Below are 230686 nucleotides of genomic sequence, written 5' to 3' on the forward strand. Positions count from 1 at the left end.
ACTGCGCTTTGGCGGATTGCAGTTTGGCCTCTGCGGTTTTCGCGCCGGTCAGGTACTGGTCCACTTGTTGCGCGCTCAATGCGCCGGATACCGAGACCTTGCGCGCCCGCTCGGCGTTAAGCCGGGCTTCGGCCAGATTGGCTTCGGCTTCGGCCACTACACCTCGGGCTTGCGCGACATCGGCCAATACGCTTTCGTCGGAAAAGGTGGCCAACACCTGGCCTTTCTTAACGGCTTCGCCGATTTGCACGTTAACCGCGCTCAGACGCAGATCGCCGATTTCGGCGCCGATCACGGCTTCCTGCCAAGCCGCAATCGAACCGTTAGCCGTGAGACTGAGCGGAATATCATGCGTCTGCGGACGGATCGCGGACACGCTGAGCGCCGGATTGGCAGCCGGTGCTTCGCTAGATGGCGCGGGCTGGCTGACGCGGCCGATCGCTACGCCAATGCCGATTAATAACAGTAAGGCGGCGAATAGCACGCCTATTTTTCCCTTGGTCATGAGTTTCCTCCGTTGAGCATGTCGTTTTGATTCGGATATAAATGCGTGTTGCCGATGGCTCTGAGTTTGGCTGGGCCTGCCGCCGCCGTGTCCGGATTCGGCGACTCGCCAGCATCGGTCCAGCCTCCGCCCGCCGCGCGATACAGCGCGATCCAAGCCCCGACCTGTTCCTGCTCCAGCTCTTCGAGCGCCAGTTCAGAGGCCAGCACGTTGCGGCGGGCAGTTTCCACATCCAGCAAATTACCCAGTCCGCTTTGGTAGAGCGTTTGCAGCGCCTGAAAGTTTGCCCGGTAACCGCTGACCGCCTCGCGGCCTTGCGGCAAGCGTTGGCGGGTGCTGTCCAGACGCACCAGGGCGTCTTCGACTTCCTTGACCGCCGTGCGCACCTTGGCGCGGAAGCGGCTTTCCGCCGCTTGGTATTGCACCTTGGCGACTTCCACGTCGGCTGCGCGCTTGCCGGCGTCGAACAGCGGCAAGCTCAGCGTCGGCCCTATCGCCCAAGTCTGCGCCAGCATCAGCGCCGCGCCGTTGATGTTTTGCAGGGTCGGGGTGATGTTGCCCGACAGGCTCAATTTCGGAAATTGTTTGGCCCGTTGCACGCCGATATTGGCGCTGGCCTCGGCGAGATCGCGTTCGGCGGCCGCCACGTCGGGCCGTTGCAATAACACCTTGGCCGGTAAGGAAGCGATTTCGAACGCCGGTGGAGTGGGCAGTTTCGCCGCCTGATCGGCCGAGCCGTTCAGTAACGACCGCAAGTCAGCTTCCGCGAGGCCGGTCATAGCCACCAGGCTTTTGATCGAACGTTCGCACTGGGCTTGTTGTTGCAGCAGGGTTCTGTTGCCTTCGGCGGCGCTGGCGGTAGCCAAGGCTACATCGCCCGGTGAGCGGAACCCGCTCTGGCCGGCAACCGCCGCCACCCGCGCCGATTCGCGGCGCGAATCGCTGTCGGTACGCAATAGTTGCACTTGCGCTTCGCAATAGCGGTAAGCCAGGTAGGCATCGGCCACTTCCACCGCCACCGCGACTCTGGCGTCGTGCCAGGAGGCGTTGCGCGATTCCAGTTGGCTTTGGGCCGCTTCCTGCTGCCGGGCCAAACCGCCGAACAAGTCTATTTCCCAGCTGGATTGCAGTCCGGCCGAGAATTGGTTCCAGATGAACGGCTTGCCGCCAAACGAAGAAGAGGAGCGTTTGGAAACAAGCTCGGAGTCCAATTTCGGCAGGATGGCCGCATCGGCGCCCACGAGATTTGCCCTAGCTTCTTCGATGCGCGCTCTGGCGTCGGCGACCGAGGCGCTCACCTGTTCGGCGGCGCTTAACAGGCGAGTCAGGGCCGGGTCTTGAAAGCGCTCCCACCAGCGCATCAGCTCGGCGGGGTCGCCTTGATGCGCCTGTTGGCGCTTGGCCGCATCGGCCTGCGGCGCTTGCCAGCTCGCAGGCGCCGACAACGGTTCTGTTTGATAATCAGGGCCGACGGTCGTCAATAAACCGCCGGCGCCGCAGGCTGAAAGCAGCAGGGGGATTAGACTTAAGCCAAGTGGCCGCGAGATATTATTGTTCATGGTCGCCATCCCGAGCACGCCGCGCGGCTTCACTGTTTATCATGGCCAGTGCGTAGCCAGCCAGGCGTTCGGCCAGCACGTCGATGTTTTGTGGAGAATTTAAAATTTGCGGGGAAATCATCGAGATGACGTCTTGTCCCACATAGAAATGCACCGCCATGCCTATCATCGAGAAAACCAGCCGATGTAAGTCGTCGTCGATGCCGCTCAATCCCAAATGTTCCTTGAGCAGCAACACCAAAGATTCATGCTGCGGTTTGATTTCCGCATCGATTTCCTGCTGCCAGGCGCCGGTCGGCTCGATCATCTCCCGGAAGTGCAGCTTCATCACAAGCCCAAAGTCCTCGCCTTCTTTCAGCGGCTCCAGGAATTCGCCGAAAAACCGGGTCAACACTTCGGGCAACGGTAAGTCGGCATAGGCCGCGACATCGGAACCGCAACGTGCGTCGCCCATCGGTTCGAAGAATGCGGCGCGATATAGACCGGCCTTATCGCCGAAGTAGTAGCGGATGGCAGAAATATTGGCGCCAGCCGCCTCGCAGATTTCCCGCGTGGAAGCGGCCTTGTAGCCTTTTTCGGCAAACAGCCGCAATGCCGCCATGACCAGCCGGCTGCGGGCGTCGTGAGTTTCGGTTTCGGAGTTTTCAGGTGCGACCATGCTGCCTCTGCGGAAGTGCTTGTTAGAAAAAATCAATCGATTGATTTAAACAATATCAATCAATCGATTGATTGTCAATTTTTGGATTGTGTTTAAAGGACAACTTTTCCTCGATTCCTACCGAAGAATGACTTCCATTGCAGCTGATTTGCACAGAAAAATCAGGTCATATGCCACAGGTAATTGCGTTAAATGACATAGTTTTAAACGTAAGTCTCCCCCTACACCTCCCCTCAACAACCTTACAGCCGAGCACTATTGGAATTGGACGGCTTTATGCGTTTATTGGCACACAGCTTGCGGCAGTTTCCGTCTTTCGTTCACAAAAATCCGGAGCTAGTCGCTTGTCCGTCATCGCCATTAAGCACGATCAGATAGCCGAATTATTTCTGACTCATAAAGAAGCCATCGTCGATTTTTTGCTGCGCAAGGTAAAGTGCCCCGATGCGGCACAAGATCTGAGTCAGGAAACTTATTTGCGTTTGCTGGGCAAGGACAGTCTGACACACACCGACAATCTACCCGGTTATCTGTTTCGTACCGCCGAACGCCTGTCGATAGACTTTATTCGCCACCATCAGCGCAGCGGTGCAAAAACCCAAGAATTGAACGACGAGCTGACTTGCCCGCTGATGCAACCGGAAGACTTTGCCATTCTTAGCCAACAATGCGAACGCCTGTTGCAGGCTATCGCCAGCCTGCCGCGGCAATGCCGGCATATTTTACTGCTGCGCAAGATCGACGAACTCACTTATGCCCAAATCGCCGGAAAACTGGGTATTTCCGAGAAAACGGTGCAACGCCAGTTGGTCAAGGCCATGTTGCACTGCCATCACATGCTAATCGGCACGCAGCACTAAACCGGCCAATCGATGACGGCGCCCAAGCTTTCGCAATCGCCAAAAATTCTTCAGCAAGCTGCGACGTGGTTCGTGGAGTTACAGTCTGAATCCTGTGATGAGCAGCGGCGTCAAGCATTCGCGCAATGGCTTCTGCAAAATCCAGCGCATCAGACCGCTTACGACGACATCGCCAGCCTTTGGGGCAATCTGGACGAGCTAAAAACCGCTGAGGTCGCCGGCTTGAATACCGCGCGCTCCGCAAGGCCCCGCGTCTGGCGAAACGGCAAAATGTTAACCGTTAGCCTGCTGCTTGCCACCGTGTTGACCGGCGCATGGCTGGACTTCAAGGCGCCTAGTAGAGTTTACCAAACAGGCATAGGCGAACGGCAAACCGTGCAACTGGCCGACGGTTCCCAACTGCAATTGAATACCGATACACAACTGCGCGTACGTCTGTCCTGGTGGCGCCGCGAGATCGAGTTGCAGCAAGGCGAAGCCATGTTCAACGTCGCTCATCAGGCCTGGCACCCGTTTACCGTTCATACCGGCAATCTACAAATTAAAGACATCGGCACCGTGTTTAACGTGCGGCATGATAATCACGGCACCGCCGTATCGGTCTTGGAAGGCGAAGTTGCCCTACATGCCGGCCGCAGCTGGTTTGGCGAAAATTTACCCGCCGGCTTCAGCCGCAAAATAGATGCGGGCGGCCACTGGCAAAAACCCGAAAAAACCAATACCAAGCAAGTGGCGGCATGGCTCAACGGCCAACTGTTGTTCGACCACACGCCGCTGACCGAAGTCGTCGCGGAATTGGAGCGTTATCACGCCGTGCGTTTTGCGTTTGCCGATCCTGCCTTGGCCAAGCAAACCCTGAGCGGCAGTTTCAATAGCGCCGATCTCAAGCCGTTTCTGCAGGCCCTGGAAAAAATCCTGCCTATCCGCGTGCAGCGCCAAAAACAAACCGTCGTGCTTTACAGCCGCTAACAAACAGGTGTTCGTGTTTGGGTTAAAAAAATATTCCCCAAACCTGTCCAGTTTGACCAGTCTGCTTCGTTAATGGGGTATGGCGAGTCAAAAAATATTGCCACCCACGACTAACAGGAGACGATCATGGATTGCAAACTTAACACCACACCCGCGAAAAAACCGCGCCGACAGGCGCCCCTGCTGGCGTTGGCCCTAGCCGCTTCAATCGACGCAAGCGCGGCAGGCAGCACCAGCGCAAGCATAGACCTTCCCGCGCAACCGCTGGCAGCGACGCTGGAAAACTTGGCAAAGTCCACCAATACCAAATTGATCTATGCCGACTCGATGGTGCAAGGCTTGCAAGCCCAGCCGTTGAAGGGCCAATACACCGTACAACAGGCGCTAGAAAAAGTGTTAAGTCAGAATGGCTTACAGTACGAGCAAGTAGGCGAAGGCGTCATTGCGGTTAAAAAAGTCCCCGCGCCAAAACCACCAGCCGTTAAGGACGATTCGACTTTCGAACTGGGTGCGGTCACAGTGAGTGATCAAACCGAGAGCATGAAATTAACCAGCAAGGACATTGCCACTTCGGTGGACATCATGTACGCCGATAAAATTGCCGACCAAAACGTATTAACGGCCTACGATTTGTTCCACCGCATGCCCGGCGTTCAAGTGACCCAATTCGGCCAAGGCATCACCACCGGCAAAATGTCGTTTCGCGGTTTCAATGGCGAAGGCCGGGTCAACGCGGTGAAATTGCTGATCGACGGCGTGCCTAGCAACACCAACAGCGGCGACACCTATTTTATCGACTCGCTGTTTCCGCTCGACATCGAGTCCATCGAAGTGGTGCGGGGTACCAACGACGCCCGCTACGGCCTGCACTCCTTCGCCGGCAACATCAGCATGAACACCACCACCGGCGGCAACTACGCTAAGGCCCGGGCCAGTTTTGGCAGTTTCAATACCCACGACATCCAATCCGGTCTGGGCTATGAAAAAGACGGTTTCTCGCAGAACTATCAAATTTCCTACCGCGCCAGCGACGGCTACCGCGACCATAGCGACACCGACAAAAACAGCTTTTCCGGCAAGTGGTTTTACACCCCGGACAACCAAAAATACAAAATAGGTTTGATCGCCCGCTGGAGCGAAGCCGGCGCCCAAGAACCCGGCTATATGACATACCAGGAACAGTTACTCAATCAAACCCAAACCTTCACCCGAAATGCCACTGACGGCGGCAAACGCACGGTTGGTCAGGTCAGCACCCACTTGGACGTCAACCTCAGCCCGACCTTATTCTGGTCGTCCAAGGTCTACGGCACTTTATTCGACGACCAGCGTTATGTCACCTATGGCCCTGGCGCAGCACAGCAAGAACGCGACCGCGACGAAATTCAGTACGGCGCGATGACCTCGCTGACCTACCATCCGGTGGTCAGTTGGCTGGACGACTTTTCGCTGGAAACCGGCTTCGACTTCCAGCAACAGGAAAACAAATATCTGCGTTATCTAACCGATAGCAGGGTTCGCCGAAGCAGCGGTTTGCGTAACGACGAGAAGTGGGACTTCCTGAACTACGGCGGCTACATCCAGGCGATCATCAAGCCTTTCAAATGGTTGAAACTGACACCGGGTTACCGCGCCGACATCGTCGACGGCAGCTTCTTCAGCTATCGCCCCGGCTCAGCGTTCGGCTCCTACCCCCTTAACGACTACGGCACGATTTCGCAACCCAAAATAGGCGCGGTGATTACGCCGATCGAAGGCTACAGCCTTTATGGCAACTGGGGCCGCACCTTCCAGGTCGGCCTGGGCCAAGCCACCTTCATCGGCCGCAACCAAGCGAATATCGGCCCCTCGTTGAACGATGGCTGGGAAGTGGGTGTCAAGCTGAAACCGGTCAATTGGGCCGAGGGCCGGGTCGCCTATTGGTCGCAAAAAGCCAGCAACGAAATTAGCCGCGACCTGGCCAGCGTGGAGTCGAGCCAAATAGGCCCCACACTGCGTCAAGGCGTGGACATTGAAGTCAAAGTTTATCCAACCGATAAAGTCGGGGTTTGGGCGGCGTACTCGTTGCAGGAAGCTAAAGTCACCAATCCGCCGGCGGTTTCGGCTGGCACTATGGAATACGTCTCGGGTAATCAGGTCGTCAATACCCCGAATTATTTGTTCTCGGCCGGCATCGACTACCAAATCCTGCCGCAATTGCGTTCTTCACTGTGGACCAGCGGCCAAGGCGACTACTTTGTCGATCAAGCCAATCAGCGCGGCCAATACGGCGAATACGCCCTGCTCAACCTGGATTTAGGCTACCAGGTGACCAAGGAAGTGGAATTGCAATTTCAAGCTAAAAACCTGACCGACGTTCGCCGGGAATACGTTTGGTACTCCGAATCATTCGGCGCCACCGCCCAACCTTTCTTCTCGCCGGGCGACGGCGTTGCCTTCTACGGCGCCGTCAACGTCAAGTTCGACTACTAAGCTCGTATCACCATGAAATCGACGGCCAACAAGAAGCAGGCTAGACGCCAATTCTGGCTGGCCGTACATTTATACCTCGGGCTGTCGTTGGGCTTGATCATCGCCCTGGTCGGCCTGACCGGCAGCCTTTTGGTGTTTTATATCGATCTGGACGAGTGGCTGAATCCACAGTTGATCATTTCCGAATCCAGCGCCCAGCGGCAAAGCTACGAGGATATTTTTCAAGCCCTACGTCGCGCGGAGCCTACGCGGCAACGCGGCTGGCGGCTGGAAATTCCCGACGATCCGCGGCGCGCCATCACCGCCCGCTACTATAAGCCGCAAGAAACCGAGCACCACGGCTTTGCGCCGCTGATGCTGTCGGTCGATCCGTATACTGGCAAGGTCCTCGCCAATCGTTTCTGGGGCGACTTTGCAATGACTTGGATTTACGACTTGCATTACAAGCTGTTGCTGGACGAACCAGGTAAGATTTTGATGGCCATCGTCGGCGGTTTGCTGCTGATTTCCTTGATCAGCGGGGTTTACCTGTGGTGGCCGCCGCTGCACAAATTAAAGAGCGCCTTGAGCCTAAAGCGCCACGCCAGCCGCGAACGCCTAAATTACGATTTACATAAACTGGCGGGCGTCTACAGCTTGATCGTGATGCTGGTATTGGCGGTAACCGGGGTAGCCTTGGAGATTCCGCAATACGTCAATCCGATAATGGGCTATTTCTCGCCTTTGCAAGCATCGCCCGCGCCAAAGTCGGCCATCAGCGAAAACAAGCCGGCGCGCATCAGCCTGGATCAAGCCGTCGCGGTTGGCCAAGCCCGATTTCCGCAGGCGCGCCTGTGTTGGATAGAGACACCGCACGATGCTAATGGCAGCTACCGCATCAATCTGCGCCAGGCCGGCGAGCCCAGTCAGCGCTTTCCCAAAACCAATGTCTGGGTTGATCAATATTCCGGCCAGGTGTTGGCGGTCAGCAATCCCGACGAACTGGGCGGCTCGGACACCGTCATCAACTGGCTGCATCCTTTGCATACCGGAGAAGCATTCGGCTTGACCGGCCAATTGCTGGTCTTGGTTTCCGGCTTGCTCTGCCCGCTGCTGTTCCTCACCGGCGTCATACGCTGGCTGCAAAAACGCCGCAGCCTGCAACAGCATCCTCGGCGCCAGCGATCGCCAAAAAACCCACCTCTACCACCCGCCTTACAGAATCGATAAGCTCTTTATTGCCTAGTTGACAGTCAACGACTCAAGCTGTCTGTCAACGGCTAAGTATTTGCAGCAAATCCGCTCGACTCATCTAAAATCTGCATAAATACTTGATCTGTTTCAGTGCTGTTTGCCACAAACAATCGCCGCCTAATTCTTAATTTTATTTGGCCCATAACCCATGTCTCACAGTAATTCCGCCTCAGCCATCATCTATGCGTTCGCCGCTAATCTGGGCATCGCTTTGATTAAAACCGGCGCAGCAATCTGGACCGGTTCCGGATCGCTGCTGGCGGAAGCCATTCACTCCTTTGCCGATTGCGGTAATCAAGTCTTGCTGTTTATCGGCATGAAACGCTCGGCGCGGGCGGCAACCCAAAACCACCCGATGGGCTATGGCCGGGAAGCGTATATCTGGTCGATGATGGTAGCGATTACGCTATTCTCGGTTGGCGGCTTGTTCTCGATCCACGAAGGTTGGTTGCGTTTTCACGAATCGCACACCGTGGAAAACGCTGGTATGGCTTTGGCGATACTGGCTATCGCCGTGGTTTTGGAAGGCTTTTCATTGCGCGCGGCCTTGGGGGCCATGGCAAGCGAACGCGGCGAACGAGGCGTGTGGCAATGGTTTAAAGAAACGCAATCCAGTGAATTGATGGTGGTCATCGGCGAGGACTTGGCCGCGCTGATTGGTCTGGTGATAGCCGCGGCGATGCTGGGCTTGACTATGCTTACCGGTAATTCAATGTACGACGCAGTGGGCTCGATGTTGATTGGCGCCTTATTGGTCGTCGTGGCGGTGTTAGTTGGCCGGGAAGTGCATTCTTTGCTGCTCGGTGAGGCCGATGCGGGGATTCGCGATGCCGTTCGCGGCTATCTGGAAAAGCAAGGCTGCGTCAATCGCGTGCTGAATATTTGGGCTATTAGCCACGGCAGCCAAGTGATGCTGGCCATTAAAGCCGAATTGCCGGCGGATTTAAGCGTGGGGGAAGCTGTTGAATTAATTAACGGAATGGAAAAACAGATCAAAACCGACCATCCCCGCATTAATTGGGTCTTTTTCGAAATCGATAATTCTGATTAAATAATATAGTCAAATGTTTAGGCCACATATCTGGAGCAAAGTAATAACTTGAGCACCCTACCCAAAACCCGTTTAGCGTTACTTTCTCTAGCTTGCCTAATGCTGCAAAGCGCTCCTGCGTCCGCCAGATATGCGGCGATTGTGATCGACGCCGACACCGGCCGCGTGGTTCACGAAACCGAATCCACTCAACGCTGGTATCCCGCGTCATTGACCAAAGTCATGACTATCTATTTAACCCTGTCGGCATTGGAAAATGGCCGTCTGCGACTGACCGACACCGTGTTTGCATCAAAACACGCCGCCTCGCAACCGCCTTCCAAGCTGGGTTTGCGCACCGGCCAAAGTTTGACGGTGGAACAAGCCATCATGGCGGTCACCACCCGTTCCGCCAACGACGCAGCGGTCGTGCTGGCGGAAAAACTGGGCGGAACGGAAAGCAATTTTGCGGCGATGATGACCCAGCAAGCGCGTACGCTGGGCATGTACAACAGCTCGTTCGAAAACGCCAGCGGCTTGCCCAACGACGGGCAAATCAGCAGCGCCCGCGACCTGGCCTTGTTATCTGCTGCGTTGATTCGCGATTTCCCGCAACATTATCATTATTTTTCGGCAACGGAATTTAACTACAAAGGCCGGGTAATGCCCAATACCAACCGCATCCTGAAAAGCTATCCGGATGCCGACGGCCTGAAAACCGGTTTTACCTGCGGCTCCGGCTACAACCTGATCGCCTCGGCCAAACGCAACGGCCACCGCTTGATCGGCGTGTTATTGGGCGCACACAGTAGTGGGGAACGCTTCGAACAAATGGGTAATTTATTGGACATGGGCTTTGCCAATAGCGAAAAAGGCCTATTTGGCGAGCACATTTCGCAATTGAAGGATTACAGCGCCCTGCCGCCACCGTTTCAATTGTCGTCCAACCGTTGTGCCGGCAGTGCGGAACAAATGGGTGCCGACTCCGGCAGTAGCCGTTATGAACCGATTCATATCAACGCGCCGTATAACAGTCGCCGCGAAAAGCTCACGCAATTAGCGCAAGCCAAACCGCAAAGCCGCGGCAATGTTTGGACCGTCAGCATGGGAAGTTTCCCCAGAAAAATCGATGCCGATGTCAATCTGCAGCGAGCGCGTAATGCGCTCGGCCCGTTAGCTAAAACCGGACGGGCCGGCATTGTCAAAACCAAAGTCAAAAACGCCACATCTTGGCGGGCGCAATGGACCGGCTTACAGCAAGACGACAGTCAGGATTTTTGTCGGCGCTTGCGCGCCAAACATATGGATTGCAGCGCCTCGCCGCAACCTCGAACCAGCTTGACAACAGCATCCAACCCAACGAAGCAGCTTCGCCGCGTCAGCCATCGCAAGTCGTAATTGATAAGTCAGTAATGGGGCGGACGCTCATCGACCGCCCCCGCTTGTCGCTCATCCAGCGCCAGGCTTTTGATCTTGTCGTGCAGCAACTTACAGGTTTCTTCCAGTTTGCCGATTTGCTTTTGCTGGTCTGCCACCACTTGGTTCAACGCCTGAATCAAATCTTCCTGATACGCTTGTTTGATCTCCAATTCGATGAATCTTTCTTCGCTCATGGCTCCCGCCGCTGACTGTGTAAATTTGCCATTCTAATCGAAAATCCCGACAGTTTTGCCGCATGCACTCGCACAGCTTCTATAAACTCGCTATCATTGATAAGTCATCAACATAGCGAGGATGCAACTATGGCAACTATTACAGATCCGGTCATTGGCCGTTGGTATAAAGACCTGGAAAGTAATCTCACCTTCAAGGTCGTAGCGATTGAAGGTAACGACGAATCGGTGGAAGTTCAGTTCGCCAACGGCGATTTGGGCGAGTACGACAACGAGTCCTGGTACGGCTCCACTATCGATTACATCGAAGACCCGGAAGATTGGAGCGCGCCGTTCGACGAGTTGGAAGCCGACGATCTGGGCTACACAGACCCCGATAGACACGCCCGCCCGGATGCGGAAGATTTGGACATTAGCGATTTGTTGGATTGAGATAATTTATGAGAATGACCCCGCAACAATTTCTGGACTGGGAATCCAAGAGTATCACCCTGCTGGCCATGTCCGGCGCCGGCAAAACCACCCTCTCGGCCAAGTTACCCAGGGATAAATGGTTTCATTATTCCGGCGACTACCGCATCGGTACCAAATACCTGGAAGAGCCGATTCTGGACAACATCAAGCAGCAAGCCATGGGCGTACCGTTTTTGCGCGATTTGCTGAAATCCGACTCGATCTACATCTGCAGCAATATCACCGTGGAAAACCTGGCACCGGTGTCCAGCTTTCTCGGCAAAATCGGCGATCCGGCTAAAGGCGGCTTGTCGCAAGCCGAATTCAAACGTCGCCAGGCGCTGCATCATCAAGCCGAAATCGCGGCAATGAACGACGTGCCGGACTTTATCCATAAGGCCGAAGACATCTACGGCTACAAACATTTCATCAACGACGCCGGCGGTAGCGTTTGCGAACTGGATTGTCCGGAAGTCCTGGAAAATCTGGCTAAACACACGCTGATCGTCTACATCAAAATTCCGCCGGCTTTGGAACAGACCATCATCGACCGCGCCAAAAAAGATCCCAAACCCCTGTATTACCGCCCTGAATTCGTCGATGAAAAATTGGACCAATTCATGAGTGAGCGCGGTTACAGTTCGACCGACCAAATTCCACCGGACGAATTCGTCAGCTGGGTATTTCCGGAGCTGTTCAAAGCCAGGGTACCGCGCTACGAAGCGATTGCCGCCCAGTACGGCTACACCATCAGTGCCGACGAAACCGCTAAAGTCAATAACGAAGACGACTTTATCCGTCTGATTGCCGAGGCGATTGCCCGGCAACAATCTTGAGACCGTTCTTGTAATGCCGCTAGTTGCCCATACTGCTTTACCCACTTTTCAGCGTCTGCACGAAGAAGGCGAAGAAATTCTCAGCCCGGATCGCGCCAGCCACCAATCGATTAGAGAATTGCACATCGGCTTGTTGAATATCATGCCGGACGCGGCGCTGGAAGCCACGGAACGCCAGTTTTTCCGCTTGGTCGGCGCTTGCAATCAGATTGCACAGTTTCATGTGCATCCGTTTACGATTGCGGGCCTGGAAAGAAGCCCGCAAGCCCTGGCGCATATCCAGCAATATTACGAATCCTTCGAGCAAATCAGACAAGACGGCCTGGATGCCTTGATTATCAGCGGTGCCAATGTCACCCACGACCATTTGCAGGAGGAAGATTTTTGGCGGCCGTTAACCGAAGTGTTCGAATGGGCCACGCAAAACGTCACCTCGGTGCTTTGCTCCTGCCTGGCCACCCATGCCTTCATTCAGCATAGTTACGGTGTGGAGCGCACCCGTCTGCCGGCCAAGCGTTGGGGTGTTTTCTCGCACAAAGTGGTCGATAGGCAGCATCCCCTGGTAGCGGAAATCAACACCCGCTTCGATGTGCCGCATTCTCGCTTCAACGAAGTGTTTCAGCGCGACATGGAAACACACGGACTGAAAGTCCTGGTAGCCAGCGAATCCGCCGGCGTACATCTGGCCGTCAGTCCGGACGGTTTTCGCATCGTCTTCTTCCAGGGTCATCCGGAGTACGACGATATTAGCCTGCTCAAAGAATACAAGCGCGAAGTACTGCGTTATTACAACGGCGAGCGCGACGACTACCCACCCTACCCCGAGCATTATTTCGATAACGAAGTGCAACAGCTACTGGCCGAGTACACAGAACACGTGAAAGAAGCCAAGCTTGGTAACTGCCCACTGCAAGCCATGCCAGAGCAACAAATCATCGAGCACTTGGACATCACCTGGCGGGATTCCGCTAAAGCCGTGTTTAATAACTGGCTGGGGAAGGTTTATCAGATCACCAACGAAGACCGCCGATTGCCGTTCATGGACGGTATTAATCCTGATAATCCGCTGGATTTGTAATGCACGAAGGCTTTCTAAACCAAGCCATCGCACTAGCCTGCGATAACATCGACCAAGGTGGCGGGCCGTTCGGCGCGATTGTCGTTAGAGACGGCGAAATTATTGCCGCCAGCGGGAATCGGGTGACGCCGGATCTGGACCCGACCGCTCACGCCGAAATCGTCGCCATTCGGCTGGCTTGTCAAAAACTAGGCGATTTTCAATTAAGCGGTTGCACGCTCTACACGAGTTGCGAGCCTTGCCCGATGTGCTTGGGCGCCATCTATTGGGCAAGACTGCAAGCCGTTTACTTTGCTTGCGACCGTTTCGACGCCGCTAAAGCCGGGTTCGACGACGGTTTTATTTACACCGAAATCGACAAACCCGCCCTGCAACGCCGGATCGTCATGCAGCAACTCTCGCTCGACTCGGCCAATCGCCCCTTCCAAATGTGGCGGATCAAAACAGATAAAATTCGCTACTGAGCCGCCGCCGGCTGTTCCGCCGGTTTAGCGGTTGCCTCACCTTTAATTTTAAGCAACCAGCCATCCTGACCCAAACAGCCGCTCTCCAATTTGCTTTCTGCGGATTTAGCGGTGACATGCACACGGGCAAATCCCGGCGTCAATGGCGGCAATTTCGCGGTCACAAAGTAAAAGTTCTTTTTATCCACTACATTGACTTTCATTTTTTCGCCACGCGCTTCGGCGGTCACGGTCAATGGATCGGCATTGTGGGAGATATGAAAAGAGATTTCCGTACCCGCATCGACCTCGGCTTTTTGTTCAGGCACAAAATCCCGGAATTTGGGCCTTTTACACTCTTTCAAGCGCTCTTCTTCTTCCGGCGATAAAGCCAGGGCCGCCGTTGAAAACACCATAGCACCCAGCAAGCACGCACCTCTCCAGCGATTTGACAATTTCATGACTAGCTACCCTCTTGTTGTTATTGTAATGTTGGAAACGCCGGTCAATGCGGCGCATCCTTTAAAATACCAGCACTTTGAACTTTAATCAGTTTTCTTGCTTTGTTCAATCTTTGCGCCTTTTACCCACCCGACTTGCGGTTTTAAACTTCTACCCCATCGCCGTCGAGAACATGTAAAATCGCCGCCTTTCCCTTTCTCATTCACAGACATGACGAACTTCAGAGGCACCACCATTCTTTCCGTCAGACGCGGCGATAAAGTCGTGATCGGCGGCGATGGCCAAGTCACCCTGGGCAACACCGTGATGAAGGGCAATGCCCGTAAAGTCAGACGCCTGTACCACGACAAAGTGATTGCCGGTTTCGCCGGCGCGACGGCCGATGCGTTTACCTTATTCGAACATTTCGAAGGCAAGCTGGAAAAACATCGCGGCAATCTGACCCGTGCCGCCGTGGAAATGGCCAAAGACTGGCGCACCGACCGCGCCCTGCGCAAACTGGAAGCGTTATTGATCATTGCCGACAGTAAAACCTCGCTGGTCATTTCCGGCACCGGCGACGTCATCGAACCGGAATACGACTTTATCGCCATCGGCTCCGGCGGCGCGTTTGCGCAAAGTGCTGCGCGCGCCTTACTGGAAAACACCGAACTCAGCGCCCGCGAAATCGTCGAGAAATCGCTAGGCATTGCCGCCGATATTTGCATTTACACCAACCACAATCTGCGCATCGAAGAATTAGACGCCGAACCCCAACCGGCACAAGAGTAAAACCATGAGTCAAATGACCCCGAGAGAAATCGTCAGCGAACTGGACAAACACATCGTCGGCCAAGCCGCCGCCAAACGCTCCGTCGCAATAGCCCTGCGTAACCGCTGGCGCCGCAGCCAGGTTACCGCCGAGCTGCGCGATGAAATCACCCCGAAAAACATTCTAATGATAGGCCCCACCGGCGTCGGTAAAACCGAAATCGCCCGCCGTCTGGCTCGCTTGGCTAACGCGCCTTTCATCAAAATCGAAGCCACCAAATTTACCGAAGTGGGTTATGTCGGCCGCGACGTGGAATCGATTATTCGCGACTTGATCGATAGCGCCGTGAAAACCACCCGCATCTCGGCGATGGAACGTGTGCAAAACCGCGCCGCCGATGCCGCCGAAGAAAAAGTGCTGGATATATTACTGCCACGCGCCGAAGGCGGCATGCTCTCGGAAACCGAGGAATCCACCCGGCAGAAAATGCGCAAAAAACTGCGCGAAGGCGATTTGAACGATAAGGAAATTCAAATCGACGTCGCCGCACCGGCAGTGGGTGTGGAAATCATGGCGCCACCGGGCATGGAAGAAATGACCAGCCAGTTGCAAGGCATGTTTCAAAACCTAGGCAATGGCCGCACCAAAACCCGCAAATTAAAAATTAAAGATGCCTTGAAACAGTTGCAGGAAGAAGAAGCCGGCAAACTGGTCAACGAAGAAGAAATCAAGCAAGCCGCGCTGGAAGCGGTTGAGCAACATGGCATCGTGTTTCTCGACGAAATCGACAAGATCTGCAAACGCGCGGAAATGGGCGGCGGCGAAGTGTCCCGCGAAGGCGTGCAGCGTGATTTATTGCCGCTGGTGGAAGGCAGCACCGTCACCACCAAATACGGCATGATCAAGACCGATCATATTCTGTTTATCGCCTCCGGCGCGTTTCATTTGACCAAGCCGTCGGACCTGATTCCGGAATTGCAAGGCCGCTTTCCAATCAGGGTCGAGCTGAACGCCTTGAGCGCCGACGATTTCGTGCGGATTTTGACCGAGCCGGACGCCTCGCTGACCGAGCAATATCAGGCACTCTTGAAAACCGAAGGCGTAGACGTACAATTTACCGCCGACGGTATTCAGCGCATTGCCGAACTGGGCTGGCAAGTCAACGAAAAAACCGAAAACATTGGCGCGCGCAGATTACATACGATTCTGGAAAAATTGCTGGAAGACATTTCCTTCAACGCGCCGGACCTGGCCGAAAAATCCATTACCATCGATGCCGCTTACGTGGACTCACACCTGATGGAACTGGCCGACGACGAAGACCTCAGCCGCTACATTTTGTAATTATGCGCGTCAAAATCACCCCCACTCAGCGTTTCCCGACCGAAATCAAGCTGCATAAGGTTTCGGCCATCCTGGAAATTCATTTCGACGACGAGAGTATTTACGAGCTGCCCAGCGAATACCTGCGGGTGTTTACCCAATCGGCAGAAGCGGTCGGCCACGGCCCCGGCCAGGAAACTCTGCAAATCGGCAAGGAAGACGTGACGATTACCGACATCCAGCCGGTGGGCAATTACGCCATCAAACTGGTGTTCAGCGACGGCCACGACACCGGCATTTACAGCTGGGATTTACTGTATAAATTGGGTTCGGAATTTCCGCTGCTTTGGTCGCAGTATCTTGAAACCCTGAAAGCCGCCGGCCTCAGCCGCCGCTCGCCCATCCATAATTAAACGACATCATGACAAACGACAATACCACCCATTTTGGTTTCAAACAGGTTCCTAAACAGGAAAAAGTGGCGCTGGTGCGCGGCGTGTTCGACTCGGTCGCCAGCCAGTACGACGTCATGAACGATCTCATGTCGATGGGTATCCACCGCATCTGGAAACGAGTGGCCGTGCAACTGGCGAATGTTCGCGAAGGCGACAGCGTGCTGGACCTGGCAGGTGGTACTGGCGATTTGACCAAACTCTACGAAAAGCGCGTCGGCAAATCCGGCCAGGTGATACTGGCGGACATCAACGCCGCCATGCTGCGCACCGGCCGCGACCGGCTGATCGACCATGGTTTGAGCGGCAATATCCGCTACGCCCAAGTCAACGCCGAATGCCTACCGTTTGCCGACAACACTTTTGATTGCGTGACCATCGGTTTTGGCTTGCGCAACGTCACCGACAAAGACGCCGCCTTGCGCTCCATGTACCGCGTATTAAAACCCGGTGGCCGCGTCATCGTCCTGGAATTTTCCCACCCTATCGACCCGATTACCGAGAAAGTCTATGACTTTTACTCCTTCAAACTACTGCCAAAAATCGGCGCCGTGGTGGCGAAGGACGAAGACAGCTACCGTTATCTGGCCGAATCGATCCGCATGCATCCCAAGCAGGACGAACTCAAGCAAATGATGGAAAACGCCGGCCTGGAGCGTTGCGAGTATTTCAACATGACGCAAGGTATCGTTGCCGTACACCGGGGCTATAAATTTTAAGCTCCCGTTCGCCGGTCGTGAAATCGGAGAATTGCCAATGGCACTAAAACCAGCTCAGCATTACATCAGTGAAGCCGAATACTTGGCCGGCGAAATGATCAGCGACATCAAGCATGAATTGATCGACGGCGAAGTTTACGCAATGGCTGGCGCCAGCCGTAACCATCAAAGATTAGCCGGGAATGTTTTCACGACTTTCGCCCAACATCTACGAGGCACGCCGTGCGAGACGTTCATGGCTGACATAAAAGTCAAAGCCGAAAACAACTTTTTCTATCCCGATGTGATGGTAGTCTGCGCCGACGAAAACGGCGACGAGTACTACACCGAAAAGCCAACCATTATCGTCGAAGTGCTATCCAAAGCCACCCGACGCATGGACAAATCCACCAAACTGGCGGCCTATAAGGCCTTGCCGAGCTTGCAAGAATATGTACTGATCGAACAGGATTTTGTCGACGTCGAAATCTTACGCCGCTCGACCCACTGGCTATCGGAACATTACTTCCTTGGCGACAGCCTCACCCTGGAATCAATAGACTTAACCGTGACAGTCAGCGATTTATACCAACGAGTCAATAACGAAGACATGCAAGAGTTTCTGCAACAACAGCAAGCACAGGCGAGTGATGTCGAGCAGCGTTAAGTCCTTATTAATCTCCGCGCTCGAAACCGCACTGAATCGTTATTTAGCGCTGGACGATCACATCGAACAGTATCTAACGCCCATGGCCGGCAAAGTCATCGCCCTGCATGTGACGTCTTTCGACAGCAGCCTGTATCTTTGCCCTACCACGCAAGGCATGCAAATTCTAGAAAGTTATCCGGGAACCGTCGATGCCACGTTGAGTGGCTCTCTATCAGCCTTGGGTTTGATGGGTTTGAGTGCCACACCGATGCGCTCACTGTTTAAAGGCGAAGTTCGCATCGACGGCGACGCCCAAGTCGCCCGCCGTCTGCAACGCCTCTTCGAAAAACTGGACATCAATCTGGAAAGCAAAATCGCCCGTTATACCGGCGACGCCTTTGCTCAACGCTTGGGCCAGTTGTTCCGCGGCAGCCGCGACTGGACGCAGCACACCCTGACCACCTTTCGCTTAAACCTGGAAGAATTCCTGCAAGAAGAAACTCGTGAGCTGCCGGCCAAATCGGAAGCCGAGTTATTTTTCCGCGACATCGACACTTGCCGCAGCGACTGCGACCGCCTTGATGCCCGCCTCGCCCGCCTGGAAGCCGCAATCCAAACTACATCCGCGCCTCGATAACAAGGACCTGCCCCGTGATTCGCCCGAAAATTCTGATGCGCCTCATCCATATCAACTGGGTGATGATGTTCCATGGCTTGGATGAAATTGTTTTAAAAACCCATTTATTTCGCCCCATCCGTTATATCGCGTTTTTATCGCCAAATTATTGGACCAGCAACTCCCGCGAACCTCGCGGCGCGCGCATCCGCAAAACGCTGGAAGACCTGGGGCCGATCTACGTTAAATTCGGCCAAACCCTGTCCACCCGCAAGGATTTACTGCCGGAAGACATCGCCGAAGAGCTGGTGAAGCTGCAAGATAAGGTACCGCCGTTTTCCGCCGACACGGCCCGCAACATCATCGAACAACAACTGGGGCAATCTATAGAAGAAGCCTTCGCTGAGTTCGATCCGCAACCGCTAGCCTCGGCGTCGGTTGCGCAGGTACACACCGCCACGCTGCACACCGGCGAAAAAGTCATCGTTAAAGTCTTGCGGCCGGACATCGAAGACAAAATTCATTCCGACGTCGGCTTGCTTTACGAACTGGCGCGTTTGTCTGAACGCTTCTGGAGTGATGCGCGCCGGTTGCGGGCGATGGAAATCGTCGCCGAATTCGAAAAGACCATACTCGACGAACTGGATCTGGTACGAGAGGCCTCCAACGCCAGTGCGATCCGCGCCAATTTCAAGAACTCCGAGATGCTCTACATCCCGGAAATTCATTGGCCGCTGACCCGCCGCAAAGTCTTGGTGATGGAACGCATCTACGGCATTCCGGTCGGCGACATCGACGCCCTGCGCAAAGGCAATGCCGACTTCAAAAAACTGGCCGAGCGCGGCGTGGAAATCTTTTTCACGCAAGTCTTTCGGGATAATTTCTTCCACGCCGACATGCATCCGGGCAATATTTTCGTGCAATTGCCGGACAAATATCTGGCGGTGGACTTTGGCATCGTCGGCAGCCTGTCCAGCTCCGACCAGCGTTATCTGGCCGAAAACTTCCTGGCCTTCTTCAACCACGACTACCGGAAAGTGGCGCAAATGCACATCGAATCCGGCTGGGTGCCGGCGACGACGCGGATCGAAGAGTTCGAAGCGGCAATCCGCAGCGTCTGCGAACCGATTTTTGAAAAACCGCTGAAAGACATTTCCTTCGGCTTGTTACTGCTAAGACTGTTCCAAACCGCCCGCCGCTTCGACATGGTCGTGCAACCACAATTGGTCTTGCTGCAAAAAACCCTATTGAACATCGAAGGCCTGGGCCGCCAGCTTTACCCGGACCTGGACTTGTGGCAAACCGCCAAACCCTTTCTGGAAAACTGGTTCAAAGAGCGCGTCGGTCCGGGTAAAAAGATCAAAGAGCTATTTGCCAAATTCCCGGAAATCACCGAGCAAATCCCGGAAGTCCCCGGCCTGGTATTCCAAGCCCTGCAAAGCGCCGCGCACATGCAGCAGCAACTTCAGCAGCAGCAAAAGGACATGCTGGAGCTACGCAAGCAACTGAAGCGTAACAATACCCGCACGTTGCGGGCTATTCTCAGTGCGGCGGTGTTGATTGCGGCGGCGATAGTGTTGCAGTCTCCATTTTTGCGGGGTTGAGTGGCGGGATCCAACCGGCACCTTACATGGCCTGGGGTGATAGACAGAAGGCAATACACCACATCGAACAAAGACTTATCGGAGAAATATATGATTTTTAGTAGATATACAGTTAACTATCTAATTACTTGTTAGCCGGCATAGGCAAGCTCAGTGGACCGCCAGCGCTACAAGGAAATACTCTCGGAGTTTGATGCCGCGGGTGACCATGCTGCCAGCGTATCTGCTGCGCTCGTCGGGCTTGCGCCGGCTGAGCCGCACCGGATGTACGCCGAGCAGATATTCGTCAAGCTGTTGGCGCACTGCGTGACGCTTCGACGTATCTCTCCCGCGCCAGAGTCTTCATCGCAACCTGAGCTCTGGGACCTGTCATCGAACTCAGTGCTTGCCCGCGCAGCGATCGAAGCATTCGATGCTCTCGCATATTTGGCGCTCACTCCACAGGAGCCAGCCCTACGGGAGTTCCGGCTCTTGCTTTGGGAACTGCACGACGCCAACAGGCGCGCAAAGATGCTTGGACACATTGGATCCGTGGACCCTCGGCTTGCCGACATTCAGGCATCATCGAAGGAGCTCTATGAACGAGCCGTAAAACACAAACACTTTGGAAGTCTTTCCAAGTCACTGCAGAAGCGAGTTCACGAGCAAGACCCTCCGTCATTCATGAACTCTCAGCGCGAACGTTGCCAAGCGAATGGGATCGATCACGACTACTTTAATGCCGTGACGATGCAGCTTTCGCAGTACGCGCACACGTCGCCGTTCTCTGTACACCAGCTCTTCGAATTCCGCGCCGGCAGTCCAGATGCGCTTCGCATGATGTCGCTCCCCGTCCAGTTCGTCCTGCCGTTTATGCTTCGAGCAACTGCGGGAATGCGCTCTCTCTTTCCTGGCATTACTCCGGAACCTTCGGAGGGAGTCAGCGTATCTCTGGCGCTCTGGACAGAAATCTCTTCACGAGGCGTCAAGAATGCCGGCTAACCCGGTGCTCAAGCGGAGAGCCAACGGCATGCCTTCGCTGGCCCTCATTTCATTCTGGGCCAACGCCGTCCTGTAGCCAAGGGTGGGCACGGTTTTTGTGCCCACGCGGTTAATTGGCTTTCGTATTTTGTGTCGCTAACGCGACGACTGATTTTAATGTCGGTTTCACGAAAAACGTCCTTGTTTTTCGCCCTTCGGGTGCTAACGCATGCAAATCGGCTATCCTGCCGATTTGTCGGCCCGACAGCCGAGTAACTTTTCTTTGTTTGGCCAAAGAAAAGTCACCAAAAGAAAGGCCACCCGGATGCCGCTTAGCTCACTCGGCACATCCCTGTGCCTCGCCCTTCGGGTGCGATGCATGCAAATCGGCTATCCTGCCGATTTGTCCTGCGCTCCTCGCTTTTGAACGGGGTTGCCGAAAGGGGCTTCCTGCCCCTTCGGCAACGCGATGCATCCATGCATCGCCCCTAACGGGCTGATCCGTTCAAAAGCTCCGGTGCTCGGCGCAGCATACGGGAGAAAACCATCCCGGTTTTCGGTGGGCTTTCGAGAGACCGTAGGGCGCATTAGCTTTAGCGTAATGCGCCGAATGAATCGACACACAGCGCAATGCCCGTTGGTTATTGCGCCCTACGAGCTGTTCGAACACATGTTGGCAATCCCTTAATCACTCTGGGCGTGTGCTATCTCGCAAATGGTCCAAACGATGTTTCGCATACCCCTCGTTCCTCCAAATACGCTTCGCTATTCGCAGCTACGCCACTGATTTTTCACCGCGAGGAGAAACCCGGCTAGCCATTTTCGATGGCTTGGAAGACAGTCATAAGGAAATACATTATATAAAACATAGGCTTATTGCAGCCAGATCGGATTCGTGCTAGATGTGCAGTTAACTATCTAATTCTTTGTTGGGCATCAAAATGGAAAATGTTTCAATGCACTCACAAGTCACAGCAATCGGATTTGTCGAAGCCGTTCGGCTTCATGCGGAAGATGACTTTTGGGGAGGAGAGGAAGCGTGTATTGCGCTGACATCGGAATTTACTTTTGAGGCATTGCAAGGGATTTCTGATTTTTCCCATGTCGAAGTACTGTTTCTTTTCCATGAAGTCGAGCCATCAAAAATTGTCAAGGGCGCGCGCCACCCTCGGAACAATAGCGCGTGGCCAGCCGTAGGCATCTTCGCGCAACGTGGTAAGAATCGGCCAAACCGCATCGGCAGCACGATCTGCCGTGTGATTCGTGTGGAAGGGGCCAAGCTTTTCGTCGCTGAATTGGATGCCATCAATGGCACGCCAGTGCTCGACATCAAACCCGTCATGGCTGAGTTCCTGCCACGCCAGGAAGTTCATCAGCCCGTCTGGTCACATGAACTCATGCGTGACTATTGGCTGCACAAGTAGCCCGTAGGGCGCATTAGCTTTAGCGTAATGCGCCGAATGAATCGACACACGGCGCAATGCCCGTTGGTTATTGCGCCCTACGAGCTACGAGCAAAATCCAAAAGAACCGTCAAAGCCCTTGAAGCTCGCGACGGTTTTTCCCCGTATGCCGCGCCGAGCACCGGGGCTTTTGGTGGGAATAGCCCGAAGGGGTGCGGCAGGGATGCCGCACGTTGGCGAAGGGGCAGGAAGCCCCTTTCGCCAACCCCCGCCAAAAGCTCTGGAGCGCAGGAAACAAGCGGCATCCGGGTGGCTTTTCTTTTGGTGACTTTTCTTTGGCCAAACAAAGAAAAGTTACTCGGCTGTCGGGCCGAGACCCGACATTAAAACAACCGTCGCGCTAGCGACACCTAAAGTGCGATTGGCGTCTAGTGTTATCGCCTGCCCGCTCGCCTCGATACAGACTTTTAAGTGCAATTTCCCCCAGTATGAATTAGCATCGTGCGACCATTTCCTTGAAGCGCCAGAACCTTGTATCAGCAATACTTCAATTTCAGCGAACTGCCTTTCTCGATCTCGCCTGATCCGCATTTCATGTTCATGAGCGAGCGGCATCAGGAAGGCTTGGCGCATTTGCTGTATGGCATTAATCAAGGGGGTGGGTTTGTCGCTTTGACTGGCGAGGTAGGCACCGGCAAGACCACGTTATGCCACTGCTTGCTGCAGCAATTGCCGGATAATGTGGATATTGCCTTAATTTTGAACCCTAAATTAACGGCACAGGAATTACTGGCGACGATCTGCGACGAATTGGACATCAGCCATGCAGGTTTCGCGGCCAAACAGCTGATCGACTCCATCAATCAATACCTGCTGGCCGCTTATTCAAAAGGCCGGCGCACGGTATTGTTGATCGACGAAGCGCAGAACCTTAGCCTGGACGTATTGGAGCAAATTCGCTTGCTGACCAATCTGGAAACCAGTAAAGCCAAGCTGTTACAGATCATCTTGGTCGGGCAGCCGGAACTGAATGCGCTGCTGGCCCGCCAAGACTTGCGCCAGCTCAATCAACGCATCACCGCCCGCTATCATTTACTCCCTTTGTCATTGGACGAAACCCGGGCGTATATCCGGCATCGCTTGCGGGTTTGTCAGGGCAACCATCGCCTGTTCAATCCAGCGGCCATCCGCAAGATTTACCAGTATTCGCAAGGCGTGCCGCGCCTGATCAATATTCTGTGCGACCGAGCCTTGTTGGGCGCTTACGCCACCAATGCGCGGGAAATCAACCCCGCGATCATTCGCCGGGCGGCGCAGGAAGTGTTGGGGTCGGCAAACACCAAACGCCGCTGGTATGGCGCAACCGCCGCGATTTTAGCGGTCGGCACTTGGGCGGGATTGCAGTTTTGGCATCCGCCGATGCCCGTTGTTGAACCGGCCAAACCGGCTGTTACCCAACCAGCCATACTGCCGGCAGCGCCCATCCCCGCCGCCAAGCCGGTCAGCTTTATCGATCAGCTCGATCAGACCGGCCTCAGCTTTGCCGAAGCCGTGACCGAGTCGCTAAAGACTTGGCATCTATCCGCCCCCGCCGGCCGCGCAGCGGATTGCACCGCGGTGGCAGCCCTGGGTTTGAATTGCTTATTCGGTAAGGGCAACTGGCAAGAACTGCTGACCTTAAACCGGCCGGCGATTCTGGCTTTTTCCGACCCTACCGGCGCCAAACGCTATGTATTGTTGACCGGCGTTGACCATGATTCGGCGATTATCCGTTTGAAGGACACCGTCAGCATCCCGCTAGCGGAGCTTTTAACCCTCTGGGACGGCAATTATTTGTTGCTGTGGCAGCCGCCGCATCCAGGAGTCACGGAAATCGCCCCCCCGCAGCAATCCGCAGCCGTGCTCTGGCTGCGCGAACGGTTAAGTAAAATCACCGGCAAACCTGCCGGCGACACGGCCTCCAAAGTGTTCGATGAAACGCTAAAAGCCGAGTTGATTGCTTTCCAACACCGACAACATCTGACGCCCGACGGCATAGCCGGCGCCCGCACCCTGATACACCTGGATAACCAAAGCGCTGCCTCTGCTGCGCCTCATTTGGCAATCACCACTCGCTAGGCTTGTTGATATGTCTTACATCTTGAATGCATTGCGCAAATCCGAACGAGAACGCCAAGCCATGCAGCCCGACTCGGTGACTAGCCGCATCGCTATCGAGCAAACGCCGGAACGACACGGCCTGACCAAGATCATCGTGGCGCTGGTCCTGTTGAACTTGGCGATTCTGATTTATTTTTTGGGTATTGCACCGCAGAAACCTGCAGACAAAGCGCAGCCCCTGGTCAATATCGAAGAAGCGGCGCCGTTGATCGCGAAAGCAAATCCACAATTGCCGGCCGATAGTCCACCGAAACCGGCAAAGCTTGCCCCCACGCCCAAAACTGAGCCGCCTCGCAATCCGACGTCGGCAGCCGAGAAACTCGCCGCTAACACAAAACAAGCGGTTGAGCCGGTCGAGAGGGTTAAACCGACCGTTGCGCCAGCGCAGCCGGTTAAGCCCTTACCGACGGTAACCACCGCAGCAACGCCGGCTAGCAAGCCGACAGCCGAGATAGAACGACAATCTAAACTTGTTCCGCAACGCATCGAGGAACCCAGTGAACAAGCCGTAGCAAAAAAACCGGAGCCAGTCGCGCTAGCAAGACTACAAAACGATTTACCCACGTTACAAGACTTGCCCCCAGACGTGCGCCAGTCGCTGCCGGCACTACCGATTAATGTATTTAGCTATTCACCCACACCGGCGGAGCGTTTCGTGATGATAGACATGGTCAAATACGTACCCGGCCAGACGATCAAAGACCAGTTGGAACTTAAGGAAATAGTGGAGGACGGGATCATCGTCCGTTATCAGGGCCGAGTGTTCAAGATCAAACGCTAATAACCGTTGGCGGCACACCTAACGGCTTCCGCCCGGCCCATTGAACTGGGTTGCAGCCAAATTCAAAAACTATATTTGGCTGAAAACTGCACCCGCTGTAACACACCATCCCGACCATCGATCAACTCGCGCGTCGCATAAGTATATTCCACGCCGAACATGGCCTGACTGACCGGGCTCCACAGCAAATTGGCATGCACGGACTGCACCTGGCGGCTCAGCACCGTATTTGCGTAACTGGGGTAATCCGCCTGCGCAAAACCATAGGTAACATTAGATCGCCATTGCTTATCCCACCAATGCTGATAAGACAACATGCCGCCGTAGGCATTGACCAGCTCGATAGCGCCATGTTGATCCAGCGCCGCGTCGGCGAAAGTGTTATTGGTGGACACGTAGCGCCCGTCGCCTTTGCCGTAATGCGCCATAAAGCGCATATTATCCAAACCGAAGGTACTTATCCGTCCGGCCAAGTTAACCCCGCCGCCCCACTCGGCTTGCCGATAACCCGTCGTGCCATGGGTATAGCGCAACTGCCTGCCGACCGCCGCCAAAGACACATTACCCCAATCCGGATTCAGGTTGAGCCTAGCCATCAAATCCGGATAACGATCAGCGTTGGGCGTCGTGTAATACCCTGCATCCAAATTGGGATTAGTGCTTTTACTGGAAGAAGGCTCCAGCGCACTATCGACCCACAAACGGCTACGCGGCGCCTCCAACGCCACTTGCCACTCCATCGGCGTATCCAGCCAATTAAACGGCTCGCTCCAGCGCACTAAAGGATCGCGCAGGCTCGCGACAGCGCCAGCCGAGCCGCCAACATCCAACGTATCCGGCAATGCGGATACATTGAGAAAAGTGGTCCAGGTTTGTCCAGCCAGAAAATGACCGATGGAGCCGTAGGCGTGGCGCAAGCGCGGCGTGTATGTGTACGTTGCCGGATCACCGTAAAAGTCAAACTCGATATAGGTGTTGATGTCGCCCCAGTCAGTCGTCGGGGTAAACGATTTGAACCACAAGCGGCTTTCTTTGCCGTGAAAGGTAATTTGCCCACGTTCACCGGCCGCACCCACCGGAATTTGCGCCATCGCCAGTTGCTGGTCACCCAGCCTGTCCCGACCGGCGCTGACGCTGTTAAACAAGGTGTCCATTTTCACGAACCCGCCCAAACCCACCGAAGTGTCGGTGCCGGGAATTTTAAACGTGCCTTTCACATCGCCAACCGTCACCGCCGGCTTCTCTTTGGCCTTTTCGCGCACTAAAGCGGAACCGGTGCTCCCCGTCGCTACCGCTGTCGGTGACGCCGCCGCAGCTTGCACCGTGCCGACCGGTGCCTTGCCGGCGGCAACTTGCTCGGCGCGGACATGCTGTAACTCCTGCTCCAGCTGTTCGATTCTGGAATTGGAACGCTCAACCTGGCTCTGTAATTGAGTGACTTGCTGACTCAAGGCTTTCAGCAAAGCCTTGATGTCTTCGTCAGCCGCATGCGCGGGATTGACTATCCAACAGCACAGCCACATGAAACATAGTTGTAGGAATTTGCTCATCCTCTAGCTCCCCAGTTTTCTGAATAAGGCATGACAAGAGGTACAGGTGGTGTTGATTTCATGCAAGCTATCCGGAATGGCGTCTATATGATTTTGCTCGGCCAGCTGCTGCAATTGGCGCATCTCTTCGCGCAGCTTGCCGGCCAGGGCCAGAAACGTGGTTTGTTCGGCTGCGTTTAACTGCAAACCGGGCATACGGGCAATCATGATCTCGACAGTAGCCGCCAAATCCCGCGCTGCTTCGCCGATTTGCCGTGAATATTTACGGCGCTCCACGTCTAATTGCTGTTCGGTCATAAACCGCTCCTGCATCAGGCTGTTCATCCGGTCCATCAATTCATGCAAGCGCTGGTCCCGCACCGCATGCAAGGCCGGCTGGCCGGTTTGGCTGCGCCCACCCTGCAAATACGCATACTGATTATTTTGGCTACAAGCGCTCAACATCAATAGTAGTGCGGCTAGATACAGGGTTTTCATGCGTTGCGCTCCGGTTCGATCAATCTGCAAGATGCGGCGCTCAGCCGCATCCTGGCCTGGTTTAAGTTTACCCGATTCCTGTGTGGATATTTTTTCAGCTGCCATCTAGGGTAGCGTCTGCAGTTTAGGTATCATGCTGCTTCCGTTCTTCCGACAGGATCCCGCCTATGTCACTTTTCGATTCGCTGTCCCAGCACACGGTACTGTTGCCGGATGAACTGCGGACTTTGGCCTCCGACTTTTGCACCAAGCTCGACGAAAAGCTTAGCCAAGAGCAACGCCAGGTTTTCGACAACGCCGTATTTTGCGCTTCGGTACTAAAAGTTTGTGTTTGCAGCCAATTTATCAGCGAAAGCTGGCTGCGCCATCCCGATTTGATTCCGGATCTTGTGACATCCACCGATCTATTCGCCCCGCTGCGCCGCGCCGATTATGCCGCCGCATTGCAAAAGAGCGGCAACGCCGACGGCGAACCCGCCTTGGCCAGACAATTACGCCTGTTCCGCCGCCGGGAGATGGTCAGAATCGCCTGGCGCGATCTGGCCGGCTGGTCCGATCTGGACGAAACGCTGTCGGATTTAACCGCCTTGGCCGAGGTCTGCATTCAAACCGCGCTGGATTTTTTATATCGGCAGGCTTGCGCGCGCTGGGGCACACCCACGCTGGCCGACGGCACGCCGTTTAACATCGTGGTGCTGGGGATGGGCAAACTCGGGGCCTGGGAATTGAATTATTCCTCCGACATCGACCTGATTTTTGCTTACGCCGAAGACGGCGTCCTCACCGAGAAAAAGGAAATCAGCTACGGCGAATTCTTCACCCGTATCTGCCGCTCACTGGTGAAAATGCTCGACGAAATTACCGTGGACGGTTTTGTGTTCCGCACCGACGTGCGTTTGCGCCCGTTTGGCGACAGCGGCCCGTTGATCATGAATTTCGACGGCATGGAGCATTACTACCTGACCCAAGCCCGTGAATGGGAACGCTATGCCATGATCAAGGCCCGGCAAGTGGCCGGCGACTTCAATACCGGCAAACACCTGGCCGCATTAATCAAACCGTTTGTCTATCGCCGCTATCTGGATTACGGCGCGTTCGAGGAATTACGCTCGTTAAAATTCCAAATCGCCCAGGAGCTAAAACGCCGCGACCGTGCCGATAACGTCAAACTCGGCCCCGGCGGCATCCGCGAGGTAGAGTTCATCGGCCAAGCCTTTCAGTTGATTCGCGGCGGCCAGGACGTCGCCTTGCAGCAACGTGAAATCCAAACCATCCTCAGCGTTCTGGAAGAGCTGGGGTTGATGATGGTCGAGGATGTAGCCACCTTAAAATTTGCCTACCGGTTTTTACGGCGCGTGGAAAACCACATCCAGCAATACCAGGACAGACAAACCCACGACCTACCCGCTAACCCGCTGGTACAACAAATTCTGGCCTATTCACTGGACTTTGAGGATTGGAGCGCGTTCAAAGCCGAACTGGACCAGGTCCGCGAGTCGGTGCAGGATATTTTCGAGCAAGTGTTTTCGCTCAGCGAACAGGACAATAAACAGCAAAGCGCGCGCTTGATCTGGGCCAGCCCCGCGGACAACGAACTGGCGCTGGAAGCACTGGCCGACTATGGCTTTGCCGATCCGCTGAACATCCAAAAAGCGCTCGTCAATTTTAAAGAATCGCATGCGATTAAACGCATGACCAGCAAAGGCGCCGGTGTCCTGGACCGGTTGATGCCGCAATTGATAGAACAAGTGGCAAACAGCGAAAAAAGCGATGCGAGCTTGCTGCGGATTCTGGATTTATTCGAAGCCGTAGCCGGCCGCAACGTCTATCTAGCCTTGCTGGCCGAAAATCCGGACGCGCTGAATCAGCTGATCAAGCTGGCCGCAGCCAGTCCGTGGATTTGCGAATATCTGTCGCTGTATCCGATTCTGTTCGACGAACTGCTGGATACCCGTTCGCTGTACGACCCGCTGCAAAAGCAGGCCTTGCGCGAGGACTTGCAGCGCGAACTGGCGCGCGTCGATACCCAGGACAGCGAACAACTGATGATTGCGCTGCGCCAGTTCAAGCATCTGAATGTGTTGCGGGTGGCCGCCGCCGACATCATGGGCGTGATACCGGTGATGATCGTCAGCGACTATTTAACCTGGACCGCCGAAGCCATTCTGGAGCAGGTATTGCAATGCGCCTGGCAAATGCTGGTCAGCAAGCATGGCCACCCGCCCGGCACCGGCCCCGATCCGCAAAACTTTGCGATCATTGCCTTCGGTAAATTCGGCGGTATCGAACTGGGCTATGGCTCGGATCTGGATTTGGTATTTTTATATGCCTGCGCCGACGGCGACGCGCAAACCAACGGCGAAAAACCGATCAATTCCGGCCAGTTTTATTTACGCCTGGGCCAAAAAATCCGCCACATTCTGGATACCAAAATGCTGTCCGGCATCCTCTACGAAGCGGACTTACGCTTGCGGCCCAACGGTGACTCCGGCTTGCTGGTCACGCATATTGACCATTACGAAGCGTATTTAAAAAACGAGGCCTGGACCTGGGAACACCAAGCCTTGGTGCGCGGCCGTTTCGTGGCCGGCGACGAAAGTTTGAAACACAGCTACGAAGCCATCCGCGGCCGGATTTTAGCCTTACCGCGGGATCGCGAAGAACTGAAAACCCAGGTGCGGGAGATGCGTGAAAAAATGCGCGACAACCTGGCCCCCAAAGACCCGGCAATATTCGATCTAAAGCAAAGCCAGGGCGGCATCGCCGACATTGAGTTTATCGTCCAGTTCGGCGTCCTCGCAGAAACCGCGCAGCAGCCGAGTCTAGCGACTTACACGGACAACGTCCGCCTGTTGGAAGGTTTACAGCAGCACGGTTTTATCTCGCCAACCGATGCCGCCTTGCTAAAACAAGCCTATTGCGCCTACCGCGATTACGGCCATCATCAGGTACTGCAAGGCCTCAGCGCCACCGCGCACGGCGACGAATTTCAAGAACTGCGCAAGGAAGTGGAGCGGATTTGGCAGCAGTTTATGCTCTGATACTGAGCTAAAAAATATAGACGGCGAATTCCTCGCCCTAAACTCTAAGACTTGGAGAAATTTATGAAAGCTTGGTTACTGCTGTGTTTGGCAGCGTTCTCGACCGCCCTGGCCGCCAACGGCAAGCCCGGCAAGTTTGATGGGTATGTGCTGGCCTTATCCTGGTCACCCACCTATTGCGAGGAACAGCCCAAAGACCGCGAACAATGCGGCAAAAAACTGGGTTTGGTACTGCATGGCCTTTGGCCGCAATACAACGTTGGTTATCCAAGCTTTTGCACCAAGGAAGCCTACGCACCTAGTCAAGCTCAAGCGTTTCCAGAGCTTTATCCGTCCGAATTTCTGTTCGAACACGAATGGGAAAAGCACGGCACCTGCTCCGGATTAACCCAAGCCGGTTATTTTCAATTATCGCAAGCACTGAAAAGCAAAGTCGCCATCCCGGAGGCCTACCAGCGGCCGCAAAAACCTTTCCGAACCACAGCCGAAGTTTTGAAAAACGCCTTTGCCGACGTCAACCCCTGGCTGAAAGAGCAAGCCATCGCCCCATTCTGCAGCGGCGGCGGACGGTTTTTCAAGGAAATGTTCGTGTGTTTGGATAAGAGCGGCGCGACAGCTAGTTGCAGCGCCGACGTGGTGAAAAGTGCGGCGAAATCTTGCGGGCAAAAGGATTTTTTGGTGCGGAATATTAAATAGCTGCGGGGGCTTTACAGCGATTTCTTGACGCTTGCCAGCCTCGCAACCGAGGGTTAACAGACCTAAACTTGTCATCCACTCTATCTAAACGGAGACGGCCATGCGTAGCGAAATTAATATCAGCCCCAAGGGCTTGCAAGTCAGAGCGATCGCCGGCACCTACGTGGTGCTGCTGGCATTTACCTGCCCGAAAGCCTATTGCAGCGGCTTGCTCGGCTTCGGCATCCAACGCACAGACCATGAAAACGGCGAAATCACTTGGCTGCGCGGCTTAAAGCGCTTCGAGCTACCCGGCGACGACGGCTCCAGCGTTAGCAGCCGTCATCACCCGATCCAGAAATTTCATTGGGGTGACTACACTACCAAGCCTGGGCGCAGTTATACCTACACCGTCCATGCGCTGACCGGCAAACCAGGCGCGTTAAAGACTTTCGATTCGGTAGCCGTGCAAGTCAATTGCGAACAACCCGCCGCCATCGGCAGCCAAGGTCATGCGGTGCATTTCAACCGCAGTGCGGCTGCCAGCCAAGCTTTTGCATCGCGCTTTCCACATTTGCCGGCCGGCGAGATTGTCGATGAAAACGCCCGTCGCTGGCTGTCGCGTGGCCTGGAGGAGGCCCTGATCGCCTATATCGACGCGGCCCAAGCCAAACAAGGCTTACATTTATTTTTATACGAATTTGCCAAAGACGCATTTTTCGAGGCACTTAAACGCGCGAAGCAACGCAAGGTCAGGCTGGAGATTTTGTACGACGGCTTGCTGGACGCCAAAGGCGACGGCCCTTCACTCGACGCCGCGCCGCAGATCAAAAAATACGGCCTGAAAAGCGTCTGCAAAGCCCGCACCGGTGCCGGCTTGAATATCTCGCATAACAAATTTATGGTGTTGAGCAACGGCAAAGGCAAACCGCTATCGGTGTGGACCGGCTCGACCAATTTCACCGATAGCGCGATTTACGGACAATCCAACGTCGGCCACGTGATCAGCGATGCCGCAGCCGCCAAACAATATTTCGAGTGGCATCAAACCGTCTGGAAAAACCCCAGCCTGCCCGGCGCCGACTCGCGGAAAGTGGCGATGGGTTTAACCCAAACGCCGGCCACGACCGCAGCGGGTTCGCATCTGGTACTAAGCCCACGCAAATCTACCGAAGCCATCGGCGAATGCGCGGAATGGGTAACGGCAAGCAAACGCCTGATTTGTTTTACCGCGCCGTTTGCCATGCACGACGACCTGGAAGCGGCCCTGGCCGCAGCGCCTGCTCACGTCTTGGGCTTGTTGAACACCCGCAGTGTAGTCGGTCAAGCCTTGCACGACGCGCCCAACACCCAATTGGCGGCCAGTGCCGCTATAGATGAAAAATCTATTTTGGAGCAATGGCAAGGCCGGCTGCTGGCCGAATCCAAACATCATTCCGGTGCACATGTGCATACCAAAATCCTGCTGGTAGATCCGCTTTCCGACAAGCCCTTGGTCGTCACCGGCTCGGCCAACTTCAGCACCAACTCCTGCCGCTTTAACGACGAAAACCAGTTATTCATCATCGGCGATACCGCGGTCGCCGACGTGTATTTGGGCGAGTTCATGCGCATGTTCGATCATTACTACTTCCGCGACTATGTCAGCTGGACGGCCAAACAAAAGAAAACCGATCCCAAAGCCGGCTTTCTGGACGCTACCGACCAATGGGCTTTGCGCTTTTTCGACGGCGGCGAGCGCGAAGCGGCGAGGTTGGCGTTTTTTTAGTTGAATTGGGTTAGTCCTTAGCCAACCAATTGGTTGGAAGTGTTGGTCTCGGTTCGGCCAAAAGTTGTCTATCGGGGTAAATTTTTGAATGGCCGGTTAATGCTAGAAGTTGCTCGTTTAACGTTCGAGCTAACCAGGCCAGACGGCGTCTGCCCTAGCGGGTCCAGTCGATGAGAGAGGGGTTAGGCTTCACTCGCTTAGCGCTGGCTTGACTTTGCTAAGCTGAGCAATGGCGTCGTTGATGTATGGATCTACTAACCATTGCAGCGATAGCGAACTCACCTTCCCGGCTCGTACAGCAATTTCCTCTCGAAGCAAACTGGCAACTTCAGTGAGCCAACCTAGCTCTGGTAGCAGGTTAGAATTGAACTGTTCAAAGCTGTAGCGCTCCTTGAAAGCGTAAGCTACCGTTCTCCTGTTCTCAGGCGTTGTGCTCAACAACTTTCTTATGAAGTCTGCTGGTGCAATTAGGTGGAGAATAGCCGTGTTGTAGTAGAGGTTTTCAGCATCGTTGTTGAGAACGAGGCGACGATAGAAGAGGTTTGTGTCGGTGTCAATCAGAGAGAGCAGTGCCGTGGCTTGCGCAGGAAAACTTGCCTCCAAAGCGATGCCCTGACGCTCCTCGATATATTCAAAGAAGTCTTGGAACGCTTGTTCCTCCTTACTGGTAAACCCAAGGCCAGCGTAAGATTCCCGCTCAAAGTGCCATCGTGTATTGGGTTTCATCATCGGTACGTCACCGCTCGCCAAGAGATCGTTGACGTACTCCTTTGCCGATGCTACGACGTCTTCAACGGATCGGCTGTATATGCCGTGCTTGGCGTAGCGGATTAATAGACCAGTGACATGGACGACTTCTCCCAGGTTCCGGTAGAGACGGGACGACCATTCTTCGTCAACTGTGGCCAGAACGCTTGCAAAGTCACTATCACTTAGGTTCGTGCCATACCACAACTTGACCCAGTTTGGCTGGTCGTTGTCCTGAAAGTACTTACTTTTCTGAAGCGATTCATTGAGTTCCACCCGGGGCACTGAGCCGGTAGAGAAGATTGCCACCCAGACTGACTGTTGAACAAGCGATGTATATAAATTCAATCCAGAGTATTTTGCTCCGATTTCGCGGAAGCGTTGGACGGGATCGGGCTTGTCTTTGTTTTGCCTCAGATGACTCCATGGGTCTTGCAACTTTTCGAGTTCAGAAGGTTTGACCGCCCCGCTGTGAACCTCAAACGAATAGGCTAGGAACAATGCGAGCAGGTCCTTTAGAAGTTCATCGGATTCCAGAACTGACGTTTCGAGAGATTGAAGAAGCCTATCAAAGTCCCATAGTGCATTGCGCACCAATCGTAGGTTTTTATATTTGGAGCACTCATAGACTTGCGTGATCAGCGGAAAGTTAGATCGAACAACCTGCTGCGCTCGCATGCTTGGTAGGTCTGCGGCGAAGTGCTCGAGCGCTGAACCGACTTCAGGGATGACTTCGAATGTTCTTCCAATTAGTTTTTCTTTGATCCGAGCGTAGCCTGCACCTGCGCCTGAAGCGGCATTGAGGATCTCCATCTCGTTTGCAATGAGTACTGCCTTTATTCCGCCGTGCTCAATGAACTGATTTACATAACCTAGAAGGTCTGAGACTGGGATTGAGCAACGCTCCAAATCGTCGAGCACCAGTATCTTGGTTGAGTCTAGAGAGATGCGTTCAAGCACTTTCTCTGTGGGTAGCCCACCTGATATACTCCCGTCTGACTTTCCATCTCCATCAATATCGAAGTTGAGGGATGTCTTAAGAACTCCGCGGGCAAGTCGATGCAGTACTCTGGCTGGCTTTGATCCAAGTACGGGGTGCAGCAGTCTGAAAAACTCTGACTCAATATCGTCAAAAGACTGTACACCATACAGACTTAAGTATAGTACCCGATCCGATTGAGTTAAGTGATTTGCGACAAAGTCCTTTATGAACCACGTCTTACCGCTTCCCCATAAGCCAACGAGCAAGACAGCATATTGAGGCGCCTTCGGGAGTGTGCAGTAGTAGTTGAGGAACTCGCGAATGTGTTGGTTCTCTGTCATTTGGTTTTGGTATTCATCGCAAAGCTTAAGCCTTAGGGCTATAGGGTGGATAAGCGAAGCGCCATCCACCATAGGAACGCAAATAGGTGGATGGCGCTTCGCTTATCCACCCTACAATTTTTATTATTTGAATGGCTGGTTTAAATTTTAAACCGACATTCAAGATAAATACACGAACTTCCACTTTGGATCGACTACGTCTACTTCCCTGCTTGATTGACGCTAACCAAAATCCGATACCTCATCTTTACCAAGCTTTACCTTCCCAGTATTGCCAAGCCCGATACCAAAGCATAAACTCCCTGCAGACTTGGCGGGCGGCTTGAGCTAGCGTTCCGGCATCCCGCCAAGCCATATCCTGCTATCCGCTGTCGAAGCCATCGCCACTACTGCCGGTCGGGAAACTATCCGTCATCCTCAAGTAGACATACATTATTGCCATGCAGCAATCGCTCGTTTCCTCCCCAAACCGCCGGCGTCTGCGCTGGCTTGCTCTGTTTTTATTGGCTATCGCGGTCGCAGTTGGCGGCTGGTATTTTGCCAAGCAACCCAAACACGCAAACCAGGACAAAGCCGACAGAGTGGAAGTAACTTTGGGCGATCTGGAAGAAAACGTCACCGCCCAAGGCAAGCTGGAGCCCAAGGAATACGTGGATGTCGGCGCCCAAGTCACCGGCCAGCTGCAAAAGATTTACGTCAAGATCGGCGATAACGTCGAAGCCGGCCAATTGCTGGCGCAGATCGACCCGCGCATTTACGCCGCTCGCGTTGCTGCCGACGAGGCCAATATCAAAAACTTGCAGGCGCAACTGGCCGGCCAGCAAGCGCAAGTGGTGTTTGCCCAGCAACAATACGACCGCAACCGCGAACTGCTGAAAAGCCAGGGCGTCAGCGTCCAGGACTTCCAGAACAGCGAATTCACGCTAAAAAACGCCAAAGCCACTGCCGAGTCGCTGCAAGCCCAAATCGAACAGGTGCAATCGACCTTGAACGGCGACAAAACCAATCTGGGTTTCACCAAAATCTTCGCCTCGATGGACGGCACCATGGTCGATCAAAAGGCTCGCGAAGGCCAGACCTTGAACGCCAACCAAACCACCCCAACCATCCTGCAACTAGCCAAACTGGACACAATGACGGTGCGCGCTCAAGTGGCCGAGGCCGACGTGATGCGCCTGCGCTCCGACATGCCGGTATATTTCACCACGCTGGGCTCCGGTGAACGCCGCTGGCAAGGCACTGTGCGGCAGATTTTGCCGACGCCGGAAGTGATTAATAACGTGGTGCTTTACAACGTGCTGGTCGACGTGGATAACCGAGACCGGCAACTGATGACCGGCATGAGCACCCAGATGTTTTTCGTGTTGGGCAAGGCCGAGCAAGTGCCGCTGATTCCTGTGAATGCATTGGGCCCACGTCAGCGTAAGGAAGATCAAGGCAACGGCCATGCTTACCAAGTGAAAGTGCTGACCGAGCAAGGCCCGCAAGACAAAGTCGTGCAAATTGGTTTAAGAACCCGGCGCTTTGCCCAAGTGCTGGATGGCCTGGCCGTCGGCGACAAACTACAAATCAACGCCGGCATGGACGATAAGGCCAAAAACCGCAAAAACAATCAAGGCTACCCCGGCGCCGGAGTACCCAGACTATGAGCGCCCTGCCCCTGCTGCAACTTGAACAAATTCAACGCTTTTACCCCAACGGCGATGCCATCGTCCGCGCGCTGGACGACGTGTCGCTGAGCATCTGGCCCGGCGAATTTGTGGCGATCATCGGCCAGTCCGGCTCGGGCAAATCGACATTAATGAACCTGATCGGCTGTCTGGATAAAGCCGATGTCGGCAACTACCAAGTGCTGGGACAAAATGTCGCGGATTTAGACCCTGACCAGCTGGCAGAGCTGCGGCGGGAAAGCTTTGGCTTTGTCTTCCAACGCTACAACCTGTTGAATACCGCAACCGCCGCCGAAAATGTGGAGATTCCAGCCTTGTACGCTGGCCTGCCCAAACCCGAGCGCCAGCAACGCGCCTTGCAATTGCTAGGCAAACTCGGTTTGGCCGAGCGTAGCGGTCACAAACCGATGCAACTGTCCGGTGGCCAACAGCAACGGGTTGCTATCGCCCGCGCCTTGATGAACGATCCGCCGGTCATCCTGGCCGACGAACCTACCGGCGCGCTGGACAGCCAAAGCGGTACGGAAGTGATGGCCTTATTGAAAGCCTTGCATCAGGAAGGCCGCACCATATTATTGATCACTCACGACGACAAAGTCGCCGCCCACGCCCAGCGCGTCATTCATATCGCCGACGGCAAAATCGTCAGCGACGGCACCGCCAATCAAAGCGGACAGCGATTGGCCCCGCCCCAGCACCGCGGCATCGGCGCGGCTGGTTTACTGGCCGAACTGGGCGAAGCCGCCAAAACCGCGTTGCGATCTTTGCGCGCCAACTTGTTTCGTACCGCCCTGACCTTGCTGGGCATTGTGATCGGCGTCGCCGCAGTGGTGACGATGCTGGCGGTCGGCCAGGGCAGCCAGGAAAAAGTGCTGGATCAGATGCGGGCGATGGGCACCAACACCTTGTCGATTCGCCCCGGCCTGACCGGTTTTCGCGGCGGCGGCGACGTGGCGACACTCACTTTGGCCGACGCCGAGGCGATAGCCGAACTGGACAATGTCGAATGGGCGTCGCCCGAGCGCAGCAGTCGCTTGACGGTGCGTTACGGCGCCGTCGATTACGCCACCAGCGTGCAAGGCGTCGCGCCGAGCATGCCGATGGTGCGCGACTGGCCGGTCGGCAGCGGCGACTTCTTCGACGAACGCGACCAGCGCCGCTATGCGCCGGTGATGGTGCTGGGCGAAACGGTGCGCAAACTGCTTTTTGTGGAAGGCGAAGCCCCTATCGGCCGCTTTGTGATGATAGGCAATATTCCGTTTGAAGTGATCGGCGTGATGTCGCCCAAAGGCGCCGACGCGATGGGCAGCGACCGCGACGATGGAGTGTTTGTGCCGATCAGTACCGGTTTGATCAGGCTGTTTGGTCAAAAATATCTGGGCGGCATCACCGTCAAGGTTCGCGACTTGAACAAAATTGACGACACCCAACAAGCCATCAGCGACTTGTTGATCGCCCGCCACCAAACCGAAGATTTTCGGATACGTAATATGGCCTCCATCATCGAATCGGCCACCGAAACCCAGAACACCTTTACGTTGATGCTGGGCATCGTCGCGGCGATTTCCCTGCTGGTGGGCGGCATCGGCGTGATGAACATCATGCTGGTCAGCGTCACCGAGCGCACCCGGGAGATTGGTATCCGCATCGCCACCGGCGCCCGCCGCCGCGACATTTTGCTGCAATTCAATACCGAAGCCGCCGTGGTCTGCACTCTGGGCGGTCTGATGGGCGTGTTGCTGGGCTTTGCCTCCGGTTATGTGCTGAAGTATTTTGACATGGCGGTATTGTTCTCGCCGCTGCCGGCGATCCTGGCTTTTTCCTGCGCCTTTGGCACCGGCTTGTTGTTTGGTTATTTACCGGCCCGCAAGGCCGCGCATCTGGACCCGGTCGTGGCCTTGGCGGCGGAATGAATAAAGTGGTTAACCTTGACTTCAGGGACTTTCTAACAGCTCAAAAAGACTCCTTCTCCCTCAGGGAGAAGGCTGGGATGAGGGAATCCAATCAACAGCTTACATCACCATGGCTTCCCGGTTTCGTGGGAATGAAGACCCATGGCGATTCGAGAATACGTTTGATCAAGCCTGTGCGTTTGCTATTGGCCGGCACGGTGCTATTGGCGACCGGCTGCAATCTATTGACCGACTACCAGCGCCCCGTCGTGGAAACTCCTACGCAATGGCGGGAGGCCGCACAGTCCAACACCGCCAACATCAATCCGCAATGGTGGCAGGCGTTTGCCAGCGAGCAGTTGAACCGGTTGATGGCCGACGCGCTGGCCTATAACAACGACTTGAACGCCGCCCGCCAGCGGATCGAACAAGCCCGCGCCCAGGCCCGCATCGCCGGTGCCGGGCTATGGCCGGCAGCGACCCTGAACGGCGATTTTACCGATACCCGCAACAACGCCAGCGACACCCAAAAAACCAGCGGCCAGTTGGACATTGCTTACGAAGTGGATTTGTGGGGCGCCAACCGGGCCCGGCGCGATGCCGGCAGCGCACGGCTGCTCAGCCAGGTATTTGCCCGCGATGCCTTGCAATTGGTGGTGATGGCCGATGTCGGCCAGGCCTACTTCAATTTGCTGGCTATCCAGGAGCGGAGGCAAATCGCCAGCGACTTTTTGGACACGGTTACTGCAATTCTGACCATCATCGAAGCCCGGCAACGGGCCGGCGCCGCTTACGAACTGGAAGTGGCGCAGCAGCGCACCGCTCAGGCCAACGCCCGCGCCAACCTCGATTTACTGATGCAACAGCAAACCCTGGCGGAAAACACACTGGCCATCTTGTTGGGCCATCCGCCGCAACATCTGGTCCTGGCGCCGGCCCAATTCGCCGCACTGAGCGTGCCGGCAATCGCCGCCGAGCAGCCAGCGACGCTGTTGCAGCGTCGGCCCGACATCGGTCGATTGGAGATGGAATTGATCGCCGCCAATGCCGACATAGCCGTGGCCCGCGCGGCGTTTTATCCCAGATTGCAGCTCAGCCTGAGCAGCGCGCTATCCAATCCGCAACCGGCCGGCGTCGCGGCCAGCCTGGCGGCCGGCCTGACCCAGCCCTTGTTTCAGGGCGGCCGCCTGGAGGGCGCCCTGGGCAACGCCCTGGCAACGAATGCCGAATTGGTGGAAAACTACCGGAAAACCGTGTTGACCGCCTTCAAGGAAGTCGAAGACGCGGCCACCACCTACGCCAACTCCAGCCGCCGCCTGCAAGCCCTGCAACACGCCGCCGCCCAAGCCAAACTGGCCTACGACATCTCGCAAAACCGCTACCGGCTCGGCGCAGTCGATTACCAGGCCCTGCTGAACGCGCAAAGCAGCTACCTGACCACCGAAAACAGCCGGGTACAGGCCAGACTGGACGTGCTGGTCGCCCAGGTGCAGATGTATAAGGCGCTCGGTGGTGGTTGGGCATTGAGCGAGCAGAATACCGATTTGTCAGCTGTGGGGCCTGGGCCATGACGACGGAATTCGGCATCATGGCCGTTGATTATTGTGTCCAGGGTTTACAACTTAAAAAGCTTGACGGAATGACTTTGCCGTTAGGCTCCTGCATAATATGGTTGCCGAAAAGACCGCCCCCTGAGTTTGACGCATTTGTTCGGGAGCTTAGGATGGGCTGAATTTTATGTGTTTTTATCAAAGTTCAGTGGCTTCGTTTGACTTTAGTATATGGCTCACCCCTTACCTTAACGTAGAGCGACCAGCCGATTTCTTTGCGAACAACGGACTACTACCTATGCCAGAATTAACAGACGCGGAACTCAGAGAAATGGAACTCAGGCTTCAAGAACAGCAATTGGAGCTTGAACAAAAGAAGTTATACGTCGAATTTGCCAAATATGGTTTTGCGGGGACTCTGACTGCTTCCATTACCGGCTTGCTGTCAGTAGTTGGGCTCGCAGCGCTGAATGCATTCGCAGACGCTAAAATCGAAACTTGGGGCATAGTTGCCGTTGCAGTAGTCGTCTTGCTCGGAGCAGTAGCATTCGGCTACTTTTCGTTGTGGGAGTTACCTAAGCTAGCCGGACAGTTCAGCAAGACGAAAAGTGCAATTTCCCTGGAACCGGGTAAAAAGGGCGGCGTATAGCTCGATCAGATCGGGGTGACGGGATTGCGCCCGCCCCCTCTCCCACACCACCGGACATGCGGTTTTCCGCATCCGGCGGTTGAACCAGGCGACTTTTTATACCGTCTCAAAATCTGATGGCATCCACAAACCCCAGCGTCTGAGCTCGTAGGGCGCAATACGGCTGCGCCTATTGACGCCCTACAATTGGACTTGTAACACGAAAACCGTAAGGCACCCTATCCAACGGGCATTGCACCGCATTTTAAAACTACTCTAAGTCATTTAAATCTCCGCCAACTCCCGCCCAATCTAACGGATAGACGCCCTTTTCAACCCATCGGTGAAAAGTCGAGTATGGCCAGTCTTTTACTTGTTTTACCCAACCATGTTTCACCGGGTTGTAATGTATATAATCCAAGTGAACTTGAAAATCAGCTTCATCGCGTATCAGGTGCTCCCAATAACGCCGTTGCCATATTCCGCGTTCTCCCCGCTTTATTCTTACGGTCGATCTCCGTTCGGTTTTGGGTATTACCTTGGAAAATCCAATTTTTATAAGCCTTATTCGCGTAGCGTAGTCGATGTCGTTTTCCGGCAATTCGATCAAACAATGCATGTGCTCCGGCAATACCACCCAACCGTGAATATTGAACGGGTGATGAGTTTTTACCGTTTTGATCGCATCTTTTAACGGTTGAATATGTTGTATCAACAGATCGTTACCATTCCTTTGTAACAAATTGATGGTAAAAAAATAGGTACCGCCGGGGTGCCAAATTCTTCGGTAATCCATTTTTTTATTTTCAATAGCAAGTTGATTAAATGCGGCGCAATGCCCGTTGGTTATTGCGCCCTACGTTGGACGCCCCAACACTTGCCGCCAGGCCGCATGCGCCTGAATAGTTGCCAACGCCGCTTGCAGCAAACCGGCACCCGGCTCGGTGCGATGCCAGGTGGAGGCGCCGGAGGGGTGCGGCAGTGGGATGACGTCGGTGTCGTGGCCGTGAAAATTCAAGTGGTGCAAACCGCCGATGACATCGCTGAGTTTATCGACCGGTAGCATTTGTTGAATTGCCAGCTTGCCGACCGGGATGATTAACTTGGGCTGCAACAGCTCGACTTCCGCTTGCAGCCAGGACGCGCATTGCTGGATTTCCTGCGGATTGGGTACGCGGTCGCCGCCTTTGGGATTTTTACCGGGAAAGCAGCGGCAGACCGCCGCCATATAGACCCGCTCCCGAAAACTGGCTTCGTCCAGGCCGATCTGGGCAAACCATTTGAACATCGTCTTACCCGCCGTCCAGGCAAACGGCCTGCCCAACACCCCTTCTTTATCGCCGGGTGCCTGACCGATTAGCAACACCGGCGACAGCACCGGCTTGCCGCTGACCACCGGGCGGATCATGGCCGGGCAGCGAGTACAGGCCAGCAGCGCTTGACGGTGTTGTAGCAAATGCTGTTGGTCGCTCATGATTGTCGGAATAAAAAAATTAAAAACATCCCTCACCCTAACCCTCTCCTTTATGCCCTGCGGGTACGGAGGGAGAGGGGACTTTTCGATCATTTCGCTCAAAGCGCCAGCTCGATGCCGACCGGGCAATGATCTGAGCCGAATACGTCCGGCAGAATGAACGCATCGCTGATTTGCCCGAGCAGCGCCTGGCTGGTCAGCACGTAATCGATCCGCCAACCGATGTTCTTTTCACGGGCATTGGCGCGGTAGCTCCACCAGCTGTAAGCCACGGTATCCGGATGCAGGTGCCGAAAACTGTCGATCAAACCGGCCTCCACAAAATTGCTGAAACCATCGATCTCGACTTGGGTATAGCCGGCCGATTTGTTGTAATTGGCTTTGGGGCGGGCAATATCGATGGCTTGATGGGCGACGTTGAAATCGCCGCAGGCAATCAGCGGTTTTTGGCTTTGCAGCTTTTGCATGTAGGCTAAAAACTCTTTATCCCAAGTCTGCCGATAATCCAGTCTCGCCAAACCGTCGCCAGAGTTAGGCACGTAGACATTCAACAAATAAAATTTCTCGAATTCGGCGACGATGATCCGGCCTTCCTGGTCGTGTTCAGCGATGCCCATATCGTGCATCACTTGCAGCGGCTCCTGCCTACTTAATATCGCCACGCCGGAATAACCCTTGCGTTCCGCGGAGTTGGAGTACAGGTGATAGCCGTGTATATTTTCCAAAGCCTTGCTGACTTGCTCGTCTTGAGCCTTGGTTTCTTGCAGCAACACGCAGTCGGCATCGAGTTGGCTGAGCGTATCGGCAAAACCTTTATCTTGCACGGCGCGAATGCCGTTGACGTTCCAGGAGATGATTTTCATGTGGGGTTCCATTGGGATAGACCGAATTGACTGGGTATTTTACCGGCTTGCGCGCCGCAACGGGGACGCGATATGAACAATTGGCGCCAGCGTAAACCCTGGCCGGCTGCTGACAATGTGCCGACAGAACATAGATTAACCGCCACGTTAAGGTGGCCGCACCTGATGGCGCTGGGCGTGGGGGCGATTGTCGGCACTGGCATCTTAACCTTGATCGGGGTTGGCGCGGCCAAGGCCGGGCCGGGGGTGATATTGGCGTTTGTGATTGCCGGAGCGATTTGCGCCTGCGCGGCCTTGGCTTATGCGGAAATGGCCACGCTGATGCCGGCCGCCGGCGGCGCTTACACCTATGCCTATATCGTGATCGGCGAATGGGCCGCCTGGTTTGTGGGCTGGAGTTTGATTTTGGAATATTCGCTGGTGGTCAGTGCGGTGGCGGTGGGTTGGTCCGGTTATGCAGCGCCGCTGTTGCACGAAGGCTTGGGCGTACCGATGCAATGGATGCAAGGCCCGGAACTGGGTGGCTTGATTAACCTGCCGGCGATTTTCATCATCCTGGTAGTCACCGGCCTATTGCTGATCGGCACTAAAGAGAGCGCCAGCGTCAATGCCTTGTTAGTGGTGGTCAAGCTGACCGCATTGCTGGTATTTATCGCGGTGGTGTTGCCGCTGTTCCAAGCCGAACATTTCCAACCTTTTATGCCGTTTGGTTTCATTAAAACCTTCGGCGCGGACGGCGTCGAGCGTGGCGTAATGGCTGCGGCGGCGATCATCTTTTTTGCCTTCTACGGCTTCGATGCGATTGCCACCGCGGCTGAGGAAACCCGTAACCCCGACCGCGATTTGGCGCTAGGCATCGTCGGCTCGATGCTAATCTGCGTGGCCATTTACGTCGTGGTGGCAGTGGCGGCACTGGGCGCTTTGGATTATCGGCGCTTCGCCGACAGCCCCGAGCCCCTGGCGCTGATTTTGCGCGAGTTGGGCAAACCTAACGCGGCGCGCTGGCTGGCGGCATCGGCCGTCATCGCCCTGCCGACGGTAGTGCTGGCGTTTTTTTACGGACAGAGCCGGATTTTCTTTGCGATGGCCCGCGACGGCTTGCTGCCGCGCGGCTTGGCCAAGGTGTCGCCACGCGGTACGCCGGTTCGCACCAGTGTGTTTACCGCCGTGATCGTCAGTATCATCGCCGGCGTGTTTCCGCTGGCGGACATCGCTGCGCTGGCCAATGCCGGCACGCTGCTGGCATTCTGTGTCGTGGCGGTTTGCATGTTGTTGCTCAGGCATCAACAGCCGGAAATGCCGCGGAAATTCTCGGCACCGTTTGTCTGGATCACCGGACCGGTGGCGATACTGGGCTGCCTGTATCTGTTTATCAGCCTGCCGAGCACTACGCAGCTGTATTTTCTGATCTGGAACCTGATCGGCTTTGCGGTTTATGGCCTGTACCGTTTGCGGCAGCCCGCGCCCCACGGCTGACGGGCCGGATTTGGCTGCATTACATTTTCAGCTTACCGAGTTGCGCCTCAAATTCTTCCAACGACATCGCCCCGCTCTTACCCACCCGCTGATGGCCAGCGTCGAAGAAATAGGTTCTGGGTAATTCGCCATACCAGGCCGGGTCGATCTCGTAACGCAGTTTTTCCGGATTATCGGAGGCGAAAGCCCAATTCTCCAGCCCGCCGAGTTTATGGCTGTCGATGATACGTTTGATCTCCGGCAAGGCTTCCGCGTCGTCGGTGGCTAGCATGACGATTTTCAAAGCCGGATGTTTCTCGTGCAGCTTACCCAGTATGTCCATGTCCTTCAGGCAGGATGGGCAATCCACCGACCAGATTGCCAGCATTAGCGGCTTGTTGGCATTTACCGCCAAAATCTGTTGGTAGCTGCCGGGAGTGAAGGGTTTTATTTCGGGCTGTTCCGCCAAAACCACGCTACAGCCAATGAGATTTAAAGCTAGACCAACCAGAATGGTTCTTGTGTTCATAGTATCCTTATTAAATTAGCTGCCAGGGCCGAATTTGCCATCAAAAAACGGAACACCTTAGCGCCAGTCCAGACGACATTCAAGCCCAAACGGCAGAGGTAACGATAAAGTTGCTGTGGTCCATGTTCAACTCAGGCGATGTAGTCATTTAACATAGTTTATTACTTTGCTTTTACCTACCGGCTGCTTTAACGAATGGTTTAATCTTTTTAAGCCACGCAATCTTGTGCAAACCAATACGCCTATCAAATTATTGAACTATCCGACATTTTTTTAAAACTCTCGCTTGTTTAAAAGTTTATGTCTCAGACATAGCACCATGGAATAGCAAGGCGTATCGCCCAAAAAAACTTAAAAAATCAGTTAAATAACACAGTTTATTAAAAATAAAACACGACCATTAATTATTTATCAATAAAATCAAAGACATTTAATCTTGGCCCCAATCTTGCCGGAAATTCGGAATATTTTTTATCCGGAAAACCTGTTAGCTATCAGCATGATCCAGCTCGGAAAATCGCTCAAATTGAGTAGATCAAAAGGCTAAAACAAACTTCGCAATAATCCAGAAATAATAATTACAACCGAGATCAAACGTGAAAAATCAATCCGAAACACTTGATAAATCAGCGTCTTATAGATTGCCGATGCGTTCTTTATTGTCTACTGCTGTTCTGCTGGCTATTACCAGCAATGTCGCCATCGCTGAAACACAGAAGAAAAGTACAGGCGACGCCACGAAACATACGGCAAAAAATGCAGAAGCTTCCAAGCCATCGGACCAGCCCACTGCTGACAATAGTCAAACAGCATCAAAACAAGTGTCGTCGGAAACGCCTGCTGCGGGCGGCAGCACCAAAGACGAAGTAATGGAAGAAATGGTGATCACCGGTGAAGTGGCGAAAGACTCGCATTTCACCTCGCCATCAACCCGCCTATCACGCGCCGAAATTGAACGGCAAAACGCCCAAACCACGGAAGAAGCGGTCAAGTATCAACCAAGCTTGCAGATACGTCAGCGTTATATCGGCGACCCGAACGGCGTGTTAGGCATCCGCGGGGCCGATATGTTCTCGACGGCCAGAAACATGGTGTATGCCGATGGCTTACCGCTACACAATCAATTGCAGGCTTCTTTTAACGGTGCGCCGCGCTGGTCGATGGTGGGCCCAAACGAAATCGACGCGGTTGACGTGGTTTACGGTCCATTTTCTGCGGAATACAGCGGCAACTCCATCGGCGGGGTAGTGAACCTTAAAACCCACATGCCAATGAAAGAAGAGTACTACGCGGAAACCAGCTACTTTGTGCAGCCTTGGGAGAATATTGGCGCGGATGGCGGCACCTTTGACGGCAACCGGCAATATTTTTCGTATGGCAATCGTTTGGATAAATGGTCTGCGCTGCTTTCCTACAACCGCTTGGAAGCGGAAAGCCAGCCTATGAGTTACTTCATCGATAATACAGGTTTGCGCAATCCTACCGGCGTAACGACCGCAGTCAATGGCGCGGTGCCAATTCTGGACACCCGCGGCACGCCTAGTTACATTTACGGCGACACCGGCCCCGAGTTGGTCAATACCGATCTGGTTAAACTCAAAGTGGGATACGACATCACGCCGGATTTGCAGGCGATATTTACCGGTGCATTCGAGGAGCGCACTCGTAAATCCGAAAAACCGCGTAATTACCTGACCACTGCAAACGGCAATGCCTATTACGGCGATAACAATACCAATTCTCGCGATGCCGTTTACGCGGGAAGAGCATTCAACGTTTTGAACAGCGGCTTCGGGCCGTCCGATGACGAACGACAAACCATGCAAATCGGCATGCAGGTAAAAGGGGCGATTACCGACACCTGGGATATAGACACCACGTTCAGCTACTTGGATGTAATCAAAGACGAGCGCAGAACCGCTTTTTTTAATCCTGACGACCTTCGAAACCAAAATACCGGCCAACTGCAAGTATTTGACGATTTCAATTGGAAAAACTACGACTTGAAGCTCAGCACGCGGGAATTTTTAGGCTGGAAACCCTTGGAATTTTTAGGCGGTTACCACTTCGACAACTACAACATGAACTTCAAACAGTTCTCCTATAACAGCTATTCGGCCGATCAGATAGGCTCAGAAACCATAGGACGGCGTAACCAAGGTGAAGTCACTACCAATGCGATGTTCGGTCAGTTCGCCTATCACTTTGCGCCGGACTGGGATTTGACATTGGGCGCACGTTACGAGTGGTGGCTGGCGTCCAGTGGCGTGGGCTCTAACCGTGCATTGTCAGATCGTAGCGACGACGCCATCTCCCCGAAAGCATCGTTGGGATTTGAGCCGTCCAATTGGAAATTCCGTTATTCGTTTGGTCGCGCCTACCGCTTTCCGGTCATCGCAGAGCTGTATCAAAATCTCCAGTCGCCGACGAGCATAACCACGGCAAACGAGAATTTAAAGGCCGAGGACGGCTGGCATCATAACTTTATGATCGAATACGGACTGGACAACGGTTACGTGCGGGTCAATGTGTTCCGCGACGACATCCGCAACACTATCCAGCAGGTTAGACGCGCCACCGGCATCTTGACTGAAAATGCCTTCCAAAACATTCCCGCCACCAGCACTACCGGCGTGGAACTGGTGTATGACCAAGCTCGCGTGCTCGACTCTGACTTTGATCTGAATTTCAACGCCACCTGGATGAACGCTATTGTGGAAGACGGCGGGCCGGACATTAACTTTCAAGAAGCGAACGGATCACTTACCCGCTTTAACCTGACCGGCAAAGAACGTATCCGCTTGCCGGAATGGCGTTTTAATGCGCTGGCGACCTATCATGTGAACGAAGCACTGGATGTCTCGATGGCGGGCCGGTATACCAGCGACTCTTACAACGATATTGATAACAAAGACCACGTCAACAATGTGTTCGGCTCGCAGGACGGTTTTTTCTTCCTGGACTTTAAAACCAGCTACCGCTTTAAGTACGATTTGCTGGGTAAACCTGCGAAAAGCCGCATCTCATTCGGTATCAACAACCTAACGGACAAAACGGCTTATGTGTTTCATCCTTATCCACAAAGAACGTTCTTCCTTGAGGGCGCAATAAGTTTCTAAGTTCTAAGAATTTTTTAACCCGGCCTCTACACATCGTTGCTCCCGCAAAAGCGGGAGCGCAGCAGCTGCACGAAACTCCTGAGCCGTCTAACGGCTTCCACCTTCCAGGAAATTTAAGAGCCGGGTTAATAATCACCCAATCTGCAAGGCCATGGCGCTAGCACCAAGCCAAGCAAAATCCGCCCCAACCTCTTTACAACCCATTTGATTTTGCGGATCCTATCCCCACAGTATCCGACCTAGAAAACACCCCATGACATCAAACCATCGCGTGCCCGCTACCAGTCGCGCCCGCCGCCGCTTTTTAAAACTGGCGGCTACCGGCTTGGCCACCGCCAGCATGCCGGCGTCTGCACTGTTTCGCTTAACTAATCCCTGTCTCGATCCGGCTGGGACGCCTGCTTCGGCCTTGGAAACCGCCGCTTGGCAAGGCATCGATCCGGCAGACTGGTGGGATTGTCACACGCACATCATCGGCTCCGGCGACGGCGGTAGCGGCATTACGCAAACGCCGGATATGCATGCCCCGCTCAAGCACCCGGTGCAAACCCTGCAACATTGGGCTTACGCCAACGCGGCTTGCATCCCTGACACCAACCAAGACACCGCCTTTGTCAAACGCTTACAAGCCTTGCTGGACAACATGCCCAAGGGCGCTAAGGCCATGTTGTATGCGTTTGACCGCGCACATGGGGCCAGCGGCGACCCGGATCATGCGAATACCGCATTTTTTGTCCCCAACGAGTACGCTCAGCGTTTGGCGCAAGGCTATCCGCAGCGCTTCGAATGGGTAGCCAGCATTCATCCCTATCGCCCCGATTGCGCATCTGTACTGGAACAGGCCGCCGCCAACGGTGCCCGCGCCGTGAAATGGCTGCCGCCGGCAATGGGCATAGACCCGGCTTCGCCGCAATGCGACCGGTTTTATAAAGCGGCGGCACAATTGAACATCCCGATCATTACCCACGGCGGCGAAGAAAACGCCTTGCACGGTGCAGACCAACCTTTGTTCGGGAATCCGCTGCGTTTGCGGCGAGCTCTCGATGCCGGCGTCCGGGTGGTGATTGCCCATTGTGCGACATTGGGCCAGGATGTGGATGAAGACGGCCGGGAAGTGCGAAGTTTTGATTTGTTTGCCAAGTTGATGGCGGATAAACAGTGGCAGGACCGGCTATACGGTGACATTTCGGCGATTGTGTTACGCAACCGCGATATGGGCGTAATCAAAACCCTGCTGACGGAAACCAGCTGGCATAGCCGCTTGCTTTACGGCTCGGATTACCCGTTGACCGGCATTTTGCCGTTGATCTCGCCGTCGGCTTTTGCCGAGGCCGGCCTGCTGGCGGGCGATGCCGTCGAACCGTTGCTGGCTCTGCAGGAATATCATCCGTTTCGCTTCGATTTTGTGTTGAAACGCAGTTTGTCGTGGCAGGGCAAGCGTTTTGCCGACGGTGTATTTGCGACTCGGCCGTTTTTTACGGGCCAACAACGGTAGAGTTAAAAGACTACCGCTACGCCAAAGCGCATGCTAGCATTGATAGCACCACCCCTTGGAGTTAGCTATGCCCAGCCTTGTTGTTAGAAATCTTGATGAATCGCTGGTTAAGGCTTTGAAAGCCAGAGCTGCCGCCCACCATCGTTCCACAGAAGCAGAACATCGCGCCATCCTGGCGGAGGTTTTGACCGGGCCGCAACGGAAATCTTTTACGGAAGTGCTAGCCGCCATGCCCAATGTCGGTTCGGATACTGACTTTCTGCGTGTGGATACCGAGAGCGATTTGGCTGATGTATTTGATTGACACGAATGTGATTAGCGAAATCCGCAAAGGCAGCAAGACAAATCCGGGCGTTAACCAGTTCTTTGCCGGCGTCGCCCAAAATGATCACAAGCTGTATATTTCTGTCGTCACCGTCGGTGAATTGCGGCGCGGCGTGGATCTGATTTATCACCGCGGCGATTTTAGCCAAGGCAAGTTACTCGAGAACTGGCTAAACCAGCTTATGCAGGAATATCGCCATCATGTCTTGCCTATCGACAACGAGATTGCCCTGGTTTGGGGGAAAATGCGCGTACCAAATCCTCAACACCCCTTGGATAAATTGATCGCTGCTACGGCGTTAATTTACGATCTTACCGTTGTCACGCGGAATGTTGGTGACTTTGCCGGCACAGGAATTCGGGTCCTCAATCCATTCGCGGATTAAGCCATGGCCCGCAGCAAATTTCCATAAAACAAAGCTTTGCCGGTTTGGCTCTGCATCCACAGTTGTTTGATTTCGAGTTGGCGTTTAGCAAAACAAGGGGCGGCAGCGCGGGCTAAATCCTGCAAGTCCACTTTGGGAGAATAGGTGTTCAGGACTAAAAACGCCCCCGGATTCATCAAGCCGCGCGCCGTTTCGATCAAGTCGGCCAGCTGATTTTCCAGTTTCCATTTTTCGCCCTTGGCGCCCAAACCCCAGGCCGGCGGGTCCATGATGATACCGTCGTAATGATTGCCGCGCTTGAGTTCGCGCTTGGCAAATTTCAAGGCATCTTCCAACACCCATTGGATGTCGGTCAGCCCGCTACACACCATGTTGTCGTGGGTCCAATCCAGCATTTGCTTGACTGAATCGACATGCACTACTTCCGCGCCATTCATCCTGGCCACCAGCGAGGCCGCGCCGGTGTAAGCAAACAGGTTTAATAGTTTGTCGCCCGGTTTGACCCGCTCGGCGATGAACCGCCAGTTGGCTTGTTGTTCCGGAAACAAGCCCAGATGTTTGAATTTGGTCAGCTTCAAACCAAACTGCAATTGTTGATAAGCAATTTGCCAGTGTTCGCTAGCCTGCGGCTTCAATTTTTTCCAGGTGCCTTGCGTGGATGACAGCTCTACAAACTCCCAATCCGCCCTCGCCTGCCAATCCGGCCACGACCAACCCGGCTGGAAATGCGCTTGAATCTCCGGGCGTATCGTCACCACGTCGCCCCAGCGTTCCAGTTTCTTACCGTCACCGGCATCCAATAATTCATAGTCCGCCCAGCCAGCGGCGTATTCGCGCTGCGTATTTCCAGGAACGGCAACACTATTGCTGGCTTTGTGTTCGGGTGACTTGCGGCGAATTGGATCGTTGGGCATATTGCTGGCGGCGCACAGAATGGTTAATCGGCGGATTTTATGCCCGAATGCGCAAACAGACCACCACAAACGGCGAATATTCAATGATCGGCGGGAAGTAAGCCAAACTACATGACGGACGTTAACCTACTTGCACAGACAACATGGCAATAGCACCCAGCGTGGTTTTGTCCGTGAAAAAACCGACCTGTTCGCCGTCACCTTGCAAGCCCAAGATGTACAGGAGGGGCAGAAAATGTTCGTCTGTCGGGATGGCCAACGCCGCATCGCTTAACTCGCGGTATTTGACGACGGCGCTGTGATCGCCTGCGGCAATCAAGCGTTTAACCCGCTCGGCAAACGCGACGGCCCAGTCATGGGCAGTATCCCGCCAAATCGCCACTTGCAAGTTGTGCACGATATTACCGCTGCCGACGATCAACACCCCCTCGTCTCGCAAGCAGCGTATAGCTTTACCCAGTTGGTAATGCTGTTCCGGCGACTTTTTTGTATCCAGACTGAGTTGTAAAACCGGAATGTCCGCATCGGGAAACAGATGGCACAAAACCGACCAACTGCCATGATCCAAACCCCAGTCCTGATCCAGCTCAATCCCGGGCATCCGCGCCTTGATCCTCGCCGCCAATGCAGGGCTGCCCGGCGCAGGATAGACAAAATCGAATAAGGCTTGCGGAAAGCCGTAAAAGTCGTGGATGGTCGGTGGCTGCGACATCGCGGTGATAAACGTGCCCTTGGTTTGCCAATGCGCGGAGACAGCTAGAATGGCTTTTGGCCTAGGTAGACTTTGTCCCAGCGATCCCCAGGCCCGGCTAAATTCGTTGTCTTCAATCGCATTCATGGGGCTGCCGTGACCGATGAATATGGCTGGCATCCTCGGCAATTTGGCGTTGTCAGGCTTGGCCCAATTCATCGTCTCTACTCCCAAGAAAAGGTTTTGTTTGCTTCTAAGCCGCTACGTTAAAACGACCGGCCTGGTAATCGTCGATGGCTTGTTCGATTTGCTCGCGGGTGTTCATCACAAACGGCCCGTGCTGAGCAATAGGCTCACGCAAGGGTTTGCCGGCCACCAAGATCAAACGACTGCCTTGCTTGGCTTGCAAGATCACCCCATCCGCCACCGTATCGTTGTTCAAAACGCCCATGCGTTGCGCGGAAACCGCCCGCTCGGCCGCCGCCACTTCGCCGCGATAAACATAGAAAAAGGCGTTATGGCCGACGGGTAGCGACTGACTGAAACTGGCGCCAGCCGGTACATGCACGTCCAGAAACAGCGGTTCGGTATCAGGCCGTTGAATCGCGCCCGCTACGCCATGGCTGCTGCCGGCAATTACCCGCACCTTGACGCCGTCCGTGGTGAGCAATTCCGGAATCTGCTCGCTTTGCACGTCTTTATAACCGGCCGGCTGCATCTTCTCGGCCGCCGGCAGATTGATCCATAATTGAAAGCCTTCCAGCAAACCGTCTTTTTGTTCCGGCATTTCCGAGTGAATAATCCCGCGCCCGGCGGTCATCCATTGAATGCCGCCGGTTTCCAGCAAGCCTTGATGACCGGCGTTATCGCTATGCCGCATCCGCCCGGTAACCAAATAAGTCAGGGTTTCGAAGCCGCGATGCGGATGATTGGGAAAGCCGGCGATGTAATCGTTAGGTTTATCGCTGCCGAAAGCATCCAGCATTAAAAACGGGTCGAGACGTTGCTGCAAGGCTTGGCCCAGCACGCGAGTCAATTTCACGCCGGCACCGTCCGACGTCGCATGCCCAACCACGAGTTGTTCGATACCGCGCGACTGCTGTACTACATCGATTTTTACTATTTCTGTGTTCATCGCTAATCTCCCAAATAAGCTTAAAGATCAGGCCGCCAACGCGGCGATTTGCGTAGCGGCGGCTTGCAAGGCCAGCTGCTCGGCATCGCCGCCCATAGCCAAACCTTCCGCATAAATAAAGGTGACATCGGTCATACCCAAAAATCCCAATATCGTCCGCAAATAAGTACTTTGGCTATCGGCCTCGGTGCCGCTGTGTTTGCCGCCGGCGGTCTGGATCACATACACCTGCTTATTTTTCAGCAAGCCTTCCACGCCGTTTTCGGTGTACTGAAACGTCACCCTGGCGCGGGCGATAGCGTCTATCCAGGCTTTCAGTTGCGCCGGGATGCCGAAGTTATACATCGGCGCGGTCAATACCACGACGTCAGCTTGTTGAATCTCGGCGATCAAAGCATCGTCCAGCGCCACCCGTTGCGTTTGTGCCGGGCTGCGCTGCTCGGCGGGCGTGCTCAAGGCGATCAAAGCCGCTTCATCAAGCAACCGATGCGGGGTTTTCGCCAAGTCGCGCACGGTCAATTTTGCGGCCGGCGCCTGCTGCCGTAAGCCGGCAACCAAACTATCGGCCAGGCGACTGGAATAGGCATTTTCGGCGCGGATGCTGGAGTTAATTTGCAGAATGTTCATTTAAGTCTCCCAAAGGTGTTGAAGTTGGGTTGACTATACGCCTGGATAATATTGGGCAGAAGACCGGAAAATGGATAACATTGTTCCACTGGAGGAACAATAATGCAGATAGAACCTAACGACCTGTGGCTATTCGCCAAAATTGCCGATGCCGGCAGTTTTTCCAAAGCCGGCGAATTGCTGGGTTTGCCTAAGTCAACCTTGTCACGGCGCATCAGCAATCTGGAAAAACAACTGGGCGAGCGCTTGCTGCAACGCACCACCCGGCAACTGAATTTGACCGAATTTGGACTGCGCTTGTTACAACACGGCCGGCAGGTCAGCGAGGAAATCGAAGCGGCGATGGCCTTGGCTCAGCATAGGCAAATCCAGCCCAGCGGCGTATTGCGTATCTCGATGCCCAACGACTTCGCCAATCTGTTTTTGGCGCCGCTGCTGGCAGAATTCAGCAACAGCTACCCGGCCATAACCCTGGAAATTGATCTATCCGCGCGACGAGTGGATTTACTCAGCGAGAGTTTCGATCTGGCGATTCGGATGGGTGATTTGCCGGATGATGCGACGTTGACGGCCAAGCGTCTGAATCTGCAAACCTGGGGCTTATATGCTTCCCACGCTTATTTACATAAGCGCGGCACACCTGAGCACCCGGAAGAATTGTTGGAACACGATGCCCTCAGCCTGTTGGCCGGCAATCGGGAAGCGCCGGTCTGGCGCTTGAGCAGAGGCGAACAAGAATGGCTGGGCATGCCGCCGATACGCATCCAAGCCAACTCGCCGGAATTATTGGTCAAACTGGCAATGCAGGATCAAGGCATCGTCGCCGCGCCGGATTCTTACGCCAGCACTTACATGCCTAATCAGGAACTGGTGCGCGTGCTGCCGGAATGGTGTTTGCCGCAAACCACGGCTTGGTTGGTGTTCCCAGGTCGGCGTTTGATGCCGACCAAGACCCGGGTGTTTATCGATTTCTTGGAAACGCATTTAAAAGACTTTGCATGAGACATAATCGGCAACTGGGGAAACGGCAAAACCGCCTAGCCGCATAGCTTATTTGTTTGACTGAAATTACCTGTGCCTATAGAATCGCCGCCGCCTAACGCATGGTTAGGAAGCCTGTCATTTCAACAATTTAAGGAAAATTCATGTTTAGATCTTTGGCTATTTCACGCGGTATCGTTCTGTTAGGCGGCGTGCTGGCGATCAGTTCGGCGCAAGCAACCGTGGTTGCCGGCTCGGATTTTATCAAGACCGCAACGACTCACTACGTCATTGACAGCACCGCAAGTTCGGCAACTTACCAGCCGTCTTTCATAGTGATCGGTACTAATGGTGACGAACCTGCCGAGAATTTCGGACCGTTCAGCGTCTCCGGTTCATTTGACGTCGAACACTATCAAAGTACGGCAAACAGCGAAACCACCAACAGGATTTTGTTTACCAACGCCCATGTCACGCTAAACGGCGCCACCCATAACTTCGATTTTCCCAGCTTTTTTAGCGCGATGACCAGTGATACCGCATTTCAAACCTTGATCGTCCCTGATGTTTGCTCAAGCATTCCTGGCGGCACTTGCGTAACCAATCCCAACCCAAACCCATCGTCTTGGTCCGGAACACTGAATGGTCAATCGATAAGCATTGATGGCTTCGCGGCGGTAGATAACATAAAAGCAGGCTACACCTATCACATAACTGCTGCCGTAGTACCGTTGCCGGGAGCCGTCTGGCTGTTTGCTTCAGCCCTGGGACTGGCCGGCATCACGCAAAGAAAACAGCAAGCGGTTTAATAGTTCGTAAGGCATCGGATCCGCCGAGCGCAAGGCTTTGCATCTTGCTGGATTGATGCAAAGCCCGCGTGTCAAAGATCCTATGAACGTGTCCCGCTAATGCCCCGCCGCAGCCAAGCGGGGCATGAAAACGGCTTCCTGCTCAAGCAATCTAGACTCCAAGGCCAAACCTTGTAATTCCACTTGGATATTGCGATCCGGTGCCGCTTGCAGGAAATCGCTCAGCGTTTCCAGAATATCGTGATCGATAAACAGGGCTTTGCCGCCGTCAATGATCAATTCGCTATCGTCGGCGATACCGGCAAGATAGTTACGAAGCAAGGCTTTGTTTAAAAAAGACACGTCCTTGTGCAGCCTCAGCAAATAGTTGGGCCCATGCTGGGTTAAGGTGATAGCCGCGTGGAAGTTGGCCCGCAACACGAAAAAAATACCGCACACCATGCCAATCGCGATACCTTCCAACAAGTCGGTAAATAAAATCGCGAACACAGTAATCGCAAACGGCACAAATTGATTCAGACCTTTTTGGTAAAACTCCACAAACATGGCCGGCTTCGCCAGCTTGTAACCGGTTTGCAACAAGATTGCCGCCAGACAGGCTAATGGGATCATGTTCAGAAAATGCGCGAAAAACAATACGCTGATCAATAACAGCACGCCGTGGAAAAAGCTGGATACCCGGGTTTGGCCGCCAGCATTGATGTTAGCCGAGCTGCGCACAATCACGGCTGTGATCGGCAAGCCGCCTATCAAACCGCTGAGCAGGTTGCCCAGGCCCTGAGCTTTCAATTCGCGATTGGTCGGCGAAACCCGTTTATGCGGATCGAGCTTATCCACCGCTTCGACGCTTAGCAGGGTCTCCAGGCTAGCGATGATGGCCAGGGTGAGCGCGATGCTGTATATCTTGGGATTGCCGAGATAGCTGAAATCCGGCAAGCGCAACTGGTTAACAAAATTGCTGGTGGAGCCAAGTTCCGGTAAAGACACCAGATACTTGACGCCGATGGACCATTCAGGTGCCGCAGCCAAGGCCCAGGCATTGAAAGACACGCCCCAAATCACCGCCAACAACGGCCCGGGAATCATCCGCAAGGCATTAAATTGTTTGATGAACGCGCTTTCCCAAAAAATCAGGATCAATAAAGCCACGCCAGCCACCAGAGTCGCGCCGGGCGAAATGCCGTGCAGTGAGTGGGTAAACTCGATGAAGCTGGAACCGGCGGTATCCGGCATATAACTCTCGTCCGCCGCGTAGCCCTCATCGTAACCGGTGGCGTGCGGGGTTTGCTTGATGATCAGGATCATACCGATAGCCGCCAACATACCTTTGATCACCGCGGTAGGGAAAAACGCGGCAATCGCCCCGGCCCGAAGGAAACCAAACAGCATTTGGAAAATCCCGGCAAACATCAGGCTCAACAAAAAAGCCTTGTAATTGCCCAAGGTTTCGATGGCGTTGAAAACGATGACCGTCAGGCCAGCCGCGGGGCCGGAGACACTGAGCTGCGAACCGCTGCACAAGGACACAACGATACCGCCGATCATGCCGGCGATAACCCCGGCGAATAAGGGTGCGCCGGACGCCAACGCCACCCCCAAACACAAGGGTAAGGCCACCAGAAATACCACAATGCTGGCCGAAAAATCCTGACGAAAATATTTCAGGTAATCATTAAACTGCATTTTCATAGACGGTCTCCGTGCGGATAACTGGGAGCCTTAATGGGCATATTGGTAGATGTTGTGAATCGGCGACGTGGCGTCGATGTGTATCAATTCATTCAGCAAACCGTCGTGCAAACCGTATACCCAGCCGCGCAAACTGACTTTTTGGCCGGACTTCCAGGCCGATTGCACGATAGAGGTGTGGGCCAGACGTTGCACTTGTTCGATGACATTCCACTCGATCAATTTGTTGAGTTTGCGTTCGGGCTGTAAATTGTCCAGTTCGTCTTGGTGCAAGCGATACACTTCCTTAATGTGCGTCAACCACTTGTTGGCAATCGCCAAATCACCGCGTTGCTGGCGCAAAGCGGCTTCCACGCCACCGCAGCCATAATGGCCGCAGACGATCACATGCTTGACCTTTAAGGCGTTAATCGCGTACTGCAGCACGCTTAAACCGTTAAAATCGGTGGTGATGACTTGATTGGCGATATTGCGGTGCACGAATATTTCGCCGGGTTGGGCATGAACGATGGTATCGACCGGCACGCGGCTGTCGGAACAACCTATCCATAAAAATTCCGGATGTTGCTCCTTGGCCATATTGATGAAGTAATCGGGCTGTTTACCGGTCATGGCTTCTGACCAGGCTTTGTTTTCCAGCAGCAATTTGTTGGGAGTCTGCATAAACCCCTCCTCTTGTGTCGTTGCGATGTAAACGATGCGATTCTTAGGCGTCGCACTTAAGCAACCGATGTATTGGAAGATCGTATCGGCAGCCGAACAAATAATATCGAATCGAAATTTTTATGCAAGCAATAACGTTTCGATTCGATATTTTTATCGCTAATGAGCATTAGCTTGAGGGGGTATACGCACCGCTTATGCAGACCTAAGCAGTGGTTCTGATACTGACTTATTTAAGACGCGAAAACTTAGAAGCCAAAAAGCTTACCAAGGCAATGCCGAGCCATCGTACTTAACAAAGCTGCCGCTATCGGCCAAGCTGAAATTGGCTATCACCTTACGCATGCCAGATACGCTTTCTTCAACGTCAATCAGGCCGTTCGGTCCGCCCATATCGGTTCTGACCCAACCCGGATGCAGAATCAATACGCCGATGGACGAAGGCCGCAAATCGATGGACAGGCTCTTCAATGCCGCATTCAAAGCGGCCTTGCTGGAGCGGTACAGGATGCTGCCGCCGCTGGTATTGTCGGTCATGCTCCCCATCAAGCTGCTCAAGGCCACGATCAAGCGTTTGTCGCCACGCTGCACCTGCGGCAGGAAGGCTTCGGCCAATTTAAGTGGCGCCATCACGTTGACCGCCAGCACGTTTTCCCAGGTTTGATAATCCAGTTGCCCCAAACCGCGACCGGCTTGATCGCCATAAACACCGGCATTATTCAGCAGCACGTCGATTTTGCAGTCGGCTAGTTTGCTTGCCAATGCATCGATTTGATTGAAATCCGCTACATCCAGTGTCTCGATTTGAATGTGCGAGTATTGTTTGGCAAGCGCCGCCAAATGTTCGGCCTGGTCCGGCTTGCGGCAGGCCGCGATGACCTGGTAATCGGCTGCGGCATATTGCCGGCAAAACTCCAGACCCAAGCCGCGATTGGCGCCGGTGATTAAAACAGTTTGCATCGTTATGTCTCCAAACGAGTGATTGAAAAATTAGGGAAGCTATAGTTTTACGCAGTCTTGATAAGTAATTGCCGATTGAACTATTCGTATTTAGCCATGCCTCACCGACACAGTTTTAGCATGAAATTCCCGGAGGCTACTATGCAAATGCAATCAGTTAAATCCAGCACCATCGACGTGATCGGCTACGACGAACAAACCCATAAACTGCGGGTGTCGTTCAAAGACCGGCAAGCTCAGGATTTTTGCCACGTGCCCGAACACCTGTTTGCCGCATTTTTGAAAGCCCGCTCCAAAAACCGATTTTATAAGCGCCACTTCCAGGATTTGTTTCCCTGCTGAAAAAGACCGAACCCACCATCAATACCCGATAGATTCAAAACCTTGCGTCTATCGGGCCTCATTCACTAGCAAGCCATAATACGGGCAACTTGTTCGCTTATCCCTGCCGTAACTGCTGGTAAAGCCCAATTATGCGTTCGACGACAGCCTGATCGGAACCATACAACACGCCGCAATGATTCATAAACGTCGAGCCGTTCGGATTTAATACCAGCACATTACCGCGTATATCGCTGACCGGCGCGCCGGCTTCCTGGAACAAACAGGCGGTGGCCGCGTAATCCCACACGCTACCGCCGCCGTTATCCGGCTTAGGAAATTTGAAATAACACGCCGGCGCCTCAGTCAGCGCTTGGCAGGCATTTAAGGCCGCGCCGCCTTGCAAACGCAGCTTGGCCCCGGCATAGCCCAACTCAACAGCTATGTGCTGCAATGCGGCCTGCGTAGCGTGATACAGCGGATCTTGGGCAAAGCTTTTATCGGTAATGAATGTCACGACTTGCGCAGGCGGTGCCGGCTTAAAAGCGTGTTGGTTTTGCCAAGCGCCTTGGCCTTTGATCGCCCGATAGAGCGTATGAGTTAAGGGATCGTAAACGACGCCAATCAGCGCCTCTCCGGCGCGCGATACCAAGGCGATGGACACCGAATAACCCGGCACGCCTTCGATAAACGGCAAGGTGCCGTCTAAAGGATCGATACACCAGAAATAGTCGTGTTGCAGACGCGCGCCGTCATCTGGACTTTCTTCCGACAATAAGGCCAAATCGTATCTGGCGCAGATCGGCCGCAAGGTTTGCAGAATAATCTCCTGACTCAAATGATCGATTTCCGTCACTACCCGAGCAGCCAGACTGGCGCCGCCGTCTTTGCTGTTTACAACAACCGCAGTATGCGCAGACTTGGCAATCAATTGTCCGGCCTGCATCGCCGCGGAGATGGCACACTGGCCGAGTAAATACAGATCGTCCGTTGACAAGCGCATCGGTTCTCCTGGTAATTTTATAATTGGGCGATGACTTGCCGCGCCAGCCGTTCACTATAGCTGTTGGGGGACCAATAGCCGGGACTCCAGCCTTTTAAAAAGCGGTGAAAATCGGTCCAAGCTACTGGATAAAGTGCCCGCCAATCACGTTCGACCGCATCGGCATCGACGGGTTTTTGTTGACGCCGCAACGCCTGTTGCAAAGCCTGAAAATAAATATCCAGCAATTCGCTCTCTCGGCGTTGACATTCTTCCTGGCCCAAACAGCTATCGATAAAATACGCGACATCCTTGATTCCGCAACCGCCGCCGACATATTGAAAATCCACTGCCGCGACCCGACTGCCGTCCGCCGAAAAACAAAAATTGGCCAATTTGGCATCGCCGTGCACAAAGGTTTGATAAGGCGTATCGCGCAGTTTTTGATCAATCATCGGCGCGGCATTTTTCAAGACAATATCCTGCAAGGCCTCCCATTCGTTGGGCCGGGTTTGCAGATGCCAATAAGTGCCGGTGGGCCACAAACCACTGGGTTTTTCACCGATAAACGTGGCATGGAAATTGGCCAGCCAATTTAAACATGTGCGTATCTCCCGTTCCCCGGCCCGCGAGCGGCGTTGCGGAAACCCCACCGGATGCAGATCTTCCAAGACCATGACTATATCCTCACCGAACATTTCGAAAGCTAAACACGCCGGGACTCGGCAATCCGCATCGCAACGTTTGGCCCAGCTTTGGTACCAGGCCGCCTCTATCTGATAAGAGCGGACTTTGCGCCGATGCGACAGGTCTTCATTGGAACCGGGCGTTTGCAGACTTTGTGCCGACAGTTTTACGTGTTTGACGATCACGCTAGCGCTGTCGCAGCCGCTTAAGCCATAGCGCAAGATATAGCCGTAGCCGCTCCACAGACTTTGAATGGTTTCAAGTTGAAATGCATCATCGGCACCGGTCGCCTGAAGCACGAGATCGCGAATGGTATTTTGCATGGGTGGAGAGTGCCTTAAAAGATTGCTATTTTCCGGGAATACGCCGAACGAAAGCCAGGCTCGCGTGTCGGGTTGCGGTATCGTTGGTATAGTTCATACCGTCGTATAGCCCATACATTAAACATCACCGCCATGATAGCAACCATGAATTTTGCATCCGATAACTGGGCCGGCGCTCATCCGGCCATTTCCCAACGTTTGTTGGCAGCCTCCGCAGGCTTTTCGGCCCCCTATGGCGCCAGCGCGCTGGATCGCAAAATCGAGCAACAGTTTAACGAGCTATTCGAACGGGAAGTCGCCGTCTATTTCGTCAGTACCGGCACAGCCGCCAATTCGCTGGCGCTGGCGGCCGTCAACCGTCCGGGCGGCGTCTCGTTTTGCCATCGAGAAGCACACATGCTGGAAGACGAATGCGGCGCACCGGAGTTTTTCACGCATGGCGCACGCTTAGCACCGGTGGACGGCGACAACGGCAAAATCGATCCGGAAAATCTGAAAGCGGAAATCGAGCGTTTCCCGCCTAATTTTGTGCATGCCGGGCAACCGATGGCCATTTCCATCACTCAGGCCACCGAGATCGGCACGCTTTATCAACCGGAGGAAATTGCCGCGATTGCCGACATTGCCCAAACTTACGGCTTACCCTTGCACATGGACGGCGCGCGCTTTGCCAATGCGCTAGTCTCGCTGGGGTTAACGCCTGCGGAAATGAGCTGGAAGCTAGGAATAGATATTGTGTCTTTCGGCGCCACCAAAAATGGCTGCTGGTGCGCTGAAGCCTTGGTGTTTATGAATCCGGCACAGGCCAAAGATTTACCGTTTATCCGCAAGCGCGCCGCGCAGTTGGTATCTAAAAGCCGATTTATCGCCTGTCAGTTTGAAGCGTATTTAGACGACGGACTTTGGCTGAATCTCGCCTGCCACGCCAACGCGATGGCGTGGCGTTTGCAAAACGGCATTGCCCACTCAAAAAACGCCCGCCTGGCCTGGCATGCAGAAGCCAATGAGGTGTTTGCCGTGCTAGACCAAGCGCACGCGGACCGCTTGCAACAACAAGGGGCGGCGTTTTACCCCTGGAATCCGCCGCGCGCAAACCCTGGCCTGGTAGCCGACCAGGAAGTATTGGTGCGTTTGGTCACCAGTTTTGCGACGCAGGCGGAGCAAGTCGATGCCTTTATCGAGCGTTTGGGCTGAGGGCAGCCGATTTTGCGTGTCTATCGTCCCAAACTCCCAGCTGCCGTGTACTGGTTAGTCACCCAACAGACCGGCTACGGCAGGCTATGAACTTGCCTGCCACCACAAATGCTTTACAGCAGCGCGGCTCATGGCGGCGCAAGATGGCTATTACGCTGCTGATGCTTGGGTTATTTTGCCTGGCCCTATGGTGGCAGCGTTCAGTTCTGCTGGAGTTACTACTGCAACAGGCGCTGAAACAAACCTCGCTAAGCTCACCCTCGCTGTCGGGGCTGTCGTTTGATGCCAAGCAAGCCAAGCTGGCTGAAATCAGCTTCGGCCTCGCCACACCGGCTGGCAACTTATCGGTTGCGATGCAGGATGTTTCAACCGATTACGATCTGGACAAACGAACTATGAACAATGTCAGCATCGGCCACGCCGCGCTGAATTTTAACTACCGCCCTACCGACCAAGCCTCGACACAGACATCGGAAAACACCCCCATCAGTTTACCGCTGGATCGATTGAGCATAGCGAAACTGGAAATAGACATCGACACACCTTGGGGCTTGAGCAGCTTCACCGGTCAAGCGGAGCTTATGCGTAGTGGGGCCGATTCCTTCGAGGCAACGTTTCAGGATGCCCAACAATCCATTCACCTAAAAATAGATCCCGGTTTTAGCGCAGCCAAACTCAAGGTCCAACGGCTACCGAGTGGCAGTATATTCGAACTGAATGCCAAACAACTGGATAGCCCCGCCAAGCAAATCAACCTAAATGCCGGCGCGCTGTCGCTGATCGAGTGGCTTAACAACAGCTTACTGATACCGCAGACTTTGCGAGCAAAAACCCAGTCATACGACTTAGCCAAATTAAGCCCGCTACTAAGCGCCACGCAGCTCAGTGCAAGCGCCAGTACGCCGGACAACTTTGCCACGCTGCAAGCTGAAGCCTTTCTGACAAAAGATAAACAGTCTCTGCTGGCTATGGATTTGTCGATGACGAACAAGCAAACAATCGATATGAACGGCCGCCTGGACATGGCCGCCAGCGAGGCATTCGATTTAATCAAGCCCTGGTTACCGGCCATGGCGGCCAGTTGGACGGTTGCCGGCGGCAAGGCACACGGAAATCTAAAACTGCATCGGCCAAGCAAACAAGATGTTTCCGGAACGGCACAATTGATTATCGCCGATTTGGCCTTGACGGCCGGCGCGGCGAAAATCGAGAACGGCAAGGTGGAACTGAACATTCCGGAGCTGGCGGATCGCGCCTTGGACTTGTCTGCCGAGATACCTACGCTGGGATTAGGTAAAGACTTAATAGCGCAAAATCTTAGTATCAAGGCCCGCTATCTCGATCAGGAACTGACACTAAGCCAAGCCAATCTGGCAATATTCGGCGGCATCATGGAATTGAAACCGGACAAAATACCGCTGGAGCAAACGCCGATACTGCTGACTTTACGACTGCATGACATCGATCTGTCGCAACTTTTAATAAGCCTGCATTATCCGAATATTTCCGGAACCGGCTCAATAGACGGCGAACTACCGTTGCAGTTGTCGGCGGGGGCCATAGATGTGCAAGACGGCAGCCTCAGCGGCACACAGCCGGGTGTGTTACGCTATATGGGACCGGCCGATAGTCAGAATATCGCCTTTAAGGCTCTCAAAAACCTGGTTTACCGGAATCTGCAAGCCAAGGTAAATTATCGCCCAAACGGCGACTATCACCTGGGCTTACGCCTGGAAGGCAATAACCCGGAAGTATTGTCCGGCCATCCGCTGGCGTTTAACCTAAATATCAGCGGCCAGCTACCCGAGTTGCTACAAAAAGGTATTTTAGCCGGCGATTTGGAACGGACCATTCTGGAACAGGCTATCGCCAAACCGGCCGATGCAGGAGCATCGCCCAAGCCCCCAAGCGGGGATCAACCACCCAAACCGCCGCCGGCGGACCGGAGGAATCAATGAACTGGAAAGCTGCAAGCAGCGCGGCCATCTTTTGCGGCAGTATCTACCTGACGGGGTGTTCGCCCTCCGTCAGGTTGGAAGCGCCGGACAAACCGATTGAGATCAATATGAACGTCAAAATCGAACACGAAATCCGTCTGAAAGTGGAAAAAGACGTAGACGAATTGCTTTCCAGCCAAAAAGGCTTGTTTTAAAGGAGCGAGTGATGAATAACAAAAATTTGCTATCAATTTTGGCGCCTTTGTTTCTGGGCTTATATCTGACCGCCCTGCCGGTCAACGCCACCGATCTAGCCCAGGCAAAATCGGCAGGGCTGGTGGGCGAACAAATGAACGGTTTCTTGGGCCTAGTCAAACCCGATGCATCGGCCGAGATAAAAGCCCTGGTTGAAAGCATTAACGCCCAACGCCTGGCGGAATATCAACGCATAGCCGCTAAAAACGGCGTTGCTGTGGAGGAAGTGGGTCGACTGACCGCTCAGAAAGTGATAGGCCAAGCGGCACCGGGACAATTTGTAGAAACGGCTTCCGGCTGGACCCAGCGCTGACAGGCAAGAGCCTATAAGGCAATACTGCACGGTATTCAAACGGCTCGAGATTTAGCCGGCAGCAAAGTAAAAATACCGTCATTTGTTCGCAGTGGCACTAATAAGTCAAATTTAGCTATCTCCCGACCTAAACCTGAACATCACCAGCACCACTCGGGAGAAGTTACCTTGCGATCCCACTTAGTCAAGGCGAGCACAACTCGTTAAAACCGCTGGCTGGACAAGCAATTAGCTCTCTAAAGCGTCAATAATCAGACGATTCGGTCATTCGCTCACGCCGAGGAGAAACCAGGCACAATGCCCACAAAATCAATATGCGACAAATTGTCACACTTTTTTGTGGACAGCAGTATTTTAATCCAATAGAATGCGCCCACTTTCAGCGAAACGCAGATGATTCGAAAGGATCATGACCGTTAAATGAGGGGGGGATAGGCGACCGTTAATCCGGTATAAGAACAACAATAAACGCAAGAAATTAACCTGCCGTACAACGGTAGGCGTCCAATCAATATAAAAAATAACACCGGACGAAGCCCACTTTATGTGGGCTTTTTTATGCCTGCCGTTCTAGCTCACATACCCGCCACTTTTTTATCGTCTTCTTCCTGAAAATTCCTGTAATTGATCGATATTTTTAAGCCGGCAAAGCGGCCGGACATCTTGATCAATTCGGAGGTGGTTTTATCGAACATCAACCTGACTTCGCTCAAAGCTCTGTCCTCGTAACCTTCTTCGATATCCTTGGCATCCAGCCGAAAATGGTAAAGATACACTTCCTGTTTTTCTTCATCGGTGATTTCCAGCGGCTCGCCCAATTGTTTGATCACCGTGGCTTTTTTTGGCAGCAGCGCGGCGATTTTCTCCATTTGATCAGCCTTCGCTCTTAACTGTTTTTTCTCTTCGTTGATTTCCGCACCGCCCAGCGAACGAAATGAAGCCTCCAAAAACTCCGGCGGAGCGATTTGTAAGAATAGGTTGGAGAAAGTCCAGTCAGTGATTTTATCTTCCTTGTTAAAGGCCAGATCCAGATAAAAACTGATTTCCGGCGCAATCAGCTTGCTGTCTTTGTCGATCTTACGAAACCAATAGCGCCAGCGTTTGCCGTCCCCGGTATGCTCTTCGCTACTGGCATGCAACTTAGCCAGCGACACAAAATCTTCGCTGAGCAGTTTGGGTTGCTTAAAATGCACGGTGAAATCTTCTTTAGATGTCACCGCAAAATAACGATCAAACTCGTCCATTTGCAAATAAGTCTGGTAGGCGTGCAACCAGTGCAAACAACCTGTCATGCTGCTGAGTAATACAAAAGCCAGAGACAGGCGAAAAAAGCGGTTAATTTTAGTCATAGCCCCCTCAGTGCCGGGTAGGCGAGTGATTATCAGTTTCGGCTGCCGGATTGGTCAGCAGGTTCTCCACATCAACCTTGTCAAAGTGGTATTGCGCTCCGCAAAATTGGCAATCGACTTCGATGTCGTCGCGTTCCTGCAAAATCGCCTCCAACTCTGACCGCCCCAATGCGACTAAAGTGCCGCCGATTTTTTGCCGGGAGCAATTGCATTTAAATTCCACCGGTTCCGGGTCGTAAATCCTGACCTTTTCTTGATGAAATAAACGGTGCAATAAGTCCTCGCAATCCAGACTCAACAGTTCGTCGGCGGTAACGGTATTCGCCAATATTTCGATGCGTTCCCAGTCGGCTTTGTTCTGATTGCTACTCGGTAACTCCTGGATGAACAGGCCGGCCGCATGGGTTTGATTAGCAAACAGCCACAAACGGGTATCGAGTTGCTCGGACTGGGTGAAATAGGTTCTCAACACATCCGCCAGCGTTTCCGCCTCCACACCGACGATGCCTTGATACGGTTCGGCATTCTCCGATTCCACGGTCAATACCAGCCGGCCGCCCTCACCTAGCATGTCCAGCAAATTTGCGCCGGCAACAGTGGCCTCACTGCGCACCAAGCCTCTGATTTGCCGTTCGTTGCTGGATTGCGCTACCAGGGCTTTCAGATCGCCGCCGCCCTGAATCTGCATGATCATCGCGCCTTTAAACTTGATGGTTGCCGACAACAACACCACCGCCGCCAAGGCTTGTCCCATTTGCGCATCGACGGCATCATTGACTAAATGTTGATATTGTTTGGCTTGCTGCCAACTTTGTTCCAGCCGCACCCATTCGCCACGAACTCCGTGTTCCTCGAAAATAAAGCGGCGTAAGCAATCTTGTTGTTTCATGATTTAGTGGAATCCTCTTGAATAAGCGGAGATTATAATCCGCACACCCTCATCATTCGACCTCGGGATGCACTCATGTCTTTTCTATTCAAAAAAACCGCCATGCCCAGCGCCGACCAAGCCTTACCGGGACGTCAGCAAGCCATAGACAGCGGCCTATTTCACGCCGTCAACGGCCATCCTATCCATCCGCCGTTTCCGGCGCATCTGCGACAAGCCGTGTTCGGCATGGGTTGTTTCTGGGGCGCCGAGCGTAAATTCTGGCAACAAGCCGGCGTATTCACAACCGCAGTGGGCTATGCTGGCGGCTTTACGCCCAACCCGACTTATCAGGAAATTTGCACCGGCATGACCGGCCACGCCGAAGTGGTGTTGGTGGTGTTCGATCCAGCCGTCATTACTTATGAAGATTTACTGGCAATATTTTGGGAATCGCACAATCCAACGCAAGGCATGCGCCAAGGCAACGATGTCGGCACCCAATACCGGTCAGTTATTTACTGCCAGGACGACCAATATCAAGCAGCCTTGGCAAGCCAACAACAATACCAAGCGAAATTAACAGCCGCCGGCTTTCCAGCAATCACCACCGAAATCCGCAATGCTCCGACTTTTTATTATGCCGAGGAAGATCATCAACAGTATCTGGCTAAAAACCCGTCCGGTTACTGTGGCTTGGGCGGCCTGGGTGTCTGTTTTTCCATATAGCCGAATCGCCGAGAAATCCTAAGGCATTATAAGACTTGAGATTATTGTTTCCCCGCCATCCCGGGAGAGTTTTTCCGGTTGACTTTTAGGAAAAAATCCTTCAATTTACGCGCTTGGTGTGGCTCTCCCTCTGCGCTCGGTTATAGCCGAACAAGCCCTAAAGGGCAGTCATCCAAATAGAGCTTTAAAACTAATATTAGTCTTAACAACACAAAACCGTACTCTGTCTCATCAACAGATTACCAGGAGGAAACATATGAAGAAGCCTGTAAAAAACTGGCTGCTTGCTTCGACTGTAGCGACTTTACTTGCTGCACCAACTGTCTCTACCGCTAACAGCGATGTTGAAAAACTGACACAAGACCCAGCCAACTGGGCTACATGGGGCGGAGATTACGCCGGCACACGTTACAGCAAGCTGTCGCAAATCAACGCTCAAAACGTTAAAAACCTGCAACCAGCCTGGTCTTTTTCTACAGGTGTTTTGCGTGGTCATGAAGGCGGCCCTTTGGTTGTTAACGGCGTCATGTTCATCCACACCCCGTTCCCAAACACCGTTTACGCGATCGACCAAAAAACTAAAGCAGTCATCTGGGAATTTACCCCAACCATGGACGCTGACGTCACCATCCCAGTAATGTGCTGCGATACCGTTAACCGCGGTTTGGCTTACGGCGACGGCAAAATCTTCCTGCAACAATCAGACACCGTACTGACTGCACTGGATGCCAAAACCGGTAAGCGCGTATGGAGTGTTCAAAACGGCGACCCAAAATTGGGTATGACCAACACCAACGCACCATTGGTTGTTAAAGACAAAGTCATTACCGGTATTTCCGGCGGTGAGTTTGGTGTTCGCGGCTTTTTGGCTGCTTACAACATCCGTACCGGTCAACTGGAATGGAAAGGCTACAGCATGGGTCCTGATAAAGACACCCTGTTGAAACCAGGTAAATCCACTACTTGGGAAAACGGCAAAGTCACACCTGTTGGCGCTGACTCAGGCACCAGCACCTGGAAAGGCGACCAATGGAAAATCGGCGGCGGCACCACTTGGGGTTGGTATTCTTACGATCCTAAACTGAACTTGGTTTACTACGGCTCAGGCAACCCATCGACCTGGAACCCTGTACAACGTCCAGGCGACAACAAATGGTCTATGTCTTTGTGGGCACGTGACGCCGACACCGGTGAAGTTAAATGGGTTTACCAAATGACTCCACATGACGAGTGGGACTATGACGGTATCAACGAAACCGTTCTGGTTGACCAAGAAGTGAAAGGCAAAATGCATAAAACCATCGTGCATTTCGACCGTAACGGCTTCGGTTACACTCTGGACCGCGAAACCGGTGAACTGTTGGTTGCTGAAAAATTCGACAAATCCGTCAACTGGGCATCTCATGTCGACCTGAAATCAGGCCGTCCTGAAGTTGTGCCTGAGTTTTCTACAGAGCACAACGGTGAAGACGTTAACACTGTAGGCACCTGCCCTGCGGCGTTGGGTTCTAAAAACCAACAACCAGTTTCTTACTCTCCACAAACCGGCCTGTTCTATATTTCAGGCAACCACTTGTGCATGGAGTACGAACCGTTTGAAGTTTCATACACTGCTGGCCAACCTTATGTAGGTGCCACGCTGTCTATGATGCCTGCCGGCGCCGATGTGCTGACAGGTAAAAAAGACGGCACCACCAACTTGGGTCAATTCACTGCGTATGACGCCAAAACCGGCAAAATCGCTTGGTCTAACAAAGAACAATTCTCTGTATGGTCAGGTTCGGTTGCTACAGCTGGCGGCGTCGTATTCTACGGCACCCTGGAAGGCTACCTGAAAGCAGTTGATGCTAAAACCGGTAAAGAATTGTACAAATTCAAAACCCCATCAGGCATCATCGGTAACGTCAATACCTGGGAATTTGAAGGCAAACAATACGTAGGCGTTCTGTCTGGTATTGGTGGCTGGGCTGGTATCGGTATCGCTGCCGGTATCGACGACGGTACATCTGCATCTAGCTCAGAAGGTTTGGGCGCGGTAGGTGCTTACAGAAGCTTGAGCTCTTACACCAAATTGGGTGGTACACTGACTGTGTTCGCTCTGCCTAACTAAGATCTAAGTCATTAGATTTCAGTAAAGCAAGCCTTGGCCGAGTAATCGGCCAAGGCTTTTTTACGTATAGACCCCAGCTAAAAGGAAACTGCGATGAAAATGTTCTCAACCGCCTCAAGATTGTTAATGACGGCGACCTTGGCGGTAGCCACTATTTCCGTGAATGCCCAAGATAAATTCCGGGTTTGCGCCGACCCGTTAAACCCGCCTTATTCCACCAAAGAACAAACCGGCTACGAAAACAAAATCGCCGCCCTATTTGCCGAACAGTTAGGACAGGAACTGGAATACACCTGGCTACCGGAAAGAATCGGCTTCATCCGCAACACACTGAAAGCCGAGAACGATAACGGCGAAGGCTTTAAATGCGATGTAGTGATGGGCGTGCCAGCGGGCTACGATCTTACCGATACCAGCAAACCCTACTTCCACTCGACTTATGTGCTGCTGATTGCCAAAGGCCGTGGCTGGGACGATATTAAAAACAGCACACAACTAGCCAATCTCCCATTGGACAGGCAGGAAAAGCTGAAAATAGCAATGTTCGACCGCGGTCCAGGTACCGAATGGCTGCAAAAAAACGGCTTGCTGGAGCAGGGAATTCCCTACCAAAGCATGACCGGAGACAGCGAACACAACACCGCTATGCAAATCGAAAAAGACTTACGTGCCAAAAAAATAGACATGGTGATACTTTGGGGACCTATGGCTGGATATGTGCAATCGCAAGCCGCAAAAGGCAGTTATATTGCTATACCTATGCAATCTTCACCGGGCTTAAAGTTTGATTTTTCAATAGCCATGGGCATGCGCCAAGGCGACAACAAACGTAAGCAACAACTGAATGATTTGATCGACAAAAACCTGGATAAAATCCAGGCCATCATCGCAAGTTACGACATCGCTGTATTGCCGATCCCGGCAGACACCGGCAAAAAAGACGACGATTGAAACGTTATTAAAGCCTAGCGCCCGAACAATCTCACCAGATGCGCAAAATGTCCGGCTTTATCATCGGTCAATTGCGACCAATCGAACCGCCAGCGCCAATTTCCTTCGGTTGTGCCTGGCGTGTTCATTCTATCGGGTGATCCCAACTTCAGAATATCCTGCATCGGAATCACCGCCAGATTGGCAACCGAGCCTAACGCGGCATGAATCAAGGCGCTGGGCATAGGTAGGCTAGACCAGCCAAGATAATCGTATATACGCTGTTTCTCGCCGTCATTAAGCCCTTCGAACCAGCCCAGCGTGGTATCGTTATCGTGGGTACCGGTGTAAACCACGCTATTTTTCTGGTAATTGCAGGGCAAATAAGGATTGCGACTATCGTCGCCGAAAGCAAACTGCAAAATCTTCATCCCCGGCAAATCGAAATCGTCGCGCAAAGCTTCTACTTCTTCAGTAATAATCCCAAGATCTTCTGCCACCAAGGATAGCGAGGCAAATTGCTCCTGAATAGCCGCCAGCAATTCCGCACCCGGCGCTTTAACCCAACGCCCGTTGATGGCGGTGTGCTCGCTGGCCGGAATCTCCCATGCCGCCTCTAAGCCGCGAAAATGATCGATTCGCAAAATATCGAACATTTCGTACTGGGATTTGATTCTATCCAACCACCATTTAAAACCGGTTTTCTGCAAATATTTCCAGTCATAGTGCGGGTTCCCCCAACGCTGACCGTTCTCAGAAAAATAATCGGGCGGCACGCCGGCCACGACATCCATTTCGCCCAAATCGTTAAGCTTGAAGACCGCCCGGTTCGCCCAAACATCGGCACTGTCGTACGATACAAAGATCGGAATATCGCCAAACATCAGTACGCCATGCTTGGCGGCGTAATCTTTCAACTCGTGCCATTGCCGGAAAAACACATACTGCTCGAATTTGATCGTTTCGATCACAGCCTTCAATAACTGCTTTGATTCATTCAATGCGCCCGGCTCGCGTTGCTTCAGCGCGTCCGGCCATTGATTCCAACTTTTATGTCCAAACACATTACGCAAAGCGATAAACAAGGCAAAGTCATCCAGCCAATCGGCCTTTTCCACGCAAAACTGTTTAAAATCGTGCTGCTGCTCGGCATCAGCCAAGCTTTGAAAACCGTAAAAGGCTTTAGTTACCAAACAACTTTTGGTGTATTCGGCGTTGGTATGGCAATCGCCGCAACGGTCGGTAGTTTGCAGCCAACCCTTATCGGCTAGCCATTGAATGTTAATCAGGGCAGGATTGCCGGCATGTGCCGACAAGCACTGGTAAGGTGAACCGTCGCCATGCGTCATGCCCAGCGGCAAGGTCTGCCAGACGGTAGCACCTATATCGTGCAGAAAATTAACAAAATTGAAGGCTTCCTTACCCAAATCACCACACTCTCCACGGCCCGGGAGCGATGTTATATGTAACAAAACACCTGCGCGGCGTTTATCCAAGAGAGCACCCATGTTGTTTATTCCGTTTTATTATATTTGAATACCGCGTCGCATTGCGCCACCCATCGCCGGGCTACCGCTGCCTTGCGTAAACGACAAAGCCAGATACGGCGGCGGCTCTTCGCCCAGCAAACGATAGAGATTGCTCAAATTAAGCCGATACTGTTTTTCAAAATCGCTGACCGCTTCGCCGGGATTATAATCACCGAACCACCAAAACCAATCCGACCCCTCGCAGACACCCAATTGCAGTTGAGCGGCAGCCAGTTGTTGCTCGGAGAGTTTGCCGTTGGCGACCGCTTTGTCGAAAGCGTTTTTGACATCAGCCAACATCTCCCAGCCGCAGTTCTTATCGGCATCGCCGATCCAGGTCGAAAACGTACCATACACCCAACTACCGGCCACCAATTTCGGCAAGGACCCAGACTGGGGAGCGGCACTATCCAGATAGTCAGAAAAAGTGGTTAATTCGATACGAGGGTGTTCGCTAAGCCGCTTATACAGCGCACTAAGAAAATGATACCCGTTATCCGGAAAATATTCCCAGGCATTTTCGCCATCCATGATTATCGAAACCAGGGGCGTCTGTGGCTCATAATCGGCGATATTTTCCAAGTGCTGAATCAGATCGGCCACCGCATCATCAGCATGCCATTTTGAATATTCAAATCCGATTAAATCCGACAAGCCGTCGTCGCGAAAAAAACAGGCGATCTCCGCAGAACCCAGCTTAAAGGGGCGATGCACAGCAACCGCATCGCCAAGCGCGCTGGCGCGTATGCTGTTATGCAAGACATTACCGCCACTGGCGGCCCATTTGAAACCAAAATCAGCTAACACTTCCAGGGTCCGCTGACTGATACTGCCCTCGGACGGCCAGCACCCTTGCGGTTCGAAACCGAAAAAATGCCGAAAGGTCGCTAAGCCTTTTTGCAAATGCCAACGCACGCGCTCTTCACCACCGGGGTAATGACTAATACCCGGCAAGGTTACGCCAGGCATTGCCTCGCGGGCACTGTCTATCTCGAGCATCAACGGCATGATGGGGTGCGCATAAGGCGTCACCGACAGTTCGATGCGGCCTTTTCTAGCCAAAGCCTTATAGCGGTAGATAACTTTCGACAACAGATCGCGAATAATTTCAACAATCTCGATCCTGTCATGCAGACTAAACCCGCTGCCTTTTTCGATTAAGCGTTTGACGCGGTTATCGTTGAGTTTGACCGTCTCGCCCATCCAGACCAAGTGATACCAGACCAAAATGTCGGAAATAAATTGCGCATTCAGGTAATTGACCGAGTCCTGGTGAGCTTCAATCCAGTCTGCCATATTGGTTAGCTTACGAAAAGCCGGATAGCGTTCGATCTGCCGCTCCCGGTTGGCTTTTCGGCAATCGCGTAACAACTTTAAGCGCTTTTCCGGATCGGCGGAAACCGAAGGTTCGACCAAAGCAGCCAACAGAGGGTCCTTGATGGCAATTCTATCGTGCAAATAGCCGTTGACTTGGTTGGAATAATCTTCGATCTGCTCCAATAGGATAGGAGCAAAATTCACCACCGCTTTAGCCCCCGGCACGGCTTCCAGATGCGCGACCATATCCACATAATCCTTGATCACATGCAGATAGGTCCACGGCAGCTTGAATTCCCCGCTCTGCATGTCGCGGTACTCAGGCTGGTGCATGTGCCAGCAGAGCACCAGCTTAAGCTTTTTATCGGACATAATTCCGTCTTTGTCCCAGCATATCGGATGTCACCAACACCACACCGCCCTCGCTGACGTGAAAACGTTTTTCGTCTTCCGCCCGGTCCTCGCCGATCACGGTACCTTCCGGTATTTGACAACCCTTTTCGATGATGGCTTTGGTAATCCGGCAATGTCTACCGACATTCACTTCGGGCAAAATCACTGAATCCTGCACCGAGCTGTAGGAGTTAACACGCACCATAGAGAACAGTAAGGAGTGGCGCACTGTGGCGCCGGAAATCACGCAACCGCCGGAGACCATGGAGTCGATAGCCTGGCCGCGTCTATCGTCATCGTCAAACACAAATTTAGCCGGTGGCGTTTGCGCTTGATAGGTCCAGATCGGCCAAGTATTGTCGTACAAATTCATATCTGGTTTTACACCGACCAATTCCATATTGGCCGCCCAATAGGCATCAATGGTTCCCACATCGCGCCAGTAGCTTTGCTGGCCGCTTTGCAAATCGAGGAACGGATAGGCGTTGACCCGGTATTTTTCGATCACCGACGGAATGATGTCCTTGCCAAAATCACGGCTGGAGCCTTTGGTGTCGGCATCTTTGATCAGTTGTTCGAACAAGAAACCGGCATTGAAAATATAAATACCCATGGAAGCCAGCGCAGTGTTTTCGCGGCCGGGCATGACGGGTGGATTTTCGGGCTTTTCGACAAACGCCTTCACCCGGCGATTTTCATCCACGTGCATCACACCGAACGCTTTGGCGTCTTCCAGCGAGACTTCGATACAACCTATAGTCAGATCGGCCTTATTGGCAACGTGATCGGCCAGCATCACCGAATAGTCCATCTTGTAAATGTGATCGCCGGCCAATACCAATACAAACTCAGGATTACGGGCCCGCAGGATGTCGATGTTTTGGTAAATCGCGTCAGCGGTGCCTTGGTACCAGGAATGTTCGTCATGCCGTTGTTGCGCGGGCATCAAGTCGACATATTCACCAAACTCGCCGCGCAAAAAACCCCAACCCTGCTGGATGTGGCGAATTAGCGAATCCGCTTTATACTGGGTAAGGATACCGATCTTGCGAATGTCGGAGTTGATACAGTTGGATAGAGGAAAGTCGATGATACGGAATTTACCGCCAAACGGCACCGCCGGCTTGGCCCGCCAGTCGGTCATATCCTTCAGCCGCGATCCGCGTCCGCCAGCCAGAATTAACGCAATGGTGTTGCGGGTTAAATCATTGACCCGTCTCTCCGTTTGATGTGTATCGACGACTGACATGTGTATCCTCTTTCAATTAAATAAGCTTTACCGCCCAAAACCGGCTGCAACCGACATTTCACAGATTTCTCTACCTGCCACTTGCCGCGTAGAGCCATTATCGTTACTCTTCACGGAAAAGTAAAAACTCAAGCGATTTGATGCTGAAAAGTCGGTCATTACCAAAATTGCTATTCCTGCCAACCGATAACTAACTATAACTGAGGCATTGCAAAATGAACAAGCCAAGCAAAACCAACACGCTTGATTCAGAACTAATCAAACTCACCGAAGCAAAGCATCACGATCCTTTCGCCCTGCTAGGCCGTCATGGTCAAGGCCGCGATAATGTCATCAGAGTGTATTTGCCCTATGCGGAAACCGTAAGAATCAGCAGTCCCAAAGGCCCAGAATTCTCTCGCATTCCCGACACCGATTTTTTCGAATACCATCCGGGCAACGAAGCCATCCCCGAGCATTACCCATTATTTTGGACGGACAAGGACGGCTACGACCATCAACACTACGACCCATATTGCTTCGGCCCGGTGCTGCCGGAGTTCGACCAACATTTGTTTGCCGAGGGTCGGCATTGGCATATTTACAAAAAGCTTGGTTCGCACCTGCACAGCGTGGCCGATATTCCCGGCGTACATTTTGCGGTTTGGGCGCCGAACGCACAGCGGGTCAGCGTGATCGGCGATTTCAATCGCTGGGACGGCCGCTGCCATCCGATGCGCAGCTTGGGTAGTAGCGGTATCTGGGAAATTTTCATTCCCGGCCTGTCTGCCGGCTGCTTGTACAAGTTTGAAATTCTGAATCGCCATACCGGCCAACTGCTAGTCAAAACCGACCCTTACGGCCAGCAATTCGAATTCCGTCCGCAAACCGCCGCGATAGTCACAGTAGAAGACAGCTATACCTGGCAAGACGGTAGCTGGATGGACCACCGTCCGCAGCACGACTGGCTGCATCAGCCAATGTCGATTTACGAGGTACACCTGGGCTCCTGGCGACGCGACCATCGCGGCAATTTCCTGAATTATCGCGAGCTTGCCGAGCAATTGGTGGACTACGTGAAGGAGCTGGGGTTTACTCATATCGAGTTATTGCCGGTTACCGAACATCCACTGGACATTTCCTGGGGTTATCAAACCACCGGTTATTTTGCGCCGACCAGCCGCCACGGCACGCCGGACGATTTCCGTTATTTTGTCGACCATTGTCATCAAAACGGCATCGGCGTGATTTTGGATTGGGTGCCCGCCCACTTTCCAAAAGACAACTTCGCTCTGGGCCGCTTCGACGGCACGCCGCTTTACGAACACGAAGACCCGCGTAAGGGTGAGCACCGCGACTGGGGCACCTTGATTTACAACTACAGCCGCAACGAAGTGAAAAACTTCCTGCTGTCCAGCGCCTTCTTCTGGCTGGAGGAATTCCACCTCGACGGCCTGCGGGTCGATGCTGTGGCGTCGATGCTGTATCTGGACTACTCGCGAGACGCCAACGACTGGATCCCGAACATGTACGGCGGTAACGAAAACCTGGAAGCCATCGACTTCCTGCGTCAGATGAATACCGTCACCCACGAGCAGCATCCCGGCACGGTGATCATGGCCGAGGAATCTACTTCCTGGCCGCAAGTCACTCGCCCCACCTGGACCGGTGGCTTGGGCTTCTCGATGAAGTGGAACATGGGCTGGATGCACGACATTCTGCATTACATGCAGGAACAACCGATCCACCGCTCATACCATCATGATTCGCTGACTTTCGGCCTGCTTTACGCATTCACAGAAAACTTTGTGCTGCCGTTCTCGCACGACGAAGTGGTACACGGCAAAGGCTCGATGTTGAATAAGATGCCGGGCGATGAATGGCAACGCTTTGCCAATTTGCGCCTGCTGTACACGATGATGTTTACTTATCCGGGCAAAAAATTGTTGTTCATGGGCTGCGAATTCGGTCAAGGCACCGAGTGGAGCTGTAACCGCACGTTGGATTGGTATGTTTTAGATTACCCGCATCACAAAGGCTTGCAAACCCTGGTGAAAGACTTGAATAAACTCTATTCCAGCCATACCGCCCTGCACCGTTACGACTTTGATCATCACGGGTTCGAATGGATCGATTGCCATGACTATCAACAATCCATCATTAGTTATCGCCGCAAATCGGCGCATGAAGATTTGATCGTGATCCTGAACTTTACCCCGGTGCCGCGCGAAAGTTACCGAATCGGCGTACCCAATCCCGGCACCTATTACGAGATTTTCAATTCCGATTCTCAATATTACGACGGCAGCAACCTTGGCAACGGCTCCGTGTTGTCAGAACCGCAACCCTGGATGAACCAAGACCACTCCATTTCCGTCACCTTGCCGCCCCTGGCCGGTATTATTTTGAAAATGTAGTTTTATCAACATGAAAAAAATTCTGTTCGCGAGCAGCGAAACCCACCCCTTGATCAAGACCGGCGGCCTGGCGGATGTCGCCGGCAGCCTGCCTCTGGCCCTGGCCGCGTTGGGCCAGGACGTGCGCATCATCATGCCCAATTACCAGGGCATCAAGAACTGCGAACCCGGCCGTTACCTATGCACGGTGCGAGTCAACAATTGCGACGTTAACCTACTGGAAACCCGCTTGCCGGACAGTGATGTCATCGTCTGGCTGGTGGATTATCCGCCGTTCTTTAATTTTCCGGGTAACCCATACCTTGATGAAGCCGGACGCCCCTGGCCGAACATTGGTGAGCGCTTTGCGCTGTTTTGCCGCATCATCGTCGAAGTGGCCACCAACCGGGCTTATTTAGACTGGCACGCCGACATTGTGCATTGCAACGATTGGCAAACCGGCTTGGTACCTGCACTGCTGTCATTGGAACCCAACCCGCCGGCGACGATTTTTACCATTCACAACATGGCCTACCAAGGACTGTTTCCCGGCAGCACCTACGCCCAGTTAAATCTGCCGGGGCAATTACTCCACCCGGACGGTCTGGAATTCCACGGCATGCTGTCCTTTATCAAGGGCGGGTTGAGCTATTCCGACCGTATTACCACGGTGAGCCCCACTTATGCCCAGGAAATCCAGACCCCTGAATTCGGTTACGGCTTGGAAGGCTTGTTGGCGCATAAACAAAGCCAGTTACGCGGCATTCTGAACGGCATTGATGTGTCGGTCTGGAATCCGGCGAACGACGCCTATATCGCGAAGCCTTTCAACGTCGACACGCTAAAAGACAAGCAAATCAATAAAGCAGCACTCCAACAACAACTGGGCTTGCCGGTGGAATCGGAAACTCCTTTGTTTGGTTTGATTGGCCGCTTGGTCGAGCAAAAAGGTATCGATCTGGTGCTGAGCTGTTTGCAAGAGATGACCACCCTACCCTTGCAATTTGCCTTACTGGGCAGCGGCGATAAAAGCATCGAATACCGCCTGCAGGAATTTGCCCGCTTATATCCGGAAAAAGTATCCATCACCATAGGCTACGACGAACGCTTGGCGCATCAAATCGAAGCCGGCGCCGACATCTTCCTGATGCCTTCGCGCTTCGAACCTTGCGGCTTAAACCAAATGTATAGCCAATGCTATGGCACGATACCTATCGTCAGAAAGACCGGCGGCTTGGCAGATACGGTAGTCGACGCACTGCCGGAAAGTATTGCCAACGGCACCGCCAGCGGCATCTCTTTTAACGATGCGTCGGCGGCCGCGCTGATAGAAGCCATCAAACGCAGCCTGGTGTTATTCCACAACCGACCGGTCTGGAAGAAAATTCAACGTAACGCGATGCTCAAGGATTTCTCCTGGCAAAACAGTGCGAATCAATATCTCGCGCTTTACAATGAGATCTAAAACCTGCTTGGCCGGCTTGATGTTGATAGCCGGCCTCGCGCTTGCCGACGAATCGGTGATAGAAGTCATCCCCCTGATGAACCGTCCGGCCTCCGACGTACGCACTTTACTGGCACCGCTGCTGGATGCCGATGATCGCGTCATCGAGAACGGCGCCAGTCTGATCGTTAAAACCAATCCCGCCAAACTCGGCGAAATCCGGGCCGTCATTCAAAAACTCGACGCCCGGCTCAGCAATTTAGTCATCAGCGTCTTGCAAACCAGTAGCAAAACCGCAGCCGAATTGAACGCAGAAGCGGCCATTGCCGCAACGCCGAATAGGATTCAGATGCGCGGCATGATGGGCAACAGCGAAGACTTGCGAAACCGGCAACAACACCAACAATTACGCACCCTGGAAGGCCAGGCGGCCCATATCAAAACCGGACAGGTCCGGCCGGTGCAAAATTACAGCGTATACGACTCGGGTTATGGTTACGGCTCCGCGGTAAGCAGCAATACCCAGATGATTGAAGCCAGTACCGGCTTCGCTGTTACGCCGCGCTTGGCCGGCAACCAGGTCACTCTCGATATAGAACCGTGGTCGGATAGCTTTCAGCGCAACGGCCACATCGAAACCCAATCCGCTCACACCACTTTACGCGCCAATCTCGGCGAATGGGTGGAAATTGCCGGCAACACCGACACTGAACAATCCGACAATCACGGCTTCAACAGTTTCAACCACAGCACCCGGCAAAATGCTTTACGCATTCTGATCAAAGTCGATCAAGCCGATTAATCCGGACCCACCCTAAACGACAATCCGACCAGATAGCCTCATGGCATTATTTTCGGAATCTGTGCGCGGAAACATAATATCAATATCGACATTGGCGGAAAGCGCATACTTATTGGTTATGATGGCCCGACAAATTCATGCCGATAGCCTTATGAGCATTACTGCCAAATGTTCCGCCACCGTTCTGACATATTTTCTTACGATTATATGTCTGGCAACATCCGGATGGGTATCCGCCCAGGAAACACTGCGGGTGCTTAGTTGGGACGGTTACGCCGATAGTGGAGTGGTTTCGGCATTCCAGCAGCGGTTCGACGTCGCGATAGAGTTAACCCTGGTAACGTCCGACGACGACCTTTGGCAGAAAATCAATGGTGGCAACTATGACGTATTTGCTGTCAATACTGCGGAATTGCAGCGTTATATCGATCAAGGCCTGAGCAGGCCGATCAGCATGACAAATATTCCCAACCATGCCCGGCAGTTGCCGCGTTTCCAAAACTTGCAAGCCATCCCCGGCCTGGTTCGCGGGAACGACACGTATGCTGTCCCTTACACCTACTCGGAAATGGGGCTGATCTATAACCGCAAACTCATTAACACTCCCCCCCAATCCATGTCGGCTATGTGGGACCCAGCCTATCGGGGCCGAGTATTGGCTTTTAACGCCAGTAATCACAATTTCTCCATAGTCGGCTTATTAAGGGGCGTATCCAATCCCTTCCGGATGACAGATCCCGAGCTAAAACAGGCTGCTCACGAATTGGCCAAGTTACGCCGTAATGTGCTGACCTTTTACGCGACCGCCGAAGAAGCGACCAGGCTGTTTGTCAAATATGATATAGCCTTGATTTTCGGTAATTACGGCACCCAGCAACTGAAAGCTCTGCGCGAAGCAGGTGCAGACATTGGTTATGTGATTCCCCGCGAAGGTGCGCTGGCCTGGCTGGATTGCTGGGCCATCACCCAAAATAGCCGGAACCCCGAGTTAGCAGAAAAATGGATCAATTACACCTTGGAAAAAGCAGTCAGCGAAACGCTAACCCAGCAACACGGCTTGGCAAACACCATTACAGCGCCGGAGAACGACAGCACCCAAAACCAACCCATCATTTGGCTGGAACCGATACTCAATCCGCTAGCGCGCAAAACGCTATGGGATAGAATCATTTCCGGCGAAGCGCCCGAGGCATTCTGAGTGCGCTCCAGCATAGGCATAAAATTGGGTTTCTGGCTGGCACTGCTAGGCACGTTATCGACAGGCCTGACCGGTTATTATGTTTACGACCGCAGCCGAGCCATGCTGGTGGGAACCGCCAAGGATAAGCTGCTCAACGACACCCAAGCCGTGGGAAACCGATTTGCCGATGCGTTGGCAGCTACCGCCAGCAACGTCAAGTTTCTAAGCAATTTGCCGGTCAGCGCCGACATGGTCTCGGCAACACCTGACGCAAAGTTGGGCATACGTAAAAATCAATTGGCGGAGATTTTTGTCAGCTTGCTAAATGCCCATCCCGAATACAGTCAAATCCGTTTGATCGACACGCAGCATTACGGCAAGGAATTAGTCAGAGTCGATAGAGATCAAGACAACCTCAAAGTGATTGCCGACGCGCAGTTACAAGAGAAAAACCATTTTCCTTACGTATTCGAAACCGTGCCGCTGGCTGCGGAGCAATATTACGTTTCGGAAATCAATTTAAATCAGGAATTAGGCACGCACCTGGGATTCGGCAAACCCACACTGCGGATAGCGATGCCGATCAAGTCGGCCAACGCCACCATCGCAGTGATCGTCATCAATGTCGATTTACAAGGGCTATTCGAGCAAGTACGCGGCAATATTCCCGACGATATTGAATTGCTGCTCAGCAACGACAGAGGGGACTATTTAATTCACCCCGACGCGGCAAAAACCTTTGGATTTGAGAGCGGCCGCAGTTTCCTGATTCAGGAAGACATCCCGAACGTAAAAGCGATTCTGGCTGGCAAACAAGCGCATTCGGTATTCGCGACCAGCGATACGCAAAGTTTGGCCGCTTCTTCACTCGCCGCTTTCGTAAAACTGCCGTTGGGCTCGGAAAGCAGCGGACGCTTCGCCATGCTGGGTTTATATACGCCGCTGAAAAACGTTTTGCAGGAAAGTAAAGCTCTGGGAGTGAGCGTTATCGAAATAACCTTGTTGTTCAGCCTGCTGGCAAGTGCAATTTCGCTAATGTTGGCGCGCGTCCTGGCAAAACCGCTCAATTCGATGACCACCGCCATCGGTCAATTCAAGCTGGGCACGCCGCTGACCGGGTTACCGACACATCGTAACGACGAAATCGGCTATCTGGCGAATAGTTTCATGTCGATGACCGAACAATTAAACTCGCAAATAGCCGAGTTACATGCCTCCGAAGCTAAGTTGCATGCCATTCTCGACAACGCCCCCGTCGGCATTTGGTTGGCCGACCTTGATACGCGCTTTTTGTTTGTGAACCATACTTTTTGCGATGCCCTTGGCCTGCCGGAAACCCGTTTAATTGCCAACGAACCATTGGCCGAGTTGTTCGGCGCGGAGATCGCAGCCCGTTTTTTAAGTGCCGATCAAGCGTGTTTAGCGCAAGCAAATCAAGCACATCAGTCCCTCGAGCAAATAAAATTTGCCGATGGCAAACGGCACACCATACAAATAACCCGCACGCCATTGCAAGACATCAACAAAGAAACGGTCGGTATCATCGGCATAGCCATGGATATTACTGACCGCCAACAAGCGGCCAATCGTGAGCGCGCCCATAACCATGTGCTGGAATTAGTATCCAAAGGCGCGGCACTGCCGGAGATCCTGCAAGCGGTGGTATTGGGTGTAGAGGCCCAAAATCCTGACTTAATTTGTTCGATATTGCTATTAAATAACGAAGGTAATCGCTTGTTCATAGGCTCTGCACCGCATCTACCCGACTTCTACAATTCTGCTGTAGACGGCCTTTACGTAGGCCCCGGTGTCGGCTCATGCGGTACGGCTGCGTATTTCGGCCAGCGAGTGATTGTCGAAGATATTCAAAACCATACTTATTGGGCGCCGTTTACCGAGCTTGCGGCTAGGGCTGGTTTAGGGTCGTGCTGGTCTGAGCCGATACGTGGCGCGTCCGGCCAATTGTTGGGTACTTTTGGTATTTACCAGCGCCATCCCGCAGAGCCAGGAGCAGACGATATTCAGATGATTGAACAGGCCTCGCATTTGGCCGGCATTGCAATCGACCGCAGCCGCAGCAATGAAGAACTGCAATTGGCGTCCTTAGTCTATCAGAACAGCAGCGAAGCGATGGCCGTGACCGACGCACAAGGCATGATTATCAATGTCAATCCGGCTTTCACCGCTTTGACCGGCTACACATTGGACGAAGTCATCGGTAAAAACCATAACATTCTGAACTCGGCGCGGCAGGGCGAACAGTTTTATCAAGCCATGTGGCAAGCCATCAACAGTAGCGGTCACTGGAAAGGCGAAATTTGGAATCGTCGGAAGAACGGCGAGATATTTGCTGAGCAACTGACCATCAATACCATATTTAGCGCGGATGGCCTGCCGCAGCGGCGAGTTGCGTTATTTTCCGACATCACCCAAAAGAAGCAGTCCGAAGAACTGATCTGGACCCAAGCCAATTTCGATCCGCTCACCGGCCTGCCCAACCGCCGCATGTTTCATGACAGGCTGGATCAAGAAATCAAAAAGGCACATCGCAGCGGCTTGCAGGTCGCTTTGATATTGCTTGATCTGGACCGTTTCAAGGAAGTTAACGATACGCTGGGTCACGATATGGGCGATTTATTGTTAAAAGATGCCTCACAACGGCTGCTGCATTGCGTACGCGATTCCGATACTGTCGCCCGATTGGGCGGCGACGAATTCACAGTCATCCTCGGCGAACTTGATGATGCTGAGGATGCCGAACGGGTGGTCAAAAACATCCTGCAAAGACTCGCCGAACCTTTTCAGCTGAAAAGCAAAGTGGCCTACATCTCGGCCAGTATCGGCATCACCCTGTACCCGAAGGACGCCGAGAGAATCGATACCTTAATAAAAAACGCCGATCAGGCAATGTACGCAGCGAAACACCAGGGCCGTAATCGCTATTGTTATTTCACTCCGTCAATGCAGGAAGCCGCTCTAGCGCGCATGCTGATTGCCGACGATTTGCGCCATGCTTTGGAGGCCAACCAATTTGAAGTATATTACCAGCCGGTCGTGGATCTGGGATCCGGCGCCATCCATAAAGCCGAAGCGCTGATCCGCTGGCAACACCCGACACGGGGCATGGTCAGCCCCAGCGAATTTGTGCATATTGCCGAAGATATAGGCCTGATTGCCGAAATCGGTACTTGGGTATTTAAACAAGCGGCAGGACAGGTCAAACAATGGCGTGCCCGATACCATCCGGACTTTCAGATCAGCGTCAACAAGTCGCCGATGCAGTTTTACGACGACCAGTCCCACGGCACTTGGCTGGAATACTTGCAAACACTTGAGCTGCCGGGACAAAGCATCGTCGCGGAAATTACCGAGGGCTTGCTGCTGGACGCCAGTAATGTGGTGAAAGATCAATTACTGGCTTTTCGAGACGCAGGGATACAAGTATCGCTGGACGATTTCGGCACCGGCTATTCGTCGCTGGCTTATCTGAAGAAATTCGATATCGATTATCTGAAAATCGATCAGTCTTTCGTCGGCAATTTGTCGCCGAATTCCAGCGACAAAATTCTCTGCGAAGCGATTATCGTCATGGCGCACAAGCTGGGGATGAAAGTCATCGCGGAAGGCATAGAAACCGAACAACAACGCCAGCTACTGCTGGAAGCGGAGTGCGACTATGGGCAGGGCTATTTATTCTCCAAAGCCCTGCCGGCCGATGCGTTCGAGGAACTACTAATGCTTAATGCCTCAGGCACCAGCGCGCAGAACACAGTTATTTGATCTTCAATTTCAGTAAATGCACTCGCCGATTGTCGGCCCGCAATACCTCGAAACAGAAATCGTCCAGCTCCACCTTCTCGCCTTTCTTCGGAAAATGTTCTAGACGCTGCACGATTAAACCGCCTAGCGTGTCGTATTCGTCGTCTTCCAATGCGGCGGAAAAATAATCGTTGAATTCTTCGATGGGTGTCAGCGCGCTGACGATAAATTCTTTCTCGCTACGCTGAGAAATAAATTCTTGTACTTCGTCGTCATCGTGTTCGTCTTCAATCTTGCCGACGATTTGCTCCAGGACGTCTTCAATCGTCACCAAGCCGGCGGCATTGCCGTATTCGTCGACGACGATGGCCATGTGGTTGCGCTCGGTGCGAAATTCTTTTAGTAACACATTTAAACGTTTGCTTTCCGGCACCACGTTGACCGGGCGCATGACATCCTCGACTTTCAGGGTTTTATCCTTTAAAGCATGAGCCAGTAAATCCTTGGCCAGCAAAACACCAACCACCTTGCTGCGATCTTCTTCGATGACGGGAAAACGGGAATGAGCAAATTCGACCACTAAAGGAAAGATGGTTTCCAGTTCCGCTTCCCTAGGAACGACGACCATTTGTGAACGCGGAATCATGATGTCTCTGACCCGCATCTCCGCCACGTGCATCACGCCTTCCATCATGGCCAGTGCGTCGGAGTCTAACAGATGTTTTTCTTGCGATTCTCTCAATATTTCCAGCAAGTCTTCCTGATCTTGCGGCTCCCCACTCAGAAAATGACCGATGCGCTCGATCAAACTCTTATGGGGTTGACTACTCGGGGGGTTACCATCGCTCATTGCTTTCCATCCTCCATATAAGGGTTTGCTATACCTAATTTGCTCAAAATCTCAATCTCTAATGCTTCCATTTGTTCGGCATCCTGATCCTCTATGTGGTCATACCCTAGCAAATGCAATACGCCGTGTATAGTGATATGCGCCCAATGGTGCTCGGGCAATTTATTTTGCTGCGCAGCTTCCAGCCCTATCAGCGGTGCACAAATCACCAAATCGCCCAGCAAGTCCATGTCCATGCCCGCCGGGGCTTCAAAGGGAAAGCTCAGGATGTTAGTCGGTCCGTTTTTATGCCGATACTGCTGATTCAGCTCTGCGCTTTCCACATCGTCGACCAAACGAATCACCAACTCGCAGTCCGCATCATCCTCAAAGCTTGCTAGCCCGGCGTCCACCCATTGCTGAAACTGCTCGAGTTCGGGATGAGGTGCCGAAGTAGCAATTTGCATGTCGATATAATTCATAGACTACGCCGACGGCATGTGCTCTTTTTCGTAATGCTCGTAGGCGGCGACGATGCGCTGCACCAACGGATGCCGAACCACGTCGCGCACGCCGAAAAAGGTAAAACTGATACCGTCCACATCCTTCAACACTTTCAACACATGTTTCAGACCGGACATTTTTTCGTTGGGCAAATCGATTTGCGTAACATCGCCGGTAATGACGGCAGTGGAACCGAAACCGATCCGGGTCAAAAACATCTTGATTTGTTCCACCGTCGTGTTTTGCGCCTCATCCAGAATAATAAACGAGTCGTTCAAGGTTCTACCGCGCATGAAGGCTAAGGGCGCCACTTCGATGACATTTTTTTCCAGCAATTTTTCGACGCGCTCGAAACCCAACATGTCGTATAGCGCATCGTACAAGGGCCGCAAATAGGGGTCGACTTTCTGCGCCATATCGCCTGGGAGGAAACCTAACTTCTCGCCCGCTTCCACCGCCGGCCGTACCAAAATAATCCGCCGCACGGTCTCATTTTGCAACGCATCAACCGCACACGCGACCGCCAGATAGGTTTTACCGGTACCCGCGGGACCGACACCGAAATTAATGTCATGCGAAATGATCTTGCGCAAATAGTCCTGCTGATTAAAACCGCGACCCTTGATTACACCGCGCTTGGTTTTAATCGCCACCGGCTCCGATTTCACGCTCGGCGCAGCCTGTAGTAACTGGTCGATACTGGCATCCTGCAAACTCAAATGCACTTGCTCCGGAGTGATTTCTTCCCGCTCGGTCAATTCGAACAATTTCTGAATCACCGCACAAGCCGCTTTGACCGCAGCATCGACACCCGTGACCTTGAAATGATTGCTGCGATTGGCGATCTCCACCTGTAAGCGTTGCTCGATTTGGCGGATATGCGCATCCAACTGTCCGCAAAAATTGGACAGGCGTTGCGCATCGGCGGGTAACAGGGTAATTTCTTGCGAAAAAAGGCTGGCGTTCAACACTAGGCGGTCTGCTGGATTTTTTCGATGGACGATTCCACCAGGCGACCCCGTAACGAATTGGGCAAGGCTTCGGCAATATACACGTCGACGAACTGCCCGATCAAGCGCGGATGCCCGGCAAAATTGACGGCGCGGTTATTTTCGGTCCGCCCGGTTAGATGCAACGGGTTTTTCTTGGAGATGCCCTCCACCAACACACTTTGCACGCTACCGATCATCGACTCCGAAATAGCCATGAACATTTCGTTCAGGCGGTCTTTCAAGCGTTTCAAGCGTTGCTCCTTAACAGCCATGCTGACATCGTCGGCAAAGTTGGCCGCCGGCGTGCCCGGTCTGGCACTGAAGATAAAACTGTAAGACAGGTCGTAACCGACTTCCTCGATCAAGGCCATGGTATCTTCAAAATCTTCTTCGGTTTCACCGGGAAAGCCGACGATAAAATCCGACGACAAACTGATGCCTGGCCGCACCGCTTTCATCTTGCGCATGATTTCCAGATAATCTTCGCGCCTATGACCACGCTTCATTTCCGCCAAAATGCGGTTGCTGCCGCTCTGCACGGGCAAATGCAAGTGATTGACCAGCTGCGGAATCTCGGCAAACGCTTCGATAATATCGTCAGTGAATTCTAAAGGATGCGATGTAGTGAAACGAATACGGTCTATACCATCGACAGCGGCAACGCAATGCAACAACAGCGCAAAACTAGCCACATCGCCGTCTTCCATCGCGCCGCGATAAGCATTAACGTTTTGGCCGAGCAGATTGATCTCGCGCACACCTTGTCTAGCCAGCGTTTCGATTTCAGCAATCACATCGTTCAGCGGCCGGCTGACTTCTTCACCGCGAGTGTACGGCACGACACAATAGGTACAGTACTTACTGCACCCTTCCATCACCGATACATAGGCCTTGGGGCCTTCCGCACGCGGTTCCGGTAAATTATCGAATTTTTCGATTTCGGGAAAAGAAATGTCGACTACATGCTTACCGCCACTACGTGCTTGGTTTAACAACTCAGGCAAGCGGTGCAGGGTTTGCGGACCAAACACAATGTCTACATACGGCGCGCGCTTTTGCAGGGCCGCACCTTCCTGGCTGGCTACGCAGCCACCAACACCAATAATCACACCGGGACGTTTATCTTTGATTTTTTTCCAGCGCCCCACGGCGGAAAATACCTTTTCCTGAGCTTTTTCGCGGATCGAACAAGTGTTTAGCAGCAGCACATCGGCTTGTTCCGGAATGTCGGTCAATTCCATGCCGTGCGATGCGATCAATACGTCCCGCATCTTATCGGAATCGTATTCGTTCATTTGACAGCCGTTAGTCTGTATATAAAGTTTTTGCGCCATGCTTGATGAGATACCTCAACTACTCTCACTAACAAAAAACCCCCGTCTCGCGACGGGGGCTCGTAATGGCCGGATTATAAACCCAATTTTCGGCAAATGCTTGTTTTATACGGCAATCCCGACTTGTAGGGCCTCGAACCAATCTAAGAAACGCTTCACATCATCGCCTTTGAACATCCGACCATGTTGCGGGGCCAGTATGTCGATATCCAACTTCCTGACCCGATCAATCCAGGCGCGCTTAGCTTGATTAGAGGGCATCCAACGCTGATGGAAAAAACGCATTTTATCGACGTGCATATCGAAGTTGTCCACAAATACTGGCGTTCCAGGCGGTTCCAAGGCTGCACCGACATCGCCGGACATCAGGATTTTGGCGTGTGGATCATAAATATGGAAATTAGCGGAGGCATGCAAATAGTGAGCGGGAACAATCTGCAATTCGGTAGTACCGAGATTGATGACTCCGCCATGGTCGGGAATCGGGACATATTCGATAGTTTCGCAGCCGAAGTGCCTTAAAAAACCTTCCCATAATGCTGAGGCATGCAGCTTGGCATTGGGCAGCGCTTGATCCCATAAACCCAAAGATGAAATGATGTCCGGATCTTGATGCGAGGCGAACAAATCAGTAATTTCCTCGACCGGCGCATGGTGTAATACCGCCGCCAGCATTGGCGCAAACAGCTCTATGCCGCCGGGATCGATCAAAAGGCAGCGATTGGCCGTCCTTACCATATATTGGTTGGTATCAATGATTTTCTCGGGCTTATGTGCATCGCGGCCAAACATTATCCATTGATAGGCGCCCTCATAAATTTTGGTCATTCTCATGCTAACTTTACCTCTTGGCCATACTGGGTTTGATGGGTGCGCTATTCGGCGACATTTATAATCGTCAATGCACTCCGGCATTTATGTACTTTGTCGTTGATTATTTGCGCGGCGTTATCGACGCTTTCAGCGACCGCTTGCAGACTTTGCAGATACTCTCCCGCTTGCGAAGCTTCTATCCGGGAGTTGGCAGCAATCACCCGAGCCGCCCTAGCCGGATGCATCACATCCGCCAACTTAATCAGTAATTCCGAAACCTGGATAATAAACTCTCGATGACAAATCTGCGTTCTTAGCCTGACTTCCTGCAATGGGGTGGCTAAGGAATCGGCATATCTGGCTCCGACAGCCAACTGCCCCACTTTCTCGAAGCGTCTGCATGCTTCGGTCATGCGCTGTTCATTGACTGTCAGACGATAAAGATGGAATGCGTATTCGTTGATGTTATTGACCAATTCGATCGTATCCTTGGCCAATTCGTTTATGAAGTCCGTGATGGGTTGGAAGCCCTTGGCCTTTTCACCGGCCCTGAAAGCAATCGCTTTGGCATTGGCTGCCGCGAGAGAAATTTCCTTGGCCACTTCCATCACCGCGCTCAATTCGGCGGCTATGGAAGCCACGGCGACAAATTGGGACTTGGTTTGATTGACTTGCATACTGAAAGACCCTCAGATCGACGATAAATTTATTTATAGCTTAGCCGACAAATAAATCCCCGTGCTATTTGAGTTTCCAATAAATGCGCGTCAACCCCGGTTATTTAGGTCGATAATGAGTTGGATCGGTCACACCCAGATTTTGGAAACCGGCCGCCCGCAATCTGCAGGCATCGCACACACCGCAGGCTCTGCCTTTGATATCCGCTGAATAACAGGAAACGGTATCGGCATAATCGACGCCAAGCGCCAGACCTTGTCGAATAATTTCGGCTTTACTAAGTGCTATCAGCGGCGTGTGAATTTGAATTTTATGGCCCTCCACCCCGGCTTTGGTGCCCAGGTTGGCCATATCTTGAAAAGCTTTGATAAATTCTGGCCGACAATCGGGGTAACCGGAATAATCGACGGCGTTCACGCCGATGAATACGTCGTGAGCGTTCACCACTTCCGCCCAACCCAGGGCAAATGCCAGGAATATAGTATTTCTGGCAGGCACATACGTTACTGGAATACCGGCTTGCGGTGAAGTCGGCACATCGATCCGAGCGTCTGTCAACGCGGAACCACCTATTGCGCTCAAGCCGAGATTGATAATCTTATGGTCGGCGACCTGGTAATGCTTGGCAATCCTCCTCGACGCTTCCAATTCGGCATTATGGCGCTGGCCATAATCGAAACTCAGAGCGTAGCAAGTAAACCCTTGTTGTTTGGCAAGTGCCAGGACTGTTATTGAATCCAGACCGCCGGACAGTAAAATGATGGCCGGCCTGGAACTGCTGCTATTTTCCACGCGCGTCGTTCCAAAGAAATTTATGTAATTGAATTTGAAACCGAACCTGCAGTTGGTCGGCCAAAATACGCTCAGCCAGCTCGGTCGGCGACATCACATCCATCACCGGCGAGAACAATACTTGGCAATGTTCAACTAAGCGATACAACTCAAGTTGTTGCTTGGCCCATTGGTAATCGGCAGCATCGGCAATCACGAACTTGACTTGATCGTGGGACGTTAAATACTGGATATTGTCATAGCGATTGCGCTCAAGCTCTCCGGAGCTCGGCGTTTTCAAATCCATGACTTTACTGACCCGGCTGTCAACCATCGACACATCCAATGCACCGCTGGTTTCCAACGAAACCTGGTAACCAGTATCGAGCAGTCTGACCATTAAAGGATTGCAGCCCGGTTGCACTAGAGGTTCGCCGCCGGTTACCGTGACATAGCGGGTGTCGTAACGGCCAACTTGCAGGAGAATGTCGTCGATGCTGAGTTTCTCGCCGCCAGCAAAGGCATAAGCGGTATCGCAATAGGAACAGCGCAAGGGACAGCCGGTCAAGCGAATAAATACGGTGGGTAACCCCACCGTATTCGCTTCACCCTGTAGTGAATAGAATATTTCGGTAATACGTAGCGTTTGCTCCATCCCAACGCCAATTTATTGCGGCATTTGCGCCAGCTTTTTTTCCGCCAAATGCGCGGCAGTGGTGCCTGGATAACTGGTCGTCACTCGCGTCAGATAATCGCGAGCTTTTGCGGTGTTTTGCAGATCGAATTCGATATAGCCTAGTTTCAGCAAGGCATCAGGGACTTTCGAGCTATTGGGATATTGACTAACCACTTTATTGAATGCGGCGCGCGCCGCGTCGAACTCGCGGTTGATCTTATACGCTTCCGCCAACCAGTACTGAGAATTGTCGGCAAACTCGCCGGCCGGAAAATCCTTCAGCAGCTCCTGAAACATTTTGATGGCTTGGGCATTATGGCCATTGCGTAAAGTGTCGTAAGCCGATTGATACCTTTCCTTTTCGTTGCCTTGTGCCGCTGTCGTGGTCGGCTTATTGTCCACAACGGGCGCAGCCGGAGCAGGGGTCGCAGTTGCAACGGGTGCCGGAGTTGGTGTAGCCGGGGCCGTCGCCGCAGCGGGTTGAGCAGCAATAACCGGCACTTGTCCAGTGGCAGCCGTATCGGCAGGAGCTGGAGCTGGCGTTTGACTTGGCGGCGTTTGCCCACCTGCGGTAAGCGCCTGCACCCGATCATCCAGATCGGAGTACATATTGCTTTGTTTTCTTTGCAAGTCGGCGATGGTCTGGGATTGCTCCTCGACCATGCCGCGCAATTGTTGCACTTCCGACTGTAACTGCTCCAATCTGCCCAATACCTCAAAAATAGCATTGTCAGTGGCGGCCGGCTGCGCATAAGCATTCACAGCCGGGTAACCCGCACCGTTAGGCGCAGCAACAGCTCCGGCGCTTAGACCGGAGCCAAGCGTCAGTATCAGAAGTGCACGCTTACTCATTGATAGCCAACTTCCACGCGGCGATTTTGTTGCCACGCTGACTCGTCATGACCAGAAACAGCGGGCTTTTCTTCACCGTAGCTCACCACTTCCAATTGGCTTGCGGTAACGCCTTGCGAACGCATCATTCTTTCCACGGATTTTGCCCGTTGCTCACCGAGTGCGATGTTGTACTCACTAGAACCGCGCTCGTCGGCATGGCCGGATAGAATCACGTGTTGGTTAGGGTGAGAAGCCAAATAACGGGCATGCGCTGCTACCACCGGCACGTAATCTTGTTTGACTTGGCTGCTATCCAATTCAAAATAAATCACTTGTTTGGACAATGGATTGTTAGGGTCGCTAAACTCAGGCCCCAGATTCGCGCCGGAACCGGAACCAAAGCTGCTGCCATTGCCTGAACCAAATTGGCTGCCGGACATGGAACCGTCATTGTAACCGCTGGTAGACGCATCAGTTCCTTGGGTAGAATCGGCCAAACCTTCTTCTTCGGTTGAGCTACAGCCTGTTGTTACCAAAATCGCAGTCATGGCCAAAGCCAAATAGGTTTTGTTAAATCTCATCAATTTTCTCCAAATATTAATTAAAACTCAGGTAGCGATAGTGTGAGGGCTATCGCGCTTGCAATCAAGGTGCCCAGGCCGGTTCACGGACCTCGCCACTCTCGAATGCCAATTTCTGTTGCATCGCGCCATCGGTGGATACCACCGATAAGGCCGACCGGCCGCCGCGATTCGCGGCAAACAAGACCATGCTGCCATTAGGCGCAAAACTGGGCGATTCGTCAAGATTACCCTCGGTTAGCACGTTCACAGTGCGCGAGGCCATGTCCATAACCGCAATCTTATAGCCACCGCCACTACCCGTTACCATCGCCAGGCTTCTGCCATCGGCGGAAAAACGGCCTCTGGCGTTATAGTCGCCTTGGAATGTAACCCGGCTAGCTTTGCCCCCCGAAGCTGGCATCAAATAAAGCTGCGGTTTGCCGCCTTGATCAGACGTAAACAAGATAGAGCTGCCATCCGGCGACCAGGTCGGTTCGGTATCGATAGATAAACTGTTGGTCAAGCGCGTCAAAGAGCGGCTACCCAAGTTCAAAACGTAAATATCGGGACTGCCGTCCTTAGAAAGCGTAACCGCCAGACGACTACCGTCCGGTGAAAAAGCCGGCGCACCGTTGATGCCCGGATAAGAGGAAACGCTTTCACGTTGTCCCGTCGCCAAAGTCTGCACCCAGATTTCCGAACGTTTGGTGTGGAAGGATACATAAGCGATTTTGCTGCCGTCAGGCGACCAAGCCGGCGCCATAATAGGTTCCGGAGATTCGGCAATAGTCCGGGGGTTATAACCATCGGCATCGGCCACTTGCAGCATGAACTGCTTGCCATTGCCGCGGCGCACGCTGGTGACATAAGCAATCCGGGTATTGAATGCGCCTTTGCGGCCGGTCAGTTTTTCGTAAATCAGATCACTGATGTGATGCGCGGCACGACGCAATTCGTTAGCGCCGGCCGTCAAACGGTAACCCATCAATAACTGGCCGTTATGCACATTAAACAAATGAAACTGGATGTTGTAGCTGCCACCATTACCGACCACTTGGCCTATCGCCATATAGTCTTGGCCTAGTACCTGCCAATCCTTGAAATTAACCCGCTCGGGTTCGCTGGGCTTGGTCAGCATATCGTCTTCGGACAAGGTTTTGAAAAACCCGCTGCCACCCAAATCAGAACTGATCACATCGGACAATTTAACATTGCCGATAGAACCTTGTTGAGCAAACGGCACGATGGCGATAGGCACCGCAGTTTGCGAACCTTTGGTAATTTCTATGGTTAAACCGGCCGCCTGCGCCACTGTAAACATCCCAGCCAAAATGCCGCCGACTAACATTCTTGTGATTAACATCATTCTCTCGTTTCCGTTTTACTGATTATTCCGGTTTAAACACAAAGGTGAAAACTCTAAATTCCTGATTAAATAAATTTCTATCTTGTGGTACCGGCAAAGGCGAGGCTTTTCTCACTGCATTCTCCGCCGAACGATCAAAAATCGGATCACCACTACTACCAATTACCACAGCGTCCATCACATCACCACTAGCCAACAATTTTACCTGAATTGTGCATCTCAAGCCTTGCGTTGCGTTGATCGGCCGCGTCCAGGCGCCTTCGACTTTGCGCGCAATCATCTGTTTGGCAGAATCAACAGCCTGTTTATCCGATGCCGCTTTTGCCGCAGCCGCCGCGGCTGCTTCCGCAGCCTGCCGTTCTTTTTCCGCTTTTTCAGCCGCCGCTATCGCAGCTTGGCGCTCTTGTTCTGCTTTGGCTTTTGCCGCCGCTTCTGCAGCAAGTCTTTCTTTCTCAGCCTTCTCTGCCTTTTCCGCAGCCAGTTTGGCCTGACGTTCTTTTTCAGCCTTGGCTTTGGCTTCCGCTTCGGCAGCCATGCGTTCTTTTTCGGCTTTTTCCGCCGCTATTTTGGCTTGGCGTTCTTTCTCCGCTTTCTCGGCAGCGAGTTGTTTATCTTTTTCCGCTTTGGCCCTGGCCTCAGCCTCGGCGGCTTGCTTGGCTTTTTCCGCATTAAGCGCAGCCTGTTTTTCTTTTTCGGCTTTAGCTTTTTCGTCAGCTAACTGCTTTTCCTTTTCCGCTTTGGCCTTGGCTTCCGCTTGTTTTGCTTGTTCTTGGCGCTTGGCCTCCTCGATCTTTTGCTCCTGCAGCTTTTTTTGCTGCTCCAGAGCTTTTTGTTCCTGCAACTTCTTTTCCTGCTCCAGCTTTTTGATTTCGGCTTCCTGCTGTTTCTCGCGCGCTTCCTCCGCCAGTTTTTGTTCCTTCAACTTGGCTTCGCGTTCCATTTCCTGTTGTTTTTGCTTTTCCAGCAATTTCTGTTTCTCTACTTCCCTTTGTTTTTCCGCCAACTCCTTCTGTTTTTCCAGTTCGGCTTGCTTCTGCTTTTCCGCTGCTTCCTTTTGTTTGTCCAGTTCGGCCTGTTTCTGCTTTTCCGCGGCTTCCTTGGCTTTTTTCTGTTCCAGAGCTTGCCGTTCCTTGGCCTCCTCTAACTTTTTTTCCTCATCCTTACGCTTCGCAGCGAGCTGTTCCTGCATCTTCTTTTCTTCTAATGCTTCCTGCTTGCGCTTTTCAGCGGCTTCCTGAATTTTTTGCTCTTCAAGCACACGTTGCTTTTTAGCTTGCTGCAACAACTGCTCTTCGGCTTTTCTGGCGTTTTCCAGTTGCTCTTGATGCTGTTTCTCGGCTTGCTGCTTGTTTGTTTCGTTCTGCTTTAAGCGCTCGGCTTCCGCATCGATTTCCGCACCGTCCAATACAGTCGCTTCAATAATGTCCGCGGGCGGCGACATTTGCGCGTCGTCAGTCTCGGTGAGAAAACTGAAACTGAACAACAACACAATCAGAATATGTAGCGCTATCGCCTGCGCGAGCGAAGGTTTAAAACTTTTCATGGTGGTGTTTATTTGCTGTCTGGCGGCGGCGCGGTCATCAAGCCCACTTTGGGGGCGCCGGTTTTCTTCAACTCAACCATCACTTTGACGATACTGCCGTAATCCACTTCATGGTCGCCACGCACGTAGAGCTGGGCTTTGGGATTATTTCTGAATACCGCCGCTACTCTGGTTTTAACGGTATCGACATCGACAGGCGTATCGGCTTCTTCATCGCCATTGCCAATATCGACGTATAAACTGCCGTCCTTTTTGATCGAAACGATCACCGGCACCTGATCTTGTAAATCCACAGACTCGGCCTCGGCTTGCGGCAACTCGACATCGACACCGGTTTGCACCAGCGGCGCGGTAATCATGAATATCATCAACAGCACGAAGGTAACGTCGATATAGGGTACGACGTTGATTTCGGCCATTACCCCGCGTTTTTTTCGCGATCTACGATTGCTGCCGCCCACATTCATTTGCTGTGCGCCTGTCTTTGTAGTAATACCACGAACTCGTCGACGAATAACTCGTAACGGCCGGCCAAGCGATCCAAACGGGTAGAGAAGCGGTTATAGGCAATTACCGCTGGAATCGCCGCGAACAAACCGATCGCGGTAGCAATTAACGCTTCGGAAATACCTGGAGCGACATTCGCCAAGGTAGCATTTTTAATTTCGCCCAAAGCGCGGAACGAGTTCATGATGCCCCAGACAGTGCCAAACAAACCGATATACGGACTGGTAGAACCGACTGTCGCCAAAAACGGCAAAGTCTCGTCCAACCTATCCAACTCGCGGGACAATTCGATACGCATGGCCCGTTGCGCACTTTCGACCTGGACAGAGGGTTCGACATCGCCTTTCTGGCGCATCCGTGCGAACTCGCGGTAGCCGGCCAGAAAGATTTTTTCGATACCTTCCGGCTCGAACCGGTCGCTGGACATCTTTTTATACAACTCGGCCAAACCGACGCCAGACCAAAACTCCTCTTCGAAATCGTCGGTAATGGCTATGGCCTGTTTCAATTCTTTCCGTTTGGAGAAGATGAAGGTCCAGGACGCAACCGATGCCGATAACAGAATGAACATAACAAACTGCACGACGATACTGGCTTCTTTGACCAGCGTCAGGATGGATAAATCGGTATTCATTAGCTTAAATGTTCCAAAATAGCAGAGGGAATAAGTTTGGGCTTCATGCTTTGCGCATCAAGGCAGGCAATCCGGATTTCACCCGTGCATAAAATATCTTGTTGCCGGGTGATCGCTTGTTCAAAGGTAAAATTAGTTTTTTTGTACTCTATAACTTTTGCACTAACGTCCAACAGTTCGTTGAAGCGGGCAGGTTTTAAATAGTCTACTTTCACGGAACGGACTACAAAAATCAGATTTTGTTCGGCTAGAAGATTATCCTGCTCAAAACCCACACTACGCAGCATTTCGGTTCTGGCCCGTTCAAAAAACTTCAAATAATTCGCATAAAACACTACGCCGCCCGCATCGGTATCTTCGTAATATACTCGTACCGGCCAGTTAAATTCTTTCATTCGTCTCTTAACGAATTATTAAATGTCAAAGATGTCATCGCTGCCGATTTGCTGCCTGGGCGCGGGCAGGCCAAAATGACTGTATGCTTTATGCGTGACCACTCGCCCCCTGGGGGTGCGCATTATAAAACCCTGCTGCAGTAAATAAGGTTCCAACACGTCTTCAACCGTGCCACGTTCCTCGCTGATTACCGCAGCCAGCGTATCCAGGCCAACCGGACCGCCTTGAAAATGTTCTATCATGGCTGTCAGTAATTTCCGATCCAGCATATCAAAGCCTTGCTGGTCTATTTTCAGCATATCCAAGGCTTGTTTGGCAATCTCACGAGTCACCGTGCCGTTGCCTTTGACTTCGGCAAAATCGCGCACTCTACGTAAGAGTCGGTTGGCGATGCGCGGCGTGCCTCGCGAACGGCAGGCGATCTCGTCGGCACCGCCGCCGTCCATGCCGATATTCAATAGTTTTGCGGAGCGACTGACGATACTGGCCAGTTCCTCAACGGTGTAAAACTCAAGGCGTTGGACGATACCGAAACGGTCGCGTAAAGGCGATGTCAACAAACCGGCTCGGGTCGTCGCGCCTATCAGCGTAAATGGCGGCAAATCCAGCTTAATCGAGCGGGCTGCCGGGCCTTCGCCTATTATAATATCAATTTGGTAGTCTTCCATAGCCGGATACAGCACCTCTTCCACCGCGGGACTGAGCCTATGGATTTCGTCGATGAATAACACATCATGGGCTTGCAAATTGGTCAGCAAAGCCGCCAAATCGCCGGCTTTATCCAGCACCGGACCCGAGGTTTGACGAATGTTGACATTCATCTCCGCAGCCACGATGTTGGCCAGCGTGGTTTTCCCCAAACCCGGCGGGCCGAAAATCAACACATGATCCAACGCTTCAGAGCGCGTTACCGCCGCCTGGATAAAGATTTCCATCTGCTCGCGGAGTTCTTTTTGCCCGACATAGTCTTTCAAGCGCTTGGGGCGAATGGCTCGGTCCACTCGCTCTTCGTCATTATTACCGTGCGCAGTAACCAATCTGTCGCTTTCAATCATTTAACCGCACCGCGCAGCGCCAGACGAATAATGTCCTCGCAGCTTTTATCTTCCGCAGCAACCGCTTGCACCATCCGCGCCGCGTCCGCTGGCTTATAACCCAAAGCACACAACGCGCTAATCGCTTCTTGCTTGGGACTTGCTGCCGAACCGGGAAGTGAACTTGGGCTATCACTAGCTGCTGTTAGTTTGTTTAGTTCCGGTAAACGACCACGCATTTCGATAATCAAGCGTTCGGCGGTTTTTTGGCCGACGCCCGGCAATCGCACCAAACCTTTTACATCGTTATCATGGACGCAACGATAGAATTCTTCGGTACTTTGCCCGGACAGAACAGTCAACGCCAGCTTGGGGCCGACGCCATTGACTTTGATCAGGGTTCTGAACAGCATGCGTTCGCTTTCCGTGGCAAAACCGAACAGGATATGCGCGTCCTCGCGAACCACGAGATGGGTATGCAGCTTAACTACTTCACCCAATGCCGGCAGGTCGTAAAAGGTATTCATCGGCGCTTCGATTTCGTAACCGACACCGTGTACGTCCAACAACAGTTGCGGAGGAGCTTTGTAAATCAATTTACCGCATAAAAAACCGATCATGAAATCGCCTTCTGCAAACGCATCGCGGTCTCCTGATAGTGGCTATGACACAGGCCAATCGCCAATGCATCGCTAGCATCGATCTGCATGTCACCTTGAATGCTCAACAAAATTTTCACCATATGCTGCACTTGCTGCTTATCGGCATTGCCCTTGCCTACCAAGGCCTGTTTAACTTGCCTAGCCGCATATTCGAAAACCGGCAGATCTCGATTTAAGGTGGCGCAAATCGCAGCGCCGCGCGCTTGCCCTAGCTTCAGGGCAGAATCGGCATTCTTGTGCATAAACACTTGCTCTATGGCCATTTGCTCAGGACGGTACAACTCAATCACCTGGCTAACACCATCAAAAATCTGCTTCAAGCGCTCGGGAAATTCGTCGGATTTGATACGAATGCAGCCGCTCGCTACGTAGCGAATACCGCGCGATGTCGACTCCACCACACCGTATCCGGTGATGCGCGAGCCGGGATCTATACCTAAAATTCTGGTCAACAGTGTATTGGTGCGAGTAATTTTGCGGTGTGATTAGGCATCGAGCGCAGTCATGATGTCATCGCTGATGTCGGCATTCGAGTAAACGTCTTGCACATCGTCCAGATCTTCCAAACGGTCGATCAGCTTCAGCATTTTTTCGGCGGATTCGCTATCCAATTCAGTCTTAACGTCGGCATGCATCGTCACTTCGGCGTTTTCCGGCTCGAAGCCCGCAGCAAGCATAGCTTCCTTGACGGTCATATAGTCTTCGGGGGTGGTAAACACATCGATAGAACCATCGTCGTTGGTGACCACATCCTCGGCCCCGGCTTCCATCGCGGCTTCCATCACTGCGTCTTCATCAACACCATTGGCGAAGCTGATAATACCGACCTTGCGAAACATATAAGCCACCGAACCGTCCGTGCCCAAGTTGCCGCCAGCCTTAGAGAAGGCGTGCCTGACATCGGCGACGGTACGATTGCGATTATCGGTCAAGCAATTCACCATCACCGCCGTGCCGCCAGGACCATAACCTTCGTAACGCACCTCTTCGTAAACCACGCCATCGACCGCGCCGATGGCCTTTTTGATGGTGTTGTCGATGGTATCGCGCTTCATGTTAGCACCAAGCGCTTTATCAATAGCGGTACGCAAACTCGGATTATTGGCGGGATCACCGCCACCCGATCCTTTTGCGGCCACGGTAATCTCGCGAATCAGTTTGGTAAAAATCTTGCCGCGTTTTGCGTCCTGCGCGCCTTTGCGATGCTTGATGTTAGCCCACTTACTATGCCCAGCCATTCTATCTCTCTGAATCTGCTAAAAATTTGGAAATTTTACCATCGTCCCGCCGGCTTATCGACCCTTGCTTACAATACTAGCGGCAATATAGCCGCTAACGAAGCATCCGAGACGTAGCTATCCGCTTGCTCTTCCACCAACGACCTGCGGACTACACCGCCGAAACCGATCATATAGGCACCGGCCAATTTAGCTTCCAGATCGGTCTTGCCATCGCCTATCATGACCAAGGACGAATGATGCATCCTCAGTCGGCGACAAATCCGGGCTTTGCCGCCACTGACGGCCAACGGCGAGTGTCGGGCAAAATCCTGGTAATTACCGTCTTCGTCAAACAGCACATCAACCGCATGCACATGCGCTTCCGGTATGCCCAGTTGCTCCGCCAAAGGTAGTATCGCCTGCCGCAAGCCGCCGCTTATGATGTGGATCAGCTTATTATTGGCTTGCAGGGTTTTAATTGTGTCGCTGACACCGTCAACCATTTCGGCAATATACAACTCGGCGAGCCAGTTTATCGCGGCTTGGTCGGGCTTGATCAAATCCAGTCGGTTCGCGTAGACATCCTCAAGAGGCAATTCGCCGTTCATGGCTGCATCGGTTAACGCCGCAACCTGTTCGAATAAACCGTTACGCCTAGCCAATTCATCGATACCTTCGACCCGGCTCAGCGTACTGTCGCAATCGAAACAAACAACTTCAAAACTCATAACGCGATCTGCCTTGCTGTGTGCACCGCAGGCACCTCACAAACCGATTTCAATACTTGTTCATTTAAGGGATCAGAGATGCTGATGACCATCATCGCCAATTGATGTTCGTCGGCGATACTGACTTGCATGCGGGTAATATTGATATTGGCAACGCCCAAGATCGAGCTAATCGCCGCAATCACGCCCGGCTTATCATCGTGGCGAGTGATCAGTAACGCGCCTTCCGGCACCACTTCAATTTCGAAATGATTGATACTGACCAAGCGTGGATGTTGATTTCCTAACAACGTTCCCGCCAGAGATACCGACTTATCGGCGCAGTGCCCGGTAATTTTGATTAGAGACTGATAGCCTTCCGATTCCTCGGTCTGCGACTCAATCAACGCAATCCCCTGGCGTTTAGCAATATTCTCGACATTAACCCGGTTGACCGGCGTGGAAAGTTGCCCACCCAGCAAACCGACCATCGCTTCCGCGGAAATCGGCCGAATTTTCACTTCTGCGGCCTTACCGAATACCGCCACTTCCAGCCTTTGAATAGGCTGATCGATCAGGCCAACCAGAACTTTGCCAAGAATGTTGGCTAAGTTCATAAATGGCTGAGCCTTAGTCAATTCTTCTGCGGACAACCTAGGCAGATTCAGCGCATTTACGGCTTCACCGGTTTGCAAGTATTTAACGGCCTGACGGGCGATCTCGACACTGACAGCGACTTGCGCTTCTTTGGTCGAAGCGCCCAAATGCGGCGTAAATACCACATTATCCAGTGTAAGCAGTGGCGAATCCTTGGGGGGCTCTTGCTCATAAACGTCCAGCGCGGCGCCAGCGATCCGGCCGTCTTTCAAAGCATCATATAATGCCGATTCGTCAACCAAGCCGCCGCGCGCGCAATTGATCAACCGTGCAGATTTTTTCATCATCGCCAATTGTTCCCGGCCGATAATGTTTTTGGTTTTTTCCAGCAAAGGGCAATGCAGAGTCAAATAGTCGGCTTGTTTAACCAGGGTCTCCAAGTCGACCATTTCCGCGCCATGTATGGCAAAAACATCCGGCGCCACAAACGGATCATAAGCGATCACCCGCATTCCCAAACCGTTGCCGCGTTGCGCGACTATCCGGCCGATAGTACCAAAACCCAGCACTGCCAGAGTTTTATGAGCAATTTCGGCGCCCATCAACTTAGAGCGCTCCCATTTGCCGTCTCTGACCGATTGATTGGCAAACGGTAGATTGCGACTCAAGGAAAACATATGCGCGATAGCGAGTTCCGCGGTCGTGGTGGCATTGGCATCAGGCGTATTCATTACGATAACGCCTTGTTCAGTAGCGGCATTTAAGTCAACATTATCGACCCCTATGCCGGCACGCCCAACCACCTTCAGGCGAGTCGCAGCTTTTAAAACTTTAGCTGTCACCTGAGTATCGCTGCGAATCAATAAGGCGTCGAACTCCGGAATAATCTCGCACAACTCGTCTTCATTTAAGCCGGTTTGGATATGTATCTGTATACCGTCCTGGACATTCAAGAAATTAATGCCGTCTTCCGCAAGCTTGTCTGAAATCAGTATCTTTTTCATAGCCATGACTGGATTATTGGATAAGGCCGGCATTTTAGCAGCTTTGCTATAATCGCCGTAATGCGCGTTCCCGACAAACAACCAAAGTCTATTACTTATGAGAATAAAATCGGCGCTTGGCGTCCTATCGGTGATCTGTTTACTTGGCGCAATCGCCTGGTGGCTGACTTACACTAAAAGTTTCGCCCCCAACGCCGTTTTTACAACATTGACAGGCGAACGACTGGCAATTGCCGAGCTAAAAGGCAAGCCCGTATTGATAACATTTTGGGCAACCGACTGCCCTAGCTGTCTTGAGGAAATTCCGGATTTGATCGCATTACATCAACAAGGCCTGAAAATCATTGCTGTGGCGATGCCATACGACCCGCCTAGCCGCGTGCAAACATTAGCCAAAGAACGTCAGCTTCCCTATCCAGTTGCTCTTGATATAGATGGTAGTCTTGTACACGCTTTTGGTGATGTGCAATTGACCCCAACGATGTTTTTAATAGACAAACAGGGCGTGATCATCATGCACAAAATCGGCGCTTTCGATTTAGCATCTTTAAAAACACTTCTGACGCAATTATAGAAAACTACTTTGTAATTTAGCTATAGAGTTGTTGTCTGGTAACAGTAAATCCGCAAAATAGAAGAGAGCGGCAGTAGGGGTGATTTGGGGGTAAAAAAAAGCCCTGCTATGGGTAAGCAGGGCTTTTGGTTTAAGAGCTTGGCGATGACCTACTTTCACATGGCAACCTGCCACACTATCATCGGCGCTAAGCGGTTTCACTTCCGAGTTCGGGATGGGATCGGGTGGTTCACGCTTGCTATGTTCACCAAGCAAACTGGTTTGGCTGTTTTGCAGCCGTCATGCACAGGTTTGAAGCGTATTCGCTTCCCGGCATTTGCCGTTTACCTGTTTTCATGGAAATCTGTATCGAGCTTATCGTTCTCAGTTGGTTATCAGCTTGTCATCTGACCTGACCCAAACGCATTGGGTGTTATATGGTCAAGCCTCACGGGCAATTAGTACACGTTAGCTACGCCCATTACTGGACTTCCACACCGTGCCTATCAACGTCGTAGTCTCCGACGGCCCTTCAGGGGACTTAAAGTCCCAGTGAGATCTCATCTTGGGAGGGGCTTCCCGCTTAGATGCTTTCAGCGGTTATCCTGTCCGAACGTGGCTACCCGGCAATGCCATTGGCATGACAACCGGAACACCAGAGGTTCGTCCACTTCGGTCCTCTCGTACTAGAAGCAGCTTCCCTCAAATCTCAAACGCCCACGGCAGATAGGGACCGAACTGTCTCACGACGTTCTGAACCCAGCTCGCGTACCACTTTAAATGGCGAACAGCCATACCCTTGGGACCTGCTTCAGCCCCAGGATGTGATGAGCCGACATCGAGGTGCCAAACACCGCCGTCGATATGAACTCTTGGGCGGTATCAGCCTGTTATCCCCGGCGTACCTTTTATCCGTTGAGCGATGGCCCTTCCATACAGAACCACCGGATCACTAAGACCTACTTTCGTACCTGCTCGACTTGTCCGTCTCGCAGTCAAGCACCCTTATGCCTTTGCACTCATTGCCTGATTTCCGACCAGGCTGAGGGTACCTTCGTGCTCCTCCGTTACTCTTTAGGAGGAGACCGCCCCAGTCAAACTACCCACCAGACACTGTCCCTAATCCAGATAATGGATCGAGGTTAGAACTCCAAACATACCAGGGTGGTATTTCAAGGTTGGCTCCACGAGAACTGGCGTTCCCGCTTCAAAGCCTCCCACCTATCCTACACAAGTAGGTTCAAAGTCCAGTGTCAAGCTATAGTAAAGGTGCACGGGGTCTTTCCGTCTAGCCGCGGGTACACTGCATCTTCACAGCGATTTCAATTTCACTGAGTCCCAGGTGGAGACAGTGTGGCCATCGTTACGCCATTCGTGCAGGTCGGAACTTACCCGACAAGGAATTTCGCTACCTTAGGACCGTTATAGTTACGGCCGCCGTTTACTGGGGCTTCGATCAAGAGCTTCTCCGAAGATAACCCCATCAATTAACCTTCCAGCACCGGGCAGGCGTCACACCCTATACGTCCACTTTCGTGTTTGCAGAGTGCTATGTTTTTGCTAAACAGTCGCAGCCACCGATTTTTTGCAACCCCCTTCCGCTCCAGTCGCGAGGACCTTCACGTAATGAGGGCATACCTTCTCCCGAAGTTACGGTATCATTTTGCCTAGTTCCTTCACCTGGGTTCTCTCAAGCGCCTTAGAATTTTCATCCCACCCACCTGTGTCGGTTTAGGGTACGGCCACTAGTAACCTGAAGCTTAGAGGTTTTTCCTGGAAGCAGGGCATCTATCACTTCGCTGTTCTTTCGAACCGCTCGTCATCACGTCTCGGCATAGAGCACCCCGGATTTGCCTAAGATGCATGCCTACCTGCTTAAACGGCCACTTCCAACCGACCGCTGATATAGCCTTCTCCGTCACCCCATCGCAGTTACTACTGGTACAGGAATATTAACCTGTTTTCCATCGACTACGCTTTTCAGCCTCGCCTTAGGTGCCGACTAACCCTGCGTCGATTAACGTTGCGCAGGAAACCTTGGGTTTTCGGCGAGGGGGTTTTTCACCCCCTTTATCGTTACTTATGTCAGCATTCGCACTTCCGATACCTCCAGCCGACTTCTCAATCGACCTTCGCAGGCGTACGGAACGCTCCTCTACCACTCACACTTACGTGTAAATCCGTAGCTTCGGTACTATGCTTAGCCCCGGTAAATCTTCCGCGCAGACCGACTCGACCAGTGAGCTATTACGCTTTCTTTAAAGGATGGCTGCTTCTAAGCCAACCTCCTGGCTGTCTGTGCCTTTCCACATCGTTTCCCACTGAGCATAGATTTGGGGACCTTAGCTGACGGTCTGGGCTGTTTCCCTTTTCACGACGGACCTTATCACCCGCCGTGTGTCTCCCGTGCTGGCACTTGCTGGTATTCGGAGTTTGCATCGGGTTGGTAAGTCGGGATGACCCCCTAGCCGAAACAGTGCTCTACCCCCAGCAGTGATACACGAGGCGCTACCTAAATAGCTTTCGAGGAGAACCAGCTATCTCCGAGCTTGATTAGCCTTTCACTCCGATCCACAGCTCATCCCCGTCTTTTTCAACAGACGTGGGTTCGGCCCTCCAGTTAGTATTACCCAACCTTCAGCCTGGCCATGGATAGATCGCCCGGTTTCGGGTCTACACCTTGCGACTAAACGCCCTATTAAGACTCGCTTTCGCTACGCCTCCCCTATTCGGTTAAGCTTGCCACAAAATGTAAGTCGCTGACCCATTATACAAAAGGTACGCAGTCACCCCACGAAGGGGCTCCCACTGCTTGTACGCATACGGTTTCAGGTTCTATTTCACTCCGCTCTCCGCGGTTCTTTTCGCCTTTCCCTCACGGTACTAGTTCACTATCGGTCAGTAAGGAGTATTTAGCCTTGGAGGATGGTCCCCCCATATTCAGTCAAAGTTTCACGTGCTCCGACCTACTCGATTTCACTAGAAAAAGGTTTTCGTGTACGGGGCTATCACCCTGTATCGCCGGACTTTCCAGACCGTTCCACTAACCTTATCCTAGCTTAAGGGCTAGTCCCCGTTCGCTCGCCACTACTTAGGGAATCTCGGTTGATTTCTTTTCCTCCGGGTACTTAGATGTTTCAGTTCTCCGGGTTCGCTTCAGTGAGCTATGTATTCACTCAAAGATGACGCGCTTATGCGCGCCGGGTTTCCCCATTCGGACATCTCTGGATCACAGCCGGTTTGCAGGCTCCCCAAAGCTTTTCGCATGCTACAACGTCCTTCATCGCCTCTTACTGCCTAGGCATTCACCGTATGCGCTTATTCACTTGACCATATAACCCGAATACGTCTGCTTTTACTTAGCCTTGGAAGTTAATCCTGAGCTTTGCTAGGCTTTCTATTTAAGTTATTTGTCAGCTGACATTTTCGCTGATTTTTTCTGCTTGAGAACGACATGCTGTTTGTTTTCTGCCTTTCCCTTTCGAGAACGACGTCATTCAAACCGCAACTCGTTTTAGTGTTGATCATTGCTGATCATTACTATAGTTACAGATTTCCATATTGTTAAAGAGCTATCGGTACGAATACCAATGCTATAAAGTCTTTATCTGTTGCCGCCGATAAAACTGTATAGCGTTGATGTTCACCCACTATTTTTCTTACGTTTGACGAACTGGTTGACCCTCAGCGTTCAGCATGATGGTGGAGCCAGGGAGGATCGAACTCCCGACCTCCTGCGTGCAAGGCAGGCGCTCTCCCAGCTGAGCTATGGCCCCTAAAGCAGACTAAAGACCAAGACTCAAGCCGAAACGTGACTAGACACAGCGCCAGTTATTCTAACCAGGCGTGTGGTCTGATTGTGTTTCGCCTTATTGCTTTCGCCTTTTATGCGTTGGTGGGTCTGGGAGGAGTTGAACCTCCGACCTCACCCTTATCAGGGGTGCGCTCTAACCAACTGAGCTACAGACCCAGGTGCGTCTTTCAATCGAAATAATTTGTTGTGAGTACGTGTAACGGTGTGCCGTCTTTGTAAGGAGGTGATCCAGCCCCAGGTTCCCCTAGGGCTACCTTGTTACGACTTCACCCCAGTCATGAATCACAAAGTGGTAAGCGCCCTCCCGAAGGTTAAACTACCTACTTCTTTTGCAACCCACTCCCATGGTGTGACGGGCGGTGTGTACAAGGCCCGGGAACGTATTCACCGCGGCATTCTGATCCGCGATTACTAGCGATTCCGACTTCACGCAGTCGAGTTGCAGACTGCGATCCGGACTGGGACCGGCTTTTTGGGATTAGCTTACTCTCGCGAGTTCGCAGCCCTCTGTACCGGCCATTGTAGCACGTGTGTAGCCCTACCCATAAGGGCCATGATGACTTGACGTCGTCCCCACCTTCCTCCGGTTTATCACCGGCAGTCTCCCTAGAGTTCCCGGCATGACCCGCTGGCAACTAAGGATAAGGGTTGCGCTCGTTACGGGACTTAACCCAACATTTCACAACACGAGCTGACGACAGCCATGCAGCACCTGTCTCAGAGTTCCCGAAGGCACTCCGCTATCTCTAACAGATTCTCTGGATGTCAAGGGTAGGTAAGGTTCTTCGCGTTGCATCGAATTAAACCACATGCTCCACCGCTTGTGCGGGCCCCCGTCAATTCATTTGAGTTTTAGCCTTGCGGCCGTACTCCCCAGGCGGTCAACTTAATACGTTAGCTCCACTACTAAGTTCTTTAAGAACCCAACAGTTAGTTGACATCGTTTACGGCGTGGACTACCAGGGTATCTAATCCTGTTTGCTACCCACGCTTTCGTACCTCAGCGTCAGTTTTAGTCCAGGGAGCCGCCTTCGCCACTGGTGTTCCTTCAGATCTCTACGCATTTCACCGCTACACCTGAAATTCCACTCCCCTCTACTAAACTCTAGTTGCCCAGTATCAAATGCAGTTCCCAGGTTAAGCCCAGGGCTTTCACATCTGACTTAAACAACCGCCTACGCACGCTTTACGCCCAGTAATTCCGATTAACGCTTGCACCCTCCGTATTACCGCGGCTGCTGGCACGGAGTTAGCCGGTGCTTCTTGTATAGGTAATGTCAGTCTACCGGGTATTAACCGATAGGTATTCCTTCCTATTGAAAGTGCTTTACAACCCTCAGGCCTTCTTCACACACGCGGTATTGCTGGATCAGGCTTTCGCCCATTGTCCAATATTCCCCACTGCTGCCTCCCGTAGGAGTCTGGGCCGTGTCTCAGTCCCAGTGTGGCTGATCATCCTCTCAGACCAGCTACGGATCGTCGCCTTGGTAGGCCTTTACCCCACCAACTAGCTAATCCGACATAGGCTCATCTATTAGCGCCAGGCCCGAAGGTCCCCAGCTTTCCCCCGCAGGGCGTATGCGGTATTAGCGTGAGTTTCCCCACGTTGTCCCCCACTAATAGGCAGATTCCTATGCATTACTCACCCGTCCGCCACTCGTCAGCGCCCGAAGGCCTGCTACCGTTCGACTTGCATGTGTTAAGCATACCGCCAGCGTTCAATCTGAGCCATGATCAAACTCTTCAGTTTAATTTTAACGTGTCACTAAATAAGATTAGTGACCAATCTTGGCTCGACTACAGAACATCTTTTCTTGCGAATTGACGTGGTTTCTGTGTCGACTATTTCTAACAGCACATAGTCGCTACACATACCCACACAAATTATTTCGATTTCGTTTGTTAAAGAGCCAGAGCATTTCGCCCTGTTGAGCCGGCATATTCTACAGCGTTTTCAGTGTTTGTCAAATTTATTTTTAAGTCACTTCAAAAACCGAAACACTTAAAACAAATCATCCTGACTTACAACCCAAAGCCGCCAAATCCAGCCGACCTCTTCACCGCTCAATCCAACAAACCAGAGCAGTGAAGAGCCGCTCATTCTAATCACCCAAAACCCTCCCGTCAAGAAATTATTTCTATTCGCGCAAACTTTCTTTTCCCTACTTGATAAACATGCCTCGCAGGCGCCGAAATTAAAGCTTTGGGATCCTCAAGTTTTTCACCATCAATCTTTACTGCACCTTGTTTGATCAAACGTAGTGCTTCAGAAGTACTTTCCACTAACCCAGCATTTTTCAACACATTAGCAATCGGCATTCCCTGTTCATCGACTTTAATTTGAACCTCCTCGATAAAATCCGGCAACGCCCCACGCTGAAACCGGGCCTCAAAACTTTCCAGAGCCGTTTTTGCAGCCTGCAACCCATGAAATCTACCAACAATCTCCTGCGCAAGCGCAACTTTGTAATTTCTTGGGTTCTCGCCACTCTCGCACGCAGTCCGCCAATTTTCTATTTCAGTCATTGGCTTAAAGCTCAACAATTTGAAATAACGCCACATGAGTTCGTCGGAAATCGACATGATTTTACCAAACATATCGTCAGGCGCATCCGCAATGCCTATGTAGTTATTAAGTGACTTAGACATTTTCTGCACGCCATCAAGCCCTTCCAAAATCGGCATAGTCAACACGACCTGAGGTTTTTGCCCATAACCTTCCTGCAATTGCCTACCCATCAACAAGTTAAATTTCTGATCCGTACCACCCAGCTCAACATCCGCTTTCATGACCACCGAGTCATAGCCTTGTATTAAGGGGTACAAGAATTCGTGAATTGCAATCGGTTGACCACCCTTATATCGCTTACTGAAATCATCACGCTCCAGCATTCTCGCCACGGTATTTCTTGCCGCCAACTGGATTAGCTCAGCACTGGTCATCGCCCCCATCCATGCCGAATTGAACTTAACCTCAGTTTTATCGGGATCAAGAATTTTGAACACCTGCGCCTGATAGGTTTTCGCGTTTTCCGCCACTTCTTCACGACTCAACGGCTTACGAGTGACGTTTTTGCCAGTCGGATCACCTATCATCGCGGTAAAATCGCCGATCAAAAATTGCACGTTATGCCCGGCATCCTGAAATTGCTTCAGCTTATTAATCAGCACCGTGTGCCCCAGATGCAAATCAGGCGCGGTCGGGTCAAATCCGGCCTTGATTGTTAGCGGCCGATTTTCCTCCAATTTTTTGACCAAATCAGATTCCAGCAAAATTTCTTCAGCGCCGTAACGCAACTGAGCCAAGGTTTCTTGCAACAATTTATTCTCCAATTAGCCTTAAGTTTTGGCCGCGCATTATAAGTGATGGAATTGTAGGGAAGGATAAAAAATGGCCTTTTGTTGGCCTTATGCACCAAAATTCCCTACAATGAAACGCTCGACAAACAATGAAGTGTGATTACTGTGAAGAACAGAATACTCAAGTCGGTGCTTTTAGGCACCTGCACCGTTGTTGCCGCCAGCGCAAGTTACGGATTGATACCGCATAAAGGTTTTGAAGACGCAAAAACCTTGGAGCAAGACAGACTGATCTCGTCCAAGATCAACCAATACACCAAATACGTAGAACCTCCCGAAGCGCAACACCTCAACATCACCGAGGAACTTGAACACACCGTCAAATCCGGCGAGAACCTCTCCAGCATTTTTTCCGCACTCAATTTAAGCCGGGAAGACTTGCATAAAATCATCCACGCCAACCCTACGGGCAAACAATTCGCGGACGTCGAACCAGGTCAAGACGTCGTCGCTACGTTGAACGCTTCAGGTGAACTGGAACAGTTGACTTACAGCAAAAATCCGTTCGAAACATTGATTGCCACGCGGCATGACGACAATTTCGACGTGGAACTACTCAGTAAAAAAGTTGATTACCAAATTGCCAGCGCCAAAGGCTCTATCGATTCCTCACTGTTCGAAGACGGCATGGAAGCAGGCCTGCCGGAAAAACTAATCCTGAAACTGGCTGACATCTTTGCCTGGGACATCGACTTCGCACTTAATTTAAGAGACGGCGACCAATTTACCGTCGTCTATGAAAAGCTGTTTGTAGACGGTAAAGAATTCGATACCGGCGAGATCCTGTCAGTTGAATTCGTCAACCAAGGCAAAACCTATACCGCCGTGCGCTTCGAAGACAACCAAGGCAACACCGGTTATTACACCCCGGACGGCAACGGCCTGCGCAAAGCCTTTCTGCAAACGCCGATGGATTTTGCCAAAATCAGCTCGCACTTTGATTTGCACCGCAAGCATCCCATCCTGAACACCATCCGCGCTCACAAAGGCGTCGATTATTCCGCAGCCATCGGCACACCAGTTAAAACCACCGGTGACGGCAAAATCGTCTTCCGCGGCGTGAAAAACGGCTACGGCAATGTAGTGGAAATCGAACACGGCCAAAAATACTCAACTTTGTACGCCCACCTGTCCGGTTTCAAATCCGGTCAAAAACTCGGTAGCGCCATCAAACAAGGCGACGTGATCGGTTATGTCGGCAAAACCGGCTTAGCTACCGGCCCGCATTTGCATTATGAATTCCGTATCGGTGGCATGCATGTCAACCCGGTTACCGCCAAAATACCGCACTCCATGCCTATGGACAAAGCCTTATTGGCCAAATTCAAAGCACAAACCCAGCCATTTTTGGCGCAACTGAAACAAGCCAAAGGCGACGCACTGGTTGCTCAAAACTAATACAGTGTCCGAGCTTTATATAGGCTTAATGTCAGGGACCAGCGTCGATGGTATCGATGCTGGTCTTGTGGATTTTAGCAACGGCAAAATACAACTTGTCGCATTCCATTACCAACCATTCCCCCCCGAACTCCGGCAAAAAATTCACAAGCTTAGTCAAGCGAATCAACCTGTTTTATTAACAGATTACGGCTCGCTGGATAGCCAGATCGGTCGTTTATTCGGCGAAACCGTGCTGACTTTATTAAGTAACGCTCAGATCCCAGCGAGCGCAATCAAAGCTGTCGGTAGTCACGGTCAAACCGTTTATCACGCCCCGGAGACTGCCAATGGCTTTTCTCTGCAAATCGGCGATCCGAATCGCATCGCCGAAATCACCGGCATCACCACCGTCGCCGATTTTCGCCGCCGCGACATTGCCGTCGGCGGCCAAGGCGCGCCGCTGGTTCCAGCCTTTCATCAAGCGGTTTTTAGCGACGCAGCACAAGCCAGAGTCATCGTCAATATTGGCGGCATCGCCAACATCACGGTGTTAAACGATAAACCGGTCATCGGCTTCGATACCGGCCCCGGCAATGGTTTAATGGACTGGTGGTGTCAAAAACATTGCAACCAGCCTTATGACCGTAACGGCGATTGGGCAGCCAAGGGCAAAGCGCACCTTGCCTTGCTCGCAGCTTTAAGTGACGACGATTACTTCCGGCTAGCGCCACCGAAAAGCACTGGCAAGGAATATTTTTCGCCTGCATGGTTACAGCAAAAGCTCAGCTTATTTCCAGACCTTGAGCCCGAAGATATTCAAGCCACACTCTGTCAATTCAGCGCCGATACTATCGCCGACGCCATTAATCAATATGCGCCGCGTACCTTGCAAACCTTGATTTGCGGCGGCGGAGCGCATAACGGCCAATTGATGAAGCTGTTACGGAAAAGTCTGGATATGTCTGTAACGTCGACAGCGGAACGGGGAATCGACCCGGACCATGTCGAAGCGATTGCTTTTGCCTGGCTGGCACGGCAAACCCTGAACAATTTGCCGGGAAATCTATGCAGCGTCACGGGCGCAGCTACGCCCGTGGTATTAGGTGGGATTTATCCGGGTAAAAACGGCTTAAGCTGAGAAAGACGAGCCGCAACCGCAGGTAGTGGTCGCATTTGGATTGCGAATCACGAATTGCGCGCCAGACAAGTCCTCCTTGTAATCGATTTCGGCACCGCTAAGATACTGAATACTCATCGAATCGATCAGCACTGTCACACCGTCTTTGAGGATTTGCGTATCGTCGTCATTCACCTCTTCGTCAAAGGTAAAACCATACTGAAATCCGGAACAGCCGCCACCGCTGATATAAACTCTGAGCTTAAGATTATCGTTACCCTCTTCCTGAATTAAACCCGCTACTTTTTGCGCTGCACTGTCGGTAAAAACAATAGGATCGGACATATAAAACTCTATAAGCAATTGAAAGATTGAGCGATTATGACTATACCCAGTAATTCAGTCAAGAATTATCCATTATATTTCCCAGGCTAGCGGTTAAAGCCCTAAAGGCGTAACAACCAGGCAACTATTTGCGCTAAATTTAGCTGGAACTTAAACACACTCCGTTGCTTCGCCGAAAGCCCAAACGTGTCGATAGCCGAAGATTCCAGTTAAAACTGTCCGACAAGGAGACCAACCATGCTTATCACCTTCCTCAGACACGCTACCGCAGAAGTTGGCGGCTTATCGCTGCCCGACTCGGACAGAGCCTTAATCGATAAAGGCGAAAAGCAGGTAAAACGCATTGCTGCATTTTGTTTGGCCAACGGCTTAATTCCGGGATCAATTTATTGCAGCCCGCTGTTACGCGCCCAACAGACCGCAAGGATCCTCAACCAAAGCCTGCCTGGCAGCCCAGCCCCGCAAACCGTTAGTTGGTTGGCAATCGAAACAGCTACACCCACTATACTCATCGAACTTAGCAAACTCGCCCAGCGTGGCATAAGCGACGCATGGCTAGTCGGGCACGAACCGGACTTTTCGATTACCATTTCCCGGCTTCTGGGCACGACTCCCGACAACATTGTTATCAAAAAAGCCTCTCTGACTCGATTGGATGCCAATTTTTCGGATCAAGCTTCGGCTAAATTGCTGTGGAGCATCCCATGTGCATTGATGCACCAAGGTCAAACCTAACCAAACTCAAGCCCATCTAAGCAAAAATTTCTTCGTCCAACAGATAACAGCCCGGGTCCTCGGCCCAAAAATCGCCCGTCATTTGCTGCGCGCGAACCCGCGTATTACCGTTGCAGATGCGTTGATAATGACATTCACCACAGCGTCCCTTCAGCGGCCGCGGCGACGCTTTCAATCCGGCCATCAACGGATCATTGACGTCCACCCAGATTTCGGAGAAAGGTCGTTTACGCACATTGCCCAAGCCGTAATCCCACCAAAACGTATCTGGATGGACATTACCGAGATTGTCAATATTGGCGACATTGACGCCGGAGGCATTGCCTCCCCATTGTTCCAGTTTGGTTCGAATATGCTCTGCGCGCTCAGGAAAGCGGCGCTTGACCCAATGTAGAAAATACACGGCGTCAGCGTCGTTGTTACCGGTCACTACCTCGCGGTGCAAACCTTGCTGCTCCCAACTTAAAGACTTTTCGAACAAACTGTCCATGACTTTGCGGGTCAACTGAAACTCGGCGTCGTCCTTACGGTTTTTGTTACCGCGGCCACCGTAATTCAAATGCGACAGGTAGAATTTATCTATGTCTTCGTCGTCCATCAATTGCAACAAACCCTCGAAATCGTGGGCGTTGTCTTGGGTCAGCGTAAATCTGACACCGGCTTTAATGTCGTGTTCACGGCATAAACGAATACCGGCTAGCGACGCCTCGAACGAACCTTGCTTCTGGCGGAACGTATCATGGGTCTGGCCAATGCCATCCAGGCTAACACCGATATATTGGTAGTCGATGGCGGCAATTTGCTGGATGTTAGATGGATTAATCAAGGTGCCGTTACTGGACAAAGCCACATAAAATCCCATGTCACGAGCACGCTGCGAGATAGCAAAAATATCCGGATGCAGCAACGGCTCACCGCCGGACAGAATCAATACTGGGACTTTAAACGCCTTCAAGTCGTCCATCACCGTGTAAATTTCCGGCGTGCTCAATTCGCCGGGGAAATTAATGTCGGCGGAGGTGGTATAGCAATGTTTACAGGTTAAATTACAGCGGCGGATCAAGTTCCAAATCACTACCGGCCCGGCGGGTTTGCGCGGCGCCGTCAGCGGGGTTGGATGCAGCAGTTCGCGCATGTATTGGCTGAGTCTGAACATGCGTTATCCTCCGATGCGCAAACCGGTTTTTTTTAGAATTTTAGTGCTGTACAACACCTCGTGGTTGCGTGCTTGCGCACCCAATAGTTCGGCAATGATAGCCACTTGCTTGCCGGCATCCTGTTCGGTCTTGCCGTGCACCATGGCGAACAGGTTGTAGGGCCACTCCGGCAAATGCCGGGGACGTTGATAGCAATGACTGACAAACGGTAGCATGGCCACTTTTTGTCCAAGGTCGTCGACGTACCCATCTTCGACATCCCAAACTGTCATACCGTTAAAGCGGTAACCCAGTTTGTAATGATTGGGCACCGCAGCAATGCGGCGAACCACCCCGGTCTGTTGCATTTCGGCCAGATGTAACATCACGGTTTGGGCGGACAAGCCCAATTGCTCGGCAACGGCTTGGTAGGGCTCGCTGACCAAAGGCAAACCGGCCTGGGTAGCTTGGATAATTTTCCGGTCTATTTCGTCGATTGGCATCAGGCTTCCAATTGCAAGCCAACGTAGTATTCGCTGATCTTCGGCATGTTGTAGACGGTCAGGCCGGTTTGGCGTTCGATTTCCGCGATGACGGTTGCCACCTGTTCGGGTTGCTCGGTCGCCAGCACAAACCACATATTTAATAAATGATTGCGGGCATAGTTATGCGCCACTTCCGGGAAGCTGTTGACGATTTCGGTTACTTCGTCGAAGCGCGCCTCCGGTACTTTCAGGGCCGCCAAAGTCAAGGCGCCGCCCATTTGTTCGGCATGATACATAGGCCCAAAGCGCGACAAGACGCCTTCGGCCACCATGTTTTGCAATCTTGAGAGTAACTCGGCTTCCACAAGCCCCAATTCCTCGGCAACTCGTTGATAGGGTGCTGCGCAAACCGGGAAGCCTTGTTGCAGGCGGTTGATAATGGCTTTGTCTATGGCGTCCATGTTTAGGCGAAGTGCATACCAAAAGACTGCTTGTTTTTAATCTCCTCAGTCCTGCTCTCTCCGGCAATAGAGGGAACGGCCCCATTGCCATTGGGGTGAGCATACAGAGCACCACGCTGTTTAAAACAACGCCGGCTAAACAATACTTCGAATGGATATTCGCATAGATTACAGGCATGCCGCAGTTCGGCCCATTGTTCCAACACCACGTCCCGGGTCTTGCCATGAATCATGCAATACAGGTTATACGGCCAGATTTCGCCTTGGCGCGGGCGTTGATAACACAAATTCACACAAGCCTGCTGGCTGATCAAAGCGCCCACCCGAGCCACCCGGTCGTCTGGCACATCCATCACAATCATCGCATTAGCCCGGTAGCCGAGTTGGCGATGCTTGACCACCACGCCCCACCGCTTGATCAAACCTTGGGTCTTTAAGCGCGCCAAACGCTCGATCACGTCTTGTTCGGTAATCGCCAATTGCCCTGCTATCGCCGCATACGGCCTCGCTGCAATCGGCAATCCGGCTTGCACGGCGGCAATCAATTGATAGTCAATAGCGTCAATCATGCAGATTTAGCTCAAATCCCAGGTTGATGAAATAGTCGGCCAGCATTGGCAGCAACATGGCGGGATAGCCGGCTTGGGACTCGATATCCGCAATAACGGCTTTAAGATGGCTTTCGCTATCGGCAATCAACACAAACCACAGATTGAAGCGATTTTCGCGCTCATAGTTGTGATTGACTTCCGGATAAGCGCTGACCAATTCGGCGACCCTTGGCAAATCAAATTCCGGCACCGCCATCGCCACCAGCGCGCTATTACCGATGCTATTGGGCGCGATAACCGGACCGATGCGGCTGATCATCTGCTGTTCGGATAAGGTTTGAAACGCATTCAGCACCTCATCCTCGCTAACCCCAAGCTGCTCAGCGATGTCGCGGTAAGGAGTCGGGCTCAACGGAAAATCCTGTTGATAGTCGTTGAGCAAGCGTTTGTGCAAGGGTGCCAGCATGTTACCAACCTATGCGATTGGCGCGATCAGTGAAGAAAATCCCACTGGGTTTTTGCGCAGACAGACGGGCCGTCTCTTGAAAAGTTTCGGTGTCGTAAACCATCATCCGATCCTCATCGCGGACCGCCAGCCATACCGATTCGCCGCGCGGACTGAATTCCATATGCAACACGGCCTTGCCGGGTTGCAGCGTTTTAACGATGTTAAAATCTTTCAAATCGATCACTTGCACGGTCTGATTGTCCGGGAAGGCGAAATTCACCCAGACTTGCCGCCCATCCGGCCGCGAGGTAACAAACACCGGCTGCCCGGCCACCGGGATGCGTTTAACAAGCTCCCACTCGCGGGTGTCGATCACCAATACTTCGTGCAAGCCCACCGCCGGCACCAACAACCAAACTCCGGCTACGGTCCAGCCTTCCAGGTGCGGCATTTTATAAACCGGCATTTGTTCGTCATCTTTGCCGTAGTCTTGCAGGATATGCTCGACGCCTTTTTCCGGCTGCCACAAATCCAGCAAAGCCAAACCTTTTTCACCAAACAATCCAGCGCCATAGTAATGGCCATCCGGCGTCAATAAGGCGTCGTAAGGTTGTTTGCCGATGTCTTTAAATTTTTTCACGACGGGCTGACGCGGATTTTTAGCATCAATCAGCCAAATTTCGTTGCCTTCGAACAGACTGCAAACGAAGCGTTGACCCGGCGCGTCAACCAAACCGACCACTTTGGATAATTTATTGTCTTCGCCGTAAATCGCGGGGATTTCGGCCAGTTGTTCCAGCGTCACCGCGTCAAACAGCTTAACGCCGCCGGGTGTGTAATTAGAAACCGCAATCACTTTGCCGTCCTGAGAAATCGCACCGCCGATGCTGTTGCCGGCCTGGATGATGCGTTTATCGATTTTATCCTGGAGCAAATCGATCTTGGTCAAACCGCCGTCACGGCCGAATGCATAGGCGTAGCGCTGATCGCGGGAAAACACGACGGAAGCATGCGACAAATCGCCCAAGCCTTCGATGCGACTCAGCGACGCCGGTTTCGTGGTGTTGATGATCTGTATGCTGCCAGTTTCGCGTTCGATCACTACGCCAATATCGCCGGTGGCTCTGAGCTCCGCATGACCGGGTAGCGCAGACGACAACAGGAAAATCAGGAGACTCCGGGAATAAGAAAGTTTCATAGGGCGCGTGTTATTTAGCGTCGATCATTCAAGAAGTAAATCTGCCCATTAGGCGATTAGGCCTAGCTACTGCGAAAACAGCCTTCAGCGCGTTCTTAGTTGTTGAATCAGCCAAGCAGTTTCATCGATAGTCAAAAAACTCTTCCACGGCGGCATAGCCGTGCCTGCTCGACCGTTTTGAATCGCATCCGCCAACAGAGCGTCGCTTTTGCCAGCCAGCGCTTCCGGCATCAACGACGGTCCCAAGCCGCCTTTCGGCGGCAGGCCATGGCAAGAGCCGCAATCATGCTTGAGCATATTCAACAGCTCCTGCTGCCGCACCGAGGTCAGTTCATTGGCGGAAATTGCAGTGCTAATGGTCATAACGAACACTAGCAATAAATTCCTCATGTCATAAACTCTAAACAAAATACATTTGAATGACACAAAATTACCAAATTAACTTAGATTTAAATTTTGTCCCCATAAATTTGAATAAATTCGTTTAGCCGGTTTTCAGTAATTCTTGCCTTGCATCTCATCAACGAAATTGAATATGCCCCACCAATTGCTTGGTCTTCAAAATCGCACACTTTATCCCGGTAACGAATCCAAGCGCGCTGCGCCTCTACTAGCAATTCATTTTCTTTTGGAAACCTATCTTTCGGATGAGAATCGAGAATTCTCCGGTATTCGACATTAAGTTCCGCATCTAATTCGCTAATTGTCTTGTAAAGGACACAAGCTTGATACAGAGTACTACCTATATCACCTTCACAATCCGTCTCAGCTTCTGCATGAGCAACTACCGTGAGCGCCACCAACAGAGTAATTAATACGACTCTCATCCGGCAACCATCAGGCTAAGGCTTAACGCTGCCGTAATACGCGGCGATGTCGTTGATTTCCGCGTCGGTCAACGAGCCGGCAATCGCATTCATGATGTCGGATTTCCGCGTCTTGTCGCGATATTGTTTGATCGCGGTTTTCAAATACTCGGGATCTCGGCCGCCCAACGGTGGAAACGGCGCGTCGGCGCTGGGCATCCGGATACCATGACATTGCGCGCACACCGCACCGGCCTTGGCTTGACCGACATACAAACTGGTAGCCTGTGCGCTACCGGCGGCAAGCAGCCCCGCCAGTAACGACACGATAAAATGAGTCATCTTCATTTTGATTGCTCCATTTCGTCAGGTGACAAGCCACGAGTCATGTATTTAACCCGGCCGCGAGAGAAGATACCCGCTGGGCTTTCCATCGGTACGCTGGCGACTTTTTGCAAAGTATTGGAATCGTAAACCACCACTTCGTCACCGTTGTAACCGGCACTGATATACAGGAATTTACCATCGGCGCTATATTCCGGGAAGTAAGCGTGGCCGCCGACATCCAGGGTTCTGGCAACTTCCAGGGTTTTCTTGTCGATCAACTGTACGGTGCGGGCGCGCCTGTCCTTGCTGATGATGTCAACCGCGACATAAGGGGCGTTGGCATGTGCGGCCGGCGATTCGGTGCCGCCGGAAACCGGTACTTGCTTGACGACTTCCATTTTGTCCAGATCCCAAACGCTGACCACGGTTTTGTCGCAGTCGCCAAAGTTGGTGCCGAAGCCCAAAGTACGGCCATCCACTTTAACCGCAGAACCGCCACCGACATGCGGCACACAACCGGCCTCCAGTTTTTTGATGATTTCGCGTTTTTCCAGATCGATGGCGGCGACGATGCTGTCGTCGTAAGACGCGATCATCAGTTTTTTGCCGCCGTGAGTCAGGAAGGCGTCATGCAGATGCCGGCCGACATTCTCGATACGAGTGACAGGGAAACCTTCTTTATTCAAATCGATAACCCAAACCTGGCCGGCATTTTCCAATGCAATCGCAAAAATGTCCGCGTATGGAGTACCGATGATCATGCCTGAGTCGGACGAAACGTGTTTACCATCCGGATCGGTGCCTTCCAGTTCGAAGGTTTTCAATGGTTCCAGGGTATCGGCATTCAGAATCACGGCGTTATGCGGTACGAACGAACCGGCCATAATATATTTACCATCGCGCGATACCCCCATGCCCGGGCCGTTCCAGCCGGTTTTGATGCTTCGCACCGCTTGCATGGAGTACAAATCGACTTTAAAAATCTCGGCAGTATCGGTTTTTACATAAGCCCAGCGCGGGTTGGCCGGGTTGAAATCGATAATATGTGCGGCAGTACCGGTAGGTACTTCGCCGACTTTTTGATGGGTGGAGCTATTAATAAAGATGGCTTTGGAGCCTTCGCCACGACCGTATTTGCCGCGCGCCGCGACACCTATCAAGTTTTCAAATTTATCGTCGATTTGAAAAGTCGGATTGGCCGGTAATGTACTTTCGTCTTTGACATAGACTTTCAACGACTTTTTCATATCGTCTATCGTCCAAGCCGGATTGGGTTGTTTTGGCGTTTCTTGCAGATGTTTGATCACGCCGCGAATTTCGTCGTCGCTCAGTTTGCCGTAGAAAGGAGGCATCAAGGTGTCGAAGCTGCCGGCCATGACGATGGTGCGCAAGGCGGTGGGACTGCGGCCTTTCAAGGTCGCCGAGTTCAGCGCCGGCGCCAGATAACCGCCGTGATCGGAACCGTGGCAGCTGGCACAATTGTCTTGGTAGAGCTTATGAAAATCGTCGGATTTTGCCATCGCCACTCCGGATGACAACAGCATGGCGATAGAACTCGCCAGTAGGGATTTATTCAGCATTTTTATAGTATTGTTCATTTAAAATTCCTGCCACCCGCAAGTTAAAAAAAAGAGCCAACTTGGTGCATTAAACCATAAAAGATCAGGACGAACAGACACCCGATTTAGCATGGTAAAATAACAGCTTGTTGACTCCAGGCCGATGTTATAAAGTAAAGTTTCGATTCGCTATCAATTTACTCCCTAAACTATCGCCTTGTCAACCTAGTGGGTCACGATGAGAATGCAATTTATGCAACAAACTGATATTTACGAACTTATTGAGTGCATGACTACATTGATCCGCTCCGAAGAGCGGAAAAAATGTACGGAACTGGGCTTGCAGCCGGTACACTTCCAAGTGCTCAATTACCTCTCGCGCTGCAATAAATATAGCAACACCCCAGCGGCTGTCGCCAATTATCTGGGCATGACTCGCGGCACCGTTTCGCAATCGCTGATTATTCTGGAAAAGAAGGGCTATATCGGTAAAACGCCGGATGCCAACGACAAGCGCGTGGTGCATTTGCAGTTGCTGGCGGACGGCGCAGCCATACTCAAACAAGCGCGACCGTCTGATTTATTCCACGGCGCCACGGCCATCCTGCAAAGCAGCGATTCACCGCCTTCAGACGCTAATGTGTTTCAGCAAGCCCTTACCGCGCTGCAAAAAGCAAATCAGTCGCAATCGTTCGGCGTTTGCAAAACCTGCCGCAATTTCAGCGAAAAAGACGACGGCTTTTTCTGCCAGCTAACCCAGGAAAAGCTCAGCACAGCCGATAGCGAGCAAATTTGCCAGGAACACAACCCTGTTTAACTGTCCGGCCAGTGCACAGATAGACAATAAACAAGTCTTGGCTCGGTTTACGCTGCATCATTCACCGGTTCGATTTGGGAGTTAATATGTCTATACCTCGCATCGCTTTGACGCCAGGCGAACCGGCCGGCGTCGGCCCGGACTTATGCATACAACTGGCGCAGCAGGAACAGGTTTGTCAACTCGTTGCCATTGCCGATCCGGAACTATTGCAGCAAAGGGCGGAGCAGCTTGGTCTGCCACTGGCCATTCAACTTTTCGACATCGATCAAGCTGTTAACAAACAGCAAGCCGGCACCCTAACCGTGCTACCCATCAGCCTAAGCGAACCAGCCGTTTGCGGACGCCTGAATCCAAACAATAGCCCTTATGTTCTGGAAACCATCCGCCAAGCCACCTTGGGCTGCATGAGCGGTGCATTTGCCGCAATGGTGACCGGCCCGGTCCACAAAGGCGTGATCAACGACGCAAACATTCCCTTCAGCGGCCACACCGAATTTATCGCCGAACTGACCGGCGGCACCCCAGTCATGATGCTGGCGACACCCGGCCTGCGCGTCGCTTTGGCGACCACGCATCTGCCGCTGTCAGAAGTAAGCGCCGCCATCACCTCGGATGCATTGGCGACCGTTATCCGGTTACTGGACCTCGACCTGCGCCAACGCTTCAACATTACCGACCCGAAAATCTTGGTCTGCGGCCTTAACCCGCACGCGGGCGAAAGCGGCCATCTCGGCCGGGAAGAAATCGAGATTATCGAGCCGACGTTGGAGCGCCTGCGTTGCGAAGGCATTCACCTATACGGCCCGCTACCCGCCGACACCCTGTTTACGCCCAAATACATGGAAACCGCCGACGCCGTGTTAGCGATGTATCACGACCAAGGTCTACCGGTATTGAAATACAAAGGCTTCGGACAGGCCGTCAACATTACCCTCGGCCTGCCGATTATCCGCACTTCGGTCGACCACGGCACCGCGCTGGAACTGGCCGGCATCGGCAAAGCCAATCTCGGCAGTTTGCGATTTGCACTGCAGACTGCACTGGATATGATTCCCCACCTATAAAACTAAAAATGACCCACACCGCCCGCAAACGTTTCGGCCAGAATTTTCTGCACGATCACAGTATCATTTACAACATTCTAGCCAGTGCCCATCCGCAGGCTGGCCAACATTGGGTGGAAATCGGTCCCGGCCTGGGCGCACTAACGCTGCCTTTGCTGGAATCGGGCGCTAAACTCGATGTGGTCGAGCTGGACCGGGATTTAGTGAGCCGCCTGCAAAAACAGTTTGCCGACCACAGCAATTTGACCGTGCATAGTGCGGATGCCTTGAATTTCGATTTTGCCGCGCTGGCAAAAGCCGGCGAGAAACTGCGCATCATCGGCAACCTGCCCTACAACATCTCCACACCGCTGATGTTTCATCTGCTGGAATCCACCGATTGCGTGGAAGATATGCTGTTCATGCTGCAAAAAGAAGTGGTGGACCGCATTTGCGCCGAGCCCGGCAGCAAGACATACGGCCGGTTGAGCGTGATGATGCAGTATTACTGTGAAACCGAATTGCTGTTCGACGTGCCACCGGAAAGTTTCGATCCGATTCCGCAAGTGATGTCGGCCATCGTCCGCCTGACCCCACACAGCCAACCGCCGGTCGACATTCCAGACCTAAAAAGCTTTAGCCAATTGGTGACCCAGGCTTTTTCGCAGCGCCGAAAAACCATCCGCAATTCGCTGAAAAACTTCATCTCCGAGCAGCAGATTATCGAGCTTGGCATCGACGCCAATTTACGTGCGGAGTCGATTAGCCTGGCCGAGTTCGCCCTGCTCAGCACTCACAGCCAAGCAAGCACCGCCAGTTAAGCTCGCAACTCCTCGCGCCGCCAGTTCAACAAGATTTGACGGCATTTACAGGACAAGTGCGATAAAATGCAGGATTTTTCCGCCAGGCTCACGAACTGATGCGCTTGAGCCGGCTCTCTTTATATAAGGCAACCAACCTGATTCATACACTGGAGTGATTGATATGCGCATTATCCTGTTAGGCAGCCCCGGCTCGGGCAAAGGCACCCAAGCCCAGTTCATCACGGAGAAGTTCGCGATTCCGCAAATTTCCACCGGCGACATGCTGCGCGCCGCCGTCCGCGAAGGCACCCCGCTGGGTATTGAAGCCAAAAAAATCATGGATGCAGGCGGCCTGGTTTCCGATGACATCATCTTGGGTTTGATTAAAGACCGCATCACTCAGGACGATTGCAAAAATGGCTTTTTGCTCGATGGATTTCCGCGCACGATTGCACAAGCGGAAGGTCTGGCAAAAATGGGCGTAGAACTGGATTACGTCGTGGAAATTGCCGTCGATGACGAAGAGATCATCAAACGCATGAGCGGCAGGCGCGTGCATATGGCCTCGGGCCGTACCTATCACGTGGTGTTCAATCCACCGAAACAGGAGGGCTTGGACGATGTTACAAACGAGCCTTTGATCCAACGCGACGACGATAAAGAAGAAACCGTTCGCAAGCGCTTAAGCGTGTATCACGAGCAAACCAAACCGCTGGTCGGCTTTTATTCCGCCCCCGATCAAAGCGCCAAATTCGCGTCGATTGCTGGTGTCGGTTCGGTGAGCGAAATCACCGACAAAGTGTTAGCGGTGTTGGCATAAAAACTTCGTAGGGTACGCAACACGTACCTTTTAGCTTTCGGTACGCGATACCCCAAAGGGCATCAATGCGTACACCACCTAAAAAGAGAAATCCAAATGGCAGGTAAAACCTTATACGACAAACTCTGGGACGACCACGTCGTCCATACCGAAGACGACGGCTCGTGCCTGATCTATATCGACCGGCAGTTGCTGCACGAAGTGACTTCACCGCAAGCTTTCGACGGCATGCGCATGTCCGGCCGCCAACCGTGGCGGGTCGCCCGCAATCTGGCCGTCGCCGACCATAACGTGCCGACCTCCGGCCGCGCGCAAGGCATCGCCGACCCGGTTTCCCGTCTGCAAGTACAAACCCTGGAAAACAACTGCGCCGAGTTCGGCATCACCGAATTCGATATGGCCGACATCCGCCAAGGCATCGTCCACGTGGTCGGCCCGGAACAAGGCGCCACCCTGCCCGGCATGACCGTGGTCTGCGGCGACTCGCACACGTCAACCCACGGTGCCTCTGCCGCACTGGCCTTCGGTATCGGCACCTCGGAAGTGGAACACGCCCTGGCCACCCAAACGCTGGTGCAGAAAAAAGCTAAAAACATGCTGATTAAAGTCAACGGCAAAACCGGTCCGGGCGTCACCGCCAAAGACATCGTGTTGGCGATCATCGGCCAGATCGGTACTGCCGGCGGCACCGGTTACACCATCGAATTCGGTGGTGACGCGATTCGCGCGCTGAGCATGGAAGGCCGCATGACGGTCTGCAATATGGCTATCGAAGCCGGTGCCCGTGCCGGTTTGATTGGTTGCGACGAGAAAACCATCGAGTTTTACCAAGGCCGGCCTTATTCGCCCAAAGGCGAGGACTGGAATATGGCGGTCCGTTACTGGGAAAAACTGCATTCCGACGCCGACGCCAAATTCGACAAAGTCATCGAATTCGACGCGGCCGCGATCAAACCGCAAGTCAGCTGGGGCACGTCGCCGGAAATGGTATTACCGGTGGATGCATCCATCCCCGATCCTGTTCAGGAAGCCGATCCGGTCAAGAAGCAAAGCATCGAACGCGCCCTGCAATACATGGGCTTAACAGCCGGCCAAAAAATCACCGACATCAAGCTGGATAAGGTGTTTATCGGTTCCTGCACCAACTCGCGCATCGAAGATTTGCGCGCCGCGGCTGCGGCGATCAAAGGCCGCAAAAAAGCTGCGTCGGTCAAACAAGTGTTGGTAGTGCCCGGCTCGGGTTTGATCAAACAACAAGCCGAAGCGGAAGGCCTGGACAAAATCTTCACCGCCGCCGACTTTGAGTGGCGCGAACCGGGTTGCTCGATGTGCCTGGCGATGAACGCCGACCGTCTGGATGCCGGCGAACATTGCGCTTCGACCTCGAATCGTAACTTTGAAGGCCGTCAGGGCTACGGCGGCCGTACTCACTTGGTGAGTCCCGCCATGGCTGCCGCTGCTGCGATTGCCGGCCACTTTGTCAACGTCGCCGAGGAGGCTTAAATCATGCAGGCTTTTACCACTTTAACCGCCCTGGTGGTGCCGATGGACCGCGCCAATATCGACACCGACGCGATCATCCCCAAACAGTTTTTGAAATCGATCCGCCGCGCCGGCTTCGGTCCATATTTGTTCGACGAATGGCGTTATTTGGATCATGGCGAACCGGAAATGGATTGCACCAACCGTCCGTTGAACAAGGATTTTGTTTTGAACCAACCGCAATACAAAGGGGCGCAGATTCTGCTGACCCGGGAAAACTTCGGTTGCGGTTCATCGCGCGAACACGCACCGTGGGCACTGGAAGACTATGGGTTCCGGGTGATCATCGCCCCAAGCTTTGCCGACATTTTCTTCAACAACTGTTTTAAAAACGGCATTCTGCCGATTGTGTTGCCGGCGGAAACCGTGGACCTGTTGTTCAAGGAAGTTGTCGACGGTTACCAATTGACGGTCGATCTGCAAAGCCAAACCATTACCACGCCGAGCGGACAAAACATTGCCTTTACTGTCGATGAAAACCGCCGCTACCGCTTGCTGAACGGCCTGGACGACATCGCACTTACCCTGCAACATGCCGACAAAATCAAGAGTTACGAAGCCGAGCGCGCCAATCGCGCACCGTGGTTGTTCAAAGACGCATAAGCGCCACTGAAAGGTAAAAAAATGCCCAAAAAAATAGCAGTCCTGGCCGGCGACGGCATCGGACCGGAAATTGTCGCCGAAGCGATCAAGGTCTTGAGCTTTCTAAATACCGACATGAATCTGGGGTTGGTTTTCGAGAACGCCTTGATTGGTGGCGCGGCGTATGACGCTTTCGGCACTCCCCTGCCGCAAACCACGCTGAATCTGTGCAAAAACGCTGATGCGGTGCTGCTGGGTGCGGTCGGCGGCCCTAAGTGGGAGCCGCTGGCCCATGCGGTACGTCCGGAACGCGGCTTATTGGGCATTCGCTCCGAGTTGAATCTGTTCTCTAACCTGCGTCCGGCGATTTTGTATCCGCAATTGGTCGACGCATCGACCTTGAAACCGGAAGTGGTGTCGGGCCTGGACCTCATGATCGTCCGCGAATTGACCGGCGGCATTTATTTCGGCCAGCCGCGCGGTGTGCATGTCGCCGAAAACGGCGAGAAAGTCGGCATCAATACCAAGATTTACAGCGAATCGGAAATCCGCCGCATCGCCCATTCCGCATTCAAGATTGCGCAAAAACGTCACAAAAAACTGTGCTCGGTCGATAAAGCCAATGTGCTGGAAGTGACCGAACTATGGCGTAGCGTGATGACCGAAGTGGGTAAGGAGTATCCGGACGTACAGTTGAGCCATATGTATGTCGATAACGCCGCGATGCAACTGGTACGGGCACCGAAGCAGTTCGATGTGATTGTGACCAGCAATATGTTCGGCGACATTTTGTCCGACATCGCCGCAATGTTGACCGGCTCCATCGGCATGCTGCCGTCGGCTTCCCTGGATGCCAATGCCAAGGGCATGTATGAACCGATTCACGGTTCCGCGCCGGACATTGCCGGCCAAGGTATCGCCAATCCATTGGCGACCATTTTGTCGGTGGCGATGATGCTGCGTTATACATTTAACCAGCCGGAAGCCGCCGAGCGTATCGAACGCGCAGTGAACAGCGCATTGGATAGTAAAGTCAGAACCGCTGATATTTATTCGGAAGGCATGGCCAAAGTCAGCACTTCCGGCATGGGCGATGCTGTTCTTAACGCCTTAAAAGGATAAGCAATATGTCTAAAACTTATGATGTAGCAGTCGTCGGCGCCACTGGCGCGGTCGGCGAAACCATGATTTCCATTTTGGAAGAACGCAATTTTCCGGTGGGCAAAGTCTATGCATTAGCCAGCGAGCGCTCGGCCGGCAAACGTATCCCGTTTAAAGACGGGTCGCTGGTGGTGGAAGATTTGGCGACCTTCGATTTCTCGAAAGTGCAGATCGGCTTATTTTCTCCCGGCGCGTCAGTGTCTGCGGAGTATGCGCCCAAAGCCGCCGCGGCCGGCTGTGTGGTGATCGACAACACCTCGCAATTTCGCTACGACGACGACATTCCGTTGGTGGTGCCGGAAGTCAATCCGGAAAAAGTTGCCGACTACAAAAATCGCGGCATTATCGCCAACCCCAATTGCTCGACCATCCAGATGTTGGTGGCCTTGAAACCGATCTACGATGCGGCAGGTATCAGCCGTATCAACGTTGCCACCTATCAAGCAGTGTCCGGCACCGGCAAGGAAGCGATTGAAGAATTGGCCACGCAAACCGCGAATTTGTTGAATGCCAAGCCGGTCGAGCCTAGCGTGTATCCAAAGCAAATTGCTTTCAACGTGTTGCCGCAAATCGATGTCTTCATGGACAACGGCTACACCAAGGAAGAGATGAAAATGGTCTGGGAAACTCGAAAAATCCTCGGTGATGCCGATATTCTGGTCAACCCCACAGCGGTGCGGGTGCCGGTGTTTTTTGGACATTCGGAAGCCGTGCATATTGAGACTAAAACCAAGATTTCCGCTGAGCAGGTTCGCGAGCTGTTGGCGTCTGCTCCTGGGGTAACGTTGTTGGACGAACGTGAGAACGGCGGTTATCCAACGGCGGTGACGGAATCATCCGGCAACGACGATGTATTTGTCGGCAGAATCCGCGAGGATATTTCCCATCCGACTGGCATAGATCTATGGGTAGTGAGTGATAACGTCAGAAAAGGTGCTGCGCTTAACAGTGTGCAAATAGCCGAAGTGCTGGTAAAAAGCTACATCTAGTCTACGCTTAGCTCTGTGTTTTATAGTGGGTCAGTAAGTACCGAGGTATTACAAGTGAAGGAAAGCAATGTGAGCAATTTAACTAAAGCCTTAGCGGTTGTATCGTTACTGGCACCAGTCAGTGCCCAACCCTTAGGTATCGGCGAAATTGAATTACATTCTGCCCTAAACCAAAAACTCAATGCCGAAATCAGACTCAGCGTCGCACCGGGCGAAAATCCGGCCGATGTCTCGGTAAAATTGGCCCCGCCGGAAAAATTTGACCAAGCCGGCGTAGTTTGGAATTATTTTCTGTCCAAGATCAAGTTGGAGCCGGTTGTGCAAGCAAACGGCTCCATCATCGTAAAAGTCTCCTCAAGGGAAGCGTTGACGGAGCCGTTTCTGGATTTCCTGTTGGAAGTCACTTGGCCGCAAGGCAGCATGATGCGCGAGTTCACATTGCTCATCGACCCACCGGCCGCTTATAACCAACCGGTCACGCCTGTCGTGGAAACCAGCGGTTACAGTGCCGAACCCATTGAGCCACTAGAGCGCCCGATCAAGAGAACTAGAACCGCACCAAAGCGAGCAGTGCGAGCCGCCCCTGCCGACAACATTACGCCAGAAACACCCACCAACGGCGAATTCGGCCCTATCCAAAAATCGGATACTTTATGGAGTATCGCCGCCCAAGTGGGCCAGGAAAAGAACATTCCGACCCAGAAAATGTTGACCGCTTTGTACAGAGCCAATCCGGACGCATTTAACAACGGCAATATCAATTCGCTGAAAGAAGGCGCCACCTTAAAGATTCCTGAGCCGGACGCAATTATGAATCCGGCACAAAGACAAGCGCAAAATGAGCGAAAAGCCGCCAATAAGCAGGTCAAACCCGAGACCGCACAAGCAGAAACCACCAAGAAAGCGCTTGAATTGGTAGCCCCTACCGAAGCGAAGGCCGCCGGCACGGGTTCAACAAAAACCGAACAAAATTCGGCTGCGACAGCTAATCCTGCTTTAAATAGTGCTGCCGATCAAGCCAGCGAAGGGAAAGACCTGGAGTTACAAGCTCGCATCGAAAAGCTCGAGCAACAACTAGGCATGATGCAGCAATTGCTGGCCTTAAAAGATCAGCAACTAGCCACTTTACAAAACAATAAACCAGCAACGGCCGAGCCTAGCCCTCAGCCCGCGCAACCGGCGCCTCAGCCGCCCGTTGCCAGCCCCGAGGTCCCAGCTCCGGCGGTAACGCCGACTCCGACTCCGCAACCATCGGCTTCCGAACCTGCCGTCGTGACCGCACCGGCCCCCAAACCCGTTGTTCCCCCCGCACCCAAGGTTACTCCGCCGCCACCTCCACCGGTTGTTGCAGAAGACGAAGGCTTATTTAGCTCGGATGCTTACTACTGGGTTGCCGGCACCTTAGGTACTGGTATTTTGGGCTTGCTGGGCTGGTTGTTATGGCGCAAACGTAAAATCGACGAACGCACCAACACCGAAAGCATGTTCGCATCGGCCAGTCAAATTCGGCTGCCCGATTCTGAGAGCAGCCTTTCCGTACCGATTATGGACATTAGCAGTACCGATGAATACGACGTCGGTACTGTAGGCGAAAGTTCGTTTATCAGCGACTTTACTCCTAGCGATTTCGATGCCTTCGACACCGATCAAAATGAAGTTGATCCGATCTCGGAAGCCGACGTGTACTTGGCGTATGGCCGCTATCAACAAGCGGAAGAACTGATCCGCCATGCAATAAGCGAACAGCCTAATCGCGACGAATGCAAACTGAAATTACTGGAAATCTATTACGCCAGTGAAAACAAAGACGGCTTTGCCGGTTATGCGCAAGAACTGGCCGACGCCGGCAAACAAGCCGATAAGCCATTCTGGAAAAAAGTCACGGATATGGCTAAAGAAATCGTCCCAGATTTAGCCTTGTTTGGCGGCAGTTTTGCCGCTACCACAGCGCCCATCAGCAAAGGCGATACTACTGTTAGCGCAGCGAGTTCCACCGCGGCCGATACGGAAATTATCGATTTGGATAAAGGCTTTGCGCAGCTCGACGACGATTTGTCGGATCTGAATATCGATAAAGATTTGGCGCTCGAAGACAACGGACTGGATTTTGATTTGGGAAGTTTCGGCGGCAGCGCCAGGTCACCGCTTGAAAACAAGCAAGCCGATGCAAATATCGAAAGTATTGATTTCGATCAGCCACCGGTTTCTAAATCCGCGGCGAAGACTATCGAAACCACGGAAAGTAGTGCAGTTTCCAGCAACGATGACATAGAATCGTTCGACTTCGACTTTGCGCTAGATTCTGACTCGGAAAAAACTGAAGCGGATTCGGCTGCCTTGGCGCTAGAATCTTTGGATTTTGCCAGTTTTGCCGAAATTGCTGCGGATACTGAATCCGAAACGACTGACAACAAAGAGGAGATGAAAACAAAATCTCCTAACTCGATGGATGCTTTGGAGAGTTTCGATTTTAACTTCGATGTCGACAATGCAACTCCGGAAGCAACTGCGGATAAATCTAACGAGGATGCCGCAAAAGCCGAGATATCAACAGATATAGAATCATTCGACTTTAGTGATTTCGATGGCATAAAAAAGACTGCTTCAGACCTTACGGACGGCAGCAAAGAAGCGTTAGCGGATGCAGACAGTTTCGATTTCGACTTCGACAGCATCACCTCCAAAGCACAAACTGACGATAGCCTAAGCATCGAACCTGAACTGAATTTAGAATCGCAGTTGAAACTGGAAACATTCGATTTTTCCGATTTTGACAATATCACCCCGAAATCAGCCCAATCTTCAGACCAGGTTTTGGAAACATCTGGGCAACCGAGCGGCGAGTTCGATTTTAACTTCGACTTTGACACGCCAATCATCAGCACCACAGACACCGACGAGTTTGAGTTGGGGGTTTCCGATTTGACCGATATGGACGAATTCGAAACCAAAATCGATTTGGCGAAAGCCTATATCGATATGGGCGACACCGAGGCGGCAAAATTGATAGCCGAGGATGTCTTGTCCAAAGGCTCAAAACAACAACAACAAGCCGCACAGGCTTTACTTGACGAACTTAAATAAGCATCGATTGCAGCAGCCGATTTGTCTAAATTGTTAGATCCCGCTTTTTGGAAAAATCGGTAGCTGCTCAGTTATTTCATAGGCCGTTTAGCAAAAGCGTTTTATTCCCAAACTATCGCCGGCCTAATCAGAACTCGGCAACATCATTCACCCAACCAAGCTGCTACAGCCGGGCATTTTCAGCACAATGCCAGTTTCCACAATAGTTTGCACTAGCGCGTAGCCTGCATTTGCAGACCAGCCGAGAGCAGCTTCCAACACCAAATTGATGCTATGCTGGCGCATTACCGCAATTTAGACGCCATCCGCCACATCAGACATGCCCCGCATCGTTATCTCTACCCTCAACGCCCGATACATTCACACTGCTTTTGGCTTACGCTATCTCTACGCCAACATGGGTACGTTACAAACGGACACGGTCTTATTAGAATTCGGCATCCAGCAGCGCCCAATCGAAATTGTCGAAAAACTACTGCAACAACAAGCGCGGATTATCGGCCTTGGCGTTTATATCTGGAATGTGGCGGAAATCAGCGCCGTGGTAGCCATCCTGAAACAAGTCGCACCAGAAATTATCATCGTACTTGGCGGGCCGGAAGTCAGTCATCCGCCCGATTTACCAAGCATTGCCGAATCGGCGGACTATGTCGTCACCGGTAACGGCGAAATAAGTTTTCCGCAATTATGCCGGCAGTTGCTGTCAGGATTTGAACCAACCGAAAAAATCGTGGCCGGCGAGATGGCCGCATTAGACACCCTGGCGTCGCCATATCCACACTATACGGACGCCGACATCCGTCAACGGATTATCTACGTGGAAGCATCGCGCGGCTGTCCGTTCAAATGCGAATTTTGCCTGTCGTCGCTGGACACTACGGCCAAACCGTTCAACTTAAACGGCTTTTTGCGCGAAATGGAACTTCTATACCGGCGCGGTGCACGACACTTTAAGTTCATCGACCGCACCTTCAATCTAAAAGTAGACAACAGCGTTGCTATCCTTGAGTTTTTTTTGACTCGCGTGAGCGAAGATCTATATTTGCACTTTGAAGTGATTCCGGACAATTTGCCTGAACGTCTGAAGCAGGCCATCAGCCAATTTCCGCCCGGTGTACTGCAATTTGAAGTGGGTGTGCAAACCTTTGATCCTGCCATCCAACATCTGATCAGCCGCAAACAGGATAACCAGAAAACCGAAGCCAATTTAAGCTGGCTCCGGCAACATTCCAACGCCCATATTCATGCCGATCTAATCGCCGGCCTGCCTGGCGACACTCTTGCAGGCTTCGGTGCCAGTTTCGATAAATTGTTTGCGCTGAATCCCCAAGAAATTCAGGTCGGGATTTTAAAACGTCTGCGCGGCGCACCAATCAACCGACACAATGAAGCGTACCAGCTACGTTATGACCCGCAGCCACCCTACGCCATTCTCAGCACGCGAGATATAAGTTTTACTGACTTGCAACGTATTACGCGATTCGCCCGCTTTTGGGATTTGATCGGCAACTCCGGCCGGTTTGCCGCAAGTTTGCCGCTCATTGTCGCCGAACAACCGTTTACCCGCTTTTTACAATTTAGCGATGCGCTATACGCCTTAACGGACAGTACCTGGCAAATTGCTTTGAAACGCTTATTCGAATTAACCTACTCGGTCATGACTGACACACTATTTGTACCGCCAGCCGAAGCGATGGCAGCGTTAGACGAGGACTATCTAAGGAGCGGCGAAAAAAGTCGGCCGGCGTTCTTACAACAAGCCGCAACAGTGTTCGCGACGAAGCGCGGTGTGGCGAATAAACGGCAAACTCAACACCTATAAACTTGCTTGAGCTTGAATAACATAAAGAGGGCATCAAAAGTCATTGAGCTCAGTCATCCGCGCCCGGCAATGATCGCACGGTTGCATAACCATCCCGATAACTAGGGTACAAAAAGCGGTAACCCAAGGCCTTGAGCCTGGTGTTGCGGCAGCGTTTGTTTTGCGGGGCATCCGGAGCTACTGACAACGGTGAAGGCTGAGGACAAGCAAATTGTTCAGACAACCAATTCATCACCTCCCAAAGCGGGGCCGGCTCGTCGTCGGTCGCCAGATAGCAAGGCTCCAAGGCTACACCGGCGAGTTGTTTTTCCAGTAAAAATAACAACACCGCCACACAATCCTCCGAGTGGATGCGGTTGGTATAACTGGGCGGTTGCTGTTGGATGCTCTCCCCTCGCTCCGCTCGGCGTAATAACCAATCACGACCCGGCCCATAAATTCCGGAAAAACGCACGACGCAACTGCGGTCACTCGCAATCCACAAGCGTTTCTCCGCCGCAGCCAGCCAGCGGCGCGTGGCGCTAGCCGGTTCAGTGACACTGGTTTCATCAACCCATTCGCCACGATTCTGTTCGTAAACACTGGTAGAAGACACCATCAACCAACTTGGTGATGTTTCAGCTCCCGCAAAATGCGCCAACAAATTGCGCAAACCAACATCGTACAGCGCCTGATATTCCTCAGCCTGTCGGCTATCGGGAGCTACGATAAATATCACCGCATCAAAGCTGCTTGGTAAAGCAACCAATGACGAGGCCAATCTTATATCGGCAATAAAAATGGGAAACGGGGTCGAGGTAGCCGGCGCGCTGCGCTTCAACCCGGTTACCTGATGCCTCTGCTGGTGCAAGCGCAAAGCCACAGGATAGCCAATATCTCCACAACCGATCACTAGTATTTTCGCCATAGTATTTACCCAAGATAATCTGCACACCGCCTATTATGGCCTGCCGCAACAAGATAAACGCTATAAAAACCGTGTCTCGAACGCATTCGAAAATGAGCGCGCTGATTTTAGTGCGTTGCCGGATTTGCTCACAACTTTGTGTAAGCACTTATGAACAACCCGGCCTCTGTTCAATAGGCATAAAAAAACCGGGTGGAGTACTGGACTCCAACCGGCCTAAAAGCCCAATGATAGCTTGGGATTAAACGACCTGTTTACGACGACCTATATACAGAAAGCCCATCAACGCACTTGTCATAAACCATACAGAAGCAGGGAGAGGCACGCTAGTGACAGGGTTTTGATTAGCGGCTGCTTTCAGATCAAATCCAAACAGAAAGCTTAAGTTGTTGGTGATCACACCGGGTTTTACAAAGGTCAACAAGAAGGTATTAGGAGCGCTCAGCTCGTAATTACCGGCTTCGCTAACCCAACCGCTTGCTGTCAACAGACCCAATTTAAAAGGGCTAGCAGAGGCAAAGCTACCTACACCGTTAAAAGTGTACACCGGTGCATCAGCAGCCAGATCAGCGGTAGCAGCGAAGATACCGAAGGTGTCACTTGAAGTAAATGGGAATGCACTAGAACCGAAGGAGATAAAATTACTATCGCCGTCAGTAGCTTCCCAAATGATGCCTGCTGAGCTTGCAGTCGAAACTGCAAACAGGCAAACAGCAAGCCAAAGTTTTAAAGATAAAAGCATTTTCATGGATTGTTCCCCATTTTCACTTACGTTAACAAACGGCTATCCTTTAGCCACCTTATACTCCGAAGCCGATATTGCATAACAACATCAGCTTTAGCAGAGTTCTGTCTGCTTACTACGAGTCTTCAACTCTCGTAAGCCGCTACTGCCGAACATTCGTTGATCACAAGGCAATAGCTCAAAATGGTTAATCCCTGAAACAGAGATCAAGTTCAATAGATGAATTGATATATTCAAACGACTTTACTTAAACGGCGCTTTTTTACAACGGCATAAACCACTGAATGCAAGCCCCGCTACCCACCACCAATCGCTCCCAACTCTACCGTGCAATATAATGCGCCACAATCCATTGCTAAGACAGAAACGCCTTCCACCTTTATGAATAGTCGTGCATCTGTCGGACAAATCGGTTGTTCAAGACTAAAAACCGCAATTAGAAATTGGGTATGCCGAGATTCTACAGCCGGCAACTTAATCCTTTATTAACAAAATATTAAGTTTTGATTAAAGCCTTTAACGAACGATGCTTTGCTGGCTGGGCTACCCCCTGTAAGACCGACTATTGAAGTTCATCAGCGAGCCAAACTGGCATGAATCATGAACGCTACAAGACTCATAATGAAGATAGCGCAAGAGCGCCAGCATTTTTCGGTAAAGCTGAAATGGGTCCCCTCCGATTTCAGCGCGAAAAATTTGCTGGCAGTTTATGCCTTCGGCGGCCCCGATTCGTCCGCGTCACCTCGTTCCGACCCAACAAGGGGTCGAAACGCAGGTTCTCGCATGACTTAACGCCGTTTCGCGATGCCTTGCAGGTTTTCTCATCGGGTCAGAGGGAGCTGCAGCTCCCGTCTGCCCACAGAACCGTGCGTACGGGTCCGTACACGGCTCCTCACGCAAGACGAATCCACTGAGAAACATCAAACCAATGCGCTAACTGCCGGTCGGATCGTATTTCCTGTCCCATCAGGTTGATAAACCAACTGTTCGGATAGGCTCTTGTCACAGCACGAGTTGCCGAGAGCGCCCATCGTTTCTGGTTGGAAAATACCGTCAGAGCGGCTTGTTTGCGCGGTACGCCCCGCTTGACCAAATGTCGATACAGATGCTGCTTTCTTTTCTGTTGGCTCACCAATCTCGCTCGTAGCCGTCGCCGGATATGCGCTTCGATTTTCCTCAGTTGAGACGGATACTGAGTCAGGCTGTAGTAGTTGGCCCAGCCCACGTACCAGCGATTGAGGTCGTTTAGGGTGTGTTCCAGCGGCTGATGAGTACCTCGCGGCGTTAGGACTTTGACTTTACTCATGGCCGTTTGCAGGGCTTTGTGCGCTATCGCTATCGCCCCATCGACCACGGTAAAGCCCAAGAACTTTACCGCATCGGATTTAGCCACTTGGCTTTTCTCCCGGTTCACCTTTAGTTTCAGCTTGTTTTCGATGAATTGGCTGACTTTGTCCATCACCCGTTCCGCTGCTTTTTGCGACCCGGTGAAAATGTTACAGTCATCGGCAAACCGGCAAAACGCCAGTCCGCGCTTTTCCAATTCCCGGTCCAATTCGTCCAGAACAATGTTGCTTAACAAGGGGCTTAAGGGCCCACCTTGCATAGCGCCTTCCTTGTTGGGGTTGACGACACCGTTGATCATCACACCGCTGCGCAACATCAGCCCCACCAAACGCAGGATACGTTTGTCGGCTATTCGCTGTCCCATTCGGGCAATTAATCGGTCATGGTGGATACGGTCAAAGAATTTCGACACGTCGATGTCCACCACGTACGGTTTGCCACTTTCCACGATCCGTTGTGCCGCTTGTACCGCTTGGTGTTGACTGCAGCCAGAAAGAACGCACCATTGAAGCGGCTGTGTCGTTGTTGCAAGACTTCGACCGGGTACGCCTGCCGCTGTCGCTTGTCGATGCTGACCCGTTCCGTTTGGGCTTAGACTGTGGGCGCGCGGTGTTGGACTTGAAAGCAGGCGCGACCCGACCGGCGCAGCAAAGCGACTTTATCACCAAGGCGGTAAATGTCGAGCGCCTGGGCGATTCAACCAAGGCGGTGCGCTGGCGCGACTTCTTGTCGCAAATCTTTGGTGATGACGTCGAGCTAATTGACTGGCTTAAACGCTGGTGTGGTTATCTGCTGACCGGCTCCACATCCGAGCAAATCTTTGTTTTCTGTTTCGGACTGGGCGCGAACGGTAAAAGTGTTCTGGCCGACACCATCCGCTTTATTCTAGGTGACTATGCCCGCGCAATTGCCGCCGAAACCTTGACCGAATCGAAACGGCAAGCAGGTAGTGCAACGCCCGACCTAGCCGAGTTGATAGGCGCACGGCTGGCGATGAGTTCTGAGACTGAGGACGGCGCAGCGCTGGCCGAATCACTGATTAAAAGCCTAGTAGCGGGCGACACCATGACCGTGCGGAAACTTTACACCGCGCCGGTACAGTTCACGCCTCAGTTTAAATTAATGATGCTTGGCAACCATAAGCCGGTAATCAAGGGCAATGATTACGGTATATGGCGTCGAGTGCGGTTAATTCCATTCAAGCGGACATTCAAGCCAGAGGAACGCGACCCGGCGCTACTGGACAAGCTAAGAGCCGAAGCCCCGCATATCTTGGCATGGATGGTCGAAGGTTGCATCGACTGGCAAAGGCGCGGCTTAGCCGATATTCCGGCCACCATCAAACAGGCGACCGGCGACTATCAGGAAGAACAGGATTTAATTGGGCGCTGGTTGGCTGAATGCTGCCGACTTTCACCAAGTGCGGAAACATCATCGACAGCGATTTACAGCAATTATAAGCAATGGTGCATCGATAACGGCTTGAGGCCTGCAAGCAATGTGGCACTAGGCCGCCGACTTGGAGAGCGTGGTTTTTCAAGTAGATCATCAAATGGAAAAACGCTTTGGGCAGGGCTTGGTTTGATTGATTCAGATTATGCCGACAGCTACAGGAAGGCAAGCGGATGGTAATCAGTGGAGATAGTGAAGATAACGGGAATTTTCGGAAAGTTTTCTTGTATTTTTTTTCCGTGAGACTTTTATGAAAACGGTGTTTATCTCCACTATCTCCACTTTTCACCTGCAAGGCTTCCAGAGCCACCACCAACACGGCGGCGGCGCTGGTGCGTGTGGTGCTGGTGTTCAACCCTCCTTCGACGCTTGCTGGTGGGCGGATACTGCAAAATACTGCAACACCGGAATCTGACGCTTGATGACGAAGGGTGGACAGCTCACTTTTCGCCATAGCAATCAATAACATGCATTACTAAACTTTACTAACTCCAAAGGCTGAATTATGGGCGCATCCAGTTTTAAAACATCCGCCGAATACCAACGAGAGCGGCGAGAATCAAACAGGCGGCGCGGTGTTCGTCGGCTTGATATTGAAATCGAGCCTAAGCTAATGGAGAGGTTACAGCGAGAACTTGCCGACTATGGCGCGGGTACGCATCCAGGCGCGGCGCTGGTGGATTGGTTGGGCGACGTATTACCGGAATAAACTGCAATGAAGTAGAAACGGAAGTCTTCCTTCCGATTTGACCATGCCAAACCCGCCATTCATGGCGCTTTTATCGATGTGATAATGTAACAATCAGGCCGGGTAACACCGGCTTTTTATTGCCTGTTATTGTGGGCTTTTATTTTGAAGTGGGACAAAAATGGGACAAAAATGGGACAAAAAACTTTTTTCTTTCTTTTTGTTTTGTCTAACTTATTGATTTAATGGCGTCCCGGAGACGATTCGAACGTCCGACCTGTCCCTTAGGAGGGGACCGCTCTATCCTGCTGAGCTACCGGGACCTTAGAGGGTGATTTTACCACAGGCCAGAAGACTAGGCTTTCTGTTTTCTAATCTCCACCCGCTCAAGTGAAGTGATGAAATAGGACAGCTTGGATTGGCTTTTTGCAGACAGGTTTTCGAATAAGCCACCGATTTGCACTTTGGCTGATGCCGCCGACACCGGCTTTACAAAGCGTACGGACAGATCAAAATCCATGACATAATCTTCAAAGGTGATTTGGCAGTTTTTGACGATATCGCCGCGCTGAACCCGCGCCCTATTAACGGGAACGGTAATCCCCGCTCCGCCTCTGGATAAATCGAACAGACTACCTCCAACCGAAATACCCGTGCGCTGCACAACGCCGGAAAACGGAATATCGATACTGCTAATTTCCAGACGCGGGGTGCGCCGCCGCTGGGGATAAAACACGCGATCAGGGAATGGGGCTTTGTAGTAATTGATTCCCCTTGAATGACCGACTTCGATTCCCGCCAGATTAAACGATAAATGGATACCCTTATGAAAGGTAGAGAGTTTCAGCGAGCGATTAAGCAACAGAAAATCGTTACCGTGTTTAGGCATCAGCTCGTCGAGGATAATGACCTTCTTATCCAGTTTGACTGCCAATATTGAAGAACTAAAGTCCTCGCCCTCAACCTGAACGGTACATAGCGGCGAACTATTTTCAATTTCCCCCAGTAATTTGGCAATCTTGTCGGAATCGGTAATAAAGTTGGGGTTCTCAAAACTCAATAGCTCGTCATCGTCATCGTGAGCGGGCTCCGTCGGCAACGGTTTTGAAAATAAATGCTTGAGTTTTCGCAGCATATGAGCGACCTATCTGGTTATTCGTCGCTCAGTCTACACCGAAATTAATGTATGCGAAAACAGCTCGTTGCGGGTGACGCCATCAGGCCCATAGGTAGCGGCTAACGGCGACTTGCCTCTTAAGATTTGCAGTGATCTTTGCGTATGTCGACTCAATAACGCAATGCTGGCACCGTTTTGTTCGTTTATTGTGCGACAGGTTTGGGAGAGCCTAACGATGTGATTCCAATAACTCCAGGACTCGGAAATATTGATACCGGCGGATTTAGCTTTGACCAGATAGGCTTTCATGCCATCGTTACTCACCACCAGTTGCTCGGTGGCGAGTACCTGCCCAAGTTGCTTGGTGAATTGCTCAAGCTGGGCAACCAGATCTTTTTTGTGGGTAGCGATTGCCGATATGGCATCCGCATCGGTTTTTTGTTTCAGGTTTGCGGCTTCGGCGTTCAGCAGCTCGTGCAAACTTTGCGTTGCTTTTAAACCGTTATTTAATAGTTTTTCGGTGATTTGATAAGTTTTCTCTATCATGATGTCATGTGCTATTGGTTAGTTGACCTTCAAATTGCAACATTTTCTCGGCAACGCGCTCGGCGTTTACTTGATAGCTGCCGTCCTGCACAGCGGCTTTTATGGCCGCCACACGGTCTTCGTTCACCACGGGGGCGGTAGCGCTTGCAGCAGTTGCCGATTTAATGTCCAGAGCGGTCGCTGTGATGTTGACTGTGTCCGTGGAGGCGCCGCTGACGGGCTTCTCTTTAAATTCGGCCGAGTCCTTAACCGCTGATTTTGCCGGTAGCGGTGTGCTAACAGATTTGCTGGTGATAGGGTCGATAGCCATGACGGAATTCCTAAATTAGTTTTATCTGTAGCATTTAGCGGCATCATCATAAATTCCTTTAATGCTTTATCAAAAATAAACCGACACCTGACCGGAATCGACCACGGTAGCCTGGATTACGCGTTGCGAAGACAGGTTTTTCACATTGATTTTCTGACCTTTGGCTCCATCCGCCATCGCCGTGCCAACCGCGCTAATCAGCACTCCGGCCTTGCCTGATTGAATATTTACCCGCTCGCCGCGCTTCACCAATGTCAACTCGGTAATGTGCAGCTTGCTTAACACACTGCCGGCGGGAATGTTGCGTACCGCCTGCTTATCGACGACGTCATCCAGCTCGGTCAGATAGCCCTGCTGCAACAAGCCGATATCGCGGGTTTCCGCAGTCAAATATTCGGCACGAATCACATCGCTGCGCTGTAATGATCGATTCAGGACCAATACGTCTTTAAACGACCTTACCGACACCATGCTGTAAATCGTCCAACCTCTTTCGCCCTGGCAACGCACTCCCACCGTATTCCTGCCCGGTTTTATCTCGCCGGATTGGACAAATACTTGCAATGGTTGTTCGCACTGCGGCAATTGCAAACGCGGGTCGATTTGCGCGCCGCCTATTTCGTACTTGCCACCAGGAGCAAGGCTGTTACTGATGTATTGGTTAACCGCATCCTGGATTAACGGCACCGATTGCATCGGCCCCGCCAACGCTGTTTCGCAGACCAACAGCCAAATCACTCTCAAGTTTTTGCTCTTCATTGCAGTCGCCACTTTTTTGACTTTTGCAAGGATAAAGCACGAAACATACCAGTAATTTTATAAAGTAAAAAAAAGCAAAGTGTCTATAATTGCAAGCAGTATATTTCAGGGGGTTTTATGGCCGGAGTCTTAGACGGAGTCGATCAGCGCACCAAACTGGCGGGGCACAACAGATTCGAACTTTTGTTGTTTAAACTTGTTAGTAAACAACGATTTGGGATTAATGTTTTCAAAGTTCAGGAAGTGATTCAATGCCCGCCCTTAACGCAAATTCCCAATTCACATTCGGTGATTTGCGGCGTTGCTCACCTGCGCGGTAAAACCATTCCCGTACTCGATTTGTCGATGGCTATCGGCATGAGACCCTTGGTCCGCGACGCCGGCTGCTACGTCATCGTCACCGAATACAACCGTTCCATTCAAGGCTTTCTGGTCGGCTCGGTAGACCGGATCATTAATATCGGTTGGGAACAAGTAAAAGCCCCACCTACCGGCACCGGCAAAGAAAGCTATCTAACTGCAGTGACTGAAATCGACGGTGAGCTGATAGAGGTGATTGACGTCGAAAAAGTGATGAAAGAAGTCATCGGCGGCCGCGAAGAAGCTTCTGCAGAAATCATTGACATGGAAGTAACCAGCAAAAACGATCATATCTTGGTAGTGGACGATTCATCGGTGGCCAGGAACCAAGTTAAACGGGTCTGCCAGCAAATCGGCATCGAATGTACGCTGCTAAAAGACGGCCAAGAAGCCTGGGATCATTTAAACGCGCTGGTGGCCGACGGCATCGATATTCAGGACAAATACTCGATGATCATTTCCGATGTAGAAATGCCGCGCATGGACGGCTATACCCTAGCTACCAAAATCAAGGCCGACCCCAACATGAAAAAAATCTATTTGATTTTGCATACTTCATTAAGCGGCGTGTTTAACACATCAATGGTCCAAAAAGTCGGCGCTAACGAATTTCTGGCCAAATTTGACCCAGACTCGTTGATGAATTCCATTCAGCATCAGCTCAAACTTTATCATGCAGCCCATTCCTGACCGATACTCGAGACGCCGTCCAGCCGCAAAGCTTAGACATGTTGAACCAGGCTGAACCGGGTAGTCCGGCGGGTAAAATTATCGACATTTCCGCCGCGGAGTACCAAACCATACAACAATTCCTCAGCCAGAGCTGCGGCATCGAGTTGGGTGACAGCAAACAATACCTGGTAAAAAGCCGATTATTGCCCTTGATGGGCAAATTTGAATTCACAAGTTTCGCTGAATTAGCCAATAGCCTGCAATCCGCGTCATTTTCCGCGCAAAAAATCAAAAGCGCCGTCATCGACGCGATGACCACCAATGAAACGTTCTGGTTTCGCGACGAACGGCAATTCGTCGAACTCAAAGACAAGGTCTTACCCGGCTTGTTAAACAGCAAAAACGGCAACGTAAGAGTTTGGTCCGCCGCGTGCTCATCCGGCCAGGAACCCTACTCGATAGGCATCTGCGCCCTGGAAGCCATCAGAGCCTCCAGCAAATCCCGCTCCGTGCAAATTATCGGCACGGACATCTCGGAAGCTATCCTCGAAGAAGCCAAGCGAGCGGTTTATTCGGAAGCCGCACTATCTCGCGGCCTGGATAGCGCGGCAAAAGCCCGGTATTTCCACAAAAATTACGACGGCTACTTACTTAGCCCGGAAGTCAGCCAACTCGTGCGTTTTCAACAATTCAACCTGCTCAAATCGTTCACTGCCTTGGGCCGTTTTGACCTGATCTTCTGTCGCAACGTCCTGATCTATTTCTCCGATCAAGTTAAACGCGACATCCTCTCCCGCATGGCTGACAGCCTGGAACCCGGCGGCTATCTGTTCCTCAGCAGTACCGAAGCGATGCCGACAGGCTTAAACAGCTTTGAATTGGTTCGTTCCGGCTTAACCAGCTACTTCAAAAAAATCGGTTAAGTCGCTCGTCAGTTTATTGACGACTTAACACAGCGGCAGCATTTTGCCGCCCCGCCCGAAGCACTGTTTTTTGACACTCTCGCCATCCCTCAAATCCGCTACACAAATGAAATAACAGCACATTTATTTTATGGCACATATACTGCTTTAAGGTTTAAAAAACCCAAAGGTGGCAATTATGGCTATTAATTTCGACAGTGCCTTAGGCATTCATCCGCAAGCATTAGCGTTGCGCGAAAAGCGCAGCGAAATTCTGGCGTCAAACCTGGCCAACGCCGACACGCCCGATTACAAAGCCCGCGACCTGGACTTCAAGTCGGTGTTTCAACAAACCCTGGCCGGGGCAGGATCAGAGCTTAAACGCAGCCAGCAAGGCCATCTGTCTAGCCAGAATAATGTACTCGGCGCAGACCTGCTGTACCGCAATCCGCAACAAGCCTCGCTGGACGGCAATACCGTCGAATCGCACATCGAACAAGCCAAATACGCAGAAAACGCCGTGCAGTACGAAGCCAGCTTACGGTTTATCAACAACAAGTTTTCCGGCCTGATGTCGGCCATTAAAGGAGAATAACCATGTCTGCATTTCGCATCTTCGATGTCGCCGGCAGCGGTATGAACGCGCAAAACCTCAGACTCAATCTGGTCGCCAGCAATATTTCCAACGCCAACAGCGTCAGCAGCAGCATTGACCAAGTCTACAAATCCCGTCAACCGGTGTTTGCCGCCGAACTGAAAAATGCAATGGACAAGAACAGCACCGCCAGCGGCGTCAACGTGCTGGGCGTCGTCGAAAACCAAGCGCCGCCAGTGATGGAATATGCCCCCAATCATCCGTTGGCGGACGCGACCGGCTACATCTATAAATCCAACGTCAACACCGTGGAAGAAATGGCCAATATGATGTCCGCTTCCCGCTCCTACGAAAACAATGTAGAGGTGTTGAATACGGCTAAAAACCTGATTTTGCAAACCCTGAAAATGGGACAGTGAGGCATTTATGACCAGCGCAATAGACACCTTTAAAAGTCTCGGCTTGGCCACTACCAGCTCCGACACATCAAGCGGCGTAAAAAAACAAAGCTTGGGGCAAGACCAGTTTCTGAAACTGCTGACCACGCAAATGACGCATCAAGACCCGATGAAGCCCATGGATAACGGCGAATTTCTTGGCCAGATGGCGCAATTCAGCACCGTATCGGGTATTCAAGATCTACAGGCTTCGTTCAAAGAGTTTGCCAGCTCGCTCAGCTCAGACCAAGCCCTGCAAGCAGCCGGCTTGGTTGGCCGCCATGTTTCGGCACCCTCCAAGGAAGCATTGCTGGGTGCCGGCGGCAGCGTCTCGGGCGATTTCGAAATGCCCAGCAGTTCGCCGAATGTCAGCGTGAAAATCATAGACCCGCAAACCGGCGCCACCGTCAGAGAAATCGATATGGGCGCACAGTCGGCGGGCACTACCACCTTCGAATGGGACGGCAAAGACAGCAATAAACAATTTGCCGACCCCGGCGTCTACAAAATTCAAGCGGAAGCCAAAATTGACGGCGTCAATACGGTATTAGCCACCAATATTAAATCGCTAGTGAAAAGCGTGACGATGGGTAGCGGCAGCAACGGCCTGCAAGTCAATCTGGACGGCGTCGGCACCGTAAAATTCAGTCAAATTAAACAAATCTTGTGAAGGAGAAGGCATCATGGCTTTTACAACAGCATTAAGCGGCTTAAACGCCGCATCCAACAATCTGGCGGTGACCGGCAATAACATTGCCAACGCCAACACCGTAGGCTTTAAAAAGTCGCGCTCGGAATTTGCCGACGTTTACGCCTCTAGTCTTGGCGGAGTCAGCAACACCACGGCCGGCGCCGGCGTCAGAGTTGCCAACGTCGCCCAACAATTCAACCAAGGCAGCTTGTCGTTCACCGACAACAATCTGGATTTGGCGATCAGCGGCGAAGGCTTCTTTACCATGGCCAAAAGCCCAACAGAAACCAATGACATCACTTATACCCGGTCCGGCGAATTCAAACTGGACAAGGACGGCTATCTGGTTAACAACCAAGGCAAATCACTGATGGTTTATAAACCCAACGGCACTGCAGTCTCCGACGGCTTCAGCACCGGGGTGACGCAACCGGTGCAGATCAATACCCTCACCGGCTTACCCAGCGCCACCGACACTGTCTCTCTGGCGGTAAATCTCAACGCCAACGAAACAGTTCCCAGCGTAACTCCGTTCGACCCAACCAACAATAACTCCTACAACTCGCAAACCTCGGTGACTGTTTACGATTCGCTGGGTTCGCCGCATATTCTCTCCACCTATTATGTAAAAGGCGCCTCGACAGCCTCCACTACGAATTGGAGTGTGTATCATTTTATGGCCGAGCCAGCCACCCCAAACGCCCGAACCTCCATCAATGCCGGCACCTATGGCACGGCGGTCGCCGCCCCGGCCACGACCACCACTTTGCCGACACCGGCCGTGATGACTTTTGATTCCTCCGGCAAATTACAATCCCCGGTGTCCGGACGCTTCGCCTTGAGTGATTACACCATACTACCGGCGACCGGCGCGGCCCCTGTGAAAGTAGGCACCATGGACTTCTTCGGTTCCACCCAGGTTCAGGAAAAGTTCAGCGTGAATACGATGACGCAAAACGGCTTACCGGCCGGACGCTTGACGGGCATTGATATTGACGACGAAGGGGTGATATTTGCCCGCTTCAGTAACGGCGGCTCGCAAACCATGGGTAAAGTGGCGTTGACCCGCTTCGCCAATACCAACGGCTTGGCCAAAATCGGCGACACCGCTTGGGGACAAAGCGCCAACTCCGGGGAACCGATTCCCGGTGAGGCCGGTGCGAATAACTTCGGCCTGATTCAGGCCGGCGCGTTGGAAAGCTCGAATGTCGAGCTATCCGCGCAACTGGTCAACCTGATCGTCGCCCAACAGCATTACCAGGCCAATGCGCAAACCATCACCACTGAAAACAGCATTATGCAAACCATACTGCAGATTCGGTAATTAATGGGGAATAACCATGGACCGTAGCCTATACATTGCGATGAACGGCGCCAAGCAGACCTTGCTGGCGCAAGGCGCCAACGCCAATAATCTGGCCAACGCCCAAACCACCGGCTTCAAGGCCGATTTCGAGCAATTTCGCGCGATGCCGGCTTTCGGTCCCGGTTATCCATCAAGGGTCTATTCGATGACCGAACGCCCCGGCACCAACATGGCCAGCGGCAGCATCCATACCACCGGCCGCGACCTGGATGTCGCCATCAACGGCCAAGGCTGGATCGCGGTGCGTAATGCAGAGGGCCAGGAGGCCTATACCCGCGCCGGCGATTTGCGCCTCACCCCGGAAGGCTTACTGCAAAACGGCGCAGGACTCTCGGTGCTTGGCGAAGGCGGCGAAGCGATCACCGTTCCGCCCGCCCAAAAACTGGAAATCGGTACCGACGGCACCATCTCCATCGTCCCGCAAGGCGTCAATGCCACCAATAGCGTGATTGTTGAACGGATCAAGCTGGTCAACCCCGATCCGGCCAATCTGGAAAAACGCGAAGATGGCTTGATGCACGCCAAGCAAGCCGGCGCCATACCGGCCGACGCCACTGTCACGCTGATTCAAGGCTCGCTGGAATCCAGTAACGTCAATGCTTTGGCGGCGATGGTGGAAATGATAGAGCTGTCTCGAAACTTCGAATTGCAATCCAAAGTCATGAAAAACATTGATGACACATCAGGCGCCAGCGCCAAGTTGATGCAAGTGGCATAGTTTCTGCTTCACTCCTGATAAGACAAAAAATTGTCAGATTAGGAGATTGTCATGACAGAACGAGCATTATGGGTCGCAAAATCCGGTTTGGATGCCCAACAAACCCGCATGGCGGTTATTTCCAATAACCTGGCCAACGTCAACACCACCGGCTTCAAGAAAGCCAGACCGATTTTCGCCGACTTGATGTATCAAAACGTCCGTCAAGCCGGCGCACAGTCCACCCAGAACACCCAATTACCCACCGGCTTACAGCTAGGCACCGGGGTGCGCACGGTGGCGACCGAAAAACTGCACACCCAAGGCAATATTCTGCAAACCGGCAACTCGCTGGATATAGCGGTCAGCGGACGCGGGTTCATGCAGATTTTAATGCCCAACGGCGACATCAACTACACCCGGGACGGCTCGTTCAAAATGGATTCCACCGGCCAAGTGGTCACCTCCAACGGCATGCCGCTGGAACCGGCCATCACCATTCCGCAAGACGCGCTAAGCGTCACCATCGGCCAGGACGGCACGGTATCGGTAACCCAACCCGGCGCGGCGGCGGCGAATCAAGTAGGCCAAATTCAAATTGCCGACTTCATCAATACTGCCGGCTTGGAGCCGATTGGCGACAACCTGTTCCGGGAAACTGTCGCCAGCGGTGCGCCGATTATCGGTGCGCCTGGCGAGAACGAACTCGGCACCATGATTCAAGGTTCCTTGGAAACCTCAAACGTCAACGTCGTGGAAGAGCTGGTCAACATGATAGAAACCCAGCGTGCTTATGAGATGAACTCCAAAGCCATTTCCACCACCGACCAGATGTTGTCCTTTGTCACGCAACAACTTTAATTCAGGACAAAGCTCATGAACAAATTCATCACACGGCAATCAAGCGGCAAAATTTTGCTGGTAGCGGCAATCGCCTTACTGGCAGGCTGCGATACCTTGCCAAAACGCGACCCCGACTTCGCTCCAGTGCAACCCGCCGATCTGCGTCCGCCCCAACAAAGCAACGGCGCGATTTACCAGGCCGGCTACGACATGCGTTTATTCGAAGATCATGCCGCGCGCCGGGTCGGCGATATTTTGACGGTAACTTTCGACGAGAACACCAACGCCACCAAGCAAGCCAATTCCAAGGCCAGCAAAAACTCTGACATCAATATCAAAGGCTCCGCCCCAACTCTATTCGGCGTAGCCAGCGAGGCTTTGCTTGGACATGACCTGGCCTCATCACTCGAATACAGTACCGACCGCAGCAGCGAAGGCAAAGGCGACTCCCGACAAAGTAACCGGTTGACCGGCAGCATGAGCGTGACCGTGGTCGACGTGTTGCCCAACGGCAATCTGCGCGTGCGCGGCGAAAAACGTGTGACGCTGAACGACGGCAGCGAATATATCCGCCTGTCCGGCATCGTAAGGCCTATCGACATCAACGTCGCCAACACCCTGGCCTCCAGCAAAGTGGCCGACGCCACAATTATGTACACCGGCGACGGCGCCTTGGCCGACAGCAGCAAGCCCGGCTGGATCTCGCGAATTCTTTCCAGCCCCTTGTTTCCTTTCTAGCCGAGGCTGACGGAGAAATCTGATGAACAAAATACTCTTTTCAATCGCCTTGCTGCTCTTGGCAAATACCGCGCAAGCGGAACGCATCAAAGACATCGCCGCCATCGCCGGCGTGCGCACCAACCAATTGGTGGGCTACGGTCTGGTGACGGGTCTGGATAAAACCGGCGACAAAACCAAATTTACCGGCCAAAGCCTGCGTAGCATGATGGGCAAACTGGGCCTGACCTTGCCGCCGGATACCGATCCCAAAGCCAAAAACGTCGCATTGGTCAGCATTCACGCCGACCTACCCGCTTTCGCCAAACCCGGTCAAAAAATTGACGTCACGGTGTCCTCGATAGGCGATGCCAAAAGTTTGCGCGGCGGCTCGCTGTTGATGAGCCCCTTACGCGGTGCCGACGGCAATGTGTATGCGGTGGCACAAGGGAATTTAGTGGTAGGCGGCCTTAGCGCCGGCGGTCAGGACGGCTCGAAAGTGACCGTCAACAACCCCTTGGTGGGCCGGGTGCCTAACGGCGCCACGGTGGAACGGGCCGTACCTAGTTCATTCGATCAAAGCGCTGACCTGGTGTTTAATTTGAACTCGTCGGATTTCACCACCGCGCAGCGCATGGCGGACTCGATCAACAAGGCTTTAGGCGCCGAAACCGCACAAGCTGTCGACGCCACTTCGGTCAGCGTCAGAGCGCCGGTTAACCCCAACCAACGGGTCGGCTTTGCCTCGGTTATCGAAAACCTGGAACTGGCCCCCGACGATGCGCCGGCCAAAGTGATCGTAAACTCCCGCACCGGCACCGTGATTATCAACAGCAAGGTCAGAGTACAACCCGCCGCGGTGTCTCATGGCAGCCTGACGGTGACGATCAGCGAAAACCAACAAGTCAGCCAGCCCAACCCCTTATCCGGCGGCAGTACCGTAGTCACACCGCAATCCAATGTCTCGGTTAAAGAAGATAAAAACCACATGTTTGTCTTCAACCCCGGCGTATCGCTGGACGAGATCGTCCAAGCGGTAAATGGCGTCGGCGCCGGCCCCAGCGACTTGGTGGCGATTTTGGAAGCATTGAAATCCGCCGGCGCGCTGAGAGCCGAGCTGATCGTGATTTAAACAACGTAATACAGCCGCCAATTGCATGATTTTTTGGAGATTCCCATGTTAAACGTAGACAGCGCTTCGGTTTATACCGACTTCAACGGCCTGGCGAAACTTAAACAAGGCGCCCGCGAGCAATCGCCCGAGGCGATCAAGGAAGTCGCCAAACAATTCGAGTCGGTGTTTTTAGGCATGATCATGAAAAACATGCGTCAGGCTAAATTGTCCGAAGGCATTTTGGATAGCCAACAAACCCAGTTTTATCAAGACATGTACGACCAACAAATGTCCGTACATCTGGCCGGCAAACCCGGTATTGGTTTTGCGGATTTGATTGCCCAACAACTGTCGCCCAAACAAAACAAAGACGAAGAACAAGACAAACAACTGTCCACTGGCGATTTCTTGAATCGCGCAGCCGGCACCGGCGCCAGCAATAAGCCCGACCATCATCAGTCGTTGCGAGCCGGCGAGGAAAGCGAAGAATCCCTGCCGCTGGATGCCTCCGGCTTAAGCAGCCTGGAACGCAGTTTGGCCCGTTTGGAACGTAGTCAAAATGCGCTAGCCGACCAATGGCAAACCCTGGACGACAAAGTCAGCAGCGAAAATGATCGGCCGCTAACCTCCAGAGACGAGTTCGTTAACCAATTGCGTCCGCATGCCGAACAAGCCGCGCGCAGCCTGGGAGTAGATCCCAATGTCTTGCTGGCTCAAGCGGCATTAGAAACCGGCTGGGGCCAAGGCATGGTGAAAAATCCCCAGGGCGATAACAGCTTTAACTTGTTCAATATCAAGGCCGACAGGTCCTGGCAAGGCAAACAAGCCAAAACCATGACGCTGGAATATGCCGGGGGTGTCGCCAAAAAAGAAATGGCCGGCTTCCGGGCTTACGATTCCTATAAAGAGAGCTTCGACGATTACGTGAACTTTATCAAAACCAATCCGCGTTACAGCGAAGCTTTGAAAAAAGCCGGCAACGCCGGACACTATTTACACGAGCTGCAACAAGCCGGTTATGCCACCGATCCGCGGTATGCCGAAAAAGTCATGACGATCTACCACAGCCAAACCGCGGCCCAGGTAGCAGCTCTAAAAAGCGCGGGATAGGAGGCGACCATGGCCATTGGCATTCTCGGAAACGCATTGTCGGGGCTGACGGCGTTCCAGCGCTCGCTGGAAACCACCAGCAACAACATCAGCAACGCCAACACCGAAGGCTACAGCCGGCAGCGCGTCGAACTGGCCACCCGCCCCGAGCAATTCACCGGCAACGGCTATATGGGCAACGGCGTCGAGGTTGCTAATATCACCCGCAGCTACGACCAGTTCATCAGCAATCAGGTCCGCTCCAGCACCGCGACGTTTCACGATATAGACAGTTTTTACACCTTGTCCTCGCAAATCGACAATATCACCGCCGACGAAACCACTGGTCTGGCACCGGCCATGAAAAGCTTTTTCGATGCGATCGACAGCGTTGCCAACGATCCCAGCTCGGTGGCCGCCCGCCAGGTGATGTTGACCGAAGCCGAATCGCTGACCCAGCAATTCAACACCATGAGCGCCCGCTTCGGCGATTTGCGTAAGCGCGTCAACGATAACATCACCAGCTCGGTGCAAGAGCTAAACGGCTTTGCCAAAACCCTGGCCGAATTGAATGTGAAAATCGTGTCGGACATCGGCCGCTCGTCCGGCAAGCAAATGCCCAACGAGTTGATGGATCAGCGCGATCTATTGCTGACTAAAATTGCCGAAAAAGCCGATGTTTCCTATGTCGCCCAAGCCGACGGCTCTTACAACGTGTTTATCGGCAAGGGCCAACCACTGGTGTTGGGCAGTGCGGCTTCGACGCTGTCCGTGGTCGGCGACAGTAACGACGTCAATCAAAAGCTGATCATGCTGAATGGCCAGGATATTTCAAAACAGTTATCCGGCGGCGAAATCTCCGGCAATTTGCGCTTTAGAGATCAAGTACTGGACCCTGCGCAACAACAGCTGGGTTTGCTGGCAACCGGTTTGGCTACGGAATTTAACAATATTCATAAAGCCGGCTACGACATCAACGGCAACACCAATGTGGCGTTTTTTGATTTGAATTCGCCTACTCCACAAGTGAAAGCCACCGTCAGCGACAGCACCTTGGTGGTTTCTAGCGCATTTGTTGCCCCAACATCAGCATCCGGCTTGGGCGCCGCTTACCGGCTTGATGTGACCGCAACGGTGCCGGCGGCCACTTTCAGCCTGACCAATTTAAGCGACAATACCACTACCACAGGCTTAAGCGCCGCTACTCTGGCGACCACCGCCGCCACTAACGGTTTTAGTATTAGTTTTAGCGGCGGCTCGTTGACCAGCGGCGATTCCTTCCAGATCAGCCCCAACTTTAATGCCGCCGCCAAAATCAAAGTGAACGCGGCCATCACCAATCCCAGACAAATTGCTGCCGCCAGCGCCACCGGCCTGCCCGGCGACAACAGCAATGCGCTGAAATTGGCTAACCTGGAAACCCAAGCAAAAATGTTCGGCGGTAAAGCCAGCTTTACCCAAGTGTATGGGCAAATGATCTCGGATGTGGGTTCGCAAACGCATGCCGCCTCGGTGGGTCGCACCGCGCAGGAAACCCTGCTAAAGCAAGCCACCAGCGCCAAGGAAAACGTATCCGGCGTCAACTTGGATGAAGAAGCGGCCAATCTCATCAATTTTCAAAATTCGTATCAGGCAGCAGCCAAAGCCGTGTCGGTGGCTAACTCACTGTTCGACACGCTGATCGGGGCATTTCGCTAGGAGATTATTATGCGCATTTCAACTTCATGGAATCATCAGCTCGGCCTTAACGCGATGTTGGATCAACAATCCAAACTCAGCGAGACTCAGCTAAAACTATCGTCCGGCAAGAAATACCTCAGCCCCGCGGAAAATGCGGTCGCCGCCACCAGTATGATCGACCTGAATCACAACATTAAGGAAAATGAGCAATACCAAGTCAACATCGGCGCGGCGCGGCAAAGGCTCGACCTGGAAGAATCCGGCCTGGATAATGCCGGCAGCGTGTTGCATAGAATCAGGGAATTGACCGTACAAGGTTTGAACGACAGTAACACCGCCACCAACCGCAAACAAATCGCGATGGAAATCGATGAGTTGAACAAGCAATTACTAAGCATCGCCAACACCAAAAATGCCAACGGCGAGTATATTTATTCCGGATACAAAACCGATCAGGCCGCATTTACCGACACCCCGGCTTACGCCTATCAGGGTGACGCCAACCAACGTAGTATCGCGATAGGCCCCACCCGGCAAGTGACCGACGGCGACCCCGGCGAGTCGGTGTTCGGCAGTATTCAAGTCGCGCCGCTGACAGCAGGCAGCATCAGCAACGTGTTTCAAGCAGTCGCGCAAATATCCGCCGATTTAAAAGCCAACACGCCCAATAAGAACTCGCTGAACGACATCGATACCGCTCTGGTGCGCTTCGATACGATACGCGCCTCGGCCGGCGCCCGTTTAAACGCCTTGGACGATCAGGAAAATTTAAACGCCGACTACATTCTGGACAACAAATCCACCGCCTCGGACATCGGCGACCTGGATTACGCCGAAGCTTTGAGCAAATTCAATCTGCAACAAATATCACTGCAAGCCGCGCAGCAAGCCTTTACCAAGGTACAAAATCTGTCGTTGTTTAATTACATTTCGTAATTTTTCTAGCACCGGGATTATCCATCCCGGTGGGCACCTGTATGGTCTGCATTGCCTTCCGATGTTAAGATTCTTGGGGCTGAGCAAAATCAAGCAGCAAGACGATTTAGGTCAATTAAGTTGATTTAGTGACGGAAGGCATGAAATGGCAAAAACCATGAGTTGGCACCGCATCACCCTCTCCCGCCAGGAATACGAATCCGGTGAAATCTACGTGCTGTTAGGCGCTTTCCGAGCCGCCTACGTGGCGCGAAACGGCCCCGAGGGCATGGCGATGTTCGGCGGCTGGTCCGACGACGAAACGGCCTTCCTGGTTTACACCACGCCCAGATCGGTACGCCACATCACCCCAATCCTGGACGCCTACTCGGCCAAACAAAGCAAAATACCCGATCCGTCCGGCCTGTCGTTGATATACGGCGACGAGTCCGGCTTCTCTTCCTTCGAGATGGGTTTTGAAGCCTGATGTAGCTTCGGATATTTGTGAATTGTCTTTAAACCTATCGCAAACCCGATTTTCCGGTAGGTGTTCTGGAGTGGGTTGATGGGCAAATTTCGTCTAATTTCAGACCTTTGAGGTTGATCTCTGAATGGCCGGTTTAAATCAAGTGATTTGGGTGTTAGCACTTTTTGTCAAACATAGTAACAACGGAATAATCGGCATCGTATCTTTCTTCTACAATTTCTATTTCAGATAATAAGTCTTCGTTTTTGATAGAATTATCTCTTCTTGAAATCAACCGTTTTTCAATTGAAGCATTATTTGTTAACAGCTCGTAGCGTTCATTGTCCAAAACTTTCACCGTACCTGTTAAAACGATAATTAAACCAAAGGTATGACTTCCTATTGGAGTTGTCATTAGAAAAATATTTGCAACATTTTTGTTGGGATCAAAGCCCTCACCGTCTACATTAAATTCAACCCTAAAAAGGTTAGGTGAAGCATTTATCAAACTTGCCATTTGACATATTTCTTTTTCATATTGATATATTTCAGAAAATGATATATCCACAACTTCTGATACCTCAAAATCCGAAAGCAATTTTACAGCACATTCAATGGTTTTTAGCTCTTTTGAAAAATCGAACCGTGCATCTGTACAGCCTACTTTGAATTCTATACTTCCCCCTCCTTCAAAAACTAATTCAGCAAAAATATTTTTTCCTGAGGAGTTCAATAAATTAAGGAGTTTTAACGCATCTCTAAATTTTTTTACTTCTAGTCTAACTCCTTCTCCTAGGGAAAATGAATAATTTGCAGAACCAGTATATGGGTTTAAGGCCAAATCAAAAAAGTCACCTTCAATTCTAATTTTTTTTAGTTCATCAGGAACCAAAATATTAAATGGCGAGCTAAAATATTTCGATTTAAATGATACTCCAGGAGATAGCTTACTTTCTTTAAAACTAACTAAAACTTCCCCGTTTGGTTCAAGATTCGGCATTTCTAGTCGACCACCAGTGTTCGCTATAAATGGCTTTTTAGAAACGATACCAAATCGAGTATGAGTTCCTTTAAATGTAGATAATCCCACATCATTTTCAATGCCCAAGGAAACATCTATAAGTTGCTTCAAATTATCTTCACCTTCTACTGTAAAGTGTATTTGTGCAAAACCATCTTCAAAGCCAGTAGACTTAAGATGTGTCATTTTATTTGATACATACTTTGATAAATTTGTACCAATATAATTGTTTAAAATACCCTTAAGACAGCTTCCATTAAGCACAGACATCTCATGCTCTTTACCATAGTGAATGGTCATTGTTCTTTTATTAAAATTATTTTCAACATCACTTTGTTCAATTTTGTGCAGATTTCTAAGTACTTTAGAAATTAATTCATTATCAACATGAACAATAAAAGCTCTTTTTGCGGAATCAGCACCATCAAACTCAATGAAAACAAAGAATGCAGGCATTTGAGCTGTGATTAATCGCCTTAAGTTTGATAATTTTATAGGAAGCTTTCTTTCTTGCTTATCAGTTGCTTTGACTTGAACTTTGCATTCAAACGCAGCTTTATGAAGCTCAATAGGATTTCTTTCAAGTTCCGAGTTGAAGGGAAATTCAACAAAAAAATCCCATCCTGTTTTATCTATTTTTGAACCATTTGAAATAAGTCCAGCATCAGCACACCAAAGAGTGAAAGTACTTTCTCCCATTAACAGGCTGGTGAAAAACTCGAAAAGCCAAGTAAGCTAAGGCATAGATGAGCCGCCAACTGTTAAAATAGGCTACCTAAATTTGGAGCCTTTCAATGCGCGGACACGATGCCATCCAAAACAACTGGTTCAGCTACATCAACCTGGAAGACCGCATTCCCAAGCAGCATCCGTTGCGCCGTTTACGGCTGTTGGTCGATGGCGTACTGGCCTCGATGGATGCCGTCTTTGCCGCGCGTTACTCGCACACTGGCCGTCCCTCGATTGCCCCCGAAAAACTGCTGCGCGCCTTGCTGTTACAAGTCCTGTATACGGTCCGTAGCGAGCGTCAGTTGATGGAACAACTGGACTACAACCTGTTGTTTCGCTGGTTTGTTGGTTTGGGTATCGACGATGCTGTCTGGGAGCGCAGCGTGTTCAGCGCCAACCGCGAACGCCTGCTGTCCGAAGCCCTGAGTCGCGAATTTTTTGAGCGGGTACTGGCCATAGCCGAATGGCAAAATCTGGTGTCCGACGAACACTTCAGCGTCGACGGTAGCCTCATTGAAGCCTGGGCCTCGCATAAAAGCTTCGTTAAAAAAGACGGCAGCGGCCCGGACAAACCCGCCGGCCGCAATCCCGAGGTCGACTTCAGCGGCGAAAAGCGCAGCAACGCCACCCACCACAGTACGACCGATCCCGAAGCCCGGCTTTACAAGAAAGGCGAATACACCGAGGCCAAACTGCGTTACATCACCCATGCCTTGTCCGAGAATCGCAACGGCCTGATTGTCGATGTCGAAACCACTCAAGCCACCGGCACCGCCGAAATCGAAGCCGCGCAAAAAATGATCAAACGCCGCGTGCCCAAAGGCGGCAGCGTCGGTGCCGACAAAGGCTACGACCAAGCGGCGTTCGTCAACGGACTCGAGTCCCGTGACATCAAAGCCCATGTGGCCCGCAAAAAGACCGGCAGTGCCGTCGATGGCCGCACCGCGCGCGGCAAAGGTTACGCCCAAAGTCTCAAGCGCCGCAAAATCGTCGAAGAAGCCTTTGGCTGGGTCAAAACGGTCGGCGGCCTGCGCAAAACTCGTCACATCGGCTTAGCCAAAGTCGCGGGTCAGGCCTTGTTTTGCTTTGCCGCCTACAACCTGACGCGCATGCTCAACCTATTGGTGTTCACGCCGAAACCGGCGTGGAGTGCGCCCGCCTAGGGTGAAGTTCGCCTGAAAACCGTCCACAGACGGCTTCAGGCGAATAAAAAGCCCTTGAAACCGGGGCAAAACGCTTGAAACTCGATGTCATGACCGATTTCAACTCGAAAAAATCACTTACATCGTGGGTAAGGGGAAATATCGGCGGGTTTTTCACCAGCCTGTTAAGCCTACGTCTCTCATATTTTCCCTATTGTGCTAACTAGTGATTAGATAGTTCTGTATATCATCGGAACTTAGTAGGTATGACTGGTAAAACATCAAATTACGGCCATTGAATCAGATCAACCGATAGTCCGCAACCGATCGGTTTTACCCGCTTAATTCTGACCGAGCAACTTCCGCCATTTACACCTGCTATAGCGCTAACATTTCAAGTCGGATTGCGGTAGTTGATTAAGCGCAACTGCTGCCATTCAAACATCTGCGGTTCAAAAGGGTTTTGTTTGTTACAAACACAACAGATACCCACAGCATTTTTCATTTATTAATCAATCTCTTAGGAATTGGCGCGAAATATGAATTAAGCAAGCCGTGCACAAATCAATGCTATGTCCGGTTGCTCATCATTTTACGGTGCCTATGTCTGAAATCATCCCGTTTCCCGTTCCCAACCAACAACAAAAATCGGATCTTGATGCGGTTATCGATGCAGCGCTAAAGGCTATCCCGAGGCAAGACCGAGAAAAGCTCAGGTTTGAGTTGATCAAAACGATAGACAGCTACGATGCCTTTTTTTCTGAATGGGCTTTGAGCCTACCCGAGGATAGTAACGAAACTCTCAGAAAACAAATTTACGATATTGCCCATCAGGAACATGACCGAAAAATAGAAATGCTGAAAGACATTATGCGACTGAAGATTAAAGAGCTGGTTGCGGAATACCGGCAACGAAAGTAGCGCGGTTTGTACCGAGCTCGCAAAAACCCACGGCTGGTGCGCCCTTCTACAGGCTCTGGTCGAACGGTATTTAAGCGCCGGATTTAAGTAAGGCACGGATTAACAACACCCAAGACCATCAGTTTTAAAACCTAGCCTTAGTCGTCCTTTGGCCCAAATATTTATTGAGGAGTGTCATATGAATCAACTTGCCGATGTAAACAGTGTCGCGGAACTTGAAGTCGATGCGGATAAGCTGATCGTGGCTTTTGCAAGTTCCGATGGAGAGATGGTTAATCAGCATTTCGGGTCATCCTTGGGATTTCATGTCTACGCTATAGACGGCAGTTCCGCGACGCCTTTGGCGGCTAAGTCGTTTGGTAAGGAACAGCGTGACGGGAATGAAGAGAAATTAAAGCCTAAGCTGGCCTGGTTAACCGGCTGCGATATGGTTTATTGCGGCTCGGTTGGTGGCACAGCCACCAATGAATTAATCAAATTGGGCGCTCATCCGGTCATCGTTAAAGGCGGTCCCGACATTGAAGAAATAATTGCCGAGTTACAGCAAGACCTTACCGGGGCCATGTCACCGTTGCTGGAACGTATTTTTAAACAAAAATCCGGTAAAGATCAGAGCCGTTTTGCAGAGATGGCTGACGAAGAATGGGCTGAATAATCTGCCGGGCAATTTTGCCTTAATACCCTCCAACTCTACTACCCCTGTCCTTACATTTCCGGGTAGCGTCATCCCCGCAGCAGCGATGGTATGTGAAGGCCGGGCGAAAATAATCGCACGCTTGGGCCGGCGACCGACATTTGCGCCACCATCGCCAACGCTAAACAACCTTTTTCTAAACTCAGGGCATCCGGCCTGCGCCTCACGGTATTTGCCGCCGCCAGCCTTATGGCCGCTGGGCAATGCCGTTTGTGAAGGATTTAGGGCCAATTTTTAGGATACCGTTTCAACTATACTATGGAGTGATTTATTGCTTCTCGCACAAGGATGAAATTTAAAAATTTTTTATCGTTAAAGTCCCTGATCATTCTGGGCTTTGTCATTGCGGTGATTCCGCTGTTTCTGGCCGTTATGTACGCCGCTTTCGGCATGCGCGAGACCTCGGCGCTGGGCCGCACCGTCAACACGCATGTCTTCGAACAAACCAAAACCATCCGCCTGGTTTTACAAAAAGCCTCCGATATAGAGCGCAAGGCCAAACTGTTTGTGTTGCTGTCCGACCCAACGCTGCGCCAACCCTACGAACGGCAATCCTACGAAACCGTGCGGGCCTCGTTTAAACAGGCTTTGGGTGATTTGCTGAAACTGCACGTCGATAACAAAATCGCACTGCTGGTCAATGAATTGTCTGAAAAAGAAAACCTGATTTACCAGCAAATCATCGGCTCGGATGACGAGAATAATCTGGAATTACCGATAGACGAGGCTTTCCAGGGCTTGCGCGAATCCGCCGCCACCCTGTCGCGCGAGTTTGAAAACCACGTCGATCACGAATTCAACGAACTGCACCAATTGTCGGAATCGCTGGAGCATGGCCTGTTGGTCAAAGGCGCAGTATTACTGGCGATTTCGTTCGGTGTGATTGCCGTTCTGTTGATCGTATTGTCGCGCTCGATGCGGCAACTTGATCTTTCGATCCGCCGTTTGGGCGCGGGCGAGCTGGCCGAACCGATTCTGGTGAACGGCCCGTCGGATTTACGTTACCTGGGCAACCGTTTGGAGTGGCTGCGCACTCGCTTACTGGAACTGGAAGTGTCCAAGCAACAATTTATGCAAAACGTCGCCCGCGAGATAGAACTGCCCTTGGCAAGCCTGCGTCAGGATGCCGAATTGCTGGCCGGCGAAACCGACTACGACCCCAACAGCAAGCGGCAAGCCACTGTTTTGCATTTATGCGCCAATATCGAAAAGTTAAGCGCCGTATCCGAGGAATTACTGCGCTACAGTCGGATCAATTCCCTGCCCGACATCAATCGCAAGGAAAGCGTAAACGTCAAAGATTTGCTGGAAACCGTCGTTGACGATTTTCAACCGGTTTTAAGCAGTAAAGCCATCGCTATCCGCACGCTGGCAAGGCCGGTGGAAATTGCCGGCATTCCCGAACAATTGCGGGCAATCATCGAACAATTGCTGACCAATGCCGTGAAATTTTCGCCGGAAGGCGGTGAAATTCGCGTCATATTACGCGACGCCGGTACTTTGATGGAACTGGAAGTGGAAGACGAAGGCCCCGGTATCGCCATCGACGAACGCGATCATATCTTCGAGCCGTTTTATCGCGGCAAGGCCGGCGATACCGGCGACGGCCCCGGCCTGGGCTTGGCCATCGTCAAGGAATACGTCGCCAATCATCAAGGCAAAGTGGAAGTCATCGATGCCCGTCAAGACCAACAAGGAGCCCGCATCAGGGTTCAAATTCCGTTAACCGGGGAGAATTAAGCAACATGCAGGCACTATTCATGCGCGTATTGGCACTGGTCGCATCATTGTTGGCAATCAGCGGCTGCGCCGAGATGGATTCCAGCGTCAAGGAACATTTTCCAACCGTTTACAGCGCGCCGGTGGTGCATTCGGACATAGACGAGTTGCTGGATTTTGGCAACAATCTGGCCAACATGACCACGGCGAGCCGCACCGAGACATGCCGGTCTTTAATGAAACGCCAAAAAGACGAACCCGAGATTGGCGTGTTACTGCATTTGATGGTAGGCCGCCTATTGTCAGATGCCTGTGGCGACATTCCCAAAATTCTCGATGAAATTGCCGGCATTACGCCGGCAGGCCTGAGCGACGAACGGATGCGCCATCTGGTTGCCATTCACACCGAAGCATTAAAACGCATCAACAGCGCATCAAGAAAACTCGGCTCATTGGAACGCAAACACAAAACCGTGCAAAACGTGCTGGAAACGAAAGACGCCGCCGGTTCCAAGAAAGAAGAATCAAGACTGCTGCGCGAGAAACTGGAAGCCATCCGGTCGATGGAAAAGCAACTGGACGAGACTAGCGAAGGCAAATAAGGCCAATGTTTCGGTTTCGCTTGGCGATAGTCATTGTTGTTTCGTTCTGCTTTGTATTGAGTTTGGGCATTGCCTTGTATTGGGGCGCCGACGAAGTAGCGCGCTATTTTCAACACAGCCAAACCGCCTACGAAACCTTCGACGATTACGAACAGCTGTCGCAGGAAGCTTATCGCCATTTCAAGCAACGCATGGACCGGCTGATCACCGCCAACCCCAATTCGGAAACCGGCGTGGAATCTTCCAAACGCCGTCTTTACGAGGCCATGCAAACGCTGCGCGACACCGCCGTCAAAGCGCCGGACACTGACAGCGCCAGCGAAGAATGGACCAATAAGCCCGCGGAATTGGAGAAAGTCGCCCATCTCACCGCTTTCCTGGAAGCCAGCGAATATCGCTTCGAAGAAGTGGAACGGCTGCGCTTGCAAGGTAAGCTGACTACCGCCGTGCAGGCTTTAGCCAAGTTCACTGAAGAGGAAATCGACGGTAAATTCCAACCCCTGATCGACGCCGCCATCAACGCCGAACGGGAAAAAGCCCAAAAAGCCAAGCGCGAGTTGGAAATGTTGGTGGAAAAGTCGCGCTGGACGGCGATTTTGGCCTCATTAACCGCGGCGTTATTCAGTCTGGTAGCCGGCATCATGTTGCTGCGCGCGTTTAAAAAACCTATCGAAGCGCTAATGAAAGGCACTGACGAAATCGCCTCCGGCAACCTGGATTACCGCATCGCTTTGGACAGCCGCGACGAATTTGCCTATCTGGCCAGCCACTTCAATCAAATGGCCAAGGAGTTGGAAGTCCAACAAGATAAATTACGCGAAGGCCGCGCCGTATTGGAAGAGCGAGTGACCGAGCGGACCTTTGAACTTAATCTGTTGAACGAAGAATTGAAGCGCATGGATAATGCCCGCCGTGAGTTTTTGGCGGACATCAGCCACGAACTGCGCACGCCGATCACGGTGATTCGCGGCGAAGCGGAAGTGACGTTGCGCGGCCAGGACCGCGATGCCGAAGAATACAAAGACGCATTGCAACGCATCGTCGAGCTATCGATGCAGTTGGGCAAATACGTGAACGATTTACTGTTTCTGGCCCGCGCCGACACGGCCAATCTGCAATTCGAATGGAATAAAGTGGATTTGGCGGATTTGGTAGCCAGCAGCGTCGAGGATTTTCAAGTGATGGCGCAAGAGTATTCTATTTCCGTCAGCCTGGACGCGCCTTCCGGGCCATTACTGGTGCGCGGCGACAAGCAACGGCTACGGCAAGTGCTGTTCATTCTGGGCGAGAATGCCTGCCGCTATTCCAAACCGCTCGGGCATATCGCTGTGGCGTTATGGCGCGACGGTAAACAGGCCTGTTTCAGCCTGACCGATCAGGGCATAGGCATACCCTCCGAGGATCTGGATCGAATTTTCGAACGCCACTTCCGCAGCAGCAATGCCCAGCATTCCCGAGACGACGGCTCCGGCCTGGGTTTGCCGATGGCTAAATCCATCCTGCAAGCCCACGGCGGGCAAATCGCGGTACGTAGCGTCGAAAACGCCGGATCGACATTTACGGTTACACTACCCCTGCTTACGGTAGCATAGGACGGATTTTCATATGAATGATAAATACATGACAACCAATACTCTGACGGGAATAGGCTATATGCGGGTACTGATGGTTGAAGACGACGAGCGTATCATCGATTTCGTGCAACGCGGCTTAAAAGCCGAGGGCTATGCCGTGGAGGTGGCCCGTAGCGGGCAAGAGGCCATTGCCTTGGGTACCGAAGGCAGCTTTCAGGTGATCATTCTGGACTTGGGCCTGCCGGACATGAACGGCAGGCAGATTTGCGAACGCTTGCGCAGCAACGGCATCGACACCCCGATTTTGATGCTAACCGCGCGCGATACCGTGCAAGACAAAGTAGCCGGCCTGCGCTCCGGTGCCGACGACTATATGACCAAGCCGTTCGCCTTTGAAGAATTGCTGGCCCGTATCGAAGTTTTACTCAGGCGGCGCGGCGGCGAAGTAAAGCAGGACGACAAAGAATTGCGTATCGAAGACCTGGTACTTAATGGCGAAACTCACGAGGTAAGACGCGGCGATAACGTCATCGAGTTAACCCCCAAGGAGTTTGCCTTGCTGGAATGCTTTATGCGCATGCCGGGTAAAGTATTGAGCCGCACGCGCATTCTGGAACAAGTCTGGGGCTATAGCGCCGATCCGCTGACCAATGTGGTGGATGTTTATATTCGTCAACTACGGCGGAAGATAGACGACGATTACGAGCTGAAATTGCTGAAAACCGTGCGCGGCTTTGGATACAAAATGGATGCATCTTGAGTTGGACGTGCGAGATTTTGTCTCCAGGCACTGCTAACAGCAGCCCAGCCGACCGCTGCCCACAAACCTTGGTAAGCTAAGTCATTCACAAACCAGCGCCAACCCGGACCCAAGCGCCGCCTATGCAACTCACCCTGCTCGACCCGGATCATCCGCACCAAGCCTTTCCGCCACTGCATAAGGCCTTGAAACAACCCAACGGCTTGCTGGCCTTTGGCGGTTGCCTGTCGCCGCAGCGCATCGTCAACGCCTACCGGCACGGGGTATTTCCCTGGTTCAATCCCGGCGAGCCTATTCTGTGGTGGTCGCCTGACCCGCGTTTGGTCTTGTTTCCGGAACAACTGAATATTTCTCGCAGCCTGGCGAAAACCCTGCGCAAACAATTGTTTGAAATTCGTTACGACAGCGCCTTTCGTCAAGTAATCGATGCGTGTGCGGCGCCGCGTCGCGACGAAGGTGGCACCTGGATTACCGACGACATCCGCCAAGCCTATACCACACTACACCACCTGGGTATCGCACACAGCTGCGAAGCCTGGCAGGACGGCCAGTTGGTAGGCGGCCTGTACGGCATTGGCATCGGCCAGGTCTTTTTCGGCGAATCGATGTTTCATCGTAAAACCGATGCCTCCAAAGTGGTGTTTGTGCAGATGGTGCAGCAGCTCAGCGCTTGGGGCTATCAACTCATCGACTGTCAAGTCAGCAGCGAACACTTACTCAGCCTTGGCGCGGCGGAAATCCCTCGCAGCCGCTTTGTAGAACTGCTGGATAAGCTCTGCGATCAAACACCGACGCCCGACGCTTGGCAAGCATGAGCTCCATCCCGCTCTGGCTGGACAGCGGCCACGCCTGCGGCTATCTGGATAACCGTCTGGCCCGTTCCGGCTTCGTGCATCCTTCGCTGACTATCGACACCACGCTCTACTCGCAACTGATTGCTCAGGGCTTTCGGCGCAGCGGCGATTACGTTTACAAACCCTATTGCGAAGCCTGCCAGGCTTGCGTGCCGACGCGACTGCCGGTGGCCTTATTTCAAGCTGACCGTAAACAAAAACGCTGCATCAAGCGCAACGCGCAAACCCGGGTAGTCGTCAAAAACGCCGAGTTCGACCCGCGGCATTTCCGGCTTTATCAGCGTTATCTAAGTGCCCGTCACGACAAACCTGGTGAAGACACCGAAACCACGCCGGATGACTACATCAAATTCCTCGGCAGCAGCTGGTGCGACACGATGTTTGTGGAGTTTTTAATCGGCGGCCAATTGGCGGCGGTCGCGGTGGTCGATGTGGTAGCCGACGGGCTATCGGCGGTGTATACCTTTTTCGACCCGGATTTTGCCGACCATAGCCCCGGTGTGTACGCCGTGCTCTGGCAGATTGAAACGGCCAAGCAAATGGGCCTGCCCTACGTTTATCTGGGCTACTGGATCAAAGACTGTCGTAAAATGCGCTACAAAATCGATTATCAACCGCTGACAGGCCTGATCAACGGCCAGTGGCAATTTATTTCAAATCAAATATTTAACGAGGATTAAGCCGTGCCGAAAGCCAACGAATTGAAACAGGGAACCGCCATCGAAATCAACGGCGAGCCGTATGTGGTGAAACACATCGACGTGCGCAACCCTACCTCGCGCGGCGCGACCACGCTTTACAAAGTCCGTTTCACTCACATGAAAACCCGGCAGAAGCTGGACGAAACCTTCAAAAGTGACGACATGCTGAAAGCCGCCGATTGTTCACGTTGCAACGTGCAGTTTTCCTACCAGGACGGCGACACCTACTATTTCATGAACAGCGAAACTTACGATCAATACGCGCTGGCGGCTGACGACCTGGAAGGCCAAACGCTATATCTGACGGACGGCCTGGAAGGCATCATCATGCTGTTGATGGACGACGCCGCGCTAGGTATCCAGTTACCAACCACCATTACGCTGCAAATCGTCGAAACCCCGCCATCCATGAAAGGCTCCAGCGCCACCAAACGTACCAAAACTGCCAAGCTCAGTACCGGCCTGGAAGTACAAGTCCCCGAATATATAGAATCCGGCGAGATGATCAAGGTCAACACCGAAACCGGCGAATTCTCGTCGCGGGCTTAACGCCGTCCTCTCCGCCAGCCGCCGACCGATTCAGCCATCGGCGGCAACAGCTTCACTACCCCGCCCTTTACCCAGTCAGCCCCCAAATCTCGATTGGAAGTATGTCCGAGTTCGTGTCTGAGCCACAATTTATGACTCATGCTCGATTGATATTGAAGCGATTTTTGATTCTTTGTGGCACACACCGCAATCCCTTTGGCAGCATTGCTGAAAAAATTCTGATTGCAACAGCTCTATTGGAATATTTTGCAGACATTCAGTGCTGACTGAGCGAGTTCGGCCAAAAACGACGTTCGAAGCTTTGCGCTCAATGTCGGATGAGACTCAATAAGTCGCCATTAACGTGGAGTTATGCAACTCAGCGCGGGAGCGAAAGCAAGAATTCATCCGCGACATCGAACAGTAGGTCAGTAGGGTCGTCGCCTTTGTCCTTCATGTGAAGCATCTTACAAACTTGATCATCGTCGATGACTAACATGAGCTTCCCATGCTCACGCATAGCACCCTGAATCATTGCATAGGCTCCTTTGTCGGCGCCGGTCCGAGTGATGATCACAGCGACGCGACGTAGCCCTTTTTCGAGCAAGTACTTTTCGGTGGTTAGAACCTGTCCTTGCTTGATCTGGCCCTTGTAGTTCTTGAACTCGAATATTATGTACCGTGAGTTCAAGTGGTCGATTAGGAATTGCCAGAATTCGGTTGCTGGCCTGATACGACATACGTAATCGAATCGGCTGAAGCCATCTTCCGTCCGGGCTTGTTTATGCCACCCGTAAAGGTCATTAGGGAACAGGTAGTGAAGAATGCGATCACAGAGCTTTTCATAGGCAGACCAAGTGCCTCGCCCAGGTTTCAACGCTCTTAGCTCCCTACACAAGTCGGCTCCTGCAGTGACAATTGGAGGAGCCGACGGCGGCAGCCGACCTGCCGCAGAGGCCGTTGCTATCAATTCGCGTCCATGTGCGATTGACTCTGTCGTCGGATCACCATCCAAGAGCGCGGCCAGTTCATCCAATAACTCTGGAACCTTCGAGGCCCAAATTACGAGATCGGCTCGATCAACAAATAACAAGCTATAGCAGCGCTCGAGTTCCTCTCTGGCTCCAGGCGGGATAGAGCAAGAAACAACCAACATTCCTTTCCAAGCCCCGGCAGTTATGCCGCGCTCGATCAATTGAGCAGCGGCCGCCTCAATCAGTGAGATCTGTGCTCGTGCAGTCCTGTAGTACTTAACTTCAACAGCCCATATCTCATTGCTGAGAGTGGCAAGGAAGTCAAATGCTCGTGAAGTGGCCGATTGAACAGAGAAGCCGTTCGCAACCAAAATGTGTTGAACGAGAGTTTCGAAACGCTGTCCTGGAAATTGGGAGTTGGTCATAGCTTTGGAGGGGCAGCCGAAGCGCGTAGCGCGAAGGGAACCAACAAGCGCAGCTTGTGTTGGCTATCCCTCTCGACTGTAGTGTTAGGCAACGGCAATTTGCAATTCACGCTGCTTCATAAAACCAAGTGTCCGAAGCACTTCATCATCATAATTCGCGGTGCCGATTGTATTTTCTAGCTCGGGCAAGACGAAGTCACGAAGGCTAAGAATTTCAATGGGGAATTCGCTGTTCTGGTACCGCGAGTGAAAATTAATTGATATTGGTTTGGTGTTGTCTTGATCTTTGACTATCCAACAGACCCAAATTCTTTTGACGCTTTCTGGGTAAAACCCAACTTCTTTATACGTATCTTGAATTTGCGGAAAGTACGATTTGCCTTTCTCGAAATCTGTTGTGCCGTCTGCTTTGTCTTTTCGCTTAGGTGATGCGCCAAAAAATTTCTTTTCAAATCCTTCAGAAAGGCTCTCCAAGGTTGGGCACCAATTTTCCCGATGAGTTACACCGACCTCAATGTGAAATTGAGTTTTTTGAACAAGGTGGTATGCAAGAATATCGAACTGCCTGTTGTTGCCCTTGGTGACTTTCTTGTCTGTCAATGTGAAACATCCGCGGCAAAGACGGAAGTATGCGTCGACAATATGTTCAGCAGCGTTCATGGAGATAGCCTAACGTAATGTATACGACATCAGATGTCCAATAACCCAATGCATTTGTCGTATAACTCCAGTTATTTATGTTTAAGTGGTTGATTTGTCCTCTTTCTCTGAAATTAACAACCCACGTCGTATTGAAAAATAAGACATTCAGCACAGACGTAACTCAATATTCAGGGATAACCGACTTCTTCGGCAATAAATTCTAGTAGTTCTCTCGGTTTGGGTCAGGCTTTCTTGCGATGGTCTGCAATCTGATACTAAGTTGCCAGTGAAAAAACTGCCTGATCGAGCAGCTTAACGCGATAAGGCGCGCCAAATCCCAGAACAAATAGGATGCGGCCGTTAGGCGCATCGATCACGACCGTTGCGCCTCGCCCCTGGCTCTGCACAACCTATCCGGGTGCGCACCTTATCGCGTTAATCATTGGTCGAAATATGCTTCGAAATCCATCGCTTGGTGTGGTATCCCGATAATATCGATACCAAATGGATTGAGCATATAGAAAATCAAATGAGAACCGAGAGGAAAGCAGTAATAGCCTTCGGCAATATCCGTTCGATGTTTGCCTAGATGTGGATGCTTGGCTAACCAATTAAACCGTTTATCAAGGTCTGCTAAATAGCGGTTCCGTTGCGGCTTACCCCATTTCTTCGTTGTGTAGCGGCCAATGCTCTTTAAGTCACTAAACGCCCTAGGGGTAATCCTATAAGTTGCCATTATGCCTCGCTATCCAACTCCTGAATAATGGCCGCAACAGTATAATCCTGTACAAATTCGCCTCTACTGGCTTGCGCAGCGCCCTCGGCAAGATGCGCCCGTAACGCTGCTAGTTTATGCTTTCGTTCCTCAAGTTCCCGCAAAGCATCCCGCACAACCTCGCTAGCGGAGCCGTAGCGACCACTTGCAATTTCACTTCTAATGAAGACTTCCCAATGTTCTCCAAGACTCAAGCTGGTAGTAGCCATAGTAAAAATCCCGATATTCATAAATAACAACACTGAACATACTACATCCCATAGTCTATTTCAATGAAGAGACCTTTCCAGAAAACCATGTCATTATCTGACTGTCGGCAATACATTCAAATACGGTCATTGGCTTGACAAACAGGCCTCCGACTCGGGCTCTCAGACGCCGAGTACCAATCGGCTTTTTCGTTCTCTGAGAACGAGCTATTACCGCTGGAATTTCCGTTACTAATTCACCAATGCCTATCGCTTTCCGCCTTATTCACCAGAACAAAACACTGCGTCAGCGGCTATCAACAATAGCCTGGATCACTATATCCAGGAAAATATCCCATTGGCCTAACTCACCTATTGCGCCAGTCTATCGTTAAAATACTGAACATGCCGGGCGCGGCGGCAGGCCATCCGGCTGACCGTCGCAGATCATTCACCTTAAACCCAATATCTTTTATGAACGCTGAGTCCCCCGTATTGGCCGCCCGCAACCTGGTTGTCGAGTACCGACAACACCGTGCGGTCGATAATTTAAATTTACACATCCACAAGGGCTGCGTTTACGCGCTGCTGGGTGGCAATGGCGCCGGCAAGTCCACGACCATCAGCACGTTTTTGACCTTCAACCAGCCCAGTAGCGGACAGGTGCTGATCGAAGGCGAATCGCCGCACGCCAATCCCGATCTGGTACGAACGAAACTGGCCTATTTACCGGAAAACGTCGCGCTGTACGAGGTGATGAGCGGCTTGGAAAACCTGACTTATTTCTGCGCGCTGGCGAATATTCGTTTGCATGACGAGCAAGCCCGCCTTTTGTTATTGGACAGCGGCCTGCAAGCCGATGCCCACGGCAAACGGGTGGCGGCGTATTCCAAAGGCATGCGGCAAAAAGTGGGCTTGGCCATCGCCTCGGCGAAACAGGCCAAGGCCATGTTGCTGGACGAGCCGACCTCCGGCCTGGACCCGAGCGCGGCCAACGACTTTGCCCAACGCATCCGCGCTGCCGCCGATCAAGGCATGGCGGTGTTGATGGCCACCCATGATTTGTTCAACGCCAAGCAAGTCGCCGACCGCATCGGCATCATGAAAAGCGGCCGGCTGGTAGAAGAATTTGACGCCCACACCGTGCAACACGACGAACTGGAGCAAAAATATCTGGCGCATGCCCGGGGGCTGGCATGATCAAGACCATCATCCGCAAGGAATTTCTCGCCACACTGCGCGACGGCCGCTTGCTGACTCTGGGAGTTGCCCTATTGCTATTATTTGTTGGTTTTTTCCTGGCGTCAGCCTACGAATTACAGCAATTGCGCGCGGAAAAGCACCGCGTCGGCACCACCGCCAAGGAACAATGGAATACTCAGAGTGTGAAAAACCCACACTCTGCCGCGCATTACGGCATCTATGTGTTTAAGCCGGACACGCCGGTGGCGGCGTTGGATCCAGGTTTGCGGCCGTATATTGGCCAGTCTTTATGGCTGGAACCGCATAAGCGCAACCTCACCCGCTTCAGCCCGGCGGCGGATCAAGTGCTAGCCGGCCGTTTCGGTCAAGCCACGACCAGTTTTGTGCTGACTGCGCTGTTACCGCTGTTGATCGTGGCCTTGACCTTTAACGCCGTCAGCCAGGAGCGTGAATCCGGCACCTTGCGGATGCTGCACAGTTTGGGGGTGAATGCCGGCGAGTTGTTGTTCGGCAAATTGCTGGGCTTGTTAAGCGGGTTTTCCCTGGTCTTGGCACCGGCGCTGTTGGTAGCCGCCGTGATACTGCTGGGCAACTTCGCGTTTACCCTGGACGACGTGCTGCGCCTGCTGGTGTTGCTGCTGCTATTAAATCTCTACTACGGCATCTTCGCCGCAGTCGCTATCGCTGCGTCCGCGTCTTTCCGCACCAGCCGCACCACCTTGTTTTGCCTGCTGGGCTTTTGGTTAGCCAGCGTGTTTATAGCCCCGCGCCTCGGCGCGGTGACAGCGGAAATGCTAGCGCCCAACCCCAGCGCCAGCAAGTTCTGGCGTGAGATCAAGGACGACATCGACCACGGCCTGGAGCACGACGGCGACCATGAACAACGCGCCAAAGCCTTTGAAGCAAAAGTTTTGGCGCAGTACGGGGTTTCCCGCAAGGAAGATTTGCCGGTCGGGTTCGTGTCCTTAAATCGTCAGCATGACGACGCCTATTCCGTTAAGGTGCACGCCCTGCATTTCGACGCCTTGCGCGACAATTTTATTAAGCAACAACACTTGAGCCATCTGGGGTCCTGGCTGGGCCCGAGCCTAGCGCTACGGTCTTTATCCATGACCTTAGCCGGTATGGATTTGAGCCATCAACGGCATTTTGAAGACGCCGCAGAAAAATATCGGCACTATTTTATCAATCTGACCGAAGACTGGGACCGCGAGCGTAGCCGCGGCACGGAGCGCAAGGCCACCGGCGCTGAGGCCGATTGGCGTAGCGTGGCGGATTTTAGCTATCAAGCCCCGGACATCGGTTTTGCCCTGCAGGCCGCCGAACTGGATCTTTTGGTGTTGTTACTGTGGTTGGGTTTATCGGTGGGCTTGTTGAGCCTTTCCGCTCGGAGGCTGGTGCCATGATGCAATTAATCGCCATCGAATGGCTGCGCTTTAAACGCAACCGCTTAAACCTGTGGGTGACGGGTTTATTTCTGCTGGTGATGCTGGCTAGCGCCGTTTGGTCGGGTTTGGCTGCGCGCGAATTCCGCCAGCACAGCCCGGCAGCGCCGCAGACCGTGAACGCCATGTCCAATCAAGCGGAGATGCATGACGCCCCGAAAGCGGCGGACCACACCCCCAAAGCCAATGCCTTTTCCGCGAGCGCCGCCGCGCCGCCTTTGCGGCTGCCGGCCCTGAGCGGTTTGGCCTTGAGCGTGCGGCAACTGGATTTTTTAAGTACCGGCATCAAAATCTCCACTCGCAGCCGCCACACCGACGGCCGTAACAGCGATCAGTTGTTCAACCCGATGCTGCATGAATTGGGCATGCTGGATTTTGCCACCGTGTTCGCGCTGCTGACGCCGCTGATGGTGATTGCCCTGAGCTACGGACTGGTGCAGGAAGACCGGGAGAGCGGGGTCTGGCGTTTGGTCTGCACGCAAATGTCGGCACCCTGGCGCTTGGTGTGTGCGGCGCTGGCCGTGCGGTATAGCGTGGTGGTACTGACGGTTTTCAGCAGCTCGCTGTTGGCGCTATGCCTCGATCCGGCATTTAGCCTGGAAACGCTGGCTTATTGGCTGGCGTTCGCCGGCCTGTACACACTGGTGTGGTTTGGCATCGCCGGCTTGTTTCTGCTGCTACCCTTCTCCTCTGGGGCGGCGGCCATCGGCATGCTGGGCGTCTGGTTGATATTGACCTTCGCCGGCCCGGCCTTGCTGGGTTGGGCGGCCGACCGGCACGCGCCGATGCCATCAAGGTTGGATAGCATCATCGCCATCCGCCAGTTTCAGGAACAAAACAATCAACAACGTCAAGCGCTAATGGCACAGTGGTATAGCAATCATCCGGACCTGCAACTGCCAGCCGGCAAGGAGTTACCGCGCGAAATCGCCGGTTTGCCGGCCGGTTTGGTTCTGGATCAACAGATCAGACCGGTGATGTACCGCTTCGACAGCGCCCGCCAGGCGCAATTCGAGTTTTTGGAAGCCTGGTCCTGGCTGTCGCCGGCGCTGGCAGCCGTGCAAATGGCTGATAGGCTAGCCGGCATCGACGCGCCGCGCTATGCCGAATATATTCAGGCAGTCAATCACTTTGAAGATCAATGGCGCGACTATTTCGTACCGAAAATCATGAGTGATAGCGCTTGGAGCGATGAACTGAGTCACGACCAACCGCGCTTTGCCTTTGCGTATCCGGCAAATCCGGCAGCCTGTCTAAGCTTGATTGCCGGACAAGCGGCGCTGGCCTTGCTGTTGTTGGCGGTGCTCTTCTTCTCACGCCGGCGCTTTGCCAAAGCCTAACGACGCTATTTGGCTAAAAGACGTCCTGGACGACGCTAGTCGTCCGGGTCGGCTACGCAACATTAAGCCACTATATTTCTGACGCATTGCCTGGCAAACACATTGATAGGCACGCTGCTGCTTAAATAGCGGTTGAACAATTCGTTAATCGTCAGCGGATTGAGGTATACATAAATGCCGCAACCGGTAATGGCGATAAACTGCCTGCTTAACGTTTCGATAAACACGATACGCAGGGTGCTAATTTCGTTGACTTCATTGCTTGTTTCCATGACGCTCTCCCGAATCTGCCGATTTGACTACTAAATGACCAGCATAAGTGACGCCAACTAACAAAAGCCTTTAAAAATCATAGCTGTAAGATTTTTCCAAATTTAGGCAACTTCTAAAAATTGACGCTGAGTTTAAGTTATCGCAAACAGCGCTTGCCGTCGGTAACCTATGCCACGTGGAATCAGTGAATTAATTCACCGGTGCCCACAATCCATCTTGGGCCTGCCAAACGCAGTCTCACGCCAAAATCAGGACTTCTGCGCAGCCGGTATTGCCGGAGAGCGCTTTATAGTACAATTTCCGTCACTTTTAAGCCGACGCGGCGCAGCAATAATCACTAAACAAAACAGGTTCAGATAATGGCAACGATGGATGATAGAGACGGGTTGATTTGGCTAGACGGCAAATGGGTTGACTGGCGCGATGCGAAAGTCCATGTCTTGACTCATACCCTGCATTACGGCTGCGGCGTATTCGAAGGTTTGCGCGCTTACAAAACCGATGCCGGCACCGCGATTTTCAAACTGGCCGAGCATACCGACCGTCTGTTCCGCTCTGCGCATATCATGAACATGAAAATGCCGTTCTCTAAAGAAGAGATTAATCAGGCGCACCGCGACGCCGTCGCCAAAAACAATCTGGACAGCGCTTATATCCGCAGCATGGTGTTCTTCGGCTCCGAAGGCATGGGCTTGCGCGCCGATAACCTGAAAGTCCACGTCATGGTCGCGGCCTGGACTTGGGGCGCCTATCTGGGCGCGGAAAACATGGAAAAAGGCATCCGCATCCGGACCTCGTCGTACACCCGCAACCACGTCAACAGCACCATGTGCAAAGCCAAGGCCAACGGCAACTACATCAATTCCATCTTGGCCCTGCAAGAAGCCTTGTCCACCGGTTACGACGAAGCCTTGCTGCTGGACCACGAAGGTTTTTGCGCGGAAGGCAGCGGCGAAAACTTGTTCATCGTCCGTAATGGCAAAATTTACACGCCGGAAACTACCTCAGCCTTAGAAGGCATCACCCGCGATACCCTGATCACCATCGCCCGCGAACAAGGTTACGAAGTGATCGAAAAACGCATCACCCGCGACGAAGTGTATGTGGCAGACGAAGCCTTCTTCACCGGTTCCGCCGCCGAAGTCACGCCAATCCGCCAATACGACAACCGCGACATCGGTTCCGGCAGCCGCGGCCCCATCACCGAAAAGCTGCAAGCCTTGTATTTCGACCACGTCCAAGGCCGTCGTGCCGACCATAAGGAATGGCTGACGCTCGTTTCCTAAGTGGCGGAGCAAGCTTATAAAATCCTGGTCGTCGGCCCGTCCTGGGTCGGCGACATGGTGATGGCACAAAGCCTGTTCATCACCCTTAAGCAACAACATCCCGACTGCCTGATCGACGTGCTGGCCCCGGCGTGGTCCTTACCTCTATTGGAGCGTATGCCGGAAGTGCACAAAGGCCTGACGATGCCGTTGGGCCACGGGCAGTTTGATTTGCGGGGGCGGATCCGCATAGGCCGGGAACTACAAAACCAGCATTACGATCAGGCGATTGTGCTGCCCAACTCGTGGAAATCGGCCGTTATCCCGTTCTTTGCGCATATCCCCAAACGCACCGGTTTTCTCGGCGAACTGCGCCGCGGCCTATTGAACGATGTGCGCACGTTGGATAAGACTGTACTGACCATGACCGTGCAACGTTTCGTGGCGCTGGGTTTACCGAAAGAGGCGCCGCAGCCACCAACTTACCCGGTTCCGAAGCTGGCGATCACAATCGAGCAACAATTAAGCGTCTGCAAAAAATTCGAGATCACCGGTGCGGATTTAATCGAAATCCCCCACCCCAGCGCTCTGCTTGAGGGTTCGGCTGAATTGCGCCCTGTTGTCAGCAAGATCCTGGCTCTGTGTCCCGGCGCGGAATACGGCCCGGCCAAGCGCTGGCCGAGTGAACATTACGCCGCCGTGGCTAGGCAAATGGAAGAACAAGGCTGGCAAGTCTGGTTATTCGGTTCCGACAAAGACAAAGCCGTTGCGGAACAAATCAATGACCTATCGGGCGGCATTTGCCGTAACTTCGCCGGCATTACCTCGCTGGCGGATGCGGTGGACTTGTTGTCCTTGGCTGACGCGGTCGTCAGCAACGATTCCGGCCTGATGCACGTCGCTGCGGCACTGGATAAAAAACTGATCGCAGTTTATGGCTCTTCCGACCCCGGCTTTACCCCGCCGCTACATCCCGAGGCGAAGATTCTGGATTTAAACCTGGATTGTTCGCCGTGCTTCAAGCGTGAGTGTCCGTTGGGCCATACTCGCTGCTTAACGGAAATTCGGCCGGAGCAGGTAATGGCGGCGTTGGAAGCCTGAGCGATGAAAATTGCCATCGTCAAATTGTCGGCTTTGGGCGACATCGTTCATGCGATGGCGGCCTTGCAATTCATCAAAGCCGCCTTACCGCTGGCGCAAATCGACTGGATAGTTGAAGAACGCTTCGTCGGCGTACTGGCCGACAATCCACATCTGGATAATATTTTGGGTGTGAATTTAAAAGCCCTGAAAACCGACAAATGGCGCGTTTTTGCCGAGATAAACAAAATACGTACTTATGCCGAGCAGGGTTACGACTTAGTGCTGGATGCCCAAGGTTTGATTAAGTCCGCAGTGGTCGCGCGCTTGCTGTCGGCCAATTGTGTGGGTTTCGATCAAGACTCGATCCGGGAAAAATGGGCGGCTTTGTTCTATAGCCGGCATGTCGCCTACCCTTACGACGCCAATACCATTGATCGCAATGTCGCCTTACTGACCCAGCCGCTGGGTCTGCATGTAACAACTGAGCAAATTCAGGCAAAGCAGCCGTTTTTGTTTTTTCAGCCGCCGCAAACGGCCTTGGATGAATATTTTCTAGCCGATCAACCCAACATCATTCTGGTCATCGGCTCGACTTGGCTCAGCCGTAACTACCCTTTAGAAAAATTTCTACAGGTCATCTTCGGCCTAGAAGCTAATTTTCTGATCAGTTGGGGCAACGAGAAAGAACACTGGATGGCGCAATGGCTGGCAGAACGCAGCCTGGCGCGGGTATTACCGCAATTAAGCCTGAATGATTTGAAAGCGGCGCTGGCCAGAGCCGATTTAGTGATCGGTAACGATACCGGACCGACGCATATGGCCTGGGGTTTAAACCGGCCGTCGATTACCTTGTTCGGGCCAACGCCGGTCAGTCGAATTTATCAAACGACCATCAATAAAGCCTTGAAGTCGCCTTCACCGGTCAATCCGTTCAAGCTGGATAAAAACGATTTTTCGATTGCCGAAATCGACCCGCGTGCTGTCATAGCCCTGAGTAACGAGCTATTCGGCAAAACCCAACAACGCGCCTGAGTAAATGGCCGGCTAAGTTTTTTCCAGTTCGACAAACATTTTCAGTAACTCGACAATCGGTTCGTCACTAGCCAACACCCTGATTATCTTGGTCTGATTTTGCCGCTCATCGGCCAGATCAAGCAGGCGCTCATGAAACAGCAGTTGTTTCTGCGGATTGGTGATCACCTTCACTAACGGTTGCAAGGGCGATTGTGAGTTTTCCTGGACCACCACCGCCAATTCATCGGTCTGCAATTCGACGATGCAATTCACTGGGTAAGCAGAATCGCTTTCCTCGGCGCAGCTGCGCATCTCCGCAGCCGCAGGGCTGGCGAAATCGATTATGTCGGTTTCAGCGGGCTTATCCACGTCGATACCTTTGCCGGTATCGATAGAAACGGTTTGGCAATACTCTTTTAAAGTATTAATTTGTTTATCGGATGAAATCAGAAATTTAGTTCGAAAGAAAGGTGTATCTATCCATTTCCGATCAGTGCCGCAAACAAACATGCCTTTTCTGAGCTGGTTAATATTAATTTTTTTAACCATGTTGAAAAAATAATATCCAAGGCATGTTATTTACAGAACTAAAACCTTAGCCAACTACCGCATATTCTTTCGTAAACTTGCCGTCTTGATAATACTTGGCTAAATCGACACCACAATCCTGCGGCCGTATCACCTGTTTGACACCATAGCGTTTACCGCTTGCATCGGCGATATTCAAGGACAAATCGAGTATCTTCTCTTCAATAGGGTTTTTATTGCCATCTTGAATCAACAATATTTTTGGCTTAAGCCTATCGGCCTTATTTTGCTCGACTATTAAGCCGATTTCACCACTACTTAATTCCACTAAATTGCCCTGCGGATAAAATCCGATGCAATTGATAAATTGCGTCACATAATTAGCTTCAAATTGCTGTCCCATCCCTTTTACCAAAATTCCCAACGCCATAAGATGCGGCTTACCACGCTGATACACCCGGTCGCTAGTGATGGCATCGTAGGTATCGACCACCGCTACCAGCTTGGTAAATATCGATAGCGTGGTTTTGTTCAAACCTCTGGGATAACCGGTACCGGCCAAATGTTCGTGATGATCGTAGGCAACGTCAACAGCGCCGGGATAGACATTACGGGCCGACATTAACACGTTGCGTCCGTAGAGCGTGTGCTTACGCATGATGTCCATTTCATAGTCTTCTAAAGAGCCGGGTTTATTAAGGATTTCCAGCGGCACTTTCATTTTACCGACATCGTGCATCAAGCCGCAAAAACCCACTTTATTCAGGTCTTCCATCGAAAAATTCAACTCCCGACCCAACAGAATAGACAATATGCAAACATTCATACTATGTTGCGCAGTATATTGATCCTGATCTTTAATTTGGGTCAGCAACAGCATCGTATCGGGGTTTTCCAATACCTTATCGACGCACTCGGAAACAGCTTGTTTAACCTCACTGACACTAAATTGATTCCCAAAACGAATATCGTCCATCACCGTTTTAATTAAATTACCGGTGCGTTGAAAGGTATTGGCGGTTTGGTTAAAAGATCGCGCAAAGCTCAGATGTTTACGCGCTTCGGTATTTCTGGTGGGAATCGCCCCGGAGAAGGATTTTTGGTATTTGACATCGATATAGACATAATCACAAATCGCCTGGATGGCTTGAATATCCGCATGACTTTCAATCACAATTCTATCCAATAAAAAAGGTGAATCCGCCGTTGGCGCTTCCAGACGGCTTACGCACATACCCACTCTCAGCTCATATACATGAATTCTGAGTATTCCATCCTCTTTATCTGCCATACCAATCCAATCGGGGATTTGTAGAAATCCAAAAATTTGAAAAATAGCCGCCAAAACGGCATCAAGGAAAATTGTGTCCGACAGGCCTCGGACGCCAGTTAGCCAGCATACCTAGTTCACCCGATCTTGTCCGAACAAAAAGCCCGCAAACCGGCGGCGGATCACAAATCCAATAGGCTTTTTAGTATAGGCGAAGCAGATTTTATCGTGGCCTAATATCTTGGATTTGAGTGACACGCCTACAACCGATTTGCTAATCGCTTTCGGTTCAAGTCACCGCCTTTGGCGCCTTCGATTATTGACCCGACATAACCTCAGACTGAAGCCCAGCCTTTATAGCCGTTGGCAAATTAAGAATTGCTTGATTTTTGTATTGGTTTAAACTGGCAGCTCGCCGATATTGACTGTTTAGGCACCAGAGCAGACCAGCCAGCGCGGATCTTGAGCTCTAAAGCCTGAAAATGGGCTATCAATTAAGTCTTGAGCAATCAAAATTCCCACTGAAGTTAGCAGTCAGTAGCGACAACAACAAAACCAGACAGTCGTTTAATCGCCCTTGACGGAAGCAGACTTGCACAGACTCGGTCCGGGCGTTAAAAATTTTCTCGGCAGGGATCGCTGAGAAAATTTTCCGCAAAGCGGATTACAACAAAAACTATAACCTGCGGACTTAGCGCCAGGGAGAGAATCGTGATGTTTCCTTATCGCCATGATTTCCAGATCGTCGGAGACGACTTTTACCGTTCCCATCCAACGCCTTGGCCACGCCGTTTACGGCGCCGGACCTTATTTTTGCTGGTACTTCTGCCCTTGCTGCTGATTACCGAAACCTATGTTTTTCTCCAGCCGGCGGTTTTTGAAAGCCAAGCCTTAGTATTGACGACCGCTGCAACCGACATTGATCAAACTCATGCAGAGGCGGATCTGGAGCATGTCAACATTCAAAAGCAGGTCTTGCTCGGACAACCGGTATTGGAAAAAACCACCGAGACGCTAAAACAGCAGGCTGGTATCGAGCATCCCAATATCAACCAGCTAAAAGAGCTGTTCCAGGTAAAACCGGTTGCGGACACCAATCTAGTGCAATTGGCGGCTGAAGGCAGTCATCCGCAATTCCTGCAAATGGCCTTAAATACCTGGATCAAAACCTACCAGCAAATTCGCGCGGAGTACATTGCCGAAATCACCGATAAAGCCAGTACCTCGATCAAATCGGAATTGACTCGCCTCGAACAACAAGTGCGCGACAAACGCCAGGACATTGAATCCTTCCGCTTGCAGCATGACATCCTCTCCCTGGAGAGCACCGATAACGAGGCCCACGCCCGCTTACAAGGTTTAAATAATTCCTTGAATGCCGCCTTGGAAGAAGAAGCGAAAGCCAAGGCCAAGCTGGACGCCATTCATGCCGCCGTCGCGGAAGGCAAAGCCGTGGTGCCGGAAGCCGATTCGCAAAGTCTGGCGGCGTTAACCCAGCAAGCCGAACGCCTGCGCGAACGCCTGGAAGCGCAAAGAAGCCAATACACCGACGAATACATCGAATTTCACCCCAGCTTACGCAATTTAAAAACCCAATTGGCCGAGCTGGATGAAAAAATTGCCAGTAAAGAACAAGCCGGCTCGAGCTATGCCACGCAAGAGGCCGAAAACGCCTACGGTGCAGCGCACCGCACCGTATTGACCATTCAAAAGCAAATGGCCGAGCATAAACAAAAAGCCGCCGAATACACCAATCAATTCGCCAAACACAAAGCCATGCAGGAAGAACTGGTTAAGTTGGAAGAATTATTGCAACAAACCAAACAACGTCTAGTGGAAATCGACGTCAAACAACGGCAAAGCAATCCGCAACTGGACGTCGTGGATTGGGCCTCGCTGCCCGATAAGCCGGTGAAACCCGATTACGGCCGGGACGCCGGCATCGCCGGCGCGGCCAGCCTGGCAATCGCGTTACTGGTTGTCTGGCTTAACGATTATTTGAACAAGGAGCCGACGCTGACCACGATAAATTCCGTCACCGAATTTCAAATCTACCAGCAAAGCGAACCCAAGTTGGAGAACAATGCCGACAACCTCACGGTCGGGACGGAACGGCGTAACAGGCTGCGCCGCGCGGACGATCTGAAGCAATTACCGGACGAAACCACCGATTCATAGCTGCGGCTCGGCAACAATGCTAAAATCCGCCGCTCGATCAACTTCATTCAAACAGGAAACCCATGAGCCAAATTACCGTTGAACATAACCCCAGCGAAGAACGTTTAAAAGAGCTGGGCGTATCGAGCTGGCCGATCTGGGAAAAAGAAATTTCCAAATTCACCATCGATTTCGACGAAACCGAAACCGCTTATGTGTTGGAAGGCGAAATCATCGTCACTCCAGTGGGCGGCGAGCCGGTGCGGATTTTACCGGGCGACCTGGTGATATTTCATGAAGGCCTGGACAGCCATTGGGAAGTGGTCAAGCCTTTGCGCAAACACTACCATTACGATTGATCGTCACGACAGCGGCAGACAATCCGAAAAAGGCATCTTCAAGATGCCTTTTTTAGTTGTGCCGCTAGACTCGGCTAGCCGGCATGACGCCGGCACCCACTTATTGTTATTCGCATGGCTATGAACCAGGATCAGGATTTTTCCGCATTAAAGCCGAGGTCGCGCTGGCACTGGGCGACCATTCTCCTATTAACTGTCGCGGCGGGCGGCTATTATTTGCACCATGCCGGCCAGCATCCGCGGGAAAACCAGGATGCGCACGCCAATCCCAACGAAAACATTCCCATCAGCGTCGCAGTCGCCTCAAGCTGGCAAGGCGATTTGCCGATTTACCTAAACGGCTTGGGCACCGTCACCCCACTGCACACCGTGACAGTGCGCTCGCGCGTCGATGGCGAACTGATCCGGGTAGCGTTTACCGAGGGCCAAGCGGTTAAACAAGGCGAACTGCTCGCCGAAATCGATCCCCGACCTTATCAAGTGGCCGTGCAACAAGCCGAAGGCCAATTGCTGCGCGACGAAGCGCTGCTAAAAAACGCCGAAATCGACCAAGCCCGCTATCAAACCTTGCTGGAGCAAGACTCCATCGCCGCCCAGCAAACCGCCACCCAAGCCGCGCTGGTCAAGCAATATCGCGGCAGCGTCGAAATCGACCGCGCCCAACTCGACAATGCCAAACTGCAACTCAGTTATTCCCGCATCACCGCGCCGGTATCCGGCCGCATCGGTTTGCGGCTGGTGGATCAAGGCAACATGGTCCGCGCCAGCGACGTCAGTGGACTGGCGGTCATCACCCAAATTCAGCCGATCTCGGTGGTGTTCACGCTGCCGGAAGATGTGATACCCGAGGTGATGCGGCGCTGGCGTTCCGGCGAGACGCTGGTCATTGACGCCTACGACCGGGCCGGCCGGCAAAAACTGGCCAGCGGCAAGCTGCTGGCGGTGGACAACCAGATCGACGCCAGCACCGGCACGCTGAAATTAAAAGCCCAATTTGCTAACGAGGACCGCACCCTGTTCGCCAACCAGTTCGTCAATATCAAAATGCGTCTGGACACCTTGCGTGCCGCCACCTTAGTCCCTAGCTCCGCCATTCAGCACGGGGCCAATGGCGCATTCGTGTACGTGGTGAAGGACGACAACACCATCAGCGTAAAGCGGATAAAAGCCGGACCGGCTGACGGCGAAACGGTCGCGATTCCGGAAGGTCTGGGCGTGAACGAAAAGCTGGTGATCGATGGCGCCGACAAACTGCGCGAAGGCAGCCAAGTCAAGGTAATCGATAAAACCCAACCCACCGCCTCCGGCAAAACCGCCAACTAAACATGGCCGCCGCGCAAAACCCGCTTCCCGGCTTTAACCCGTCGCGACACTTTATCCTGCGTCCGGTCGCCACCTCCTTGCTGATGCTGGCCCTGCTGCTGGCCGGGGTTTTGACTTACCGCTTATTGCCGATCTCGGCGCTGCCGCAAGTCGATTACCCGACCATTCAAGTCACCACGCTCTATCCCGGCGCCAGCCCGGAAGTCACAACCTCGGCGATTACCGCGCCGCTGGAACGCCAGTTCGGGCAGATGCCCGGCCTGCGGCAAATGTCCTCGACCAGTTCCGGCGGCGCGTCCGTGGTGACGCTGCAATTCGATCTGGCATTGGATCTGGACATTGCCGAACAAACCGTGCAAGCCGCCATCAACGCCGCCAACAATTTCCTGCCCAAAGACCTGCCGCTGCCGCCGATTTACAACAAGGTCAACCCGGCTGACACACCGATTTTGACCTTAGCGATCACCTCATCCAGCCTGGCCTTGCCTAAAGTCCAGGATTTGGTCGACACCCGCTTGGCGCAGAAAATCGCCCAATTGCCCGGCGTCGGCTTGGTCAGCATCAGCGGCGGCCAACGGCCGGCAGTCAGAATCCAGGCCAACCACCAAGCGCTGGCCGCCTATGGCCTGAGCCTGGAAGACCTGCGCAACGCCATCGCAGCCGCCAATGTCAACCAACCCAAAGGCATGTTCGACGGCCCGCAGCGCTCGGCCATCATCGACAACAACGACCAACTGCGCTCGGCGGCTGAGTACCGCGACTTGGTGGTGGCCTATCGCAACGGCGCGCCGGTGCGGCTATCCGCGGTCGCCGACGCGGTCGACGCCGCCGAAAACGTCAAACTGGCGGCCTGGGCCAACGACAAAGCCGCCGTCATCGTCAATATCCAACGCCAACCCGGCGCCAATGTCATTGAAGTGGTGGATCGCATCAATAAGTTGCTGCCGCAACTGCGGGCGACCTTGCCGGCCGCGGTCGAAGTGCTGCCCTTGACCGACCGCACCGTCACTATCCGCGCCTCGGTACACGATGTGCAATTCGAGTTGCTGCTGGCCGTGGCACTGGTGGTGATGGTGATTTTTCTGTTTCTGCGCAATCTACCGGCCACCTTGATCCCGGCGGTCGCGGTGCCGCTGTCCTTGGTCGGCACCTTTGGGGTGATGCACCTGGCCGGCTTTAGTATCAATAATCTGACCTTGATGGCGCTGACCATCGCCAGCGGCTTTGTGGTGGACGACGCCATCGTCGTCATCGAAAACATCTCCCGCTACCGCGAACGCGGCGAGTCGCCCTTGCAAGCAGCCTTGAAAGGCTCGGAACAAATCGGCTTTACCATCATCTCCTTGACCATCTCGCTGGTGGCAGTGCTGATTCCGCTGCTGTTCATGGGCGACGTGGTGGGCCGACTGTTTCGCGAATTTGCCATCACCTTGGCGGTGGCGATTCTGATCTCGGCGGTGGTGTCGCTGACCTTGACACCTATGATGTGCGCTAGGCTGCTAAGGGCCAGCACAGCCGGCCATGACTCACACGCCGGCTTGCTCGACAAAGTCATCGCCGCTTACGGCCGCAGCCTGGAATGGGTGCTTAAGCGCCAAGGCCTGACGCTACTGGTGGCTATCGCCACGCTGGCGTTGACCGTGTTGTTATACGCAGCCATGCCCAAAGGCCTGTTCCCAATCCAGGACACCGGCCTGATTCAAGGCATTACCGAGGCGCCGCCCAGCATTTCCTTCGCGGCGATGGCCGAACGCCAGCAAGCCATGGCCAGACAGATCCTGGCCGATCCGGCCGTGGCCAGCCTGTCGTCGTTTATAGGCGTGGACGGCAGTAATCCGACCTTGAACAGCGGCCGCTTTTTAATCAACCTGAAGCCGCAAGCCCAACGCGACAAGGCCAGCACAGTGATCGAACGCTTGCGGCCACGCCTAGCCGACGTGCCTGGCATCTCTGTCTATCTGCAACCGGTGCAGGACATGACCTTGGAAAACCGGGTCAGCCGCACCCAGTTTCAATTCAGCTTGCAGACCGTGGATTTATCCGAATTGAACCGCTGGAGCCAACGCCTGGTTGAGCGCATGCGCGCCCTGCCCGCTATCGCCGATGCCGCCAGCGACGTGCAGGACCAAGGCCTGCAAGCCTATATCGAAATCGATCGAGCCAGCGCCAGCCGGCTAGGCGTCAGCACCGCCGACATCGATAACGCTTTATACAATGCCTACGGCCAGCGCCTGGTCTCGACCATTTTCACCCAGTCCAATCAGTACCGGGTAGTGTTGGAAGTAGACCCCAAGCAGCAGAGCGGCCCGGAAGGCTTGCAGCAACTGCGGATTCCTTCCAGCAATGGCAGCCAAGTGCCGCTGTCGGCCCTGGCTAGTATTTCCGAACGGCAAACCGCGCTGGCTATCAACCATCTGGATCAGTTTCCCTCCGCGACCATTTCCTTCAACCTGCCCGCCGGCGCCGCCTTGGGCGACGCCATTCAAGCCATCGAGCAGGCCAAGCAGGACATCGGTTTACCTTTAGCGGTGCAAAGCGATTATCAGGGCGCGGCCTTGGCGTTTAACGCCTCGCTCGGCGGCACGCTGTGGCTGATCCTGGCCGCCATCGTCACGGTGTATATCGTGCTCGGCGTGCTCTACGAGAGTTATATTCATCCCATCACCATCCTGTCCACGCTGCCCTCGGCCGGGGTCGGCGCGCTGCTGGCCTTGCAGTTGTCCGGCCACGATTTGGGCATCATCGCGGTGATCGGCATCGTGCTGCTGATCGGCATCGTCAAAAAGAACGCGATCATGATGATAGACTTTGCACTTGAAGCCGAGCGCAAGCAAGGCCTGCCGCCGCGCGAGGCGATTTTCCAAGCCTGCCTGCTACGCTTTAGGCCGATTCTGATGACCACGCTGGCGGCATTGTTGGGCGCCCTGCCGTTGATGTTGGGCAGCGGCGTTGGCTCGGAATTACGCCATCCCTTAGGCATCAGTATGGTCGGCGGTTTATTGCTCAGCCAATTGCTGACCTTGTACACCACACCGGTGATTTACTTGAGCCTGGACCGGCTGGCCCGAAGCTTGCGCGGCGCGGCCGAATCGCCTTTAGCCGACAGCGGCGACCGCCAGCCGTGAACATATCGGCGCTGTTCATCTACCGCCCGGTTGCTACCACGCTGCTGACGCTCGGTGTGGCATTGGCCGGCATCATAGCCTTCCTGCAACTGCCGGTCGCCCCCTTGCCGCAAGTGGACTTCCCGACTATTTCCGTGTCCGCCAACCTGCCCGGCGCCAGTCCGGAGACCATGGCCGCCACGGTCGCCACGCCGCTGGAACGGGCGTTGGGCCGTATCGCCGGCATCAGCGAAATGACCTCGGCCAGTTCGCTGGGTTCGACTCGGATCACCTTGCAGTTTGATTTAAATCGCGACATCGACGGCGCGGCCCGCGACGTGCAAGCCGCGATCAACGCCGCCAGCAGTTTGCTGCCCAGTAATCTGCCCAATCGGCCCAACTACCGCAAAGTCAATCCGGCCGATTCACCGATTCTGATTCTGGCGCTCACCTCCACCAGCCTCAGCCGCGGTCAAATGTACGACGCCGCGTCAACGATATTGGCACAGAAAATCAGCCAGTTGCCCGGCATCGGCCAGGTCAATGTCGGCGGCAGTTCCCTGCCGGCTGTCCGGGTGGAACTGAATCCCGGCGCGTTAGCACAATACGGCATCGGCCTGGATCAGGTCGCCCAAGCCATCAACGCCAGTAACGCCAATCGCCCCAAAGGCGCGCTGGAACACGGCGAGAGGCATTGGCAAATTCACGCCAACGATCAAGCCGAACACGCCGCCGATTACCTGCCCTTGATCGTCGCTTACCGCAACGGTGCGCCGGTGCGCATCGCCGATCTGGGGACCGCGGTGGATTCGGTGGAAGACTTGCGCAGTACCGGCCTGAAGAACGGCCAGCCAGCAGTGTTATTGATCATCAATAAACAACCCGGCGCCAATATTATCGACACCGTCGAACACGTCAAAGCCATGCTGCCGCAATTGCGCGCGCTGACGCCGGCGGCGATGGAATTATCGATAGTCTCGGACCGTTCGCAAACCATCCGCGCCTCGGTTGATGAAGTCGAGCGCAGCCTGTTGATCGCGGTGGTGCTGGTAATCCTGGTGGTGTTGCTGTTTCTGCGCCGGCTACGCTCCACGCTGATTCCGGTCGTCGCGGTGCCGGTATCGCTGATCGGCGCCTGCGCGGTGATGTATTTGTGCGATTACAGCCTGGACAATCTGTCGCTGATGGCTTTGACCATCGCCACCGGCTTTGTCGTGGATGACGCCATCGTGGTCTTGGAAAACACCAGCCGGCATATCGAAAACGGCGTGCCGCCGTTCCAGGCCGCGCTGCGCGGAGCCGGCGAGGTTGGCTTCACCGTGTTAGCGATGAGTTTGTCGCTGATCGCCGTCTTCACGCCGATATTATTGATGGGCGGCATTGTCGGCCGGCTGTTTCGGGAATTTGCCGTGACGCTGTCGGCGGCGGTGCTGGTGTCGCTGGTAGTGTCCTTGACCGTGACGCCGATGCTCTGCGCGCGCTGGCTGGAACCGGCGGAAAATCATACCCCCGGCAAGCTGTCAGCTTGGCTGGAGGCCCAATTCCAGCGCCTGCAAAACGGCTACCGCCGCAGTTTGAGTTGGGCGCTGCACCATCCCAAATTGATGCTGGCGGTATTGCTGGCTTGTATCGGCTTGAACGTGTACTTGTACATCATCGTGCCGAAAGGGTTTTTCCCGGTGCAGGACAACGGCCGGCTCAGCGGTACCATCCAGGCCGATCAAAGCATTTCCTTCCAGGCCATGCAAAGCAAACTACATGATTTTGTCGACATCCTGCGGCAAGATCCGGCAGTCACCAATGTGGTGGGCTTTGCCGGCGGCATGCAAAACACCAACTCTGGCCTGATGTTTGCAGTGCTCAAACCGCCCGAACAGCGTGACGCGCCGATGGCTGAAATCAGCCGGCGCATGCGGGAAAAACTGGCCGACGAACCCGGCGCCAACCTGTTTTTGCAGCCGGTGCAGGATTTACGCATCGGCGGCCGCGGCTCGGCGGCGCTGTACGAGTTTGCCTTGCAATCCGAAGACTTGAACCTGTTGCGCGAATGGACCCCAAAAATCGTCGCGGCGTTGCGCAAGCGGCCGGAACTGACCGATGTCAACACCAACCAGCAAGACAAGGGCCGGCAAATATCGCTGGTGGTGGATAGAGACAAAGCCGCCAGTTTGGGCGTCAGTCAGGCGGCTATCGATACCGCCTTGAACAATGCGTTTGGGCAACGCCAAGTGTCGGTGATCTATAAACCGTTGAACCAATACCGGGTGGTGCTGGAACTGGCACCGGAATACTGGCAAAACCCGCGCACCTTGCAACAGCTTTACGTCAGTTCCAGCAGCGGCACCCAAATTCCGCTGGCCACGCTGGCCAACTTCCAGACCAGCAATGCGCCGCTGACCGTCAACCATCAAGGCCAGTTTGCCGCCGCCACCATATCCTTTAACTTGCTGCCCGGCACCTCGCTGTCGACAGCCACCCAATTCATCGAACAAACCCTGCGCGACCTGGGTACACCGGCGGCGGTGCGCGGCAGTTTCCAGGGCTCGGCCAAGGCTTTTCAGGAGTCGCTGCGCAACCAACCCTGGCTGATCGCCGCGGCACTGCTGAGTATTTACATCGTGCTGGGCATGCTCTACGAAAGCTATATTCACCCGTTGACGATACTGTCCACCCTGCCCTCGGCCGGGGTCGGCGCTTTGCTGGCCTTGCTGGCTTGCGATACCGAGTTCAGCATCATCGCCTTGATCGGCGTGATTTTGCTGATCGGCATTGTGAAGAAGAACGCGATCATGATGATCGATTTTGCCTTGGACGCCGAACGCCACAAAGGGCTGAGCGCCGAGGAAGCCATCTTTCAAGCCTGTTTATTGCGCTTTAGGCCGATCATGATGACCACGCTGGCGGCAATGCTGGGTGCGCTGCCGCTGGCTTTGGGTTCGGGTTACGGCGCGGAACTGCGCCAGCCCTTGGGGATTTCCATTGTCGGCGGTTTGATTTTCAGTCAATTGCTGACCTTGTATACCACGCCGGTGGTGTATCTGTATCTGGAGGGCGTCAGTGCCTGGGGCCGCCGCTGGTTTAACTGGAACTAATCGCCGGCAGTTCTGCGCCACGCTTGGCAGCGTCGGCCTGCAACAAACTTAAAAATTCGTCGCTAGGCACCGGCCGGCTGAATAAATAGCCTTGAAATAAGCCACAGTGATGTTGTTTCAATAGTTCTAGTTGCGCTGCGGTTTCGACGCCCTCGGCGATAGTTTCCATACCCAAGCCGTCGGCAAGTGCCAGAATGGCGCGGACGATAGCCGCGCTACTGTCGTCGCTTTCCAGCTGCCGGACAAACGATTGATCGATTTTCAGCACATCCAGCGGCAATTCTTTTAGATAGGACAGCGAGGAAAAACCGGTCCCGAAGTCGTCCATGGATAGGGTCAGTCCCAACGCTTTTAAATGATGCATGCGTTCGATGCAGGTCTTGATGTTGCCGATAGCCACCGATTCGGTGAGTTCCAATTCGATAAATTTGGGATCGGTGCCGGTTTTGCTCAACACCGCCGCGATTTTCTCGACTAAATCCGGATGTTTAAAATCGACTGCAGAAAGATTGACAGAAATCCGCAAGGGCCCCAGGCCTTGGGCATGGCAAGCGTTTACCCATAAACAGGTTTGCTCCAACACCCAATCGCTGATCTCCACGATTAAACTGGTCTGTTCGGCCAAGGGAATGAATTTGGCCGGCGAAATCATGCCCAGCTCGGTGTGCCGCCAGCGGATCAAGGCTTCGGCGCCGACAATACGGCCATCCCAATCCACCTTGGGCTGGTAGAACACCAATAGCTCGTTTCTGCCGATCGCGCCGCGCAGTTCTTGCTCCAGCTTGATATTTTCCAATGCCGCCGCATTCAGCTCCGGCGAGTAAAACCGGAAATTGGCGCGCCCCTCGCTCTTGGCGTGGTACATGGCGGCATCGGCGTTCTTCAGTAAATCCGGCACGTTGTCGGCATCGTCGGGAAACAATGCAATCCCGATACTGGTCGTCACGGTCATGGGCAATCCGGCCACCGTCACGGGTTGCTTCAGCGCAGCCAGAACTTTCTCGGCAACCGCGCTGACGAAGGCCGCCGGGTTATGCTGAGTATGCAATTCACCGATCACGATGACGAACTCGTCACCGCCCAGTCTGACAACCAGATCGGTCGCTCTGACGCAATTCAGAAAAATCCGCGCCGCTTGCCGCAGCAATTCGTCGCCGGCCGCGTGTCCCAGGGAGTCGTTGACGTTTTTGAAGCGATCCAAGTCCATAAAAAACACGGCCAGCTGCGCGTCATCGCGCCGGGCCCGCGCGATTTCCTGCCCCAGCCTGTCATGCAGTACCAAGCGATTGGGCAAGCCGGTCAGGGAATCGTAATGGGCGTGCTGGTATAGCTTCTCTTCCCAGGCGGCATTGGACAACGCGACGGCGATACGGTCGCCAAAGTTGATGGCCGCGTTGCGCGATTCCGGCGGAATCTGTTTCGGCGCTTGATAACCCAAGCAAATCAGCGAAGCCAGTGCGCCGTTAACATGAACGGGAACCAGCAAATAGCGCCATACGCCGGCCACGCCGAGCACCTGCAAATACTCGGACATCCGCTCGTCATTGTTAGCAATCTCCAGGGCGCCATTGTGCATGGTGCGCAAATCCGCTACATCCTGTTGGCTCAGAATCACCGGTTCGGCTAATATTTCGGCATCGCGCCCGCTACGCCGAACCCGAATCTCGTCGGCGATACCGGTATCGGGATTGACCGCGGCGATGGAAATCAAATCGCAAAACAATATGCTGGGCAAGCGATTCAACGCCGTGTCGATAATGTCTTCGGCATTTAAGGCGGAGAGAATATGACGGTCGATTTCCGCCATGGTGGCGAGAATATCGAACTGGCTGCGCAGGCGGCGCGTCATTTCGTTGAACGAATCCGCCAACTCTTCAAATTCGTCATGGCTATCAATATCTACTCGACATTCCAGATTGCCGTCGGCAACCCGTTGAGTGCCTATTTTTAAGCGTTCGAGCGGCGTAAGATATTTAGCAATCAACCTACTGCTTAAATACACGACAATCAGCGCGGCCAGCAGAATCACCGGTGGGTAAATCGCGCTAAATTGCCGAATTGCCGCAAACGCCAACGATTCAGGCAGGCTTTGCACGACAATCAGGTCCGGACCGAAAAATAGCGTGGCGACCGGCAGCTTCCAATACGCGCCGAGGTAGGCTTCGCCGTCCCTTTGCCACGAGAAGCGGCCGCTATTGGCTTGCGCGACTTGCGCCCTGAGCTCCGGAGACGGATCGAAATCTTGCTCCAGCGCGAACAATATCTGTAGCGAATCGGCAGCCATCACCCACAGCAGATTGTTGGGATCGATAGTTTCGGAATTCCATAACAAGTCCGGTTTCAATTCGGCCATCAGGATGCCGGCTTTCGGTGAGTTTTCGACCAGATTGATGGCCATCCACAAACGATTGTCTTCAAGCCGCTGGCCACTCACCGGTTTAATCAACGTTTTCCCTATCACAATCTGCGCTAGCTCTTCCGCCGCCAGCGTCGGTATTGCCGTGTTGTCTCGGGATAATGTGGATGGTTGACCATCGGTACTCAGTACTGCCAACCCGGTGAACTGGCCTTGCAGCCATTGTTCGCTGGCCAGCGCCACAGGTTTATCGTCCTTGTTGGATTTATGAATTTTCAAGGCCGCCAGCCGCAGAGAATTTTCGGCAAACAACAAACGGCTGACCAGTCCGTAGGCGTAATCCTTACAGCCTCTCTGCAATGCCTTGGCAGTCTGTGCTTGCAACTGCTGCTTCACTTGCTGGAATGACAGGACGCCCAATATAGCGATTGGGATCAACGCGGCCAACACGAAAGAAAACAGAATGCGGCGGGCAACCTTGCTATGGCTAAAAGACAGCTTGCGCTCCATTGCTAAGGGGTTCTCTCAGAAATCCGCCGCCAAACCGACGAAACCGCCATCTCGGGCCAGGATAATATCGTCCAGACTGTCCTTCTGGCTGATCTGTTTCTTGGTGACGCCATTCTTACCCAGGCTATACAAATCGTATTTGGTGTTGATGGGGTTAAGCGCATGATCTTTTCGGACTGAGCCCATGGTCCCTGGCCCCCCCTCTATGATATTGAGATAGACATAGTCTCTACCCCAGGGGTCCTTGCCGTTGTTGGGCAGAGCCGAGGTAATGTCGCTAAGCGCATTCGGGTAATGAAATTCGCGGGTGTAATACCGTTCTAATTCAGTTTGTATGGCTAACAGGTAGCTAATGGCAAGGTCGTTCTTACTTTTATCTATGTACCCGTTGTAGGCAGGTATGGCAATGGCGGTCAACACTGCCATGATGGCGACCGCCAACATCATTTCTATCAGCGTAAATCCGTTTCCGATCAGGTTTTTTCTGTACATTGAATTCCAAGACGCCAGAAGAAGATTTGTAGCCATGGCTTGGCAAGCCGCGACAATCAAGACGATTTAGCCCACCAACAAACTGTGACGAGCCCATCATCAGGTTCCTCATTCTAGCAGAATTGCTCTAAACGTCCGGTTTTGTAACGTACCCTAGCGTTTGTCATTAGCAAATCCCTTTTGCAACACGCCCTGTTGATAATATTTTTTGATGTCGATGTTGTAATCCTGAGCTTTGACTATGCCTTTGATAGTTAGCACCTTGCCGTGTTCGTCCAGCAGCATATCCGCAAGATTGACGATTCTTTCCGGAATCCGCTGTTTCTGGGCATCAAGCAACATGATGACTTTGGGTCGCAGCTTCTGCAATTCGTTGACTTCCACCACAATTGCGATGTACCCGTTGGTCATCATGACAATGCTGCCGGGCGGATAAACGCCGAGACATTCGATAAATTTGATCACCAAACGCTCGTCCAGTTGAGATCCGGCCATATTGGCCAGGATATTGGTCGCTTCCAGATGAGTCCGCCCCTTCTGATACACCCTGTCGCTGGTGATGGCATCGTACATGTCAACGATGGTCACCATTCTAGTAAATAGCGAAATACCTCTTTCGCCGATACGCCGGGGATAACCTTTGCCGTCCAAGGTTTCATGGTGAGAATAGGCCGTGTCTATCGCCCCTGGATACATTTGATCGCTGGATTTGAGCAGTTCGTAGCCCAGAGCGGCATGCGAGCGCATAATCGCCAGCTCCTCAGGTTCCAACTTACCGGGCTTATTCAGAATATCCAAAGGCACCAACATTTTACCCATGTCGTGCATCATCCCGCACAAGCCGACATTGTTGAGGTTGGCTACGGAAAAGTTCAGGTAGCGGCCCAACACAATGGCTAAGGCGCAAACGTTCAAGCTATGTTGTGCGGTGTATTTGTCTTTGTTCTTGAGCTGGTTCAGCCACAAAAAAGCATCCGGCGAATGCAAAATACTGTTCACGCATTGCGCGACCGCTTCTTTGGCGGCTTGAGTGTCTATGCCTTCGCCATTGGCGATGCGCTCCATAAAGTTGGATACCAACTGACCCACTTCTTTATGAACATGTTCGGCACGTGCAAACTCTTTTTCGAAAACGCTTAGCTTTGGCGGCGGCGGCGCACCAAAATCAATATTGCTCTCGCTGAGCAAACTGTCTTGAGTGGTTTTAGCTTGAACCGGGCGTTTTCTTTTGCGGGTGGCGTCGATATAGACGTACTGGCAAACATCTTTTACCGCGCGAATATCGGCTTCCGTTTCCAGTTCAAACCCTTGAAATAAGAACGGGCTCTCCAACCAAGGCCGGTCCAGTTCGATGACATACATGCCGACGGTCAACTGGCTAACCGGCGTGTAGATGCGCTGATTGACATCGAAGGAATCATCCTTCTTCGCCTGATTTTTCAGCTTGCGGCGAAAAGGCCACCAATTCTTAAAGAACATACAAAGACAATATCATTATTAAATTCGAGAAATACCGCATGAGTAACTAAAAAATGTGGCTGCAAACCGCCACCTACAGGTCCCGTGATAAAACCGGATATACGCCTGCTTATGCCCGCGGCCCAAGATTGGCATCAATTATAGAGTGTGTAGGCGATTATTCACCGAAGTCGTCCGGGCAAAGCAGCAAACTCCCGTTATCGGCAAGCCAAATCAAGACACAGCGTGATCGCTAAAGGACCGGGGCCAAAATCCGCGGCGAATACGCACCTAGCCCCGCCGTCAAATAAAAACCCCGCGATTTATGTTGGTTAGATAACAGGCCTTACAAAGAATGTTGCTAATCCGACCATCGAAAAAGCTAGAAATATTATTTTTAATCCTTTATTTTCAATGACTTAAAACGCATCAAAACTTTGGCACGGCCATTGCAATTATCAGGTTGTTATTAACAACACCTACTCAAGAGGAGAAGATCATGGCGAAATTACGTCAATGTGCTATTTACGGTAAAGGTGGTATCGGTAAATCTACCACCACGCAAAACCTGGTTGCTGGCTTGGCAGAGCTTGGCAAAAAAGTAATGATCGTCGGTTGCGACCCTAAAGCCGATTCTACTCGTTTGATCCTGCATGCGAAAGCGCAAAACTCTATCATGCAAATGGCAGCTGATGCCGGTAGCGTAGAAGATTTGGAACTGGAAGACGTATTGAAAGTGGGTTACCGCGACGTTAAATGCGTTGAATCAGGCGGTCCAGAGCCAGGTGTAGGTTGCGCCGGCCGTGGTGTTATCACCGCGATCAACTTTTTGGAAGAAGAAGGTGCTTATACCGACGACCTCGACTTCGTATTCTACGATGTATTGGGTGACGTTGTTTGCGGTGGTTTCGCGATGCCAATTCGTGAAAACAAAGCCCAAGAAATTTACATCGTATGCTCAGGCGAGATGATGGCTATGTATGCTGCCAACAACATCGCTAAAGGTATCGTGAAATATGCTAACTCAGGCGGCGTGCGTTTGGCCGGTTTGATCTGCAACAGCCGTAACACCGCTCGCGAAGACGAACTGATCATGCAATTGGCTGCCAGAATGGGCACTCACATGATTCACTTCGTACCACGCGACAACGTTGTCCAACGTGCCGAAATCCGTCGTATGACAGTAATCGAGTACGAACCAACCGCGAAACAAGCACAAGAGTATCGCGACTTGGCGCAAAAAATCATCAACAACACCAACTTGGTGATCCCAACTCCAATCACTATGGACGAGTTGGAAGACTTGTTGATGGAATTCGGCGTCATGGAAGAAGTTGACGAAAGCGTTGTCGGTGTAACCGCCGCAGCCGAAGCTTAATCAGTATGTAGGTTGGGCCGGCTGTTAGCCTGTCCAACCTGCTTTCGCATAGTTCCTAACAAGTCTGTGGGGGATTACCCAGGACTACCAGGAGGATTTCATCATGGCAGCCATGACAAGAGAAGAGACCGAAGCGCTTATTCAAGAAGTGCTGGAAGTCTATCCCGAAAAAGCCAAAGCCGATCGCGCCAAACATTTGGCCATCAACGATCAAAGCTTGGAAAAATCAAACAAATGTATCACTTCCAACCGTAAATCCCTACCCGGCGTGATGACCATTCGTGGTTGCGCCTATGCGGGTTCCAAAGGGGTGGTTTGGGGTCCTATTAAGGACATGATCCATATTTCACACGGCCCGGTTGGCTGTGGTCAATATTCCCGTGCTGGTCGCCGTAACTACTATGTAGGTACTACAGGCGTCAACACCTTCGGTACCATGAACTTTACCTCGGACTTTACCGAGAAAGACATCGTATTCGGCGGTGACAAAAAACTGGCTAAATGTATCGACGAAATCGAAACCTTGTTCCCGCTCAATAAAGGCATCTCCATCCAATCTGAGTGCCCAATCGGTTTGATCGGCGACGACATCGAAGCGGTTTCTAAAGTTAAAAACAAAGAGTACAACAAAACCATCGTGCCAGTACGTTGCGAAGGCTTCCGTGGTGTCTCTCAATCTTTGGGTCACCATATCGCTAACGACGCGATTCGCGACTGGGTATTGGAAAACCGCGACGGCGATGAAAGCTTCCCAACCACCCCTTACGACGTAGCCGTGATCGGCGACTACAACATTGGTGGTGATGCTTGGGCTTCACGTACCTTGTTGGAAGAAATGGGTCTGCGCGTGGTCGCTCAATGGTCTGGCGACGGTACCATTGCCGAGATCGAAAAAACCCCAAAAGTGAAACTGAACCTGATTCACTGCTACCGTTCGATGAACTACATCGCGCGCCACATGGAAGAAAAGTACAACATCCCTTGGATCGAGTACAACTTCTTTGGCCCGACCAAAATCGCCGAGTCTTTGCGCAGAATCGCCGCTCACTTCGATGACACTATCAAAGAAGGTGCTGAGCGCGTCATCGAACGCTACAAAGCCGAATACGATGCCGTTATCGCTAAATACAAACCTCGCCTGGAAGGCAAACGGGTAATGTTGTACATCGGCGGTCTGCGTCCTCGCCACGTGATCGGTGCCTATGAAGATTTGGGCATGGAAGTGGTCGGTACCGGTTACGAGTTCGGTCACAACGACGACTACGACCGCACCATTAAAGAAATGGGCAACGCGACCTTGTTGTATGACGACGTCACCGGCTACGAATTCGAAGAGTTCGTGAAAAAAGTTCAACCTGACTTGGTCGGCTCCGGTATCAAGGAAAAATACATTTTCCAAAAAATGGGCGTGCCGTTCCGCCAAATGCACTCCTGGGATTACTCAGGCCCTTATCACGGCTACGACGGTTTCGCCATCTTCGCCCGCGATATGGACATGACCATCAACAATCCTTGCTGGAAAAGCTTCAAAGCGCCTTGGAAAACCGAAGCGACCGAGAGCGAACCCGTCAAAGCGGTTGCGTAATCCGTAGGGTGGGCATTGCCCATCTTAACTCCCGGAAAGGTGGGCAAACTGCCCACCCTATTAGGAGCCAAAATGTCGGTCGGGATTTCATTCCCGGCAAAATCCAATCAACGCCGGACCACAGATTAGTGGCGCGTTAGGAGATTATCATGAGCCAAAATGTCGATAAAATAGAACCCAGTTATCCTTTATTCAGAAATGACGAGTACAAGGAAAGCTTGGCCAACAAACGCGAACAGTACGAAGAACGTCATCCACAAGACACGATAGACGAAGTGTTCCAATGGACGACTACCAAGGAATACCAAGAACTGAACTTCCAACGTGAAGCGATCACGGTTAACCCTGCTAAAGCTTGCCAGCCTTTGGGCGCGGTACTTTGCGCACTGGGTTTTGAAAAAACCATGCCTTATGTGCACGGTTCACAAGGCTGCGTGGCTTATTTCCGTACTTACTTCAACCGTCATTTCAAAGAGCCAATCTCTTGCGTATCTGACTCGATGACAGAAGACGCGGCGGTATTCGGCGGTCAGAAAAACATGTTTGCTGGTTTGGAAAACGCGAAAGCCTTGTACAAACCGACCATGATCGCGGTATCGACCACCTGTATGGCGGAAGTTATCGGCGACGACTTGAATGCGTTCATCAACAACGCCAAAAAAGAAGGCCACGTCGATCAAGACTACCCTGTACCATTTGCGCATACGCCTAGCTTCGTCGGTAGCCATACCACGGGTTGGGACAACATGTTCGAAGGTATTGCCCGCTACTTCACCCTTGAAAAAGGTATGTTGCCTGAAGGTAAATACGAAGTTGGCAGTAACAACAAAATCAACTTAGTCCCCGGCTTTGAAACCTATTTGGGCAACTTCCGCGTCATTCACCGGATGTTGAACGAGATGGGCGTCGACCACACTCTGTTGAGCGATCCTACCGAAGTGTTGGATACCCCAGCTGATGGCCACTTCAACATGTATGCCGGCGGCACCACGATCGCCGAAGTTGCAGATGCGCCTAACGCGATCACTACCGTGTTGCTGCAACCTTGGCAGTTGGAAAAAACCAAAAAATTCGTTGAAACTAGCTGGAAACACGACGCGCCCAAACTGAACATCCCAATGGGCTTGGAATGGACCGACCAGTTCCTGATGAAAATTTCCGAACTGACCGGCAAACCGATTCCAAAATCGCTGGAAGTGGAACGCGGCCGTTATGTGGACATGATGACCGACTCGCACGCTTGGTTACACGGCAAAAAATTTGCCTTGTACGGCGACGCCGACTTTGCTCTGGGTATGACCAAATTCCTGCTGGAAATGGGCGCCGAGGTAACCGACGTGTTAGTCAACCACGCCAACAAACGCTACAAAAAAGCGGTTGAAGAAGTGTTGAAAGCCTCGCCTTACGGCCAAGAAGCGACGGTACATATCGGCAAAGATTTGTGGCACTTCCGTTCATTGATGTTCACCAACAAACCGGACTTCATGATCGGTAACTCCTACGGCAAATTTATCCAACGTGACACCTTCTACAAAGGCGAAGAGTTCGAAGTACCGTTGATCCGTATCGGCTTCCCCATCTTCGATCGTCACCACTTGCACCGTATGACCACATTGGGCTACGAAGGCGGCATGTACATGTTGACCACCATCGTTAATGCCTTGTTGGAGCAGTTGGATAAAGAAACCAAAGGTATGGGAACCACTGACTACAACTACGACTTGATTCGTTAAGCGTAGGGTGGGCACCGCCACGGTGCCCACCAGTCAATCATATCGTGTCGGGTTACAGCGCAGGCTTAACCCGACCTACACTTGTCTGGAGAATCCCAATGCCTAGCGTCATGCTCAGGAAACGCGAGGACGGCAAATTGCTGTTCTACATCGCTAAAAAAGACCTTGAAGAAACCATCGAATCCTTAGAATTTGACAGCGCCGATAAATGGGGCGGTGAAGTGGTTTTGGGTGACGGATCCAAATATTACTTTGATCCGCTGTCACCTCCGCCTAAAATCCCTACAACTTTGCAAGCTAAACGGTTATCGGAGGAATAAAGCCATGTCTCTGTATATTGTTGCCGAAGAATGCATTTCCTGCGGCGATTGCCTGCCGGTGTGCCCTACCGACTCCATCAAGGAAGGGGCAATCGTTTTTGAAATCAACAAAAAAACTTGCACGGAATGCAATGGCGATTACGACGAACCGCAATGCGTCAAGGTTTGCCCAATCGACAACTGCATTCTGCCTTTAGTGGCTTGACGCCATGAGCCAGTCTACCTTAACCCGGGAACTGGCACTGCGCATCGGGCTGGCGGCTCGCGCCCTGCCCGATACCCCTCCCAAACTGTTTATCTCCGTGCTGCGTGCCTGTATAGGCACAGCATTAAACGACAAAAACCTGGCCGAACTCGGCAAAGCCCAGTTCCAACAAGCCTTAAACAATTTCGGCATTGTGGCCAACGCCGACAGTATCCGTGAATCGTTGCGCATTCTGCAAAACAGCGAGGAACCCGCGCCGATAGCCGATCCCTGCCAGACAATTGCATCCGCCAGCTCGATCCGAATTGCCATCGGCAGCGACGATCCGCAGTTAATTAGCGGTCATTTTGGCTCGTGCCGGCAGTTTTTGATTTATCAGATTGCCGCGGACGACGCCCGGCTCGTCGATGTGCGCAGCATCGATAGCGACGCGCAACGGCAGCATGACGACAAGAATGTGTATCGCGCAGAACTGATCGCCGATTGCCGAGTGTTGTATATTGCTTCTATCGGCGGCCCGGCGGCGGCAAAACTTATCAAATACGGCATTCATCCGGTTAAAGCCGACCAGGGCGAAGCCATCACTCAAATTATCAAACAACTGCAAATCGTTTTAGCGCATGCCCCGCCGCCGTGGCTGGCTAAATCGATGGGCATCCAGCCCGTGCAGCGCGTTTGTTTCGAACAGGAATCCTAGCGATGATTAGTCCAGAGCAACTGCAAACCATAGCCGAGAAAATTAACGGCCAAGCCTTGAACGAAACCGTCGTCAGTGGACTGCGCGGCGAATACCCCGGCGTCCATTTCACCTATTGCATGGACGACGACCTGCCCAACAATGAACCGTTATTGGAAGGTGCGGGATTCAATCTGTACTTGGTCGATGGCCGCGAACATTGCTTACGCATTACCGATAATTACGAAAATGCCTCGGGCATTGTGATCGCCGAAGTTATTCCCGAATAAGACGATAATATGGCGGAACAAGACAGCCCTGTTACTCTGCCCGTCGCCGATTGCAGCCTCTGCCCGTTCCGGGGGAAAACCCTGCTGATGGGCCGGTGCATGCCCGGCGATACTTGCGTGTTCATCAATAGCGGCCGGCAAATCGACCGTTTCTTTCGGGTCAATCCGGCCTACGCCACGCTTTATTTGCAAGACCCGTTCTGGGAACGCCGGGCCATCGCCGTGCGCTACGCACCGCTAAAAGCCTTGTCGGCGCTGATCACCGACGAAGACGAAGTGGTGCGCCGCGCTGTCGCGTTTCGTCTGCCGGCCCAGCAGCTACAAGCCTTGATCGACGACCCGGACCGCGAAGTACGCATGACGGTCGCGGACCGTATCGATCCGGAACACCTGGAGTTGCTGGCTGACGACCCCGACTATATCGTGCGCTTGATGGTCGCCAAACGCCTACCGCCGGGCCGCTTGTTTCGTTTCATCAAAGACGAAGACTTACAAGTACGCAAGCGCGTTGCCGAACGGCTGCCGGAAGTCAGCCTGGGGCTGATGGCTAACGACCGTTCGCCGGATGTGCGGCGCATCGTCGCGGAACGCATGGCGCCGGAAGACGCAACCATGCTGTTAAACGACGAAGATTGGGTTGTGCGCTACACAGCGGCACTAAAGGTCGATCCCGCGCAACTCGCCGCTCTCGCCGAGGATCCGGAACCGGATGTCCGCGAACTGGTAAGGCAACGCTTACATTCAAACTCCACACCTGAAGCCGATCATGACTGAATCAAGACTCAATCTTGCCGGACAAGACATTACCGATTGCTGTAAAAAAATCATCCCCGGCCAAACCGACGATTTGCTGCTCAGCAAACTACAGGCGCTGATTCCCGACCACCCCATCCGCCTGGCTTTGACCGGTGATGAATGGTACCGGCTGGGCGGCGTGGTGGATATGGACGGCAAACGCATCGCCAACGATTTAATCGAATGGGTGGAACGCACCTATCTGGAATGCGGGCAAAACCTGCAAACCCTGATCGATTACACGCTGGAACAAAAACTGATCGCCACCAAACAGACCGGCAAAACCCTGTATTTTGTGGTACAGACCGGCACCAAAGCCGAAGATTTTACGCTGATCGAAATTGACAAGACTCACGAAGTCTCTGATCGAATGCTTGTCGACGAAAACAATCCACCCGACGATCTGGAAGAATTCATCGACCCGCTGCAACCCTTTTGCATCGAGAGCTTCGGCTTTGGGCATTCTCGGTACACCTACCGGCGCAAGACCGATGTCAAGCTGTTCATGGAAGTGATTAACGAGCGACACCCCGGCGAACATCCGGTACAACGCTTCATGGAAGACTGGAACCGCAGCAGCGCCGGCCAGAAGCACAGCATGTCCGAAGACTGGATCATCCGCCCCTACCGGCACACCGGCCGCTTCGGCGAACAAATCGTCAACGTGGAAATCGTCAACACCCACAAAAACAACCTGCCGCATCTGGAAGACTTTGCCGGCAAGAAAGGCAGTGCGTTAAGTAATGTATTGAATCGCTTTGACCGGCAGGCAGGTTATCCGTTTGCCTGGTTTTTTTACATGGTCAAAGGCAAGCTGGTGTCTACTCACAGCGCTGACGCAGTCTACAAGGATATTTCCGGGGATTTTGCTTATTTGCCGGAGCGGGATGAGGCGGTGTTGAGGGATTGGATTTCTACGCCGTATAACGTTTGAGGTGTTGAATTGGCCGTCGTCCTTGCTGGGCGTAGGGTGGGCACGGCTTTTTGTGCCCACGCGGTGATGGGTTTAATGTGTCGCTAACGCGAAGGTTGTTTTGTATGTCGGGTCTCGGCCCGACAGCCGAGATACTTTCTTTTGTGTGGCCAAAAGAAAGTATCCAAAGAAAAGGCCACCCGAATGCCGCTTATTCCCTGCGCTCCGAAGCTTTTGAACGGGGTTGCCGAAAGGGGCTTCCTGCCCCTTCGGCAACGTGCGGCATCCCTGCCGCACCCCTTCGGGCTATTCCGTCCAAAAGCTCCGGTGCTCGGCCCGGCATACGGGAGTAAAGCCCTCTCGGGATCAGAATATCAATGCATGATTTGCGTGAGAGCCATAAGTTTTTACAATGGAATACGTTTGCGATCCCTTAGCCTACTTCCAATCCGGAAAGAACGGATCAATTTAGCAACTTCGTCCATTTCGGTAGTGCTCTCAATTTTTGCAGCAAACCCCATTCGCCCTACTACAGCAGGCAAGGAAAAAGTCCAATACAAACTCATCAGCGGATTTATAAATAATTCGCTACCGCTGGTTCGAGATGTCACTTGATGATCCCCAAATTCACCTTTTATCGCGCTAGCAACCGAATTTGTAACAATAGAATGCCTAACGCGCATATTTTTATTAAGGTAATCAACCAATTCCAGGTACCCTCTGCCCTCATACATATCCTTGGTTAAAGAAAAAGCGCCCAAATAGCCATCGTCCTTGATTAGTGTCGCAATATTTTCAAGACAGGCGTGGTGATTAACATCGTGGAAATGATCTATTCCAAAACCTACCATCGCCATTAAGCTTTGTTTTACGGCTACGCCGCTGGCAGCAATCATAGAACATGCATCTTCAACAACCGTGCCTATCCCCGGCTCATCCCCAAAAATCAGACTATCGGTGCCACCATCAACCAATACCAGCGTATCGATTTGATGACGCTCGACTATTTCGGCGTAAGCACTTCTCAACGGTAAGACGCCAATTTCATTCGAAAACGCATACATTGCCGACTCTTCTCCCCGAGACGACAACCACTCCAAAATGCACCTCTCTGGAAAATACGGCAAGTCGGCAGATTGTTTATTGACAAGAAAAGCGCCAGGGCAAATTTCTTCGCAATTCGTTAAGCCAAGCTCTGTAAAAGAGAGATTAGCCATCGTGACTTGCTTACCAAGGCGACGCAAATATAGGTAGATGGGGACACCACTGACAATATCAAATCCTCCGCCAACCCCAGCAATTAAAAAGCGTTGTCCATTTGCCAACGCATCGAAAAATGGAATGTTCACATAAAACCTTTGGCTTAGTGATGTAGGACCGTCCGATTAAGGCCGTAAGTTGCAATGGGTAGGGCGTCAATAGGCGTAGCCGTATTGCGCCGTATGTTGGCTTTAAATCATTCGGCGCATTACGCTGTCGCTAATGCGCCCTACAAAATTTCATACAAAATAATCTGTCGAGTTCGGCGCGGGGTTTCTCCCGTATGCCGCGCCGAGCACCGGAGCTTTTATCGAGATCAGCCCGAAGGGGTGCGGCAGGGAGAGCCTGCCCCGCTTTTTCGGGCATGCCGCACGTCGGCGGAGGGGCTGGGAAGCCCCTTCTGCCGACCCTCGATAAAAGCTTCGGCGCGCAGGGAATAAGCGGCATCCGGGTGTCGTTTCTTTTGGGTACTTTTCTTTGGACAAGCAAAGAAAAGTACCTCGGCTGTCGGGCCGAGACCCGACGTTAAAACCAGCCGTCGCGCCAGCGACACAAAAAACAAACCTCAATCACCAGCTGTCTTAAACCGCGCCGCCGCCCCCAGCAATCCGGTAACAAAAAACGCCGTCCCCACCAAGGTAAAACGCAAATTCAGCTTCTCAATCGCCAAATCGTCCGTCGCGTACAGCATGAAAATCACCGCAATCCCGCCCCAGGCCAGAAAGCCCAATACGGCGGAGAGGATGGTTTTACTCAGGGCTTCGGCTTCGCTGGCCGGCGCGTCCATCCGGTAGGCGACGAAACCGCAAATCAGCGCCGGCATAATCCCCCAGCGGGCGTGATCGAGGAAACTATCCAGGAAATTGAAATCATCCCGGCGATAAAAGGTTAACTCCAGGATAAAGGTCGAGATGGTGGTACTGACCAGGAAGCAGACGAACATGATCGCCATGTAAAAGCCGTAATTCTGCTCAGCAGGTTCCTGTTGATGGCGGAATGCGATGCTCCGCAAAGCAAAAACCAGTGTAATGGGCACCACGTAAATGGCGATTGAATAGGCTATCCAGCGCAGGGTGGTATAGCTAAAGTGCGGTAACGGTTTGTCCGGAAACAGAAACACGTTGTGCAACGCCACCGACACTTCCCGCCCCAAAATCACGCCAAACGCGGTCGCCGCGGCGAATATCAGTAAGTATTTATAGGTGTGCTTCAAGCGAGCTTCATGCACATTGCCGCCGAGCTTTCTGACCGTCTCCCACATGTCGTTTTCGCTGGGGCTGCCGAATACCACCGCCGCCGCTAGCAATCGGCACAGCAGACTGGTCAGTCGGTCCAAGTCTTTTAGCAAGTTGACGGTCTTGGTGTAATGCGGTTCGGCTTCTTTCCAAATATTCACTTTTTCCGACATTGCATTATAGGAAATGCAGATTTCGCCCCATTTCAGCGAAGGCTCGCTAAACAGGCGCCGATACGAAGATTGATCGGCATAGTGTTGGATTTGGTCGAACAGCAGGCTGTTATGCGCCCATTTGTATTCGACCGTGGCGCCGGATTTATCGAAATCGCCGGCGTCGATGCTTTGCACCAACAGGCGATCAGCGATTTGGGCTTTTATCTTGTCGTCCGCCGCCGACAGCCGGGATTTGATCAGCGCGTTATACACTTCGACGGCTTTGGTCGGAATCGCAAAGGCGTCGTGAATGCTGTCCCGTAAAATCAACAACGGATTAAATGGGCTTTCCCATCCGACGAAAAACAGCATGATGCCGGCAGCAATTAGCGGGAACAGTTTGTTACCATCCAGACCGTAGAGCAGATTCACCAGCTCACCGGCGCGTAAATGACTAACGATCAGCGTTACCAACGGCTCCAGCGGCAGCCATTGCCAAGTCAGCAATAAAAACAATCCTGCCATCAACGAGCAGTAAAGGACAATCCCGCTCCAGTATGTGCTGCGCCGGATAAAGTACTGCGGCAAAGTCGGTTCCGCACCGAGCTGGATCCGGCGCTTTTGAAACGAGCGGTAAGCCAAAAACCCGGCGGCCAGAGTGCCGAGCAACAGAATCAGAAAATTGATCAGAAATTCGATGGTCATTGTTCCAACGTGATTGTGCAAAGTTTGGGAAAGCGGCCATGCCGGCTAACAGCCATTCTAAAGCAAAGCCTTGCGTTTTAGCGACGGCAATTGGTCGACCCGGTATTGGAAGCGGTACCAGCAGGGTTGCCCCCGCATCGCAGGTGTATGAGGGGTTGGCGCGTCAGACAGACAAGGCCAGCGAATCTTCCAGCGCAATTTCCAATTCGGCCAGCATAATCTCCGATAGGCCGAGCCGACTGGCTTCCTCGCTGCTGGAGATCACCAGATCGGGCTGCGGCCGCGGCGCAATACCCAGCTTGTAGGCCACCATGTCGGCTACTCGCACCAACAATTCCACCGTGCCGGTATGTTCGGTGGCCGGCTGATGATGGTTGGCGGCAACCGTACGATAGGTTTCCGGTAAATTCCATTCTTGCAGCAACCATGCGCCTTTGCTCTCGTGCTGGCGAATTATCAGTTCTCGTTGCAAATTGGCGGGTAAATTTAGATTGGGGTCCTTGGCCGCCAGATCTTCGAGGCAGCGCAGCAGCAACAGTTCGCCAATATCGTGAAACAGGCCGGCCATAAAGGCTTCTTCCGCTATCGTGTGGAGCGACAAACGCTTGGCCAGCCATTCGGCGCCTAAGGCTACCGCGACGCTATGCTGCCAAAGTTTGACCATGTATTGCTGAGTTGCGGCATCTTTTGCCGCAAACAAGCCTTTCTGCATGACTAAGGTGGCAATCTGGACGATGCGCGGCAAACCCAAGCGGACGAGAGCATCCTTGACCGTGTTGATCGATCCCAAGCCTGCATAGAATGACGAGTTGGCAACGCGCAAAATCTGGCTGGCCAAACTGGCGTCCATCGCCAATTGTTTAGCAATCGCGTCCAGCGATCTATTTTCGTCTTGCAAGGCCAAACGCAGCTCGGTTACTGCCCGCGGAAACACCGGCAAGGCGCTGGCTCCCGAGGTAATGGCCTCGTCTATCAATTCGGAAAGCGTTTTTTCACTCATAGGATTGTTTTATTCGTCATCGACTGCCCAACAAGCGGCGCAGCTCGTAAAGAGGGCGGGGTTTTCCAAAACGGGGCAGATTGCGGATCACTTCCTGTAGCGAAGTAGCGCCGGCGGCTGCCTTTACCAAACCATCCTCGACCAGGGTAACCAAGCCCGCCGTCTCCAGGCTAACCCGACGGATTTCGTAGGAGGTTTTACGCTGCAATATCGCATCTTTGACCAATTCGTTCATCGACAATAGTTCGAACACGCATACCCGGCCGGAGTATCCGGTAAAACGGCACTTTTCGCAGCCCTTGCCCAACACAAATTGGGCGCCGGCAATGTCATCCGGCGTCACATTCAGCCGACGCAGCAAAGCCGGATCGGGCTTGAACGGTTCGGAACAATGCCGGCACACCCGGCGCAACAGGCGCTGGGCAACTACCGAAACCACGGTCGAAGAAATCAGAAAGGCCTCGATTTCCATGTTCAGCAGCCGCAGTAGGCCGCCTATGCTGTCCTCGGTGTGAAATGTGGTCAACACTTTGTGGCCGGTCAGGGCCGCCTGGATCGCGGTGTCAGCGGAAAACTTATCGCGAATTTCGCCGAGCACGATGATGTCCGGGTCCTGACGCACGATGTGGCGCAGGGTTTCTTCGTAAGTCAGATTGATCTTCGGGTTGATCGAACATTGCGCCACGCCGTCAATCACGTATTCGACAGGGTCTTCGGCGGTAACGATGCTGACTTCCGGGGCGTTCAGATAATCCACTGCGCTATACAGCGTCGTGGTTTTACCCGAACCGGTCGGTCCGGTGATGATGATAACGCCGGTCGGCACGTCCAGCGAATCTTGAATAAAGCGTTCCAGCATCAAAGGCGCCATGCCCACTTCGTGTATGTCCAGCAATTCTGTCTTGCGGTTCAATAGCCGCAACACGATTTTTTCGCCGTTAATGGTACTGAAAAACGAAGCGCGCATGTCGATCACGCGATTGCTGCTGGCCTGTTCATACATGACCCGACCGTCCTGATGCCGGCGCTTTTCGGCAATATCGGCGCCGGCCATTACTTTGATCCGGCTAATCAAAGCCTGGGCGATTTCGATCGGAAAATCCCGGTAGTGCACCATTACGCCATCGATCCGTTGCCGAACCCTGACCTTATGCTCCAGCGGTTCGATATGGATGTCGCTGGCTCCCTGGCGTATCGCGTCTTCAAAGATCCGGTTGGCAACCGCGACGGCCGACTGCTCGCCCACTGCTGCTTTTTCGGTGCCGGTGTTGCGCTCGTAATTGAGGAGAAAACGCATGATTTGCGAATAACGCCCCACCGCCGGAATGATCTCGGCACCCAAGACGTGCCGGGCCATTTCGATGGCGTTTTGATCCAGCGGATCACCAAAAGCCACCAATACGCCGTCCACTTGCTTTTCGATAGGCAAAAAACAATGCTTGTTGGCGGACTTCAACATCGGCTTTGTCATCAGCGTCTGATCGATGACGGCAGTACTCAAATCGATAACCGAAATGCCCATCAGATCGGCCAAAACCTCGAGCATTTTCATTTCTGATATCAGATTGCGTTCCACCAGAATTTCGCCCAGGCGTTTGCGCCCTGCTTTCTGCTGTTGCTCTGCCAGCGCCAGTTCCAAGTCGGTGTTGGTGATGTACCCGAACTCCACCAAGAACAGGCCTAATTTGACTTTGACCGGATGGTTACGAAACAACTCGACCAGCTGGTTGTGAGTGACATAACCCAGATCGCAAAGCACCAACAAAATCGGCTTTGGCGACTCCAGTTTGCTTTGCACCCGCAAGGCGTATTTCAGTTTTTCCGCATCGATCAGGCCCTGACCAACCAATAGGCCCAAGAAGTTTTCTGTAAAGCTTTTACCGGAATCGCCAGTGTTCGTGTCGCTTATGTTCATTATCGCGTAATCGTTGTTGTCCAGCGGAGCGAAAAGGAAAGGGGCATGTTATCAAGAGATACTGGGGGACGGACTTAGTCAATACAGCGCTAGCTAACCGAATTTTAAGCCGCGATTAAAGCGCCGTGCCATACACCACCCAGCGCGCCAGTTACCAGCAGACTAACAGCAAACACGTGGGGGGAGGATGTCGAACGAGCAAGGGAAACCGAGACAAAAATTCAAGAGATCTCCCGCCTGCGCCGTCTGATACTTTCGTCCTTGAACCGAAGGTTCAAGTGGAAACCAAATCCAGTCAATCAGGCTTCCTGAATAAACAGGCATGCGCACCATGAATGGCAAAAAGTTTCCGGGGTAAAAACAGGTTCAGGAAACACCCAGTACTGCTCGAACGCCGCAGGAGATTGGACTTATAGTCTACCGGGGATTTACGGGTTTTCCAAAACGTTTTCTATTTTGTTGCGCAAATCGGCCAAGCGCTGGCAAATATCCAAACTGCCGCTGGCTTCGGTCTTGTTGGATGCCACCAAGTCGTGGGCCAAGTTCAAAGCGGCCAGCACCGCGATGCGATCGGTACTGCTCACCTTCCCGGTGTCGCGAATTTTACGCATTTGCCTATCCAGCTCACGCGCCGAGCTAATCAAAGTCTCTTTTTCGTCGGCGGCACAGGCGATTTTGTATTCCTTATCCAGGATATTCAGCGAAACAGGCTGGACGGCTTTACTCACGAATCGTGCTCCATGGCTTTCAAACGGGCAATCATCGCTTCCACTCGGGTTTTAGCCAACGTAGTTTTTTCCAGCAATTTGGCTTTTTCTTTAACCAAGGCATCCTGCTTAACTTTCAAGGACTTATTCTCGCTTTTGACTTGATTGAACTGGGCAATGAGCGTATCCAGTTTCGCTTCCAATGCTTCGAGTTCGGTTGACGGATCTTTTTCTGTTTCAGACATAGCAAGAGTATGGGCCGATATGACGTTATAATCATCGTAGATGGCTAAGAATGTTAGCATAAGCCATGTTATTAAACAGCTTTAATAGGAAACACAGCCCAGATGACCTACCGTTCGGTTGAAGCAATTTTAGAGCAACAAGACGCCGATATCGGCGCTGCCGAGGCCCACGGTATCGCCACCGGCATGCTCTGCGTCGAAATCCGCGCCGATGCGGAAAACTGGCTACGCGAGCTGATCGACGACGAGCAACAATTGATTGACGAAGACAAAGCGCTACTGCATGGCGTATTCGAAAAAACCCGGGTATTACTGGAAAACCAGAATGAGGATTTTGCCTTCGACTTGCTGATGCCTGAAGACGACGATCCACTGGACGAACAAGTGGAAGCGCTGCGCTGTTGGTGCCAGGGCTTTTTGTTTGGCGTGGGTTACGCACAAACCGGCGCCGACTGGCCGGGCGATACCGCCGAAGTGATGCGCGACATGATAGAGCTCACCAAAATCGACACCGATGTCGGCGACGAGGACGACGAAAATGCCTTGGTAGAACTGCGCGAATATGTGCGCGCCGCCGTGTTTACCGTCCGCGATCAATTTGCCGAACTCGGCCATTCGCAAACGCATTAATCAGGTAGATCGACCATGAAACAAAGCGAATTCAAAAAACGCCGCGCGAGCCTGATGAAGCAAATCGGCAAAGGCAATATCGCCATCATTGCCAGCGCGCCGCAGCGCACCCGCAATCGCGACGTGCACTACCCGTTCCGCCAAGACAGCGACTTTTATTACTTAACCGGCTTTAACGAAGCCGAATCCATGGCCGTATTCATCCCCGGTCGCGAACAAGGCGAATACATTCTGTTCTGCCGCGAGTTCGACGAGAAAAAAGCGCAGTGGGAAGGCGCCCACGCCGGCCTGGAAGGTGCCACCAAACACTACGAAGCCGACGATTCGTTCCCGATCGCCGATCTGGACGACATCCTGCCCGGCATGCTGGAAAACAAAAGCAAGGTGTTCTACCCGATGGGTAAGGACAGTGATTTGGACCACAAACTGCTGGAGTGGATCAACCACATCCGCAAGCAGTCGCGTACCGGCGTCACCGCGCCGGGCGAATTGGTGTCGCTGGAACACATCGTCCACGAGATGCGCTTGTTCAAAAGCACGGAAGAACTGAAATTGATGCGCCGCGCCGGCGAAGTGTCCGCCAAGGCGCATATTCGCGCCATGCAGGCCTGCAAACCCGGCTTGTACGAGTATCAAATCGAAGCCGAATTGATCCACGAATTTATCCAAGACGGCCTGCGTGCAGTGGCCTACCCATCCATCGTCGCCGGCGGCAAAAACGCCTGCACGCTGCATTATGTCGAAAACAAAGACAAACTCAACAAAGGCGATTTGTTGCTGATTGACGCCGGCGTGGAGTGCGACCATTACGCCGCCGACATCACCCGCACCTTTCCTGTATCGGGCAAGTTTAGCGAACCACAAAGGCTGCTGTACCAATTAGTACTGGACGCTCAGGCCGCCGCATTGGCCGAGATCAAACCCGGCAATCCCTGGAACAAAGCCCACGACGCCTCAGTAGAAACGCTGACCAAAGGCCTGATCGAACTGGGCCTGTTAAAAGGCAAACCCAAAAAACTGATCAAGGACGAAAAATATAAACAGTTTTACATGCACCGCATCGGCCACTGGCTGGGCATGGATGTGCATGACGTCGGCGATTACAAGATCAAAGACGAATGGCGCTTGCTGGAACCGGGCATGGTGTTAACCGTGGAACCAGGCCTCTACGTGCCAGCCGACTGCGAAACCGTGGACAAACAATGGCGCGGCATCGGCATTCGCATCGAAGACGATGTCTTGGTGACTAAATACGGCCACGAAATTCTCACTCATGGCGTGCCCAAAACCGTTGCCGACATCGAAGCCATTATGGCGGGCTAAGCAATGCAAACCGATTTCGACCTGATCATCGTCGGTGCCGGCCTAGCCGGTAACTGTCTGGCCCTGGCGCTGAAAAACAGCGGCTTAAAGATTGCCCTGGTCGAAGCCAATAGCCGCGAGCAACTACGCCATTCGCCAGCCGGCGACCGCGCGCTGGCGTTGGCGGCCGGTACCGTGGAACTACTCAACGACTTGGGCGCTTGGCGCGGCGTGGCCGATAAAGCCACTGCCATCAAACATATTCACGTCTCGGATCGCGGCCATTTTGGGAAAACCCGGCTAGCCGCTGAAGATCAGGGCGTGGAAGCCTTAGGTTATGTGATCGTCGCCCGCGACATCGAACAGCACATGGCCGACCTGATCGAGAAAACCGACACGGTTTGCTTGTATCAAACCCGAGTCGCCGGCTTGATGTCTGGCCGCGACGCCGTGAACGTCAGTTTGAAACAGCACGACGGCAGCTCCTTAAACGTCAGCGCGCAGTTGCTGGTCGGCGCCGACGGCGGCAATTCCACGGTCCGCAAGCTGTTGGAAATACCGCAGCAAGTCACCGAATACGGCCAGACCGCGCTGGTCACCACCGTGCAATCGGCGCTGCCGCATCGCAACATCGCCTTCGAACGTTTCACCGAATTCGGTCCGTTGGCTTTGCTGCCGGTGGCCGGCAAACAATCGGCCGTGGTATGGACCCGCACGCACGAGCAAGCCGAAACCCTGATTAACGTCAGCGACCGCGAGTTTCTTGCAGAGCTACAAAACTGCTTCGGTTATCGCTTGGGCGAGCTAAAACTGGCCGCACCGCGCCGGGCGTTTCCGTTAAGTCTGATCCGCGCCGAGAGCATGGTCTCCGGCCGCACCGTCATTATCGGCAACGCCGTACATCAATTGCATCCAGTCGCCGGCCAAGGTTTTAACCTGGGGATACGCGATGTGGCCTTACTAGCGGAAATGTTGATCGATCAACAAGAGCAGCATGGCGATTTAGGCGACACCCGCCTGCTAAAAAACTACAGCCGGCAACGTCAGCAAGATCACGGTAAAACCATCGGCTTTACCAACAGCGTGGTCAAGCTGTTCTCCAACGACAACCTACCACTAGCCGCCGTCCGCAACGCCGGGCTGACCTTGCTGGACCACCTGCCGTTTGCCAAGCAACTGCTGACGCGGCATGCGATGGGTTTGGCGGGGCGGCAGCCTAAGATCGGCGAACGCAAATAAACCCAAATCGCGCCGCCTCACTCAAAGAAACTTAGCCAAATCGCCGCCATCAGACTAGCTAAAGTCAAAGCAGCGGCGATAACTCGGGCAACTGGCCTGGGACGCACAGCCGTCCATACCAACAGTGTCGAATACGCAGCGGCCGGCAGCAAAAAGCTCAGTAAAATCATCATTAACGCCCGCCCCGGCGCACACGCTTCGTTGCAGATTAATGTCCACTGCCTCCACAAGCCGACGCCCAAAGCGACTGCGAGAATCACACCTGCCAGGTGCAATAGCCATCTGAAACCGATTTGACCCTCCCCGAACAAAATGTCGCGCTTGATACCGACATGGAATGCGGCTTTCGCCTTCCGTGCGAATCGTAGCTGTAGGTCATATTGCCGCGGAAGCGGTTATGTGACATTCAATACTCGCTTCGGTGTATGTCAAGGAACGCTAACGCGCACCCTGACCCACGAGGCCCCATTTAACCCGGAGCCGCGTTTTCGCGGTGATCGGCTCGAACGGCTCGTTGGGCCGGTCTACCGACGATAAATTTGGATACTGTTGTGATTAGACTTTGCTGCAAGTCTGACCAACTATCTGGATCCGCAGACATATGGTGAAAATAGTAGGAGAACTCGCCATCTGTGAACAAATGCGTGCATTGAAACTCGCTTCCCTCAAAGCAATGCACGAGCGTGTTCACTCTTCCGTCCGGGCCTAGACGGTAGTACTGAATTCGCGGCGAGTGCGATGATCGAGACAAGATCCGCTCTTTGATTAACCCCTTGTGTTGTCCGAGGGCTTCGATTTGGTTCACCCTCGACGCCTTGTCGAGCCAGCCTTCCAGCTTACCGTCGAAGCCAATGGTTATACCAACATAGTTGCACGGCGCCTCCCCGCATTGATATGACTTTTGCGGGGCAAACGTTGGCGAAAGCGCCGCGATAGCGATGTGCGCAGGAGATGTGAAACTAACCAGTGGCGCATACTCGCTTGGAATCGAAAACTGATACCCACGAAATCGAAAATTCGATCCTGCCGCTCCCGGCGCTCCATACAGGCCCACTTTGCGCAGAAAGTGTCTAGCTGGCTCACAGTAAATCGGCGGCTCGCCGAAAGCGCCTTCTATAAATTGGTTCTCCATATACGACCAATGATAAAGAACGGGCTGATCTGGGTTACCGATGACCAGCACGGCGTGGTTTATAGTTCCGTTGCTTCTCATGTAGAGACCGGCCAGTTCGATCAAGCCTCTGATACTTTTGTACTCTGAGCCGCCAGTAGCGATCTGAATGCAGTAAGGAAATGTTGATGCCGTCTCCTCGGCGCTCGATTTCGCCGATTGCATCACATACAGGGAATAAGCGGCTAGTGCAGTAGCTGCCGCGGCAGCGATGATCAAAACGTTTCTGAACATCACTCTAGAATCCAATCTTCGAGCTAAGCCGCCCGCGGGGGCAGGGCTTAGGTATCACCGCAAGTCACCGGGTACGAGCGAGTAGACCAAGGCATTGTGCGGCTTGCCTTGAAAGTAGAGACGGTTCCTCGCTTCGCATTCCAGTTTGGCACCAAGCGACTCAGCCACCCGTTGGCTTGCTTTGTTGTGAGTAAGCACGACAATTTCAAGGCGGGTCAGGCCCAGTTGATTGAATCCAAGTAGTGCCGAATGGTGGGCTGCGAACCTAGCGACTCCCTGACCAGTATGCCGCGAGCTCACCCAGTAACCGATATTGCCAATCCGGTAGGCTCGGTTGATGTGGTTGACGCCTGTCCCGCCAATCACTGCGCCTGAGACAGCATCGAAGATGCCCAAAGGATACTCGGCATCTGCTGCCCAGAGTTGCATGGTGGTCTTGATCCAGTTTTCCGCATCCAGCGGTGTATAGTCCTTAGAACACCATGGCATCCAGTAAACGAGTTCATCAATAGACTCGCGGACGGCTGAATAGAAGGCCCCGGCATCTGAGAGCTCGAGCCTGCGAACGATGTATTTGGGAGCGTCGGACATTGTGATGCTTAACAAGTAATTCAAAGTTCCGTATATCACCCAAATACTTGCTTAGCAATAAGTCAGAATGAAGTGCAACGAAAACTGGATTATTTCCAAAGAGCGCCTGGACTACGCTCCGCTTCATCCAGGCTACTTTGACTAAACCTTACGCCGCCTAAGCACCACCCAAACCCCACCAACCATCGGCCAAACCATCCCCGGTAACGGCACGGCGGCCACTGTGTTGATATTAAGCGGCGCTGCGTTTGCCGATAAGGCGTTACCCCCGGCATCCGCCAGACCGTTAATCAGTAAATCAAGCTGACTGCTACCGCTGCTCAGCACATTGAAACGGATGATCGCCAACGTAAAGCTGTCGGCTTGCAGGGCTTGTAAATCCGCCGCGTCGTCCAAGGACGACTCGAATAAGTTCAGCACTCCCGGCCCCAGCACATCGGCGGCGGTACTGTTGCCACCCAAGTCAAACACATCCAGTTCGTCACCCAACACCGGATCGCCGAAAACTACGCCGGCAAAGGCCAAACGTGTTGGGTCAAACTGAATATTAAAGTCATACGTTGCTAACGCAGCGCCGCCCAAACCGGAAATGTTCAAACCGATTTCAATGGCTTCGACGGTTTGGCTACGGGGCGTGAAATGTAAATCAATGGCCGCATCGGCCACACCGCTGGCGGCGAATAATGCTATACCGACCAGGCCGGCTTTTAGTTGTTTCATCATCGTTGTTAGTCCTATATTCGGCACCCTGGATTCCCGCGTGCGCGGGAATGACGGAGTAATTTCGGTGCGTGCGTCAGATTGGAGAAATCTGACTACCAGCCGCTTGAATCAAGCTCGTTTAAATCGCACAGCGCGAGCGCGTACACAGCAAAGTCAGCTTGCGCACATCCAACACATTGATCACACCGTTTTTATCCAGATCACGGGGATCGGCTATACCGGTAGCCGGTTGGTTGCGTGCCGCAATGACCACGTTCAAATCCAGTTGATCGACATCGCGGTCGCCGTCCAGATCGCCTTTTACCGCGATGTTCTCGCAACTATCCGGTAGATGATTCAAATTGGTATCGCCGCTGACCCGGTTTTGAATATCCAGCACGTCCGATTTGCCATTGTTATTGCAATCCGGAAATACATTTAAGTAATACACATCCTGCTCGCCGTGGTAGGTGGCGGTGTAAGCAATGTGCGCGCCGTTGGCGTCGGAAACCATCTGGGTGTAATCGCCCATTTTGTCGCCTTGCCGTTCTTCGCCGTTCACGATGTTATACGGCAGATGCGTATTGAACACCGGTGTGACCGCCTGATTTTTGCTCCAGGTTGCGCCGCCGTCCCAGGAGTAGGAGTAGTAAAGCTGGGAATAGCGATACGGTGCGCTGCCGCTACCGTTACGGGTGTCGTACCACACCGCGTCGAGGCGGGAGTTGGCCGCCACGGCCAACATCGGGAACCATTGATAAGCGTTGGCGGCGGGTGGATCGTCATTCACCCGCACCGGCGCCGACCAGGTAGCGCCGCCGTCACTGCTGCGCACGAAATGAATATCCTGCGGATCGTCGCCAGTTTGCCAGGCATAGGGGGAGACATGCGCCAGCAAATAAATATTGCCGCGCAACGGCCCGGCCGATTGATCGGCGGCAATTTGCACATCGCCGTCGCCGCCCAGCGGGTTGGGCAACTGCAAACTCGGCGACAGGAACATCATGCTGTTGCCGCCCATATCGACCTTTTGCGCGGTAAAGGTGGGTGAAGCGGCGGGATCTTTGGCATCAACCGATTTCAGGAAATAGTGCCCGCTACGCACTATGCCCAAGGCACTGACGGACAAAATCGTTTCATCGACGCCGAATAGATAAACCTCGCCTTCCGCGCCGATGGTCAGCCGACCAAAGCCAAAGTTTGCCACCGGCAATGCCGCATCCGGTTCTTGATAACTGACACCGCCGTCCGTGGATCGGATGAAATATTTGGGGACATAATTTGGATCGGGGTTACTGTCGGCCGGCCGCCGCCAGGTGCTGTAAATATGCCCGTCGCTGGGACCGCCGGTTTTATCGATGGCCAGCCAGTTCTTGTCGCCTTTAAACTGATACACGGGTTCCGACCAAGTCACGCCGCCGTCGCCGGATTTAAACACCGAAGTGCTATCCGATACCGCCAAAGACTGGTAATAGAAATTGCCCAAGGCATCGACCTCCAACACCGGATCGGTGCGAGTTTGCAGTGGTAAGGCCGGCAGCATGCCGGTAGTCCAACTCGCGCCGCCGTCAAAGCTATAGGCATAGCCGCCGTGTTTGACGGCAGTGGGCGGTGAATCGAACTTACGCCAGCCCACGACAATATTGGCGGGATTTAGCGGATTCAAGGCCAGCGTCGGTTCGTTGCCTTTGTCGCCGGCGATGTTTTGCCCCTCCGCATCGACATTGACTTGATGGCTACGGTACTGTCCAAAGCTTATTACCGGGGAAGGCCCTGCCTGCGCGGCTGTCGTCAATGTCAAACCGATGCCTAAGCCTGCCGCGATTTTTACCCAGCCGCCGCGGCGAAAATATGCAGGGTGGTGTTCGTCAGGCGCTGGGTAAACGGCAGTCCATGGCCGAATCAATTCTGGATCTTCGGCTGGCTTCATCACGCCATCCTTTTGTCGGAACGGTTATTCAGAAACAGTCCGGCCAAACCGCCGGCAAACAACCAGACAGCAGCCGGCAAAGGCACCGCCGCCGGCGTTTCTCCCGACACCACGGTGGTTTGGAAGCTGAAAGTACCGATGCGCGTATCGCGCAAGCGGGCGTCGCGAGCGCCCAGATGATCGAAGCCCCACCCTAACCCAAGATTGCCGTTAAGGCTTAACGTATTCCCGACTATTGCGGTTGTGACATCAAACAACTCAAAACCGCCCGCATCGAAACCGATGTGATTGGTAATCACCCAACCGGTACGCCCCGGCGTCGCCGCTTCAAGAGCCGGATCGTATTCCAAGGTCATATCGCCCAACAACACTCTATTGGTCGGCGGATCGACGTCCACTCTAAAACGCATGACACCGCCTAACCCGATGCTACCGCTGGCAGTGCCGAACAAATTGCCGGGCTCGAACGCGAAAGTGGTATTTCTGTTCTGCCGCCCGCCCGGATTGACTATCGGACTCACCCCGTTGACACTAAATTGCAACCCGGTTGCCGGAATTTCATCGGCCACCGTATCGTACAAATCCGGCGTATTGCCGTCCCGCAGCTCAACAAAGGTTTTTGATGCCGCCGAAGCGTCGTAAAACTCTTCCAGATAAATAGAAGGCCGGCAGCAAATCGGAAAGTCCGCAGTGGGCGTGTCTGGATAATCGTTCACATCAAGGCTGGCGATTAGCACATCGCGGTTTAGGTTAAGGACCAGCGCACCGCCGCTGACTGTCGCGGCGTGGGCTTGGCTGATCGACAATACACCGAAAACGGCTAATAGCCAGGCGGATGATCGATGATTATTGATTTTCATAATGTCACACTCCTTGAAAGATATGGCCTACGGCCTATGCCGATAAAGCCCAAAAAGCCGCTAGCGAATAACCAGACCGCAGCGGGTAGCGGCACCGCCGATACCTGTCCGCAACCGGCATAGGCACCCGTGCCCAAACAGAAACTGCCGACATCGACCAGTTGCGCGCCTTGCAACATGCCGGCGTTTTCCGGCGACATCAGTAAATCGCCGCTCAACTGCCAGTTTCCGGCGTTGCTAAAGCTCAGGCTCAGGTTGTTTAAGTCGTACACCGCCATCGTGAAATAAATGTTATTGGCTAGGTACCAACCGGTGCGGCCCAAAGTTTGCCGGTTGGCATCGTAAAGCAGCGAAAAATCGCCGTTGACCAAGCCGGCTCCAGTCGGCGGCCAGTTCGGCGCATAAAAACCCTGCACGCCGGTCATGCCCACTTGTGCCCCGGCCACGCCGGCCAGCGTGATGGTATCGATGGCAAAATCGGCTGATGTGGCTTTGACGTAACGCTGGCTGGCTTGCGGACTGGGATCGCTACCGATAGCCGTCAACTCGAACACCTGATTGAGTCCGGAAATCTCGGTGGTATTGAGTTGGCTAAGCAAATGGTCGCCGGTATTGGCCGGATTATCAGCATTGGACGTTGCCGTACTCCAAAACGTCGACAAGTAATAGCCCCCGGCATAAGGTGCCAGCGCATTCCGGTCCAGGTTCATCGTAAACGTACCGCCGGATGGCGCATTCAATGTCGCGGCGTCGGCGCTTGCCGAGGCCATTCCCATACCGATGGCTAGCATCGCCCGCACCACCAAAGTGGGATAGCCACAGTTTTTGTTGATCTTCATAAAATCCCTATCAGCGGATGGTCAGAATAAGCCCTCTCCCTGCCTGAATACACAAGCGGCCGTAGTCGACGGCATGCGGGCACGAAGAGGGATTTATTGCCGAAAGTCCGGGCCCGAAGCGAATCTTGGCGACCGCCCCAAGCCCACTTTGTGAGTTAAGCTGCGACCAAGGCTTTTCTGCGACTTGCACCCAGCAAGCCCAGCAGCCCGCTGCCGAACATCCAGACCGCCGCCGGTACCGGTACCGCCGATGGCGCCGTGCTAGGCGCCAGGCTAAAAGTACCGACCACGGCATTGGTATTGGCGCCAACCAAACCGGCCCACAAACCGGTCCATTGCAAGTCGCCGCTCAGTAGTAATTCGCCATTGCTGCTTAGCGACTCGGAGACGTTGGTCAGCTTCAAGAAATTTTGGTAGCCAAAACCGGTATCGTAGGTTTTGATATTCCAGGTGCTTCCGGTTTTTACCAGGCTAAAGTCGTAGGGCGTCAAAATGCCGCTGCCGCCTTGGCTGGTCAATAACCAGGCGCCGCTCAGACCGATTTGACCGACCGAGGTATTGCCGGCGTCCATCGTCGTGGCTTGTTCGGTACGGCCATAGGGACCGGCAGCCGGATAGCTGTTGGTCGTGGTGTTGGCGTTAACCGCAAACGACATCGCGGTGCTGGCAGTTGCCGATAGCGTCGTTCCGCCGGTGGTTGCACCGGTGATGCCCAGTAAATTATCGCTGGCGCCCCAATGTTTCGCGACAATCCAGCCATTCGGATAGCCACTGCCGACATTGACCGATGCCGCCGCAAAAGCGGCATTGTTGATGGTAATGGTGGCATCGCCGCTGACTTGCGCGGCGCTGGCTGTAGCAGGCGCCAAAACGGCGGTCAATGCGCTTAAGGCGAGCAGGCCGGCGCTTACCCATTGAGTGCGGTTGTAGTGCAAGATTGTCATTTTTTATTCCTTAATAAATTACGGTTAAAGTTAATCTGCAAATCGCCAACCCGAATTTCGGGTCTTAAACTGGCAGGTAACCCGGCTGTCTTAATCTCCAAGACCCGTGGCTTTCCGGCTCCGTCTCGCGGCGGATGTGGCATGTTTGTCGCGGTCCTTACGACATCACTCTAAATCCCTGAGTGAGGTGCTCCTGAAAAACTCCTGTGGCAAATAGTTAACGACGGCATCAGTACTTGATTGAAAAACTTAGAAACCCGGCGCGGCCGGCTGCCCGCGCTACCCGGCCCTCGAAATAGCCGTAGGGCTGAAAATAATCCTCATCACTGAGATTTTTGACCGTGGCCGCCCATTGGAAACGCCCGGTTTCGTAAGCCAACGCCGCGTCGAAGCTGTGGTAGCCGGCGGTTTTAAAGCGATTGTTATTGGATAAATAAGCGCCGGCGCGGGCGTACACGCCGAAACCCAAGCTAAAACCTTGCAACTCATTCTGCTGAAAACGGTAATGCGCCCAGAGCCGCCCGGCATCTTCCGGGACTTGAGCCAAGCGATTGCCGGCAGCCACCCCGGCTTTGTCGTCCATGAAGCGGGCGTCGGTATGCGCATAGTTTGCCAGCACACTGAAGCCCTCGACCGGTTGCCAGAGCAAATCCATTTCGATACCGCGCGAGCGTTGCTGCCCTGCGGCGACCGAACGCCGCAGGAAATCGCTGCTGTCGGTGACCGCGACCTGGCTGCGCTCGATTTGGTACAACGCCAGTTGGCCGCTGAATTGATTCGCAAAATTGAATTTCAGACCGGTTTCCAGATGATTCGACAATTCCGGGGCCGGCGTATCGACGAAATTGACAAACGGTTGGCCGCGCATGCCCTCGCTATAAGAAATAAACCAGGAAACCTCGTCGTTTAGGTCGATCACGCCGCCTAGGCGCGGCAACCATTTCAGCGTATCCGTGGTGACATTTACCCCAGTTTGCGCGTTATTAAAATCGATACCCACCTTGCCCAGCCTAAGACCGGACAGCCAATGCAAACGCCGGTACAGCGTGCTTTGCCACTGTAGGTAAGCGCCGTAAGTGAGGTTTTCGATGAACTGATTGTCCCGGCCCGGACCGGGTACGGCATAAGGGGAGTCAAATAGCGGTGCGCGCAGATCGACCGTACCGACGCCGAATCCTAAGGCGCCGAAATCGCCCTCGATAAAGCCGGCATCTTGCAAACGGCTGTAATCAGCGCCCAACAACAGATTGTTTTCGCTGGGACCCAGCTTAAATTTGCCCTGCAAATTGCCCAATACGCTGCGTTCATGCTGTTGTTGAAACAATTCGGCGTTCACTAATGCCCAGTGCGATGCCGGCAGCAAGGGCCGATCCGCGACCAGGCCATCGCTACCGAACAGGGTCTGAATTTTCTCGTCGAATTCAGCCTGCGCATAGCGCGCCTTCAGGTTTAAGCGCCAGCTCCCGGTGAGCTGCCGGTCCAGCGTAGCCCATACCGCATCGGCATCCGAATGGCTATCGGGCAGATTGGCCGGCCCCGGGAACAGATCGGGCCGGGTAACAAAATCGCCGGCGATGCTGCCGGTGGCGGGCAAGCCCTGGTACTCCGGTTGCTGCCAACGCGACAGTTTGGCTTGGATCGTCAAACGGGTTTGGTCGTTATCGGTCAGCGTCAGGGCCGGGTTAAGGTTAAAACGCTGCGTTTCGATTATGTCGATGTTATGTCTGGCGTTGGTATATTCGCCCGTCATGCGCAACAAAATATTGGCGTTTAGGGGTTGATTGACATCGAAATACGGCTGATAAAAGCTGTGGCTGCCGATTCTAAAACCCGCTTCGCCGAAGGCTTTGGCCTGCGGCAATTTAGCAAGCAGATTCACCACCCCGCCCACCGGGGAGCCCGAGCCGCCGCTGTAGAGCAAGGCGTTGGAACCCTTCAGCACTTCGATTCTTTCGATATTAATAGTGCTTTCCCGGTCACCGGGGTTGTAGTACTGGGTAAAGCCATCCAGCAGTTGTTCGGAACGAAAACCGCGAATTAAGGTGCCTTCGATAACCGGACTATAGAGCGTATTGCGCGCCACTATGCCGCTAACATTGACTAAGGATTCGCTGAGGTTGATCGTTTGCTGGTCGTCTAACAAGGGGCGGTTAAGCGCGTGCACCGACTGCGGGATTTGCTTGATTGGCGTGTCGGTCCCGGTGGCGCTGGCAATATGCCTGACGGCATAGGTCCGCGCCTCGTCAAGCATCGGCTCGGTGGCGATTTCCGCACCGGCCTCCGCTGTTTTCGAGCCCACGACAGTCATGGCATCCAAAGTAACGGCGGGCGGCAGGCTAGACAGATCTGTTGCCGCCGGACTGCGTTCCAAAGTCACCGTGTCGGTATCGATAAAACGGTAGGTAAAACCGCTACCATGCAGCAAGTGTGTCAACGCCTGCTCTGCCGACATGTCCCCGAGCAGCTCTGGGCTGGCAAGCTCACGCAACATGTCCGCTGAAAAAATCAATTCCAACTCGGCTTGCGCGGCAAATTGAATCAGCGCGTTATTCAAGGACTGGCCGCCGATATTGAAGTGGCGAACCACTTCCGCTGCGACCGCCTGGCTACTGCTCCATTGTCCGCCGGCCGCCACCAGCCCGATCAACACCCAGGTATCGACACCGACACGGTTGCCTTTCAGCGCATAGCACAGATATACGGCTGGCCGATGCCATACGCCCACTGCCAGCGGGTAGCGAAAATCGTTAATCCGTGCTTTCAAGATCCGTCCTGTCCGAAAAATAATGTTTCTCAACATAGAAGTCGTTTCAGTACAAAAATCGATCACAAAAATTTCCTGATTGGCAAAAAATCGTCTCCATTCCGGCAAAACTGCGTTGAAAAAATCGCAGCGCTGCGCGACTGAGGAAGTTTCCGGCGGAAGGACGACTTTTGCTTGAATGCGGGTAAATAGGGAACCGCCGTTGAAGGCTTGAGCCGGTGGGCTGGAATTTTCGACTAATATGCGCCAAACCGTTTTGGACATGCGCGCGCTGCCCGGAGTGGCTTACAGCACCCAAAAAATCAGCGATGCAGCAACACCCACCAGGGACCGATACGGGTTTCTTGCAACGCCAGCGCTTTACGCACCGAGGACAGTGCCTCATCGGGCGTATCCAGAGAAAACACCCCGGTTACCCGCAGATTTTTAAGTGCGGCATCCGCCAGAAATATCCGTCCCAATCGATAGCGCTCCAACTCGCTGATCAAGTCAGCTAAAGGTCTATCGTTGATCACTAGGCGATGCTGCCGCCAAGCGGACTGTTCCGCGCCCACGGCCCACGGATGCGGCAGCGGCAGTCCGGGTTGATAGACCAAGCCCTGCCCCTGGGCGACGGTAACGTCACTGTCCCGACCCGCCATACTGACCGCTACGGCATGCTCCTGGACGCTCACCTCGGTAGGCCCGGTCGCGGTTTTATACACCTCAAACACCGTGCCCAAGGCGCGGACCGTCAAATCGTCGGCCACTACGTCGAAAGGCCGCCGGCTATCCTTTGCCACCGTAAATTGCACCTGGCCGTGGTGCAAGACGATACGTCTGGCCGCGGCGGTGAACGCTACCGAAACCGCGCTATTGGTGTTCAGCAGCAAACGGCTGCCGTCGCTGAGTTGAATCTCGCGGATTTCACCGGTTTGCGTGCGGTAGTCGCTAAAATAATCGCTAAATAAGCGCGCTTGTTGCGGCATGATCAGACTAATCGCCAACAGCCACATCGCCGCGACGGCCAGCCCGGCCGCAAACCAGGGCCGGCGCGGCCTGGCCAACGGCCGGCGGCTGACTGGTTTATCGGCCTGGCTCTTGAATAACGTTCGCCCTGAGCCTGTCGGAGGGGTCACCAGCCTGGGCTTCGACGAGCTCGGCTGACACGGAATACTTCTGATAGAAAGGGCCGGGTCAATAATCTGGTCAGCGGCAGCATTTTTTTCCGCAGCGTGTCGAGACGCAGGTTGCAGCGATTCGCTCGCACTGGACAAACTGCCTGCCAGCACCATATCGCTAAACAAAGCCTCAGCCTCGGTAAATGCCTCGGCATGCAATGGGTCGCGGCTCAACCAATCGGCGAAGGCTTCTAGTTCCGCATCGCTCAATCTGTCGTCGCGCAGACAAACCAACCAGGCGATGGCCTGATCTTGCAGACTGGTGTGAGCGGATTTGTCGGACGGCGCTGGCATGCAATCTCCCATTATGCAAGGCTGTTATTGATAAAGACGTGCGAGGCGCGAAAGCGATCATACCAAGCAGGGCAAGCGGTGGCAGTCAACGGCATCGGGATGAAGTGGGTTGTGGAAAAATAATGCGGGCTTTTTGCTTAATCGGCCAGTTGCCGGGCGCAATGCGCCATGGCTTGGGCCAGCAGCTTATTGACTTGGGACTTAGAAACCCCTAAACGTTCGGCGATTTGGGTATAGGTCAGGCCATCGACCCCATGCAGTAAAAACACAGTGCGGCAGGCTTGCGGCAACTCGCCCAGCGCATGCTGCAACGCGGCCAGACGTTGTTGACCGATCAACACCTGTTCCGGCGGCGCGGCGTTACCGGGAAGAGTGTCAACCAGCGCATCAATATCTTCGTCGGCACCGTAACGGTCCCTGACCATGGTTTTGCGCTGATGATCGATGGTCAGATTAATCGCAATCCGAAACGCCATGGCCCGCGCATTATCCGGCGGCGTTTTCTCGGCTATTTGCCGCAGTCCCAGGTAGGTGTCATGGGTTAATTCGGCGGCAATGTCCGGGCATTTCAAGCGCCCGGTTAAAAAGCGCAATAACTCATCGGCCAAGGACTCGGTCCAGAACGCGGAAATATCGGTCATTGGCTGTGCACTCATGCGTATCGGAAATATCCAAAGCTTCAATCAAAAACAGCCGCCGGCCGGCACCCCGCCAAAGCCTTACCGCATAGCTGCGTCAGAGCGTTTGCAATTATCGAACCAAAGGCGAATATTGCCGGCAAGCCCCGCCCGGCGTCCTGCCCTGCTTTGCTCCTTAGTGGCGGGCCGCCCGCGAATGCGGCAAATAACCTGCGGCATAACCGGCAGATAACATAGTTTTATCGAGAATCGCCGCCAGACTCACCGACTTTGATTTTTAGCGCGCGCCAAGACTGTATAATCCCGGCAATCCCACATATTTATTCACTCAGCTTAACCATCCGCCTGTCATGCGCACCACCCATCTGTTTTTCTGCCTCATGTTCATCCTTGCCGTTCACGGCGCTATCGCCTGGAGCCTGAATCGCCCCCAGGACGCCGGTGTCGATGTGCCTTCGGGTAAATTGCGCAGTTTGTCGTTTGCGCCTTATCGCGAGGGGTTTAGCCCAATTGAAGAAAAGTTTCCGTTGCCCGAGCATATCGACGCCGACCTGGGTTTGATTGCCGATAAAACCCATACCATCCGTACTTACTCCATCCTCGGCGGTATGCAGCCGACGCCCGAATTTGCGCGCAAACACGGGGTGGAAATGATCCAAGGCGGCTGGCTGGGAGATGGGCATGCCAGCAATAAAAAGGAAATCACCGCGCTGATCGAAGCGGTCAACGCCCATCCGGACGTGATCAAACGAGTGCTGGTCGGTAACGAAGTGCTGCTACGGAAAGACATGGATGTAGACACGCTGATCGGCTATATCCGCCAGGTTAAACAGGCGGTGAAACAGCCGGTGTCGTATGCCGATGTCTGGTCTATCTACTTGAAATATCCACAACTGATGCAGGAAGTGGACTTTATTACGGTGCACATTCTGCCCTATTGGGAAGACGAGCCGGTGGCGATTGAGGAGGCGGCCGGACATGTGGAGAAAATCGTCCAACAAATCGAAGCCAAAGCCCACAGCATGGGTCTGAGCAAGCGGATTCTAATCGGCGAATCCGGCTGGCCGGCCGCCGGCCGGCAACGCGGCCGGGCAGTGCCCAGCGTGGTCAACGAAACCCGCTTCATCCGCAGCCTGATTGACGTAGTAAACCGGCACGGTTTGGATTACAACATCGTCGAAGCGTTTAACCAACCCTGGAAAAGCCATAACGAAGGCGTGGTCGGCGCCAACTGGGGCTTGCTGACTATCGACCGCGAACCGGTATTTCCGCTGACCGGCCCGGTTTACGAAAACCCGGACTGGCTAGGGCATTTTGCCTGGGCGACGGGTTTGTGGCTGGTGCTGGTTGCGGTCTATTTTAAAAAATTGGCCCCGCTGTCTTGGCCGCGCCAGTTGGTCTTTTTGACATTGGCCCAAGCGTGTGGAGTCTGCCTGGTCACGCTGGCGAGTTTTGCGTGGTTTACCAGCTACAGCCTCTGGCAACAGGCTTACACCCTCTTGATTATCGCCGCCAACGGCGTGTTGAGCGCTTTGCTGCTGCAACGCAGCTATGCGATTTTAGCCGAGCAATCCGCAGCACCGGCACTGGCCCATCGCTTGAGAAGCGCCTATCTATTTTTCGGGATTCTGGCGCTGTATAAAACTTACAATCTGGCGTTGAATGGCCGGTATCTAAGCTTTCCAGTCGAACAATTCGCGATTCCGGCCATCGGCGTCTGCGGGTTGATCGTGTGCCTATGCCTGGCCCAGCGGCGCTTTTACCGGCAGATGCTGCGCTTTGACAGCCTGTCCGGCGGGGATTTGCAAACGCCACGCGACCGCTTGCTGGCCTATTTTTTAAGCGCCGGCACCTTGGCGGTAGTGATCGGCGAGACCCACGAGTTTATGGCGGCCTACGATTTCATCCAAGCGCATCCCGGCTTTAGTGAAGGTTTGCCGGTCGCGCTGGGCTATACGTTTTACAATCAGCAACTCGTCGCGTGGTTGCTGTGTATACTGGTGCTGTCGATCCCGTTCTGGCCTCGCCGCTCAGGCAAATCCAAGATTTAACCCGCAAGGCCAAGTGGCTCAAGCGGTTGGTATCGGCATCTAACGGGCTGCGCTTGCCATCAACGCTGATTTTTCGATAATCAACACCAGGACCCTCATATGTGGCTGCGCACGAGTTGCGAAATAACCTTCGATGTCAGCATCGACACCCCTTTTATTTTGATGCTGCGGCCGCGTAGCGGCGCAAATCAATGGGTGGCGCGGGAGTCGTATACGTTGACACCGACGGTGCCGGTCTTCGAGTTTACCGACTACTACGGTAATCTCTGCCAGCGCCTGATTGCCCCACCCGGCGAGTTTGCCGTGCGCACCAGCGCCGATATTCACACCCATGAGCATATCGACGTCTGCCCCGGCGCACCGTTCACCGAAGTGCAACATTTGCCGGATAGTGTGCTGACCTATTTGACACCCACCCGCTATTGCGAATCCGACCGGTTTATCGACCTGGCCCAGGACATCGTCGCCGACGCCATCCCGGGCTATGACCAAGTCGCCACCGTGCACCGCTGGCTGCGCGAGAATATCCGCTTCAATCCGGATTCACCGCATTTCCAGCTCTCGGCGGTTGAAACCAATCTGGCCGGCGAAGGCGTGTGCCGCGAACTGGCGCATCTGGGCATCGCCCTGTGCCGGGCGTTATGCATTCCGGCGCGAATGGTGGTCGGTTATTTATACGGTTTGCAGCCCATGGATTTTCACGCCTGGTTCGAGGCTTATGTGGATGGGCGCTGGTACACCTTCGATCCCACTCAAGCCGAGCCTTGCGGCGGCCGGGTCATCGTCGCTTACGGCCACGATGCGGCGGATGTGGCCATTTTTACCCAATTCGGCCCGGCGCTGTATCCGAGCCATATGGCCGCCAATGTCGAACGCCTGCCCGGCCCGCCCGATTAAGCGCGATCTGAGCTGAGCAGCATCACGTAACAAGCAAAGACCCGGATTACCGGTATAATGCTGTTTCCGCTGTAATCAATGCTTTATCTATGAGTAATCTTGTCCTGGTCGCCTGCGCCTTGCTGCTGGTATGTCTCAACGGCTTCTTTGTCGCAGTCGAGTTCAGTTTGGTTAAATTGCGACAAACCCGGATTAAAGCCATTGAACAAACCGAAGGTTGGCGAGGCAGAATACTCGCCAAAGTACACAAACAACTCGATGCCTACTTATCCGCTTGCCAGCTCGGCATTACCCTCGCCTCCCTGGGTTTGGGCTGGATCGGCGAACCGGCTTTTGCCGACCTGTTAGTTCCGCTGTTTGCCAAAGCCGAAATCACCTCTCCCGAAATCATCCACAACATCTCGTTTGGCTTTGCGTTTTGCACCATCTCCTTTCTGCATATCGTGGTGGGCGAACAAGCGCCCAAATCGCTGGCAATCCGTAATCCGGAAGGCATAGGTTTATGGAGCGCCGGACCGTTGTATGCGATGTATTGGTTGATGTATCCGGCGATTTGGTTGTTAAACGGCAGCGCCAATCTGGTGCTACGCATAGCCGGCTTGAGCAACAGCCACAATCAAGACAGCCACTATTCCAACGAGGAATTGAAACTGATTTTGCGCTCCAGCCGGGCCGGTGAAAACCTGACCAGCGACGAATGCAATGTACTGGCCAAGGCCCTGGATTTCGGCAAGTTGGAAGTATCCGATTTAATGCGGCCTATCCACGAAATCACCGCGCTGTATCAAGGCCAATCTCAGCAAGAAATGTTGGATACGGTGTATAAAAGCTGCTTCAGCCGCTACCCGTATTTCGATGGCAACGGCATCGACGTCTTGGGTGTGATCCACTTGAAGGACTTATTCCTGGCGCAACAAAACGGCCAGCAAATCGACGATTTGGAACCCTATTTACGGCCGATTCAACATATCTCCGCGCATATGCCGGCGCTGGAATTATTCCGCCGCTTTACCCAAGGCTCGCCGCACTTTGCGGTCATCGGTCAGAAAGGCCACAAGCCGCACGGATTTATCACCCTGGACAATTTGCTGTCGGCCATGGTCGGCGAAATCCGCGACGAATTTCGGAAAACCGAAAGCGACTGGACCCGCCAGGACGACGGCAGTTTGCTGGGCAAAGGCAGCTTGCCGATTTTCTCGCTGGAACGGATTCTGGGCATCGACGTGGAAAACGAAGAATTGGATCTGGATGATGTCGATTCGGTAGGCGGCATGATCCTGGCGCAATTGCGCGACATCCCCGAAGCCGGCGAGCGCATCGCCTTTAACGACTTTGAAATCGTCGTCAAGGAAATGAACGGCCCACGCATCGAGTGGGTACAGGTATATCCGAAGCAATAATGTAAAAAGATCACAGTGTAGCTAGCGACTCAGCCACCCCTTGTAGCCGCGATTAGCGAAGCGTAATCGCGGGAATGATCAGTTGTAGTTGTATTGCTACCTCTCAATTTGATTCTAATAGGAGCTTAGCCGTTGCTATCACAGCCCATCCACCACGATAGCCCGTTCCCATTTTTTTACGACAATTCCGCATTTTCTCAGGAGCAGTGCGCGGCACTTGAGCGTTTATTTTTGCTGGATGCCGAGTGGCAGCATCGGGATGGGGCGTTTTACCGGTGCTCGCTTAGAGACGTAACCGAGCACATTCCAGCGGCATTTCAAACCGAAGTGCTGGCTAGAATGCGCGAGATTACCGGATTGCCGCTGACGAATCGTCTGTTAGTCACGGCGCAACGCATGCTGCCTGGACAAATGATTGGCAGACACAGCGACCGGCCGCTGGTGGGTTATGAGATTGCCCGGCTGGTTGTGCAACTGAATAAGCAATGGCAGCCCAAGCATGGCGGGGTGCTGGAACTATTCGCCTCGCAGGAGAGTGACGCGGTTTTTCGGGTCAATCCGGAATACAACAAAGCCTTCGGCTTTTTGCTGCATGCCGATTCATACCATGGCGTCACGGAGGCTATTCAGCCACGGCAAAGCGTGGTCTTCAATTTCTGGCATGCGGCAAATACCCCCGAGCTTGCCGCGCACGTGCAAACCTTGTTTGCCGACATGCATTTTTCCGAGCTGCCGGCGACACTCAATGCGGTGGCCTCGGCGGCGGAATCGCATCTGCCCGAGGAGACGACCTTTCATGCCGGCCTGGCGGCGCTGGCGTTGCATCGCTGGGGCTACGACGCGGCTAGCGTTATCACCGGCTACCAACACAGCGCCAGTCTTTCTACCTGCGACACCTACGATGCCGAGACCTATGCCGCCGTGCGACTGGCGGATTGGGTTGCGTGTTTGTATCGGGATTCGTTTGATCTGGCCCGTTGGCAAATCTTGCAACACGAGCTCAAAGGAATGGAAATGTTTACACGCCTGAAACCGACATGGCAGCTTTGTCTGCCGGCGTAGCGCAAGCAAACGGAAGCGGACTGACTTTACACAACCAGTGCGTCAACCAGCGAAAAATCAATCGCTACCCAGTTTCTTGACGATTTGCGGCTTAAAACAAAGATGGAGCAGTAGCAGATTTTGACAGCGGTTTATCAACCAAAAGCCGGTCAGCAATGTGCTTAACGCCACTTCGGGCAAGTAATCCGTGTTATACGGAGCGGGTAGCCAGGCTTCGGCCAAGCCCACCCCGATCAGCATAAAAATCAACGGCACCAGATAGAGTAACAGCGACGTGAGCAGCAGTTGACCATCGTCTATCGCCACCATCACGTGGTCGCCGGCTTGCAGGTTTATGTCGCAATCGACTGGAAATTCGCGCTTGGGGAGGACTTTCGCCAGTGTCGCCGTGCCGCAGGATTGTTGTTGCAAACAGCCGCTGCAGGCATTGCTTTGCAGACTTTTGATCCAGGTACGGCCATCGCTAACGCGGGTAACGATGGCCGCTTCTTCGATCATGGTTCGCCTATCAAGCCCAGGCGGAGGAAATTGAATCCAGCCAAGCACTGAGCCGGCCTTCGCTGAGTTCTTTCTGGTTGTCTTCGTCTAACGCCAAACCGACAAATTGGTCGCCCAGCAAGGCTTTGGATTTTTTAAAAGTGTAACCTTCGCTGCTGGTCATACCGACGATGGTGGCACCGGCGTCGGCAAAGGCGTCATATAAAAAGCCTAAGGCATCGACGAAATTGCCGGGATAACCTTCCTGGTCGCCCAAACCGTAGATCGCCACGGTTTTGCCGGAGAAATCGGCGCCCGCCAACGTGGGCAGAAATTCTTCCCAGCTCTCGTTATCGTGTCCGGCACTCATGCCCGGCAGTTCGCCCTCGCCGTAAGTCGGCGAACCGACGATCAAGACATCGTAGGCCAACAAATCGTCCACGGAGGCTTTATTGATATTGACCGGCTTGTCGGCCGCATCGCCCAATTTCGTCGCAATGGTCTTGGCTACTTTGCGTGTGTTGCCGGTATCGGTACCGAAAAAAATGCCTACTTTTGCCATAGTGTTGTCTCCTTGTTAACTAGATCAGATTTGAATTTGCAGTAAGCCCGGATTTGCCGCCGGTTGCTGAGCGGCCCAAGCTTCAGGCGTATGTGTCTTTAGCGTGACGGCATGCAAACGGCCGGAAGCCAGCGGCGCACTCAATGTAGCCATGACGCCTTGATGTTGTTTGATCATGGGTTGATCGGCGAACAATTCGCTGACCACGGTGATGTTCAAATCGCAACCGGCGCCTTCGATGCCGATGGTCGCCCCCGGATAGGCCGCCAGAATCAAGGCTTCCACTTCGGAATGGGTAATGGTTTGACTGGCATCCGCACTCTCGACGGGCTGAACGGTCGCTTGCAACAGCGGCAACAAAGTCCCCTCCTTGTACATGGCCTCGACAATGTCGGCGCCACCGATCAGTTCACCTTTGATGAACACTTGCGGGAAAGTGGGCCATTTGGAAATGGACGGCAGCTTTTCGCGGATGAACGGCGATTGCAAGACGTTGACATAAGCGTAAGGGATCTTGGTTTCGTTCAAGATGCCGACAGTCTTCGCGGAAAAACCGCATTCCGGAGCGCTAGGCACGCCTTTCATGTAAATAATCACCGGATTTTCGGCAAGTTGTTGCAAGATTTTTTCTTTGACGCTCATAGTAGATTTCTCGATTAACTAAAACTTTTCAATGCTAGGGCTGGGCTTCGGCTTTTACAGCCCGGCCGCTAAACTCACTCCCCGCCCGACAACCGCTTCAAATCGTCACCGTCAGTGGGTTTGTCGCGCGGCACGACTTCAATTTCCGCTTCGCCGCGTATCACCTCCGCATTCACAATGCAGCGCTCGACGTCCGGCCGGGAAGGTAAATCGAACATGGTGCGGCGCAGTACGTGCTCCATGATACCGCGCAAACCGCGGGCGCCGGTGTTGCGGGCGATGGCTTTTTCGGCGATTTCCACCAAGGCATCCTGGGTGAATTCCAGCTCCACATCATCGAAGGCAAACAGATGTTGGTATTGTTTAACCAAAGCGTTCTTCGGTTCGGTCAAGACTTGGATCAAGGCATCCACATCCAAGGGCTCTAACGGCGCCAACACGGGGAAGCGGCCGATAAATTCCGGGATCAAGCCGAAGCGTTTCAAATCGTCCGGCTGTGTGGCATTCAACATCGCTTCCAGCGTCGGTTTGTCGTCAGGGTTGCTGACTTCGGCATGAAAACCGATAGCGGTTTTCGGCGGCAGCAAGCG

Annotated in this window: 213 protein-coding genes, 3 tRNA genes, 3 rRNA genes, 1 other RNA gene and 1 riboswitch (2 of these 221 running past the window's edge); of the genes, 114 read left to right on the top strand and 106 right to left on the bottom strand. The window is 52.9% G+C overall.

Going from position 1 to position 230686, the window contains the following annotated elements; genetic code table 11:
* The 3 genes in view from JWZ98_RS17585 to JWZ98_RS17595 are tightly spaced (each overlapping or abutting the next) and all read right to left on the bottom strand, a layout consistent with a single transcriptional unit that may run on beyond the window.
* Positions 1 to 505: the 5' portion of an efflux RND transporter periplasmic adaptor subunit gene (locus JWZ98_RS17585; RefSeq protein ID WP_033158406.1), read on the bottom strand. Its footprint begins 608 nt before the window's first position; the window shows 505 of its 1113 coding nt (coding positions 1-505); its start codon is at positions 503 to 505; its stop codon lies off the left edge, out of view.
* Entirely contained in the window at positions 502 to 2064 is a 1563-nt protein-coding gene (locus tag JWZ98_RS17590; RefSeq protein WP_205451213.1) for an efflux transporter outer membrane subunit, read from the bottom strand. Before JWZ98_RS17590 ends, JWZ98_RS17585 begins: the two co-directional genes overlap by 4 nt.
* Complete coding sequence (locus tag JWZ98_RS17595; RefSeq protein ID WP_205451214.1) at positions 2054 to 2722, bottom strand: CerR family C-terminal domain-containing protein; 669 nt, start codon at positions 2720 to 2722, stop codon at positions 2054 to 2056. Before JWZ98_RS17595 ends, JWZ98_RS17590 begins: the two co-directional genes overlap by 11 nt.
* A 344-nt stretch (positions 2723 to 3066) precedes the next feature.
* Here JWZ98_RS17595 and JWZ98_RS17600 point away from each other — a divergent pair, with 344 nt between their 5' ends.
* The 6 genes from JWZ98_RS17600 (at position 3067) to JWZ98_RS17625 (ending at position 10684) form a co-directional block, all read left to right on the top strand.
* Positions 3067 to 3582: a sigma-70 family RNA polymerase sigma factor gene (locus JWZ98_RS17600; protein WP_033158403.1), complete on the top strand. Its 516-nt coding sequence runs from the start codon at positions 3067 to 3069 to the stop codon at positions 3580 to 3582.
* Positions 3583 to 3594: 12 nt separating this feature from the next.
* Positions 3595 to 4551, top strand: a complete 957-nt coding sequence (locus tag JWZ98_RS17605) for a FecR family protein (protein ID WP_033158402.1) — start codon at positions 3595 to 3597, stop codon at positions 4549 to 4551.
* Between the two features lie 126 nt (positions 4552 to 4677).
* Positions 4678 to 7023 (top strand): TonB-dependent receptor, encoded by a 2346-nt coding sequence (locus JWZ98_RS17610; RefSeq protein ID WP_033158401.1) that lies wholly within the window; start codon positions 4678 to 4680, stop codon positions 7021 to 7023.
* A 12-nt stretch (positions 7024 to 7035) separates the two neighbouring features.
* Entirely contained in the window at positions 7036 to 8232 is a 1197-nt protein-coding gene (locus tag JWZ98_RS17615) for a PepSY-associated TM helix domain-containing protein (protein ID WP_205451215.1), read from the top strand.
* 172 nt (positions 8233 to 8404) lie between these two features.
* Positions 8405 to 9307: a cation diffusion facilitator family transporter gene (locus tag JWZ98_RS17620; RefSeq protein ID WP_205451216.1), complete on the top strand. Its 903-nt coding sequence runs from the start codon at positions 8405 to 8407 to the stop codon at positions 9305 to 9307.
* A gap of 48 nt (positions 9308 to 9355) precedes the next feature.
* On the top strand, positions 9356 to 10684 hold the full coding sequence (locus tag JWZ98_RS17625) for a D-alanyl-D-alanine carboxypeptidase family protein (RefSeq protein WP_240348073.1): 1329 nt from the start codon (positions 9356 to 9358) through the stop codon (positions 10682 to 10684).
* An 8-nt stretch (positions 10685 to 10692) separates the two neighbouring features.
* Here JWZ98_RS17625 and JWZ98_RS17630 read toward each other — a convergent pair whose 3' ends face one another.
* Positions 10693 to 10899, bottom strand: coding sequence for a SlyX family protein (locus tag JWZ98_RS17630; RefSeq protein WP_033158397.1), 207 nt, complete (start codon positions 10897 to 10899; stop codon positions 10693 to 10695).
* A 129-nt stretch (positions 10900 to 11028) separates the two neighbouring features.
* On the opposite strand from JWZ98_RS17630, the gene JWZ98_RS17635 reads away from it, so the two are divergent.
* Genes JWZ98_RS17635 through JWZ98_RS17650 form a run of 4 tightly spaced genes read left to right on the top strand, consistent with a single transcriptional unit; the run spans position 11029 to position 13730 of the window.
* Positions 11029 to 11331, top strand: a complete 303-nt coding sequence (locus JWZ98_RS17635; protein WP_033158396.1) for a DUF6763 family protein — start codon at positions 11029 to 11031, stop codon at positions 11329 to 11331.
* Between the two features lie 8 nt (positions 11332 to 11339).
* Positions 11340 to 12188 (top strand): ATPase, encoded by an 849-nt coding sequence (locus JWZ98_RS17640; RefSeq protein WP_033158395.1) that lies wholly within the window; start codon positions 11340 to 11342, stop codon positions 12186 to 12188.
* Between the two features lie 13 nt (positions 12189 to 12201).
* Positions 12202 to 13266, top strand: coding sequence for a homoserine O-succinyltransferase (locus tag JWZ98_RS17645; protein ID WP_205451217.1), 1065 nt, complete (start codon positions 12202 to 12204; stop codon positions 13264 to 13266).
* Complete coding sequence (locus JWZ98_RS17650) at positions 13266 to 13730, top strand: nucleoside deaminase (RefSeq protein WP_205451218.1); 465 nt, start codon at positions 13266 to 13268, stop codon at positions 13728 to 13730. Before JWZ98_RS17645 ends, JWZ98_RS17650 begins: the two co-directional genes overlap by 1 nt.
* On the opposite strand, the gene JWZ98_RS17655 is transcribed toward JWZ98_RS17650, so the two are convergent.
* A complete protein-coding gene (locus JWZ98_RS17655; RefSeq protein WP_129871437.1) occupies positions 13724 to 14170 on the bottom strand; it encodes a hypothetical protein in 447 nt (148 codons plus the stop codon). The genes JWZ98_RS17650 and JWZ98_RS17655 overlap by 7 nt on opposite strands.
* Positions 14171 to 14381: 211 nt before the next feature.
* Between JWZ98_RS17655 and hslV the strand changes: the two genes are divergently transcribed.
* The 11 genes from hslV to JWZ98_RS17710 all read left to right on the top strand — a co-directional run bounded on the left by hslV (position 14382) and on the right by JWZ98_RS17710 (position 25568).
* Positions 14382 to 14942 carry an ATP-dependent protease subunit HslV gene (hslV, locus tag JWZ98_RS17660; protein WP_020483114.1) on the top strand — a complete coding sequence of 187 codons (561 nt, stop codon included), beginning with the start codon at positions 14382 to 14384 and terminating at the stop codon, positions 14940 to 14942.
* Between the two features lie 4 nt (positions 14943 to 14946).
* A complete protein-coding gene (hslU, locus tag JWZ98_RS17665; RefSeq protein ID WP_205451219.1) occupies positions 14947 to 16266 on the top strand; it encodes an ATP-dependent protease ATPase subunit HslU in 1320 nt (439 codons plus the stop codon).
* A 2-nt stretch (positions 16267 to 16268) separates the two neighbouring features.
* Positions 16269 to 16658 (top strand): DUF971 domain-containing protein, encoded by a 390-nt coding sequence (locus JWZ98_RS17670; RefSeq protein WP_205451220.1) that lies wholly within the window; start codon positions 16269 to 16271, stop codon positions 16656 to 16658.
* Positions 16659 to 16666: 8 nt separating this feature from the next.
* Entirely contained in the window at positions 16667 to 17416 is a 750-nt protein-coding gene (ubiE, locus tag JWZ98_RS17675; RefSeq protein WP_033158390.1) for a bifunctional demethylmenaquinone methyltransferase/2-methoxy-6-polyprenyl-1,4-benzoquinol methylase UbiE, read from the top strand.
* 37 nt (positions 17417 to 17453) lie between these two features.
* Entirely contained in the window at positions 17454 to 18062 is a 609-nt protein-coding gene (locus JWZ98_RS17680; protein WP_205451221.1) for a Uma2 family endonuclease, read from the top strand.
* A complete protein-coding gene (locus JWZ98_RS17685) occupies positions 18046 to 18681 on the top strand; it encodes an SCP2 sterol-binding domain-containing protein (RefSeq protein ID WP_205451222.1) in 636 nt (211 codons plus the stop codon). The genes JWZ98_RS17680 and JWZ98_RS17685 overlap by 17 nt, the downstream gene beginning before the upstream one ends.
* Before the next feature lie 14 nt (positions 18682 to 18695).
* Positions 18696 to 20264, top strand: coding sequence for a ubiquinone biosynthesis regulatory protein kinase UbiB (gene ubiB, locus JWZ98_RS17690; RefSeq protein ID WP_205451223.1), 1569 nt, complete (start codon positions 18696 to 18698; stop codon positions 20262 to 20264).
* Positions 20265 to 20417: 153 nt separating this feature from the next.
* Positions 20418 to 21245: a hypothetical protein gene (locus JWZ98_RS17695; RefSeq protein WP_205451224.1), complete on the top strand. Its 828-nt coding sequence runs from the start codon at positions 20418 to 20420 to the stop codon at positions 21243 to 21245.
* 905 nt (positions 21246 to 22150) lie between these two features.
* The gene (locus tag JWZ98_RS17700) at positions 22151 to 22648 is read left to right on the top strand and encodes an SAM-dependent methyltransferase (RefSeq protein ID WP_240348075.1); all 498 of its coding nucleotides are present in this window, start codon (positions 22151 to 22153) and stop codon (positions 22646 to 22648) included.
* Between the two features lie 510 nt (positions 22649 to 23158).
* Positions 23159 to 24745: an ExeA family protein gene (locus JWZ98_RS17705; protein WP_205451225.1), complete on the top strand. Its 1587-nt coding sequence runs from the start codon at positions 23159 to 23161 to the stop codon at positions 24743 to 24745.
* Positions 24746 to 24755: 10 nt separating this feature from the next.
* Entirely contained in the window at positions 24756 to 25568 is an 813-nt protein-coding gene (locus tag JWZ98_RS17710) for a general secretion pathway protein GspB (protein WP_205451226.1), read from the top strand.
* Positions 25569 to 25630: 62 nt separating this feature from the next.
* Here JWZ98_RS17710 and JWZ98_RS17715 read toward each other — a convergent pair whose 3' ends face one another.
* On the bottom strand, positions 25631 to 27118 hold the full coding sequence (locus tag JWZ98_RS17715; protein WP_205451227.1) for a DcaP family trimeric outer membrane transporter: 1488 nt from the start codon (positions 27116 to 27118) through the stop codon (positions 25631 to 25633).
* A 3-nt stretch (positions 27119 to 27121) separates the two neighbouring features.
* Positions 27122 to 27700, bottom strand: coding sequence for a cytochrome c (locus JWZ98_RS17720; RefSeq protein WP_205451228.1), 579 nt, complete (start codon positions 27698 to 27700; stop codon positions 27122 to 27124).
* A 62-nt stretch (positions 27701 to 27762) separates the two neighbouring features.
* Here JWZ98_RS17720 and glnE point away from each other — a divergent pair, with 62 nt between their 5' ends.
* The 3 genes from glnE (at position 27763) to JWZ98_RS17735 (ending at position 33079) form a co-directional block, all read left to right on the top strand.
* Positions 27763 to 30636, top strand: coding sequence for a bifunctional [glutamate--ammonia ligase]-adenylyl-L-tyrosine phosphorylase/[glutamate--ammonia-ligase] adenylyltransferase (gene glnE, locus JWZ98_RS17725; RefSeq protein ID WP_165786382.1), 2874 nt, complete (start codon positions 27763 to 27765; stop codon positions 30634 to 30636).
* Positions 30637 to 30699: 63 nt separating this feature from the next.
* Complete coding sequence (locus JWZ98_RS17730; protein ID WP_051670306.1) at positions 30700 to 31332, top strand: ribonuclease; 633 nt, start codon at positions 30700 to 30702, stop codon at positions 31330 to 31332.
* Positions 31333 to 31432: 100 nt separating this feature from the next.
* Positions 31433 to 33079: a phospholipase D-like domain-containing protein gene (locus tag JWZ98_RS17735; protein WP_205451229.1), complete on the top strand. Its 1647-nt coding sequence runs from the start codon at positions 31433 to 31435 to the stop codon at positions 33077 to 33079.
* 189 nt (positions 33080 to 33268) lie between these two features.
* Here the strand turns inward: JWZ98_RS17735 and JWZ98_RS17740 are convergent, their stop codons facing one another.
* Positions 33269 to 35149: a P-loop NTPase fold protein gene (locus tag JWZ98_RS17740; RefSeq protein ID WP_205451230.1), complete on the bottom strand. Its 1881-nt coding sequence runs from the start codon at positions 35147 to 35149 to the stop codon at positions 33269 to 33271.
* Between the two features lie 440 nt (positions 35150 to 35589).
* Here JWZ98_RS17740 and JWZ98_RS17745 point away from each other — a divergent pair, with 440 nt between their 5' ends.
* The 4 genes from JWZ98_RS17745 to JWZ98_RS17760 all read left to right on the top strand — a co-directional run bounded on the left by JWZ98_RS17745 (position 35590) and on the right by JWZ98_RS17760 (position 40910).
* Positions 35590 to 36798, top strand: a complete 1209-nt coding sequence (locus JWZ98_RS17745; RefSeq protein WP_240348077.1) for an efflux RND transporter periplasmic adaptor subunit — start codon at positions 35590 to 35592, stop codon at positions 36796 to 36798.
* Positions 36795 to 38732, top strand: a complete 1938-nt coding sequence (locus JWZ98_RS17750) for a MacB family efflux pump subunit (protein ID WP_205451231.1) — start codon at positions 36795 to 36797, stop codon at positions 38730 to 38732. Before JWZ98_RS17745 ends, JWZ98_RS17750 begins: the two co-directional genes overlap by 4 nt.
* 131 nt (positions 38733 to 38863) lie before the next feature.
* Entirely contained in the window at positions 38864 to 40282 is a 1419-nt protein-coding gene (locus JWZ98_RS17755; RefSeq protein WP_240348079.1) for an efflux transporter outer membrane subunit, read from the top strand.
* 277 nt (positions 40283 to 40559) lie between these two features.
* Positions 40560 to 40910, top strand: a complete 351-nt coding sequence (locus JWZ98_RS17760) for a hypothetical protein (protein ID WP_205451232.1) — start codon at positions 40560 to 40562, stop codon at positions 40908 to 40910.
* A 250-nt stretch (positions 40911 to 41160) separates the two neighbouring features.
* On the opposite strand, the gene JWZ98_RS17765 is transcribed toward JWZ98_RS17760, so the two are convergent.
* The 3 genes from JWZ98_RS17765 to JWZ98_RS17775 all read right to left on the bottom strand — a co-directional run bounded on the left by JWZ98_RS17765 (position 41161) and on the right by JWZ98_RS17775 (position 43226).
* Complete coding sequence (locus JWZ98_RS17765; RefSeq protein ID WP_205451233.1) at positions 41161 to 41685, bottom strand: transposase; 525 nt, start codon at positions 41683 to 41685, stop codon at positions 41161 to 41163.
* Positions 41686 to 41745: 60 nt separating this feature from the next.
* Entirely contained in the window at positions 41746 to 42363 is a 618-nt protein-coding gene (locus JWZ98_RS17770) for a uracil-DNA glycosylase family protein (protein WP_205451234.1), read from the bottom strand.
* A gap of 98 nt (positions 42364 to 42461) precedes the next feature.
* A complete protein-coding gene (locus JWZ98_RS17775) occupies positions 42462 to 43226 on the bottom strand; it encodes an exodeoxyribonuclease III (protein ID WP_033158372.1) in 765 nt (254 codons plus the stop codon).
* Positions 43227 to 43298: 72 nt separating this feature from the next.
* Here JWZ98_RS17775 and JWZ98_RS17780 point away from each other — a divergent pair, with 72 nt between their 5' ends.
* Positions 43299 to 44702: an amino acid permease gene (locus JWZ98_RS17780; protein WP_033158371.1), complete on the top strand. Its 1404-nt coding sequence runs from the start codon at positions 43299 to 43301 to the stop codon at positions 44700 to 44702.
* Positions 44703 to 44721: 19 nt separating this feature from the next.
* On the opposite strand, the gene JWZ98_RS17785 is transcribed toward JWZ98_RS17780, so the two are convergent.
* On the bottom strand, positions 44722 to 45210 hold the full coding sequence (locus JWZ98_RS17785) for a hypothetical protein (protein WP_033158370.1): 489 nt from the start codon (positions 45208 to 45210) through the stop codon (positions 44722 to 44724).
* A gap of 596 nt (positions 45211 to 45806) precedes the next feature.
* Here JWZ98_RS17785 and JWZ98_RS17790 point away from each other — a divergent pair.
* The 4 genes from JWZ98_RS17790 to JWZ98_RS17805 all read left to right on the top strand — a co-directional run bounded on the left by JWZ98_RS17790 (position 45807) and on the right by JWZ98_RS17805 (position 50534).
* The gene (locus JWZ98_RS17790; protein ID WP_240348081.1) at positions 45807 to 48329 is read left to right on the top strand and encodes a TonB-dependent receptor; all 2523 of its coding nucleotides are present in this window, start codon (positions 45807 to 45809) and stop codon (positions 48327 to 48329) included.
* A gap of 253 nt (positions 48330 to 48582) precedes the next feature.
* A complete protein-coding gene (locus JWZ98_RS17795) occupies positions 48583 to 49824 on the top strand; it encodes an amidohydrolase family protein (RefSeq protein WP_101054631.1) in 1242 nt (413 codons plus the stop codon).
* 67 nt (positions 49825 to 49891) lie between these two features.
* Positions 49892 to 50128: a DNA-binding protein gene (locus tag JWZ98_RS17800; RefSeq protein ID WP_033158369.1), complete on the top strand. Its 237-nt coding sequence runs from the start codon at positions 49892 to 49894 to the stop codon at positions 50126 to 50128.
* Entirely contained in the window at positions 50115 to 50534 is a 420-nt protein-coding gene (locus tag JWZ98_RS17805) for a type II toxin-antitoxin system VapC family toxin (protein ID WP_033158368.1), read from the top strand. Before JWZ98_RS17800 ends, JWZ98_RS17805 begins: the two co-directional genes overlap by 14 nt.
* On the opposite strand, the gene JWZ98_RS17810 is transcribed toward JWZ98_RS17805, so the two are convergent.
* From JWZ98_RS17810 to JWZ98_RS17825, 4 genes are all read right to left on the bottom strand, one after another.
* Positions 50531 to 51448 (bottom strand): class I SAM-dependent methyltransferase, encoded by a 918-nt coding sequence (locus JWZ98_RS17810; RefSeq protein ID WP_205451235.1) that lies wholly within the window; start codon positions 51446 to 51448, stop codon positions 50531 to 50533. The two genes, JWZ98_RS17805 and JWZ98_RS17810, sit on opposite strands and share 4 nt — an antisense overlap.
* Positions 51449 to 51569: 121 nt before the next feature.
* A complete protein-coding gene (gene ygiD / locus JWZ98_RS17815; RefSeq protein ID WP_205451236.1) occupies positions 51570 to 52358 on the bottom strand; it encodes a 4,5-DOPA dioxygenase extradiol in 789 nt (262 codons plus the stop codon).
* A 34-nt stretch (positions 52359 to 52392) separates the two neighbouring features.
* Positions 52393 to 53274, bottom strand: coding sequence for a pirin family protein (locus tag JWZ98_RS17820; protein ID WP_205451237.1), 882 nt, complete (start codon positions 53272 to 53274; stop codon positions 52393 to 52395).
* Positions 53275 to 53301: 27 nt separating this feature from the next.
* Entirely contained in the window at positions 53302 to 53901 is a 600-nt protein-coding gene (locus tag JWZ98_RS17825; RefSeq protein ID WP_205451238.1) for an NAD(P)H-dependent oxidoreductase, read from the bottom strand.
* Between the two features lie 102 nt (positions 53902 to 54003).
* On the opposite strand from JWZ98_RS17825, the gene JWZ98_RS17830 reads away from it, so the two are divergent.
* Together JWZ98_RS17830 and JWZ98_RS17835 are read left to right on the top strand one after the other, a co-directional pair.
* The gene (locus JWZ98_RS17830) at positions 54004 to 54903 is read left to right on the top strand and encodes a LysR family transcriptional regulator (protein ID WP_205451239.1); all 900 of its coding nucleotides are present in this window, start codon (positions 54004 to 54006) and stop codon (positions 54901 to 54903) included.
* 143 nt (positions 54904 to 55046) lie between these two features.
* Complete coding sequence (locus JWZ98_RS17835; RefSeq protein WP_205451240.1) at positions 55047 to 55691, top strand: hypothetical protein; 645 nt, start codon at positions 55047 to 55049, stop codon at positions 55689 to 55691.
* A gap of 96 nt (positions 55692 to 55787) precedes the next feature.
* Here the strand turns inward: JWZ98_RS17835 and JWZ98_RS17840 are convergent, their stop codons facing one another.
* From JWZ98_RS17840 to JWZ98_RS17850, 3 genes are all read right to left on the bottom strand, one after another.
* A complete protein-coding gene (locus JWZ98_RS17840) occupies positions 55788 to 57380 on the bottom strand; it encodes a SulP family inorganic anion transporter (RefSeq protein ID WP_205451241.1) in 1593 nt (530 codons plus the stop codon).
* Positions 57381 to 57410: 30 nt separating this feature from the next.
* Positions 57411 to 58043 carry a carbonic anhydrase gene (locus tag JWZ98_RS17845; protein ID WP_171694331.1) on the bottom strand — a complete coding sequence of 211 codons (633 nt, stop codon included), beginning with the start codon at positions 58041 to 58043 and terminating at the stop codon, positions 57411 to 57413.
* Between the two features lie 264 nt (positions 58044 to 58307).
* A complete protein-coding gene (locus JWZ98_RS17850) occupies positions 58308 to 59003 on the bottom strand; it encodes an SDR family oxidoreductase (protein ID WP_033158360.1) in 696 nt (231 codons plus the stop codon).
* A gap of 141 nt (positions 59004 to 59144) precedes the next feature.
* On the opposite strand from JWZ98_RS17850, the gene JWZ98_RS17855 reads away from it, so the two are divergent.
* A complete protein-coding gene (locus JWZ98_RS17855) occupies positions 59145 to 59345 on the top strand; it encodes a KTSC domain-containing protein (protein ID WP_033158359.1) in 201 nt (66 codons plus the stop codon).
* Between the two features lie 97 nt (positions 59346 to 59442).
* On the opposite strand, the gene JWZ98_RS17860 is transcribed toward JWZ98_RS17855, so the two are convergent.
* The gene (locus JWZ98_RS17860) at positions 59443 to 60327 is read right to left on the bottom strand and encodes an inositol monophosphatase (protein WP_033158358.1); all 885 of its coding nucleotides are present in this window, start codon (positions 60325 to 60327) and stop codon (positions 59443 to 59445) included.
* 17 nt (positions 60328 to 60344) lie between these two features.
* Entirely contained in the window at positions 60345 to 61316 is a 972-nt protein-coding gene (locus JWZ98_RS17865) for an oxidoreductase family protein (protein ID WP_033158357.1), read from the bottom strand.
* Between the two features lie 144 nt (positions 61317 to 61460).
* Here JWZ98_RS17865 and JWZ98_RS17870 point away from each other — a divergent pair, with 144 nt between their 5' ends.
* From JWZ98_RS17870 to JWZ98_RS17885, 4 genes are all read left to right on the top strand, one after another.
* Positions 61461 to 62510: a low specificity L-threonine aldolase gene (locus JWZ98_RS17870; protein WP_205451242.1), complete on the top strand. Its 1050-nt coding sequence runs from the start codon at positions 61461 to 61463 to the stop codon at positions 62508 to 62510.
* Between the two features lie 92 nt (positions 62511 to 62602).
* Complete coding sequence (locus JWZ98_RS17875; protein ID WP_205451243.1) at positions 62603 to 64468, top strand: YdbH domain-containing protein; 1866 nt, start codon at positions 62603 to 62605, stop codon at positions 64466 to 64468.
* Positions 64465 to 64662, top strand: coding sequence for a YnbE family lipoprotein (locus JWZ98_RS17880; RefSeq protein ID WP_205451244.1), 198 nt, complete (start codon positions 64465 to 64467; stop codon positions 64660 to 64662). The genes JWZ98_RS17875 and JWZ98_RS17880 overlap by 4 nt, the downstream gene beginning before the upstream one ends.
* Before the next feature lie 11 nt (positions 64663 to 64673).
* The gene (locus JWZ98_RS17885; RefSeq protein WP_171694325.1) at positions 64674 to 65015 is read left to right on the top strand and encodes a YdbL family protein; all 342 of its coding nucleotides are present in this window, start codon (positions 64674 to 64676) and stop codon (positions 65013 to 65015) included.
* Positions 65016 to 65590: 575 nt separating this feature from the next.
* Here JWZ98_RS17885 and JWZ98_RS17890 read toward each other — a convergent pair.
* Together JWZ98_RS17890 and hslO are read right to left on the bottom strand one after the other, a co-directional pair.
* The gene (locus JWZ98_RS17890) at positions 65591 to 66364 is read right to left on the bottom strand and encodes a hypothetical protein (RefSeq protein WP_033158353.1); all 774 of its coding nucleotides are present in this window, start codon (positions 66362 to 66364) and stop codon (positions 65591 to 65593) included.
* 7 nt (positions 66365 to 66371) lie between these two features.
* The gene (gene hslO / locus JWZ98_RS17895; RefSeq protein WP_205451245.1) at positions 66372 to 67253 is read right to left on the bottom strand and encodes an Hsp33 family molecular chaperone HslO; all 882 of its coding nucleotides are present in this window, start codon (positions 67251 to 67253) and stop codon (positions 66372 to 66374) included.
* Between the two features lie 75 nt (positions 67254 to 67328).
* Here hslO and msrA point away from each other — a divergent pair, with 75 nt between their 5' ends.
* The 3 genes from msrA (at position 67329) to JWZ98_RS17910 (ending at position 71022) form a co-directional block, all read left to right on the top strand.
* Entirely contained in the window at positions 67329 to 67961 is a 633-nt protein-coding gene (gene msrA, locus JWZ98_RS17900; protein WP_205451246.1) for a peptide-methionine (S)-S-oxide reductase MsrA, read from the top strand.
* Between the two features lie 256 nt (positions 67962 to 68217).
* The gene (locus JWZ98_RS17905) at positions 68218 to 70071 is read left to right on the top strand and encodes a methanol/ethanol family PQQ-dependent dehydrogenase (RefSeq protein ID WP_026603486.1); all 1854 of its coding nucleotides are present in this window, start codon (positions 68218 to 68220) and stop codon (positions 70069 to 70071) included.
* 93 nt (positions 70072 to 70164) lie between these two features.
* On the top strand, positions 70165 to 71022 hold the full coding sequence (locus JWZ98_RS17910; protein ID WP_205451247.1) for a quinoprotein dehydrogenase-associated putative ABC transporter substrate-binding protein: 858 nt from the start codon (positions 70165 to 70167) through the stop codon (positions 71020 to 71022).
* A 14-nt stretch (positions 71023 to 71036) separates the two neighbouring features.
* Here JWZ98_RS17910 and malQ read toward each other — a convergent pair whose 3' ends face one another.
* The 3 genes from malQ to glgC are packed head-to-tail and all read right to left on the bottom strand — an operon-like array spanning position 71037 to position 75489.
* Positions 71037 to 72509: a 4-alpha-glucanotransferase gene (gene malQ, locus JWZ98_RS17915; protein ID WP_101054575.1), complete on the bottom strand. Its 1473-nt coding sequence runs from the start codon at positions 72507 to 72509 to the stop codon at positions 71037 to 71039.
* A gap of 18 nt (positions 72510 to 72527) precedes the next feature.
* Positions 72528 to 74219 (bottom strand): glycoside hydrolase family 57 protein, encoded by a 1692-nt coding sequence (locus JWZ98_RS17920; protein WP_205451248.1) that lies wholly within the window; start codon positions 74217 to 74219, stop codon positions 72528 to 72530.
* Complete coding sequence (gene glgC, locus JWZ98_RS17925) at positions 74209 to 75489, bottom strand: glucose-1-phosphate adenylyltransferase (RefSeq protein ID WP_033158346.1); 1281 nt, start codon at positions 75487 to 75489, stop codon at positions 74209 to 74211. Before glgC ends, JWZ98_RS17920 begins: the two co-directional genes overlap by 11 nt.
* A 215-nt stretch (positions 75490 to 75704) precedes the next feature.
* Between glgC and glgB the strand changes: the two genes are divergently transcribed.
* From glgB to JWZ98_RS17950, 5 genes are all read left to right on the top strand, one after another.
* On the top strand, positions 75705 to 77885 hold the full coding sequence (gene glgB, locus JWZ98_RS17930) for a 1,4-alpha-glucan branching protein GlgB (protein WP_205451249.1): 2181 nt from the start codon (positions 75705 to 75707) through the stop codon (positions 77883 to 77885).
* 10 nt (positions 77886 to 77895) lie between these two features.
* Positions 77896 to 79329: a glycogen synthase GlgA gene (gene glgA / locus JWZ98_RS17935; protein WP_205451250.1), complete on the top strand. Its 1434-nt coding sequence runs from the start codon at positions 77896 to 77898 to the stop codon at positions 79327 to 79329.
* The gene (locus tag JWZ98_RS17940) at positions 79319 to 80110 is read left to right on the top strand and encodes a type II and III secretion system protein (protein WP_205451251.1); all 792 of its coding nucleotides are present in this window, start codon (positions 79319 to 79321) and stop codon (positions 80108 to 80110) included. Before glgA ends, JWZ98_RS17940 begins: the two co-directional genes overlap by 11 nt.
* 151 nt (positions 80111 to 80261) lie before the next feature.
* Positions 80262 to 81308, top strand: a complete 1047-nt coding sequence (locus JWZ98_RS17945) for an extracellular solute-binding protein (protein WP_240348088.1) — start codon at positions 80262 to 80264, stop codon at positions 81306 to 81308.
* Positions 81309 to 85070 carry an EAL domain-containing protein gene (locus JWZ98_RS17950; RefSeq protein ID WP_205451252.1) on the top strand — a complete coding sequence of 1254 codons (3762 nt, stop codon included), beginning with the start codon at positions 81309 to 81311 and terminating at the stop codon, positions 85068 to 85070. It abuts the gene before it with no gap.
* Here the strand turns inward: JWZ98_RS17950 and JWZ98_RS17955 are convergent.
* From JWZ98_RS17955 to serA, 21 genes are all read right to left on the bottom strand, one after another.
* The gene (locus tag JWZ98_RS17955; protein ID WP_033158342.1) at positions 85063 to 85899 is read right to left on the bottom strand and encodes a transporter associated domain-containing protein; all 837 of its coding nucleotides are present in this window, start codon (positions 85897 to 85899) and stop codon (positions 85063 to 85065) included. The genes JWZ98_RS17950 and JWZ98_RS17955 overlap by 8 nt on opposite strands.
* Positions 85896 to 86360 (bottom strand): rRNA maturation RNase YbeY, encoded by a 465-nt coding sequence (ybeY, locus tag JWZ98_RS17960; protein ID WP_033158341.1) that lies wholly within the window; start codon positions 86358 to 86360, stop codon positions 85896 to 85898. The genes JWZ98_RS17955 and ybeY overlap by 4 nt, the downstream gene beginning before the upstream one ends.
* Positions 86361 to 86363: 3 nt before the next feature.
* Entirely contained in the window at positions 86364 to 87353 is a 990-nt protein-coding gene (locus tag JWZ98_RS17965; protein ID WP_033158340.1) for a PhoH family protein, read from the bottom strand.
* Positions 87353 to 88708 carry a tRNA (N6-isopentenyl adenosine(37)-C2)-methylthiotransferase MiaB gene (gene miaB / locus JWZ98_RS17970; RefSeq protein WP_051670296.1) on the bottom strand — a complete coding sequence of 452 codons (1356 nt, stop codon included), beginning with the start codon at positions 88706 to 88708 and terminating at the stop codon, positions 87353 to 87355. The genes JWZ98_RS17965 and miaB overlap by 1 nt, the downstream gene beginning before the upstream one ends.
* A 105-nt stretch (positions 88709 to 88813) precedes the next feature.
* Entirely contained in the window at positions 88814 to 89542 is a 729-nt protein-coding gene (locus tag JWZ98_RS17975; RefSeq protein ID WP_033158339.1) for an MBL fold metallo-hydrolase, read from the bottom strand.
* A 41-nt stretch (positions 89543 to 89583) separates the two neighbouring features.
* A complete protein-coding gene (locus JWZ98_RS17980; protein WP_033158338.1) occupies positions 89584 to 90198 on the bottom strand; it encodes a hypothetical protein in 615 nt (204 codons plus the stop codon).
* 100 nt (positions 90199 to 90298) lie between these two features.
* A complete protein-coding gene (gene queC / locus JWZ98_RS17985; RefSeq protein ID WP_033158337.1) occupies positions 90299 to 90991 on the bottom strand; it encodes a 7-cyano-7-deazaguanine synthase QueC in 693 nt (230 codons plus the stop codon).
* On the bottom strand, positions 90981 to 91625 hold the full coding sequence (gene queE, locus JWZ98_RS17990; protein WP_205451253.1) for a 7-carboxy-7-deazaguanine synthase QueE: 645 nt from the start codon (positions 91623 to 91625) through the stop codon (positions 90981 to 90983). Before queE ends, queC begins: the two co-directional genes overlap by 11 nt.
* Before the next feature lie 12 nt (positions 91626 to 91637).
* Positions 91638 to 92498: a tol-pal system protein YbgF gene (ybgF, locus tag JWZ98_RS17995; protein WP_205451254.1), complete on the bottom strand. Its 861-nt coding sequence runs from the start codon at positions 92496 to 92498 to the stop codon at positions 91638 to 91640.
* Positions 92495 to 93061, bottom strand: coding sequence for a peptidoglycan-associated lipoprotein Pal (gene pal / locus JWZ98_RS18000; protein WP_205451255.1), 567 nt, complete (start codon positions 93059 to 93061; stop codon positions 92495 to 92497). The genes ybgF and pal overlap by 4 nt, the downstream gene beginning before the upstream one ends.
* 64 nt (positions 93062 to 93125) lie before the next feature.
* Positions 93126 to 94391, bottom strand: coding sequence for a Tol-Pal system beta propeller repeat protein TolB (gene tolB / locus JWZ98_RS18005; protein WP_225893123.1), 1266 nt, complete (start codon positions 94389 to 94391; stop codon positions 93126 to 93128).
* A 40-nt stretch (positions 94392 to 94431) separates the two neighbouring features.
* On the bottom strand, positions 94432 to 95952 hold the full coding sequence (gene tolA / locus JWZ98_RS18010) for a cell envelope integrity protein TolA (protein WP_205451256.1): 1521 nt from the start codon (positions 95950 to 95952) through the stop codon (positions 94432 to 94434).
* A gap of 8 nt (positions 95953 to 95960) precedes the next feature.
* Entirely contained in the window at positions 95961 to 96371 is a 411-nt protein-coding gene (gene tolR / locus JWZ98_RS18015) for a protein TolR (protein ID WP_225587463.1), read from the bottom strand.
* Between the two features lie 44 nt (positions 96372 to 96415).
* Positions 96416 to 97093, bottom strand: coding sequence for a protein TolQ (gene tolQ / locus JWZ98_RS18020; protein WP_020483188.1), 678 nt, complete (start codon positions 97091 to 97093; stop codon positions 96416 to 96418).
* Entirely contained in the window at positions 97093 to 97488 is a 396-nt protein-coding gene (ybgC, locus tag JWZ98_RS18025) for a tol-pal system-associated acyl-CoA thioesterase (RefSeq protein WP_205451257.1), read from the bottom strand. The genes tolQ and ybgC overlap by 1 nt, the downstream gene beginning before the upstream one ends.
* An 18-nt stretch (positions 97489 to 97506) precedes the next feature.
* The gene (gene ruvB, locus JWZ98_RS18030) at positions 97507 to 98541 is read right to left on the bottom strand and encodes a Holliday junction branch migration DNA helicase RuvB (RefSeq protein ID WP_240348370.1); all 1035 of its coding nucleotides are present in this window, start codon (positions 98539 to 98541) and stop codon (positions 97507 to 97509) included.
* Positions 98541 to 99143, bottom strand: coding sequence for a Holliday junction branch migration protein RuvA (gene ruvA / locus JWZ98_RS18035; RefSeq protein ID WP_171694306.1), 603 nt, complete (start codon positions 99141 to 99143; stop codon positions 98541 to 98543). The genes ruvB and ruvA overlap by 1 nt, the downstream gene beginning before the upstream one ends.
* Complete coding sequence (gene ruvC, locus JWZ98_RS18040) at positions 99140 to 99637, bottom strand: crossover junction endodeoxyribonuclease RuvC (RefSeq protein WP_033158328.1); 498 nt, start codon at positions 99635 to 99637, stop codon at positions 99140 to 99142. Before ruvC ends, ruvA begins: the two co-directional genes overlap by 4 nt.
* A 33-nt stretch (positions 99638 to 99670) precedes the next feature.
* Positions 99671 to 100423 carry a YebC/PmpR family DNA-binding transcriptional regulator gene (locus tag JWZ98_RS18045; RefSeq protein ID WP_171694305.1) on the bottom strand — a complete coding sequence of 251 codons (753 nt, stop codon included), beginning with the start codon at positions 100421 to 100423 and terminating at the stop codon, positions 99671 to 99673.
* A 68-nt stretch (positions 100424 to 100491) separates the two neighbouring features.
* On the bottom strand, positions 100492 to 101133 hold the full coding sequence (locus tag JWZ98_RS18050; protein WP_205451259.1) for an HAD-IB family phosphatase: 642 nt from the start codon (positions 101131 to 101133) through the stop codon (positions 100492 to 100494).
* Positions 101130 to 102713, bottom strand: coding sequence for a phosphoglycerate dehydrogenase (gene serA, locus JWZ98_RS18055; RefSeq protein ID WP_205451260.1), 1584 nt, complete (start codon positions 102711 to 102713; stop codon positions 101130 to 101132). The genes JWZ98_RS18050 and serA overlap by 4 nt, the downstream gene beginning before the upstream one ends.
* A 97-nt stretch (positions 102714 to 102810) precedes the next feature.
* Between serA and JWZ98_RS18060 the strand changes: the two genes are divergently transcribed.
* Positions 102811 to 103287, top strand: a complete 477-nt coding sequence (locus JWZ98_RS18060) for a TlpA disulfide reductase family protein (RefSeq protein ID WP_171694303.1) — start codon at positions 102811 to 102813, stop codon at positions 103285 to 103287.
* Positions 103288 to 103423: 136 nt separating this feature from the next.
* Here JWZ98_RS18060 and rrf read toward each other — a convergent pair.
* The 6 genes from rrf to tyrS form a co-directional block, all read right to left on the bottom strand.
* Positions 103424 to 103539, bottom strand: a 5S ribosomal RNA gene (gene rrf, locus JWZ98_RS18065).
* 164 nt (positions 103540 to 103703) lie between these two features.
* Positions 103704 to 106598, bottom strand: a 23S ribosomal RNA gene (locus JWZ98_RS18070).
* A gap of 368 nt (positions 106599 to 106966) precedes the next feature.
* A tRNA-Ala gene (locus tag JWZ98_RS18075) sits at positions 106967 to 107042 on the bottom strand.
* A gap of 117 nt (positions 107043 to 107159) precedes the next feature.
* Positions 107160 to 107236, bottom strand: a tRNA-Ile gene (locus JWZ98_RS18080).
* A 60-nt stretch (positions 107237 to 107296) separates the two neighbouring features.
* Positions 107297 to 108830: ribosomal RNA gene (locus tag JWZ98_RS18085) — 16S ribosomal RNA — on the bottom strand.
* The 16S, 23S and 5S rRNA genes sit together here with 2 tRNA genes alongside, the layout of an rRNA operon.
* Before the next feature lie 374 nt (positions 108831 to 109204).
* Entirely contained in the window at positions 109205 to 110401 is a 1197-nt protein-coding gene (gene tyrS / locus JWZ98_RS18090; RefSeq protein WP_205451261.1) for a tyrosine--tRNA ligase, read from the bottom strand.
* A gap of 144 nt (positions 110402 to 110545) precedes the next feature.
* Here tyrS and JWZ98_RS18095 point away from each other — a divergent pair, with 144 nt between their 5' ends.
* Positions 110546 to 111838 carry a peptidoglycan DD-metalloendopeptidase family protein gene (locus tag JWZ98_RS18095; protein WP_240348090.1) on the top strand — a complete coding sequence of 431 codons (1293 nt, stop codon included), beginning with the start codon at positions 110546 to 110548 and terminating at the stop codon, positions 111836 to 111838.
* Between the two features lie 4 nt (positions 111839 to 111842).
* Positions 111843 to 112958, top strand: a complete 1116-nt coding sequence (locus JWZ98_RS18100) for an anhydro-N-acetylmuramic acid kinase (RefSeq protein WP_205451262.1) — start codon at positions 111843 to 111845, stop codon at positions 112956 to 112958.
* On the opposite strand, the gene erpA is transcribed toward JWZ98_RS18100, so the two are convergent.
* A complete protein-coding gene (erpA, locus tag JWZ98_RS18105) occupies positions 112950 to 113282 on the bottom strand; it encodes an iron-sulfur cluster insertion protein ErpA (RefSeq protein ID WP_033159303.1) in 333 nt (110 codons plus the stop codon). The genes JWZ98_RS18100 and erpA overlap by 9 nt on opposite strands.
* A 237-nt stretch (positions 113283 to 113519) precedes the next feature.
* On the opposite strand from erpA, the gene JWZ98_RS18110 reads away from it, so the two are divergent.
* Positions 113520 to 114017: a histidine phosphatase family protein gene (locus JWZ98_RS18110; RefSeq protein WP_205451263.1), complete on the top strand. Its 498-nt coding sequence runs from the start codon at positions 113520 to 113522 to the stop codon at positions 114015 to 114017.
* Positions 114018 to 114033: 16 nt separating this feature from the next.
* Here JWZ98_RS18110 and nirJ read toward each other — a convergent pair whose 3' ends face one another.
* The 10 genes from nirJ to JWZ98_RS18160 all read right to left on the bottom strand — a co-directional run bounded on the left by nirJ (position 114034) and on the right by JWZ98_RS18160 (position 121027).
* The gene (nirJ, locus tag JWZ98_RS18115) at positions 114034 to 115173 is read right to left on the bottom strand and encodes a heme d1 biosynthesis radical SAM protein NirJ (RefSeq protein WP_205451264.1); all 1140 of its coding nucleotides are present in this window, start codon (positions 115171 to 115173) and stop codon (positions 114034 to 114036) included.
* 3 nt (positions 115174 to 115176) lie between these two features.
* Complete coding sequence (locus JWZ98_RS18120) at positions 115177 to 115656, bottom strand: AsnC family transcriptional regulator (RefSeq protein WP_205451265.1); 480 nt, start codon at positions 115654 to 115656, stop codon at positions 115177 to 115179.
* Positions 115656 to 116099 (bottom strand): AsnC family transcriptional regulator, encoded by a 444-nt coding sequence (locus tag JWZ98_RS18125; RefSeq protein WP_205451266.1) that lies wholly within the window; start codon positions 116097 to 116099, stop codon positions 115656 to 115658. Before JWZ98_RS18125 ends, JWZ98_RS18120 begins: the two co-directional genes overlap by 1 nt.
* Before the next feature lie 2 nt (positions 116100 to 116101).
* Positions 116102 to 116668, bottom strand: coding sequence for an AsnC family transcriptional regulator (locus JWZ98_RS18130; protein WP_205451267.1), 567 nt, complete (start codon positions 116666 to 116668; stop codon positions 116102 to 116104).
* Positions 116661 to 117116: an Lrp/AsnC family transcriptional regulator gene (locus JWZ98_RS18135; RefSeq protein WP_205451268.1), complete on the bottom strand. Its 456-nt coding sequence runs from the start codon at positions 117114 to 117116 to the stop codon at positions 116661 to 116663. The genes JWZ98_RS18130 and JWZ98_RS18135 overlap by 8 nt, the downstream gene beginning before the upstream one ends.
* A 1-nt stretch (position 117117) precedes the next feature.
* Entirely contained in the window at positions 117118 to 118296 is a 1179-nt protein-coding gene (locus tag JWZ98_RS18140) for a cytochrome D1 domain-containing protein (protein WP_275899135.1), read from the bottom strand.
* Between the two features lie 84 nt (positions 118297 to 118380).
* The gene (locus JWZ98_RS18145) at positions 118381 to 118659 is read right to left on the bottom strand and encodes a cytochrome c (protein WP_240348093.1); all 279 of its coding nucleotides are present in this window, start codon (positions 118657 to 118659) and stop codon (positions 118381 to 118383) included.
* An 86-nt stretch (positions 118660 to 118745) separates the two neighbouring features.
* Positions 118746 to 119123: a lysozyme inhibitor LprI family protein gene (locus JWZ98_RS18150; RefSeq protein ID WP_033159294.1), complete on the bottom strand. Its 378-nt coding sequence runs from the start codon at positions 119121 to 119123 to the stop codon at positions 118746 to 118748.
* A gap of 15 nt (positions 119124 to 119138) precedes the next feature.
* Complete coding sequence (locus tag JWZ98_RS18155; RefSeq protein ID WP_033159293.1) at positions 119139 to 119450, bottom strand: c-type cytochrome; 312 nt, start codon at positions 119448 to 119450, stop codon at positions 119139 to 119141.
* Positions 119447 to 121027, bottom strand: a complete 1581-nt coding sequence (locus JWZ98_RS18160; RefSeq protein ID WP_205451270.1) for a nitrite reductase — start codon at positions 121025 to 121027, stop codon at positions 119447 to 119449. The genes JWZ98_RS18155 and JWZ98_RS18160 overlap by 4 nt, the downstream gene beginning before the upstream one ends.
* 214 nt (positions 121028 to 121241) lie before the next feature.
* On the opposite strand from JWZ98_RS18160, the gene JWZ98_RS18165 reads away from it, so the two are divergent.
* The 10 genes from JWZ98_RS18165 (at position 121242) to JWZ98_RS18210 (ending at position 133654) form a co-directional block, all read left to right on the top strand.
* Complete coding sequence (locus JWZ98_RS18165) at positions 121242 to 121805, top strand: MarR family winged helix-turn-helix transcriptional regulator (protein ID WP_033159308.1); 564 nt, start codon at positions 121242 to 121244, stop codon at positions 121803 to 121805.
* Between the two features lie 86 nt (positions 121806 to 121891).
* Positions 121892 to 122872, top strand: coding sequence for a 4-hydroxythreonine-4-phosphate dehydrogenase PdxA (gene pdxA / locus JWZ98_RS18170; RefSeq protein WP_205451271.1), 981 nt, complete (start codon positions 121892 to 121894; stop codon positions 122870 to 122872).
* Between the two features lie 8 nt (positions 122873 to 122880).
* Entirely contained in the window at positions 122881 to 123672 is a 792-nt protein-coding gene (gene rsmA / locus JWZ98_RS18175; protein ID WP_033159291.1) for a 16S rRNA (adenine(1518)-N(6)/adenine(1519)-N(6))-dimethyltransferase RsmA, read from the top strand.
* 163 nt (positions 123673 to 123835) lie between these two features.
* Entirely contained in the window at positions 123836 to 124474 is a 639-nt protein-coding gene (gene adk, locus JWZ98_RS18180) for an adenylate kinase (RefSeq protein WP_033159290.1), read from the top strand.
* A gap of 96 nt (positions 124475 to 124570) precedes the next feature.
* Positions 124571 to 125977: a 3-isopropylmalate dehydratase large subunit gene (gene leuC, locus JWZ98_RS18185; protein ID WP_033159289.1), complete on the top strand. Its 1407-nt coding sequence runs from the start codon at positions 124571 to 124573 to the stop codon at positions 125975 to 125977.
* 3 nt (positions 125978 to 125980) lie between these two features.
* Entirely contained in the window at positions 125981 to 126619 is a 639-nt protein-coding gene (leuD, locus tag JWZ98_RS18190; RefSeq protein ID WP_033159288.1) for a 3-isopropylmalate dehydratase small subunit, read from the top strand.
* Between the two features lie 21 nt (positions 126620 to 126640).
* Positions 126641 to 127720 carry a 3-isopropylmalate dehydrogenase gene (gene leuB, locus JWZ98_RS18195; protein WP_205451272.1) on the top strand — a complete coding sequence of 360 codons (1080 nt, stop codon included), beginning with the start codon at positions 126641 to 126643 and terminating at the stop codon, positions 127718 to 127720.
* 5 nt (positions 127721 to 127725) lie between these two features.
* Positions 127726 to 128748 carry an aspartate-semialdehyde dehydrogenase gene (locus tag JWZ98_RS18200; protein WP_033159286.1) on the top strand — a complete coding sequence of 341 codons (1023 nt, stop codon included), beginning with the start codon at positions 127726 to 127728 and terminating at the stop codon, positions 128746 to 128748.
* 69 nt (positions 128749 to 128817) lie between these two features.
* Positions 128818 to 131832, top strand: coding sequence for a FimV/HubP family polar landmark protein (locus JWZ98_RS23450; RefSeq protein ID WP_205451273.1), 3015 nt, complete (start codon positions 128818 to 128820; stop codon positions 131830 to 131832).
* Positions 131833 to 132151: 319 nt separating this feature from the next.
* Positions 132152 to 133654: a DUF4080 domain-containing protein gene (locus JWZ98_RS18210; RefSeq protein ID WP_205451274.1), complete on the top strand. Its 1503-nt coding sequence runs from the start codon at positions 132152 to 132154 to the stop codon at positions 133652 to 133654.
* A 49-nt stretch (positions 133655 to 133703) separates the two neighbouring features.
* On the opposite strand, the gene JWZ98_RS18215 is transcribed toward JWZ98_RS18210, so the two are convergent.
* From JWZ98_RS18215 to JWZ98_RS18225, 3 genes are all read right to left on the bottom strand, one after another.
* On the bottom strand, positions 133704 to 134561 hold the full coding sequence (locus JWZ98_RS18215) for an SDR family oxidoreductase (RefSeq protein WP_205451275.1): 858 nt from the start codon (positions 134559 to 134561) through the stop codon (positions 133704 to 133706).
* A 241-nt stretch (positions 134562 to 134802) separates the two neighbouring features.
* On the bottom strand, positions 134803 to 135309 hold the full coding sequence (locus JWZ98_RS18220; protein ID WP_205451276.1) for a hypothetical protein: 507 nt from the start codon (positions 135307 to 135309) through the stop codon (positions 134803 to 134805).
* An 889-nt stretch (positions 135310 to 136198) separates the two neighbouring features.
* On the bottom strand, positions 136199 to 137101 hold the full coding sequence (locus tag JWZ98_RS18225) for a reverse transcriptase domain-containing protein (RefSeq protein WP_240348095.1): 903 nt from the start codon (positions 137099 to 137101) through the stop codon (positions 136199 to 136201).
* An 8-nt stretch (positions 137102 to 137109) separates the two neighbouring features.
* Here JWZ98_RS18225 and JWZ98_RS18230 point away from each other — a divergent pair, with 8 nt between their 5' ends.
* Positions 137110 to 138285: a phage/plasmid primase, P4 family gene (locus tag JWZ98_RS18230; RefSeq protein WP_205451277.1), complete on the top strand. Its 1176-nt coding sequence runs from the start codon at positions 137110 to 137112 to the stop codon at positions 138283 to 138285.
* Positions 138286 to 139039: 754 nt separating this feature from the next.
* Here JWZ98_RS18230 and JWZ98_RS18235 read toward each other — a convergent pair.
* The 5 genes from JWZ98_RS18235 to flgA form a co-directional block, all read right to left on the bottom strand.
* Positions 139040 to 139116: transfer RNA gene (locus JWZ98_RS18235), tRNA-Arg, on the bottom strand.
* Between the two features lie 32 nt (positions 139117 to 139148).
* Positions 139149 to 139928, bottom strand: coding sequence for a flagellar brake protein (locus JWZ98_RS18240; protein WP_205451278.1), 780 nt, complete (start codon positions 139926 to 139928; stop codon positions 139149 to 139151).
* 33 nt (positions 139929 to 139961) lie between these two features.
* Entirely contained in the window at positions 139962 to 140456 is a 495-nt protein-coding gene (locus tag JWZ98_RS18245) for a flagellar protein FlgN (RefSeq protein ID WP_205451279.1), read from the bottom strand.
* Positions 140457 to 140460: 4 nt separating this feature from the next.
* On the bottom strand, positions 140461 to 140766 hold the full coding sequence (gene flgM / locus JWZ98_RS18250) for a flagellar biosynthesis anti-sigma factor FlgM (RefSeq protein WP_205451280.1): 306 nt from the start codon (positions 140764 to 140766) through the stop codon (positions 140461 to 140463).
* 69 nt (positions 140767 to 140835) lie between these two features.
* Positions 140836 to 141525, bottom strand: coding sequence for a flagellar basal body P-ring formation chaperone FlgA (flgA, locus tag JWZ98_RS18255; RefSeq protein WP_205451281.1), 690 nt, complete (start codon positions 141523 to 141525; stop codon positions 140836 to 140838).
* Positions 141526 to 141642: 117 nt separating this feature from the next.
* Between flgA and JWZ98_RS18260 the strand changes: the two genes are divergently transcribed.
* The 14 genes from JWZ98_RS18260 to JWZ98_RS18325 all read left to right on the top strand — a co-directional run bounded on the left by JWZ98_RS18260 (position 141643) and on the right by JWZ98_RS18325 (position 154090).
* Positions 141643 to 142575, top strand: coding sequence for a chemotaxis protein CheV (locus JWZ98_RS18260; RefSeq protein ID WP_020483236.1), 933 nt, complete (start codon positions 141643 to 141645; stop codon positions 142573 to 142575).
* 38 nt (positions 142576 to 142613) lie between these two features.
* Positions 142614 to 143480, top strand: coding sequence for a protein-glutamate O-methyltransferase CheR (locus tag JWZ98_RS18265; RefSeq protein WP_051670501.1), 867 nt, complete (start codon positions 142614 to 142616; stop codon positions 143478 to 143480).
* A gap of 178 nt (positions 143481 to 143658) precedes the next feature.
* A complete protein-coding gene (flgB, locus tag JWZ98_RS18270) occupies positions 143659 to 144054 on the top strand; it encodes a flagellar basal body rod protein FlgB (RefSeq protein WP_033159267.1) in 396 nt (131 codons plus the stop codon).
* Between the two features lie 2 nt (positions 144055 to 144056).
* Positions 144057 to 144473 carry a flagellar basal body rod protein FlgC gene (gene flgC, locus JWZ98_RS18275; RefSeq protein WP_033159266.1) on the top strand — a complete coding sequence of 139 codons (417 nt, stop codon included), beginning with the start codon at positions 144057 to 144059 and terminating at the stop codon, positions 144471 to 144473.
* A gap of 7 nt (positions 144474 to 144480) precedes the next feature.
* Positions 144481 to 145161 (top strand): flagellar hook assembly protein FlgD, encoded by a 681-nt coding sequence (locus JWZ98_RS18280; protein ID WP_205451282.1) that lies wholly within the window; start codon positions 144481 to 144483, stop codon positions 145159 to 145161.
* Between the two features lie 13 nt (positions 145162 to 145174).
* Entirely contained in the window at positions 145175 to 146506 is a 1332-nt protein-coding gene (gene flgE / locus JWZ98_RS18285) for a flagellar hook protein FlgE (RefSeq protein ID WP_033159264.1), read from the top strand.
* A gap of 16 nt (positions 146507 to 146522) precedes the next feature.
* Positions 146523 to 147266, top strand: a complete 744-nt coding sequence (gene flgF / locus JWZ98_RS18290) for a flagellar basal-body rod protein FlgF (protein ID WP_033159263.1) — start codon at positions 146523 to 146525, stop codon at positions 147264 to 147266.
* Positions 147267 to 147317: 51 nt separating this feature from the next.
* Complete coding sequence (gene flgG / locus JWZ98_RS18295) at positions 147318 to 148106, top strand: flagellar basal-body rod protein FlgG (RefSeq protein ID WP_033159262.1); 789 nt, start codon at positions 147318 to 147320, stop codon at positions 148104 to 148106.
* A gap of 15 nt (positions 148107 to 148121) precedes the next feature.
* Positions 148122 to 148826: a flagellar basal body L-ring protein FlgH gene (gene flgH / locus JWZ98_RS18300; protein ID WP_205451283.1), complete on the top strand. Its 705-nt coding sequence runs from the start codon at positions 148122 to 148124 to the stop codon at positions 148824 to 148826.
* 22 nt (positions 148827 to 148848) lie between these two features.
* Positions 148849 to 149937 (top strand): flagellar basal body P-ring protein FlgI, encoded by a 1089-nt coding sequence (locus tag JWZ98_RS18305; RefSeq protein ID WP_205451284.1) that lies wholly within the window; start codon positions 148849 to 148851, stop codon positions 149935 to 149937.
* Positions 149938 to 149982: 45 nt separating this feature from the next.
* Positions 149983 to 151029, top strand: coding sequence for a flagellar assembly peptidoglycan hydrolase FlgJ (flgJ, locus tag JWZ98_RS18310; RefSeq protein WP_033159260.1), 1047 nt, complete (start codon positions 149983 to 149985; stop codon positions 151027 to 151029).
* A gap of 9 nt (positions 151030 to 151038) precedes the next feature.
* Positions 151039 to 152706 (top strand): flagellar hook-associated protein FlgK, encoded by a 1668-nt coding sequence (gene flgK / locus JWZ98_RS18315; protein WP_033159259.1) that lies wholly within the window; start codon positions 151039 to 151041, stop codon positions 152704 to 152706.
* Between the two features lie 9 nt (positions 152707 to 152715).
* Positions 152716 to 153624, top strand: a complete 909-nt coding sequence (gene flgL, locus JWZ98_RS18320) for a flagellar hook-associated protein FlgL (protein WP_051670497.1) — start codon at positions 152716 to 152718, stop codon at positions 153622 to 153624.
* A gap of 157 nt (positions 153625 to 153781) precedes the next feature.
* Positions 153782 to 154090, top strand: coding sequence for a hypothetical protein (locus tag JWZ98_RS18325; protein ID WP_033159257.1), 309 nt, complete (start codon positions 153782 to 153784; stop codon positions 154088 to 154090).
* A 154-nt stretch (positions 154091 to 154244) separates the two neighbouring features.
* On the opposite strand, the gene JWZ98_RS18330 is transcribed toward JWZ98_RS18325, so the two are convergent.
* Complete coding sequence (locus JWZ98_RS18330; protein WP_205451285.1) at positions 154245 to 155789, bottom strand: hypothetical protein; 1545 nt, start codon at positions 155787 to 155789, stop codon at positions 154245 to 154247.
* A 95-nt stretch (positions 155790 to 155884) separates the two neighbouring features.
* On the opposite strand from JWZ98_RS18330, the gene JWZ98_RS18335 reads away from it, so the two are divergent.
* The 10 genes from JWZ98_RS18335 (at position 155885) to yeiP (ending at position 165335) form a co-directional block, all read left to right on the top strand.
* Positions 155885 to 156982, top strand: a complete 1098-nt coding sequence (locus JWZ98_RS18335) for an IS5 family transposase (RefSeq protein ID WP_205451286.1) — start codon at positions 155885 to 155887, stop codon at positions 156980 to 156982.
* A gap of 582 nt (positions 156983 to 157564) precedes the next feature.
* Entirely contained in the window at positions 157565 to 157882 is a 318-nt protein-coding gene (locus JWZ98_RS18340; RefSeq protein ID WP_240348097.1) for a hypothetical protein, read from the top strand.
* Positions 157883 to 158060: 178 nt separating this feature from the next.
* Positions 158061 to 158537, top strand: coding sequence for a NifB/NifX family molybdenum-iron cluster-binding protein (locus tag JWZ98_RS18345; RefSeq protein WP_205451287.1), 477 nt, complete (start codon positions 158061 to 158063; stop codon positions 158535 to 158537).
* A gap of 327 nt (positions 158538 to 158864) precedes the next feature.
* Positions 158865 to 160316, top strand: coding sequence for an ATP-binding protein (locus tag JWZ98_RS18350; protein WP_205451288.1), 1452 nt, complete (start codon positions 158865 to 158867; stop codon positions 160314 to 160316).
* A 5-nt stretch (positions 160317 to 160321) separates the two neighbouring features.
* A complete protein-coding gene (locus JWZ98_RS18355; RefSeq protein WP_205451289.1) occupies positions 160322 to 160897 on the top strand; it encodes a hypothetical protein in 576 nt (191 codons plus the stop codon).
* Between the two features lie 5 nt (positions 160898 to 160902).
* Positions 160903 to 162489 carry an ATP-binding protein gene (locus JWZ98_RS18360; RefSeq protein WP_033159249.1) on the top strand — a complete coding sequence of 529 codons (1587 nt, stop codon included), beginning with the start codon at positions 160903 to 160905 and terminating at the stop codon, positions 162487 to 162489.
* 13 nt (positions 162490 to 162502) lie between these two features.
* Positions 162503 to 163231 carry a response regulator transcription factor gene (locus JWZ98_RS18365; RefSeq protein ID WP_225892914.1) on the top strand — a complete coding sequence of 243 codons (729 nt, stop codon included), beginning with the start codon at positions 162503 to 162505 and terminating at the stop codon, positions 163229 to 163231.
* 122 nt (positions 163232 to 163353) lie between these two features.
* The gene (gene aat / locus JWZ98_RS18370) at positions 163354 to 164046 is read left to right on the top strand and encodes a leucyl/phenylalanyl-tRNA--protein transferase (protein WP_205451290.1); all 693 of its coding nucleotides are present in this window, start codon (positions 163354 to 163356) and stop codon (positions 164044 to 164046) included.
* Positions 164043 to 164765 carry an arginyltransferase gene (locus JWZ98_RS18375; protein ID WP_205451291.1) on the top strand — a complete coding sequence of 241 codons (723 nt, stop codon included), beginning with the start codon at positions 164043 to 164045 and terminating at the stop codon, positions 164763 to 164765. Before aat ends, JWZ98_RS18375 begins: the two co-directional genes overlap by 4 nt.
* Before the next feature lie 3 nt (positions 164766 to 164768).
* Positions 164769 to 165335 (top strand): elongation factor P-like protein YeiP, encoded by a 567-nt coding sequence (gene yeiP / locus JWZ98_RS18380; RefSeq protein ID WP_033159245.1) that lies wholly within the window; start codon positions 164769 to 164771, stop codon positions 165333 to 165335.
* On the opposite strand, the gene JWZ98_RS18385 is transcribed toward yeiP, so the two are convergent.
* The 5 genes from JWZ98_RS18385 to JWZ98_RS18405 form a co-directional block, all read right to left on the bottom strand.
* Complete coding sequence (locus JWZ98_RS18385) at positions 165332 to 165475, bottom strand: hypothetical protein (protein ID WP_205451292.1); 144 nt, start codon at positions 165473 to 165475, stop codon at positions 165332 to 165334. The two genes, yeiP and JWZ98_RS18385, sit on opposite strands and share 4 nt — an antisense overlap.
* A gap of 218 nt (positions 165476 to 165693) precedes the next feature.
* Positions 165694 to 166713, bottom strand: coding sequence for a restriction endonuclease (locus tag JWZ98_RS18390; RefSeq protein WP_205451293.1), 1020 nt, complete (start codon positions 166711 to 166713; stop codon positions 165694 to 165696).
* Positions 166714 to 166797: 84 nt separating this feature from the next.
* Positions 166798 to 167373 (bottom strand): hypothetical protein, encoded by a 576-nt coding sequence (locus JWZ98_RS18395; protein WP_205451294.1) that lies wholly within the window; start codon positions 167371 to 167373, stop codon positions 166798 to 166800.
* 421 nt (positions 167374 to 167794) lie between these two features.
* Positions 167795 to 168091 carry a type II toxin-antitoxin system RelE/ParE family toxin gene (locus JWZ98_RS18400; RefSeq protein ID WP_240348099.1) on the bottom strand — a complete coding sequence of 99 codons (297 nt, stop codon included), beginning with the start codon at positions 168089 to 168091 and terminating at the stop codon, positions 167795 to 167797.
* On the bottom strand, positions 168091 to 168360 hold the full coding sequence (locus JWZ98_RS18405; RefSeq protein ID WP_240348101.1) for a type II toxin-antitoxin system ParD family antitoxin: 270 nt from the start codon (positions 168358 to 168360) through the stop codon (positions 168091 to 168093). Before JWZ98_RS18405 ends, JWZ98_RS18400 begins: the two co-directional genes overlap by 1 nt.
* Positions 168361 to 168792: 432 nt before the next feature.
* Here JWZ98_RS18405 and JWZ98_RS18410 point away from each other — a divergent pair, with 432 nt between their 5' ends.
* Genes JWZ98_RS18410 through JWZ98_RS18420 form a run of 3 tightly spaced genes read left to right on the top strand, consistent with a single transcriptional unit; the run spans position 168793 to position 172306 of the window.
* Complete coding sequence (locus JWZ98_RS18410) at positions 168793 to 169518, top strand: ABC transporter ATP-binding protein (protein ID WP_205451295.1); 726 nt, start codon at positions 168793 to 168795, stop codon at positions 169516 to 169518.
* On the top strand, positions 169515 to 170927 hold the full coding sequence (locus JWZ98_RS18415) for a DUF3526 domain-containing protein (RefSeq protein WP_205451296.1): 1413 nt from the start codon (positions 169515 to 169517) through the stop codon (positions 170925 to 170927). Before JWZ98_RS18410 ends, JWZ98_RS18415 begins: the two co-directional genes overlap by 4 nt.
* On the top strand, positions 170924 to 172306 hold the full coding sequence (locus JWZ98_RS18420) for a DUF3526 domain-containing protein (protein WP_205451297.1): 1383 nt from the start codon (positions 170924 to 170926) through the stop codon (positions 172304 to 172306). Before JWZ98_RS18415 ends, JWZ98_RS18420 begins: the two co-directional genes overlap by 4 nt.
* 62 nt (positions 172307 to 172368) lie before the next feature.
* Here JWZ98_RS18420 and JWZ98_RS18425 read toward each other — a convergent pair whose 3' ends face one another.
* Positions 172369 to 172578 (bottom strand): hypothetical protein, encoded by a 210-nt coding sequence (locus JWZ98_RS18425; RefSeq protein WP_033159049.1) that lies wholly within the window; start codon positions 172576 to 172578, stop codon positions 172369 to 172371.
* Positions 172579 to 172938: 360 nt separating this feature from the next.
* Between JWZ98_RS18425 and JWZ98_RS18430 the strand changes: the two genes are divergently transcribed.
* The 3 genes from JWZ98_RS18430 to waaC are packed head-to-tail and all read left to right on the top strand — an operon-like array spanning position 172939 to position 175959.
* Positions 172939 to 173865 carry a branched-chain amino acid transaminase gene (locus JWZ98_RS18430; protein ID WP_205451298.1) on the top strand — a complete coding sequence of 309 codons (927 nt, stop codon included), beginning with the start codon at positions 172939 to 172941 and terminating at the stop codon, positions 173863 to 173865.
* Complete coding sequence (gene waaF, locus JWZ98_RS18435; RefSeq protein WP_205451299.1) at positions 173866 to 174945, top strand: lipopolysaccharide heptosyltransferase II; 1080 nt, start codon at positions 173866 to 173868, stop codon at positions 174943 to 174945.
* A gap of 3 nt (positions 174946 to 174948) precedes the next feature.
* Complete coding sequence (gene waaC, locus JWZ98_RS18440; protein ID WP_205451300.1) at positions 174949 to 175959, top strand: lipopolysaccharide heptosyltransferase I; 1011 nt, start codon at positions 174949 to 174951, stop codon at positions 175957 to 175959.
* A gap of 12 nt (positions 175960 to 175971) precedes the next feature.
* On the opposite strand, the gene JWZ98_RS18445 is transcribed toward waaC, so the two are convergent.
* Complete coding sequence (locus JWZ98_RS18445; protein WP_205451301.1) at positions 175972 to 176490, bottom strand: DUF3391 domain-containing protein; 519 nt, start codon at positions 176488 to 176490, stop codon at positions 175972 to 175974.
* A gap of 46 nt (positions 176491 to 176536) precedes the next feature.
* Entirely contained in the window at positions 176537 to 177760 is a 1224-nt protein-coding gene (locus JWZ98_RS18450; RefSeq protein WP_205451302.1) for an HD-GYP domain-containing protein, read from the bottom strand.
* A 693-nt stretch (positions 177761 to 178453) separates the two neighbouring features.
* Between JWZ98_RS18450 and JWZ98_RS18455 the strand changes: the two genes are divergently transcribed.
* The 5 genes from JWZ98_RS18455 to JWZ98_RS18475 all read left to right on the top strand — a co-directional run bounded on the left by JWZ98_RS18455 (position 178454) and on the right by JWZ98_RS18475 (position 187774).
* Complete coding sequence (locus JWZ98_RS18455) at positions 178454 to 179917, top strand: hypothetical protein (protein WP_205451303.1); 1464 nt, start codon at positions 178454 to 178456, stop codon at positions 179915 to 179917.
* Between the two features lie 62 nt (positions 179918 to 179979).
* Positions 179980 to 180255, top strand: a complete 276-nt coding sequence (locus JWZ98_RS18460) for a cupin domain-containing protein (RefSeq protein ID WP_205451304.1) — start codon at positions 179980 to 179982, stop codon at positions 180253 to 180255.
* A 120-nt stretch (positions 180256 to 180375) separates the two neighbouring features.
* Entirely contained in the window at positions 180376 to 181578 is a 1203-nt protein-coding gene (locus tag JWZ98_RS18465) for an MdtA/MuxA family multidrug efflux RND transporter periplasmic adaptor subunit (protein ID WP_205454492.1), read from the top strand.
* 2 nt (positions 181579 to 181580) lie between these two features.
* Positions 181581 to 184703, top strand: coding sequence for an MdtB/MuxB family multidrug efflux RND transporter permease subunit (locus JWZ98_RS18470; protein WP_205451305.1), 3123 nt, complete (start codon positions 181581 to 181583; stop codon positions 184701 to 184703).
* Positions 184700 to 187774, top strand: a complete 3075-nt coding sequence (locus JWZ98_RS18475; protein WP_205451306.1) for a multidrug efflux RND transporter permease subunit — start codon at positions 184700 to 184702, stop codon at positions 187772 to 187774. The genes JWZ98_RS18470 and JWZ98_RS18475 overlap by 4 nt, the downstream gene beginning before the upstream one ends.
* Here the strand turns inward: JWZ98_RS18475 and JWZ98_RS18480 are convergent.
* From JWZ98_RS18480 to JWZ98_RS18490, 3 genes are all read right to left on the bottom strand, one after another.
* Positions 187761 to 190640 (bottom strand): EAL domain-containing protein, encoded by a 2880-nt coding sequence (locus tag JWZ98_RS18480; RefSeq protein ID WP_205451307.1) that lies wholly within the window; start codon positions 190638 to 190640, stop codon positions 187761 to 187763. The two genes, JWZ98_RS18475 and JWZ98_RS18480, sit on opposite strands and share 14 nt — an antisense overlap.
* A 15-nt stretch (positions 190641 to 190655) precedes the next feature.
* Entirely contained in the window at positions 190656 to 191132 is a 477-nt protein-coding gene (locus tag JWZ98_RS23455) for a prepilin-type N-terminal cleavage/methylation domain-containing protein (RefSeq protein ID WP_205451308.1), read from the bottom strand.
* Between the two features lie 153 nt (positions 191133 to 191285).
* The gene (locus JWZ98_RS18490; protein WP_205451309.1) at positions 191286 to 192611 is read right to left on the bottom strand and encodes an HD-GYP domain-containing protein; all 1326 of its coding nucleotides are present in this window, start codon (positions 192609 to 192611) and stop codon (positions 191286 to 191288) included.
* Positions 192612 to 193089: 478 nt separating this feature from the next.
* On the opposite strand from JWZ98_RS18490, the gene nifH reads away from it, so the two are divergent.
* The 9 genes from nifH to JWZ98_RS18535 all read left to right on the top strand — a co-directional run bounded on the left by nifH (position 193090) and on the right by JWZ98_RS18535 (position 200506).
* Positions 193090 to 193968, top strand: coding sequence for a nitrogenase iron protein (gene nifH, locus JWZ98_RS18495; RefSeq protein ID WP_033159060.1), 879 nt, complete (start codon positions 193090 to 193092; stop codon positions 193966 to 193968).
* Positions 193969 to 194071: 103 nt separating this feature from the next.
* A complete protein-coding gene (gene nifD / locus JWZ98_RS18500) occupies positions 194072 to 195553 on the top strand; it encodes a nitrogenase molybdenum-iron protein alpha chain (RefSeq protein ID WP_033159061.1) in 1482 nt (493 codons plus the stop codon).
* A 149-nt stretch (positions 195554 to 195702) separates the two neighbouring features.
* Positions 195703 to 197286 (top strand): nitrogenase molybdenum-iron protein subunit beta, encoded by a 1584-nt coding sequence (nifK, locus tag JWZ98_RS18505; RefSeq protein WP_033159062.1) that lies wholly within the window; start codon positions 195703 to 195705, stop codon positions 197284 to 197286.
* Positions 197287 to 197384: 98 nt separating this feature from the next.
* Positions 197385 to 197606, top strand: a complete 222-nt coding sequence (gene nifT, locus JWZ98_RS18510) for a putative nitrogen fixation protein NifT (RefSeq protein ID WP_020483288.1) — start codon at positions 197385 to 197387, stop codon at positions 197604 to 197606.
* Between the two features lie 4 nt (positions 197607 to 197610).
* Positions 197611 to 197811 carry a 4Fe-4S binding protein gene (locus tag JWZ98_RS18515; RefSeq protein WP_020483289.1) on the top strand — a complete coding sequence of 67 codons (201 nt, stop codon included), beginning with the start codon at positions 197611 to 197613 and terminating at the stop codon, positions 197809 to 197811.
* Between the two features lie 4 nt (positions 197812 to 197815).
* Positions 197816 to 198508: a nitrogen fixation protein NifX gene (gene nifX / locus JWZ98_RS18520; protein ID WP_033159064.1), complete on the top strand. Its 693-nt coding sequence runs from the start codon at positions 197816 to 197818 to the stop codon at positions 198506 to 198508.
* A gap of 2 nt (positions 198509 to 198510) precedes the next feature.
* Positions 198511 to 198777 (top strand): DUF6129 family protein, encoded by a 267-nt coding sequence (locus JWZ98_RS18525; protein ID WP_026603355.1) that lies wholly within the window; start codon positions 198511 to 198513, stop codon positions 198775 to 198777.
* 9 nt (positions 198778 to 198786) lie between these two features.
* Positions 198787 to 199551 (top strand): 4Fe4S-binding leucine-rich repeat protein, encoded by a 765-nt coding sequence (locus tag JWZ98_RS18530; RefSeq protein ID WP_033159065.1) that lies wholly within the window; start codon positions 198787 to 198789, stop codon positions 199549 to 199551.
* A complete protein-coding gene (locus tag JWZ98_RS18535; RefSeq protein ID WP_033159066.1) occupies positions 199544 to 200506 on the top strand; it encodes a hypothetical protein in 963 nt (320 codons plus the stop codon). Before JWZ98_RS18530 ends, JWZ98_RS18535 begins: the two co-directional genes overlap by 8 nt.
* 386 nt (positions 200507 to 200892) lie before the next feature.
* Here the strand turns inward: JWZ98_RS18535 and JWZ98_RS18540 are convergent, their stop codons facing one another.
* The 7 genes from JWZ98_RS18540 to JWZ98_RS18570 form a co-directional block, all read right to left on the bottom strand.
* Complete coding sequence (locus JWZ98_RS18540; RefSeq protein ID WP_033159067.1) at positions 200893 to 201834, bottom strand: DUF1152 domain-containing protein; 942 nt, start codon at positions 201832 to 201834, stop codon at positions 200893 to 200895.
* Between the two features lie 476 nt (positions 201835 to 202310).
* Positions 202311 to 203840 (bottom strand): hypothetical protein, encoded by a 1530-nt coding sequence (locus tag JWZ98_RS18545; protein ID WP_205451310.1) that lies wholly within the window; start codon positions 203838 to 203840, stop codon positions 202311 to 202313.
* Between the two features lie 163 nt (positions 203841 to 204003).
* Complete coding sequence (locus tag JWZ98_RS18550; protein ID WP_205451311.1) at positions 204004 to 204840, bottom strand: HDOD domain-containing protein; 837 nt, start codon at positions 204838 to 204840, stop codon at positions 204004 to 204006.
* Between the two features lie 16 nt (positions 204841 to 204856).
* Complete coding sequence (locus JWZ98_RS18555; RefSeq protein WP_205451312.1) at positions 204857 to 206755, bottom strand: GspE/PulE family protein; 1899 nt, start codon at positions 206753 to 206755, stop codon at positions 204857 to 204859.
* 226 nt (positions 206756 to 206981) lie between these two features.
* A non-coding RNA gene (gene ssrS, locus JWZ98_RS18560) (6S RNA) lies at positions 206982 to 207161 on the bottom strand.
* Positions 207162 to 207183: 22 nt separating this feature from the next.
* Positions 207184 to 207483 (bottom strand): cell division protein ZapA, encoded by a 300-nt coding sequence (locus JWZ98_RS18565; RefSeq protein WP_205451313.1) that lies wholly within the window; start codon positions 207481 to 207483, stop codon positions 207184 to 207186.
* Positions 207480 to 207707 carry a TIGR02449 family protein gene (locus JWZ98_RS18570; RefSeq protein WP_026146988.1) on the bottom strand — a complete coding sequence of 76 codons (228 nt, stop codon included), beginning with the start codon at positions 207705 to 207707 and terminating at the stop codon, positions 207480 to 207482. The genes JWZ98_RS18565 and JWZ98_RS18570 overlap by 4 nt, the downstream gene beginning before the upstream one ends.
* A 102-nt stretch (positions 207708 to 207809) precedes the next feature.
* Between JWZ98_RS18570 and JWZ98_RS18575 the strand changes: the two genes are divergently transcribed.
* From JWZ98_RS18575 to ubiH, 3 genes are read left to right on the top strand one after another with little or no spacing between them, the layout of a single operon-like run.
* Positions 207810 to 208337, top strand: a complete 528-nt coding sequence (locus tag JWZ98_RS18575) for a UPF0149 family protein (RefSeq protein ID WP_020483302.1) — start codon at positions 207810 to 207812, stop codon at positions 208335 to 208337.
* A gap of 15 nt (positions 208338 to 208352) precedes the next feature.
* Complete coding sequence (gene pepP / locus JWZ98_RS18580) at positions 208353 to 209660, top strand: Xaa-Pro aminopeptidase (protein WP_205451314.1); 1308 nt, start codon at positions 208353 to 208355, stop codon at positions 209658 to 209660.
* Between the two features lie 3 nt (positions 209661 to 209663).
* The gene (gene ubiH / locus JWZ98_RS18585; protein WP_205451315.1) at positions 209664 to 210878 is read left to right on the top strand and encodes a 2-octaprenyl-6-methoxyphenyl hydroxylase; all 1215 of its coding nucleotides are present in this window, start codon (positions 209664 to 209666) and stop codon (positions 210876 to 210878) included.
* Between the two features lie 17 nt (positions 210879 to 210895).
* Here the strand turns inward: ubiH and JWZ98_RS18590 are convergent, their stop codons facing one another.
* From JWZ98_RS18590 to JWZ98_RS18640, 11 genes are all read right to left on the bottom strand, one after another.
* Positions 210896 to 211051, bottom strand: coding sequence for a hypothetical protein (locus tag JWZ98_RS18590; RefSeq protein WP_205451316.1), 156 nt, complete (start codon positions 211049 to 211051; stop codon positions 210896 to 210898).
* A gap of 296 nt (positions 211052 to 211347) precedes the next feature.
* Positions 211348 to 212283 (bottom strand): hypothetical protein, encoded by a 936-nt coding sequence (locus tag JWZ98_RS18595; RefSeq protein WP_205451317.1) that lies wholly within the window; start codon positions 212281 to 212283, stop codon positions 211348 to 211350.
* A gap of 54 nt (positions 212284 to 212337) precedes the next feature.
* Positions 212338 to 212874 carry a GNAT family N-acetyltransferase gene (locus tag JWZ98_RS18600; RefSeq protein ID WP_205451318.1) on the bottom strand — a complete coding sequence of 179 codons (537 nt, stop codon included), beginning with the start codon at positions 212872 to 212874 and terminating at the stop codon, positions 212338 to 212340.
* Positions 212875 to 213015: 141 nt separating this feature from the next.
* Positions 213016 to 213597, bottom strand: coding sequence for a cohesin domain-containing protein (locus JWZ98_RS18605; RefSeq protein ID WP_205451319.1), 582 nt, complete (start codon positions 213595 to 213597; stop codon positions 213016 to 213018).
* A 118-nt stretch (positions 213598 to 213715) separates the two neighbouring features.
* A complete protein-coding gene (locus tag JWZ98_RS18610) occupies positions 213716 to 215506 on the bottom strand; it encodes a hypothetical protein (RefSeq protein WP_205451320.1) in 1791 nt (596 codons plus the stop codon).
* Positions 215506 to 216366 (bottom strand): hypothetical protein, encoded by an 861-nt coding sequence (locus JWZ98_RS18615; protein ID WP_205451321.1) that lies wholly within the window; start codon positions 216364 to 216366, stop codon positions 215506 to 215508. Before JWZ98_RS18615 ends, JWZ98_RS18610 begins: the two co-directional genes overlap by 1 nt.
* Positions 216363 to 217205 (bottom strand): hypothetical protein, encoded by an 843-nt coding sequence (locus JWZ98_RS18620; RefSeq protein ID WP_205451322.1) that lies wholly within the window; start codon positions 217203 to 217205, stop codon positions 216363 to 216365. The genes JWZ98_RS18615 and JWZ98_RS18620 overlap by 4 nt, the downstream gene beginning before the upstream one ends.
* A gap of 155 nt (positions 217206 to 217360) precedes the next feature.
* On the bottom strand, positions 217361 to 218149 hold the full coding sequence (locus JWZ98_RS18625; protein ID WP_205451323.1) for a hypothetical protein: 789 nt from the start codon (positions 218147 to 218149) through the stop codon (positions 217361 to 217363).
* A gap of 72 nt (positions 218150 to 218221) precedes the next feature.
* A riboswitch (cyclic di-GMP riboswitch) is annotated at positions 218222 to 218300 on the bottom strand.
* A gap of 78 nt (positions 218301 to 218378) precedes the next feature.
* Positions 218379 to 220913: a TonB-dependent receptor gene (locus tag JWZ98_RS18630; protein WP_240348103.1), complete on the bottom strand. Its 2535-nt coding sequence runs from the start codon at positions 220911 to 220913 to the stop codon at positions 218379 to 218381.
* A 302-nt stretch (positions 220914 to 221215) separates the two neighbouring features.
* A complete protein-coding gene (locus JWZ98_RS18635; RefSeq protein WP_205451324.1) occupies positions 221216 to 222367 on the bottom strand; it encodes a FecR domain-containing protein in 1152 nt (383 codons plus the stop codon).
* Between the two features lie 137 nt (positions 222368 to 222504).
* Entirely contained in the window at positions 222505 to 223023 is a 519-nt protein-coding gene (locus tag JWZ98_RS18640) for a sigma-70 family RNA polymerase sigma factor (protein WP_033159083.1), read from the bottom strand.
* 332 nt (positions 223024 to 223355) lie between these two features.
* On the opposite strand from JWZ98_RS18640, the gene JWZ98_RS18645 reads away from it, so the two are divergent.
* From JWZ98_RS18645 to JWZ98_RS18660, 4 genes are all read left to right on the top strand, one after another.
* Positions 223356 to 225056, top strand: a complete 1701-nt coding sequence (locus JWZ98_RS18645; RefSeq protein ID WP_205451325.1) for a glycosyl hydrolase family 17 protein — start codon at positions 223356 to 223358, stop codon at positions 225054 to 225056.
* A 99-nt stretch (positions 225057 to 225155) separates the two neighbouring features.
* Positions 225156 to 225953 (top strand): transglutaminase family protein, encoded by a 798-nt coding sequence (locus JWZ98_RS18650; RefSeq protein ID WP_101054162.1) that lies wholly within the window; start codon positions 225156 to 225158, stop codon positions 225951 to 225953.
* An 89-nt stretch (positions 225954 to 226042) separates the two neighbouring features.
* Complete coding sequence (locus tag JWZ98_RS18655; protein WP_205451326.1) at positions 226043 to 227353, top strand: hemolysin family protein; 1311 nt, start codon at positions 226043 to 226045, stop codon at positions 227351 to 227353.
* 132 nt (positions 227354 to 227485) lie between these two features.
* Positions 227486 to 228415, top strand: a complete 930-nt coding sequence (locus JWZ98_RS18660; RefSeq protein WP_240348105.1) for a 2OG-Fe(II) oxygenase — start codon at positions 227486 to 227488, stop codon at positions 228413 to 228415.
* A gap of 57 nt (positions 228416 to 228472) precedes the next feature.
* Here JWZ98_RS18660 and JWZ98_RS18665 read toward each other — a convergent pair whose 3' ends face one another.
* The 4 genes from JWZ98_RS18665 to clpX all read right to left on the bottom strand — a co-directional run.
* Positions 228473 to 228913 (bottom strand): SoxR reducing system RseC family protein, encoded by a 441-nt coding sequence (locus JWZ98_RS18665; protein ID WP_205451327.1) that lies wholly within the window; start codon positions 228911 to 228913, stop codon positions 228473 to 228475.
* 10 nt (positions 228914 to 228923) lie between these two features.
* Positions 228924 to 229454 carry a flavodoxin gene (locus tag JWZ98_RS18670; protein WP_020483339.1) on the bottom strand — a complete coding sequence of 177 codons (531 nt, stop codon included), beginning with the start codon at positions 229452 to 229454 and terminating at the stop codon, positions 228924 to 228926.
* A 24-nt stretch (positions 229455 to 229478) separates the two neighbouring features.
* Positions 229479 to 230096: a Grx4 family monothiol glutaredoxin gene (gene grxD, locus JWZ98_RS18675; protein ID WP_205451328.1), complete on the bottom strand. Its 618-nt coding sequence runs from the start codon at positions 230094 to 230096 to the stop codon at positions 229479 to 229481.
* A 74-nt stretch (positions 230097 to 230170) separates the two neighbouring features.
* Positions 230171 to 230686 carry the final stretch of an ATP-dependent Clp protease ATP-binding subunit ClpX gene (gene clpX / locus JWZ98_RS18680; RefSeq protein WP_101054171.1) on the bottom strand. 786 nt of this gene lie beyond the right edge of the window, so 516 of the gene's 1302 nt are visible here — the last part of the coding sequence; its start codon lies beyond the right edge, outside the window; the stop codon is at positions 230171 to 230173.

The organism is Methylomonas sp. EFPC1 (assembly GCF_016925515.1).
Classification (GTDB): domain Bacteria; phylum Pseudomonadota; class Gammaproteobacteria; order Methylococcales; family Methylomonadaceae; genus Methylomonas; species Methylomonas defluvii.

Excerpts from the sequence above, each read along its gene's own strand:
- aat (WP_205451290.1), top strand. The coding sequence starts at position 163,354 with ATGCAACTCACCCTGCTCGACCCGGATCATCCGCACCAAGCCTTTCCG.
- JWZ98_RS18410 (WP_205451295.1), top strand. The coding sequence starts at position 168,793 with ATGAACGCTGAGTCCCCCGTATTGGCCGCCCGCAACCTGGTTGTCGAG.
- JWZ98_RS18610 (WP_205451320.1), bottom strand. The coding sequence starts at position 215,506 with ATGAAGCCAGCCGAAGATCCAGAATTGATTCGGCCATGGACTGCCGTT.
- JWZ98_RS17845 (WP_171694331.1), bottom strand. The coding sequence starts at position 58,043 with ATGCAGACTCCCAACAAATTGCTGCTGGAAAACAAAGCCTGGTCAGAA.
- JWZ98_RS18400 (WP_240348099.1), bottom strand. The coding sequence starts at position 168,091 with ATGGCAACTTATAGGATTACCCCTAGGGCGTTTAGTGACTTAAAGAGC.
- JWZ98_RS17720 (WP_205451228.1), bottom strand. The coding sequence starts at position 27,700 with ATGGCAGCTGAAAAAATATCCACACAGGAATCGGGTAAACTTAAACCA.
- JWZ98_RS17830 (WP_205451239.1), top strand. The coding sequence starts at position 54,004 with ATGCAGATAGAACCTAACGACCTGTGGCTATTCGCCAAAATTGCCGAT.
- ruvA (WP_171694306.1), bottom strand. The coding sequence starts at position 99,143 with ATGATCGGTTTTTTATGCGGTAAATTGATTTACAAAGCTCCTCCGCAA.
- nirJ (WP_205451264.1), bottom strand. The coding sequence starts at position 115,173 with ATGTTCAGACTCAGCCAATACATGCGCGAACTGCTGCATCCAACCCCG.
- JWZ98_RS17805 (WP_033158368.1), top strand. The coding sequence starts at position 50,115 with ATGTATTTGATTGACACGAATGTGATTAGCGAAATCCGCAAAGGCAGC.
- JWZ98_RS18340 (WP_240348097.1), top strand. The coding sequence starts at position 157,565 with ATGTCTGAAATCATCCCGTTTCCCGTTCCCAACCAACAACAAAAATCG.
- JWZ98_RS18640 (WP_033159083.1), bottom strand. The coding sequence starts at position 223,023 with ATGAGTGCACAGCCAATGACCGATATTTCCGCGTTCTGGACCGAGTCC.
- JWZ98_RS18670 (WP_020483339.1), bottom strand. The coding sequence starts at position 229,454 with ATGGCAAAAGTAGGCATTTTTTTCGGTACCGATACCGGCAACACACGC.
- JWZ98_RS17955 (WP_033158342.1), bottom strand. The coding sequence starts at position 85,899 with ATGAGCGATGGTAACCCCCCGAGTAGTCAACCCCATAAGAGTTTGATC.
- JWZ98_RS18645 (WP_205451325.1), top strand. The coding sequence starts at position 223,356 with ATGCGCACCACCCATCTGTTTTTCTGCCTCATGTTCATCCTTGCCGTT.
- glnE (WP_165786382.1), top strand. The coding sequence starts at position 27,763 with ATGTCACTTTTCGATTCGCTGTCCCAGCACACGGTACTGTTGCCGGAT.
- JWZ98_RS18425 (WP_033159049.1), bottom strand. The coding sequence starts at position 172,578 with ATGGAAACAAGCAATGAAGTCAACGAAATTAGCACCCTGCGTATCGTG.
- JWZ98_RS18060 (WP_171694303.1), top strand. The coding sequence starts at position 102,811 with ATGAGAATAAAATCGGCGCTTGGCGTCCTATCGGTGATCTGTTTACTT.
- JWZ98_RS18110 (WP_205451263.1), top strand. The coding sequence starts at position 113,520 with ATGCTTATCACCTTCCTCAGACACGCTACCGCAGAAGTTGGCGGCTTA.
- JWZ98_RS18260 (WP_020483236.1), top strand. The coding sequence starts at position 141,643 with ATGGCCGGAGTCTTAGACGGAGTCGATCAGCGCACCAAACTGGCGGGG.
- flgK (WP_033159259.1), top strand. The coding sequence starts at position 151,039 with ATGGCCATTGGCATTCTCGGAAACGCATTGTCGGGGCTGACGGCGTTC.
- flgJ (WP_033159260.1), top strand. The coding sequence starts at position 149,983 with ATGTTAAACGTAGACAGCGCTTCGGTTTATACCGACTTCAACGGCCTG.
- JWZ98_RS17670 (WP_205451220.1), top strand. The coding sequence starts at position 16,269 with ATGCGCGTCAAAATCACCCCCACTCAGCGTTTCCCGACCGAAATCAAG.
- JWZ98_RS18240 (WP_205451278.1), bottom strand. The coding sequence starts at position 139,928 with ATGCTGCGAAAACTCAAGCATTTATTTTCAAAACCGTTGCCGACGGAG.
- JWZ98_RS23455 (WP_205451308.1), bottom strand. The coding sequence starts at position 191,132 with ATGTACAGAAAAAACCTGATCGGAAACGGATTTACGCTGATAGAAATG.
- hslV (WP_020483114.1), top strand. The coding sequence starts at position 14,382 with ATGACGAACTTCAGAGGCACCACCATTCTTTCCGTCAGACGCGGCGAT.
- ybgC (WP_205451257.1), bottom strand. The coding sequence starts at position 97,488 with ATGAAAGAATTTAACTGGCCGGTACGAGTATATTACGAAGATACCGAT.
- JWZ98_RS17610 (WP_033158401.1), top strand. The coding sequence starts at position 4,678 with ATGGATTGCAAACTTAACACCACACCCGCGAAAAAACCGCGCCGACAG.
- JWZ98_RS17685 (WP_205451222.1), top strand. The coding sequence starts at position 18,046 with ATGTCGAGCAGCGTTAAGTCCTTATTAATCTCCGCGCTCGAAACCGCA.
- JWZ98_RS17795 (WP_101054631.1), top strand. The coding sequence starts at position 48,583 with ATGACATCAAACCATCGCGTGCCCGCTACCAGTCGCGCCCGCCGCCGC.
- JWZ98_RS17715 (WP_205451227.1), bottom strand. The coding sequence starts at position 27,118 with ATGAGCAAATTCCTACAACTATGTTTCATGTGGCTGTGCTGTTGGATA.
- JWZ98_RS18210 (WP_205451274.1), top strand. The coding sequence starts at position 132,152 with ATGCCCCGCATCGTTATCTCTACCCTCAACGCCCGATACATTCACACT.
- JWZ98_RS17590 (WP_205451213.1), bottom strand. The coding sequence starts at position 2,064 with ATGAACAATAATATCTCGCGGCCACTTGGCTTAAGTCTAATCCCCCTG.
- JWZ98_RS17605 (WP_033158402.1), top strand. The coding sequence starts at position 3,595 with ATGACGGCGCCCAAGCTTTCGCAATCGCCAAAAATTCTTCAGCAAGCT.
- JWZ98_RS18385 (WP_205451292.1), bottom strand. The coding sequence starts at position 165,475 with ATGAGTCATAAATTGTGGCTCAGACACGAACTCGGACATACTTCCAAT.
- JWZ98_RS18420 (WP_205451297.1), top strand. The coding sequence starts at position 170,924 with ATGATGCAATTAATCGCCATCGAATGGCTGCGCTTTAAACGCAACCGC.
- hslU (WP_205451219.1), top strand. The coding sequence starts at position 14,947 with ATGAGTCAAATGACCCCGAGAGAAATCGTCAGCGAACTGGACAAACAC.
- ybgF (WP_205451254.1), bottom strand. The coding sequence starts at position 92,498 with ATGAGTAAGCGTGCACTTCTGATACTGACGCTTGGCTCCGGTCTAAGC.
- JWZ98_RS18650 (WP_101054162.1), top strand. The coding sequence starts at position 225,156 with ATGTGGCTGCGCACGAGTTGCGAAATAACCTTCGATGTCAGCATCGAC.
- JWZ98_RS18525 (WP_026603355.1), top strand. The coding sequence starts at position 198,511 with ATGATTAGTCCAGAGCAACTGCAAACCATAGCCGAGAAAATTAACGGC.
- JWZ98_RS17780 (WP_033158371.1), top strand. The coding sequence starts at position 43,299 with ATGAACAATTGGCGCCAGCGTAAACCCTGGCCGGCTGCTGACAATGTG.
- JWZ98_RS18665 (WP_205451327.1), bottom strand. The coding sequence starts at position 228,913 with ATGATCGAAGAAGCGGCCATCGTTACCCGCGTTAGCGATGGCCGTACC.
- JWZ98_RS17730 (WP_051670306.1), top strand. The coding sequence starts at position 30,700 with ATGAAAGCTTGGTTACTGCTGTGTTTGGCAGCGTTCTCGACCGCCCTG.
- JWZ98_RS17840 (WP_205451241.1), bottom strand. The coding sequence starts at position 57,380 with ATGAAAATGCAGTTTAATGATTACCTGAAATATTTTCGTCAGGATTTT.
- JWZ98_RS17755 (WP_240348079.1), top strand. The coding sequence starts at position 38,864 with ATGAAGACCCATGGCGATTCGAGAATACGTTTGATCAAGCCTGTGCGT.
- JWZ98_RS18280 (WP_205451282.1), top strand. The coding sequence starts at position 144,481 with ATGACCAGCGCAATAGACACCTTTAAAAGTCTCGGCTTGGCCACTACC.
- JWZ98_RS18635 (WP_205451324.1), bottom strand. The coding sequence starts at position 222,367 with ATGCCAGCGCCGTCCGACAAATCCGCTCACACCAGTCTGCAAGATCAG.
- JWZ98_RS17765 (WP_205451233.1), bottom strand. The coding sequence starts at position 41,685 with ATGGATTACCGAAGAATTTGGCACCCCGGCGGTACCTATTTTTTTACC.
- tolA (WP_205451256.1), bottom strand. The coding sequence starts at position 95,952 with ATGAAAAGTTTTAAACCTTCGCTCGCGCAGGCGATAGCGCTACATATT.
- leuD (WP_033159288.1), top strand. The coding sequence starts at position 125,981 with ATGCAGGCTTTTACCACTTTAACCGCCCTGGTGGTGCCGATGGACCGC.
- JWZ98_RS17855 (WP_033158359.1), top strand. The coding sequence starts at position 59,145 with ATGCAAATGCAATCAGTTAAATCCAGCACCATCGACGTGATCGGCTAC.
- JWZ98_RS18445 (WP_205451301.1), bottom strand. The coding sequence starts at position 176,490 with ATGGTTAAAAAAATTAATATTAACCAGCTCAGAAAAGGCATGTTTGTT.
- JWZ98_RS18460 (WP_205451304.1), top strand. The coding sequence starts at position 179,980 with ATGAGCCAAATTACCGTTGAACATAACCCCAGCGAAGAACGTTTAAAA.
- JWZ98_RS18620 (WP_205451322.1), bottom strand. The coding sequence starts at position 217,205 with ATGAAGATCAACAAAAACTGTGGCTATCCCACTTTGGTGGTGCGGGCG.
- JWZ98_RS17770 (WP_205451234.1), bottom strand. The coding sequence starts at position 42,363 with ATGAGCGACCAACAGCATTTGCTACAACACCGTCAAGCGCTGCTGGCC.
- JWZ98_RS17890 (WP_033158353.1), bottom strand. The coding sequence starts at position 66,364 with ATGACTAAAATTAACCGCTTTTTTCGCCTGTCTCTGGCTTTTGTATTA.
- waaC (WP_205451300.1), top strand. The coding sequence starts at position 174,949 with ATGAAAATTGCCATCGTCAAATTGTCGGCTTTGGGCGACATCGTTCAT.
- JWZ98_RS18265 (WP_051670501.1), top strand. The coding sequence starts at position 142,614 with ATGTTGAACCAGGCTGAACCGGGTAGTCCGGCGGGTAAAATTATCGAC.
- JWZ98_RS18345 (WP_205451287.1), top strand. The coding sequence starts at position 158,061 with ATGAATCAACTTGCCGATGTAAACAGTGTCGCGGAACTTGAAGTCGAT.
- JWZ98_RS18140 (WP_275899135.1), bottom strand. The coding sequence starts at position 118,296 with ATGAAACTTTCTTATTCCCGGAGTCTCCTGATTTTCCTGTTGTCGTCT.
- JWZ98_RS18415 (WP_205451296.1), top strand. The coding sequence starts at position 169,515 with ATGATCAAGACCATCATCCGCAAGGAATTTCTCGCCACACTGCGCGAC.
- JWZ98_RS17940 (WP_205451251.1), top strand. The coding sequence starts at position 79,319 with ATGAGATCTAAAACCTGCTTGGCCGGCTTGATGTTGATAGCCGGCCTC.
- JWZ98_RS18335 (WP_205451286.1), top strand. The coding sequence starts at position 155,885 with ATGCGCGGACACGATGCCATCCAAAACAACTGGTTCAGCTACATCAAC.
- JWZ98_RS17760 (WP_205451232.1), top strand. The coding sequence starts at position 40,560 with ATGCCAGAATTAACAGACGCGGAACTCAGAGAAATGGAACTCAGGCTT.
- JWZ98_RS17865 (WP_033158357.1), bottom strand. The coding sequence starts at position 61,316 with ATGCAAAATACCATTCGCGATCTCGTGCTTCAGGCGACCGGTGCCGAT.
- JWZ98_RS18395 (WP_205451294.1), bottom strand. The coding sequence starts at position 167,373 with ATGAACGCTGCTGAACATATTGTCGACGCATACTTCCGTCTTTGCCGC.
- nifT (WP_020483288.1), top strand. The coding sequence starts at position 197,385 with ATGCCTAGCGTCATGCTCAGGAAACGCGAGGACGGCAAATTGCTGTTC.
- JWZ98_RS17655 (WP_129871437.1), bottom strand. The coding sequence starts at position 14,170 with ATGAAATTGTCAAATCGCTGGAGAGGTGCGTGCTTGCTGGGTGCTATG.
- JWZ98_RS17945 (WP_240348088.1), top strand. The coding sequence starts at position 80,262 with ATGAGCATTACTGCCAAATGTTCCGCCACCGTTCTGACATATTTTCTT.
- JWZ98_RS18305 (WP_205451284.1), top strand. The coding sequence starts at position 148,849 with ATGAACAAAATACTCTTTTCAATCGCCTTGCTGCTCTTGGCAAATACC.
- JWZ98_RS18555 (WP_205451312.1), bottom strand. The coding sequence starts at position 206,755 with ATGAACATAAGCGACACGAACACTGGCGATTCCGGTAAAAGCTTTACA.
- JWZ98_RS18215 (WP_205451275.1), bottom strand. The coding sequence starts at position 134,561 with ATGGCGAAAATACTAGTGATCGGTTGTGGAGATATTGGCTATCCTGTG.
- JWZ98_RS18145 (WP_240348093.1), bottom strand. The coding sequence starts at position 118,659 with ATGACCATTAGCACTGCAATTTCCGCCAATGAACTGACCTCGGTGCGG.
- JWZ98_RS18595 (WP_205451317.1), bottom strand. The coding sequence starts at position 212,283 with ATGTTCAGAAACGTTTTGATCATCGCTGCCGCGGCAGCTACTGCACTA.
- JWZ98_RS18245 (WP_205451279.1), bottom strand. The coding sequence starts at position 140,456 with ATGATAGAGAAAACTTATCAAATCACCGAAAAACTATTAAATAACGGT.
- JWZ98_RS17980 (WP_033158338.1), bottom strand. The coding sequence starts at position 90,198 with ATGCAAGTCAATCAAACCAAGTCCCAATTTGTCGCCGTGGCTTCCATA.
- JWZ98_RS18165 (WP_033159308.1), top strand. The coding sequence starts at position 121,242 with ATGCAACAAACTGATATTTACGAACTTATTGAGTGCATGACTACATTG.
- JWZ98_RS18135 (WP_205451268.1), bottom strand. The coding sequence starts at position 117,116 with ATGCTGGCACCCTTGCACAAACGCTTGCTCAACGACTATCAACAGGAT.
- JWZ98_RS17860 (WP_033158358.1), bottom strand. The coding sequence starts at position 60,327 with ATGCGCTTGTCAACGGACGATCTGTATTTACTCGGCCAGTGTGCCATC.
- JWZ98_RS18125 (WP_205451266.1), bottom strand. The coding sequence starts at position 116,099 with ATGGACGCCATAGACAAAGCCATTATCAACCGCCTGCAACAAGGCTTC.
- glgA (WP_205451250.1), top strand. The coding sequence starts at position 77,896 with ATGAAAAAAATTCTGTTCGCGAGCAGCGAAACCCACCCCTTGATCAAG.
- JWZ98_RS17595 (WP_205451214.1), bottom strand. The coding sequence starts at position 2,722 with ATGGTCGCACCTGAAAACTCCGAAACCGAAACTCACGACGCCCGCAGC.
- JWZ98_RS18120 (WP_205451265.1), bottom strand. The coding sequence starts at position 115,656 with ATGCCAATCGACGAAATAGACCGGAAAATTATCCAAGCTACCCAGGCC.
- glgB (WP_205451249.1), top strand. The coding sequence starts at position 75,705 with ATGAACAAGCCAAGCAAAACCAACACGCTTGATTCAGAACTAATCAAA.
- miaB (WP_051670296.1), bottom strand. The coding sequence starts at position 88,708 with ATGGCGCAAAAACTTTATATACAGACTAACGGCTGTCAAATGAACGAA.
- JWZ98_RS17800 (WP_033158369.1), top strand. The coding sequence starts at position 49,892 with ATGCCCAGCCTTGTTGTTAGAAATCTTGATGAATCGCTGGTTAAGGCT.
- JWZ98_RS18150 (WP_033159294.1), bottom strand. The coding sequence starts at position 119,123 with ATGAGAGTCGTATTAATTACTCTGTTGGTGGCGCTCACGGTAGTTGCT.
- JWZ98_RS18155 (WP_033159293.1), bottom strand. The coding sequence starts at position 119,450 with ATGAAGATGACTCATTTTATCGTGTCGTTACTGGCGGGGCTGCTTGCC.
- nifD (WP_033159061.1), top strand. The coding sequence starts at position 194,072 with ATGGCAGCCATGACAAGAGAAGAGACCGAAGCGCTTATTCAAGAAGTG.
- flgA (WP_205451281.1), bottom strand. The coding sequence starts at position 141,525 with ATGAAGAGCAAAAACTTGAGAGTGATTTGGCTGTTGGTCTGCGAAACA.
- flgM (WP_205451280.1), bottom strand. The coding sequence starts at position 140,766 with ATGGCTATCGACCCTATCACCAGCAAATCTGTTAGCACACCGCTACCG.
- JWZ98_RS18465 (WP_205454492.1), top strand. The coding sequence starts at position 180,376 with ATGAACCAGGATCAGGATTTTTCCGCATTAAAGCCGAGGTCGCGCTGG.
- JWZ98_RS17740 (WP_205451230.1), bottom strand. The coding sequence starts at position 35,149 with ATGACAGAGAACCAACACATTCGCGAGTTCCTCAACTACTACTGCACA.
- glgC (WP_033158346.1), bottom strand. The coding sequence starts at position 75,489 with ATGTCAGTCGTCGATACACATCAAACGGAGAGACGGGTCAATGATTTA.
- rsmA (WP_033159291.1), top strand. The coding sequence starts at position 122,881 with ATGACCCACACCGCCCGCAAACGTTTCGGCCAGAATTTTCTGCACGAT.
- JWZ98_RS18655 (WP_205451326.1), top strand. The coding sequence starts at position 226,043 with ATGAGTAATCTTGTCCTGGTCGCCTGCGCCTTGCTGCTGGTATGTCTC.
- JWZ98_RS17710 (WP_205451226.1), top strand. The coding sequence starts at position 24,756 with ATGTCTTACATCTTGAATGCATTGCGCAAATCCGAACGAGAACGCCAA.
- JWZ98_RS17775 (WP_033158372.1), bottom strand. The coding sequence starts at position 43,226 with ATGAAAATCATCTCCTGGAACGTCAACGGCATTCGCGCCGTGCAAGAT.
- JWZ98_RS18550 (WP_205451311.1), bottom strand. The coding sequence starts at position 204,840 with ATGAGTGAAAAAACGCTTTCCGAATTGATAGACGAGGCCATTACCTCG.
- JWZ98_RS17620 (WP_205451216.1), top strand. The coding sequence starts at position 8,405 with ATGTCTCACAGTAATTCCGCCTCAGCCATCATCTATGCGTTCGCCGCT.
- JWZ98_RS18600 (WP_205451318.1), bottom strand. The coding sequence starts at position 212,874 with ATGTCCGACGCTCCCAAATACATCGTTCGCAGGCTCGAGCTCTCAGAT.
- JWZ98_RS17750 (WP_205451231.1), top strand. The coding sequence starts at position 36,795 with ATGAGCGCCCTGCCCCTGCTGCAACTTGAACAAATTCAACGCTTTTAC.
- JWZ98_RS18470 (WP_205451305.1), top strand. The coding sequence starts at position 181,581 with ATGGCCGCCGCGCAAAACCCGCTTCCCGGCTTTAACCCGTCGCGACAC.
- hslO (WP_205451245.1), bottom strand. The coding sequence starts at position 67,253 with ATGAAACAACAAGATTGCTTACGCCGCTTTATTTTCGAGGAACACGGA.
- nifH (WP_033159060.1), top strand. The coding sequence starts at position 193,090 with ATGGCGAAATTACGTCAATGTGCTATTTACGGTAAAGGTGGTATCGGT.
- JWZ98_RS17635 (WP_033158396.1), top strand. The coding sequence starts at position 11,029 with ATGGCAACTATTACAGATCCGGTCATTGGCCGTTGGTATAAAGACCTG.
- ubiH (WP_205451315.1), top strand. The coding sequence starts at position 209,664 with ATGCAAACCGATTTCGACCTGATCATCGTCGGTGCCGGCCTAGCCGGT.
- pepP (WP_205451314.1), top strand. The coding sequence starts at position 208,353 with ATGAAACAAAGCGAATTCAAAAAACGCCGCGCGAGCCTGATGAAGCAA.
- JWZ98_RS18530 (WP_033159065.1), top strand. The coding sequence starts at position 198,787 with ATGGCGGAACAAGACAGCCCTGTTACTCTGCCCGTCGCCGATTGCAGC.
- JWZ98_RS18390 (WP_205451293.1), bottom strand. The coding sequence starts at position 166,713 with ATGACCAACTCCCAATTTCCAGGACAGCGTTTCGAAACTCTCGTTCAA.
- JWZ98_RS18515 (WP_020483289.1), top strand. The coding sequence starts at position 197,611 with ATGTCTCTGTATATTGTTGCCGAAGAATGCATTTCCTGCGGCGATTGC.
- flgL (WP_051670497.1), top strand. The coding sequence starts at position 152,716 with ATGCGCATTTCAACTTCATGGAATCATCAGCTCGGCCTTAACGCGATG.
- JWZ98_RS17910 (WP_205451247.1), top strand. The coding sequence starts at position 70,165 with ATGAAAATGTTCTCAACCGCCTCAAGATTGTTAATGACGGCGACCTTG.
- JWZ98_RS18455 (WP_205451303.1), top strand. The coding sequence starts at position 178,454 with ATGTTTCCTTATCGCCATGATTTCCAGATCGTCGGAGACGACTTTTAC.
- flgG (WP_033159262.1), top strand. The coding sequence starts at position 147,318 with ATGACAGAACGAGCATTATGGGTCGCAAAATCCGGTTTGGATGCCCAA.
- flgB (WP_033159267.1), top strand. The coding sequence starts at position 143,659 with ATGGCTATTAATTTCGACAGTGCCTTAGGCATTCATCCGCAAGCATTA.
- JWZ98_RS17885 (WP_171694325.1), top strand. The coding sequence starts at position 64,674 with ATGAATAACAAAAATTTGCTATCAATTTTGGCGCCTTTGTTTCTGGGC.
- JWZ98_RS18365 (WP_225892914.1), top strand. The coding sequence starts at position 162,503 with ATGAATGATAAATACATGACAACCAATACTCTGACGGGAATAGGCTAT.
- JWZ98_RS18130 (WP_205451267.1), bottom strand. The coding sequence starts at position 116,668 with ATGATTGACGCTATTGACTATCAATTGATTGCCGCCGTGCAAGCCGGA.
- nifK (WP_033159062.1), top strand. The coding sequence starts at position 195,703 with ATGAGCCAAAATGTCGATAAAATAGAACCCAGTTATCCTTTATTCAGA.
- JWZ98_RS18045 (WP_171694305.1), bottom strand. The coding sequence starts at position 100,423 with ATGGCTGGGCATAGTAAGTGGGCTAACATCAAGCATCGCAAAGGCGCG.
- JWZ98_RS18430 (WP_205451298.1), top strand. The coding sequence starts at position 172,939 with ATGGCAACGATGGATGATAGAGACGGGTTGATTTGGCTAGACGGCAAA.
- JWZ98_RS18375 (WP_205451291.1), top strand. The coding sequence starts at position 164,043 with ATGAGCTCCATCCCGCTCTGGCTGGACAGCGGCCACGCCTGCGGCTAT.
- flgC (WP_033159266.1), top strand. The coding sequence starts at position 144,057 with ATGTCTGCATTTCGCATCTTCGATGTCGCCGGCAGCGGTATGAACGCG.
- JWZ98_RS18450 (WP_205451302.1), bottom strand. The coding sequence starts at position 177,760 with ATGGCAGATAAAGAGGATGGAATACTCAGAATTCATGTATATGAGCTG.
- flgF (WP_033159263.1), top strand. The coding sequence starts at position 146,523 with ATGGACCGTAGCCTATACATTGCGATGAACGGCGCCAAGCAGACCTTG.
- erpA (WP_033159303.1), bottom strand. The coding sequence starts at position 113,282 with ATGTCCGATCCTATTGTTTTTACCGACAGTGCAGCGCAAAAAGTAGCG.
- pal (WP_205451255.1), bottom strand. The coding sequence starts at position 93,061 with ATGAGATTTAACAAAACCTATTTGGCTTTGGCCATGACTGCGATTTTG.
- JWZ98_RS18605 (WP_205451319.1), bottom strand. The coding sequence starts at position 213,597 with ATGATGAAACAACTAAAAGCCGGCCTGGTCGGTATAGCATTATTCGCC.
- JWZ98_RS18325 (WP_033159257.1), top strand. The coding sequence starts at position 153,782 with ATGAGTTGGCACCGCATCACCCTCTCCCGCCAGGAATACGAATCCGGT.
- queE (WP_205451253.1), bottom strand. The coding sequence starts at position 91,625 with ATGGAGCAAACGCTACGTATTACCGAAATATTCTATTCACTACAGGGT.
- JWZ98_RS17820 (WP_205451237.1), bottom strand. The coding sequence starts at position 53,274 with ATGAACACAGAAATAGTAAAAATCGATGTAGTACAGCAGTCGCGCGGT.
- JWZ98_RS17640 (WP_033158395.1), top strand. The coding sequence starts at position 11,340 with ATGAGAATGACCCCGCAACAATTTCTGGACTGGGAATCCAAGAGTATC.
- JWZ98_RS18480 (WP_205451307.1), bottom strand. The coding sequence starts at position 190,640 with ATGGAGCGCAAGCTGTCTTTTAGCCATAGCAAGGTTGCCCGCCGCATT.
- JWZ98_RS17920 (WP_205451248.1), bottom strand. The coding sequence starts at position 74,219 with ATGTCCGATAAAAAGCTTAAGCTGGTGCTCTGCTGGCACATGCACCAG.
- JWZ98_RS17880 (WP_205451244.1), top strand. The coding sequence starts at position 64,465 with ATGAACTGGAAAGCTGCAAGCAGCGCGGCCATCTTTTGCGGCAGTATC.
- JWZ98_RS17905 (WP_026603486.1), top strand. The coding sequence starts at position 68,218 with ATGAAGAAGCCTGTAAAAAACTGGCTGCTTGCTTCGACTGTAGCGACT.
- JWZ98_RS18535 (WP_033159066.1), top strand. The coding sequence starts at position 199,544 with ATGACTGAATCAAGACTCAATCTTGCCGGACAAGACATTACCGATTGC.
- JWZ98_RS17850 (WP_033158360.1), bottom strand. The coding sequence starts at position 59,003 with ATGCAAACTGTTTTAATCACCGGCGCCAATCGCGGCTTGGGTCTGGAG.
- serA (WP_205451260.1), bottom strand. The coding sequence starts at position 102,713 with ATGAAAAAGATACTGATTTCAGACAAGCTTGCGGAAGACGGCATTAAT.
- JWZ98_RS18200 (WP_033159286.1), top strand. The coding sequence starts at position 127,726 with ATGTCTAAAACTTATGATGTAGCAGTCGTCGGCGCCACTGGCGCGGTC.
- JWZ98_RS18160 (WP_205451270.1), bottom strand. The coding sequence starts at position 121,027 with ATGAACAATACTATAAAAATGCTGAATAAATCCCTACTGGCGAGTTCT.
- JWZ98_RS17735 (WP_205451229.1), top strand. The coding sequence starts at position 31,433 with ATGCGTAGCGAAATTAATATCAGCCCCAAGGGCTTGCAAGTCAGAGCG.
- JWZ98_RS18590 (WP_205451316.1), bottom strand. The coding sequence starts at position 211,051 with ATGATGATTTTACTGAGCTTTTTGCTGCCGGCCGCTGCGTATTCGACA.
- JWZ98_RS17650 (WP_205451218.1), top strand. The coding sequence starts at position 13,266 with ATGCACGAAGGCTTTCTAAACCAAGCCATCGCACTAGCCTGCGATAAC.
- tolQ (WP_020483188.1), bottom strand. The coding sequence starts at position 97,093 with ATGAATACCGATTTATCCATCCTGACGCTGGTCAAAGAAGCCAGTATC.
- JWZ98_RS18360 (WP_033159249.1), top strand. The coding sequence starts at position 160,903 with ATGTTTCGGTTTCGCTTGGCGATAGTCATTGTTGTTTCGTTCTGCTTT.
- JWZ98_RS17825 (WP_205451238.1), bottom strand. The coding sequence starts at position 53,901 with ATGAACATTCTGCAAATTAACTCCAGCATCCGCGCCGAAAATGCCTAT.
- JWZ98_RS18350 (WP_205451288.1), top strand. The coding sequence starts at position 158,865 with ATGAAATTTAAAAATTTTTTATCGTTAAAGTCCCTGATCATTCTGGGC.
- JWZ98_RS18405 (WP_240348101.1), bottom strand. The coding sequence starts at position 168,360 with ATGAATATCGGGATTTTTACTATGGCTACTACCAGCTTGAGTCTTGGA.
- flgH (WP_205451283.1), top strand. The coding sequence starts at position 148,122 with ATGAACAAATTCATCACACGGCAATCAAGCGGCAAAATTTTGCTGGTA.
- JWZ98_RS18575 (WP_020483302.1), top strand. The coding sequence starts at position 207,810 with ATGACCTACCGTTCGGTTGAAGCAATTTTAGAGCAACAAGACGCCGAT.
- JWZ98_RS18625 (WP_205451323.1), bottom strand. The coding sequence starts at position 218,149 with ATGACAATCTTGCACTACAACCGCACTCAATGGGTAAGCGCCGGCCTG.
- JWZ98_RS17870 (WP_205451242.1), top strand. The coding sequence starts at position 61,461 with ATGAATTTTGCATCCGATAACTGGGCCGGCGCTCATCCGGCCATTTCC.
- JWZ98_RS18615 (WP_205451321.1), bottom strand. The coding sequence starts at position 216,366 with ATGAAAATCAATAATCATCGATCATCCGCCTGGCTATTAGCCGTTTTC.
- msrA (WP_205451246.1), top strand. The coding sequence starts at position 67,329 with ATGTCTTTTCTATTCAAAAAAACCGCCATGCCCAGCGCCGACCAAGCC.
- ybeY (WP_033158341.1), bottom strand. The coding sequence starts at position 86,360 with ATGAATTATATCGACATGCAAATTGCTACTTCGGCACCTCATCCCGAA.
- JWZ98_RS18330 (WP_205451285.1), bottom strand. The coding sequence starts at position 155,789 with ATGGGAGAAAGTACTTTCACTCTTTGGTGTGCTGATGCTGGACTTATT.
- flgE (WP_033159264.1), top strand. The coding sequence starts at position 145,175 with ATGGCTTTTACAACAGCATTAAGCGGCTTAAACGCCGCATCCAACAAT.
- JWZ98_RS17680 (WP_205451221.1), top strand. The coding sequence starts at position 17,454 with ATGGCACTAAAACCAGCTCAGCATTACATCAGTGAAGCCGAATACTTG.
- JWZ98_RS18570 (WP_026146988.1), bottom strand. The coding sequence starts at position 207,707 with ATGTCTGAAACAGAAAAAGATCCGTCAACCGAACTCGAAGCATTGGAA.
- tolB (WP_225893123.1), bottom strand. The coding sequence starts at position 94,391 with ATGTTAGTCGGCGGCATTTTGGCTGGGATGTTTACAGTGGCGCAGGCG.
- JWZ98_RS18050 (WP_205451259.1), bottom strand. The coding sequence starts at position 101,133 with ATGAGTTTTGAAGTTGTTTGTTTCGATTGCGACAGTACGCTGAGCCGG.
- leuC (WP_033159289.1), top strand. The coding sequence starts at position 124,571 with ATGGCAGGTAAAACCTTATACGACAAACTCTGGGACGACCACGTCGTC.
- adk (WP_033159290.1), top strand. The coding sequence starts at position 123,836 with ATGCGCATTATCCTGTTAGGCAGCCCCGGCTCGGGCAAAGGCACCCAA.
- JWZ98_RS17785 (WP_033158370.1), bottom strand. The coding sequence starts at position 45,210 with ATGAACACAAGAACCATTCTGGTTGGTCTAGCTTTAAATCTCATTGGC.
- nifX (WP_033159064.1), top strand. The coding sequence starts at position 197,816 with ATGAGCCAGTCTACCTTAACCCGGGAACTGGCACTGCGCATCGGGCTG.
- malQ (WP_101054575.1), bottom strand. The coding sequence starts at position 72,509 with ATGGGTGCTCTCTTGGATAAACGCCGCGCAGGTGTTTTGTTACATATA.
- tolR (WP_225587463.1), bottom strand. The coding sequence starts at position 96,371 with ATGGCCGAAATCAACGTCGTACCCTATATCGACGTTACCTTCGTGCTG.
- leuB (WP_205451272.1), top strand. The coding sequence starts at position 126,641 with ATGCCCAAAAAAATAGCAGTCCTGGCCGGCGACGGCATCGGACCGGAA.
- JWZ98_RS17630 (WP_033158397.1), bottom strand. The coding sequence starts at position 10,899 with ATGAGCGAAGAAAGATTCATCGAATTGGAGATCAAACAAGCGTATCAG.
- pdxA (WP_205451271.1), top strand. The coding sequence starts at position 121,892 with ATGTCTATACCTCGCATCGCTTTGACGCCAGGCGAACCGGCCGGCGTC.
- grxD (WP_205451328.1), bottom strand. The coding sequence starts at position 230,096 with ATGAGCGTCAAAGAAAAAATCTTGCAACAACTTGCCGAAAATCCGGTG.
- ubiE (WP_033158390.1), top strand. The coding sequence starts at position 16,667 with ATGACAAACGACAATACCACCCATTTTGGTTTCAAACAGGTTCCTAAA.
- JWZ98_RS17975 (WP_033158339.1), bottom strand. The coding sequence starts at position 89,542 with ATGAGAATGACCAAAATTTATGAGGGCGCCTATCAATGGATAATGTTT.
- ygiD (WP_205451236.1), bottom strand. The coding sequence starts at position 52,358 with ATGAATTGGGCCAAGCCTGACAACGCCAAATTGCCGAGGATGCCAGCC.
- JWZ98_RS18355 (WP_205451289.1), top strand. The coding sequence starts at position 160,322 with ATGCAGGCACTATTCATGCGCGTATTGGCACTGGTCGCATCATTGTTG.
- JWZ98_RS17615 (WP_205451215.1), top strand. The coding sequence starts at position 7,036 with ATGAAATCGACGGCCAACAAGAAGCAGGCTAGACGCCAATTCTGGCTG.
- JWZ98_RS18545 (WP_205451310.1), bottom strand. The coding sequence starts at position 203,840 with ATGACCATCGAATTTCTGATCAATTTTCTGATTCTGTTGCTCGGCACT.
- JWZ98_RS18220 (WP_205451276.1), bottom strand. The coding sequence starts at position 135,309 with ATGAAAATGCTTTTATCTTTAAAACTTTGGCTTGCTGTTTGCCTGTTT.
- JWZ98_RS17745 (WP_240348077.1), top strand. The coding sequence starts at position 35,590 with ATGCAGCAATCGCTCGTTTCCTCCCCAAACCGCCGGCGTCTGCGCTGG.
- JWZ98_RS17835 (WP_205451240.1), top strand. The coding sequence starts at position 55,047 with ATGTTTAGATCTTTGGCTATTTCACGCGGTATCGTTCTGTTAGGCGGC.
- JWZ98_RS17810 (WP_205451235.1), bottom strand. The coding sequence starts at position 51,448 with ATGCCCAACGATCCAATTCGCCGCAAGTCACCCGAACACAAAGCCAGC.
- JWZ98_RS18490 (WP_205451309.1), bottom strand. The coding sequence starts at position 192,611 with ATGTTCTTTAAGAATTGGTGGCCTTTTCGCCGCAAGCTGAAAAATCAG.
- JWZ98_RS17645 (WP_205451217.1), top strand. The coding sequence starts at position 12,202 with ATGCCGCTAGTTGCCCATACTGCTTTACCCACTTTTCAGCGTCTGCAC.